At 59.8% G+C, this 230,686-nt stretch carries 186 protein-coding genes, 3 tRNA genes, 3 rRNA genes and 16 pseudogenes (2 of these 208 cut by a window edge); 105 read left to right on the forward strand and 103 right to left on the reverse strand.

Annotation, left to right across the window (positions count from 1 at the left end):
• The 5 genes from OKW28_RS41520 to glmS form a co-directional block, all read left to right on the forward strand.
• Window positions 1–547, forward strand: partial view of an SDR family oxidoreductase gene (locus OKW28_RS41520; RefSeq protein ID WP_184065800.1) — the 3' portion only. Its footprint begins 281 nt before the window's first position; 547 of the gene's 828 nt are visible here — the last part of the coding sequence; its start codon lies beyond the left edge, outside the window; it ends in the stop codon at window positions 545–547.
• 91 nt (window positions 548–638) lie between these two features.
• A complete protein-coding gene (locus tag OKW28_RS41525) occupies window positions 639–1,034 on the forward strand; it encodes a dihydroneopterin aldolase (protein WP_018418708.1) in 396 nt (131 codons plus the stop codon).
• 3 nt (window positions 1,035–1,037) lie between these two features.
• On the forward strand, window positions 1,038–2,039 hold the full coding sequence (gene ttcA, locus OKW28_RS41530; protein WP_429454045.1) for a tRNA 2-thiocytidine(32) synthetase TtcA: 1,002 nt from the start codon (window positions 1,038–1,040) through the stop codon (window positions 2,037–2,039).
• 141 nt (window positions 2,040–2,180) lie between these two features.
• The gene (gene glmU / locus OKW28_RS41535) at window positions 2,181–3,542 is read left to right on the forward strand and encodes a bifunctional UDP-N-acetylglucosamine diphosphorylase/glucosamine-1-phosphate N-acetyltransferase GlmU (RefSeq protein ID WP_429454047.1); all 1,362 of its coding nucleotides are present in this window, start codon (window positions 2,181–2,183) and stop codon (window positions 3,540–3,542) included.
• A gap of 59 nt (window positions 3,543–3,601) precedes the next feature.
• Window positions 3,602–5,419 (forward strand): glutamine--fructose-6-phosphate transaminase (isomerizing), encoded by a 1,818-nt coding sequence (gene glmS, locus OKW28_RS41540; RefSeq protein ID WP_429454049.1) that lies wholly within the window; start codon window positions 3,602–3,604, stop codon window positions 5,417–5,419.
• Between the two features lie 131 nt (window positions 5,420–5,550).
• Here the strand turns inward: glmS and OKW28_RS41545 are convergent, their stop codons facing one another.
• The 3 genes from OKW28_RS41545 to OKW28_RS41555 all read right to left on the reverse strand — a co-directional run bounded on the left by OKW28_RS41545 (window position 5,551) and on the right by OKW28_RS41555 (window position 6,992).
• On the reverse strand, window positions 5,551–6,009 hold the full coding sequence (locus OKW28_RS41545) for a hypothetical protein (protein ID WP_429454051.1): 459 nt from the start codon (window positions 6,007–6,009) through the stop codon (window positions 5,551–5,553).
• Between the two features lie 109 nt (window positions 6,010–6,118).
• Window positions 6,119–6,385, reverse strand: coding sequence for a prevent-host-death protein (locus OKW28_RS41550; protein WP_429454053.1), 267 nt, complete (start codon window positions 6,383–6,385; stop codon window positions 6,119–6,121).
• A 253-nt stretch (window positions 6,386–6,638) separates the two neighbouring features.
• A complete protein-coding gene (locus OKW28_RS41555; protein ID WP_429454055.1) occupies window positions 6,639–6,992 on the reverse strand; it encodes a hypothetical protein in 354 nt (117 codons plus the stop codon).
• Between the two features lie 301 nt (window positions 6,993–7,293).
• Between OKW28_RS41555 and OKW28_RS41560 the strand changes: the two genes are divergently transcribed.
• The 9 genes from OKW28_RS41560 to dcm all read left to right on the forward strand — a co-directional run bounded on the left by OKW28_RS41560 (window position 7,294) and on the right by dcm (window position 22,504).
• Window positions 7,294–9,687 carry a TerB N-terminal domain-containing protein gene (locus OKW28_RS41560; protein WP_429454056.1) on the forward strand — a complete coding sequence of 798 codons (2,394 nt, stop codon included), beginning with the start codon at window positions 7,294–7,296 and terminating at the stop codon, window positions 9,685–9,687.
• Window positions 9,684–10,982 (forward strand): ATP-binding protein, encoded by a 1,299-nt coding sequence (locus OKW28_RS41565; RefSeq protein WP_429454058.1) that lies wholly within the window; start codon window positions 9,684–9,686, stop codon window positions 10,980–10,982. Before OKW28_RS41560 ends, OKW28_RS41565 begins: the two co-directional genes overlap by 4 nt.
• A complete protein-coding gene (locus OKW28_RS41570; RefSeq protein WP_429454060.1) occupies window positions 10,954–13,206 on the forward strand; it encodes a DEAD/DEAH box helicase in 2,253 nt (750 codons plus the stop codon). The genes OKW28_RS41565 and OKW28_RS41570 overlap by 29 nt, the downstream gene beginning before the upstream one ends.
• A 79-nt stretch (window positions 13,207–13,285) precedes the next feature.
• Entirely contained in the window at window positions 13,286–15,946 is a 2,661-nt protein-coding gene (locus OKW28_RS41575; RefSeq protein WP_429454062.1) for an AAA family ATPase, read from the forward strand.
• Window positions 15,947–16,229: 283 nt separating this feature from the next.
• On the forward strand, window positions 16,230–18,107 hold the full coding sequence (locus OKW28_RS41580; RefSeq protein WP_429454064.1) for a DEAD/DEAH box helicase: 1,878 nt from the start codon (window positions 16,230–16,232) through the stop codon (window positions 18,105–18,107).
• Between the two features lie 16 nt (window positions 18,108–18,123).
• Complete coding sequence (locus tag OKW28_RS41585) at window positions 18,124–18,555, forward strand: EcoRII N-terminal effector-binding domain-containing protein (RefSeq protein WP_429454066.1); 432 nt, start codon at window positions 18,124–18,126, stop codon at window positions 18,553–18,555.
• Window positions 18,556–18,574: 19 nt separating this feature from the next.
• The gene (locus OKW28_RS41590) at window positions 18,575–20,170 is read left to right on the forward strand and encodes an ATP-binding protein (protein ID WP_429454068.1); all 1,596 of its coding nucleotides are present in this window, start codon (window positions 18,575–18,577) and stop codon (window positions 20,168–20,170) included.
• Window positions 20,170–21,033 (forward strand): HNH endonuclease, encoded by an 864-nt coding sequence (locus OKW28_RS41595; protein WP_429454070.1) that lies wholly within the window; start codon window positions 20,170–20,172, stop codon window positions 21,031–21,033. The genes OKW28_RS41590 and OKW28_RS41595 overlap by 1 nt, the downstream gene beginning before the upstream one ends.
• A gap of 379 nt (window positions 21,034–21,412) precedes the next feature.
• A complete protein-coding gene (dcm, locus tag OKW28_RS41600) occupies window positions 21,413–22,504 on the forward strand; it encodes a DNA (cytosine-5-)-methyltransferase (RefSeq protein ID WP_429454072.1) in 1,092 nt (363 codons plus the stop codon).
• A 131-nt stretch (window positions 22,505–22,635) separates the two neighbouring features.
• Here the strand turns inward: dcm and OKW28_RS41605 are convergent, their stop codons facing one another.
• From OKW28_RS41605 to OKW28_RS41620, 4 genes and pseudogenes are all read right to left on the reverse strand, one after another.
• Window positions 22,636–22,863: a hypothetical protein gene (locus OKW28_RS41605; RefSeq protein WP_429454074.1), complete on the reverse strand. Its 228-nt coding sequence runs from the start codon at window positions 22,861–22,863 to the stop codon at window positions 22,636–22,638.
• Window positions 22,864–22,942: 79 nt separating this feature from the next.
• A complete protein-coding gene (locus OKW28_RS41610) occupies window positions 22,943–23,278 on the reverse strand; it encodes a hypothetical protein (RefSeq protein WP_429454653.1) in 336 nt (111 codons plus the stop codon).
• A gap of 62 nt (window positions 23,279–23,340) precedes the next feature.
• Window positions 23,341–23,457 (reverse strand): annotated as a pseudogene (locus tag OKW28_RS41615) (H-NS family nucleoid-associated regulatory protein); the annotation flags it as partial.
• Between the two features lie 358 nt (window positions 23,458–23,815).
• Window positions 23,816–24,043: a hypothetical protein gene (locus OKW28_RS41620; protein ID WP_429454075.1), complete on the reverse strand. Its 228-nt coding sequence runs from the start codon at window positions 24,041–24,043 to the stop codon at window positions 23,816–23,818.
• Between the two features lie 820 nt (window positions 24,044–24,863).
• On the opposite strand from OKW28_RS41620, the gene OKW28_RS41625 reads away from it, so the two are divergent.
• Together OKW28_RS41625 and OKW28_RS41630 are read left to right on the forward strand one after the other, a co-directional pair.
• Window positions 24,864–25,094: a hypothetical protein gene (locus OKW28_RS41625; RefSeq protein WP_429454077.1), complete on the forward strand. Its 231-nt coding sequence runs from the start codon at window positions 24,864–24,866 to the stop codon at window positions 25,092–25,094.
• Window positions 25,095–25,167: 73 nt separating this feature from the next.
• Window positions 25,168–26,706: a hypothetical protein gene (locus OKW28_RS41630; RefSeq protein ID WP_429454079.1), complete on the forward strand. Its 1,539-nt coding sequence runs from the start codon at window positions 25,168–25,170 to the stop codon at window positions 26,704–26,706.
• Window positions 26,707–27,341: 635 nt separating this feature from the next.
• Here the strand turns inward: OKW28_RS41630 and OKW28_RS41635 are convergent.
• Together OKW28_RS41635 and OKW28_RS41640 are read right to left on the reverse strand one after the other, a co-directional pair.
• A complete protein-coding gene (locus tag OKW28_RS41635; RefSeq protein WP_429454081.1) occupies window positions 27,342–28,007 on the reverse strand; it encodes a hypothetical protein in 666 nt (221 codons plus the stop codon).
• 2 nt (window positions 28,008–28,009) lie between these two features.
• On the reverse strand, window positions 28,010–29,704 hold the full coding sequence (locus tag OKW28_RS41640) for a hypothetical protein (RefSeq protein ID WP_429454083.1): 1,695 nt from the start codon (window positions 29,702–29,704) through the stop codon (window positions 28,010–28,012).
• Window positions 29,705–30,385: 681 nt separating this feature from the next.
• Here OKW28_RS41640 and OKW28_RS41645 point away from each other — a divergent pair.
• Window positions 30,386–31,363, forward strand: coding sequence for an IS5 family transposase (locus tag OKW28_RS41645; RefSeq protein ID WP_429449359.1), 978 nt, complete (start codon window positions 30,386–30,388; stop codon window positions 31,361–31,363).
• Between the two features lie 258 nt (window positions 31,364–31,621).
• Window positions 31,622–32,422, forward strand: coding sequence for a hypothetical protein (locus OKW28_RS41650; protein ID WP_429454085.1), 801 nt, complete (start codon window positions 31,622–31,624; stop codon window positions 32,420–32,422).
• A 174-nt stretch (window positions 32,423–32,596) separates the two neighbouring features.
• Here OKW28_RS41650 and OKW28_RS41655 read toward each other — a convergent pair whose 3' ends face one another.
• Both OKW28_RS41655 and OKW28_RS41660 read right to left on the reverse strand, forming a co-directional pair.
• Entirely contained in the window at window positions 32,597–32,917 is a 321-nt protein-coding gene (locus tag OKW28_RS41655; protein WP_429454086.1) for a hypothetical protein, read from the reverse strand.
• A 2-nt stretch (window positions 32,918–32,919) separates the two neighbouring features.
• Complete coding sequence (locus OKW28_RS41660) at window positions 32,920–33,951, reverse strand: hypothetical protein (protein ID WP_429454088.1); 1,032 nt, start codon at window positions 33,949–33,951, stop codon at window positions 32,920–32,922.
• Window positions 33,952–34,255: 304 nt separating this feature from the next.
• On the opposite strand from OKW28_RS41660, the gene OKW28_RS41665 reads away from it, so the two are divergent.
• Window positions 34,256–34,897: a hypothetical protein gene (locus tag OKW28_RS41665; RefSeq protein ID WP_429454090.1), complete on the forward strand. Its 642-nt coding sequence runs from the start codon at window positions 34,256–34,258 to the stop codon at window positions 34,895–34,897.
• 186 nt (window positions 34,898–35,083) lie between these two features.
• Here the strand turns inward: OKW28_RS41665 and OKW28_RS41670 are convergent, their stop codons facing one another.
• From OKW28_RS41670 to imuA, 10 genes are all read right to left on the reverse strand, one after another.
• Window positions 35,084–35,488, reverse strand: a complete 405-nt coding sequence (locus tag OKW28_RS41670; RefSeq protein WP_429454091.1) for a hypothetical protein — start codon at window positions 35,486–35,488, stop codon at window positions 35,084–35,086.
• A 196-nt stretch (window positions 35,489–35,684) separates the two neighbouring features.
• On the reverse strand, window positions 35,685–37,169 hold the full coding sequence (locus OKW28_RS41675; protein WP_429454093.1) for a hypothetical protein: 1,485 nt from the start codon (window positions 37,167–37,169) through the stop codon (window positions 35,685–35,687).
• Complete coding sequence (locus tag OKW28_RS41680) at window positions 37,166–42,094, reverse strand: hypothetical protein (RefSeq protein ID WP_429454095.1); 4,929 nt, start codon at window positions 42,092–42,094, stop codon at window positions 37,166–37,168. Before OKW28_RS41680 ends, OKW28_RS41675 begins: the two co-directional genes overlap by 4 nt.
• 1,282 nt (window positions 42,095–43,376) lie before the next feature.
• Window positions 43,377–44,276: an H-NS family nucleoid-associated regulatory protein gene (locus OKW28_RS41685; RefSeq protein ID WP_429454096.1), complete on the reverse strand. Its 900-nt coding sequence runs from the start codon at window positions 44,274–44,276 to the stop codon at window positions 43,377–43,379.
• Between the two features lie 497 nt (window positions 44,277–44,773).
• Complete coding sequence (locus OKW28_RS41690; protein ID WP_429454098.1) at window positions 44,774–45,232, reverse strand: DUF2846 domain-containing protein; 459 nt, start codon at window positions 45,230–45,232, stop codon at window positions 44,774–44,776.
• A gap of 624 nt (window positions 45,233–45,856) precedes the next feature.
• On the reverse strand, window positions 45,857–46,492 hold the full coding sequence (locus OKW28_RS41695) for a hypothetical protein (RefSeq protein WP_429454100.1): 636 nt from the start codon (window positions 46,490–46,492) through the stop codon (window positions 45,857–45,859).
• 1,341 nt (window positions 46,493–47,833) lie between these two features.
• Entirely contained in the window at window positions 47,834–48,796 is a 963-nt protein-coding gene (locus OKW28_RS41700; RefSeq protein ID WP_429454102.1) for an SOS response-associated peptidase family protein, read from the reverse strand.
• A 44-nt stretch (window positions 48,797–48,840) separates the two neighbouring features.
• On the reverse strand, window positions 48,841–51,990 hold the full coding sequence (locus OKW28_RS41705; protein WP_429454104.1) for an error-prone DNA polymerase: 3,150 nt from the start codon (window positions 51,988–51,990) through the stop codon (window positions 48,841–48,843).
• A 6-nt stretch (window positions 51,991–51,996) separates the two neighbouring features.
• A complete protein-coding gene (locus OKW28_RS41710) occupies window positions 51,997–53,466 on the reverse strand; it encodes a Y-family DNA polymerase (RefSeq protein WP_429454106.1) in 1,470 nt (489 codons plus the stop codon).
• The gene (gene imuA, locus OKW28_RS41715) at window positions 53,396–54,103 is read right to left on the reverse strand and encodes a translesion DNA synthesis-associated protein ImuA (protein ID WP_429454108.1); all 708 of its coding nucleotides are present in this window, start codon (window positions 54,101–54,103) and stop codon (window positions 53,396–53,398) included. The genes OKW28_RS41710 and imuA overlap by 71 nt, the downstream gene beginning before the upstream one ends.
• An 87-nt stretch (window positions 54,104–54,190) precedes the next feature.
• Here imuA and OKW28_RS41720 point away from each other — a divergent pair, with 87 nt between their 5' ends.
• Window positions 54,191–54,505, forward strand: a complete 315-nt coding sequence (locus tag OKW28_RS41720; RefSeq protein WP_429454110.1) for a hypothetical protein — start codon at window positions 54,191–54,193, stop codon at window positions 54,503–54,505.
• Window positions 54,506–54,851: 346 nt separating this feature from the next.
• Window positions 54,852–55,070 (forward strand): hypothetical protein, encoded by a 219-nt coding sequence (locus tag OKW28_RS41725; protein WP_429454112.1) that lies wholly within the window; start codon window positions 54,852–54,854, stop codon window positions 55,068–55,070.
• A 269-nt stretch (window positions 55,071–55,339) separates the two neighbouring features.
• Here OKW28_RS41725 and OKW28_RS41730 read toward each other — a convergent pair whose 3' ends face one another.
• Window positions 55,340–56,632, reverse strand: a complete 1,293-nt coding sequence (locus OKW28_RS41730) for a D-amino acid dehydrogenase (protein WP_429454114.1) — start codon at window positions 56,630–56,632, stop codon at window positions 55,340–55,342.
• 763 nt (window positions 56,633–57,395) lie between these two features.
• Here OKW28_RS41730 and OKW28_RS41735 point away from each other — a divergent pair.
• Window positions 57,396–58,292, forward strand: coding sequence for a DUF2971 domain-containing protein (locus OKW28_RS41735; RefSeq protein ID WP_429454116.1), 897 nt, complete (start codon window positions 57,396–57,398; stop codon window positions 58,290–58,292).
• A gap of 167 nt (window positions 58,293–58,459) precedes the next feature.
• On the opposite strand, the gene OKW28_RS41740 is transcribed toward OKW28_RS41735, so the two are convergent.
• Together OKW28_RS41740 and OKW28_RS41745 are read right to left on the reverse strand one after the other, a co-directional pair.
• On the reverse strand, window positions 58,460–58,759 hold the full coding sequence (locus OKW28_RS41740; RefSeq protein WP_429454118.1) for an antibiotic biosynthesis monooxygenase: 300 nt from the start codon (window positions 58,757–58,759) through the stop codon (window positions 58,460–58,462).
• A gap of 157 nt (window positions 58,760–58,916) precedes the next feature.
• Window positions 58,917–59,774 (reverse strand): sugar phosphate isomerase/epimerase family protein, encoded by an 858-nt coding sequence (locus OKW28_RS41745; protein ID WP_429454120.1) that lies wholly within the window; start codon window positions 59,772–59,774, stop codon window positions 58,917–58,919.
• A gap of 361 nt (window positions 59,775–60,135) precedes the next feature.
• On the opposite strand from OKW28_RS41745, the gene OKW28_RS41750 reads away from it, so the two are divergent.
• The 12 genes and pseudogenes from OKW28_RS41750 to OKW28_RS41805 all read left to right on the forward strand — a co-directional run bounded on the left by OKW28_RS41750 (window position 60,136) and on the right by OKW28_RS41805 (window position 74,779).
• The gene (locus tag OKW28_RS41750; protein ID WP_429454122.1) at window positions 60,136–61,101 is read left to right on the forward strand and encodes a sugar ABC transporter substrate-binding protein; all 966 of its coding nucleotides are present in this window, start codon (window positions 60,136–60,138) and stop codon (window positions 61,099–61,101) included.
• Window positions 61,102–61,226: 125 nt separating this feature from the next.
• Entirely contained in the window at window positions 61,227–61,790 is a 564-nt protein-coding gene (locus tag OKW28_RS41755; protein WP_429442848.1) for a transposase, read from the forward strand.
• Window positions 61,766–62,122, forward strand: a complete 357-nt coding sequence (gene tnpB, locus OKW28_RS41760) for an IS66 family insertion sequence element accessory protein TnpB (RefSeq protein ID WP_090812713.1) — start codon at window positions 61,766–61,768, stop codon at window positions 62,120–62,122. Before OKW28_RS41755 ends, tnpB (OKW28_RS41760) begins: the two co-directional genes overlap by 25 nt.
• 30 nt (window positions 62,123–62,152) lie before the next feature.
• Window positions 62,153–63,734: pseudogene (gene tnpC, locus OKW28_RS41765) on the forward strand (IS66 family transposase).
• A 124-nt stretch (window positions 63,735–63,858) separates the two neighbouring features.
• On the forward strand, window positions 63,859–64,980 hold the full coding sequence (locus OKW28_RS41770) for a Gfo/Idh/MocA family protein (protein WP_429454124.1): 1,122 nt from the start codon (window positions 63,859–63,861) through the stop codon (window positions 64,978–64,980).
• Window positions 64,981–65,446: 466 nt separating this feature from the next.
• Window positions 65,447–67,030, forward strand: coding sequence for a sugar ABC transporter ATP-binding protein (locus OKW28_RS41775; protein ID WP_429454126.1), 1,584 nt, complete (start codon window positions 65,447–65,449; stop codon window positions 67,028–67,030).
• Window positions 67,023–68,033: an ABC transporter permease gene (locus tag OKW28_RS41780; RefSeq protein WP_429454128.1), complete on the forward strand. Its 1,011-nt coding sequence runs from the start codon at window positions 67,023–67,025 to the stop codon at window positions 68,031–68,033. Before OKW28_RS41775 ends, OKW28_RS41780 begins: the two co-directional genes overlap by 8 nt.
• Before the next feature lie 14 nt (window positions 68,034–68,047).
• Window positions 68,048–69,028, forward strand: a complete 981-nt coding sequence (locus tag OKW28_RS41785) for an ABC transporter permease (RefSeq protein ID WP_429454130.1) — start codon at window positions 68,048–68,050, stop codon at window positions 69,026–69,028.
• Window positions 69,029–69,623: 595 nt separating this feature from the next.
• Window positions 69,624–71,090: a hypothetical protein gene (locus OKW28_RS41790; RefSeq protein WP_429454132.1), complete on the forward strand. Its 1,467-nt coding sequence runs from the start codon at window positions 69,624–69,626 to the stop codon at window positions 71,088–71,090.
• On the forward strand, window positions 71,087–71,887 hold the full coding sequence (locus OKW28_RS41795) for a hypothetical protein (protein ID WP_429454134.1): 801 nt from the start codon (window positions 71,087–71,089) through the stop codon (window positions 71,885–71,887). Before OKW28_RS41790 ends, OKW28_RS41795 begins: the two co-directional genes overlap by 4 nt.
• A gap of 4 nt (window positions 71,888–71,891) precedes the next feature.
• Window positions 71,892–73,589: a hypothetical protein gene (locus OKW28_RS41800; protein WP_429454135.1), complete on the forward strand. Its 1,698-nt coding sequence runs from the start codon at window positions 71,892–71,894 to the stop codon at window positions 73,587–73,589.
• 20 nt (window positions 73,590–73,609) lie between these two features.
• On the forward strand, window positions 73,610–74,779 hold the full coding sequence (locus OKW28_RS41805) for a hypothetical protein (protein ID WP_429454137.1): 1,170 nt from the start codon (window positions 73,610–73,612) through the stop codon (window positions 74,777–74,779).
• Here the strand turns inward: OKW28_RS41805 and OKW28_RS41810 are convergent.
• Window positions 74,762–75,319, reverse strand: coding sequence for a hypothetical protein (locus OKW28_RS41810; RefSeq protein ID WP_429454139.1), 558 nt, complete (start codon window positions 75,317–75,319; stop codon window positions 74,762–74,764). The two genes, OKW28_RS41805 and OKW28_RS41810, sit on opposite strands and share 18 nt — an antisense overlap.
• Before the next feature lie 316 nt (window positions 75,320–75,635).
• On the opposite strand from OKW28_RS41810, the gene OKW28_RS41815 reads away from it, so the two are divergent.
• Entirely contained in the window at window positions 75,636–75,779 is a 144-nt protein-coding gene (locus OKW28_RS41815; RefSeq protein ID WP_429454141.1) for a hypothetical protein, read from the forward strand.
• A 112-nt stretch (window positions 75,780–75,891) separates the two neighbouring features.
• On the opposite strand, the gene OKW28_RS41820 is transcribed toward OKW28_RS41815, so the two are convergent.
• The 6 genes from OKW28_RS41820 to OKW28_RS41845 form a co-directional block, all read right to left on the reverse strand.
• Window positions 75,892–76,611, reverse strand: a complete 720-nt coding sequence (locus OKW28_RS41820) for an SDR family NAD(P)-dependent oxidoreductase (protein ID WP_429454143.1) — start codon at window positions 76,609–76,611, stop codon at window positions 75,892–75,894.
• 73 nt (window positions 76,612–76,684) lie between these two features.
• Window positions 76,685–77,653: an ABC transporter permease gene (locus OKW28_RS41825; RefSeq protein WP_429454145.1), complete on the reverse strand. Its 969-nt coding sequence runs from the start codon at window positions 77,651–77,653 to the stop codon at window positions 76,685–76,687.
• Between the two features lie 41 nt (window positions 77,654–77,694).
• The gene (locus tag OKW28_RS41830) at window positions 77,695–79,188 is read right to left on the reverse strand and encodes a sugar ABC transporter ATP-binding protein (protein WP_429454147.1); all 1,494 of its coding nucleotides are present in this window, start codon (window positions 79,186–79,188) and stop codon (window positions 77,695–77,697) included.
• 31 nt (window positions 79,189–79,219) lie between these two features.
• Entirely contained in the window at window positions 79,220–80,188 is a 969-nt protein-coding gene (locus tag OKW28_RS41835; protein ID WP_429454149.1) for an ABC transporter substrate-binding protein, read from the reverse strand.
• A 56-nt stretch (window positions 80,189–80,244) separates the two neighbouring features.
• Window positions 80,245–81,315: a zinc-binding dehydrogenase gene (locus OKW28_RS41840; RefSeq protein ID WP_429454151.1), complete on the reverse strand. Its 1,071-nt coding sequence runs from the start codon at window positions 81,313–81,315 to the stop codon at window positions 80,245–80,247.
• 338 nt (window positions 81,316–81,653) lie between these two features.
• Window positions 81,654–82,577, reverse strand: coding sequence for a LysR family transcriptional regulator (locus tag OKW28_RS41845; protein WP_429454634.1), 924 nt, complete (start codon window positions 82,575–82,577; stop codon window positions 81,654–81,656).
• Between the two features lie 301 nt (window positions 82,578–82,878).
• Between OKW28_RS41845 and OKW28_RS41850 the strand changes: the two genes are divergently transcribed.
• From OKW28_RS41850 to OKW28_RS41900, 11 genes are all read left to right on the forward strand, one after another.
• A complete protein-coding gene (locus OKW28_RS41850) occupies window positions 82,879–83,760 on the forward strand; it encodes an intradiol ring-cleavage dioxygenase (RefSeq protein ID WP_429454153.1) in 882 nt (293 codons plus the stop codon).
• Window positions 83,757–84,107: a Dabb family protein gene (locus tag OKW28_RS41855; RefSeq protein ID WP_429454155.1), complete on the forward strand. Its 351-nt coding sequence runs from the start codon at window positions 83,757–83,759 to the stop codon at window positions 84,105–84,107. The genes OKW28_RS41850 and OKW28_RS41855 overlap by 4 nt, the downstream gene beginning before the upstream one ends.
• The gene (locus tag OKW28_RS41860; RefSeq protein ID WP_429454157.1) at window positions 84,094–85,170 is read left to right on the forward strand and encodes a maleylacetate reductase; all 1,077 of its coding nucleotides are present in this window, start codon (window positions 84,094–84,096) and stop codon (window positions 85,168–85,170) included. Before OKW28_RS41855 ends, OKW28_RS41860 begins: the two co-directional genes overlap by 14 nt.
• 55 nt (window positions 85,171–85,225) lie before the next feature.
• Window positions 85,226–85,510, forward strand: coding sequence for a YciI family protein (locus OKW28_RS41865; RefSeq protein ID WP_429454159.1), 285 nt, complete (start codon window positions 85,226–85,228; stop codon window positions 85,508–85,510).
• Window positions 85,511–85,662: 152 nt separating this feature from the next.
• Window positions 85,663–86,466 (forward strand): SDR family NAD(P)-dependent oxidoreductase, encoded by an 804-nt coding sequence (locus OKW28_RS41870; RefSeq protein ID WP_429454161.1) that lies wholly within the window; start codon window positions 85,663–85,665, stop codon window positions 86,464–86,466.
• A gap of 109 nt (window positions 86,467–86,575) precedes the next feature.
• Window positions 86,576–86,872, forward strand: a complete 297-nt coding sequence (locus tag OKW28_RS41875) for a hypothetical protein (RefSeq protein WP_429454164.1) — start codon at window positions 86,576–86,578, stop codon at window positions 86,870–86,872.
• 66 nt (window positions 86,873–86,938) lie between these two features.
• The gene (iolG, locus tag OKW28_RS41880) at window positions 86,939–87,931 is read left to right on the forward strand and encodes an inositol 2-dehydrogenase (protein WP_429454166.1); all 993 of its coding nucleotides are present in this window, start codon (window positions 86,939–86,941) and stop codon (window positions 87,929–87,931) included.
• A 97-nt stretch (window positions 87,932–88,028) separates the two neighbouring features.
• Complete coding sequence (locus OKW28_RS41885; protein ID WP_429454168.1) at window positions 88,029–88,937, forward strand: LysR family transcriptional regulator; 909 nt, start codon at window positions 88,029–88,031, stop codon at window positions 88,935–88,937.
• Between the two features lie 1,052 nt (window positions 88,938–89,989).
• Window positions 89,990–92,536 carry a hypothetical protein gene (locus OKW28_RS41890; protein WP_429454170.1) on the forward strand — a complete coding sequence of 849 codons (2,547 nt, stop codon included), beginning with the start codon at window positions 89,990–89,992 and terminating at the stop codon, window positions 92,534–92,536.
• Window positions 92,537–92,541: 5 nt separating this feature from the next.
• Window positions 92,542–94,296 (forward strand): hypothetical protein, encoded by a 1,755-nt coding sequence (locus OKW28_RS41895; RefSeq protein WP_429454172.1) that lies wholly within the window; start codon window positions 92,542–92,544, stop codon window positions 94,294–94,296.
• Between the two features lie 265 nt (window positions 94,297–94,561).
• A complete protein-coding gene (locus OKW28_RS41900; RefSeq protein WP_429454174.1) occupies window positions 94,562–98,545 on the forward strand; it encodes a DUF4365 domain-containing protein in 3,984 nt (1,327 codons plus the stop codon).
• A 226-nt stretch (window positions 98,546–98,771) separates the two neighbouring features.
• Here OKW28_RS41900 and OKW28_RS41905 read toward each other — a convergent pair whose 3' ends face one another.
• Together OKW28_RS41905 and OKW28_RS41910 are read right to left on the reverse strand one after the other, a co-directional pair.
• On the reverse strand, window positions 98,772–99,131 hold the full coding sequence (locus OKW28_RS41905) for a hypothetical protein (RefSeq protein WP_429454176.1): 360 nt from the start codon (window positions 99,129–99,131) through the stop codon (window positions 98,772–98,774).
• A gap of 170 nt (window positions 99,132–99,301) precedes the next feature.
• The gene (locus OKW28_RS41910) at window positions 99,302–100,126 is read right to left on the reverse strand and encodes an SIR2 family NAD-dependent protein deacylase (protein WP_429454178.1); all 825 of its coding nucleotides are present in this window, start codon (window positions 100,124–100,126) and stop codon (window positions 99,302–99,304) included.
• Between the two features lie 345 nt (window positions 100,127–100,471).
• Here OKW28_RS41910 and OKW28_RS41915 point away from each other — a divergent pair, with 345 nt between their 5' ends.
• A complete protein-coding gene (locus OKW28_RS41915; protein ID WP_429454180.1) occupies window positions 100,472–101,110 on the forward strand; it encodes a sel1 repeat family protein in 639 nt (212 codons plus the stop codon).
• A 65-nt stretch (window positions 101,111–101,175) separates the two neighbouring features.
• Here the strand turns inward: OKW28_RS41915 and OKW28_RS41920 are convergent, their stop codons facing one another.
• Window positions 101,176–101,895, reverse strand: a complete 720-nt coding sequence (locus tag OKW28_RS41920; protein WP_429454182.1) for an H-NS family nucleoid-associated regulatory protein — start codon at window positions 101,893–101,895, stop codon at window positions 101,176–101,178.
• 264 nt (window positions 101,896–102,159) lie between these two features.
• A pseudogene (locus tag OKW28_RS41925) lies at window positions 102,160–102,399 on the reverse strand (CopD family protein); the annotation flags it as partial.
• A 292-nt stretch (window positions 102,400–102,691) separates the two neighbouring features.
• Between OKW28_RS41925 and OKW28_RS41930 the strand changes: the two are divergent.
• Window positions 102,692–102,864, forward strand: a pseudogene (locus tag OKW28_RS41930) (winged helix-turn-helix domain-containing protein); the annotation flags it as partial.
• Window positions 102,865–103,133: 269 nt separating this feature from the next.
• Here the strand turns inward: OKW28_RS41930 and OKW28_RS41935 are convergent.
• From OKW28_RS41935 to OKW28_RS41945, 3 genes and pseudogenes are all read right to left on the reverse strand, one after another.
• Window positions 103,134–103,604: pseudogene (locus OKW28_RS41935) on the reverse strand (HAD-IC family P-type ATPase); the annotation flags it as partial.
• Window positions 103,605–103,911: 307 nt separating this feature from the next.
• Window positions 103,912–105,495, reverse strand: coding sequence for a sensor domain-containing diguanylate cyclase (locus OKW28_RS41940; RefSeq protein ID WP_429454184.1), 1,584 nt, complete (start codon window positions 105,493–105,495; stop codon window positions 103,912–103,914).
• 55 nt (window positions 105,496–105,550) lie between these two features.
• Window positions 105,551–107,116 (reverse strand): putative bifunctional diguanylate cyclase/phosphodiesterase, encoded by a 1,566-nt coding sequence (locus OKW28_RS41945; RefSeq protein WP_429454186.1) that lies wholly within the window; start codon window positions 107,114–107,116, stop codon window positions 105,551–105,553.
• Window positions 107,117–107,352: 236 nt separating this feature from the next.
• Here OKW28_RS41945 and OKW28_RS41950 point away from each other — a divergent pair.
• The 3 genes and pseudogenes from OKW28_RS41950 to OKW28_RS41960 all read left to right on the forward strand — a co-directional run bounded on the left by OKW28_RS41950 (window position 107,353) and on the right by OKW28_RS41960 (window position 108,035).
• Window positions 107,353–107,554, forward strand: a pseudogene (locus tag OKW28_RS41950) (hypothetical protein).
• Window positions 107,484–107,771 carry a hypothetical protein gene (locus OKW28_RS41955; RefSeq protein ID WP_429454655.1) on the forward strand — a complete coding sequence of 96 codons (288 nt, stop codon included), beginning with the start codon at window positions 107,484–107,486 and terminating at the stop codon, window positions 107,769–107,771. The pseudogene OKW28_RS41950 and the gene OKW28_RS41955 overlap by 71 nt, the downstream one beginning before the upstream one ends.
• An 84-nt stretch (window positions 107,772–107,855) precedes the next feature.
• Complete coding sequence (locus OKW28_RS41960; RefSeq protein ID WP_429454188.1) at window positions 107,856–108,035, forward strand: DUF1488 family protein; 180 nt, start codon at window positions 107,856–107,858, stop codon at window positions 108,033–108,035.
• Between the two features lie 218 nt (window positions 108,036–108,253).
• Here OKW28_RS41960 and phoU read toward each other — a convergent pair whose 3' ends face one another.
• Window positions 108,254–108,967, reverse strand: a complete 714-nt coding sequence (gene phoU / locus OKW28_RS41965; RefSeq protein WP_429454190.1) for a phosphate signaling complex protein PhoU — start codon at window positions 108,965–108,967, stop codon at window positions 108,254–108,256.
• A 408-nt stretch (window positions 108,968–109,375) separates the two neighbouring features.
• Window positions 109,376–110,311: a GGDEF domain-containing protein gene (locus OKW28_RS41970; RefSeq protein ID WP_429454192.1), complete on the reverse strand. Its 936-nt coding sequence runs from the start codon at window positions 110,309–110,311 to the stop codon at window positions 109,376–109,378.
• 400 nt (window positions 110,312–110,711) lie between these two features.
• Here OKW28_RS41970 and OKW28_RS41975 point away from each other — a divergent pair, with 400 nt between their 5' ends.
• Window positions 110,712–110,984, forward strand: a complete 273-nt coding sequence (locus OKW28_RS41975; RefSeq protein ID WP_429454194.1) for a DUF1488 family protein — start codon at window positions 110,712–110,714, stop codon at window positions 110,982–110,984.
• An 892-nt stretch (window positions 110,985–111,876) separates the two neighbouring features.
• Here the strand turns inward: OKW28_RS41975 and aqpZ are convergent.
• A pseudogene (gene aqpZ / locus OKW28_RS41980) lies at window positions 111,877–112,554 on the reverse strand (aquaporin Z); the annotation flags it as partial.
• Window positions 112,555–113,799: 1,245 nt separating this feature from the next.
• Window positions 113,800–114,390 carry a hypothetical protein gene (locus OKW28_RS41985; RefSeq protein ID WP_429454196.1) on the reverse strand — a complete coding sequence of 197 codons (591 nt, stop codon included), beginning with the start codon at window positions 114,388–114,390 and terminating at the stop codon, window positions 113,800–113,802.
• A 671-nt stretch (window positions 114,391–115,061) separates the two neighbouring features.
• Here OKW28_RS41985 and OKW28_RS41990 point away from each other — a divergent pair.
• On the forward strand, window positions 115,062–115,541 hold the full coding sequence (locus tag OKW28_RS41990; RefSeq protein ID WP_429454198.1) for an HU family DNA-binding protein: 480 nt from the start codon (window positions 115,062–115,064) through the stop codon (window positions 115,539–115,541).
• 257 nt (window positions 115,542–115,798) lie between these two features.
• On the opposite strand, the gene OKW28_RS41995 is transcribed toward OKW28_RS41990, so the two are convergent.
• From OKW28_RS41995 to OKW28_RS42010, 4 genes are all read right to left on the reverse strand, one after another.
• The gene (locus tag OKW28_RS41995) at window positions 115,799–116,272 is read right to left on the reverse strand and encodes a hypothetical protein (protein WP_429454200.1); all 474 of its coding nucleotides are present in this window, start codon (window positions 116,270–116,272) and stop codon (window positions 115,799–115,801) included.
• Window positions 116,273–116,375: 103 nt separating this feature from the next.
• Complete coding sequence (locus OKW28_RS42000) at window positions 116,376–116,996, reverse strand: rhomboid family intramembrane serine protease (protein WP_429454202.1); 621 nt, start codon at window positions 116,994–116,996, stop codon at window positions 116,376–116,378.
• Between the two features lie 523 nt (window positions 116,997–117,519).
• Window positions 117,520–118,131: an NUDIX hydrolase gene (locus tag OKW28_RS42005; RefSeq protein WP_429454204.1), complete on the reverse strand. Its 612-nt coding sequence runs from the start codon at window positions 118,129–118,131 to the stop codon at window positions 117,520–117,522.
• Between the two features lie 152 nt (window positions 118,132–118,283).
• Window positions 118,284–118,598 carry a hypothetical protein gene (locus OKW28_RS42010; RefSeq protein ID WP_429454206.1) on the reverse strand — a complete coding sequence of 105 codons (315 nt, stop codon included), beginning with the start codon at window positions 118,596–118,598 and terminating at the stop codon, window positions 118,284–118,286.
• Window positions 118,599–119,576: 978 nt separating this feature from the next.
• On the opposite strand from OKW28_RS42010, the pseudogene OKW28_RS42015 reads away from it, so the two are divergent.
• A pseudogene (locus OKW28_RS42015) lies at window positions 119,577–120,433 on the forward strand (IS5 family transposase); the annotation flags it as partial.
• Window positions 120,434–121,238: 805 nt separating this feature from the next.
• Here the strand turns inward: OKW28_RS42015 and OKW28_RS42020 are convergent.
• Entirely contained in the window at window positions 121,239–121,505 is a 267-nt protein-coding gene (locus tag OKW28_RS42020; protein ID WP_429454208.1) for a hypothetical protein, read from the reverse strand.
• Window positions 121,506–122,075: 570 nt separating this feature from the next.
• Here OKW28_RS42020 and OKW28_RS42025 point away from each other — a divergent pair.
• Window positions 122,076–122,207 (forward strand): hypothetical protein, encoded by a 132-nt coding sequence (locus OKW28_RS42025; RefSeq protein WP_429454210.1) that lies wholly within the window; start codon window positions 122,076–122,078, stop codon window positions 122,205–122,207.
• Window positions 122,208–123,429: 1,222 nt separating this feature from the next.
• Here OKW28_RS42025 and OKW28_RS42030 read toward each other — a convergent pair.
• From OKW28_RS42030 to OKW28_RS42060, 7 genes are all read right to left on the reverse strand, one after another.
• Window positions 123,430–123,699 carry a hypothetical protein gene (locus tag OKW28_RS42030; RefSeq protein ID WP_429454212.1) on the reverse strand — a complete coding sequence of 90 codons (270 nt, stop codon included), beginning with the start codon at window positions 123,697–123,699 and terminating at the stop codon, window positions 123,430–123,432.
• Between the two features lie 660 nt (window positions 123,700–124,359).
• On the reverse strand, window positions 124,360–124,641 hold the full coding sequence (locus tag OKW28_RS42035) for a hypothetical protein (RefSeq protein ID WP_429454214.1): 282 nt from the start codon (window positions 124,639–124,641) through the stop codon (window positions 124,360–124,362).
• 823 nt (window positions 124,642–125,464) lie between these two features.
• A complete protein-coding gene (locus OKW28_RS42040; RefSeq protein ID WP_429454216.1) occupies window positions 125,465–125,992 on the reverse strand; it encodes an HAD domain-containing protein in 528 nt (175 codons plus the stop codon).
• A gap of 352 nt (window positions 125,993–126,344) precedes the next feature.
• On the reverse strand, window positions 126,345–126,950 hold the full coding sequence (locus OKW28_RS42045) for an HAD domain-containing protein (protein WP_429454218.1): 606 nt from the start codon (window positions 126,948–126,950) through the stop codon (window positions 126,345–126,347).
• Complete coding sequence (locus OKW28_RS42050; protein ID WP_429454220.1) at window positions 126,947–127,156, reverse strand: BPSL0761 family protein; 210 nt, start codon at window positions 127,154–127,156, stop codon at window positions 126,947–126,949. Before OKW28_RS42050 ends, OKW28_RS42045 begins: the two co-directional genes overlap by 4 nt.
• 321 nt (window positions 127,157–127,477) lie before the next feature.
• Window positions 127,478–127,846 (reverse strand): hypothetical protein, encoded by a 369-nt coding sequence (locus tag OKW28_RS42055; RefSeq protein WP_429454222.1) that lies wholly within the window; start codon window positions 127,844–127,846, stop codon window positions 127,478–127,480.
• Window positions 127,847–128,039: 193 nt separating this feature from the next.
• A complete protein-coding gene (locus OKW28_RS42060; RefSeq protein ID WP_429454224.1) occupies window positions 128,040–128,558 on the reverse strand; it encodes a DUF6471 domain-containing protein in 519 nt (172 codons plus the stop codon).
• A 317-nt stretch (window positions 128,559–128,875) separates the two neighbouring features.
• On the opposite strand from OKW28_RS42060, the gene OKW28_RS42065 reads away from it, so the two are divergent.
• From OKW28_RS42065 to OKW28_RS42100, 8 genes and pseudogenes are all read left to right on the forward strand, one after another.
• The gene (locus OKW28_RS42065) at window positions 128,876–129,250 is read left to right on the forward strand and encodes a hypothetical protein (protein ID WP_429454226.1); all 375 of its coding nucleotides are present in this window, start codon (window positions 128,876–128,878) and stop codon (window positions 129,248–129,250) included.
• A 345-nt stretch (window positions 129,251–129,595) separates the two neighbouring features.
• Window positions 129,596–129,811: a hypothetical protein gene (locus tag OKW28_RS42070; protein ID WP_429454228.1), complete on the forward strand. Its 216-nt coding sequence runs from the start codon at window positions 129,596–129,598 to the stop codon at window positions 129,809–129,811.
• Window positions 129,812–130,294: 483 nt separating this feature from the next.
• A complete protein-coding gene (locus OKW28_RS42075) occupies window positions 130,295–131,602 on the forward strand; it encodes a hypothetical protein (RefSeq protein WP_429454230.1) in 1,308 nt (435 codons plus the stop codon).
• A gap of 524 nt (window positions 131,603–132,126) precedes the next feature.
• Window positions 132,127–133,374 carry a TnsD family Tn7-like transposition protein gene (locus OKW28_RS42080; RefSeq protein ID WP_429454636.1) on the forward strand — a complete coding sequence of 416 codons (1,248 nt, stop codon included), beginning with the start codon at window positions 132,127–132,129 and terminating at the stop codon, window positions 133,372–133,374.
• Window positions 133,371–133,856: pseudogene (locus OKW28_RS42085) on the forward strand (TniQ family protein); the annotation flags it as partial. The gene OKW28_RS42080 and the pseudogene OKW28_RS42085, both read left to right, overlap by 4 nt.
• Before the next feature lie 165 nt (window positions 133,857–134,021).
• A complete protein-coding gene (locus tag OKW28_RS42090; RefSeq protein ID WP_429454657.1) occupies window positions 134,022–134,849 on the forward strand; it encodes a hypothetical protein in 828 nt (275 codons plus the stop codon).
• Window positions 134,836–135,666: a hypothetical protein gene (locus OKW28_RS42095; RefSeq protein WP_429454232.1), complete on the forward strand. Its 831-nt coding sequence runs from the start codon at window positions 134,836–134,838 to the stop codon at window positions 135,664–135,666. The genes OKW28_RS42090 and OKW28_RS42095 overlap by 14 nt, the downstream gene beginning before the upstream one ends.
• On the forward strand, window positions 135,666–137,903 hold the full coding sequence (locus OKW28_RS42100; RefSeq protein WP_429454234.1) for a hypothetical protein: 2,238 nt from the start codon (window positions 135,666–135,668) through the stop codon (window positions 137,901–137,903). Before OKW28_RS42095 ends, OKW28_RS42100 begins: the two co-directional genes overlap by 1 nt.
• A gap of 522 nt (window positions 137,904–138,425) precedes the next feature.
• Here OKW28_RS42100 and tnpC (OKW28_RS42105) read toward each other — a convergent pair.
• The 3 genes from tnpC (OKW28_RS42105) to tnpA are packed head-to-tail and all read right to left on the reverse strand — an operon-like array spanning window position 138,426 to window position 140,758.
• Complete coding sequence (gene tnpC, locus OKW28_RS42105; protein ID WP_429444456.1) at window positions 138,426–139,979, reverse strand: IS66 family transposase; 1,554 nt, start codon at window positions 139,977–139,979, stop codon at window positions 138,426–138,428.
• Window positions 139,980–140,009: 30 nt separating this feature from the next.
• Window positions 140,010–140,354, reverse strand: coding sequence for an IS66 family insertion sequence element accessory protein TnpB (gene tnpB / locus OKW28_RS42110; RefSeq protein ID WP_429444458.1), 345 nt, complete (start codon window positions 140,352–140,354; stop codon window positions 140,010–140,012).
• Window positions 140,351–140,758, reverse strand: coding sequence for an IS66-like element accessory protein TnpA (gene tnpA / locus OKW28_RS42115; RefSeq protein WP_429444462.1), 408 nt, complete (start codon window positions 140,756–140,758; stop codon window positions 140,351–140,353). Before tnpA ends, tnpB (OKW28_RS42110) begins: the two co-directional genes overlap by 4 nt.
• Before the next feature lie 109 nt (window positions 140,759–140,867).
• On the opposite strand from tnpA, the gene OKW28_RS42120 reads away from it, so the two are divergent.
• Window positions 140,868–141,389 (forward strand): rhomboid family intramembrane serine protease, encoded by a 522-nt coding sequence (locus OKW28_RS42120; protein ID WP_429454236.1) that lies wholly within the window; start codon window positions 140,868–140,870, stop codon window positions 141,387–141,389.
• 50 nt (window positions 141,390–141,439) lie between these two features.
• Here OKW28_RS42120 and OKW28_RS42125 read toward each other — a convergent pair whose 3' ends face one another.
• Window positions 141,440–141,700 carry a DUF6723 family protein gene (locus tag OKW28_RS42125; protein ID WP_429454238.1) on the reverse strand — a complete coding sequence of 87 codons (261 nt, stop codon included), beginning with the start codon at window positions 141,698–141,700 and terminating at the stop codon, window positions 141,440–141,442.
• A gap of 239 nt (window positions 141,701–141,939) precedes the next feature.
• Here OKW28_RS42125 and OKW28_RS42130 point away from each other — a divergent pair, with 239 nt between their 5' ends.
• From OKW28_RS42130 to OKW28_RS42150, 5 genes are all read left to right on the forward strand, one after another.
• Window positions 141,940–143,175, forward strand: a complete 1,236-nt coding sequence (locus OKW28_RS42130; RefSeq protein ID WP_429454240.1) for an alkaline phosphatase family protein — start codon at window positions 141,940–141,942, stop codon at window positions 143,173–143,175.
• An 8-nt stretch (window positions 143,176–143,183) separates the two neighbouring features.
• Window positions 143,184–144,470: a cytochrome-c peroxidase gene (locus tag OKW28_RS42135; RefSeq protein WP_429454242.1), complete on the forward strand. Its 1,287-nt coding sequence runs from the start codon at window positions 143,184–143,186 to the stop codon at window positions 144,468–144,470.
• A gap of 125 nt (window positions 144,471–144,595) precedes the next feature.
• Entirely contained in the window at window positions 144,596–145,288 is a 693-nt protein-coding gene (locus OKW28_RS42140) for a lytic transglycosylase domain-containing protein (protein ID WP_429454244.1), read from the forward strand.
• A gap of 195 nt (window positions 145,289–145,483) precedes the next feature.
• On the forward strand, window positions 145,484–146,401 hold the full coding sequence (locus tag OKW28_RS42145) for a DUF2242 domain-containing protein (protein ID WP_429454246.1): 918 nt from the start codon (window positions 145,484–145,486) through the stop codon (window positions 146,399–146,401).
• 779 nt (window positions 146,402–147,180) lie between these two features.
• Window positions 147,181–147,432, forward strand: a complete 252-nt coding sequence (locus tag OKW28_RS42150; protein ID WP_184034717.1) for a hypothetical protein — start codon at window positions 147,181–147,183, stop codon at window positions 147,430–147,432.
• 79 nt (window positions 147,433–147,511) lie between these two features.
• Here the strand turns inward: OKW28_RS42150 and OKW28_RS42155 are convergent, their stop codons facing one another.
• Window positions 147,512–148,441, reverse strand: coding sequence for a DMT family transporter (locus tag OKW28_RS42155; RefSeq protein ID WP_429454248.1), 930 nt, complete (start codon window positions 148,439–148,441; stop codon window positions 147,512–147,514).
• 236 nt (window positions 148,442–148,677) lie between these two features.
• Between OKW28_RS42155 and OKW28_RS42160 the strand changes: the two genes are divergently transcribed.
• Both OKW28_RS42160 and OKW28_RS42165 read left to right on the forward strand, forming a co-directional pair.
• Entirely contained in the window at window positions 148,678–149,430 is a 753-nt protein-coding gene (locus OKW28_RS42160) for an IclR family transcriptional regulator domain-containing protein (RefSeq protein ID WP_018418696.1), read from the forward strand.
• Window positions 149,431–149,695: 265 nt separating this feature from the next.
• Window positions 149,696–149,905 carry a hypothetical protein gene (locus tag OKW28_RS42165; RefSeq protein ID WP_184009037.1) on the forward strand — a complete coding sequence of 70 codons (210 nt, stop codon included), beginning with the start codon at window positions 149,696–149,698 and terminating at the stop codon, window positions 149,903–149,905.
• Window positions 149,906–150,058: 153 nt separating this feature from the next.
• On the opposite strand, the gene OKW28_RS42170 is transcribed toward OKW28_RS42165, so the two are convergent.
• Window positions 150,059–150,337, reverse strand: a complete 279-nt coding sequence (locus OKW28_RS42170; RefSeq protein ID WP_429454250.1) for a hypothetical protein — start codon at window positions 150,335–150,337, stop codon at window positions 150,059–150,061.
• A gap of 53 nt (window positions 150,338–150,390) precedes the next feature.
• Complete coding sequence (locus OKW28_RS42175) at window positions 150,391–151,149, reverse strand: Mut7-C RNAse domain-containing protein (RefSeq protein ID WP_429454637.1); 759 nt, start codon at window positions 151,147–151,149, stop codon at window positions 150,391–150,393.
• A gap of 93 nt (window positions 151,150–151,242) precedes the next feature.
• Between OKW28_RS42175 and OKW28_RS42180 the strand changes: the two genes are divergently transcribed.
• A complete protein-coding gene (locus OKW28_RS42180) occupies window positions 151,243–152,112 on the forward strand; it encodes an NAD(P)-dependent oxidoreductase (protein ID WP_429454252.1) in 870 nt (289 codons plus the stop codon).
• A 106-nt stretch (window positions 152,113–152,218) separates the two neighbouring features.
• Window positions 152,219–152,854 carry a LysE family translocator gene (locus OKW28_RS42185; RefSeq protein WP_429454254.1) on the forward strand — a complete coding sequence of 212 codons (636 nt, stop codon included), beginning with the start codon at window positions 152,219–152,221 and terminating at the stop codon, window positions 152,852–152,854.
• 242 nt (window positions 152,855–153,096) lie between these two features.
• Here OKW28_RS42185 and OKW28_RS42190 read toward each other — a convergent pair.
• From OKW28_RS42190 to OKW28_RS42210, 5 genes and pseudogenes are all read right to left on the reverse strand, one after another.
• Window positions 153,097–153,300, reverse strand: a pseudogene (locus OKW28_RS42190) (OmpW family outer membrane protein); the annotation flags it as partial.
• Window positions 153,213–154,621 (reverse strand): annotated as a pseudogene (locus OKW28_RS42195) (DUF2957 domain-containing protein). The pseudogenes OKW28_RS42190 and OKW28_RS42195, both read right to left, overlap by 88 nt.
• Before the next feature lie 477 nt (window positions 154,622–155,098).
• Window positions 155,099–156,046 carry an N-acetyl-gamma-glutamyl-phosphate reductase gene (gene argC, locus OKW28_RS42200; RefSeq protein WP_429454256.1) on the reverse strand — a complete coding sequence of 316 codons (948 nt, stop codon included), beginning with the start codon at window positions 156,044–156,046 and terminating at the stop codon, window positions 155,099–155,101.
• Window positions 156,047–156,274: 228 nt separating this feature from the next.
• Entirely contained in the window at window positions 156,275–156,847 is a 573-nt protein-coding gene (locus OKW28_RS42205; RefSeq protein ID WP_429454258.1) for a flavodoxin family protein, read from the reverse strand.
• A gap of 91 nt (window positions 156,848–156,938) precedes the next feature.
• On the reverse strand, window positions 156,939–157,535 hold the full coding sequence (locus OKW28_RS42210; protein WP_429454639.1) for a YbhB/YbcL family Raf kinase inhibitor-like protein: 597 nt from the start codon (window positions 157,533–157,535) through the stop codon (window positions 156,939–156,941).
• Between the two features lie 269 nt (window positions 157,536–157,804).
• Here OKW28_RS42210 and OKW28_RS42215 point away from each other — a divergent pair, with 269 nt between their 5' ends.
• On the forward strand, window positions 157,805–158,494 hold the full coding sequence (locus OKW28_RS42215; RefSeq protein WP_429454260.1) for a response regulator: 690 nt from the start codon (window positions 157,805–157,807) through the stop codon (window positions 158,492–158,494).
• A gap of 143 nt (window positions 158,495–158,637) precedes the next feature.
• Here OKW28_RS42215 and OKW28_RS42220 read toward each other — a convergent pair whose 3' ends face one another.
• Window positions 158,638–159,324 carry an orotate phosphoribosyltransferase gene (locus tag OKW28_RS42220; protein ID WP_018418686.1) on the reverse strand — a complete coding sequence of 229 codons (687 nt, stop codon included), beginning with the start codon at window positions 159,322–159,324 and terminating at the stop codon, window positions 158,638–158,640.
• 311 nt (window positions 159,325–159,635) lie between these two features.
• Here OKW28_RS42220 and OKW28_RS42225 point away from each other — a divergent pair, with 311 nt between their 5' ends.
• Together OKW28_RS42225 and OKW28_RS42230 are read left to right on the forward strand one after the other, a co-directional pair.
• Window positions 159,636–160,880: an MFS transporter gene (locus OKW28_RS42225; RefSeq protein ID WP_429454262.1), complete on the forward strand. Its 1,245-nt coding sequence runs from the start codon at window positions 159,636–159,638 to the stop codon at window positions 160,878–160,880.
• Window positions 160,881–161,240: 360 nt separating this feature from the next.
• On the forward strand, window positions 161,241–163,523 hold the full coding sequence (locus OKW28_RS42230; RefSeq protein WP_429454264.1) for an NADP-dependent malic enzyme: 2,283 nt from the start codon (window positions 161,241–161,243) through the stop codon (window positions 163,521–163,523).
• A 159-nt stretch (window positions 163,524–163,682) separates the two neighbouring features.
• Here the strand turns inward: OKW28_RS42230 and OKW28_RS42235 are convergent, their stop codons facing one another.
• The gene (locus OKW28_RS42235; RefSeq protein ID WP_429454266.1) at window positions 163,683–167,279 is read right to left on the reverse strand and encodes an indolepyruvate ferredoxin oxidoreductase family protein; all 3,597 of its coding nucleotides are present in this window, start codon (window positions 167,277–167,279) and stop codon (window positions 163,683–163,685) included.
• 387 nt (window positions 167,280–167,666) lie between these two features.
• Between OKW28_RS42235 and OKW28_RS42240 the strand changes: the two genes are divergently transcribed.
• The gene (locus tag OKW28_RS42240; RefSeq protein WP_429454268.1) at window positions 167,667–167,867 is read left to right on the forward strand and encodes a hypothetical protein; all 201 of its coding nucleotides are present in this window, start codon (window positions 167,667–167,669) and stop codon (window positions 167,865–167,867) included.
• Between the two features lie 138 nt (window positions 167,868–168,005).
• Here OKW28_RS42240 and hppD read toward each other — a convergent pair whose 3' ends face one another.
• Window positions 168,006–169,103, reverse strand: a complete 1,098-nt coding sequence (hppD, locus tag OKW28_RS42245; protein WP_429454270.1) for a 4-hydroxyphenylpyruvate dioxygenase — start codon at window positions 169,101–169,103, stop codon at window positions 168,006–168,008.
• Between the two features lie 189 nt (window positions 169,104–169,292).
• Between hppD and OKW28_RS42250 the strand changes: the two genes are divergently transcribed.
• Complete coding sequence (locus OKW28_RS42250) at window positions 169,293–169,790, forward strand: Lrp/AsnC family transcriptional regulator (protein WP_429454272.1); 498 nt, start codon at window positions 169,293–169,295, stop codon at window positions 169,788–169,790.
• Window positions 169,791–169,888: 98 nt separating this feature from the next.
• On the opposite strand, the gene OKW28_RS42255 is transcribed toward OKW28_RS42250, so the two are convergent.
• From OKW28_RS42255 to paaA, 8 genes are all read right to left on the reverse strand, one after another.
• On the reverse strand, window positions 169,889–170,557 hold the full coding sequence (locus tag OKW28_RS42255; RefSeq protein ID WP_429454274.1) for a GNAT family N-acetyltransferase: 669 nt from the start codon (window positions 170,555–170,557) through the stop codon (window positions 169,889–169,891).
• Window positions 170,558–170,835: 278 nt separating this feature from the next.
• A complete protein-coding gene (locus OKW28_RS42260) occupies window positions 170,836–171,447 on the reverse strand; it encodes a TetR/AcrR family transcriptional regulator (protein ID WP_018418677.1) in 612 nt (203 codons plus the stop codon).
• 17 nt (window positions 171,448–171,464) lie between these two features.
• Window positions 171,465–172,280, reverse strand: coding sequence for a DUF1835 domain-containing protein (locus tag OKW28_RS42265; RefSeq protein ID WP_429454276.1), 816 nt, complete (start codon window positions 172,278–172,280; stop codon window positions 171,465–171,467).
• Window positions 172,281–172,455: 175 nt separating this feature from the next.
• A complete protein-coding gene (paaE, locus tag OKW28_RS42270; protein ID WP_184034674.1) occupies window positions 172,456–173,544 on the reverse strand; it encodes a 1,2-phenylacetyl-CoA epoxidase subunit PaaE in 1,089 nt (362 codons plus the stop codon).
• Window position 173,545: 1 nt separating this feature from the next.
• Window positions 173,546–174,115 (reverse strand): 1,2-phenylacetyl-CoA epoxidase subunit PaaD, encoded by a 570-nt coding sequence (gene paaD / locus OKW28_RS42275; RefSeq protein ID WP_429454278.1) that lies wholly within the window; start codon window positions 174,113–174,115, stop codon window positions 173,546–173,548.
• A 7-nt stretch (window positions 174,116–174,122) separates the two neighbouring features.
• The gene (gene paaC / locus OKW28_RS42280; RefSeq protein WP_429454280.1) at window positions 174,123–174,947 is read right to left on the reverse strand and encodes a 1,2-phenylacetyl-CoA epoxidase subunit PaaC; all 825 of its coding nucleotides are present in this window, start codon (window positions 174,945–174,947) and stop codon (window positions 174,123–174,125) included.
• A gap of 8 nt (window positions 174,948–174,955) precedes the next feature.
• The gene (gene paaB / locus OKW28_RS42285; RefSeq protein ID WP_018418671.1) at window positions 174,956–175,240 is read right to left on the reverse strand and encodes a 1,2-phenylacetyl-CoA epoxidase subunit PaaB; all 285 of its coding nucleotides are present in this window, start codon (window positions 175,238–175,240) and stop codon (window positions 174,956–174,958) included.
• A 36-nt stretch (window positions 175,241–175,276) separates the two neighbouring features.
• On the reverse strand, window positions 175,277–176,275 hold the full coding sequence (paaA, locus tag OKW28_RS42290) for a 1,2-phenylacetyl-CoA epoxidase subunit PaaA (RefSeq protein WP_429454282.1): 999 nt from the start codon (window positions 176,273–176,275) through the stop codon (window positions 175,277–175,279).
• 247 nt (window positions 176,276–176,522) lie between these two features.
• On the opposite strand from paaA, the gene OKW28_RS42295 reads away from it, so the two are divergent.
• The 10 genes from OKW28_RS42295 to OKW28_RS42340 all read left to right on the forward strand — a co-directional run bounded on the left by OKW28_RS42295 (window position 176,523) and on the right by OKW28_RS42340 (window position 188,410).
• A complete protein-coding gene (locus tag OKW28_RS42295; RefSeq protein ID WP_429454284.1) occupies window positions 176,523–178,145 on the forward strand; it encodes an NAD(P)/FAD-dependent oxidoreductase in 1,623 nt (540 codons plus the stop codon).
• A gap of 103 nt (window positions 178,146–178,248) precedes the next feature.
• A complete protein-coding gene (locus OKW28_RS42300; protein ID WP_429454286.1) occupies window positions 178,249–179,529 on the forward strand; it encodes an SGNH/GDSL hydrolase family protein in 1,281 nt (426 codons plus the stop codon).
• Between the two features lie 352 nt (window positions 179,530–179,881).
• Window positions 179,882–181,412, forward strand: a 16S ribosomal RNA gene (locus OKW28_RS42305).
• A gap of 79 nt (window positions 181,413–181,491) precedes the next feature.
• Window positions 181,492–181,568, forward strand: a tRNA-Ile gene (locus tag OKW28_RS42310).
• Window positions 181,569–181,621: 53 nt separating this feature from the next.
• Window positions 181,622–181,697 (forward strand) — tRNA-Ala (locus OKW28_RS42315).
• Window positions 181,698–182,063: 366 nt separating this feature from the next.
• A 23S ribosomal RNA gene (locus tag OKW28_RS42320) occupies window positions 182,064–184,945 on the forward strand.
• Between the two features lie 253 nt (window positions 184,946–185,198).
• Window positions 185,199–185,312 (forward strand): 5S ribosomal RNA (gene rrf, locus OKW28_RS42325).
• Together the 16S, 23S and 5S rRNA genes with 2 tRNA genes alongside form the textbook arrangement of a ribosomal RNA operon.
• 839 nt (window positions 185,313–186,151) lie before the next feature.
• Complete coding sequence (locus OKW28_RS42330) at window positions 186,152–186,343, forward strand: hypothetical protein (RefSeq protein WP_187639681.1); 192 nt, start codon at window positions 186,152–186,154, stop codon at window positions 186,341–186,343.
• Window positions 186,336–187,544 (forward strand): recombinase family protein, encoded by a 1,209-nt coding sequence (locus tag OKW28_RS42335; protein WP_429454288.1) that lies wholly within the window; start codon window positions 186,336–186,338, stop codon window positions 187,542–187,544. The genes OKW28_RS42330 and OKW28_RS42335 overlap by 8 nt, the downstream gene beginning before the upstream one ends.
• Window positions 187,520–188,410 carry a hypothetical protein gene (locus tag OKW28_RS42340; protein WP_429454289.1) on the forward strand — a complete coding sequence of 297 codons (891 nt, stop codon included), beginning with the start codon at window positions 187,520–187,522 and terminating at the stop codon, window positions 188,408–188,410. The genes OKW28_RS42335 and OKW28_RS42340 overlap by 25 nt, the downstream gene beginning before the upstream one ends.
• 27 nt (window positions 188,411–188,437) lie before the next feature.
• On the opposite strand, the pseudogene OKW28_RS42345 reads toward OKW28_RS42340, so the two are convergent.
• Window positions 188,438–189,483: pseudogene (locus OKW28_RS42345) on the reverse strand (IS3 family transposase); the annotation flags it as partial.
• A gap of 86 nt (window positions 189,484–189,569) precedes the next feature.
• On the opposite strand from OKW28_RS42345, the pseudogene OKW28_RS42350 reads away from it, so the two are divergent.
• Window positions 189,570–189,740: pseudogene (locus tag OKW28_RS42350) on the forward strand (transposase domain-containing protein); the annotation flags it as partial.
• Between the two features lie 59 nt (window positions 189,741–189,799).
• Here the strand turns inward: OKW28_RS42350 and OKW28_RS42355 are convergent.
• Together OKW28_RS42355 and OKW28_RS42360 are read right to left on the reverse strand one after the other, a co-directional pair.
• Window positions 189,800–190,723: a dTDP-4-dehydrorhamnose reductase family protein gene (locus OKW28_RS42355; protein ID WP_429454290.1), complete on the reverse strand. Its 924-nt coding sequence runs from the start codon at window positions 190,721–190,723 to the stop codon at window positions 189,800–189,802.
• 11 nt (window positions 190,724–190,734) lie between these two features.
• The gene (locus OKW28_RS42360; protein WP_090803824.1) at window positions 190,735–190,938 is read right to left on the reverse strand and encodes a heavy-metal-associated domain-containing protein; all 204 of its coding nucleotides are present in this window, start codon (window positions 190,936–190,938) and stop codon (window positions 190,735–190,737) included.
• 134 nt (window positions 190,939–191,072) lie between these two features.
• Between OKW28_RS42360 and cueR the strand changes: the two genes are divergently transcribed.
• The 4 genes from cueR (at window position 191,073) to OKW28_RS42380 (ending at window position 193,796) form a co-directional block, all read left to right on the forward strand.
• Entirely contained in the window at window positions 191,073–191,495 is a 423-nt protein-coding gene (gene cueR, locus OKW28_RS42365; protein ID WP_429454641.1) for a Cu(I)-responsive transcriptional regulator, read from the forward strand.
• A 294-nt stretch (window positions 191,496–191,789) separates the two neighbouring features.
• Window positions 191,790–191,936: a DUF3563 family protein gene (locus tag OKW28_RS42370; RefSeq protein ID WP_429454292.1), complete on the forward strand. Its 147-nt coding sequence runs from the start codon at window positions 191,790–191,792 to the stop codon at window positions 191,934–191,936.
• A gap of 287 nt (window positions 191,937–192,223) precedes the next feature.
• Window positions 192,224–192,535: a hypothetical protein gene (locus OKW28_RS42375; RefSeq protein ID WP_429454294.1), complete on the forward strand. Its 312-nt coding sequence runs from the start codon at window positions 192,224–192,226 to the stop codon at window positions 192,533–192,535.
• 220 nt (window positions 192,536–192,755) lie between these two features.
• Window positions 192,756–193,796, forward strand: coding sequence for an ABC transporter substrate-binding protein (locus OKW28_RS42380; protein WP_429361808.1), 1,041 nt, complete (start codon window positions 192,756–192,758; stop codon window positions 193,794–193,796).
• 77 nt (window positions 193,797–193,873) lie between these two features.
• Here the strand turns inward: OKW28_RS42380 and OKW28_RS42385 are convergent, their stop codons facing one another.
• A complete protein-coding gene (locus OKW28_RS42385) occupies window positions 193,874–194,719 on the reverse strand; it encodes a 23S rRNA (adenine(2030)-N(6))-methyltransferase RlmJ (RefSeq protein ID WP_184032566.1) in 846 nt (281 codons plus the stop codon).
• Between the two features lie 119 nt (window positions 194,720–194,838).
• Window positions 194,839–195,810, reverse strand: a complete 972-nt coding sequence (locus tag OKW28_RS42390; protein WP_429454296.1) for a potassium channel beta subunit family protein — start codon at window positions 195,808–195,810, stop codon at window positions 194,839–194,841.
• Between the two features lie 235 nt (window positions 195,811–196,045).
• Here OKW28_RS42390 and OKW28_RS42395 point away from each other — a divergent pair, with 235 nt between their 5' ends.
• Both OKW28_RS42395 and OKW28_RS42400 read left to right on the forward strand, forming a co-directional pair.
• Entirely contained in the window at window positions 196,046–196,843 is a 798-nt protein-coding gene (locus tag OKW28_RS42395; protein WP_429454298.1) for a 3-hydroxybutyrate dehydrogenase, read from the forward strand.
• A gap of 10 nt (window positions 196,844–196,853) precedes the next feature.
• Window positions 196,854–198,086, forward strand: coding sequence for a patatin-like phospholipase family protein (locus OKW28_RS42400; protein WP_429454300.1), 1,233 nt, complete (start codon window positions 196,854–196,856; stop codon window positions 198,084–198,086).
• 155 nt (window positions 198,087–198,241) lie between these two features.
• Here the strand turns inward: OKW28_RS42400 and OKW28_RS42405 are convergent, their stop codons facing one another.
• Window positions 198,242–199,441 carry an amino acid aminotransferase gene (locus OKW28_RS42405; RefSeq protein WP_429454302.1) on the reverse strand — a complete coding sequence of 400 codons (1,200 nt, stop codon included), beginning with the start codon at window positions 199,439–199,441 and terminating at the stop codon, window positions 198,242–198,244.
• Window positions 199,442–199,951: 510 nt separating this feature from the next.
• Between OKW28_RS42405 and uvrB the strand changes: the two genes are divergently transcribed.
• The 5 genes from uvrB (at window position 199,952) to OKW28_RS42430 (ending at window position 205,739) form a co-directional block, all read left to right on the forward strand.
• Window positions 199,952–202,045, forward strand: a complete 2,094-nt coding sequence (gene uvrB / locus OKW28_RS42410; RefSeq protein WP_429454304.1) for an excinuclease ABC subunit UvrB — start codon at window positions 199,952–199,954, stop codon at window positions 202,043–202,045.
• Between the two features lie 341 nt (window positions 202,046–202,386).
• Window positions 202,387–202,935 (forward strand): iron transporter, encoded by a 549-nt coding sequence (locus tag OKW28_RS42415; RefSeq protein WP_429454306.1) that lies wholly within the window; start codon window positions 202,387–202,389, stop codon window positions 202,933–202,935.
• 111 nt (window positions 202,936–203,046) lie between these two features.
• Window positions 203,047–203,379: a cupredoxin domain-containing protein gene (locus OKW28_RS42420; RefSeq protein ID WP_018418640.1), complete on the forward strand. Its 333-nt coding sequence runs from the start codon at window positions 203,047–203,049 to the stop codon at window positions 203,377–203,379.
• A 108-nt stretch (window positions 203,380–203,487) separates the two neighbouring features.
• On the forward strand, window positions 203,488–204,333 hold the full coding sequence (locus OKW28_RS42425; protein WP_429454308.1) for an FTR1 family iron permease: 846 nt from the start codon (window positions 203,488–203,490) through the stop codon (window positions 204,331–204,333).
• A complete protein-coding gene (locus tag OKW28_RS42430) occupies window positions 204,330–205,739 on the forward strand; it encodes a 4Fe-4S binding protein (RefSeq protein ID WP_429454310.1) in 1,410 nt (469 codons plus the stop codon). The genes OKW28_RS42425 and OKW28_RS42430 overlap by 4 nt, the downstream gene beginning before the upstream one ends.
• Window positions 205,740–206,020: 281 nt before the next feature.
• Here the strand turns inward: OKW28_RS42430 and hemP are convergent, their stop codons facing one another.
• The 4 genes from hemP to OKW28_RS42450 form a co-directional block, all read right to left on the reverse strand.
• The gene (gene hemP, locus OKW28_RS42435; protein ID WP_429454312.1) at window positions 206,021–206,281 is read right to left on the reverse strand and encodes a hemin uptake protein HemP; all 261 of its coding nucleotides are present in this window, start codon (window positions 206,279–206,281) and stop codon (window positions 206,021–206,023) included.
• A gap of 184 nt (window positions 206,282–206,465) precedes the next feature.
• Window positions 206,466–206,948: an SRPBCC family protein gene (locus OKW28_RS42440; protein ID WP_429454314.1), complete on the reverse strand. Its 483-nt coding sequence runs from the start codon at window positions 206,946–206,948 to the stop codon at window positions 206,466–206,468.
• Between the two features lie 85 nt (window positions 206,949–207,033).
• Window positions 207,034–207,432, reverse strand: a complete 399-nt coding sequence (locus tag OKW28_RS42445; protein WP_429454317.1) for an OsmC family protein — start codon at window positions 207,430–207,432, stop codon at window positions 207,034–207,036.
• 203 nt (window positions 207,433–207,635) lie between these two features.
• On the reverse strand, window positions 207,636–208,514 hold the full coding sequence (locus OKW28_RS42450; protein ID WP_429454319.1) for a pirin family protein: 879 nt from the start codon (window positions 208,512–208,514) through the stop codon (window positions 207,636–207,638).
• A 122-nt stretch (window positions 208,515–208,636) separates the two neighbouring features.
• Here OKW28_RS42450 and OKW28_RS42455 point away from each other — a divergent pair, with 122 nt between their 5' ends.
• Window positions 208,637–209,647 (forward strand): LysR family transcriptional regulator, encoded by a 1,011-nt coding sequence (locus tag OKW28_RS42455; protein WP_429454321.1) that lies wholly within the window; start codon window positions 208,637–208,639, stop codon window positions 209,645–209,647.
• 434 nt (window positions 209,648–210,081) lie between these two features.
• On the opposite strand, the gene OKW28_RS42460 is transcribed toward OKW28_RS42455, so the two are convergent.
• The 9 genes from OKW28_RS42460 to OKW28_RS42500 form a co-directional block, all read right to left on the reverse strand.
• Window positions 210,082–210,501, reverse strand: coding sequence for an ExbD/TolR family protein (locus OKW28_RS42460; RefSeq protein WP_429454323.1), 420 nt, complete (start codon window positions 210,499–210,501; stop codon window positions 210,082–210,084).
• Between the two features lie 16 nt (window positions 210,502–210,517).
• Window positions 210,518–211,249, reverse strand: a complete 732-nt coding sequence (locus OKW28_RS42465) for a MotA/TolQ/ExbB proton channel family protein (protein WP_429454325.1) — start codon at window positions 211,247–211,249, stop codon at window positions 210,518–210,520.
• Between the two features lie 28 nt (window positions 211,250–211,277).
• Window positions 211,278–212,012, reverse strand: coding sequence for an energy transducer TonB (locus OKW28_RS42470; RefSeq protein WP_429454327.1), 735 nt, complete (start codon window positions 212,010–212,012; stop codon window positions 211,278–211,280).
• Between the two features lie 332 nt (window positions 212,013–212,344).
• Window positions 212,345–212,599, reverse strand: a complete 255-nt coding sequence (locus OKW28_RS42475; protein WP_090803857.1) for a (2Fe-2S)-binding protein — start codon at window positions 212,597–212,599, stop codon at window positions 212,345–212,347.
• A gap of 149 nt (window positions 212,600–212,748) precedes the next feature.
• A complete protein-coding gene (murI, locus tag OKW28_RS42480) occupies window positions 212,749–213,636 on the reverse strand; it encodes a glutamate racemase (protein WP_429454329.1) in 888 nt (295 codons plus the stop codon).
• 164 nt (window positions 213,637–213,800) lie between these two features.
• The gene (gene bfr / locus OKW28_RS42485; RefSeq protein WP_018418627.1) at window positions 213,801–214,280 is read right to left on the reverse strand and encodes a bacterioferritin; all 480 of its coding nucleotides are present in this window, start codon (window positions 214,278–214,280) and stop codon (window positions 213,801–213,803) included.
• A gap of 201 nt (window positions 214,281–214,481) precedes the next feature.
• Window positions 214,482–216,005 (reverse strand): fumarate hydratase, encoded by a 1,524-nt coding sequence (locus OKW28_RS42490; protein ID WP_184138591.1) that lies wholly within the window; start codon window positions 216,003–216,005, stop codon window positions 214,482–214,484.
• A gap of 51 nt (window positions 216,006–216,056) precedes the next feature.
• Window positions 216,057–216,542, reverse strand: a complete 486-nt coding sequence (locus OKW28_RS42495) for a TIGR00645 family protein (RefSeq protein WP_429454331.1) — start codon at window positions 216,540–216,542, stop codon at window positions 216,057–216,059.
• A gap of 207 nt (window positions 216,543–216,749) precedes the next feature.
• Window positions 216,750–217,652: a DMT family transporter gene (locus tag OKW28_RS42500; RefSeq protein WP_429454333.1), complete on the reverse strand. Its 903-nt coding sequence runs from the start codon at window positions 217,650–217,652 to the stop codon at window positions 216,750–216,752.
• 473 nt (window positions 217,653–218,125) lie between these two features.
• Here OKW28_RS42500 and acs point away from each other — a divergent pair, with 473 nt between their 5' ends.
• From acs to OKW28_RS42520, 4 genes are all read left to right on the forward strand, one after another.
• The gene (acs, locus tag OKW28_RS42505) at window positions 218,126–220,108 is read left to right on the forward strand and encodes an acetate--CoA ligase (protein ID WP_429454335.1); all 1,983 of its coding nucleotides are present in this window, start codon (window positions 218,126–218,128) and stop codon (window positions 220,106–220,108) included.
• A gap of 157 nt (window positions 220,109–220,265) precedes the next feature.
• Window positions 220,266–220,694 (forward strand): DUF4212 domain-containing protein, encoded by a 429-nt coding sequence (locus tag OKW28_RS42510; RefSeq protein ID WP_429454337.1) that lies wholly within the window; start codon window positions 220,266–220,268, stop codon window positions 220,692–220,694.
• A gap of 4 nt (window positions 220,695–220,698) precedes the next feature.
• Window positions 220,699–222,717, forward strand: a complete 2,019-nt coding sequence (locus OKW28_RS42515) for a sodium:solute symporter family protein (protein WP_429454339.1) — start codon at window positions 220,699–220,701, stop codon at window positions 222,715–222,717.
• Window positions 222,718–222,787: 70 nt separating this feature from the next.
• Window positions 222,788–222,878 (forward strand) — tRNA-Ser (locus OKW28_RS42520).
• 327 nt (window positions 222,879–223,205) lie between these two features.
• On the opposite strand, the gene OKW28_RS42525 is transcribed toward OKW28_RS42520, so the two are convergent.
• The 7 genes and pseudogenes from OKW28_RS42525 to OKW28_RS42555 form a co-directional block, all read right to left on the reverse strand.
• Window positions 223,206–223,511 (reverse strand): hypothetical protein, encoded by a 306-nt coding sequence (locus OKW28_RS42525; protein WP_187639737.1) that lies wholly within the window; start codon window positions 223,509–223,511, stop codon window positions 223,206–223,208.
• A 118-nt stretch (window positions 223,512–223,629) separates the two neighbouring features.
• A pseudogene (locus OKW28_RS42530) lies at window positions 223,630–223,833 on the reverse strand (transposase); the annotation flags it as partial.
• Between the two features lie 174 nt (window positions 223,834–224,007).
• The gene (locus OKW28_RS42535) at window positions 224,008–224,862 is read right to left on the reverse strand and encodes a hypothetical protein (RefSeq protein WP_429454341.1); all 855 of its coding nucleotides are present in this window, start codon (window positions 224,860–224,862) and stop codon (window positions 224,008–224,010) included.
• Between the two features lie 11 nt (window positions 224,863–224,873).
• The gene (locus OKW28_RS42540; RefSeq protein ID WP_429454343.1) at window positions 224,874–226,082 is read right to left on the reverse strand and encodes a recombinase family protein; all 1,209 of its coding nucleotides are present in this window, start codon (window positions 226,080–226,082) and stop codon (window positions 224,874–224,876) included.
• 272 nt (window positions 226,083–226,354) lie between these two features.
• Window positions 226,355–227,493 (reverse strand): annotated as a pseudogene (locus tag OKW28_RS42545) (IS3 family transposase); the annotation flags it as partial.
• A 455-nt stretch (window positions 227,494–227,948) separates the two neighbouring features.
• Window positions 227,949–229,033: pseudogene (locus OKW28_RS42550) on the reverse strand (IS3 family transposase); the annotation flags it as partial.
• A gap of 114 nt (window positions 229,034–229,147) precedes the next feature.
• Window positions 229,148–230,686, reverse strand: the 3' portion of a protein-coding gene (locus OKW28_RS42555; RefSeq protein WP_429454346.1) for an RICIN domain-containing protein. It continues 399 nt past the right edge of the window; the window shows 1,539 of its 1,938 coding nt (coding positions 400–1,938); the start codon falls outside the window, past its right edge; it ends in the stop codon at window positions 229,148–229,150.

A 230,686-nucleotide genomic window follows, 5' to 3' on the forward strand; every position in this document is an offset into this window, starting at 1 on the left:
GCTCGGACGGCCGTCGTGCATCGTCAATAACGCGTCGCGCTTCGAGGAAGACACGGCGCGCGACGTCGGCTACGAGCTGCTGCTGAAGCTGACCGCGATGAACGTCGGCGCGCCGCTCGTGCTCGCGCGCATGCTTTACGACGCGACGCCCGATGCGGCGTTGCGCGACGAAAGCCAGCGCGGCGTCGTCATCAATGTGCTGGATCAGAAGCTGTACAACATGAACCCGGACTATCTGTCGTACACGCTGTCGAAGGCGGCGCTGCAGACCGCGACGGTCGCGCTCGCTCAGGCGCTCGCGCCGAAGCTCCGGGTGGTCGGGCTCGCGCCCGGGCTGACCATGCAATCGGGCGACCAGACCCAGCACGGGTTCGAGGCCGCTCACCGTATGACGCCTCTTGGCCGTGCGTCGCGGCCCGAGGATATCGTCGCCGCCGCGCTGTATCTCGCGGATGCAGCCGGCGTTACCGGAACGACGCTGGTGGTCGACGGCGGGCAGCATCTCGTGCCGCTGCCGCGCGACGTGATGTTTTTGACGGGCGCCTGACACGCGCGCGTGGCCGGCCTTCGAGGCGGTCATCGCGTGTGGCGAAGCGCCCCTTTGCGTGCCCCGCACGCTTTTTTGGACTGGAACGAACATGTTTGCCGCTCTTTCGCACCCCCGGCTCGCCGATTGCCGCCGGCTTTTTCTGCGCAATTACGAAGTGCACATCAATATCGGCGTGCACGACTTCGAAAAGCGCGGCGAGCAGCGCGTCGTGATCAACGTCGAACTGTTCGTGCCGCTCACGATGTCCACGCCGGTGCACGACAAGCTCACCGAAGTCGTCGACTACGACTTCATGCGCTCGACGATCGCCAGGCGGGTCTCGCAAGGCCATATTCATCTGCAGGAAACGCTGTGCGACGACCTCGTGCGCGCGATGCTCGAACATCCGCAGGTGCGCGGCGCGCGCGTGTCGACCGAAAAGCCGGACGTGTATCCGGACTGCGATGCGGTCGGCGTCGAAGTCTTCCGCATCAAGGAGGACTGAGCGATGAACGCACCGGAAATGCTGACCGCAGGCAACGAAGCCGCCGAGGCCACCGCGGCACCGAGCGCCGCCCGCGCCCCGAAATCGCCGCTCACGCGCCGCGAGCAGAAGGAAGCATACGAGAACAACAAGCTCTTCAAGCGTCTCGCGCGCCAGGTCGGCCAGGCGATCGGCGACTACAACATGATCGAGGACGGCGACAAGGTGATGGTGTGCCTGTCGGGCGGCAAGGACAGTTACGCGATGCTCGAGATCCTGATGCGGCTGCGCGAGCGCGCGCCGATCAATTTCGACATCGTCGCGGTAAACCTCGACCAGAAGCAGCCAGGCTTCCCCGAACACGTGCTGCCCGAGTATCTGACCCAGCTCGACATCCCGTTTCACATCGAGAATCAGGACACCTACAGCATCGTCAAGCGGCTCGTGCCGGAGGGCAAGACCACCTGTTCGCTGTGCTCGCGGCTGCGGCGCGGCATCCTGTATCGCGTCGCCGGCGAGCTCGGCGCGACCAAGATCGCGCTCGGCCATCATCGCGACGACATCTTGCAAACGCTGCTGCTGAACCTGTTCTACGGCGGCAAGTTGAAGGGCATGCCGCCCAAGCTGCAATCGGACGACGGCAAGAACATCGTGATCCGGCCGCTCGCCTACGTGAAGGAAACCGATCTGGAGAAGTACGCCGAGCTGCGTGAATTCCCGATCATTCCGTGCAATCTGTGCGGTAGCCAACCAAACCTTAAGCGCGCGGAAATGAAGGCGCTGGTCCGCGACTGGGAAAAGCGTTTCCCGGGCCGCATCGAGAACATGTTCAATGCGTTGTCGAACGTGGTGCCGTCGCATCTGATGGATCACCAGCTGTTTCCGTTCGCGGGGCTGCGCGCGACCGGCGAAGCCGACCCGCAAGGTGACATCGCGTTCGACGAAGAACCATGCTCGAGCGGCGACGAAGGCGCGCCGCTCACCAGTGCGAAGACCATTTCGCTGGTCCAGTTCGACGACCTGTAACGAGCGAAAAGTGCCTGTTCCAGCGGCATTCCGGCGCTTTTCCGCTGACTTGCAAGTCCTGCCGAGGCCGCGTCTGCGGCCTTTTTTGCAGATGCAGCATGATAGAATCGTCCGCTCCAAACTCGTCTATTTGCCGACGCCATGAACATCGTCATTTTGGCGGCAGGTACCGGCAAGCGCATGCGGTCCGCGCTTCCCAAGGTGCTCCATCCTCTGGCCGGCCGGCCGCTCCTCGCTCACGTCATCGACACCGCCCGCGCACTGAAGCCGGCCCGCCTGATCGTCGTGATCGGCCACGGCGCCGAAGCCGTGCGCGAAGCCGTCGCGGCGCCCGATATCCAGTTCGCGGTGCAGGAGCAACAGCTCGGCACCGGCCACGCGGTGCAGCAGGCGCTGCCGCTGCTCGATCCTTCGTTGCCCACGCTGGTGCTTTATGGCGACGTGCCGCTCACGCGTGCGCAAACGCTGCGCGCACTGACCGGGCGTGCCGGCCAGGACGGCTACGGCGTGCTCACCGTCACGCTCGACGACCCGACCGGTTACGGCCGCATCGTGCGCGATCTGCACGGCAACGTGCAACGCATCGTCGAGCAGAAGGACGCGAGTCCCGAGCAACGGAAGATCGCCGAAATCAACACCGGCATCATCGTCGCGCCGACCGCGCGCCTTGCCGGCTGGCTCGCGGCGCTCAAAAACGACAACGCGCAAGGCGAGTTCTATCTGACCGACGCGGTCGAAATGGCGATCGAAGCCGGCCTCGAAGTCGTCACCACGCAACCCGACGACGAGTGGGAAACGCTCGGCGTCAACAGCAAGCAGCAGCTCGCCGAGCTCGAGCGGATTCATCAGCGCAATGTCGCCGACGCACTACTGGTCGCGGGCGTGACGCTCGCCGACCCGGCGCGCGTCGACGTGCGCGGCACGCTCGAATGCGGCCGCGACGTGTCGATCGACGTCAACTGCGTGTTCGAAGGCCGTGTGACGCTGGCCGACAACGTCAGCATCGGGCCGAACTGCGTGATTCGCAACGCGAGTGTCGGCGCCGGTACGCGCGTCGATGCGTTCACGCACATCGAAGGCGCGGAAGTCGGCGCGAAGGCCGTTGTCGGTCCGTATGCGCGCTTGCGCACAGGCGCGGCACTGCAAGACGAGTCCCATGTAGGGAACTTCGTCGAGATCAAGAACGCGGTGCTCGGTCATGGCTCGAAGGCCAACCACCTCACCTACATCGGCGATGCGGATGTCGGCGCGCGCGTGAATATCGGCGCGGGCACGATCACCTGCAACTACGACGGCGCCAACAAATTCCGCACCGTGATCGAGGACGACGTGTTCGTCGGCTCGGACACGCAACTGGTCGCACCAGTGCGCGTGCAGCGCGGCGCGACGATCGCGGCCGGCACCACGGTGTGGAAGGACGTCGCCGCCGGCGCGCTGGTGTTGAACGATAAAACCCAGACGAGCAAGACGGGCTACGTGCGCCCTGTCAAAAAGAAAAGCTGATCGATACGGCGTGCCCACGAGGCGCGCTCACTGATTCCGGCACTGAAAAGGAATACACCATGTGCGGCATTGTCGGCGCGGTTGCGCAACGTAATATCGTTCCCGTCCTGATCGAAGGACTGCGACGCCTCGAATATCGCGGCTACGATTCGTGCGGCGTCGCCGTGCTCGGCGCTCGCGGGCCGAGCCGCGCGCGCAGCGTCGCGCGCGTGGCCGACCTCGAAGGCCAGGTGCGCGACGGTCACCTCGAAGGCGTGACGGGCATCGCGCATACACGCTGGGCCACGCATGGCGCACCGGTCACCGACAACGCGCACCCGATCTTCTCGCGGGATGCGCTGGCGTTGGTACACAACGGCATCATCGAAAACTACGAAACCTTGCGCGAAATGCTGCGCGGCAAGGGTTACGAGTTCGTCTCGCAGACCGACACCGAGGTTATCGCGCACCTGATCCATAGCCTGTATCGCGGCGACCTGTTCGCTGCGGTGCGCGAGGCGATCGCGCAACTGCACGGCGCGTATGCGATCGCGGTGCTGCACAAGGATCAGCCGCATATGGTGGTCGGCGCGCGCCAGGGCTCGCCGCTCGTGGTCGGGCTCGGCGACGGCGAAAACTTCCTCGCATCGGATGCGCTCGCGCTCGCAGGCAGCACCGAGCGCTTCATCTTCCTCGAGGAAGGCGACGTCTGCGAACTGTCGCTCGATGGCGTGCGCATCGCCGATCGCCAGGGCGAGGCCGCGCAACGCGAGGTGCGCCAGGTCGCGGCCTATGGCGGCGCGGTCGAACTCGGCCCGTATCGCCACTTCATGCAGAAGGAAATCTTCGAGCAGCCGCGCGCGATCACCGACACGATTCCGCAGGCCGACGCGTTCGATGCGTCGATCTTCGGCGAAGGCGCGCGCCAGGTGTTCGCGGACATCGACGGCCTGCTGATTCTCGCGTGCGGCACCAGCTACTACTCGGGGCTCACCGCCAAGTACTGGCTCGAATCGCTCGCGAAGATTCCGAGTCAGGTCGAGATCGCGAGCGAGTATCGCTATCGCGAGTCGGTGCCGAATCCGAAGTCGCTGGTGGTGGTGATTTCGCAGTCGGGCGAAACCGCCGACACGCTCGCGGCGCTCAAGCACGCGCAGGAGCTCGGCCACAAGCATACGCTCGCGATCTGCAACGTCGGCACGAGCGCGATGGTGCGGCAGACCGAGTTGTCGTTCCTCACGCACGCGGGCCGCGAGATCGGCGTCGCGTCGACCAAGGCATTCACGACGCAGCTGGTTGCGCTGTTCACGCTGGCGGCAACGCTCGCGAAGCTGCGCGGACGTTTGAACGACGAGCAGGAAGCGAGTTATCTGAAGCAGTTGCGCCACCTGCCGGCGGCGCTCAACAGCGTGCTCGCGCTGGAGCCGCAGATCATCGCGTGGTCGGAGGAGTTTTCGCGCAAGGAACATGCGTTGTTCCTCGGCCGCGGCATGCACTATCCGATCGCGCTCGAAGGCGCGCTGAAGCTCAAGGAGATTTCGTATATCCACGCCGAGGCGTATCCGGCTGGCGAGCTGAAGCACGGGCCGCTGGCGCTCGTGACCGAAGCAATGCCGGTGGTGACGGTCGCACCGAACGACGCGCTGCTCGAAAAGCTGAAGTCGAACATCCAGGAAGTGCGCGCGCGCGGCGGCGAGCTTTATGTGTTCGCCGATGCCGATACGAAGATCGTCAACGGCGAAGGGCTGCATGTGATCCGGATGCCAGAGCACTATGGCTTGCTGTCGCCGATCCTGCACGTCGTGCCGCTGCAGTTGCTCGCGTATCACACCGCTTGTGCGCGTGGCACGGATGTGGATAAGCCGCGGAACCTGGCGAAGTCGGTGACGGTGGAGTGACGAAGGCGTAGCGGCAAACCGGGCTGGGGAGTACCATTAGTTTCGGTTAATTGGTGCCATTAGTTTCGGTTAGCGGCGACACCCCGCTGCGTCCAAGTCCTTGTCAGCAAAGGATTAACCGAAACTAATGGTCACGTTCCAAGGCCATCGCGCGCCGGCATAAGTCGAATCCCTCGAGGCTCTAACAGAAGCCACTCCACCGCACCATCCGGGTAGTCCTCCGGCCACCCCCTTGCCAGCAATTCCATCGCTTCGCGCAACCGCATCACCGCATCCGATTCACCGTACTCCGCCCCAACGCTCGCCACCCTCACTGTTTCCAGCACCGTTTGCGCGCAAGCAACCCGGTCCATCGCCCGGCGTAAGCGCACGAAGCTGGCATCAGAAATCCCCGCGTCTCGTGCCGCAACTTCGATGTCGGTGACGGCATCTGCCAGCAGAATAGCCAACAGTTCAACGGCTTCGCGTCCAGAATAAGTGAGCGCTAACTCACCTTGGCGTGTCGGCAGGTGGAAGGGCGGAGAATTCATCGCCAGTGAAGCAATGCCGTTTAAATGCACATGCCGCACGACCGGCGCATCTGCTCGCACGGCTCCCTGTATTCAGACGAGAGTGCGCCGATTGGTCGCCATGTAAGGTCTTCTCGCGTCGTAGCGAAAGCGAGGAGGCGCGAGCGAAGAAGCTACTTTCGTCAAGCCGCTATCGCGAAGAATTTCTTGCAGCAGTCAGCCGGCGTTCGAGCTCCGAAAGAACGTCGCTGGCACTGAAATATTCGTTGTCGCGACCTGCCTGCTTCTCTGAAGCGAGGCCTCTCGAGATAAATCCATCTTGGACACGGCGGCGCGCGATGCAGTCGCGCAGCGCCAATTCCATGAATTCAGGGAGCGATTCGTTTTTGCGGAGCACACCTTCGGCCGCCACCAGAAGTGCTGGGTCGACACAAAGTGTCAGGATGGTCGTCGTCATGGGTCGCCGCCTCACAAATGACGTCGAAGACATTTTGGCCGCAACGCTAAGCACTTGCAACGCTTCCGCTCGCGCGGGGCTCCGCCGCTATGAACCAGATGCTGGCAATCACGTGTGTCTCGGCGTTGTTAGCCGCGGCTCCGCCGGCCGTCTGTCGGCTTCACAGATAGGTTCGCGACCCCGCGAAAGCGCGAAAATTTCTCATCAACGTCGTCACGGAACGGTTTTCGACCGTCCGTGCTCGCAATTCGGTTTATCGCGGCAAAGTCCACTCCACTGCCCCGGCCGGATAGTCCTCCGGCCACTCTCTTGCCAGCAATTCCACCGCTTCCCGCATCCGCATCCGCATCACCGTCTCGTCGCGCTTCGCCCCCACGCCGGCCACCCTCACTGTTTCCAGCACCGTTTGCGCGCAAGCAACCCGGTCCATCGCTCGGCGCAAGCGCACGAAACTGGCGTCAGAAATCTGCAGGTCTCGTGCTGCCACCTCGATGTCGGTCGGTGCTTCAGCCAGGAAGCAGTCGAACAAGTCGGCGCCACGGCTCGCAAAATAAGTGAGCGCACACTGACAATAAGATTGGCCGCTGGCAACGTTAGATTTTTCCATCGCTAGTACAGCGATGTGATTTATATCGCTGTACAACAACGGAGCGGCCTCGGTGACTGCCCAGCATCCAACGAATAGCTTGTAGAACGCCCGTCGTTTCGTCAAATCGGTCTTCGCCCGTTGAGTTCAGACTTGTTTCCACAGACGCAACGTCGCGTCTTGGTCGGCTGACGACGAATTCCGCATTGCAAGCCGGCGACGCGCGGCTGCTTGCTTTCGTCGTACTATACTGCTCGAAAATCGGCGGAGATGACCGGACGAGTCAATCCGCATAGTTCAAAAGACGTGAGAGATTGAGACCATGGGCCGGAAGGCGAAAAAATCGGGCTCCGGCACGGGCATGCTGGTGTTGGCCCTATTGCTGGCAATCGTACTTGCGCCGAAGGGCGGCTGGACCCTCTTCCTTCTCTTCTTGCTCGTTTCCGCGCTTGTTGCTGCCTTTAGCCAGAAAAAGGAGAAGTCGACTGTTTCCAGCGGCAAGCCCTCGCGCTCAGCCGAGCCAGGCGATATCAAGTCAAACCCTCCAATGTCGCCAAACAATATGGGCAGTCGCGCTCAGCCCGAAGACGAATTTCTGACGGTGACCCTCTCATCCGATTCGACTTCTTCGTCTTATCGAATTGCCCGCCCGTCGCTCGAATCGGCGCCGAACGTCCGCTGGGTCAGCGTCGGCGACACAATTGAGATTGGCGGCGTAGCAATCCCTGGTGGCATGTTTTATCTGGGCGTGCCGCGACGGGGTGAGGCACACAGAGGACTCGACGCGTGCGTGCTCAACCCAGGAGCCAACATCGCACGTTCGGCCAGCGACGTCTCCAATGGATTGGAGGACTACTGGCTCAGCTATAACGGCTTTTCGGCCGAGCAGCGGCGCGCTTACCTTCAGTGGTTGGCATCCGACCGCTCGGACCCACGATTGCATCGAAGCTTTGCCGTTTTCTACCTGTATGGTCTCGAGAGGCGCGTCCTCGTCGACGGGATGCAGGGAAAGGTGCCGAACGACGAATTCGAAGCTATCGCGAATGAGTTGAGGCGCCTGAATACAATATATCCGGACGCCCTGAGGACGGGATACATTGACGGGTTGCTAGAGTTTATCTTCGTGCATTTGACACACCCTAGGCGCCAATACGAGCATGCGCCGGGGACAATCAAGGGAGGTTTCGAGGTCCCCCTAAGCCTACGCGTAGCGTTTGGCCAGGCCGCGGTTGATAAAAAGCCGGTTCCGCCCGATTGGGCAATCACTTGGGCGCTATCAGACCCAGGCGTAAGTAAGCGCACGCCAGTGACGCGCTGCGAAAGCGAATTTCGTCAACTGTTTTTGCGGAAGTACCGAGAGCGATTTCGCGAAGGCATGATGCTCACGGCGAACAAGACAAAGCTAAGGGTGTCTGCCCGCGCCGCGTTCCCTGCACTGCAGAACGTCGAATACCCGGATTACATTACGGCACTACCGGATATTGCTGCGGTATCGGGGCCACGCAACAAAATCCAGCAACTGGTCAATGAGTGCTCCGACTCCCTTGACGCATATAGTCGATTTCTCGGCCGCGACCCCGATGCAAAAGGGTCGCTGGAAGGCGCGCTCCTGCTGCCAGTCGAACTATGGCCAGAAAGCGCTCGGCAGGAACTCGAGTCGCTGGCGAAAGATGTTGGCAATGTGACCGTTGTGACGACCTTCGGCAGCCTGTTCGAGCGGTTCAAAGCGTCGGGCAACATCTCGCGCGACAAGCTGACCACTTTTGCCCGTGTTCTGGGAGAGGCCGGCATTGCTATCGAACCGGATGTGCGAATCTCTGGCCGGACTCCGAAGAGCGGCGACTACGTCGGGTTGTATGCGACGCATCCAAGCACCTCAACCAATTTCGTTGACGACAGTTACTTAACGTTCGCGCTAATGGTGGACATGGCGGCATCGATTGCGATGGCTGACGGCAAGGCGTCTGAGCAGGAAGTTGCGTTGATTCATCGCCAGATTGAGTCGTGGCCGCAATTGACCGCCCGACAGCAGGACAGGCTCAGAGCCCGCGCGGCAGTGCAGACTGCCCAGCCGCCCACACCAGCGAGCCTGAAGAAGCGGCTCGAACCGCTTTCCGCGGAGGCAAAAGTTTCCGTCGCCACGTTACTTGTGCAGACAGCAAATGCGGATGGGTTTGTCTCGCCGGCCGAAGTGAAAATGCTGGAAAAACTCTACCAAATGCTTGGTCTCGACCCTCAGCGGCTTTATGGGGACTTGCACGGAAACAATGTTGCCCGTTCCTCCAACGTATCGCGAACGTCGTCCGCGGCTGGCAATGCGCCGAGAAGCTTGGTGCAAACGCCTTTTGCTCTGGATACATCGAAAATCGAGGCACTGCAGATGGAGACGGCAAAAGTCTCCGCCTTATTGGCTGATGTGTTTGCGGAAGAGGTCCCGGTTGCAGAGCCTGTCCAAGAAGCCCTGGAGCCACAGACGGGCTCTGCAAGCCTGCTGGGACTGGACGACGCGCACTCGACATTTTTGCGCCTTCTGCTGTCACGTCCGTCATGGACTCGCTCCGAGCTTTCTGACGCGGCGTCGGACCTGGAACTGATGCTCGACGGAGCAATTGAACAGGTAAACGAAGCCTCGCTCGACCATTGGGACGAACCGCTGACTGACGGCGATGACCCAGTCGAAATCAATCAGGAATTTGCACAAAGGTTAGCCTCATGACAACAATTCGCCCGAAGGACCGCGATGCGGTCCTTCAGTCCCTTCGCGCCGGCGTCGTTCCGCGCATCGGGCAACATCTAATCCAGGTCGGTCGCGCAAAAGAACTGGAAGCTTTGATTCAGGACATCGGTCGTGTCGCGGACGGTGGCTCGAGCTTTCGGGTGGTGGTCGGCGAATATGGCGCGGGGAAGACTTTCTTTCTGAATCTCGTCAGAGCCATCGCACTCGAGAAGAAGCTGGTCACGGTACATGCGGACCTGAACCCTGACCGAAGATTGCATGCATCCGGTGGTCAGGCACGTTCACTGTACGCCGAACTGGCGAAGAACATGTCGACTCGAACGAAGCCTGACGGCGGTGCGCTCGCGGGTATTGTAGAGAAGTTCATTGGGCAGGCCAAAACCGAGGCTAAGGCCTCGGGGCGAACGACCGACGAGGTGATTCGCCTGCAGCTCAATCAGTTGACCGAGATGGTCAATGGATACGACTTCGCGGACGTTATCGCAGCATACTGCCGCGGATTCGACGAAGGAAAAGAGCAGCTCAAGGGCGACGCGATTCGCTGGTTGCGCGGCGAGTTCTCCACCAAAACCGATGCCCGGGCGGCACTCGGAGTCCGCACCATCATCGATGACGCATCGGTGTACGACCAACTCAAGCTCACGGCTCGGTTTGTCAAACTCGCCGGTTACGGCGGGATGGTGGTGTGCCTCGACGAGCTGGTGAACCTGTACAAACTCGCGAACGTCCAGGCGCGGAACTCGAACTACGAACAGATTCTGCGGATTCTCAATGATTCGCTCCAAGGGTCTGCAGAAGGACTGGGGTTCGTTCTTGGGGGTACCCCCGAGTTTCTGCTCGATACGAAGCGGGGGCTCTATAGCTACACCGCCCTTCAGTCGCGGCTTGCCGAAAACACGTTCGCCACGAATGGTTTTGTCGACTACACCGGTCCGGTGATACGGTTGGCCAGCCTTACGCCTGAGGACTTTTATGTCCTCCTGGATAAGATTCGCTTCGTCCACGCGTTCGGCGACGCGACCAAGGCGATTTTGCCGCAGGAGGCGATTCCGGCCTTCATGGCGCATTGCGCCATGCGGCTCGGTGACACCTATTTCAGAACACCGCGCACGACGATAACGGCGTTCATTAACCTGTTAGCGGTTCTGGAACAAAATCCGTCGGCTGACTGGCGGCAGTTGATTGGGACGCTCGAAGTCGAGAAGGATACGGGAGGCGTGGCTGACGTTGCGACCGAGGGTGACGATGAATTCGCCAGCTTCCGCCTCGGCTGACTCCCGAAGCTTCGACCTGCTCCACGAAAAGATTCGACGTTGGGTCTGGAGGGAGGGGTGGACCGAGCTACGCGACGCGCAGGAGCGCGCCGTGCCCGCGCTCATCAATGCAGACCATGACATCATCATCGCAGCAGCGACAGCGGCCGGGAAAACCGAAGCTGCGTTCCTTCCCATTCTGTCGAATTTACTGCGGGACGAACCGTGTACCGGGTCGGTGCTCTATATAAGCCCGTTGAAGGCCCTTATCAACGACCAATGGTCGCGATTGAATGACCTTTGCGAAGAGCTTGAGATTCCCGTGATTGGTTGGCACGGAGACGTGTCAGCTAGCCGCAAGCAGCGATTCTTTAAGAATCCCAAGGGCGTTCTGCTGATAACGCCCGAGTCGCTTGAAGCGATGTTTGTCAATCGTGGTTCGTCCTTGCAGGCAACATTCGGCGCGCTGCGCTACATCGTTGTCGATGAATTGCATGCGTTCATTGGGTCTGAGCGGGGAAAGCAGCTCCAGTCACTGATGCACCGGGTCGAGCGCACATGCGGACGGCGGGTTGCTCGCGTGGGGCTTTCTGCCACGCTCGGCGACATGCAGCTTGCAGCGCAATTCCTTCGGCCTGGCCACGACACCGCCGTCGAGGTCATCCAATCGAAGAGCGGCGGTCAGGAACTGAAGGTGCTGATAAAGGGCTTTGTCCTCCGACCACCCAGAATCGAACTGGAACCCGATTTAGAAAATCCGGTGCTGGAGGACGCGGTCCCCGGAAGTACCGTCGACGTCGCGAACCAGCTGTACAAGTCGCTGCGTGGCTCAAACAATCTCATATTCCCCAACAGCCGGCGGCTCGTTGAAACCTATGCCGACCTTCTGCGCCGCGCGTGTGAAAGAGACGGATATCTGAACGAATTCTGGCCGCATCATGGAAGCCTTTCGAAGGAACTCCGCGAGGACACGGAGCAAGCACTCAAGGACGGCACCAGGCCGGCGAGCGCCATCTGCACGACGACTCTGGAACTCGGTATCGACATCGGCGCAGTAAAAAGCATCGCGCAGATTGGTGCGCCGCCATCGGTAGCGAGCCTCCGTCAACGTCTCGGGCGCTCAGGCCGGCGCAAGGGAGAGTCGGCAATCTTGCGCGGGTACTGCGTCGAATCAGAGCTGAAGGCGGATTCCGATTTTTCCGACCGGATACGGGAAAGTCTGGTCCAGTCAGTCGCGATGGTAAGTCTGTTGATGCGAGGATGGTTCGAGCCGCCCAGGGTTGGCGGAATGCATGCGTCGACTCTAATCCAGCAAATTCTGTCCATCATCGCCGAGCGTGGTGGGTGTACGGCCGCAGAGCTTTGGGCCAGCCTGATAGCCAGTGGTACGTTCGAGGCAATAGATAAGTCCTCATTCACGGAGGTCTTGCAGAATCTGGGCAAGCTGGACCTTCTTGTCCAATCGTCAAACGGGCTGCTCCTTCACGGCGGGGTCGGTGAAAAACTGGTCAACCACTACGAGTTCTATTCGGCTTTCGCCAGCGATGAAGAATTTCGAGTGATTGCTGGTGGACGCCAGCTTGGAAGCGTCCCAGTGGCGCACCCGCTGACCAAGGGTCAGGGCTTAATATTTGGCGGACGGCGCTGGCGTGTCGAAGAAGTCGTCCAAGAAGGAAAGACCATTTACGTAACACCCGATAAAGGTGGCGCTCCGCCGCAATTTGATGGCAACGGCGCGATGGTTCATGACGAGGTGCGGCGCGAAATGCGGCGTCTTCTGGCGGGCGCGGAACCCGTATTGTTTCTGGACGCCGCGGGCCAAGGAATGCTGCGAGAGGCGCGTCGATACTATGCCGAAGCGTCACTGGAACGGACCGCCATTTTCCGAGAGGGCTCGGGTACCTTTATTGCCACGTGGCAAGGTGATTATCTCAACGACGCTCTGGTCCTGCTGCTACGTGCCAACAAACTCGACGCGTTTAACAATGGCGCAGTCATCGGCGTGTCGAACGGCAGCGCAGAGCGCGTGACGGAAGCTCTACATCAGATTGGTCAGTTAGACCAGGCGACAGCCATCAAGACCGTAGCCGAGATAGAAAATCTTGACCGGGAAAAATGGGACTGGGCGCTACCGATGTCCGTGAAGCGCGCCGCGTTCGCATCGACGCATCTCGATATTGACGGCGGCTTGGCATTCGCTCGAAGTACTGCGCGGTCTGCGACGGACGAACCGACGACCAAATAAGCCGAAAGCCGCTGGCTCCGAGAAGCGGTGGTTTCGTGAAGTTGCGGCGAACATTACAACGACACTGAGAGGAGCAGTAATGGCTACTGCCAAACAAGATTTTGAACACTTCGTCCGCCGGCTCTACGAGCCGGATAGCGCAATGCCTCCCGACGTGCGCCGTCTGGCGATGCTCTGTTTGCAGAACTTCGACGAGCTTGCGGCAACCACAAGACAACGCAGTCAGCGCTCAATTACTCTTGCGCGGCTAATACGCGACTCAATGCCGGAAATCGCGGACGTCGTGCCAGCACCGGCGGCTCAAGCCGTCGCTGGCGCGTGGGCATGGAAGCGGCTGCGCAACTTCACTCTTGGTCCGTTCCGTGGATTCAGAAACCCTGAGACCTTCGACCTGACCAAGCAGGTGGTCCTCTTCTATGGCCCGAATGGAAGCGGTAAGACTAGCTTGTGCGAAGGATTGGAATACGCGCTGCTAGGCGAGGTCGAGGAAGCAGGCGCCAAGCGAATCGTCGCGCGCACGTACCTCGCGAATTTGCACGCCGGGCGCTTCGTTGACCCCGTCCTGACAGCAACGGACCACCGGGGCGGTGAAATCAATGTCGCCGCGAACCCTGACACGTATCGCTTCTGCTTCGTCGAGAAGAACCGGATTGACTCCTTCTCTCGGATTGCTGCACGGCCGCCAGCACAACGAGCAGAATTGATAGCCACGCTGTTTGGCATGGACCAGTTCAGCGACTTTGTCGGCAACTTCAATGAAAACATCGACGGCCAGCTCGTCCTGACTGATAACAAGCAAAAAGCGTTGGCCGCGCAGCGTGCCACGCTGGCCACTGACCAACAAACCGTAAAAGGCGAAGCGGAGTCACTTCGCGGGCTTGATGCCGAGGAAGCCAAGTTGGGGCTCGAACACGCCGCAGGCACGACCTATGAAATGCTTAAGCAGCTCATTGGCTCCGAGGCAGTACCTGGCCGACTCCATGCCCTCAATGCCATTCTGGAACGCATGCCGCCAAGCATCATCGGTGTGACGAGTCTGGGACTCGTTGCAGCATTTGACAAGGCGAACGAGTGTCAGAGCACAGTTGACGAACATACTGCCGCCCTGCGTGCCCGCAGCGAGCAAGTATCGTTCAAAGGCCTGTATGACGCGGTCGTTGCCCTGAAAGAGTCTGTGGGAGACCGGTGCCCCGCGTGCGATACACCACTTGCCGGGCCGATGCAGGTGACGACCAACCCGTACGAGAAAGCATCGGCAGGGCTTAAGCAGCTCGAGGAGCTTGGCACCCTTCAGGAAAAGCAACGTGCCGCACAGCGCGAAGTGGACCAAGCATCCCGGGAACTTCGGGAGTTGCTCGGTCGGGTATCTGGGTTCCTCGCTTCGCTGACTGAGAAGCCGACAGCGCTCACGCAGTTTCTTGCTCCATTGCCGCCAGCCCCTGCCGGCGCATGGTGGGCCGGCGTCTATCCCAAACAGCCTGCACAACCAGCCAACCCTGACGTGCAGCGGGAACTGCTTGCAATTGTGGAGCGTATGGAGGCACAAGATGCCGCTTCGCATCAAGCGCAACAGAACCGGCAACCCCACGTCGAGGAGCGCAGGCGTCTTGAGGATTTTCGCCTCAGAGTTCAAGCACAAGACCAAAAACGGCAGACACTTAAGGATAACGTCGCTGCGGCCAGCAAGCGTATTGACGCTTTTGACGTTGCAAATGCCCAACTGATAGCAGAGGCCGAACAGGAGCGACTCGCTATCGCTCGCGACACGCCGCTGAAGGGTACGTATGACCGATTCCTCGAGGAGCTGCGGTCGTATCGGGACCGCCTCCCGGGTCAATTGATGGCGGGCCTCAACGAGACGGCGCTTAATCTGTACAACGAGTTCAATCGCAACGACCTGGACGCCGACAAGCTTGCGGCACTGCATTTGCCCTTGACGGACGATGGAAAAATTGAAGTCACCTTCCGCGGCGACCAAGACAGACGTGTTGATGCATTGCATGTCCTGAGTGAAGGTCATATCCGCTGTCTTGGCCTCGCGATTCTTTTGGCAAAGGCGAAGAGCATCGACTCACCGACGATTGTTTTCGACGATGCAATCAATGCGATTGACCACGACCACCGCGGCGGTATCCGGGAAGCCATATTTGAGAGCGATACGTTCGCGGACACTCAAATCGTCGTCACCTGCCACAGCAACGAATTCATCAAGGACATCCAGCAACATCTGCCCCGAGAGCGCGACTCTCAGGTTTATCTCTTCCGCCACCATACTGGAGACCATCATCCGCGCGTAAGCGGCAATGTCCCAACTGCGAACTACGTTGCGAAAGCGCGAGCTGCTCGGGACGTATTGAACGACCGGGAAGCTTTGTCTGCATCACGGCAGGCGCTCGAGATGCTAACCGAGAAGGTCTGGCGGTGGCTGGGAACACATGACCTAGGTACGCTCAGTGTGCCACTCGCCGGTGTCGGCGCGGAGCCGGCGCTTAGAAACCTGTGCGAGGCGCTGCGGAAGAAGCTGCGCGATGCCGGCTCGTTCAATCACGCCAACAAGGAAATAATTGTTGGAGCACTGGAGCGCATCCTCGGCATCCCAGGGACCAGCCTTATTTGGACTTACCTGAACAAAGGCACACATGAAGAGGCGGACCGGGATGACTTCGATGGCGAACAGGTAGAGGCGGTTGTTCGCACGCTCGAGGAACTCCGTGATTTGGAGCTCCGCAAAGGGAAATAACATCTAGCCTTCGAGCAGTGACACCCTCCAGGCAGATACTCCCACATGGAAGCCCTCGCAGGCGATTCTGCGTGCAAATTCAGCGAACATTCTCGTACTATTACGTATCACGCTCCCAAGTTGGCGCGTGACAGCAAGCACGCGCATCGGATGCTTTTGCGCCGGTTCGCGGGGACAGCCGTGGAGCATCGATGGGCCAAATGAGTACACTGTTGGCTAATGGTAAACATTGGCGTCAATGTTGGTATTTGAGCGACCACAATACGACCGGAAAATCGTCGTCATGACCAGCGCTACATGGGTGGCCGAAGGCTCCCAAATTTTTCTCAAAAAAGCGACCGGGGAGCGCCTGCTCCTGCCGGCAATCGATATCTTCCGGGCGGTCTTCGGGCGGTTGCGCATTTGCGGGGACGAGGCTGTTCGTAGTCCAGTGGAAGACATCGCCGGATTAACATTCTCCCGCGAGCCGGCCCAGCCAGCCGTTTTTCTCTCGGGATTTGATGGCCGAAACCTCCGGCTTTCGCTTGGTCTGGCCACGGATACCGGTTTCGTTCAGGTACACAGAGTTGGCGACCAGTTGATTCATGGCGGACGGTGGTATCCCATAAGAGAAGACCTCGTGCGAACAGCTCACAACTGGCTGACGACCGCAGGCATCGATACGGAGGGGCGTATCACCATTGGTGACCTTGTTACCTTGCGCGCTCAGAAGGACCTACCATTTGCTCTGTTCGATGAAGTGGCGTTCAACGCCTCTGCACCGGTAGTTGGCAACACGCAAGGGCAAATTGCCGGATTTTCTGGGACGCTTTACGCATACCAGTCATCAGGGGTCGCTTTTTTGTCCGTTGTGGCGGAACAGGGCGTCGGCTGCATCCTCGGGGACGAGATGGGACTGGGCAAGACGGCGCAGGTCATTGCAATGCTCCAGATTGAAAAGAACGCCGGGCGCGGCCCGTCCCTTGTGGTTGCTCCGGCAACATTGCTAGAGAACTGGCGCAGGGAACTGGCGCTCTTTGCACCGACGCTCTCTGTCTTACTCCATGCCGGCGCAGACCGGGCTGGCTCAGCCGGCCGGCTACGAGATGCGGACGTCGTTCTCGTTTCCTATGACACGACCATTCGCGACGAGGAAATACTCAATCAGCTTCATTGGAACGTAGTCGCACTCGACGAGGCACAGGCAATCAAGAACCCCGACGCCGAGCGGTCAGCTACGGTTAAGCGGATACCTCGCCGGGTTTCGATAGCGATAACTGGTACGCCTTTGGAGAACTGCATTGATGACCTATGGTCCTTGTCAGATTTCGTCATGCCGGGCCTACTCGGAGCACGGACCGCATTTACCTCCCAGTTCGGGAACGAACTGGAGGACGCCGCGCGATTGGCGCCTATCGTTGCCCCGATGCTGTTGCGCCGAAAGGTGCAGGACGTAGCGCAAGACCTGCCCGAGCGGATTGAGGTGCCTCAGGCATTAAGGATGTCCTTGCCCCTTGCTCAGACATATGAAGCTCTGCGCAAAGCCACTCTAGAGCAGTTCGGCGCTGCCGGCGGTCTCGTCGCGACCACGCGCCTTCGTATGCTGTGCGCCCATCCATCGTTGGTAGGGAACTGGCACACCGACCCTTCAGTCGAGATGCCAAAATACGAACGGACGATTGAACTTGTCGATGAAATCTCTAGCTCGGGGGAAAAAGCGCTCGTTTTTTCAACCTACCAGGCTGTCGCGGACCTCTTCATGTCCGATTTTCCGAGGCGATTCCCGAAGGGCTTTTTTGACTTTATTGATGGCCGGGTCGACAGCGCCGGACGACAGGAGGTCGTCGACCGGTTCTTCGCGCACAAGGGTTACGGCGTACTCTTTTTGAATCCCAAGGCGGCAGGTTCCGGCCTTAACATCACGACCGCAAACCACGTGATTCATTACAACCCGGAGTGGAACCCCGCACTCACGGCCCAAGCGTCGGCACGCGCATATCGAAGAAAGCAATTGAAGCCCGTAACTGTTCACCACCTGTTCTACGTGCAAACTGTCGAAGAAGTGATTAGAGGTGCTGCAGCTTTCAAGCAAGACCTTGCCGATGAAGCTGTAACCGGTCACGACGGAAATGTTGACCCAATGACCATCGCGCGGGCGCTGCAGATATCACCGCTTGCCTGAGACTGGAGCTAAACAAGTGACAAAAGAAGTTCGGAAGAGATTGAGCGCCAACGACGTCGGGACCACGGGCGGTCACCAAGCAGGTATTTTGGTTCCAAAGGAAGAGCGCATCCTTTCGTTCTTTCCGTCCCTCGACAAGACGGTTAAGAATCCGAGAATGAAACTTGTAGTCTTCGAGCGACAGAGTCGGGAGCGTTGGGAGTTCAACTTCATCTATTACAACAACAAGCTCTTCGGTGATGGGACTCGTAACGAATACCGCCTGACAGGTATGACGGGATTCATGCGTGCCATTGACGCCAAGGTTGACGACGCACTGGTCTTCTCACGCGACGAAAACGCTTCTTTCGAGGTCGACATCATTCGCTCGAACACGTCATCCAGTCTGGAAATAGACGGGGATACGCTCGTTTTGGGCGGAGGATGGACGGTCATCCACTCGAGTTAACTGAAAATTGAGCAGTCCCATGACCGAAAAACATATCAGCGTCCCCCCCGACGTGGCTCGCATCAGCGAGGGCCTACGAGACACGGGGTATGACTTCAATGCTGCCGTTGCTGACATCCTCGACAACTCCATCGCAGCTGGGGCTGACAAGATTCATGTTCGATTGGAGGTCGATTTCGCGGACAGCGTCATCATCTCAGTCGTTGATAACGGACATGGAATGACTGAGGAAGGTCTCGTCAACGCGATGAAGTACGGCTCCAGTAAGAGGGCCAGCGCCAAAAGCCTTGGCAAGTTTGGTATGGGCCTGAAAACAGCTTCCACGGCGTTCTGCCGACGTCTTTCGGTTGCCTCTCGTGACGCTGGCGCATCCCCATTGCTGCGCGCAACGTGGGACCTCGATGAGATGGCAAAACGGAATAGTTGGGACCTCGAGATTGCCGCCGCCGATGCTGCCCACGCGCAAGTGCTTGATGAGGTTGCCGCTGGTAGACCCGGAACGCTCGTGCTATGGGAAAACGTCGACCGAATAAACGCTCCCGACGGGCAGCCTATCCGGAAAACTGTCGACAAGCTGGCGTCAGGCCTCCGAGACCATATCGGGGTCGTCTTTCAGCGGTTCCTCGATGGCAATGACAGTCGCGAGCGCAACGTTGATATCAAGCTGAACGGTGAACCTGTTGTTGCATGGGACCCGTTTTGCATAGTCGAGACAAAGGAGCCTGTTGCCGAGAAGAAGATGGATGTCCGGCTGCAGGACGGAACGCAGACTTCATTCGTCGTGCGTGCCTTTGTGCTGCCTCGAAAGGAGGAATTTTCTTCTGACGCGAATCGTCTTGCGGCACGAATTTCCAACGAACGTCAAGGGCTCTACATCTACCGGGAAAACCGGCTTATCCATGGCCCTGACTGGATGAACATGTTTAAGCAGGAGCCGCATTACTCCTTGCTTCGTGTTGAGCTATCGTTCGACCATACTCTGGACAATGCATTTCAGGTGGACATCAAGAAGTCCCGTATCGAGCTCAATTCGGGGCTTTATGAATGGCTGCGCGACAGATTTCTCTCGGGGCCCCGACGAGAGGCTGAAACACGCTATCGTAAGGGAGCGGCCGGGGTCGCCAAGGGTGCGGCCGTCCTGCTGCACTCATCGGCTAGCAATGTCATCGAGCAGAAGGGTTCTGCCCTAAAGACTGCCGCAGTCTCCAAAGTCGACGAGACGACGGGCAAGGTTACGGTCAACAACAATTCGGGCGTGACCACGACGACGGTCCGACTTTTGAATTCGGAGGATGCCGGCAGCGCCCACGTCGTCACCAGTGGGACCCTTGAACATGGGGTGCTATGGGAACCGACTATTGGCAAGAACAGTAAGGCGGCGGTGGCCCTGAATACGGGCCATCCGTTCTACACCAAAGCATATTTACCCAACAAATCCAACAGTACGGTCATCCAGGCCCTGGATTACCTCCTTTGGGCACTTGCGCAAGCGGAACTCAACAACATTAATCCCGAGAATCAAGATGCGTTCGAGGAGTTCCGCATTGAGGTATCTCGCAACCTGAAAAAGTTGGTGGCTGACCTGCCAGACTCGGTTGAAAATGGGGATAGCTGATGTCCGAAGGGCTCGATATCGAAGCATTGCGTCGCAAGCTCGAGAGCAGGTTTCAGGTCGCTATCTACTCGCACTCAGAGACGGTCGACGGCGGGGACTTCAACGCGTTGCGGCCTTCGGAGTTGGAGCAGGGGAACGGCTTTGCCATCTTGCTTTCCCGAACGCACCGACAGTTTGAGGCTTCGTTTAAGGCTGACAATTTCGCAGGAGCCCTTCTCCGGGTCATGTCTGAGGCTAGCGAAGCTCAAAAACAAGCGTTTTTCCGTGCCAAAGGGTCTGCCGTGGCTTCAGGTGCACAGGTTTACGTGGCCATTAACGGCAACGACGGCGAGAATTGCATTGAACTGCCGGACCGTTGGGCTCGAGTTGAAATTGACGTCTCTCGCCGCTTCTCATCGGGGACGACAGCAGACGACACACAAACAATGGCCTTTCACGTCGCTTCGGCATGCTTCGCCTTAGTTCTTGCCCTGACAGGCACCGGAGAGGAGTGTCAGGATGTCCCGGATAGCTCAACGAAAGGGTTGCCGGAGGGAGCCAAACTGCGAGTTGAAGTGAACCGCTATGAGCGCAGCCCAGTAAATCGGGCCGCCTGCATCGAACACTACGGTCTTCGGTGTCAATCCTGCGGATTCGACTTCCTTGATATTTATGGCGATTTGGGGGATGGTTATATCGAGGTACACCATTGCACGCCCGTGTCAAAATTGGGGCCGGCCTATGTCGTTGACCCGATAAAGGACCTAATCCCTCTGTGCGGGAACTGCCACTCAATGGTCCACCGGACGGACCCTCCGATGCCCGCGGAGGAGTTGGGCAATCTGGTCAATGCCCGCAGAGCCGCCAGACTGCTGGACCAATGAAGACCACAGTTGCATTCCTGGCGAATGAAGGCAGGACTTGGTAAAGTGGTGTAATTTCGCAGACTTCGCGAGCCAGAGCGTCCTTTTCTCGCGGTTAGGCGCGGCCGCCACGCTGAGTTAGGTGTTTCGCGCCTTCAGGCTGTTCGACGGAACTCGGTTTGACGATTGTCGCGGCGTTTCCGAAGTCGGTGCCGATGACCTTTGCTTTCTTCTAATGGGCCGGCACGACTTCCGCGTCCATGTTCGAGGCGTGTGTTTTGGAAGCTCTGTTTGCAGCAGCGCCGAGGAAGGTCATTATTTTTTGTCCGATGACCGCCAGGAATCCAAGGGGAAGCAATCCTTTCCTCTGCCAATGACAAACAACTACTGAAAGCTACTCATGGCAGCATCAAAATTCACCTTCATTGACCTCTTCGCGGGCATTGGAGGCATCAGAAAGGGATTCGAGCACATCGGCGGCAAGTGCGTCTTCACCAGCGAGTGGGACAAGTACGCCCGCACCACCTATGCAGTGAACCACAGGGAAAACGAAGAGGACATTGCTGGGGACATCTGGTCTGTTCCCTTGGATTCTATTCCTGACCATGACGTCCTCGTGGGCGGCTTCCCGTGTCAGCCGTTCTCGCTAGCTGGCGTGTCGAAAAAGAACGCCATGGGTAGGACCCATGGATTCGCTTGCGACGCTCAAGGTACCTTGTTTTTCCGCATTGCCGAAATCCTGAAAGAGAGGCGGCCGAAGGCCTTCATGCTGGAAAACGTGAAAAACCTCGTTTCCCACAATCGAGGGCACACGTTTCGTGTCATCCAGCACGTACTCGAACAGGAGCTCGGATACCACATTGATTGGAAGGTCGTTGATGGTAAGCGCTGGACGCCTCAGCATCGCGAAAGGATTTACATTGTGGGCTTCCGTGAGGACGTCGGCTTCGAGTGGCCCGACGAGTCTACCTGGCCCGAGGCGGGTTCTGTTAGGCTTGGTTCCATCTTGGAACCGGAATCAACTGTAGACTCGAAATATGTCCTTACTGACAAGCTTTGGAGCTACCTGCAAGGCTACCGTGACAAGCATGAAAAGGCAGGGAATGGGTTTGGCTACTCCGTTGTGACGCCTATTGATACGACTCGAACCTTGTCGGCCCGTTACTACAAGGACGGGTCCGAAATTCTGGTGCATCGCGGCGTCGGACTGAACCCGCGTCGCCTTACTCCGCGTGAGTGCGCGCGACTTATGGGTTTCGAGGATAGCTTTGTTTTGCCAGTCTCCGACACGCAGTTGTATCGCCAGTTTGGCAATTCGGTAGTGGTTCCCGCAGTCAAGGCTGTTGCTAAGGCAATGGAACCTTATTTGAAGCAGGCTCTAAAGAAAGGCAGGGCCTCAGGCATTGCCAAGGTAACGGAGAAGCCCGAGCTAATTCTCAAGGGCACCCCGAATCTGCCAACACGACTCGTTAAGATTCCGGTGGTGGTTTGACTGCAACATTGACTTAGGAAAATCACAGTCATATCCCCCCTACGGAGACGTTAAACCAAAACTGAATCAAGTTTGGCTTCGCGCAATCACTCAGTTATTCATTAGGCACCTTGCAGGTCGTCGGAGTTATATCAACCCTGAGGACTTTGCGATAGAAGACGGTCAAATTCCTCGCGCGCGTCCCGCAGTTCTTGCATTGCTGCAGCGAAGCGCGCGAGTTCAAGCGTCGAGGGTTGAGTTTCCCCGGTGTCGCCGAAATGCTTTTCCAGCGCAGCTGATGCTGCTTGCACGTCCCGTGCCGCAGTTGCTATGCGCGTAAGTGCGATTGCCTCGGGCGAAGCGATGATTTCCTCTCTCATAACTAAATTGCAGGTACGGCGGCTGCCGCAAACTCGTCAGCGATTGGACAGTAGTCCGCTCAATTTGTTTCTCCATTCGTCATTGTAGATGCGGTAGCGCGAGCTGTATCACGTCCGCTTTATCGGCAACCGCCGCCATCTTGCGAGGAGCTTTCTTGGCTAGTGACTGCTTGCGTGCGGTGGCTACAAACTTCGACGCTTCCGACTTCGATACCGCCCCCGTCTCAGTGGCGGCCGGCTCCTTGGTCGCGGTCACCTTCTTCGTCATGGTTTTCCTGGCCGCAAGTTTCTTCGCAACGGCACCACTCTTGCCAGCAGTCTTCGGCTTACTAGCCTTGCCGACAGAACCAGCGTCAGTCGCAAACGGCGCAGCGCCATCAATCAGAAACTTGGCCCGGTCTTTGGCACCAGCCAACTATGCCGGCGCCCGACCACGACCACTCCAGCCCGCGCCAGACTTCGGGCTTCGGCACCGCCTGCAATCAAGAATCTATTGCAGTCTTTGGCTTCAGCAATCCAGGCCGGAGCGCGGCCGCGACCGCTCCATGTCGCACCCGACGTTGGGTCCTGATACATCGCCGGCTGCGGACCGCGAAGATAATTGCCAGCAGCCTTTGCTTTGCTGACAGGAGCCGGCTTCGCCGTCAGCGTCCCGCCATCTACCAAAAACTTATCGCGATTCTTCGCGCTTGCAATCCAATTTGGCCCGGGCACGCTTCGGGCGCGGACGGATACGCGTCGTCCGTAGGTGACTGACAAAACAGCAGGCGTGCCTCCTCGGGACACCGGGGGGAATGAGCGTTCCCGCCGCGCTGACAAACGGGTCACCACCTCCGATTTCGTAGCACGTGCGCGCCGTGCGTATGGCGTCGGCGTCGCCCGCCGAGAGCGTGTCCTGGACCGCAGGAGACTCAATTGCCGACCGTTGGTCGGCAATTTTCATGGGTGCGGCTTAGCCGCCCCCCGCCAGCACCCGTTCGAGCGCCATCGACTTGGCCGCTTCCTCCGCTTGTTCGGCCGTATCGAACACACTGCCCGACACATACACCCTGTGCCACTCCGGGTTATCAGACGCGTCACGGAAAATGCGAAAGCGCGCGCAGTAGCCACGTGGCGTAGCCGGTATCACGTCGATGTCGACGGACGCACCTTCTATCTGATGCCTTACGAAGCCGTCCATGCCACCCTCCTGACGCCTGCGTTGTACGCAGAAACCCTGACGGCTGGAACTCGTATGTCGGTCACCTCCGGAAGAAGGTGAAGTGGTTCGGGACGGGGCTTCCCCAGATGATAACGGACGCGTTGGCCGAGCCGTTGCACGATTCGTCACGTATTCCGGTTGTCGAAGCGGCTGCCAGCGAATCAAACGTCCATCCTCTTCCAAAATTGCACTGATGCATCGCAGGCAATAGAGCGCCCGCCGCACGCGTCCAGTTACGACTGGCGGCAGTGACAGCTGCCGGGAAACCACCTCAACGCCGCCGTTGGAGAGAAGATTTGCGGCCAGTTCAACGCGCTTGTCGGTCGAGCTCTCGGGCGGAGGAAATTTTTATTAGACGCGGTCATTGCGCGTCTAATGAATATGGATTAGTCGCGAACATCGAAACAGTGCGACTGAATGGTCGGCATCGAAGCGTCCTGACCTTTAATGCAACATTAACTACGTCGCTGCTCAAAAAAAGCACGACCGATTTTGTACACCTATCAGCTTGTAAGTATCGCAGATGTTTAAAGCGGCTCCGCATGAGTGCGGCATAGAAATTGCCTTTTGAGCCATAAGCTGCCGCACGCTCGCAACCGGTCGCGTCATGTCGGCTTTGTCGCAACATTCGGCGGAAATTTCTTTATATTTTCCTTGTTAAGTGAGACTTTCGAGGCTAAATTCTCACCAAATCTAGTGTGGCAGTGAGCACATTGGTTGCACTTATTAAGATAATCTGACCATGTCGTCGCATTACATTCGCGACGCCTAAAACTGACCTCCGACGAAAGGAGTTTGTATGTCAAGCGCAAACCATCAAAGCGACTCCTATAACGGCGCTGCAGGGCTTTCAGACCAAGTCGAGGCAGTGTATGACGAATTTTTGAATGAAGCGTTTCTCACAGAAAGTCCATGGGACATGAGTCAAAGTGAAGTCGATTACCTCCTCAAGACGAGGGGCATACCTGTGAATATAGACAGACAGCGAAGCCGCATTGCTGCGTTCGCCGCTCGACCGATTGAAGACTGAATTTTTTGCGCTCCCCCGACTGCAACAGTCCGTTAGAAGTGTCGGCCCTAGGCAGACTGCTTGGAGGTGGCGCATGTCGAATCAATCCTTTGCACTATTGGCGCTAAAGGGTCGGCAGAGAACTGTCGACCTGTCGGCGTATCAACGATGGATAAGTATTCGAGACAACATCGTTCGAAGCCGAATGGTAGTTCAGAGCCTTTTGCAAGCAAAGATGCTGACGAAGGACACGACATTGCTTGTCGTAGGTGCGGGTGCGGCCGGTGCCAGCGCTGCAATGGCCGCTGCCGCGAAGAAGGTACCAACGACGCTCGTCGACGCGAACCTTCTTCCGTTCTCGACGCAAACAGCCTGCGACACTCGCTACATCGCACCATGCGAATATGACTGGCCGCATTTAAATTGGAATTGGGAGCAATATCCTTCTGATTTTTTTCACGTCGCGGGGTATGAGTGGCTGGAATGGGCGCATTTCAGTCAGCAGAAAAGTCTATGGCGTCTTGACTGCCTTCACATGCTTGGGACAAAAACAGCCTCCGCGCATGCAGAAGAGATGGAAATCCAATTGGAGAAATTTATTCAGAGGCATCCCAACGGAAAGAATCTTCACTACCACGGAAATACGCATCTAACCCACACCGATTGGAATCGTAAGCTTCGAAAGCACGAAGTTACGTTCGACAGTCCCAATGCTTATGACCCTGCCCTACCTGCACTTTCACAGCGTTTCAGCAAGGAAAACTTGGCCTTAAGAAAAGGCAAATTTGATTTTTTGATTTTTGCCACCGGCTATGGCTTTGAGGCGACGACGTGGAATACGGCCATCAACTCACCCTATCCAGTTCCGCAGGACCTAAGCAAACCCTTCTGGTCAAATGACACGCTACAAGACAAATTCCTCGGATTCGACTCGGCACCGTCAGTGCTTATTATCGGGAACGGGGATGGCGCCCTTCAAGATTTCTGGCGCGCCCTGGTTGTCCCGTCAGCCGCAAGGACCGCATCTGAAGTACTAGCCGTTCTAACAACTGAAATCGATTCTGAGCCAGACGGAGCGCGTACACTCGAAGCCATGCACAGGAAACTATCATTGGCTGAAGACCAGGCTGTTCGGGCCCAATACTGGCACAGCTTGCCGAATGATAGGGCTCGCATCTACGAGGCGCTCGACCGCGTCTACTTCGATGCCATGAGCGAACTTTGGCAGAAATTCCCTGACCGTATGGCAAAGATTCTCCACGGACTGCTTAGAGATGATGCACCAAAGTTGATTACTTTGGTCGCGAAAACAAGGGTGTCACATAAAGTCTACGGATTGAATCGCTTTATTTTCCACCTGCTGAATTCCCGAGTTGAGAAATTTTCGCCGGCGCGTGTCAAGCTCATACACGACGAGGCCGCAACGCTCTCCGCGATGACCAATGGGGGGCGGCCATTTCGTTTGGTTCTTAGTCCCGCTGGCAAGACTCGGCACCAAAAAGCAGACGATGAATATGATTTGGTCATCGTTCGTACTGGCCCGAAGAACGCAGCCTCACCATTTGAAACTCCGAAATCCATATATAGGCAAGCTCTTGGGTGGGTGCCAGCACCTTACACGTCCATTAGCTAGCGCCTTCGACGCTTCGGCCCGTCACGTCTACCTTCTTGGACTCGCGGCACCCTTCCTCGGGTCTTGGCGCAATGCTATGTGTCTTTGTTTCTGACTGAGGCGAAGTATGTCTCGATGCAGGCGTAGTCTCTTACTCATTCAGTGACGACCGCGTAAGTGGTTTTGACGTTTTCAGCGATGATTGAATATGGGAAACTCCCTGCAAGGCTGTTTCTGAGACGTTCGCGACCACGAGCTTCATCGAGGCAGGCTGGCGCGACATCACGAACTTGCGGCGTCGCGCAACAGAAGCCACTGAATGGCACCGACCAGATGGTCTTGCGGCCAACGCTTTGCAAGCACGTTCACCGCGACTCTCGCTCCGTGGCTGTCCGGCGTAGCCATGCCTCCAATTCTCCCCCCGCTTTCTTTTGCGTCCACAACCGCTTGCGCGCATTCCACTCGCGTGCGACCAGTTCCCCGCCTATTGTGACTTCAGTCAGCAGGTGCTTCTCAGGAGTGGGTGAAATCTTGAGGGCAAGTTACTGGCACCGGCATGTCGCCGGGCCGCGACCGGTTGGTTCGAGAAGTTTGCCATTCGACCTGTGGCCAGGCTGGGCTACCCTAGGGCCAATTGCGAACTGATGGCCAAATATCTATCTTGGCTGGAACCTTAGCGGCAAGGATAATTGCTCTCCTGCACGTCCTCCTCCGAACTCATAGGGCGCGCAATGCATGCCAGTCCATCTAACTCCTCTCCGCCAGAGCTCTTTTGCCCTTTGAAGTTCCTTCATGACATCGTCGACGTCGGAGGGCTCCACTGCAGTAAATTCTACTAAGTAGTCGTATGGACCAAATACATCCAAACAACCTACTATCGTTGATGGGCCGAGAACTGTCTCCAACTCTTTTTTGACGACTTGTGCCGTACCAAAGCTGCCAGTTCCCATTTTCTCTTGCAACAACAATATGCCGCGCGTGAACGTTTCTGCGAACGGGTCTGTTACCACCCGGTTTAATGTTGTCTTGTTATCCGGATATTCCAGCACAGTAAGTGTCCGGGACAGTTGATTGCAAAACAATAACCGGTTATCGAGGACGGCCGTAGCGACATCAAAGAGAGTCCTGTAATCAAATCTCAAAAGAAATTGAAAATCTCCTTTTAGTTCAGCGCAAAGATGGTTCGTAGTTCTGGCTTTATTCGACTCGCTTAGCTCTTTCATGCGCGTCTTCGCGAGTTCATTGACCTCTTCCCTTAGCCTGTCAGGCGGACGCCGTTCGTCGTCGATGGCCACCGTCGCAAATATGTAGCAACGTGGCATGGCTACCTCTTCTCACCGGCGCCGCGCTGCGAGGCCCGCCCGTTCGTTGGTAAGTGTACGGCGTGCGAAAAGTCTAGAAGTGTCTGAGTCTCCGTAACTCCGACATCCGTTCGACGAACCGCTCGTTTCACCAAGGCGGCAAGCAGGCCCAAATTCATACTGTCAGCCATCGCCTTCGACCCGAAAATGCTCAGACTTCCCGGCAGTTCCACCTTTGCGAGCAGGTCGTAGTCTCCGTATAGCACCGCGGACGCCACGTCCTCGGCAAGCAACGCCTTCCGCACCTCGCCTGTTCTGCCAGGCCTAACCCGAATCAGAACGTACGCTGTCATACTTCTCCTAAGGAGGAACGCGGGTACAAAGACCAATAGAAAGATGGCAGCCCCCGTAACGCACAGCTTGTAATCGACCCTTTCGGGAATCGCTCCCAACCCAAGACAAATAATAGTCGCCACAATACTGTATTCTGGACCTTCGAGGAACCAGCGGTCACTTAGATGGTTTCCCCAAGCATTGCGATAGACTGGACCGAAAACGAGTTGAACAAAAATAGCCGCAAGCGATACCCTGAGGACGGCATCGAATATTCGCCCGTCGTTCACGAACTCCTCTAGTTTCCAGAACACCACAACCCAGAGAACGGTCATCAGAAAGCTATAGAAAAACTGGAGGACTACTGCGCTTACACCGAGGAGCGGATTGCTCGCCCCGCCGATAACCTTGACGGAAAGATTCCAAACGCTGAAACCGCTGTAAATGAAAAGACCGTAAACTACCGTGGACGCGCTATCCAACGTGTTGCTCACCAAGGCTGCGGAACCAATCAGCGGGGGTATTACGACCGATTCGAACGTGAGCGCCTTCAGCGTTCTTAACCATAGCAGTTTATCGTCGTCTTCGGCGCGGTCAGACTGACAGGAGAGCTCGAAAATCGTTTTGCGGTTGCCGAGATAACCCGCGAGAAATAATCCTATGCCTAACGAACCCATCACAAGCTGCCAAGTATATAGCGGAGGTGGCCCGGGCGGATTGAAGTTTGGCTCATTGTGATTTGCAACGGGGGCAAAATAAACAATCGTCCCGACTACCATTACCGCAAGAAGCACTAGTGTGACGGCGATGCTATTTGAATGCCCTTTGTCGAAGGTGTTTTCATCTTTCGTTTGATTTAATTTGCCAAATTTCTTTTGCAACTTCTCGAACGCAGCTCCGATTGGAAGTGCAAATAGTGGCGCGAATATCATGACGATGCCGAACGCCAAAGAAAACACGTCCAGGCCGTTGAAAATACTGCCGGAAACAAAGCTGAAACCTTTGTCGGTCAACCAGTGTATGTGACCACGATAATAAAACGCCTGCGTAATTTCATCGACGGCGCTTGGCAATAGGACGGCGGCCATCAACCCCCAACTCATCTTGTCTAAAGTTGGTTGAATATCTCGTTCGTCGACCGTCTGTTTCTCGCGCTTCTTTTGAAACTTCTCTTTGCCATAGGCGACTCCCGCTGCTACGGCAACAGCCATAAGACCGATGACAACGGCAGTTCCGACGGTGCCAAGCCGATTATAAATGGAAGCGATGAGGCACAACGCGATAAAGGGAGGCCCTAGATTAGTCAAAACATCAAAAAGCCAGACACAACAGTTGCAACGAGATTCGGGAGGCGCAGGCTGCCGTTCACTCTCAACAGCGTTCATGGCGAGTTACCCTTTCGTTGTTCAACTTCATCTTCGGGTGGCCGCGATTGAACTGATGAATCGTTCATTGCGGGGCAAAAAGACGCTTTTTTGTTATAGGCTTTTTTGGAAAACTTGCGAATGCTATTGTCAAGCATTTCGGCGACCCTTGAGTAAGTGCGCAGCTTCGCCAGTGAGTACGTCCTCGATACCCTGAGCGTCAAGCGCAGCATGCCTAATATCGGAACTTGGACCTCGCCGCGCGGGGGGAATGAAAGTAGTATCGGTCCCGAAGCCTACGGCGAAGGTATGTTCGTCAACGCGAGATTTCGTCGCTCGCGCAGACGATTTTTTTGGTTCGACTTCTCTCTGCGGGGGTACGAAGATGGGCTGGGAATACACCGACTTTCGACGCGAGGAGCTCTATAAGGAAGTGTGGGCGGAGCCGGTTACGAAGGTTGCGAGACGCTATGCGATTTCCGACGTCGGGCTTAGGAAAATATGTCTGGACCTCGAGGTGCCGCTTCCACCGGGTCGGCTACTGGGCAAAATTGGCTGCAGGCCGCGCCGTGAAGAGCCCGCCGCTTGGCACGACGAAGGGACCAACGACTTATCGCCGTTCTAGGGCAACACTGATTAAGTCCACCAATCTGGCACGTCAAGCGTTATAGAGATCGGATTAAACGAGGAAGGCAGAACAGGATGAAACAGCAGACGCTGGCGATGGCAGCCGATCAAGGTGCGGGTTTCGAGACCCACCGCAAACGCACGCGGCGCGACGAGTTTCTCGACACGATGAATGCGATCGTGCCATGGTCGCAGTTGTGCGCGGTGATCGAGCCGCATTATCCGAAGCGCGGCAATGGCCGCCCGCCAATTGGTCTGGAGCGCATGCTGCGGATCCACTTCGTGCAGCACTGGTTCAATCTGGCCGACTTCGCTTGCGAAGAGGCCCTCTACGACAGCGCCAGCCTGCGTCGCTTTGCCGGAATTGACCTGGGTTGCGAAGGTGTGCCCGATGCGACGACGCTGCTCAAATTCCGGCGCCTGCTGGAGACGCACAAACTGGGCGAGCAATTGTTTGCCGAAGTCGGCCGGGTCCTTCAGGCCAGCGGCATGAAGCTCAAAAGCGGCACCATCGTGGACGCGACGATCATCGGCGCGCCGAGCTCGACGAAGAATGAGCAGAAGGCGCGCGACCCCGAGATGCATCAGACCCGCAAGGGTCGCCAATGGTATTTCGGCGCCAAGCTGCACATCGGTGTGGACAGCCAGAGCGGCCTGGCGCACAGCGCGGTGCTCACGCCCGCCAATGTGCATGACAAGCATCCACTGCCGCAATTGCTGCACGGGCAGGAGCGGCGCGTCTACGGCGACAGCGCCTATGCGAGCCAGAAGGCACTGATCCACAGCAAGGCGCCCAGGGCGCGCGACTATACCAATCAGCGCACGCGCCGTGCGGGCGGCGAAGTCGACGAGGTGCAGCGCGGCAAGAACCGCAACAAGTCGAAGATCCGGGCGCGAGTCGAACACGTCTTCGCGGTTGTGAAGCGCCTGTGGGGATTTACCAAGGTGCGCTATCGAGGGCTGGCAAAGAACGCCAACCGGGCGTTCGTCGCGCTCGCACTGGCGAACGTCTACCTGTCGCGCAAGAAACTGATGGCACCGGTACGCCCATAGTGGGCGAAAGGCGGGCAAAGTGCCCGCCCAACAGGCCTGCGAGGGCCGAAAAGCAAGGGCTTAAGCTCGGCCTCATCACTTGGCGAAGTTCAAATCGCTGACACGTCGCCGATTTACCCGCTTGTTCAGCTTTGCCCTAGGTACGCTGGGCCGTTAGACGATGAATTCGATGTCCGATATCGTGAAAGTCTTGAAGAGGACTTACCGCATCGCCCTGCGATACCTAACCTACCCCTGCGGACCTCCCTGGAGGACTGTTTGCCGCTAGCCAAGCGAGTCGCGAAGAGGCTTGATGGCAAGGGGCGCGATGCTCAGGGATGGCGCCAGTGTGACGGCGCGGGCCTGATGTGGGTCGACGCATCAAACGCCAACGGCCTGCGCGCGGTGCTGCTACTCAATCTTGTGCTCGAATCGGTGATGGCCGCAGGCTACGCTATTTCTGCCGATGCTAAAGGCGCCACTCAAGCATTCGTTTCCGTGCTGGACCTCAAATTGTCGTTCAAAATTCGCGAGCGCAGCCGGCGGGAGCCTATGCCTCTGACGCGCGAACAACGACAGAAGAACGAAGAAGTTGGATTCAACTTGCACACCCAGCAGTACGAATATCATCCAACGGGCGAGTTCGAAATTGCGGTGACCGAGCCAAATAGCAGCTATGAGTTGGCGAAAATTGGCGACAGTCGAACCGCGTCTGTTGAAACCAAAATCGTGGCGTTCGTCGGCCGACTTCGTGCGCTCGCGGTACGCCGGAGCGTGAAAGCCGAAATTGACGCGAAGCGCCAAGTCATTGCTGAAGCCACGGCCGCGGAGGAGCGGCGCCAGACCGAATTACGAACGCAGGCGCTGGAGAGTCTCAAGCAAGTCGAAGAGTGGGCGGCCCGACTTGAGCGGGCAAATCGGCTGAGGAGCCTTGCCGACAAGTTCCAGGCCGAAAAACTCTCTTCAAGCGATGGTGTGATTGATGCTGACTGGATTCGCCGCGCTGCAGACTGGCTAGACCTGACGATACTTCGTCGCTGGCATGAAGTAGATGGGCCTTACGACGAAACCCAGATGTAGCACGGAACTGCAGGTCAAGCTCCCTCGCGCTTATTGCGCATAAGACGAGTGCATGGCTAGGCGTAGTACGCAAAGGCGCAAGCCGCGAGTACATAGGTGCCAGCATCGTCGCGAGCAAGAAAAAAGCCACCCCAAAGGCGGCTTGAAGTGCGAAATAGCGTTGGGCCAACGAACTTAGTTCACACTGTCTGGATGCGCAGCGGCGTCATACGCATCTTCGACGATGCTGCGCAGGTCCGGCCGAAATTCGAGCTCGCGCAGTAAGGTGTCGAGTGGCAGGCCATACTGCAGACCCAAGTCTGCGGCCATGACGGCAGCAACGTCACGGTTAGCCTGACGAACCGATTCCGCAGTGCTGTAGCCTGAGACAAACCCCAGCACGAATTCCGGCTTGTACCGCGACATCGTGAACGCGTCGGGCGCCTCGCCGGCCTCGGCGCCGGTCTCGAAGCCAATCTCGAGCAGCGATTTGGGCTTTTGCGGTTTCTTGACCATGATTACGCCTCCAGCGGGAACTGCTTTGTCGAGGGGTTGTACCCGCGGGCAAGCGCCAGATGGAACAGCTTTTCCGCGCGCTCCTTGTTGGGACGCACGACATCGGAGAACTCATCGCGCTCGTGACCAGCCGGCAGGGGCAGGTAGTAGTGGGATGCAATTAGGGCGGCCGGCCCATCGCCTAGCGCTGCTGCGCGCAGGTACATGGCGAGAGCCGTGCGCTTGTTACGCGGGACTTTGTTGCCATTGATGCTGAGCCAGGCAATCACCTTGTACAGCTCAATGTAGGAGTCGCGAGCGAGGAACTTTTCCGTGAGTGCGGTATGCGCGAGGCCCCACGCACGGCCGTGGTTTTCGTCGCCCCAGCCAAAGGCGAGTGCCTTGGCGAGCGAAACCCGCGCATAGTTGAAGCCTCCAGCGACAAGGGCCTCAAGCATGCGCATGCCGATTGCCGCAGCCGGGTTCGTCCGCTGGTTCACTAGGTAGGTCGCGACGATGCCTGCCTCGACTTGGATGCGCTCGGTCCACGCTTTGTCGCTGAAGCGGATGTTGGCGAGGAAAAGCTTCACGTCTGCTTCGCTAGGCACGCGCGGGAGCAGTTGCAGGAGCTGTAGCAGCTGCAGGCAGAATTTCTCCGTGCCGGTAGATTGGCCTTTGGCCTGCGACTCGTAGTACAGCGCGACGCTTTCCTTCGGGCGCCTTGCCGAAGGCTGCCAGCGGCTCATCAGCTGTGCGGCCGTATTTGTGTCGAGGGGGTGACCGTGCTCGGCGAAGAATTCGCGCAGCCGTTCGGCTTGTTCCGCGCGACGAACAACGAAGGCTTTGTGCCCGCAGTCTTCATCAAGAGGCGTCGGCTCGACCTCGGAGGAGTACGCCGTTGCCATGTCGCGCCACGAGCGCAGACTGCACAGGACATACGCCGTGGTGTCCTTGGCGGGCGGCAGTGCTTCGGCATTCGGGAACATCTCGGCGAGCAGCTTCGCTAGGCGCTTGTGTGCCTGCGCTGGGATGTGGCTATCTTTGAAAATCATCATGACGGACCTCTCGTGTACAGACGCAAACAGATAGGGTCTCGCGAGACTCGCGAAACCGACCAAGGTGCAGGTTGATTAGCTCAACCCGGGCTCGGTGTGCTGTTTGCGTTGCCGAAAGGCCGAATGGACGCACGTGGCCGGCCAATAATGGCCACGCTCCTCAAAGAACCCGTGCAACATCAAATAGCCCGGCGAGGGCCGCCTCGTGGCGGGAAGCCAAGAGGTCTGACGCGCTCCGAAGCACGGTTTCGTCCGTCAATATACTGAACCAGGCATGTGCGCGTCAAGTCGCTTTGCGTCGGGCATGCGCGGCAATACTCTGCCGAAGAAGGTCTCTCGCCAAGCACGATTCTTCGCGCAGCTGTCTTCAAAAAACGATTGCGCGAGCTCGAAGTGTCGTGCTGTAATGGGCTCCTTCGCAGCAGCCTCGCTGCGATGTGACGAGTTGACCACCGAGCATACTAAGAAGTGGCGCCGAGTCCGCGTGTCTCACGACGCGGACAACCTACCGGCGAGCCAACGCATCCCTTTGAAAAACCTGGCCAGCAGTGTGGCCGCTGCATTGCGGTTGCCACCGAATGCCTGGCTGTTTGCCCACGCTACGGAGCACATCATGGCTGAACTGTTTGGAAAGGCACGACTGTCTATTACTCGAGAAGACACTGGCAAGAAGACATCCATCACCTTGACCCCGAAGAATTTCGGCGGGCGCGAAGATGGGGATGCCCACGAAAACGATGGTCAATACTGGCTAGAAGATGCGCGGTATGTCACACGTCTGACGGCGTTTGACGAATTCGATTACCAGGTAACGTGGGAGGCGGAGGCCTACGGTAACACCGTGCGTCGAAACGTGCTCACGGCAGTCCCTTTGGACCCGGGAATCAAGATTGAGGTGATTGATAACAGCCTCGAGTTTTACGGCTCGCAGGTTCGCAACGAATAACAATGTCGAGAAGAGTCACTCATTCGTGTGGCAAAGCCTGAGCGGCACACGGCGCTCAGGCTCGATACGATGCAAAGCCAGATTTGTGCATCTAGGCGGTCGCTGAAGTCGTAGTCGCTTCTCCTGCCTGTAGACTCCGCCGCTTCGTACGCCTCTGCGAGCTTCCGCATCACCGAGTTGAAGCGTTCAGAGCGGGGTCGGCCGCGACGTCATCAGCTTCGTCGATATCACCGCAGGCAAACCGGTAGCACACCAGTCACGAACTGCCAATGACGTCGCATACCAGTCCACTACGGCATCAGTAAGAGCCTCAACGACTTCGTATCTTGCATCTTCCGCGAGAGCTAGCTCCGAAAGATGTGAAAGGTGAGAGCAGCGTTGATTCGCGGGTATGATGGCTCGAATGCGTGCGAACAGTTCGCGTCCGATGAAATAGAGAGAGTGCTCGTCCCTAGCTTTATCAGATGCCGCCTCGGCAAACGCCGCAATATCAGCAGCAGAGCCGAAATTTGCGCTTGCCCAATCGAGTCTGGCCAAGAAGCTATGAATCTTCTGGCTCTGCTTTTCGTCATCCCCACTCGATTCGTTCACACCCGGCGACGGCTATGGTTTCACGTTCTTCAAGCGCAACGCGCCGGCTGCGGCGGCTCGGACGCCGGCAGACGCAGTGTAATTTCCGGCATTCAACTGACGGGCTCGACAATGAGCGTAATGACGTCTTCGTGTACGACTCCTCGCCACGCGAATTTCGCTAGCGCGCAAATTCACCAGCCTGAGCGCGAAGGCGCTATTGTCTGGTTAAGCAAGGCATTGACTCGAGCTCCTCGGATTCCCAGCATGTCGTCTGCAATGCACAGGTTCTGCAACACATGAACTGCTCGAAGGGAGCTAAGTGACAGTTCACCTGCGAGCGTCGATGAGACATTTCAATGTGGGAGCAGTAGTGTTGCTGACCGTCCCAAAAAAACGCGGCGGGTTCGACTGTCGGTCGATAAATTGCAACTGGAACGGCCTTCCTTTCTGCCTCGCATGAACCGAAATTGTGATACGAACACGCATCGTACTCTGACCCGTCGAGCAGGTAGTGTGTCGACTGTCCGAGGATAATTACAAATGTATCAACCTTTGAGTGAACCTCACGTACCAGCTTGGCCAGCCTAGCTGTACCGGTGCTCCGGATGTACGTCGGAGAGCCGATGGCGGCAGAGGACGGTGCATCGAATTCCGTGGCTTCGGAAATCTCTGGAAGAGATATTGCCCGCAGCGTCTCCTCATGCAGTGCCGAAGACTGGTTTCCGAGTTGCCGTAAATGAAGTGGCAAGTTGACTCTGAGGTCCCTATACGGTAATTCTTCTTCGTCATTGCTCACAACGACCAGGCATTGGCCGTCATCCCGAACTACTACCAATGCAGCGCGAACATAAATACGAGGCAGTGCTTCGAAAGGACCTCTATCATTTACCGGGCGGGACAGCCACATTGCTCTAAAAACGGCGGCGACGGTATCTTCGGTGACGTAGGAAGGCAACTCGGTAGGATGTAGCGCGGATGGAATTTCGTTAACGACAAACTCTCTGGCTAAAGTATCGTAGATGTCGTTAGAGCACTCGATTAGCGACCCGGGCCGAAAGTACATCACCGTGTCTGCATCACACGGTTCCGAGCTTGAAAAGACCATTCCAGGATTCGAAAAAATCACGAGCCAGTTGCCATCAGAGATAGCGGCTCTTGCAACGTTATTTTGAGCGCTTTGGGCAATGCCGTTTACGTAGGTCCCAACTTGTTCAATCCATTCCGCCCATTCTTTCAAAAGCGGTGAGGTATCTACGTCGCCGCCTGCCTTCCAGTGCGCGATTCCGTCAAGCAGAAGTCGAACGACCTCCTGGTACTCGGTGATAGGCGAGACTGGCGCTTGCCGGCGAGTTCTGGTGCGGCGAGTCGGCACAGGTTTCCCGTATGCCTTAGCCTCAAAAATAAGGAGCGGCTGCTGCGAGTCCTTGTTGAATCCGAGATAGTCAATGTAGAGGGTTTCGTCGGAATCGATTTTCAGGCGAGCCTCCTCGGCAACGTCCGTGCCGCGACTTGTCAATTGCCAACCGAGGCCAGTGAGCATGTAATCGAGTATGTGGCGACGCGTCACGTGCTCCAATGGGCTACCAACATGCACGCCCGCCACACCTCCGCCTCCAATGGGAGCTGGGTTTCTTGCAAAGTCTGTAATTGCATCGTTTAAGGCTCGCTTGAACTGAGCTCTCCTTGCGTCTGGGGTCATTTCAGCGCCTCGGACACTTGATACAGTAGCCGTCGCGCTGCCGGCCAGCCCACTTCTGAGAAAAGCTCAAGGCAATCAATCAAACGTCGACGTCGGTCCGATTGAGCAAAAATTTGCGGATAGTCCGCAAGAGCTTCACCTACGAACTTGACGACAGAATCAATAGCCATACCGTCGGCTTGATATCCTTGCAACCTTCCGGCGCCGAGAAGGGCCCGAGTTACAAGGTCAAAGGTTAGTGCCGGCTCTGCCGGTAGCAGGAACTTAAGCAGTTCAATTAACTGATGGATGCTCTTCGAGTGTCCGGCATCGGCCACATAACCCAGAGTTTCGGATGCTTCTTCCAGGAACCGCGATTTTTCTGAGATGCTTTTTAGGCCTTCGGCATGTCCTCTGGAAATAAATGCGCCTGATACAAAGTACAGCTGTGACATCACCTGGTCGAGAAGCTCTGCGGATGCCTGCAACGTTGGCACATCTTGCGACTCAACGCTTCCCGTTTGCACATCACGGTAGTGCCCAGTAAGTACGCTTCCCGTCGCCTTCGCTATGTCTAGGAAGAACTCGTGCGTGCGAAGCCTGACGGTGCCTTTTTGTGGGTCCTGTCCACTCTGCCCAACTATCAGGAAATCTCGGACCGTGAAAGATGCTTGGCCCAGAGGCCCCTTGTAAGTGGAAATTTGTCCAAGCCATCGATGCAAAACAGCGTGACTCGCAGGGCGACCATGTCCGCACCATAGAACAGCCAGCGACGAGGCTAGAAGCGAAAGTAGCTCCGTATGTGGTTCATCTTGCGTGGATACACGGGAAACCAACTCAGTAACAAGGACCTCGCTGCACGCGGGGTCCGCATCGAGAACATTCGACAAAAAATTGCCAGCAAAGAGTTGCAGAACCCCAAAATTCGACTCTTGCGTAGCAATATTCTTGGCCAACTCCCACATGAGCTGCTTGTCGCTGCGCCAAATGCTCGTAAGGTGTTGTGCCACTTCCGCGCGGACTGCCGGATGGTTGTCACCGACAAGCTGCTTCAGTAGCGCACGGTCGCCGTCGTCAATTGCTGACGACGTTGCCAATTCTTGTAGAAGTGTGGCAGCGGCCGGGACCCTTGCTCCGACTGCATAACCCTGGAACTTTTCGAAGCGGGCTTCCTCTTCGGGGCCGCCTTCGGGCGACTTTGAGTTACACAGCGTCACGACAATGGCGCGGAGCGTTTGCCGCTGCTCACTGATGTCGCTACCTCTCTTGGCTCTGACACTCAGGAGGCGTTGACATGCGCGTGCAAGAACATCCTCCGCGGCGGCCACCGCAACGGGATGTACGCTTGCTTGTCGCGCTTTGCGAATGCTATCTAATAGACCGGTAACCCGGGGCTGCAGTTCTACGACATCATTGGCTGACAACTGCTTCGAACCGGCGTCGGTGTCTATCTCCTTTGCGACTTCATCAGCTAGCGCGAGCAACGTCGCCGTCTCTGGCTCATTCACTTGCACGCCAGTGCCTCTGAGATACTCCCACCGACCCAATGTGCTTGACACGACTTCGGTAGGGCTCCAGGTTGCACGTATATCGGCGTTCTGATGTGGAGCCTCTTCCGCCAGTTCGACTGCCTCAGCGGACACCAATGAACTCTTACCTATCGTTCCAAAAATCCCGCGCAAAATATAAGCGCGTGCAGTTGGCGGGTCGTTGTATCCAGAAAAATCGTGTCGAAGTGTTTCTTCTTCAAACGCCTGCCTCTCGCCAATCGAACGATTAGCATAGAACCTGGACAGAAGTCGAACAGCGTGCTTCTGTGTGCCGCTGCCAAAAAGGAAAGCGACATTCCTCGCAATTTCCCAATAGTCCTCGCCGAGGTTGTCAACCCGTCTAGCCAGACCATCGAATAGTGCGGCCCATACGACTGCAAGCTCGTTGATTGCGACAACTTCATCCGAAGCGCTGACGCATTTATCTCGGCGTGATTTTGCAATCGCTTCGGCGAACGCGCGCAGGATGCCGCCAATATCACCGTACGATGGCCGCTCAAAATCTATCGACGAGTACGAATTCCAGTCTGTGTTTAGACGTACTTCTCGGCTACCACAGATGATTGCGTTTTGGGCGACGCTTTCGTCCGCTGCCGACGTGGCTCTCTGATGTGCCTCAAGGGCCCTGACTACTGCACGCGTCGCTTGCGCCGGTTCCGTCTCGAGAAATGAGGGCATGGCCTCTTTTAACGAGTATTTCGCCATTCCATAGTCCTGTCGTGCAGTAGAGGAAAGTGACAGGACTTGGCTGGGAGAGATGTGCGTTCGCTCATCGGATGTGACGTCATGCCCGAAAACGGCGCCATAAATTTGTACAGCAAACGTCGGGTCTGCGTTGATGAAATTCGCGACTTTACGAGCGAGCCACGGAATTTCTGTGTGCGCATGCAGGACCATCCTTTCGGGCTCGAGTAAGCGCTGTAGGCATGCACGCGATGAATCACGGTCAGACGAGTAGGTGTCGCAAACAAGGTTAATTGCCGCGACCACAAGACTCGAAGCGCTTTGTGACTGGTCGAGCGCATAGTTGAAAAGCACTCTGCTAGCCACTCCTAGTTCACTCAAGAACGCCGAAGCGGGAGGGAAGCCAACCAAACGGAGCAGAAGGACCCGCAAAATCCCCGGCGCCAGGCTGGGACACTCTGCTAGCACCGAACAAAGCTTTACCCACACGGAGAGTGAAATCGTCGAGGATGATTCTTCGAACGCCACCCCGAATGCACCTACTATGTCGCCGAGCGCTCGCTGGACCCCGGACAAATCAGTGCTTCCTATCTCACGTAATACGCGACCAAGTCCCACTATGTCAGGAGTATCGCTCGGAAGCTCGCTGGCAATCCGAGAGACGACGGTCCGTGAAATTGGGTCAATTTGCGAGTCTCTTAGCAGCGAAATCACCAATATCCAGAATGCATATCTCTCTGCATCTTGATGCCAGACGCTCTGTAGCATGAAGCCTACGGACGGGCCGAGAAGAAGGCCGTAGTCGTTGTCGCGGGCCAGCTTCCCGCGTAATTCGTCAAGTTCGAACGGGTTGAGAAATAGACGACTCACTGCATAGTCGAACAGGACATGATGCCGATATCCAATATATCTCTCGTTATCCAAGAGCGTCAGAATGCCGTTCCCGACGGCATTTCTGTACTGGTCGGCATCGATTCTGGCCGCCAGTAGTCTCTCCAATTTGAGTGAGCGAGTCTCAATCATTTTCGAGACTACGTCTGCAAGGAAGATTTCGAGCGGCTCACCTACAGTATCGACGCGTGATTGCCAGTAAACCGCAAGCAGTTGACTCTGGCTTTGTACCGTGCAAAGTGGTTGTATCGCCTCGCTTTCCACCAGCTCAGCAATTAACTTCATGTTGAAAGGAACGGACGCAAGGTTTCTCACCTTGGGAGTACAACCCGCCAGGGCTGCTTGCAACTCCGGTGCTTGCGATATAAGAACGCTGACTTCGGCTTCCGTCCAAGGTGCAACGAGAAGGTGACGGACGTTATGAAATGATTTATCGCACATCCCATCGGCGGCAGGCTGTCCTGCGAATAGACGTCGGAGTTTCTCGCCTTGTCGCAAATCGAATGTACGAATGGACGCAATCACCGTCCACTGCATGCCAGAAGAAGCTAGCACACGCTCAATTAGAACGCGGAATACGCTTTCGGTCACACCACCGCGTGATGCGTCAAGTGCGTCAATGACCAGAAATCCGCGGCGGGCGCCTCCCCAGTTAGCCAATACATCTTCTAAGGAAGAGGTTAGTTGAAGCTCTCTGTCGAGCTCGGCCATATTGCTCACTTTGAGCTCATCAACAGCCAGTTCGACGACGTCATGTCCCGCCGTTCGAAGTCGGCTAGCGGTCTCACTTAGTACGCCACTTTTTCCAACTCCTGGTTCACCGATTACAAGCGTCGAACCCTCCTCCGCAAGTGCAACCAGCGAATCAGTGCATGGTCGAGAAATGTGAAGCGGCCGCCCTCGGAACTTAAGGCTCTCAAATCCCTCTAGGCGGCACCTCACACGCTCACTGCGTTGCTTGAGTCGTTGTATATCTGTTCTGAAGCCTGGAGGGGGTAACAAAGCGACAGACTCGCCCGCAGCAGTACGCAACTCTGACAATGCGAGACGGATTCGCGGAAGGTCGCCGCCGGTGCGTAGACGACCGAAGGTCATAAAGAGGTCTACTAGGGCGGTGTATGCATCGCTCGCTTTGTCGGGGTCGACGATGACGTCACGCAGTGCTTCCTCCGCGAGGAGTCTGTGCGCGGCGTCGGTGTCAAAAGTTACTACGCAAAACAGTCTCAGAAGTGAATCGACGTCCGTCTGTGGTGGCTCAATTCCCGCAGCGTCAACCCATGCAGCTTTTACCAGTCCGATGAATTGCTCGAGCGCGGACCGCCGATTGCTCGGTTGCGTATGCATAGGAACGTTGCCGCGGAACTCGTTAAGCGCGTCCGCAAGGTGGGCTCGCACCGGAAGTCCGGTTGACGGTCCAACCGCAAGAACGAGCCTGTCCCTCGCGGCGTCCGGACACCTGTCCCACCCTAGCGAACCCGAACCAGATGACGCTGCTAGCCAGAACCGTACAATCTGGCCCGCGACGCTGGCCATGGCGCTCCCCGGGGCGGCACTCATGCTGATGGTTGTTTTCGCCTGTATTGCGACGTACCCTTGCTCTTCAGTGGTCAGCAGAATGTCATCGACGGGGGCCTCTGTTTCGACGCGTATCGATGCTATTTTTGAATTGGGTAGGCCGATGACGGCTAGGGAACGCTCCCCTAGGCCCAGTGCGGCAAAATAGGCGCTTAGCCGGGCTTGAAAACTCACTCCTGCCTGCGTTGCTTGCCCGCCACCGGTTGAAAGCTGGCTTTGGTCGCCCGCGTCGCTGTCAGTTGTCATTAGATTATTCCTCGCAGATGCGTTTTTGTTGGGTTTATGCAATGCTGTTCAGCCGCTCCGATATTCCTGCAAGCTCGTACAAAGCACTGAAAACCCTTAAATGCTCGAATCATATAACAGCCGCATTTTTGTTGATTCACCTCTCCAGCCTTGGTAGGCAACTATCGGTTGGAATCGTTGGCGGAGGGGATATACACTGCTCTATCACAAGTCCTGGAACGGGTAAGCCGGACCTGTTCAACGCGTATGCGAAGAGGGTGAGCGAGCGTCCGGAAACGCTCTGCTGTAACTACCGGGTCGCCTTGACCTCATCCATCGAAAGGCTTCTCCTGAGACGGAGGGTATCGTGCAGACATTGAGCCTCGTCAGCAGACCACGAAAAGAAGCTCGCCGGTCTTGGGTTGAAGGCATACGCCTAGCCAACTCCGGGTGGTAAATCGGACTTTTTCCATATTGCCAGATACCTGACCAGCCCAGCTAGGGCAGGACGGCGCTATTGATTCAAGCTGTCGCGAACGGGGCCTCGCCCTGCCCAAGGCGTCGAAGTAACAACCACGGTGAGGTATCATCGTTCGCATCACTCACCAAAGGACGCCCAAATCTTATGTCCGTAGATTCCAGCTGGTATAGCCAGATTGAACATGAATGGGCACAACTTCGCTAGGGCGACCCCTCACTCGACGTAGAAAGGTTCTTCCGGCACGTTGTGTCGGCAAACAAGGTTGGCTTTCTTTCACTTGAATCTATCGCGGCTATTGCGAATGGCCTGCTCACAAGCCCGCTGTCGGGGGCGCCTTACCTCGGCCGGCGTCTGATTGAACGGGTTGGCCCTCACCGGCACCCTTCTCTTCGGGTTGCGCTTGCACTGTCTCTTGTCACCGAGACAGGTGGCCCAGCGGACTACGAGACCGGGCACGTCATTCTGGGCGACGTGCTGAAGGACGATACGGCGAGCGAGCCTCGCGAGGCCTGGCGGCAGCAGCGCTCGCGGACAGTGCGCGACTTGGTCGCAGACCTTGAGATGGCCAAGGATATGTATGCCACGGCCCTGGAGCTTGGACACCGGTCGGCCGCGTACAACCTTGGCTTGTACTGGGAGGGGTATTGGGACAGAAGTGCTCCCGGCGACGTCGTCCCGGACAGCGCAAAGGCGGCACAGACCTACAAGCGTGGTGGTTCAAACGCAAAATGCGCCGCCCGTCTGGACGCATTGCGGACACGCTCGAGGTAGCCCCGCCGACGCACCAAAAAGCGTGCTCTGTGTGCCCGCTTAAACGGTCGATTAAGCAGCTGCAGCTTCCGGCGCGGCCGCGACATTCGTCGTCGCGTCCACCTTTTTGGCGCCAACCAAGTTCTTCGCCGGTGCCTTCTTTGCCGCCGCCGCCTTTGTCGCGGGTTTCTTCGCGACGACTTTCGGCTTGCTCGCAGCGCCAGAATCTGCAACTCCGCTAACGCTGGCAATCAGAAACTTTGCCCGGTCTTTCGCACCGGCTAGCCACGCCGGAGCCGGACCGCGTCCGCTCCAGGTCGCGCCGGACTTCGGGTCGCGATACTTAGCCGGCTGCGGACCTTTCGGCTGACCCTTGGTAGAAGTCGCACCAACTTCCTTCGGGGCCTTCTTCACCGCAACCTTCGTCTTGCTCACCGCAGCTGCGTTCGTCGCAACAGGTGCTTCAACACCACCTGCAATCAGGAACTTACTCCGGTCTTTGGCGCCAGCCAACCATGCCGGAGCACGACCGCGGCCACTCCACGTCGCGCCCGACTTTTGGTCTTGGTACATCGCCGGCTGTGGACCGCGGACGTAAGCGCCAGCGGCCTTCGCTTTGCTGGCAGCAGCCGGCTTCGCTGTCGCTGTACTTCCGTCAATCAAGAATTTGTCTCGGTTCTTCGCGGCGGCAATCCAACTTGGTGCCCGGCCGTGTCCGGTCCAGGTTGCACCACTCTTCGGGTCGCGATATCTCGGCACGGAGCTTCGAGCTTTCGGTGAAGCCTTGGCCCCAGGCTTCGGCCCGCGTTTCTTGCCACCAGTATGCGCTTCAATGTCGGCAGTCGTGAGGCCGTGCTTCTCCATGAGCTCATGGATGGTCTTCAAGACCGTCGCCGATTTCTTTGACGCCAACGCTTCCGCCTCAGCCTGAAGCTTTGCCATCTTTGCTTTAATTTGTTCTAGTGTTGCCATGTAGACTCCCTTTCGAAATTGCATTACTTTGCGCACTATGCCATGAGCATGCCCCTCCAAGCTATAAGTGCATTGGCAGCGGAAGGTTACCAAGTAACACGGCGAGCGGAGAGACTACGGATATGGGACACGACGTTCACATCACACGCAAAGAGAACTGGTTCGACGCGACGCGCCGGAAATCAGTCTCGACGAGTGGAAAGCCTTTATAGATATCGATGACGAATGCGCGTGGACGGCTAGCGTCAGCTACACGGGGCGGCGTCGGTTGAGGCGCCTTTGATTGCTTAGGCGTTTGACGCGACCAGTCACCCGTCCGCAGCACTGGCTGCGGACGTGAATGGTGCAGTTATAAACGCGACGTAAGCCGTGCCTAACCGTCGGCCGCACTATGTTCCCCGTTGCCGCGTCAAGCAGTTAAGGCCTGCTTAGAGGAGGTGACTCGTGCCTCCCGAGCCAGTGAAACTCAGAGCTCCCGATGCGTGCTTCCTGCTGCTTTACTTTGAGGCAGATATCTGCGGCGCGCCGGTGTAATGCAAATCTTCGAGACTCTTCGCCGCCTCGTCCGACGACTCTAACGAGGGAATGACACGCCCGACGAGTAATCCAAATCCGACGCTAGTCTTCACGTATTTCGTTTCGCCAGCGTCCAGCTTAAAAGACACCGTTTTCTCGGTCTCAGTGGCAGTCGACACGACGTACTGACCCGCGGATTCGTCAACAAAAAAGAAGCCCCCCGGTTGCGACTTTCCGACCACCGTACCATTCAAATTAATGCCAGGCTGGAGCGCTGCGCCGAACATCGAACTGGAGCGATAAAAGTAAATACGACCCTGTGCCTCTTTCAAAGTCGGGATTGAGGAGGCGACGTCCTTATACTGAGGTCCACTGGCGCAACCGGAGGCGACAAACGCGACAAAAGCGCCGGCCACCAATGCTTTAAAAAGATTAGTCATTTATTCTCTCGAACGTTATAGATTGAGGTGGCTCTAACGGGGAAAAGTGAGATTCGCCAGGCAGGAAAAATCCCGTCAAAGTTTGACCTTTGACTACAAGATACGCCTCATGCACCTGGCGGCCTTCGATGGTGAACACCGCTCCTACGGGTTGAAAAACCACGCCTTGTGGCAATTCACCGACTGGCCGCCACTGTGAGCCGCCACGAACTTGCCGTGAATATCCAGTCGCAAGTTTAATGAACACTGGCTGGACAACGCGAACGCGCTGCTGCGTTCCGATTAGAGAAGTCAGCTGAGTGCCTTGGACCTGTATTGCCGGTGCACATGCGGAGAGCGCTACGGAAAGCAGCAGCGATGCCACGAAGACTTTAGATTCAAACAAGATAAACCCGGTGTCGTTTCCCACTAAGTGTCATCGGCACAGTCGATAGAAACTTAAGGTGAAGTTGTGTGATACGTCCGTCCATAACTTCTATGGATGAACGACGTTTAAGGCGACAGTTCGGAAGAGATGGAGTTGAATGCGGATATGTCGTGATATCACTGCTTTCCCTCCAAGTGAAAATCATTGTCGCCATACGGCATTTGGCCAATTTTGTCTCGCCTGCCCAAGCCATCCAATCAACGGCCTTTGCTCTTGAACAGTCGCTCATGCATCCAGCCATCGTTGGTTGCAACCAGCACTGCCTTGTCTCCAGGGGACCCAGTCACATCATGCTGGACCGACGGATACGCGGTCTGGATTGCCGGCTGCTTCGTCCATGCGGGAGCGTCATCGACCTCGTAGAGGTAGTTGACCTGAGAAATCTTGCTGCCAAACATATCCGCTGGCTGCGTGAAGTTTTCGACATCCTTCACCTTGTACTTGCCACCGCAGAAGGCGTCCCAGTTGCCCAAGTTTCCGGCCGCCCCTTTGACGAGATACTTCTTGCCTTCATCGGTAAGCGAATATTCCACGCCGGCCACCATTTGATTACCGAAGGCAGCTTTCACCTGAGTGTCCTTCGCCGAAAGCAGGCCAGCGCTTACCAACGCTGCTGCCTTTTCGGGCTCGTTGATAAAATTCATACCGCCTGACTTCTGAAGCGTGAAAGGCACGGCCTTGGCGGGCACCATGACGCAGACGCCGTTCTTGGTATCGAGGTAGTCCTGAATAGCAGACTGAAAGTTGCTCTTGTTCGCATCCTGCTTGCTACCGCAGCCGGTCAAAGCGAGAAGACCGCACGTAGCAGCCACAATAACACTTGCCTTAAACATTCAATCACCCTTATGCGTCATGGATACTTTATTTGGTCGCGCCTTAACGACGCGCGGCAACAATTATCTCTGCCCTATGCTCGTGTTCCAAGTCGATTATCAGTATTTCGCATTTATGTTTTGTACTTGTTCGATGGGCCTAAAGAATCCGGACGCGAAAGCCGATAACCAAAGGTCGGGACTCGTACTACAGGATTAAGCGTGAAGTTGCATCTTGCTCTGGCGGCCGTTGCCGTCGCATGCGCAGGTTGCGCCGAGACCGGCGCAGCTCTGCAAAGTTTGAACAATGGACTCAGCCAGGTTAATCAGGCAATGGCGCCTGGTGCCAATGGAACACCTGCGATGTTCGGTCCATCCCTGTCCGCCGAACAACAGACACAGATGCGTGATGCTATCGGTGCGTCCTTGTCGTCAAGGGATGCGGCTCTCCGCGGCATGGTAGGCTCGGCTCAGCCCGTGGTAGTTGCGGTCATGTCGAAATCAGCCTGCTATCACGATAGCAACGCATCCCGGGTGCTCAGCATGTACACGTCTGCGCAACTAGGGAACGGATACATCCCGGCGCCGTTCACGTACATGAGGTACGCCCCTAAGAACCGTTGCTTGAGCATCTTGCGGACGGACTCATGGACGCAGAAATCGTTGAACGCTTTTACCTTCAGGGCCGTTTATTACAGCCCGGATAGCGGTGAAAGCCAAGGTCTCACATACGAATTCATCAGGTCGGACGGCTCTTGGCTCTTGAATGCCGTACTTTAAATAGCTTGCGATTGGTGAACTGAACGCTGTTCTAGTTCACCATGATGACTCGGATACAACGCGAGGTCGTGCCACAGTTAATGTCAGTGGTACGGCTGCTCGCGGTCATCGAGAATTGCGTGCAACGCCGACCCGTTGCTCGAATCCAGACCCAACCACGCGACGATGTGTTCAGCCTCAATGGGCATGATGTAGCGGTCGAAACCTGCGGCGGCAATCTCGGACGATGGTCATGCAGTTGACGACGCGGACATGCGTCTTTACGGCGCGCGGTCCAACCACCACCAGCAACCGACGACATATGGAACTCGCACAAAAATCTATCGTGACGGTGACGACATCCTCATCGAAGTAGGTATCGCCCCGGTCCAAAGAATTGTTCCTGTTGCCGAGGTGGCCACACTCGAGGGTTTGCTTGGCTGGACCTACGAACTGACGCAAAAATCGTGGATGGACCGCTACCTGCTGCGTCAATTCCTTGATGTCGCCAGCGAAGCCGGTGGCGTCACGTTCCGAACGCAAGCCCGGAGTATCCGCTCCGCGCACCGTCCCCTCCAGCACGAATATTCGCCTGCCCAATCACTATGCCGCCAGTCGGTGCTCGTAATACGGCCGCTCTTTGTCATCAAGGACGGCGTACGAGGCTGCGAGGTCCGACGGGTCTGGGTTCAACCACGCATCAATGTTCTCAGGCCTGATAGGAATGATGCACCGGTCATGTCCTGCGGCGGCTACCTCTGGAGGAGGTTCATCCGTGATGGCGGCAAATGAAAGCAGGTCTGGCTGCCCCGGCACGCTCCATCGTGACCACAGACACGCGACATGCATCAGTTCGCCATTGCTCGGACGAAACTCGAGAACGACATTTTCGTCGCGCTCGTGAGTCTCCTGTAACGTGCCTTCGAACTTCGCCTTGCTCACGTTTTCGTAGAAAACTTCAACAAGAAGGACGGCATGCGTACGTCCAAAGCATGGTGCCCAGAAACCTTCAAGACTATCCCGGCGCGCATTGTAAGTCCCGGGGTATTTGGTGTCGTAAAACGCGGGCTTTCCAGCAATCCGGCACTGGTAACGCATGGGTTTCACGACCCGTTGGCCATTTTCCATAACCATCACGGGTGCGTAGTAGCCCGGAAAAATGCGCGAGTCCCGCGGTTGCAGGTCGGTTCGTTGCAAGTCTTCAAGTTTTCCCTTGGTCCATGCAATTTTGTCGGTGGCGATTCGCTGGCTTTCTGTCGCTGCTTTGGTGATTTTTGTCTGCAACGTCCGTTCGGCGTCTGCTAGTCGCTTGCGCTGTTTGAACAGGTCCTGCTCGAGTGTCGTGTCCTGCGCCGATTTGAACCGGGCGATGAGAGCACTGATTTCGCGCTCTGCATCATCCTGTGGTTCGGAAAAGGCGTCTTCCATGGCTTTTGGTATCTTCGCTCTACTGATGCCCTCGGCGCGCTCAAAAAACAGACGGGCGAACTCGTGAATGTCCATCAGGGCGCCAAAGGCGCGCACGAATTTCCGATAGTCCGCCAGAACCTGGGCTGAGTAGCACATGAACGCCTCCGTTTTGTCCTTTCATGATACGCATTTGCGTCCGCTCAGCAGAAGTTCCTGCTCGCAGTGATGAGACCGCCCAGCAGGTGTGACATGTCGACAAGTCGCTGCGCAACGAGATGTCGCACTTCGCCCTGGCATTGCCAAGTGCCATACACAGCGAGCAGCGATGCCCCGAGGGCTTCCTTGCGCTGTCTTTCCAGCAGGCTCGGCCAGACGATGACGTTCACGTTGCCCGTTTCATCTTCAAGAGTCACAAACATCACACCTTTTGCGGTGCCGGGCCTTTGGCGCACTGTCACCAGTCCGCAGCCTCGTGCGAGCCGCCCGTCCCGATAGCTGCGAAGCGTGGACGCGGGCATTAGCCGGTTGGCGAGCAGTTGCGGCCGGAGGAGTTCCAGCGGGTGCCGCCCCAACGTCAATCCCACAGACCTGTAGTCCGCGACGATGTCGTGCGCTTCAGTCGGTGCGCCCAACTCAGGCGTCTCGTCCGGTATCGAGGCGATGGCAAGCATGTCTTTGTCCGGCACAGCCGCGACCGACTGCCAGAGAGCTTCCCGCCTGTTTCCGGCAAGCGATGCCAACGCGTTTGCGTCAGCAAGGACATGCAGGTCCTTCCGGTCGAGCTGCGCTCTGCGGGCAAGGTCGCTAACGCTTTCGAACGGCCGCACCGCCCGAGCGTTCTCGATTCGTTCTGCAGCACCATCCCTCATGCCGCGAAGCAGCGACAGACCGAGACGGACAGCTGGTCGGCTCGCGCCAGCACCGTGTTCAAGTGACGAATCCCATCCGCTGATGGCGACATCTACTGGCAATACCCTGACATCATGGCGTTGCGCGTCCTGCACCAACTGCGAAGGCGAGTAAAAGCCCATTGGCTGGGAGTTCAGCATCGCGGCGAGGAACGCTTCTGGTTCGTGGCACTTTAACCAACTGCTGGCGTACACAAGCAGCGCGAAGCTGGCCGCATGACTCTCTGGAAAGCCATACTCGCCAAAGCCTTTAATCTGCTCAAAAATCGACTCGGCGAAGGCAAGGTCGTACCCGCGTTCCTGCATGCCGACCACGATGCGGTTGTAGTATTTTTCGAGGCCGCCCTTGCGCTTCCAGGCAGCCATGGCTCGTCGCAAGCCGTCAGCCTCGCCCGGAGTGAAACCAGCTGCCAGGATGGCAACCTGCATGACCTGCTCCTGGAAAATCGGCACGCCCAACGTGCGGCCAAGCGCGGTCTTCAGCGCGTCGCTCGGATAGGTCACAGGCTCGAAGCCCTGCCGTCGCTGAAGATAAGGATGAACAGCGCCACCCTGAATTGGGCCTGGCCGGACGATGGCGACCTCGATGACCAAATCGTAAAACGTGCGGGGCTGCATGCGCGGCAGCATTGACATCTGGGCGCGAGATTCAATCTGGAAGACACCTACAGTGTCGGCCGCAGAAATCATCTTGTATGTTGCGGGGTCCTCAGCCGGGATGTCCTGCATTTCGAAACGTTCACCGCGCTGCTCCGACACAATGTCTAGCGTGCGGCGAATCGCGGACAGCATCCCGAGCGCAAGCACGTCGATTTTCAAAAGCCCGAGCGACTCCAAGTCGTCCTTGTCCCATTCAATCACGCTGCGGTCTGCCATCGCAGCGTTTTCGACCGGGACGAGGCGCGTGAGCTTGCCGCGACTGATGACGAATCCACCTGAGTGTTGCGACAGGTGGCGCGGGAATCCAAGCAGCTGCGACGCCAGTCTCGCCCAGGCCTGAATAAGCGGTTTCTCCGGGTCGAGGCCGGATTCGGCAAAACGCTTCAGCAGGTCCTGACTCGTGTCGAACCAGTGATGGCTCTTCGCGACCGCATCGACAATCTGCGAGTCGACGCCGAGGGCCTTTCCCGTCTCGCGCAGCGCCCCGCGTGGCCGATACGTCGACACTGCGGCCGCAATCGCAGCGCGGTCGCGACCGTATTTTCTATAGATATATTGAATCACTTCTTCGCGCCGCTGATGTTCGAAGTCGACGTCGATGTCTGGCGGCTCCCCGCGCTCCTTGCTGATGAATCTCTCGAACAACATGTTGCCGCGCGCGGGGTCGACCTCTGTCACACCCAGGCAGTAACAGACAGCCGAGTTGGCTGCCGAACCGCGTCCCTGACAGAGGATGTGCTGGCTCCGCGCGAAACGCACGATGTCATAGACTGTCAGGAAGTACGGCTCGTATTGAAGGTCTCCAATCAGGTCTAACTCATGCTCAATCTGCTCCTGCACTTTGTGCGGAATGCCAGATGGAAAGCGCCGCTGCGCGCCGATATATGTCTCCTGCCGTAGATACGCCGCCGGCGTAATGCCCGCGGGCACCAGCTCGTCGGGATATTCGTAGCGCAACTCATCGAGCGAAAACGTGCAGCGACTCGCAATGTCTACGGTCGCGGCGAGCGCATCATCCGGATAGAGGTTGCTCAGCCGCAACCGCGAGCGCAAATGCTGCTCTGCATTGGGCGCGAGGTCATAGCCACATTCGTGAACGGGCTTGCCGACGCGGATGGCAGTCATCGTGTCCTGCAAAGGCTTCCTGGAGCGCACATGCATGACAACGTCGCCGAGCGCAACGACGGGCACATCAGATTTGCGAGCGACAAACTCAACCGCACCCCGGTGTATGTCGTCCATCGCCCGCTGATGGAGGACCAGACCAACCCATGCACGGCCCGTGAACGTGTCGTCGAGCCATTCGACCTGCGCTTCCAGTCCGTCCTCTTTCGCAGGGAAATCCGGGACGAGAATCGCAAGACAATCCGGCGCCCCCAGCAAATGACGATATTCCTTGTCTGGTCGCGACAGGTCCTGCGGAGTGAGTCGATATTCACCTTTCGGCGCGCGTGTCCGGGCAAGAGTGATGAGTTCGGACAGATTACCGTACCCCTCGCGATTCTTCGCCAGCAGGATGATTCCGAATGCCGGCGACCCGTCGGCGTTGACCAGTTTGAAGTAGGCGCCGACGATAAAAGGAAGCTTCGCTTCCTTCGCGGCCACGTGAGCACGGACGACGCCAGCCAGTGAGCACTCATCCGTTATGGCGAGCGCTGAGTAACCCAACTGCGCCGCGCGCTCAGCAAGCTCCTCTGCGTGCGAGGCGCCTCTCAGGAAAGAGAAGTTCGACCGGCAGAAAAGCTCGGCGTAAGCCGGAAGGATATTGAAGGTCGTATCCACAGCACATCACCCGAAGAGGCCATGGAGGAACCAGCGCTGCTCTTCTTCCGCATCGCGGCTGCTGACGCGTTCCCGGTAAATCCAGTAACAGCTCGTGTCTTCTCCCTGCGCGACAAAATAATCGCGCGTCACGAGCTCACCATCAAACCAGCCGGCCTCAATGCGCTCAGCGGTCGACACCATGCGCAACGGCGAACCGTAAAACGGGCGATGCTTACGCATCAATAGGCGCACCGGTGTATCGAGCATCCAGGTGGGCCGCGGCAGACCTTCAGGGAGCCTGCCTGGTTTTGTCTTTTGCGATACTGGAATCCAGTGGTTCGCAATTTCTGGGCGATGGTCGGCCGTCGGCGCCGGCCGCAGGACGTTTTCTTCACCCAGCCGTGCGACAAGCAGTTCAAGCAGCTTCTGATGGTCCTCTTTCGAGCCACCCGGCTCAGGGAAAAGCGTATCGGATGCTGGCGCCGCTGGCTCGACGTTCGTGGCATCAAGCCTCAAGGCAATCATCGGCGCGACCAGTTCAATACGGTGCAACCGCTCCTTCAGCAGTCTGACCAGGTGTTCTTCGCGCCATGTCGATTCGCCCAGCGCGATGTCGACAATGGTTGGCTCAATCGCATCGCGTCCGCGCTCATGTTCGAGTGAGAGGCGAACGCCTGTGACGGCGAGTTGTTTGGCACAAAGCCATCCACATAGCTGCACAATCAGTCGACGTGCGGCAAACATCGCTCCGTCCGCGTGCTCGAGCCGGTCTGGCATCTCGATGCGCGCGGAGAAGGCTGGCGGCAGTTCGAGCCAGTCGAAGAGTTCCGGTGCGGTACCGAAGGCTCGGTCAAGAGAATCCAGAAGGTGCTCGCCACAGCGGCGTTGCAGCCCTGCGCGAGGCAGGCGCCGTATGTCGGCGATGGTCTCGCAGCCCAGACCGTTGAACCAGTCGAAAAAGCGACGGACGTCGGGGACGGCGACCATCGGCAGTGCGGAGAGGCGGTGCTCAAGCGACGCGAGTTTCAATACTCGCCGGTTGCCATGCTTCGCGAGCAGCCAGGCACCCTGGCCAGTCGGCGCTGCGCTGATGCGCGCGGTGAAGCCAAGCGCACCGAGGACGGCCTTCGCCTCGCGACTCAGCGCAAGCAGGCCGCCAAAGAGGCGCAAACTCGCGCCGACCTCGACGACGACCGTCGCTTCATCGAGCAGTGCGACCTCGGGCGAGAATCGCATCAGCGCGATGCCAACCTCGCGCTGCGCCGCGCCTTCGCGACCCATGTCGCGCTCATGCATTTCCGTTTCGGGCGACAGTGTCAGCACACCGCCGCGCTTCATCCCGAGGCGCACACCTGCCGTACGGGCGGTGGCGTCCGCAATGACGACCTTGTCTTTCTCGAGCACGGCGCTACCGTGCGCAGGCTCAGGTGACCACTTCGGTCTGAAGACCTCGAGCGGCAACTTCGGCAGATGAATGGCGAGAAAGACGCGCATGTCGGGAAAGCAGAACAGGGGTTGGTTGAAGGGGAATCGACAAGGGCTCTGCGCGAGAGGGCCCTCGTCGTTTCACAATGTCGACAGTCAGCCCGTCAGCCGATGGTCTAAGCGCAAGCCGCAGCAGCGCTGGTGACGCATCCTGCGCAGTGGCGAGCGGCCGCACCGTGATGAAAAGCGTTTCCGATGACTGGGCAGCGAGATGCAGACGTCGAAGCGATGAAGCCTGCGCGTACTGCGCCCAGAAAATCAGCGCGCCGCAACTGCCGGCACGAAGAATCTGCTCGGCCGACCAAAGCGCATCCGCGGTTTTGTGCGCGTTCACACGGAGCACATGGTCCAAGGAAAGGCCGATGTAACTCAACCCCAGTCCGTCAGGGGTATGAGGCGGCTGCACGAATGCGACCGGCCGATTTCCCGCGGCACTGAGCGCCGGACGCAGCAGTCGCAGTTCGCCGACCCCGGCTTGCTGGACCAGCAGGTCGACCAGCGCTCCGACAGGCCATCCGCCACCCGGCAACTCCGCCGACAGCGCCGGATACCCAGTCTCGACAACCCTTCCGCGGCTGTGCGCGAGCTGCGCCGCCCGCCACAGCGACGGGTGTATGTCCTCGGCAAGGACGGTAGCGGTGGACATCGATGGCTCAAAAACCTGTATATTTATACAGTATCATATACGCAAATTCGCGCCAATGAACTGACACTTTTTAACGAGGGCTGAGTCATGGATGCACGCGTTCGGCGGGTCGACCATCCGATGCCGGAGATGGCTGCGTTCGTCGCAAAACTGCGCTCAGCCTTCGGAGTCGGGGCGATTGACGATGCGGTTAGGCGCGGAAAAGCTGGTGAGCCTGTCTTTTACGCATGCGAAAATGGCCGCGCCGTTGGGACAGCAAGTCCGGTGAGCGAAAACGTCTGGCGTGCCAAGGCTGACATACGGGACCGTCAATATTGTCCCGGCTGTGACGGCGAATGCGTCGGACAGGGTATTGGTTGCAAGGAGTGGCCGAAACGTACAGCCGGCAAGGAGAAATTTTGAAAAGAATTGGACTGGCGTTATTGATGGCCACCCTCGTGCCCGCTGCGTTCGCAACTGGCACGTACTCAGAGGTATGGAATCCGCCAGAGGCACGTGCGACCATGCCCAGATACGTCCGGGCTACGCGGAAGGTTGCATCTCATCGACGTGCGGTTCCGCATTCGGTGAAAGTGCATGCGCGGCGTGCCCTCACACCTGCGCCAAAACTCATGGCAAAGCAGCGCAACATGCAGGAAGCCGTCCCGGCGGCCGAACCAGACATGTCGGATATTCCGCGCCAGATAACCCCCGAGGGCAACGTGCTTCGCGTGACGGCTCACGCAGCATCGGCTGGGGTCGCCCGCTGATGGAGTCGCAGTCCTATCAGGGCCACAGTATCTGGGGGCACGCAATTCTGCAGCAAGAGGAAATCCTCCAGCCCGAGCGTTATGCGGCAAGTGGGACAATAACCGTGAACGGCAAACTGGTCGAAGCCTCAGGCATCCTCGCTTACTTCGACACAGAAGAGGAAGCGCAACACGCCGGCCTGGCTTGGGCACGTGCCTGGATTGATAACCACGGGTAGTCGAAACCGAATGGCGCAATGCATCAACATCTTTGCTGAGTGAGTAGCGTCTACAGCCAGTAACGCCGGCCCGGCGCAATGCGGACAACGTGCTCGGCATCTCGCAAGCGAGCGGTGCCTCGAAGTGTCAAAAGAAAAACGACCGCAAGCGCTTGGTCGCGGCCGTTGGGCTACTCATTCCCAGCGCCGCCGCTTAATTCTCGAACCGGTGAATCGTCGCTTTATACGCGCGCGCGGGCGTGTGCCACTGCTGACGCATGCAACGCGGCTCAGCTCAGGTTGAATTCAGCCGGAGCGGGCGAGTCCTTCGCGTAGCGGGAAACGTTGAGGTCATCGTGTCGAATTGCCGGCTGCTTCCCTGAAACCAAATCCGCGAGCAGCTGCGCTGAACCACACGACATCGTCCAGCCGAGCGTGCCATGACCCGTATTCAGATAGAGGTTCTGGACCGCGGTGCTGCCCACAATCGGTGTGCCGTCAGGCGTCATGGGTCGCAGCCCAGTCCAGAATGTAGCCTTCGAGGTATCGCCGCCGCCCGGGAAAAGGTCGTTCACACACATTTCCAAAGTTTCGCGCCGAGCTTCGCGAAGACGCTTGTCGAACCCCACAATTTCTGCCATACCACCAACACGAATCCGCTTGTCGAATCGAGTGATAGCAATTTTGTACGTTTCATCGAGGACAGTTGAGACCGGTGCGCATCGCTCTTCGATGATGGGGGCGGTGATGGAGTAGCCCTTGAGTGGATAAACCGGAATCTTGACGATGTCTGAGAGGAAGTTCGTCGAATATGAGCCGAACGCTACGACAAACACATCGGCGTGAATGAGCTTGGCACCATGGCGGACGCCGACAACTTTACCGCCCTCCACGACAAGGCCCTCGACATGCGTGTTGTACCGAAAGATGACGCCTGCTTGCTCAGCTAACGCCGCGAGCCGAGTCGTGAACAACTGGCAGTCGCCGGTCTCATCGCCCGGTAAACGCAAGCCGCCGGTCAACTTGTGTGAGGTGGCGGCAAGAGCCGGTTCGGCTCTTGCAAGCTCACCCTGAGTCAGCATCTCATATGGGACATTGGCTTCTTTAAGCACGGCAATGTCCTTCGCCGCACCGTCGAACTGCTGCTGCGTACGGAAAACCTGCAACGTGCCGCCAGTGCGTCCTTCGTACTGGATGCCGGTTTCTGCTCGCAGCGCCTTCAGGCAATCGCGGCTGTATTCCGCAAGCCGGACCATGCGATTCTTGTTAATGGCATAGCGCTCCGCATTGCAGTTCTGGAGCATCTGCCACATCCACTGAAGCTGGAATTGCTTGTCCTCGTCGTCCGGACGAATCGCGAGCGGGGCGTGCTTCTGAAACATCCACTTCACCGCTTTCAGCGGCACACCCGGAGCCGCCCAAGGTGCTGCGTAGCCAGGCGAAATCTGCCCTGCGTTCGCGAAGCTCGTTTCCAGCGCAGGCCCTTGTTCGCGGTCGATGACGGTGACCGCATGCCCCGCGCGTGCGAGGTAAAACGCGCTCGTCACACCGACAACTCCACTTCCCAATACGATGACACGCATGGTATCCGCTCCGGGCATCACAGTTGAAGTCGCCCGCACGCAACAATGTATGCAGTGATTAACCGGATGCTAGCTACGAGTTGGTAGTTTAATAAACCATTTGAGTGCGCTTTTTGGTTGAATCCACTGCGGGTTGACGCGAGGAGTGTTACAGTTCGCTGAACGCCTTGTCACCATTGCCGCAGCGAGGTTTGAAGCGACCGCTGCATTTTCGGAAAAATCTCGCAACTCAGTGGCGGCGTGCTGGTCGACAGGCGTGCTGCTGGCCCGCTCTCGCGAGGTGTCTCGAGCAGTGGTAACGCGCTCCCCAAAAGAGCGGGCGCCGACTCAAGAATGCCGCGGTGATTCGCCGATGAAATCGGACAAAAAGATTGCCAACTATTTGCATCCTGGGATTCTCACTAGACTTGAGAATTCTCAAACATCGCGAGAAGTCTTGAGAAGTGGGGAGCCAGGGACAAAGACGGCGGCGGCCAGTGTGCGGGCGGGAACCCCACAGTTTCCGGACAGGTTGGAGTGCGATTCACACACTTTTCGGACAAACCGCCCACAGTCTATGGCCACAATCGCACAGGGTTCGGTCGTGACCGACGAAGATTTGACTCGCGCCAGTTCAAAATCAACGGTCATCTCAATGAGGTCATCCGGACGTTACCCACCTCGACAACGCAGTTACCACAGGCAGAGCAGAGGTAGAATACCGCCAGTGTACGGTCTTACACGCAACGCGTGACACTTTCACTGCACCGCAACGCGAGGCAAGATGGCGGAAAACCTTCTCCACAAGTACGTCAACATCGCCACGCTGAGGCGGATACTCGGAGGGTCCATCCGCATGACCCAGCCGGGTGCATTCAACGACCCGTTCGAACTTTTGCCGGAGATAATCGTTCGAACCGACCAGGCGGATGAACAAGTTAGCTTCTCGTTTGACATTCTCGCTCCCCGGCGCACGAATCCGTTGGAAGCGGTTGTCCAGTTGAATGATGGACATGTAGCCAGCGACATTACTTCACGACACATACTTGACCAACTCAATCAGCAAGTTGGTATCCTTTGTTTGTCGAAGTCGCCCAACTCAATTTTGTTGTGGTCGCACTACGCCGACCAGTATCAGGGCGGGGTCATCTCTTTCGATGCCAACCACGAGTTCTTCACTGGTCAAATTCCGGTCGATTACGTTGAAGAGCGGCCGAAGAAGCACATCGACTCTTACAAATCCGAACCTGTTCCATTGGCAGAGCTTTGCGCGAAATCTGTCGAATGGCAGTATGAACAGGAGGTGCGAATTATTCGCGCCCTTCGCGACTGTAAGAAGACGGAGCACCTCGACCAACGAGGTTTCCCCGTTTTCACCGCGGACGTTCCTCAAGAAGCCGTCGTGACCGTTGCGCTAGGCGAAAGGACTCCGGTCGCCGAGCAGAAAGAGATTTATCAGCTGCTGCGAGAGACCAAAATCGGTTTGACGCTGTCGGCCGTCGATAACGTAGGTTACGGATTCCGACAGGAGATTATTTTGTATCCCGGCGACTTCCGGAATCCCACTGTGTCTCCGCGGACTGCCCACCTATTTGTCGATTCGAACTCGTTCTACGCTGAAGCAGCCCGCTGGATGATTGACAACCATCCAACGAGCGCGCTCGTCAACAAGACGGTTTAGGCCGCTCCTCTGGAACACGACGAGGCTTTCTCGGCGTCGGGGCTATCAAAGCGCTGTTTTCGGTGTAACGCCTGCCCTTGCGCCGACGGCAGGAGATATGCCGTTTTTGTTGCGACCAACGACGGTGGGCACGAGATGTTAAGAAGCAAGCCTACAAGGCGAAAAGGCTAGTTCTGAACCACAACGGGCGACAGGAATCGAACTTCCTTGTCGGCAACAAAGTCCTTCGTTGCATCGTCATAGACGGCTCGATACGGTTTCTGAGGTTGCTCGCTGAGCCATTCTTCTTGGGAACCGTTCCATACCTCGAACAAAACGAGTTCGTCTTCGGCGGCAGGGTCTTCGCTGAGCACGGCGCTGACGAAAGTTGGCTCTTCCGCCATCGCTTTCATGAGCTCTGCGAGGTGCGGTACGAATAGCGCCTTGGTCGAAGGAAAGAGCTTGAAACGTACGTAGAGAGATAGCATTGGCCTGTCCTGGTATTGTTGTTTCGAAAGCGCGTCGCGCGAGTGCGCGTCTCTTCAGAGAAGCATGTCGCGAGCGAGCGGCGCGTCGAAGTGGTAAAAAAACCGGCCGCAAGCGCGTGGTCGCGGCCGTTCGGCTAATCATTCCCAGCGTCGCCGCTTAATTCTCGAACTGGCGAATCGTCGCGTTGTACGCACGCACGGCCATCTCTTCTAGCGGTAGCTTGCGCTCAACTTCGGACAGGATTTCGACGCCCCACGGACCGTCGAAGCCCGTCGCCTGGACTGCCTTGATGAAGCCCTGCACGTCGAGTACGCCTTCGCCCGGCAAACGGCGTTTGTGGCAAGTGTCCATCCACAGCGGCTCGATTGCGTAGCGGTCTGCGTCGTCGAGCTCGATGCCCTTGATGAATTCCGGCTTAATCGTGGCAATTTCCTTGAAGTCGACATTGCCGCGGCTCAGGTGCCAGATGTCGAGGAGCAGGCCCGCGTTGGCCTTGTTCGCACCTTCGACAATAGCTTTGCCGGTTTTGATTGTTCGCACGTTGCTGAAGGGCATGATTTCCAGCATGACTTGCGTACCGCGCTTCCCGGCGTCATCTGCCAGCTTGCCGAACTCTTCGACCATGAGGGGGACGTTTGCGGTCTCTTCGCCGATGCCGGGGCCGACCTTCACAATGCGCGCGCGGAGTTCTTCTGCCGCCTTGAGATAGTAGTACCGCATGCTGTCGGACGTGCGGCGGCGCTCGCCGGTTTGATACCAGTCGACCAGAAACTCGAATTCAACGTGCTTGATGCCATTAGCTTCGAGGATTCGGCGCATCTCGGGGAAGCCAATCTTGTCGGCGGTAGCGTAGATGTCCGAGTGAATCAGACCGATACCATCCCAGCCTGCTTTTGCTGCCGCTTCAACACGGTCCTTGAAGCTGAAGGGGCTGATTTCGGTTGGGCCAAACGGAAAGACGTCGCCAGACAGAGTGAAGTAAGCAGCAACAAGTTCGACCTTAGATTTGGACATGTAAACCCTCGTGAAGGAAGTCGCGACAAGCCCGACGCGGGTATCGCATGAAGACCATGTCCCGAACTATTACGTAGAAACGGCAGCGGATAAACAGCCTGGAAATCGTCTTACCGTAGCGTAGAAATCTACAATCCCGCTTCATGCAGCTCGGCGGCTTTTTTAGTCAGCAAAAGCGGTGCGCAGCCTGATTGTTCGATGGCAGCGGGACTAACGCGGTCCGGGAGCAGCAATTTTTCCGGTGAGAGGAAATAACTTTTCGTTCTGTCGCATTTTTCTTTCCCATATCAAGCCTTACTGTGCCTCCTCGAGAACATCAAAACCCGGCTCTTCCATCTCAGGAGCCTTCAGGAGACATAGCATGAACATCTGCAAATCCGTCATTTCTTGCCTCATTCTCAGCGCTATCGCCAGCGCTTTCGGCAGTGGTGCCCAAGCCGCAGACCAGCCGCGCGTCGCGTTGCTTATGCCGACGCAGAGCGTTGAATATTGGGCGCTCTACGTCAAAGGCTTCGAAAAAGAAGCTGCGGCACAAGGCATCAAACTCGACGTGAAGGTCACCAACTACGACCCGAATGAGCAGGCAACCCAGGTCGACCAGACGCTCGCGCAGAAGCCCGATGTCATCGTCCTCGTGCCGGTGGACTCGAGCGCAATGGTTCCGTCGATTCGCAAGATTGACCAGGCGAAAATCCCGCTCGTCATTTCGAACTCGATGCCCGACCAGAAATACTCCCGGTACTGGAAAGTCTTCACTGGGCCGAACGACATCAGTAACGGTCAGGTTGCCGCGAAAGCGATGATTCAGGGATTCAAGGACAAGGGCTACGGAGACAAAGGGAAAATAATCGTCATCAACGGACAGATGGGTACTCCCCCCCAAATACAACGCTACCAGGGTTTCGTTGATGAGCTGAAAAAGGATGCGCCGGGTATCGAGGTAGTCGGCGCCCAACCTGCGGACTGGGACGCAGTGAAGGCGGAAGCGGCGGCGTCTGCGCTTTTCACGCAGTTCAAGGATGTGAAAGGCGTCTACACAGAGAATGATTCTCAACTTCGTGGCGCGGTGACTGCCGCTCAAAGACTTGGACTCGACCCTTCGAAGCTGGTGATTGTGGGACACGGATGCGACTCTGGAGGCGTCGAGGCAATCTCGGCAGGTAAAGCCTACGCAACCGTTGAGCAATCTCCTTTTGACGATGGTGCCTATGCCGCGAAAGCCGCGAAGGAACTCGCGTCCGGCAAGGCGCCGCAAGCCGTGCAGTACTTGCCGAACCCGGCGGCTACCAAGGCCACCATCAACGTCTGCTATTCCCAGAAGAAGTAGGTCGCGCGTCGGCTACCCAGTTACCGCGTAGCCTGCAGGATGTGTAAGCGATCCATTTTCGGCGTCTAGCCGCTGGGGACAGGAGCGAGGAGCATAGGTGTCCACCTATCCGGAGGTGGACACCTATGGCTGACAAAGATCCAGAGTTAAGAGTAGTTCGACGCAGCAGCGACGGTCGCCGTCGTTACGACGATAAAGGCAAGCGTGCGCTCGTTGAGGAAGCGCTGCGTTCTGGCGTGTCGGTTGCCCGCCTGGCGCAGGAGCACGGGATCAACGCCAACCTGCTACGCAAGTGGATCACGAAGTACCTTCTGGAGCGCGAGAAAGGCATCTCGCCGGCATCGCAGGATGATGCTACCGGCGAACAGGAACGTCCGCATGCCCCGGAGGAAATCGTACTGGAGGGCGCGCTCGCGGTGATTGATGGCGCGCCCATTGACATCCCGGGTTCGCGCAAACGCTCCCCACCTGTCGCCTCGCCCACGGCATTCGTGCCTGTCGTTGCAGCACCACCAGCACTGCCAACCGCACCGCCGTCACCATCGCCATCGCCATCGCTGACGCTCGCACTGCATGTGCGACTGTCCAACGGCGTCGAGTTTGATCTCGGCGAGGCGAGCATCGACGAACTGACCACCGTGGTCCAGATGCTGGGGAGGATGCCGTGTTCCGGTTCGACGAAGGCCTGAAGGTCTACCTGCATCGGGAACCCGTCGACTTCCGGTATGGCATGAACAGCCTGTCGATTCTCGTGGAGCAGGCCATGCATTTGAACCCGATGGATTCCTCGCTCTATGTGTTTACCAACCGGAGATGCGATCGCATCAAGATCCTGGGCTGGCAGGGCAACGGTTTCTGGCTCATGCTCAAGAGACTCGAGGCAAACGATCGCTTCGTGTGGCCTGACAGCGCGAACCGGGTCGCGACACTGAGCGTCGAGCAGTTGCACTGGCTTATCGAGGGCATCGACATTGCCGCAGTCCAGCGACATCCCAGTCGAAATTATGCACGCGTGAGCTGAACACGTCACCGGCGTGCCGGTCTAAGCGGTATGCCGATCAACGTGATCATCGACGCCGACGAACTCAAGGCACTGCTCGCGATGCGAGAGGCCTATGGTTCGCTTCAGCGCGATCATGAGGAGGTTCGCAGCGCACTGCGCCTCGTGACAGCTGAGCGCGATCTCGCCGAGGAACGACTGCGCGCTTACCGTCGCGAACTGTTTGGCGCGAAAAGCGAAGCGCGCGCCTCGGACCAGTTCGGCCTGTTCAACGAAGCCGAAGCGCTCGGCGCGAACGCCACTCCCGCGCAGGAAGATACCCCCGGAACCGAGGTCGCGGCCCACAAGCGCAAGAAGCGCGGCCACCGCAAGCCTCTCGATCCCAATCTGCCGCGTGATGTCGTGCGACACGAACTCCCTGAGGCAGAGCGCTTCTGCGATCACGACGGACACGCGCTCGTCGAGATCGGCGTCGAGATCAGTGAGCAGCTCAATGTCATTCCCGAGCAGTTGCGAGTCACCCAGCATCAGCGTATCAAGTACGCCTGCCCATGTTGCGATCTCGGCATCAAGGTTACGCCGGCACCGCCCCGTATCATCCCGCGTGGGCTGCTGAGTGAATCGGCGCTCGCGTGGATCGCCACCGGCAAGTACCAGTTCGGCATGCCGCTCTATCGCCAGGGCCGGTCTGCTGCGTCGCTTCGGCGGCGACATCTCGTCGAACACGATTGCCGCGAGCATGGTCCGCGTCGGTCTTGCGACGCAACCCGTCATCAACCTGATGCGCGATGCGCTGCTCGATGCCGAACTGATCTACGGCGACGAGACGACGTTCCAGGTCCTGAAGGAGCAAGGGCGAAAGCCGCAAACGAAAAGCTATCTGTGGGCGCAGATGACCGGTTCGGGCATCCCCATCCGTTGCTTCACCTATACGCCAGGTCGTGGCGCCAGGCTGGCTGACAGGCTGTTTGCCGGTGTCCGTAAAGGTGCCGCCCTGATGACCGATGGATACGAACCCTACAACGGCATCGCTGAACAGTACCAGCTCGTGCACCTCGGATGCTGGACGCACGCAAGACGGTACTTTGTGAAGGCGGAAGACAATGTCCCCAAAGCAGCGCGCCCGCCCGATCTGCTCGCGACACGCTTCATCAGCCTGATCGGAAAACTGTTCGCGGCCGAAGCGCGAAGCCAGACGTGGACGGCTGGGCGACGACAGCGATTGCGACGACGATACAGCGCGTGCGTACTCGATGTTATCGAAAAGCTGATGCTTGAGCACTCGCCTGGCGTCGTGCCCAACAGTCTGCTCGGCAAGGCGCTGACCTATCTGCACGGGCAGTGGCCGAAGCTGATCCGTTACGTTGAAGACGGCAACTGGCCCATATCGAACAACCCTTGCGAAAATTCCATTCGCCCGTTCTGCCTGGGACGCCGCGGCTGGTTGTTTGCTGACACCGTCGATGGCGCAAACGCGAGCGCCAATCTCTACTCACTGGTCGAAACCTGCAAGGCGAACAGCATTGATCCGTATCGCTATCTCACCTGGCTATTACAGCGTCTCCCGCTGGCACAGACCGTCGACGACTACGACGCGCTCTTGCCCTGGAAGATGCCCATCGATCTCCGCTGACTGAGCCCTGTAACACATCTCATGAGAACCGCGCCCTTACTCTGAGGGGTGTCGTCAATGGATCGCGTACCAGGATGTAACTGCGACCCTGCGGGGTCGCTTTCGCTTTGAAACGGAGACAAGAATGAGACGAGACATTGGCGTGGCGGTGATTGGAACTGGTTTTATGGGAAAAGCACATGCCCTCGCGTATCGCGCGGTGCCGAATGCTTTCCCTAGCTCGCTGACGCCACGGTTGGTGGCCGTTGCCGATGTCGGCGAGACGGGCGCGAGGCAAGCGGCAGAGCAATTTGGCTTCGAGCGTGCGACAAGCGACTGGCGGTCGCTCCTTGACGACCGCGATGTTCAAGTCGTCTCAATCACTACGCCATGCAGTTTGCATCGGGAGATGGCATTGGCCGCAATCGCTGCTGGGAAGCATGTGCATTGCGAGAAACCGATTGCGCCGTCCGCATCCGACGCTCACGAGATGATGAGGGCGGCCGAGTCCGCGAACGTCGTCACGCAAGTGGGTTACAACTACATCAAGAATCCCATTCTCAAACTGGCGCGAAAGATGATTGCGTCTGGCGAACTGGGCGAAATCACAAGCTTTCGCGGCATCCATGCGGAAGACTACATGGCCGACCCCGAGATTCCCTACAGCTGGCGAGTCGACCCTCAAAACGGGGCTGGCGCGCTGGCTGAAATCGGCAACCATATCGTCGGAATGTCGCGATTCCTTCTTGGTGCGATTACCCATGTGAATGCACAACTCGAGACTGTCAATAAGACGCGTCCGGTATCGCCTGGTTCGCCCGAGCGCCGGGAGGTCAAGGTCGATGACATTGCAAGATTGATAGTGACCTTCGACCGCGGGTGTTCAGGCTCAATCGAAGCGAACTGGACCGCAACCGGCCGCAAGATGCAGCTTGAGTTCGAGATTTATGGAACAAAGGGTGCGCTGTGCTTTTCCCAGGAGCGCTTCAATGAGCTTCGATATTTCAAGGCCAGCGGCGACCCTCGGACATCGGGATTCACCCGAATTGAAGCCGGACCGGCTCATCCTCCCTACGAAAACTTCACGGTAGCTGGCGGGCACCAACTGGGTTTCAACGATTTGAAAACCATTGAGATGGCGGAGTTCATCGCGGCAATCGAACATGGGACGCCTACTTTCCCGGACTTCCGGGAAGCGTGGGAAATTCAACGGATTGTCGACGCCGCCATCCGGTCTTCGGCCGAGGCACAGCGAGTCTCTCTGTAACAGACCAGCAGGCTCCAAGGCTAACGCCCGGTTTGGCAGGCGTCACGTCCTGACTTCCGCGCGTTTTTTTAGTGCCAGCCCGACACCGATATTTCCGGTCACTGGAAATATCATTTCGCGGCCACGCATTTTTCTTTTCCTGGCGAACGAATAACCTGTGTCTCAACGATAACGAAGCCGCTGAAGCGAGTTTCTGCTGGAGACAACATGCATTCCTGCGCACGCAGCGATTCTTTGCGAATTCCTCTCCTCGTAGACCAACAGCAGCGGCATCACTGATGCGGCGCGCCCCACGGTTCGTCGCGAGCCATGGCAAGCATCCGCTTCAGCTTCGATGCAAGGCTTCGCTATTCGAAATGTATGCGTCACCCAGTGTGAGCAATCACGCGGATGAGCCAGGTGACGGTGACGGGCATCAACCCGTGGCAGCGGACGACCGAAGAGTGTCCGCGTATGGAGGAAGACAATGCTGCAAGACGCTAAAACAGGCGGCGACACGCTCGCCGCTCAGAGTCTGCTCTGCGCTCGCAATCTGACCAAACACTATGGTGGCGTGAAGGCGCTTACCGGTGTCAGCCTCGAGCTGGCACCTGGTGAGATTCACGCACTATGTGGCGAGAACGGTGCGGGCAAAAGCACGTTTATCAAAATTCTCGGTGGCCTGGTCCAGCCGGACGACGGTGAAATCACCGTCGACGGACATCGACTGAAACTCGGGCATCGCACCGACCCCAGACTTATCTCCATCGTTCACCAGGAGCTTGCTATCGTCCCGACGCTGTCGGTGCTCGACAACATACTTCTCGGTGGCGCGGACCAGAGCGAAATCTACCGTCGCAGCCAATACCGTGACTCCGTTCGCGAACATCTGGATTCGGTCGGGCTGTCGCATATCAAGCTCGATGCGCCTGCTTCGCGGCTCGGCCTTGCTGAATGCCAGCTCGTCGAAATCGCTCGGGGTATGTCGCGTCAAGCGAAGGTCCTGCTCCTGGACGAACCTACCGCGACCTTGTCAGATGCTGAGATTGTCCGGGTCTTCGACGTCGCGCGCAGGCTGCGTGACCAGGGGACCGCGATGATTTTCGTCAGCCATCGACTCGATGAAGTGTTTGCGCTGACCGACCGGGTGACGGTCTTTCGCAATGGGCAGCACGTGCTCACGCAGCGCACCGCGGATATGACGACCGCAGAGGTGGTCAAGGCCATGATTGGTCGCGAACTGGTGCATAGCAAGGTCATGCCGCCGGAGAACCGCGCCAACGTCCCGCCGCGTCTTTCGATTTCCAACCTGACGGTCGCGGACAAGGTCAAGGACCTCTCAGTCGACGTCGCGCCTGGTGAAATCCTCGCCGTAGTCGGCCAGCTGGGTTCGGGAGCGGAAGTTGTTGTTGAGGCCCTTGCCGGTCTTCGCGGTGATATTTCTGGTGCTGTGAAAGTAGATGGTCAAACCGTCAAGCTCGACAGCATTCGGCATTCGCTGCGAGCCGGCATCGCGTACGTGGCGGAAGACCGCGCTGACAAAGGCCTTTTCCTGGATGCGCCGATTGCCATCAATATCACCGCGTCTGTCATGGCGAAGTTCACCCGAGCGGGAATTATGCGACGAGCCGGTGAACAGGAAGAGGCACGACGCCTGGCGTCGATGTTCACCATCGACCCGAAGCGCCTGCCGCACGAGGTGTCCACACTTAGCGGCGGCAACCAACAGAAGGTCTCTCTCGCGAAGGCGGTAGCACTGGCGCCTCGTCTGCTGCTCCTGAACGAGCCTACCCGGGGCGTTGATATTGGCGCCCGCAGTGAAATCTACTCGACGCTGCGCAAGATGGCGGACGAAGGCTTGGCGATTGTTTTCTACTCGACGGACCTCGAAGAAATCCTGGAGCTCGCGGATACGGTTCTGACGGTTTTCAGAGGTCGGATGGTCCGTCACAAGCCGCGGTTTGAGATAAATGGCGACACGCTCCTGCATGACATCGTGGCAGGCGACGGCGATGCATCTCATGCCCATGTCTCTTTCCGAAACCAGCCTGTGGAGGTGGGTAATGCATAAGACAGCTCTTGAGCCTACCGCGCCGGTATCAACGACTGCGCTACGACGTTGGTCCACAGCATTGTTTGGAACGACGAGCATTCACTCTGCGTCGATTCGCATCGCAACTTTTGTTCTTATCGTGGTCGCTGCGGCTATCGTTCCCCACTTCACCGAGTTCGGAAACGTGCAATCCCTGATGTACTCAGTTGCTGCGGTCGGCATTGGCGCTATCGGGATGGCGCTCGTGACCCTCAGTGGAAATCTGTTCATGCTTTCAATGGGTGCGACAGCGGCTGTCTCCACTGTGATGTTTGCCGCGCTCATTCATCTGGGCCTTGGCGCAACGCTGCTGCTCGTGGTGTTGAGTGGCCTTCTGATGGGGGCTGTCCAGGGTGGAATCATCGCGCTGGGTAAAGCGAATCCCATCATCACCACAATTGCCACCTCGTCAATCATCATTGGTGCTGGTGTTATCTACACTGGAGGGCTGACGGTCATCGGAAAGGGCGACGCGACATGGCTCGGTCAAGGAAGGTTGTTTGGCTGGCTGCCGAATCAAATCCTGGTGCTGGCTATCTTTGCAGCCATCGCAAGCTTCATCCTGCAGAAGTCTCGCATCGGGCGGGAAATTAGACTGATTGGTATGCGAGCTGAAGTCGCACGCATCGCAGGACTTCGGTTGATGGCAGCAACGCTCGTTTGCTACGGATTCGCAGGCGCCGCAGCCGCGCTTGCCGGGTCGTTGATTGCCTCCTCGTCAGCTCAAGGCAATCTGACCTACGGCATTGACCTGGACTTCAACGCAATCGCAGCGGTGCTCGTCGGTGGAATCTCGATTCGTGGCGGACGCGGACAAATCTCGGACGCGGTAACGGGCGCAATTTTCCTCGCCGTTATTAGCAACATCCTTTTGGTCAGCGGTGTGAGTTACGAGTACCAGTTGGTAGCGAAGGGCATCGTGGTCCTGGCGGCCGTCGTGTTCGGAGCGTTGCTCGCCCGGCTCGGTCCGGGACGGAAATAACAGGAGATTCGAAAATGGAACAGTCTCAACGACTTCTCAATCTGGCCATTCGCCTTGTACTGCTCGTCGGAATGCCTGTTATCTTTGGCCTCTGCGTCGACCATTATTTCTCGCAAGCGAACCTCTATGCAATCTTCCAGGCGTTTGCCTTCCTTGGCATCATCGCGCTGGGTCTCTCAGTCACGATGATTGCAGGTGAGTTCGACTTGAGCGTCGCTGCAATCTCGACAGTTGCAGGTCTTGTCACTGTGAAGTTCGGCGGAGATAGTGCGTTACTCGGCGTGCTGTACGCGGTCATCTTCGGCGTGGTGGTCGGCGTCGCTAACGCTGCCCTGCTGCCGTGGCTCGGTGTTTCTTCGCTGGTGACGACCGTCGGCTCCATGATGTTCCTTACCGGCGTCGGCTACTGGATTGCAGGTGGCCGGGTGTTGAGTTACGCCAACCTTGATGTCAGCGACTTCCTCGACCAGAACGTCGCGGCAATCTTCTCTCCCCGTAGCCTCATCACAATCGTCTGCTTTATCGTCGTTTCGCTTTTCCTGCGCTACACCACCCTCGGGCGTGACATCTACGCGTCGGGTGGTCATCGGAAGGCGGCAATTCAGAGTGGCGCGCGCGTGGGTAAGGCTTTGACGGTCGGCTTCGTCATCTCCGGCGGACTTTCGGCTCTCGGTGGAGGCCTGCTCTCGCTGAGCCTGGCAACTGCGTCCGCAACGATGGGAAGCAATATCTTGCTTCAGGCGGCTTCGGCCGCAATTGTCGGCGGTGTTGCCTTGGGTGGAGGCATCGGTTCGCCGCTCGGCGTGGCAATTGGCGTTCTGATTCTTACGGTGCTGAACAATGGGCTCGGCCTGTTGAATGCAACGTCAACTCAGATTCTCCTCGTGAACGGGCTGTTGCTTCTCATCGTGGTGCTGCTTGACGGACGCCTGGGTGCAGTCTTGGCGTCGCCGCTCGAGCGATTTGCTCGGAGAAAGGCGACCACAGCGGCGTAAGCAACTAGATGCACTGGTGCGGCTGACGCGTCAGAACGCGTCGGCCACTATCGTTTTCGGCCGGGTATCTTCCCGCCGTCACCAGAAACACGACCGTCTGTTCCAGTGGCAAGTGAATGCGACCGACCCGCTGTGCGTGTATTCAGCCTCCCTGTGCGAGATGCACGCTACACAGCAGCTTTTTCTTTCAAAGGTTGTGCCGCGCCGGGCGGGTGTTGTGCGCCCGTCTGCTCCGCAGCGAGATGAAGTTCCGGTTTGCTCAACAAAATTGCTTAACGAGAACAATCTGCGGGGGCGGAAAGCGCGGTCGGCGCGTGACCTGAATTAACGGAAAAACTTTAGCGAATTTTGGGCTAGTCGCCAAAGAATCCCTCGATGCGCAAACGTTTAACCTGATAGCAGCTTTTGGGGGCTTTCCCGCGGAATCGGCTGTCGCCCTGGAAACGAGCGGTCTCGCATCATTTCATACACCAACAATTTTCAAATGGCCTTGTAAAGAAAGGTTGCATCCGATAGGCTTTCGACGGCGCATGCTCGGGGTTCGTCGAACGCGACGAAGGGCTGCTCGTATAAAATCAATCGAAAAGAGCAAAGAATGGGCCTTTGGAAAAAATTTGTCGCATGGCTGTTTTCGCCAACGCGACGAACCGCGGCGCGGGCTGTCGATGCGCCAATAGATGTCGACGAAAGCACCATCGCAGACGAGCTGCAGCTGCTTCAGGAAGCTCGTCGACTTGGAGAAGCGGGGCAGCCTGCCCCGAACTCGACGCTGCCCGCCGGGATAGAAGCGCAGATTGTCCAGCGCATCGATATGGCCCGGCTCAATCTCGTCGAATGGGCGGCTGGCCGGCTCGCGATTTTCAACGCCGACCTTGCGCGGCTGGACACCACTGCTACCGTCGACAATGCGCTTCAGGCCGACCAGGAGTTCACACGCAAGGCCGACGCATTGTTGAATGAACAGGCTCCATTGCTGAATTCGTTGGGTGACAAGGCTCGCCGTGCCCGGGGAGAGCTCACCGAATTCCGGGAAAAGAACGGCCTGACGCGCAACGCGCGCTTTCCCGAAGGAACCGGGAAAGCTCTGCGAATTAGCGGACTGCTTTTGTTCATCGTCGTCGAGGCAATTCTCAACGCGAGCCTCTTCGCTATTGGCATGGACGAGGGGCTGATAGGTGGTTTCCTCTACGCAGCAACGTTTGCGTTTGCAAACGTCATCGCTGCGTTCCTGCTCGGCCGATACGTCATTCGCAATATCTTTCATCGCTCACTCCTTCTAAAGCTTGCTGGCAGCATGGCGCTAGTGCTCGCGGTGCTCACTATGCTCACCATCAGCCTAACTGTTGCTCATTACCGCGACGCGCTCGTCTCCGACATTCAGAACCCAAGCAAGGTCGCTTGGCAAGCGCTTAGCCACGCACCGTTCATGCTCGGGGATGTCAATTCGTGGCTGCTCATGGGACTAAGCTTGCTATTCGCGGTAGGAGCGCTAATCGATGGGCTCAGTCTTGACGACCTCTATCCTGGTTACGGCAGGCTTGCTCGCGATTGCGCGGCAGCGGAAACGGACTACCAGGGCGAGATTGATGGGTTGCGCGAGGGACTCGAAGAACTCAAGGATGAAATGCTCAGAGAGCTCGAGGACGATACACGGAGTGTGCAAGCCCTTATCGTTCGGCAGGAAGGCCTGCTCGAACAGAAGAGCAAGACACAGCTCCGGCTTCAAGGCAGCCTCTTCAACGCTCAGCGATGCATGGAGGCGTTGGTGACGCGGTTTCGCACGGAAAACGCGCTCCACCGAAAGGGCATCCCTGTACCACCGAGCTTTTCGGTGATGCACGTCCTGGCTGACATTAGGCAGCCAGATTTCCGGATGGACGAGGGCGAAACTGCCCTTGCTGCGCAGCAGGCAAGGCTGCAGGAGCTACTAGGGAAGGTGCAACACGTTAAGGCGGCAATTCAGGCTGGCTTCAACAAGAAGTTCGATTCACTGGTGGCGCTCGAGGAACTGGTTGATGCTGCTCAGCCCCCCAGTGAGCGCGTTCTTCGGGCGGTCGCATGAGACGAAGCCGAGCCGCCGCGAAGCGCGATACCCGAAACATCGCCCTCGCTACCTTCATGCTGACAGCCGTTGCCGCAATCGTAGCGGCGGCGGGTTACTTTTATTTCAACCGTTCGCCGGGGCTCGACAAGCGGATGTGCCCAGCTGGCGGGCCACTGGGGCAGGTTGTGTTACTTGTCGACAAAACCGACCCACTCAGTTTCACGCAAAAGAACGCGTTCACAAATTTTCTTGACGGCTTGGTGGTACGCGGTATTCCGCCCGGCTACCTTCTGACAGTCTTCGCACTCGGCGGAGACTACAAGGAGACGGCTACCCCCCTATTCGACTTATGCAATCCCGGCACTGGAGCCGGCGCGAGCGAACTTACGTCGAACCGAGCTCATCTGAAAAAGCACTTCGATGAACAGTTCCGCAAGCCAATGTTGCAACTGGCCGACGAGCTGCAGACAACTCAATCTGCGCGCTACTCCCCGATTTTCGAGATGTTGCAAATGACGGCCATCAACGGCTTTCGCAAAGAAAACGTAAATGGCCCACACCGCCTCATCATCGTCTCGGACATGCTGCACAACACCCCCGAATACTCGATGTATCGGGGCACGCTCGATTTTGAAAGCTTCCATAGTTCCAACTACGGCAGGAAGATAAGCACTGACCTCGGCGGCGCTGACGTCGAGCTCCAGTACCTTCTTACATCACCGCAATTGCAGACCCGCCGGCAACTCAAATTTTGGGAAGACTACTTCGCCGCAAGCGGGGGCCGGATTGTCGCCGTACGACCCCTCGAGGGCTGATGCAATGCGCAAAATTGTTTCGATACCCGTCCAGAAACTGTTCCTCGTCACGCTCGCGCTCAAGGTGGTCTCGTCGGGCATCGGTTGGTTAATTGGCGACCCTTGGTTTTTCGGGCTGGTGATACCAATCACGATAATGGGCTTGTACATCGTCATTGGTTGGAAGCGCATCGACAGCACGGTCTCGGATGAAAAATTCGCGGACAGCTGCTACTACATTGGCTTCATTTTTACCATTACTTCCATCATTTTCAGCCTGCTCGACCTACCCAATATCGGTACTCGAATGTCGCTAATCTCTGTGCGCTTCGGCACTGCCATGATAAGCACGGTCCTTGGGCTGATGGTTCGGGTGTACTGGGTGAGCTTTCGGCAGGACGTGGGCGACGCGGTCCAATCCGCAGAGGAGGGCGTCGTTGACGCAACACATCGTCTTCGCGAGCAGTTGACCATTGCGCTCGAGCAGTTCCGTGACTTCCAGTCGCAGGTGCAGGATGCTACGAGCATGTCCATCGCAAAAGTTAGCGTGGGCGTTGAGGAACTCACGAAGTCATACGCCGCGAAGCTTTCCGAGTTTTTCCAACTGCTGGCAAACGAGAACACCAAGGTGTTCAAGGGCGCCCAATCCGAGGTGCACCAATCCAGCCAGCGGCTCGCTCGCTCAGTCGACGGTTACTCGGACGAAATAAGGAAGAGTCTCGGCAGCATTGAGAAAAAGGTCGTCCAATTCACGGACGTGGTGACTCGCCGTCTCGAAAACACAACTTTCCCCGATGACTACTTTGCCCAGCAGCTGGCCGCACCACTCGCAAAGCTAGGTCTAAGTACCAGCGGTATCGCCGATGACGTAAATAGTGCTGCAGAAGAAATCAAATCGACGCTGGTAACGTTACGCGATACGTTTTCCGCTATGCGCGCCCGGACGGATAACGTGGAACCAGTGTTCGAGCGATTGGTTGACCTCGCACAGACTCAGGAAGCGCTGCTAGCTGGCTCACAGGCGCACGTCGACACACTCGGTGTACTCAACAGTACTCTGCGTGCGGCGCAGGATGGCCTTGGCTCCATTCGCTCCGAAGTCGCCGCGCAATCCCGCTCGATGGACGCTTGTATCGAATCAGTCAACACGCAGACATCAAGTATCGAGCGGGTGGCTGTGACGTTGTCCGCGCTGGACACAGCTCTTTCCGCCGTCATGTCGGATGCAAATCGCCAACAAGAACGCCTCGCTAGTGTTGCCGCCGGTGCGACCGAGCAGTCACTGGCACTGGGACGGGTAAGTGAGTGTGTCGCAGGTTTAACTGACGTCCTAGACCGCGTGGCAGCTTCCGTAGAGCACAATTCAAAGGACGTCGGCGACTTGGCCCGTCAACTGAAGGACGAGAGTACCTCAGTGCGCGACGAGCGGGCGGCTTCCCGCGAGTCCATCCAGCGTTTGGCCGCGTCGGCGAATGAAGTGCCCCATCTCCGCGCTGCTGTCCACAGACTGACCGAGCAGCTCGCCGACTTCCTGCAGCAGATGCGAAGCTCCGCTGATGAACTCCCCACGCTGGTCAGAAGGCCCGCGGCTCATGACGCGTCAGGGGGAGCGCACCCGCTGCACAGCGTCGGCGGCGCCTCTGTGAATGACACGGACGCCGCACCGGTGGGTTGGTCTGCGGGCACCGCTGCTTTGCCCCCTGTCGGCGATGTTCGTGCATAACCCGCTGGGAGCCGGAGCCTGTGAAGCGCACCAATGACCAAATATTTCAGCTTTCTCTCACCGAGATAGCCTTTACGCTCGTTTTCATTCTGCTACTGTTGTTCGGCTATATGCTGGCGAAGGCCGATGCCAGTAAAAAGGAACTGGAGCAGGCGCTTTTGGCGGCAGGAACACTCCAGCAGAACCGGCAGATGCTCGAGGAGGCGCGTGCCGAACTCACCCGTGAGCTCGTGCGCGCGGGCGCAAAGCCGGACGAGGTCATCTCGTCGCTGTTGTCGCAGTCGAAGCTTATCCAGGAGCGCGACGAACTTAGGAAACGTGTCGACAACCTCGACAATCAATTGAGCGCGCTCACGGAGGTCAAGAACCTGCTGAACTCGACGCGCGGCGGACCGGGCGACCGCGACGTTGTGCAGAAGCAGATTACCGAGGCGCTGACGCTGAAGGCGAAGCTTGAACAGAAGCTCAAGGACGAGGAGAGCCAACAAGTGGCACCATCGGCCCCCGCTTCGGTCAGCTTACCCGCGAGTGCCGCGACGGTGACAGCCTCGTCCATAAAGCAAGCGACTGCACACTCAAGCGACCGCTATCCCCTTGCTGCGTCCGACATCGCTGCGCAGGCGCTCGCCGGTCTTGTGCTCAAGGGAGAAGTCGAGAAGCAGATGCGCAACCAGCTCAACCGGCCTTACGTCTCCGGTCAGGAGCCCATCCTCGCTGAGGAGCTCGTGTCGGCCCGCAAACAGGTGGAGGTCCTCGGCACAAACGTCAATGTCGGGGTCGTCACGAAGGAGAACGCTAACCTTCGCGGACAGCTCGCGTATCTGAAAGCCCGGCTCGACGCGCGCGGCGGCCGCGATTATCCGCCGTGCTGGGCAGACGAGAAAACGGGTAAGGTCGAATTCCTTTTCATCATTGAGATAGCGCCTGACGGTTTGCACATTACGCCGTCGTGGCCGGATAGCCGCAAGCAAGACGCCGCCGCACTGCCCGGCATCGACAAATTGACTTCCGCCCACGCGCTGACGCTTTCTGAATTCGCTGCGGACATGCAGGGTATCGACCGCTCGAGCAAGGCGAAGGAATGCCGGCACTACGTCTACATCAGGAACCGTGTGACGGACCTCGATTCCTTCAACCGCCAACGCTACGCCATCGAAAACTTCTTCTACAAGCTAGAACTTCGCAGCTAGCGAGTATGCGACGCGGCGGTTGTCCATCAATGCCTCCGGCGGTTTAACCGAATGTTTCCAGGCAAAATCGGCGGCATTGCCGTCGACGAGGGTTTCGAACACGGCCTGCGCTCGGCCGACGGTCTTGGGGTCGAGTTTCGCGTCGGGCAGAATAGGCTCGCGGCGGTCTCGCGCGCGACACGCGTGCTTGAACACCCGAGAGTAGCCGGATTTTCCAGCGCCGTTTTCCCCAAAAATGGCTGTGATGCCGGCTGGCGAAATTGGCAGTCGGCCCCCTTGAACCAGCGCATTGACATTCTCAATGTCCTTGATGGCCACAATTTGGACGAGCCTTGTCGAGTTTGCTGGCGGCGCAACTTCTGCGTCCAGCAGTTTTTTTGGCTTCCGGCCGTCGGCACGTGGAATGCCGGCCTCGGCCTTCGCAAGTGCGAATAAGTCCTCTGGAGTGAGTTCGCGATTGGCATACAGACGAGCTATCGCGTCTTGTTGCCAGGCCGCAAGGTCTTTCGACCACGCGTGAATTTTCTGAATGATTGTCACCGGCCACGTCCTCTTTAGAATTTTCCGGAAGCAGCCCGCGTGGACTGCCTTCGCTTTGATGAACGAACGCGTAATTTTATTGCAGGCACACTCTTCTATGGTGGCGGAATGACGAAAGCGATGGTGACATCGGTGATGACTACGCACCCGCACCATCAACTGGCACCGAAAGCGAACATCCACCCGAGCTGAAGCTCTCGACTTGAGTAGAGGCTCTAATAGCTAAAGACGCGTCGGCGTTTGCCGATAACTGGTTCAAATGACGCACAAGGCGAGCCGCTTGCCCGGCCGCGAAAAGCGCATAACAGGAAGTGGCATGACGCGTGGTCGCGGCTTCGTGACCGGCGCCCAGACCGCGGCAAGCGGCGCCGCGCCTGAGAAGGAGAACGCTAAAAATCACACGCTCGGGGAAGGTGTCGCCGGCGGGCAAGCAAAGGCGACGCAAAATCAGACGAAGTAGCAGTCGGCTGTATGAAAAGGGTAGTCAATAGCCTACGTTTTCGGGCCACCTTCGGGTGGCCCATTGTTTTTTCAGCCGCACGTCAAGGAATACTTTTCGCGACCTTGGACCGTTATTGAGCCAGATACCCGCCGTCGATGACGAGTTCGCTGCCCGTCACGAACGAAGACTCGTCGCTGGCGAGGAAAACGCATCCGGCAGCAACTTCCTCGGGTGTACCCATCCGCCCCATTGGCGTGCTCTTGATGATTCCGGCATTCATGTCGTCCGACTGAGCCTCAACGAGCGGCGTCCGAATGAGCCCGGGATGAACTGAGTTCACACGGATGTTCTCAGGCGCATATGTCACCGCGGCATTCTTCGTCATATTCCGCACGCCACCCTTTGCTGCGTTATAGGCCGCCGCGCCAGGCACACCCACGTTTCCCCAGATAGAAGAGAAATTGACAATCGAGCCTCGCTTTGCGGCTCGCATCGACGGCAGGACCGCTTGCATGCCCAGAAAGCTCCCGGTGAGATTGACGCCGAGGACGCGGTCCCAGCTTTCCCTGTCAGTACCGTGAATCGGCTCGTAGCACGCCACGATGCCAGCGTTATTGACGAGGACATCAATGCGTCCGTGTTTCGCAAGAATCCCATCAACGACGCGAACCCAGTCATCGTTCAACGAGACATCGAGTTTCACGTGCTCAACCCCCTCGGCTTTCGCTCCGGGTTTGACGTCTCCTGCGATTACCGTTGCCCCTTCACGCGCAAATGCCTGTGCTACTGCTAGGCCAATACCCTGAGCTGCACCCGTGACAAGGGCCACTTTGTTTTTAAGTCTGTCCATCTTCGTCTCCGATTAAGCGTCTACGGTTTCTTGTGTTGATAATGGAGGCCTCGTGCGCCTTCGATTACCGTCGTTAGCGACCCTTGCGACGCATCTGGTCGAGGAACACGATGACGATAATGAGAATGCCAGTCACGATTCGTTGCCAGAACGGGTCGATGTTCAGAAGGTTCGCGCCCTGAGCAAGCGTGGTAAGAAGGGCTGCTCCGATAATCGGGCCCTGAATGTTTCCGACTGCGCCAAAAAGACTTGCGCCGCCGATGACGGCCGAAGCAATTGACTGCAGTTCCCAGCCCTCACCGGTGGTTGCCATGCCAATGCTAAGGCGACTTGCGACGAGAATGCCGACGAGCGCCGCACATACGGCCGACACGATGTAGGCAACGTAGATAACGAGGGGCACGTTCACACCAGACAGACGAACGGCCTCTTTGTTCGAGCCGACGGCAAAAAGGTAGCGGCCCCACCGGGAACGATGCAGCAGGAAGTATCCGGGGACGGCTACGACCAGAACCGTCCAGAAAAGTGTCGGGATGCCCAGGAACGAACCGCGCGCGAAAGACGTGAACGCCATCGGCAGTCCCGCTACCGGCTCGCCCCGGGTTATCAGGAGCGTGAACCCGCGCAGCGACGTGAGAGTTGCCAGCGTCGTGATGAAAGGCGGGAGGCCGAGTTTGGTGGTGCAAAATCCATGGAACCCACCAATCATGACTCCAATCAGCAAAGTCAGGACAATCGCGGCGCTGATGGGCATTCCACTCTTAATCAGCATCGAGACCACAATAGAAGAAAGACCCACGACAGCACCGACAGAGAGGTCGATGCCAGCGGTAATCATCACGAATGTCTGTCCGATGGCGATGATGGCCCAAAAGGAGACTTGCCGGAGGAGGTTTGTGATGTTTTCTTCCGTGAGGAAGTTCGGGGTCGCTAACGACAGTCCTATCCATAAAAGCACGAGGACAAGAAAGAGTGTGAGGTCCAGCAGCCAGGTCATCCGGCCGAGCCGAGACATCGTCGCGGGAGATTGAAGGGTCGACATTTTCATCCTCGAGTGAATCCAGAGATTTGGTTGTGAAGCCATCACGCGCCGATTGCGGCCGCGAGAATCGCTTCGTGGGAAGTTGAGCTAGGAGGAGCGCTGGCCGCCATCTTTCCCTTGCGGAAAACGTGCAGCATGTCCGCGAGGTCGTAGACCTCGGGCAGATAGGACGAAATCAGGATGATTCCGGCCCCACCCTCTAGCAGCTTTGCAAAGAGCTTGTAGATTTCGCTCTTGGCCCCGACGTCGACTCCGACGGTCGGCTCGTCCACGATGAAGAGGTCGGCGCCCGGAATCAGCCACTTGCCGAGCACGACCTTCTGTTGGTTGCCTCCGGAAAGCGACGACGCGTTGACTTCAGTGCCAGGTGTGCGGATAGAGAGCGCCTTGACCTGGTCGCTGGCGTTCTTGCGTTCGTCACCTCGACGGAGCAGACCGCCGAGTGAAATCGACGCATAACTGGCCAGATTGAGATTCAATCGAACCGACAGATTGAGACATAGCCCTTGGTCCCGGCGGCTCTCGGGCAGCAGCGCGATGCCTGCCTTGACCGCATCTCGCTCAGACCTGATACGCAACGACTCTCCGCGCCACTTGACCGCGCCGGCTGTTTGGTTTCGACGGCCGAAGACAGTCTCGACAAACTCGCTCCGACCGGAGCCAATCAGCCCGTAGAGCCCGACGATTTCGCCGCGGCGCACTGTCAGGGATATGTCTTCGAATCCTTTCCCCGATAGCCCTTCGACTTTGATGAGTTCTTCGCCGATAGGAACCTTCGCCTTGAAGTGAACGTCTGCCAACTCGCGCGCGACCATGTCTTTGACTAGCCGAGCCGAGAGTGGCGCCGCATCCACACCTTTCACCTGATGCGTCGAGATGAGGCTGCCGTCGCGCATCACGCTGGCGCGGTCCGCAAGCTCGAGAATCTCCTCCATGCGATGGCTGATATACACCACCGTCACGCCGCGCCCATTCAGTTCTCGAACAAGCTTGAACAACTGGTCGGTCTCGCTTCGCGTCAGGTAGGCAGTCGGCTCATCGAAGATGATGAGTCGCGCATCGCCCGCAGCAGCTCGAGCAGTCGCCACAAGCTGCTGCTGTCCTATCGTCAAATCACCAAGCCGTCGCGACGCGTCGATGTCGAAGCCGACGCGTTTGAGCAAGGCACGACCGTCGACGAGCATCTTGCGCCGGCGCATCATGCCGAGTTTTGTCTCTTCATGGCCGAGGTAGAGATTTGCGGCAACGCTTAAATGCGGGCAAAGAACTACCTCTTGATGAATCGCAGCGATGCCAAGCTTCAACGCATCCAACGGACCGTCGAACTCGACCGGCGTGCCTTCCCACACGAGCGACCCCGTGGTCTTCTGCACGGCGCCCGTGAGTATCTTGATGAGCGTCGACTTTCCAGCCCCGTTCTCACCTACGATTGCATGGACTTCGCCTTTGCGGAGCTCGAGGTCTATCGACTTCAGTGCGGTTGTACCTGGATAGACCTTGCTCAATCCGCGTAGCGTGAACAGAGGTTCGTTCATGGCGCTTCTCCCTGTTATCGTTGCCGGGTCTTCACCGGCAGCTGAGGTCCGGATTGAGCAGACGCTTTCCTTCGGGTGTGTCGAGGTCGGCGGTGCGTATGACGTGGGCTCCGGTGTCAATGAAGGTGTTGACTTTTTCGCCCTTGACCTTCCTGACCGCAGCCTCAATGGATAAGTAGCCCATCTGGAATGGGTCTTGCACAATCATCGCCTTCATGTCGCCGCTGCGAACCAGCTTGACGAGTTCATCGGTCGAGTCGACGGTGACCCCCATCACACGGTCTTTCGCATGCGTCTCTGCGATACCTTGGCCGACCCCGAGCCCACTGTAAAAGGTGTCGCCAAAAATCCCACGAAGCTGCGGAAACGTCGAAAGCACGTCAAGCGTGGTGTTGAGAGAACCGGTTACGGACCCGTCGCCGATACGGGTCGTGACCACCTTAATGCCCGGGTACTTCTTGGCCATTTCGTCCTTGAAACCGTCAACACGGTCCTGAACGGACTTCACACCTGGCAGGAACTGGAGAATCGCAACCTGGCCTTCGGCTTTGCCGTACTTCTTCTGAATCTCCTGCGCGATGGTGTCCGCGCCCAGGCGACCGGCAGCGACGTTGTCCGTCATCACAGTCGCGGCAACTTTCTTCGAGTTCGAAGGCGTGTCAGCGACGACGACCGGAACCTTTGTCGCGGCTTCGTCGATAGCCGGTCCGAGCGCCTCAGCGGAGACCGGGGTAATCACGACGGCCGCCGGCTTTCCCGAGACAGCGTTCTCGAAAATGCCGATTTGGCCGGACATGTCTGCCTCGCTGCTTGCGCCGAGTCTGGGCACCGTGACGCCATATTTCTTTCCGGCCGTGCATGCACCAGCGAAGACGGCTTGCCAGAACGGCACGCTCGTGTTCTTCACGATGACGGGGATTGTCATGGTCGGCGCCGCTGACACGTTCGGTGAAACCAACACTGTGGCGATAACTGCAACGCCTGCGATAAATGCCTTCATGTTTGTCTCCTTCAGTAATAAGTCTTATGTGATTGCTTTGAGTACTGATGCTTCTGTCAGCTGTTAATGCTGACGAGAATCTTCAGCTTTGCGCTTCCGGGCGCGAGCAATGCGTCAAACCCTCGCTCTTTGACATCGTGCATATCGACTTCTGCATCGACGACTTTCTCGACCGGAAAGAGTCCGCCACGCATCATCGAGAAAATGCGCGGCCAGATGGTTAGGGGGTAGTTCAGCGAGCCCCTGATGGTGAGGTCCTTGACGGTCCAACGGAACGGGTCGGCTTCAATCTTTCCCGGCATCAGTCCGACTTGAACGACCACGCCTTGCGCGCGGACCGCGTCGATGCAGGTATTGAATGCCCGGCCGTTGCCTGAACATTCAACGGCCGCATCCACGCCAATGCCTTCGAAAGTCATGCCGCGAACTTGGGATGTGATGTCGGTGGACAGAGGGTCGAGAACGGTTACCCCGATGTCCATGCGCTGTAACCGTTCGCGACGGTTTGCATTCGGCTCGCTTACGAAGATGTTCGTCACCCCGGACGCCCGCGCAGCCAGGGCCACCATCGCGCCGATGGTCCCCCCTCCGGTGATGAGGATGCTATCCCCAGGCTTGATGCCTGAACGGTCGACCGCGTGCACACCCACGGCAGCGGGCTCGACAAGTGCGCCTTGCTGGTCCGTGATGTCCGGTGGCAGCACGATTGCGTTCGATTCCTGGATAATGGCTTTTTCTGCCATGCCACCCCATGGCCAACTCAGACCTACGACTGAGGCATTAGGGCCAAGGAAAGGCAGATTGCGGCGTCCGAAATAGTCTTCGCGAGGCCCAATCTGCGGTTGAATGGAAACCCGGTCACCCGGTGAGACGTTCGTCACGGCGTTGCCGACCGCGAGTACCTCGCCGGAGAACTCGTGTCCGAGAATTTGTGGAAGCGCCGCGCCGCTGTACGGGTTCGATTCTGCGGAGGTCCAGGTAGGTCCGTGGTCGTACTCGTGGAGGTCCGTGCCACAAATGCCGCAGAAAGTGGGACGTACGAGGACCTGGTCGGACTGGAGGTCGCCGGGTTCTTCGACGTCGTCAATGCGAAGGTCGTGCTTGCCATGGAATCGGACGGCTTTCATCTCTATCCTCAAAATGAAGACAACAGGTCACCAAACGGACAAGACCGAAATGGTCTTCCGCAACAAAAGCGTGCGCTGTGGATTTGCTACCCGGCCGACTATGAGCGAAGGGGTGCAGAGGGAGCGCTCGGTGGCGAGGCGAGAAAGATTGGGTAGTTCAAAGGTGTCTCCTGGGCATCATTGGCTTCGGTCCCCTGAGCGGGATTTTGTTTTTATAGGGTATGGCCGCCTTCTATCGGGAAACATGCCTGATGCCGAAATCATATTTCCACCAGGCGGAAAAATCGGTACACGTTAATGGGCGCCGGGGCGGCGAAGCCCCGAGGTCCCGGCCTGCTTCAAGTCGCAAAGGTTATCCAGCGTTCCTCGAGATTGAGATTCTTCACGCGTTCAATAAGGAAGTCAGTGAAAACTCTAATTTTCGCCGGCTGGTAACGCCTGCTTTGATAAGCCAGGTTGATGGTCAGACGTGGTAGTTGCCAGTCTTCGAGCACTGGAACGAGGCGCCCCGACACGATGTCATCGTGGATGATGTAAAGGGGCTGCACGACAATGCCGAGTCCCGCACGTCCGGCCGCCACGATGACCTGGCCTTCGTTTGAGTCCAGGGCACTGGTGATGGCGATATTGCGTTCTTCCTTTCCGCGACGCAGGTGAAGCAGACACGGGTCAACGGCGAGGTTGTAGACGAGCATGTTGTGCTGCTCCAGGTCCTCCGGGTTCTGAGGACGACCGTGAGCCGCGAGGTAAGCTGGTGACGCGGCCAACACTCGCCGGGTCTCAGCAAGACGACGAATGGTGATGCCCGAGTCTCCCTCGTGCTCCTTGGTGCGAATGGCGATGTCTATCCCGGCTTCGATGAAGTTCTGGTACTGATTCGCCGCGACGATTTGCACCGACAGGTTGGGATAGCGCTTGAGGAACTCGGGAAGCGCCGGAGCGATGTGCATCATTGCGAATGATACGGAACTCGTCACGCGAAGAACGCCCTTCGGGCTGACCGCCTCTTCGGAAGCAATCGAGTCAGCCTCGGACAGTTCAGAGATAACTGCGGTGCAGCGACGATGATATTCATGACCGGCGTCAGTGAGCCACATGCGCCGCGTCGTCCGTTCTATCAATCTCGCGCCGAGGCGCTCTTCCAACGAACTCAGGGTACGGCTGGCGGCGGCGTTTGACATCTCGAGCTGCTCCGCGGCCTTCGACAGGCTGCCCAAATCGGCAGTGAGCACGAACAACTGCAGTTGCGTCCAGCGGTCCATCATCTACCTCATTGAGTCCTGCTGGAAAAATCTGAAGAGATTCTTCCACGCCTTCGGGACCAAATATGCCGTAGAAGGAAGGATTGATAAACCGACTTCAGGTGGTCGATTTGTAGAATCAATTTCTACAATCAAAAGCCGAGCGCTAGCAGTTTCGCCTGCCGCGAGGCTTGGGTTGCGGCCGGCAGACCGATTCTTCCGGAGGGTGGAAATGTCATTTCACTTCGAGGCATTTTATTTACCCGGATGACCCTTTACCTTTCGTTCTCAGACGCCTGAGCGCACAACGGAGACACGCACGATGCGCAACATCAACGAAGACACCATTACTCAAGCCGCCATCGCCTCATTCGCAGACTGCACGGACGCGAGATTGAGGACGCTCATGACGAGCCTCGTTCAACATCTCCATGCCTTTGCCCGCGACGTTAGTCTCACCGAGGACGAGTGGTTCAAGGCAATCAAGTTTCTGACGGAGGTAGGTCACATCACCGATGACAAACGGCAGGAGTTCATCCTGCTGTCCGACACGCTGGGCCTTTCGATGTTGGTCATGTCGCAGAACAACCGGAAGCCGTCGAATTGCACGGAAGCAACCGTCTTCGGGCCATTCTATGTGGAGGGAGCGCCCCTCTATAGCAACGGCGACGACATCTCGAACGGTGCGAAGGGTGCGCCCTGCTATGTGAAGGGGCAGGTTCGCGGCGCAGGTGGCGAAAGCATTGCGAATGCGCAGATTGACGTTTGGCAATCGGATGAAGATGGGTTTTACGATGTCCAGAACGTAGATGAGGCAGGTAACGCCATCCACCGCGCCCGCGGTCGATTGAAGGCCGACGCCGAAGGTTTTTTCAACTTCCGCTCGATTCTCGCCGAAGCGTATCCCATCCCGCACGATGGGCCCGTTGGTCGCATGTTGGCGGCTACCGGTCGGCATCCGTGGCGGCCTGCTCATCTGCACTTCATGATTGAAGCGCCGGGTTACCAAACGCTCATCACACATGTGTTTCGTGATGGGGACCAGTATCTCGATTCGGACGTCGTGTTCGGGGTTCGCTCATCGCTGATTTCCGAATGGAAGCGCCACGAGCCGGGCGTGGCGCCGGATGGCCGGGAAATGACGGTCCCGTGGTATTCGCTTGAATACGACTTCGTGCTTAACCCTTCGGAGGTTCACGCATGATTCGACATATCGTGATGTGGCGAGTCCGTGGTGACACGCCCGCGGAGCGCCTAGCCGCCTCTAACCTCGTCAAGACCAGTTTCGAGGGTCTGCGTGGCCGCATCCCAGGGATGCGGCACCTCGAGGTAGGACTTGATGACAGCCAGGTCGCTTACGCTTGTGATGCAGTTCTCGTCACCGAGTTCGACTCTCAGGAAGCGTTGGAAGCATATGCGTCTCATCCCGAACATCTGCGCGTGCGGAATGAACTCGGTGACCTGCGTACCGAACGGTTCCAGGTCGACTACCACGCCGACGCTGGTCTAAGTTTCGGGCGTACAGCGGAGTTACTTCATGCAAAAGCGTGAGTTTGTTTATCAGGCACGTGCCGGCCGGGTTGTGTTTGGCCCGGGCAGTTTGCAGCACCTTGAGCGCGAAGTGCTTCAGCTGAATTCCGAGCGAGCACTCATTCTGTGTAGCCCGGAGCAGAAGGAGACGGGCGAAGCCGTCGCTGCGCGCCTTGGGTCGCGTGCCGTTGCTGTTTTCGACCGGGCGGTCATGCACGTGCCACTCGAGTTGGCCAAGGAAGCTCGCGCCCTTGCGAGGGAACTGAAGGCCGACTGTGCGATAGCTGTGGGAGGTGGCTCGACGATAGGTCTGGGGAAGGCCATCGCCCTCGAGTCAGACCTGCCGATTCTCGCAGTCCCGACGACTTATGCGGGCAGCGAAATGACGCCTATCTATGGCATCACCGATGCTGGCCTAAAGAAGACAGGTACGGACCTGCGCGTGCTGCCAAAGACAGTCATTTACGATGCGGACCTGACGGTGTCCCTTCCGGTCATGCTGTCGGTCACGAGCGGCATCAACGCAATCGCACACGCTGCCGAAGCTTTGTATTCGCGCGATGCAAACCCTGTTACGAGCTTGATGGCCGAAGAAGGCATCGCTGCTCTCGCTCGTGCATTGCCAGCAATCGTCGCCGATTCTCAGAACGTCGAAGCCCGTTCCGACGCCCAGTACGGCGCGTGGCTCTGCGGAACGGTCCTTGGCAGCGTCGGTATGGCGCTTCACCACAAATTGTGTCACACGCTAGGCGGAAGCTTCAACCTTGCGCATGCGCAGACGCACACCATTGTCCTGCCGCATGCGCTCGCTTACAACCGGCAGGCCGCACCGGAAGCGATGCATCGCATTGCTCGCGCGCTTGGCTCGGACGACGCTGCGTTGGGTGTCTATGAACTTGCAAAGCGCTGCGGCGCACCTCTGGCTCTCAAGGACATCGGCATGTCGGCCGAGGACGTAACGAAGGCCGCCGATATAGCCAGCTCGAATCCCTACTGGAATCCGCGTCAAATTGAACGTGAAGCGCTACTTGGGCTTTTGCAGGATGCCTTTGATGGCGTCGCACCGCGCGTGGTGACGAGTTGAAGCGCGCAAGAAAGGAAACGTGTTCGAACGCCTGAATCGAAGCAAGGAGACGAAAATGAACTTCACTGTCTACTGTCTTGACCACCCGAACATGGTCGAGCGCCGGCTTGAAAACTATGACGCGCACAAGGCCTATCTGCAAACGGCACCCATAAAGACACTCATCTCTGGCCCGCTGACGAAGTCAGATAACCAGACGATGGTTGGCAGCTTCTTTCTCTACGAAGCAGATGGTATCGAAGAAATCGAGAGGTTCGTAGAAGCAGACCCGTTCAGCAAGGCAGGAATTTGGGACACGGTCGACATCAGGCCATTCATCAAGCGGGTCGATAACCGCTAACTCCGACGCATCACTGCGTCTTTTAATTGCTGCCTCGCCACCGCGAGGTGCGGGTCGCGCTCGTCCTCGAAAAACAGACGACTTCAAAGAAGGGAAGACATCGTCGATTTCTCGCGCGCTTGCAAAAGTACAGAACATCAGACGGAGACATCATGGAGACAGGACTCGAAGGAAAGATTGTGCTCATCACGGGCGGCGCGCAAGGCATCGGACGCGCGACAGCGTTGGGCTTCGCACGTGAAGGCGCACGTCTTTGCCTCATCGACATCGATGCGAATGCGCTCAAAGAAACCGAGTCGGAACTGCGCTCGCTTGGCGCTAACGTCACGATTGCCCAGGCAGATTTGTGCACGGCCGATGGTGTCAAAAGCGGTGTTGACGCGGCCCTGAAGTCACATAACGGCCAAGTGGACATCCTCGTCAACAACGTTGGCGCTGGGAAGGTCCGCACGTTCGAGGAACTTTCGGACGAGGAATGGGACTTCACGATGAATCTAAATTTCATGAGCTACGTCCGCACGTGCCGATACCTCCTGCCGGTGCTGCGTACTCGTGAGAAGGCCGTGATTATCAACAACGCGTCGGACCTGGCTCGCCAGCCTGAACCTGTTCCGATTGACTACTCCGCATCCAAGGCAGCGGTGCTCGCTTTGACAAAGGGTCTCGCGCGAGCCGAAGCTCCCAAGATTCGTGTGAACGCAGTTGCGCCGGGCCCAGTCTGGACGCCGTTCTGGACGAAAGACGGCGGATTTGCCGACACGATGGGGAAGTTTCATGGCATGGCTCCAAAAGACGCGGTCGAGCACGAGTTGTCCCTGCGCCAGCTGCCGCTGAAGCGCTTGGGCCAACCCGACGAAGTGGCCAACGTGATTATTTTCATGGCCTCCGACCTCGCATCGTTCGTCACCTCTGCGGTCTGGGGTGTCGACGGCGGCAGTATCCGCAGTCTGATTTGAAGGTAGTCGGGCCTTGGTTGCCCACTCTGTTTCCAAAGAGGGCGACAGCTCGAGCTGATAGAGCGCGTAGGGATGTCTTTAACGGCCACATTGTTCTGAGGACCAGCGTATGTCTGCATACGGCCAGGTGATTGGCGCGAAGGTGTCGCAGAGAGAGCGAGCTTTTCTCGTCGAAGCACTCGAACTGTTAATGCGTGAGCGCTCAAACGCGCTCCGCATCGCGACGGCCGCCGCGAAAGCGCGCGGAGACCGAGTACCCGAAGTCCAGGAGTTTGGTCTGGATGACATTCTGCGGCTCAGCCGACAGATTTCCGAGGTTCCGACTGCTGAACAGAGTGAGAGCAAGTGGGACGTTTCGCCTCAGGGCATGCAAAAAACGAGTGTCGGCCGACGAAAACCGTACTGACGCTTGCCGAATCAAGAGGGAATAGTCGGCGTGCCTGAATGCGCCGACGGAATATAGGAGACTAAGATGTTGCGTATCGCTGTTCTCGGCGCCGGACGCATCGGAAAGATTCACGCGGCCAATGTCGCCGCCGACCGACGAGTGAAGCTCGTCGCGGTGGCGGACCCCAACAAGGAAGCGGTCGAGGCGCTCGCAGCAGAGCTCAGTTGCGACGCATCTGTTGATTGCAAATCAGTGGTTGACCGGGAAGACGTCGATGCCATCGTCGTCGGCACGCCAACGGACACACATGTCGACCTGACGTTGCAGGCGGTGCGGCTGGGCAAGCCAGTACTCTGTGAGAAGCCCATCGACCTCGACATGGACCGTGCGCTCGCCGCGGTCGAGGAAATCGAGCGTCTCAACGGTCGCGTGATGCTGGCCTTCAATCGACGTTTCGACCCGGACGCGATGCGGCTCAGGCAGGCCATCGAAGAGGGTGAAGTCGGCGATGTTCGCCAGGTCGTCATCACGAGTCGCGACCCGGGCCTCGCACCACGCGAGTATCTTCGGCACTCGGGCGGAATCTTCCGTGACATGACCATCCACGATTTCGATACTGCTCGCTGGTTGCTCGGCGAGGAGCCTGTAGAAGTGATGGCGATGGGAAGCCGGCTGGTCGACCCGGGTCTGGAAGAGCTTCCGGACTACGACAGCGTGATGGTGTTGTTGCGCACGGCGTCCGGCAAGCAATGTCATATCAACGGTTCGCGCCACGCGGTTTATGGCTTCGACCAACGTGTCGAAGTCTTCGGTTCGAAGGGAATGGTGCTGAATGACAACCATCGACCGTCCAGCCTACGCCGCTGGACGAGCGACGCAACAGAGGCACGTGAGCCGCTGCTCAACTTCTTCCTCGAGCGACATGCGGATTCGTACAAGGTAGAGCTTGACCGCTTCCTGACGGCGCTCGACGCGGACGGCCCGATGCCTGCAACGCCTCGGGATGGGATTCGCGCTCTGCGAATCGCGAACTGCGCCATCGACGCCGCCAACAAAGGCTGCGCCGTCAAAATCTAGTCGCTACACCTTCCGGAGGCGAGCGGTTAGACTCCAGGTTGACAGTGCAGACGTTTCTGCCCTAAATGGAGAGCAGAACTCTTCATTGGGGCAGAGCATGGCGCAGGTCGACACATTCAGCGGGATTCTGATTTTCGTCACCGCCGCGAAGTCGCGCAGCTTCACCGACGCAGCCGAAGAACTTGGGCTGACCAAGTCTGCCGTTGGGAAGGCAATCGCAAAACTGGAAGACCGGCTTGGCGCGCAACTATTCCATCGCACCACCAGAAGCATCTCGCTTACGGCCGACGGCGAAGCATATTTTGCTGCCTGCGCCTCTGCCCTCGACGAAATCTCCACAGCGGAAACCGCTCTCGGGCCGAGCCTCCAGCGGCCTGTAGGTCGCTTGCGGATTGACATGCCCGCAGCCTTTGGGCGACGGATACTTGTTCCAATCCTGCTGGACATTGCACGGAAGCATCCTGACCTGCAGTTCACGATGACTTTCTCCGACCATCTGATTGACCCGATTGAAGAAGGTGTTGACCTTGTCGTCCGCTTCGGCGAGCTCGAAAGCTCAAGCGGTCTCGTCGCTCGCCGCCTGACTAGCCAACGCATGGTGATTGCGGCATCGCCTGACTATCTTGCGCGGCACGGCACTCCGAGCACGCTTGAAGACTTGAAGAAGCATTCATGCATTCTCGGCTACCGCCGTGGCCAGCCGCTTTCGTGGCGAGTGAACGTTGAGGGCGTGTCCACCCGGATTTCGCCGCCTGCGACCCATCAAATCAGCGACGGTGACTCGATTGTTGAAGCCGCTCTCGCGGGTTTGGGACTTTGCCAGATGCCAATGTCACTCCTGCGACCTCATCTGGAGTCGGGCATGTTGTTGTCAGTTCTCGAAGATATATCGAGCGAACTGATAGACGTGCATGCCGTCTGGCCGAAGGTCGCTCATCTACGACCTAAGGTGCGTCACGTGGTCGACACTTTAGTGGCATTGGGAGAACGGGGCGAGCTGGATTAAATCGGTGAAAGTGTGCCAAGCCTTTGTGTCGCAACGAGCTAGTTTACGGAAACTGTGGTAGGGCCGGCCAGGGAGTGTGCGGATAATCACTCTGGAACTCGCCAGCTGCGCTATAGCGCAGCAAACTTTGTGAAGTTCATCTTCGCGCAGGTCCCCGCCAGTCCGCCTGAAATTTTTTTGCAGGCAAGTCTCCCTTGCGCGCGGCCAGATTTCTGCGCGCAGCGCGTCCCATGCGAAATCATCACCCCTGTTGCGCGGTATACATACTACTGCCCGTTCCGCGGTGCAGCCGCGCGACTGGTCGGACATCAACGGCAGCGGTCGCGGGAAAGCCGGTACTGTGGGATAGCCTTGAGATACCGGACAGGGTGGCGAAGTTAGCGCCCTGAGGCGAACGGCTGACGGGCGACGCTGGCTCCGAGGGGCATCTCACGATGCTTTGGAACGTGTCTGAAGGCCTCGCTTAGGATAAGGCGGGGCTCAACTTCACCAAGGGGCATTCACAAAAACAGAGACGTACGCTAGGGAGAACGGTCGAACGTAGGAAAGTAAAACAGGCGGCTCACGGGGTTGGAGCGCTTGCGCCGCGAGACCATGCCTGCGAACATAACTTAAGAACTGTGCGCGCTGAGTCTTTTGAGGCGCGCCGTTATTCTATCTAGCGACATACCTGCAAGCGCAAATCGCGAAACAAAAAGATTTTTGAGAGTTGCAATACTTCCTCGCCGTTTTATTGGCAGTGGCGGTACTATGCCATCACATGAGAAAGCTTTTGGCCGGAGATACCGTTGCATCCGATGCAGCTGTCGCATTAACAGCACTTAAAGTGGTGCGATAACCGTCGATGGAGAGTTCATCACGCACGAGCTAGAGGCACGCTCCAACTGTCGGCCAGTTGCGAGGTCATCATCGAACAGCGCGAAATCAGTTTCGACCAATTGAAAAAAATTTAAAACGAAGCGTCGCTTGTGACAAGGGAACGGGAAGACGAAAGTACATCCGTCTTCCCGATAATAAAGAGTAGGTAGTCGTGCTCGGGGAAGATGTTTGCCATGCAAAGGAATCTGTTGTCACTTATTAGCGAGGGACGCCCACGTCACGCGCTGTTCACTACCTACACGTTCAGCATCTCGTGGTTCGAGACAATCATCCTTCCGGCTCTTCGAAAAACCGGCTGCGAGCAGATTGACGTGCTTGTCGACTCGCGCGAGGAGCGCAAGTCCACTGACGAAGCGACTTGTCTTGCCGCTGGCATCGAGTTCCGCGTCATTCCGGTGCTGATGCCGGGCAAGGCGGTCTTTCACCCGAAACTCGTCTACATGATGGGCGACACTCACGACCACCTCGTCGTGTCGAGCGGCAACCTGACGCTCGGCGGGTTCGGGAAGAACCTGGAAGTCGTTGACGCGGTTGCATCCTACCAGGAGCCGGCTGTTTTCGGCGAGTTTGCGGACTTCATTGAAGACCTGGTGTCCCGCTTGGGCTTCGCGCCGGAAAACAAGGCCATTCTGTTGGCGTACGCGCACCGCGCGCGGCAGCATCGAATTGCCGCCGGCGCCATCGACGAGGCGGCGCGCCGCACTTGGCTCGTTCACTCGCTGCGCAACCCAGCTGCGGACCAGTTTGCCGTCCTCGCCGACCGCGTTGCCGTGCCCTCGACGCTCACGATTCTGTCGCCATACCATTCGCCGTCGGGACAGCCCGTACAGAGCCTCGCCGACGTTGTTGGTGCAGCGAATATCCGGGTGGGCATCGGCCGAAATCTGCGCGCTCCATTCGACAAGGCCAGCATGCGCTTCAACCGTGCCGTCGAATTTGTCGCCGCCGGGACCGAGGCCGCCGAGCGGTTCCCGCATGCCAAGTGCTTCGAGCTGCAGGGGCGCGACAGCGCGCTTGTTATGACTGGGTCGGTAAACGCAACCTCGCAGAGCCTTGAGAGCACGACGAATGTGGAGGTATCGCTCGTTCGCCTCCTGGACCAGACGCCCTTCACCTGGGAAGCCGTGCAGCCCATCGAATACAAGCCATGCGATTTCCGCTCGGTGGCGCAGACGGCTGGCGCATCGGTGCAGGCGACCTGGCTGGCGTCGCAGCGTATCAGGGGAGCCGTCTATCCAGCTCCGGGCGAGATGCGCGTCACCCTTGAAGTCCGGGGTGGAGAAGTCTGCCTGAAATCAGTTCCGGATGTTGCGCTCAACGAAAATGGCGAGTTCAGCGTGCTGGTGCCAGACAATGTCGACTACAGGCACGCCCTGCGCGTCATTCTGACGGGAGAGAAGCTGCGGGTCTCCGGTTGGCTCAACGTCGAGGTGTCGCTCGCAGCGTCTGACGCGGAACGCACTCTGCTGCGCGCGGCGCGCCGGATGCGTGACGGCGAGTTCAGTATCGACGACTTCAATGCGGTGCTGGAGTGGGTGCAGTCTGTCAAGGCTCGAAGGCAACCACCGGAACCGGTCGCGCCCTCCGGCACAGGTGGTAGTGGAGGACAGCCGCGCGAGTCCGCTCACCCCCAGCCAGCGTTGACGTACGATGCGTGGCGCCGGTCGTTTGAGGACCTGGAGCCGCTCGGCGCTTCCGCTGCCGTGACACACGTTTCACTGGAAGCCGCTCTGGCATGGCTGAATTCGGACCTAGAAGACGATGAGCCGGATGCATCGGTAGGAGGCGGCAACGATGTGCCCGGCCGCAAGCCGAGGGACGCCGCGCTGAATCGTGGTCGTCGACTGAAGCTCCTCGAAACGACAAAGGATGAGTATTCCGATGACGACGAGGACGAAGAAGGCGGGGACGCCGACGCGCGCGCCAAGGAAGCTCAGGAGACGATTTTCCAAAACTTCATCGCCAAGCTTCCGAACGGCCTGGAAGTCGACGCAAAATCGGCGCTTGTGCCGATGATTGTCGAGTTGACCGGCGGCTCGGTCCTGAAACGTGCGCTCGCAGGGCTGGGTCGTCCGCGCAAGGCAGACCCGAATGTGCCCTCGGAGCTGCTGGTCGTCGATGGATGGCTGAACCGTTACTCGAAGTTCGATTACAGCGCGCAAAACCGCGCGAAGCTGCTGCCATTTTTCTGTGCGATGGCCTGCTGCGCCGCGCATTACCATCAGGATTCGTCGCTCGAAGCAGTCAACGAGGCATTGCAGCGGCTCGCAGGCCGAGCGGTACCCGCCGAAGAAATCGAGCAGCTCGCACTCATCGCGCTGCATTCCCGGTGGTTGCGGCGGATTCCGGTCGAGAGCCATGCCGAAATCGCCTCGTGCGCGCACGTCATCGCCATGTGCGAAACCCTCACTCAGAAGCTCGAAGAGCTCATCGCCGTCATTGTCAGCGGGCCGACCGAAAAGCCGTTGATTCCTCGCGAGTTCGAAAAGGTATTCGGAGCTGTGAAGCAGCACCGGCGCTCGGCGGACAAGGTGTTTGGCAACGTACATGCGCTGTCGAAAGCCTGCCCCTGCTGCTACGTGGCGCTCAAACCCCGGGACATCACCGACCTGCTCGCGCTGCGTGCTGCACTGTGCCCGGGCTGCCAGCGCGCTCTCTTTACGGGTCTCAACAAAGCAGAGCTGGCAAAGAAAGGCCTCGCCGGCCGCTACAAGGGGTAACCGACATGCTCACCAACCCAACATATGTCCCCGCAGTGCCGGACATGGATGCGGCCGACCCGCTGGGCACGGGCGCGCTCATTGAAATGTTCTACCGTTCTATATTTCCTGGCATCAATAACGTGGTTGCCCACGTTCGCATCTATTCGGCTATCTGCTGGATGGTCGGGCGCATTGAAGAGACAGCGGCGGAGATTCCTGGTGTGGACATGCTCGCGCTCTCGAAGACCGGGCTTGAAAAAATCCAGCTTCTGCTGACCTGGTACAACAGGCAGAATGTTGTCGGAATGGCGGGTGCAAACCGGGACTTTCCTACCGACAACAGCCGGAGAACGCTGAGTTTCACCGAAATTGCGACAGCAAAAGTGGCGAGGATTCTTGCCGACGACCCTGGCGCCAAGATTACTGACCTTGGCGTCCAGTTTCTCTATGAGCTGCAGTACGAACCTAGCCTCACCGGAGGGCTCCGATTTCTGGAGCGACATCCTGAAGTCCGTGACACCTACAGGCTCACCGCGGCCGGGAGGAAACTGGCAGACGAGTATGACAAGGTCATTCGCGGTTCAATGTGGTACGACTGGCTCGCCGACCTGAACAAGGTTACTACGCGTTTCGAAGAGGTTCAGGAAATGGGCGACCTGCTCGATGTACGGACTCCCTCGCCAGGAGAGCGACGGGTTTTCGCGAGCGCTTATTACCCTGTGACGAAGGATGACGTCACAGGTAGCCGGGTCCAATACCGGTGCAACGGCGTCACGCTGCTTCTGAGAGCGCTCGAGGCGGAACAGGCGATGCGAGACCCGGGAACCTTGGGGGTCGATGTTGAAGCATTGAGGACCACCATGGCTCGCGGGACGACCCTCCAAGGGGTCCCCGTCAACCTTCAGGGTCTCGAGGAGTTCCAGGGCTGGTGGATGAACCTGCTGCTGCACGAACTCATCCGGCTATCGCTCGACACTCTTTCGCGAAACGTGGCGGTCTGGATTTATGACGCGACGCGGCTGGAATTGCCCCGACGCGACATTGCGATGTGCGCTGAGCAGCTCGGGGAAAGAATGGAGTCCGCGCTGCCGGACAAATTCCGCAGCGATGTCAGAAGCTATGTCGCGCATCTGGATATGCTTCGCGGAGCCACCGCAGAGACCTTCTACGCGGCTTCCGTCGCCGTTCCCGAACTTCGGGTCGACATGCAGTTGGAGAGGCTGCTGAAGGTCTCCAACTTTGACAAGGAAACGGAGGAAGAAAGGGAGGCGCTGGTAGAGGCCTATCGGTCGCTCGTGTTCTGCGCCGTGGAGGCGCTGGTAGAGGCCTATCGGTCGCTCGTGTTCTGCGCCGTGGAGGCGCGGCAGCTCGTTTCCAATCCTCACGTGGAACAGATTGACCTGCGAAACGACCGACTGCCGCTCGCGGTCCTGCGCGGCGTCCTCTCGGATTTTGAGGATGACCGGCCAGCTGCTTTCTTTGCCCACATCATCCAGTTCTACGTCGTGCTGCTGCATTTCAACGTCGTGCGGGAGCGAACGGCGCGCCGCGACGCAAATAACCGGTTTATCTTCACCATCGGTGAAGACGGCTTGGAGCAGGTCACAACCAAAGGCGTGTTCCCGGGCGTGGGACTCGGTGCAGCCCGAAACCGCCTTCGCCAGGCACTCGTCATCCTCGCGCAGTGCGGGTTTGTCGAGAGTAGAGATGGGGCTAGTTCTTTCGTTCTGACGGACGCGGGTCGCGAGCGGCTCACTCGCGGCGTTCCCGATTTTTAACCGGCTACGCCAGCAATCGCAAACTGGCGAGGACTACCGCCGTGTACTTGACATCGTGAGCGAGAACATGGAGCTGAAGCGTGTGCACACTTCAGATTATCCGGAATTCGTCACTCGCGCCGACACAAAAGTGCAGCAGTCGCGCCAAAAGAAAATGAGACGGAACCGCGCGAAGATGGCTAGGGCGTTGAAGCGACCGAATCGAAGATAGACAAGGATTTCACACAGTTACAATACTCATCTCCTCGTAAGCAGGGCAACGCAATTGACCGCCGATACAGCAAAATTCCCAATGGAAGGACAGTCCAAGGAGATTGGACGGTACGCCAGCTATGTATTCGTCAATGCGAAGCCTTCATCATGGATTGAGACCAATCTCGCTGGCGACACGGATTTTGGATTTGACTACCAGGTACAGGTGAAGGACGGCGACCTAGTCAAGTATACGTTCCGGGCTCAGCTTAAGGGCACTGCCGCGCCCAACTGGATAGCGGATGGCGCCATACTGTCGTTCGCGCTCGATGCGTCGACTCTGAACATGTATGTGAACACGGCAGACCCTACCCTGCTGGTCGTATGTGTCGTCCCGAAGTCGCTCCCGCGGCCGTACGAGGGTGACACTTACTTTGTTTGGGTCAATGACGTCCTTCCGGAAAAGTTTGCGGAACAGTTCGACAAGGGGGAGCAGCAGGAAACTTACTCGATACACATTCCGGCTGCAAACAGGCTTACCCCCGAGACGGACTTGACACAGTATCTGCAGTCTCATGCTGGACGCATTCGCGCGGCTGCGAGCCTCAGCGACCTTTTGGGCGAATCACTTATCGCCGGGCCCACCACGGTAGAACCTCTACAGGTTCTGGAATCTTCGCTAGCCAGCCGACCAAATCTCGCCGCAGCGCTAATTGACCAGTCGGAAATCTGGCCGGCTCCGGCACAAGGGACCGCTGTTCAAGCCTTGCTCGAAATCGCTGAGAGCATGCGTCACGGCGCGTGGGAAAGAGCTGCCGAACTACATGGGCGTGTGGACGCGACGAAATTGACCGATGAGGAGCGGGCCGAATATCTGTTTCTGGATGGGAAGCTGCTGAATCGAAAAGGGCTATTTGTCGATGCCGAAAAGCAATTCGAGCAAGCGCATAACATATTCGCAGCGCGTGACATTTACCTGGTCGCGGCCATCGAAGCACACGTCGCCGTGCAATCGAGCGAGGACCCGTCGAGTGTCGGGCCTTTGATAGCTCGACTTGAGGGAAGGAAGTCGACCGTCGCCATCGCGCTGCGCGCGAGACTCTTGGCTGCCTCGGGGGACACGGCCGCCGCCGACATCCAATTGGAGCAACTATCGCGTGCTGACCGAGCCGTTCCGAGCGTCGCGTTGCTGTTCCACGACTCCAAGTTTGAGCAGGCAATCGCCGCTGTCACGCTGGCGCTCGAAGAAGAGAAGTTGAAGCCACGTGACCGCGCGCTTCTTCTAATGCTCCGGGCACGCTGCCGTTGGTACAGGACAATCGGCCCAGTACCAAACCAAAACGAACTGCCGCTTTACGGTCCCGCCGGCGCCGACGTTTTGCCGCTCAAACTGGCGTGGACTGATATAACCGAGGCGCTCCCGACCCTCAGGTCTCTGAATTGGCCCATTAACGGCGACATATTCGCCGACATGGTTACGAGTGTCGCGTTGACGCTGGGGCATGCCAAGGAAGCTTTTCCTGCCATGATGAGCGCCGCGGAAGCGCTGCCGTGGTCCGAAGGGGTTCAGCGGGCTCACGAGACTCTCTGCATGGCGCTCGGACGCATGAAAGACGCGCTACTGGCAAATAGTCGCCAGCCTCAGACTCCTTCGAATTTGGCGCGAAGGGTCGGACTTCTCAGTCAGGCGGAAGAATTCAGCGAGTGCGCGACACTGACCGAAAGGCATTTGACGGAGATTTTGCAGTCGAACCATATGGCGCCTATTGCCATCGGGATGGGCGCGGCTGCCGCTGCCAAGTGCAATCGCCCCCTTGTCGCGAAAAATCTGATTGCAGAGCTATCTGCAAATGCACGTTGGAAAGAATTCGTGGCGTTTTTCAGCGAAGCGATTGACGCGCAACGAAGAGGCAACGATGTTGAACAATGGACGAAGGCGCTCAAGCGCTTGCGATGCGAATTTCCGGACTCCGGGTTCATCGCGCAGAATTTAATTTCGAATCTCAACCCGCACCTATCAGACGAAGCTGAGACCATATTGCAGGTTGTAACCTTGCTTAGAGCCGGCCAATCAATAAGCTTCGACGATACACAAAAGACCGTGAGAGCTCTTCTCACCCTGCGACGTTGGTCCGACGCTCTACAGGAAGCCAATGATGCAATCGACCGCTTTGGCGCGCCGACCAGCCTGCTGGCAATGCGAGCCATCGCATTGGACAGTTCTGGAAAAACCGCAGCAGCGCTGGCACAGTTCGAAGAGGGCATCTCCACATCCGATGCTGCAAGCGAATTGCTGCACGCCTATCTCGGCGTTTGCCTTCGCCTATCAATGTATGACGCCGCAAAATCTGCTATCACCAGTTTGCTCGAGCGCGCACGGAACCCAGTCGACGTCGTCGAACTGAAGCGCCTGCATCTCATCATTGCAGGCGAGTCAGCTGTACCGCAGGAAGAATACATCGAGCTCCTGCGCGACTTCGCCGCGACGGTTGACCAAAATGATTCGGAGCAGGAAGCGGTTTACCTAAGCATCATGGCGCACGCTGCGTATGTTCGCGGTATGGCACTTCCTGCGGAGATGACTGCAGAGTTTGCTGCCAGGCGCGATACCTACTCTGTCGCCTTCCCGGAATCCAAGCAATTTGCGGTCATCCAAACGCCCGAGAACGCCGACGCGGAAGAACTCCTAAAAAGTCTTGAACCAATCTTGGGCGACTGGCGGACGAAAAGCCAGGAGTATCTCCGGCGCGAGCGTGAACTTAAAGACGGCAGACTTCCAATTGCCTATATCACAAGGGCGGGGTTCGCCATCCATTACATCGGGGACCCCTTGACGTTGTGGGAAGTGGGTAAGGCGGCACCGGCCGACCAGCGGCAGTTCTTGCTCACCATGCAAATTGCACAAGATGAAAATCCGCCGTTTCCGAACCCGATAAAGCCTCCCGCGCTTGATTTGACTGCGCTAATGGTTCTCGATAGCCTCAATCTGCTGCATGTGGTGCTTCGCGTATGGAAGAACGTCGCTGTCGGACAGCTTACCGTTTCGTACTTGTCACAGCTCGCGAGCAGTGACCTCGAATCTGCAAGGGGAACAAAATCTGCCAAGCGCATCATGGCCTTCATCCGCGGGCACGTCGCAAACATCGAACAACCACGGGTCGAACTGCCTGCACGTCGCGGCCGTCTTCACCCGGCGAATCTTGTCCAAGAGGCAGAAGCTCTCAATCGCGCCGGTTACTGCCTGTACGCAGACGACGAGCTACTGAGACTCGCTTGCAAGGAATTTATAGGCGTCAAGAATTCCTTTTGCACCCTCGACTTTCTTCGATGGGCCGAGGAGCGCGGGCATCTGCCCATTGACACCGTGTGCCAAGCTTACGCGCAATTGTGTACGTGGCACGTTGGCGTTCGCGTTCCCCTTGGCGTGTTTCTCGCTCCGCTCGCCGGCCCGGTGCCCTCAAGCGGTTCACTCAGACAAGTCGCCGAAAAGCTTGAGAGAAACGAACTATTTACCGTGCTTTCCCGTGCGGTCTGGTGGCCCGACAAGGACTTCTCTGAAATGTTGGGTCATATCGGTGCTGTGGTCGTCCGCATGCTTGGCACCGATGACACGAGCGATGAATTGGTTGCAGTCGTATGGGGAGCGTGGCTCTCAAAAATTCAGTTTGCAAAGACTGGCGCAGGCCAGAGAGAGTACCGAGCCGCATCTCTCTTCCATATTGCGACGCAACTCGCCGGCACACCGATGCGCAGGCTGTGGAATGCCTACAAGGCTACTGTTGAACTCGAATACGGCGAGAGGATGGACAAGGCAAGAGAAAGAGACGCAGTCCAGCAGGCAGCGGTATTTTCCAGCACCGTGTCCCTAGAGTATTCTCCTATTGATGGGGCGAATGTCGTTCAGAATTTGCAGAGCTGCATGGTTGAAGGCACGGAAGAGGCAGAATGGTTCTCAAGCGGTCTTCTCAGTTCCATCGAAGGGCTGGCGCAGCGAGACCGACAGGTGGCGCAAGCCACGCTGGAAGCAGTGCATAAAGCGTCACACAATACGAACTGATACATAGATGGTCAAAGCGCCAAGTTGAGTTGACGCCCGCTAGATAAGCGTTAGCGCGCAAGCGGACCAAGTGGCCGGACGACGGTAGGCGATGTACGTCTCCATTAGGAAGCGCTGGCTGGGTCGCCGCAGCGGTGGGGGCCAAGCCGCAATTGCGGTTTCGTCCGGTGGTCTCATGAGTCAGGCCAAAGCCCCGGGATGGCTCAGTAGCGATTACCTCACCCTTTCAATGCGTCGGTTTCTTCGGAGACTTATCGGCCACTTCAAACATCAATTGTCGCGTGCGCTTGATGACCCAAGCCATCTCGCGCTGCGAAAAGTCCCACTCGCCAGCATCGACCTTCAATCTTGTACCCTTCTCGGCCCGGGTCAAAGCCACTTCTGGCGACAGACCAGAGGTAGCAATCTTTCGCGATACGTACGCGGATAGCTGACTAGCAAGGTCCTCACACGCGTCATAGCGCACCCGCAGTTGCTCCTCCGAGAGACCGTTTAGATAACGCCCATCGACTTCGCGAACGAGAAGTTTTGGTTGAATCCCGGTTACAGAACCTGGGTCCGGTTCTCTCGGAAAATCATCAGGCACACGTCGGTCCGTCATCTCGTTCTCTATAGCTGTGGCAACGGCCGAATCGGTGTGGCCATCGGACACCCTCGCATGTCGTCGCCCCCGCACGCGATTTCGCGCAGCGCAGCGCGAACACATGGCTGCCGAGGTGTACCCGCACTATGCAGTTGGCTGTGGTTTACGAAAACTCACAGCTGGGCGTCAAGCATTTTGAGCGTCGCAGCGGCGGCGCCTTCTAAGCCCACTCCGTGCGACGGTTTCGTATTCGACTCCCGAAGGTTGATTCGAATGAGCCTCTGCGCCGAGAATCGTTCGCTGAAGCGTCGTACCGTGGGTAGGGCTTTCCCGGCGCCCACTTCCACAACAACAAGCTTCGACACGAAAGAAATCCAGGCTGCAAGTCGCTGCTGCTGTCTCTCATAGGGAAGGCCAACCCACCCCCAGTCTCCGAACATCAGGATATTTGGACGCGCGCGAGCGCCACAACGAGGGCAACGGGGCATCGGGCTCTCCAACTCGGAGGTCGTTTCATTTACGAGCGGATGAAAATCTCTCGCCGACCAAGTATCGTCCGTACAGCTCTCCAAACATTGGAGTGCGTGAATCGACCCATGGCATTCGTGCACACGGTGTTCTGGGAACCCGGCCTTTTGGAATTGCCCATCGACGTTGCTGGTGAACACGAACGCGCCATGAGTCATTCGGTCCGCCCATCTGCGCAATATCGCAAAGCCATCGTGTGGAACGGTGTCACGATAAAGCCTCAATCGGTGTCCGTAGAAGCCCCAGGTCAACTCAGGACGTTTCGCGAAACTTGCAGGGTTTGCCATGTCCTCGAACGACAACCCTTGGTGCTGAAGTGCGGGATAGGCACGCCAAAAGCCTTCGCTGCCGCGAAAGTCAGGTAGGCCCGAATCGACACCCATACCCGCGCCCGCGGTAATTAGAAGCCCGTCGGCCTCTCGCAGCCAGGCGGCAGCTTTCTCGAGCTTTTCATCTTGCGAATCGGTCACCTCTCACTCCAAAAAGGTTACGACGACTGTCGACGAAAATTACTTAGACGTTCTGCCCAGTAGCGTGAAACGGTTTCGCCAGTGGTGGGACCCACCATGTGCGAGTATTGCGCATCGAGTTGATGCCGGCGAGCGAAAAAGGTCCCTGCCGAAAACGCTAGGCGCTTCGGCGTAGTGGAAGCCAGCAGAGCCGCGACGGAGAAATCAATGAGAACCTTGCTCGGGCAGAGCGGCAGTCACCGACTTGAGCTATAGCGAACACAGCCCCGCCCGGCTTGGGGCATCGGACAGCAGTAGCGGTGAGGTATCATTGTGCGCATCACTCACCACAGGACGCGAAATCTGATGTCTGTAGATTCCAGCTGGTTGGGCCAAATTGAACGTGAGTGGGCACAACTTCGCCAGAGCGACCCGGCACTCGACATAGAAAAGTTCTTCCGGCACGTTGTGTCAGCGAACAAGGTTGGATTTCTTTCACTTGAATCAATCGCGGCCATTGCGAATGGCCTGCTCACAAGCCCGTTGCCGGGCGCACCCTATCTCGGCCGGCGCCTTCTTGAACGGGTTGGCCCTGACCGGCACCCGTCGCTCCGGGTCGCCCTTGCACTGTCTCTTGTCACGGAGACAGGTGGGCCTGCCGATTTCGAGGGCGGACACGTCATTCTGGGCGATGTCCTGAAGGACGATATGGCGACCGACCCGCTTCGCGGCATGGCGGCAGCGGCTCTTGCGGACAGCGCGAGGCTTGGTCGTGGCATGGACGCCGACCTTGAGATGGCCAAGGACATGTATGCCACGGCCTTGGAGCTTGGACACCGGTCGGCCGCGTATAACTTGGGCTTGTATTGGGAGGGACGCTGGGGTACGAGTGCTCCCGGCGACGTCGTCCCCGACAGCACAAAGGCGGCACAGGCCTACAAGCGTGGTGGTTCGAACGCAAAATGCGCCGCCCGCCTGGACGCATTGCGGACCCGTTCGAGGTAAACCACGCCAATCGCGCGTGCCGACGCAAAAAAAAGCGAGCTCTGTGTGCTCGCTTACACGGTCGATTAAGCAGCCGCAGCTTCCGGCGCAGCCGCGACATTCGTCGTCGTGCCCACCTTTTTGGCGCCAACCAGTTTCTTCGCCGGTGCCTTCTTCACTACCGCCGCCTTTGTCGCGGGTTTCTTCGCGACGACTTTCGGCTTGCTCGCAGCGCCAGAATCTGCAACTCCGCTAACGCTAGCAATCAGAAACTTTGCCCGGTCTTTCGCACCGGCTAGCCACGCCGGAGCCGGACCGCGCCCGCTCCAAGTCGCACCGGACTTCGCGTCGCGATACTTAGCCGGCTGCGGACCTTTCGGCTGACCCGTGCCAGCAGCGGCGCCGACTGACGACGAGACCTTCTTGCCCGCAGTCTTGGCCTTCTTCGCACTTGCCACGCCTGCAGCGACGGCAGCATCGGCGCCATCCTGAATCAGGAACCTGCTGCGGTCCTTCACGTTCGCAATCCATCCGGGGGCGCGCCCGTGCCCGGACCAGGTGGCGCCAGTTTTCGGGTCCTGATATTTCGCTCCGGAAGTCTTTACGGCGACCGCAGATTTTGGCTCGGGCTTCGGTCCGCGTTTCTTGCCACCAGCGTGCGCGTCAATGTCAGCAGTCGTTAGACCGTGCGTTGACATCAATTCGCGAATCTTTTCGATGACGCCCGATGACTGCTTTTTAATGAGCGCGTCGGCCTGCTGTTCGAGTTTTTTGATTTTTGCTTGCAAGGATTCCAGCGTGGTCATTCCCGCCTCCGTGGTTGAGATGCCCGCACTATGCCATGCCAATGATGCGGTGCGCTACTTCTGGCTCGAGGGCGGAATAGATAGTCGCTACATCACGCAGAGCCCCACGTTTCTCTTATGTCCGCCTTGAGCAGGCGAAAAAAAGGCCCGACGCGTGGTCGAGCCCGTAAAGGATGGAAGCGCCCGGCGGCGGCAGTCATTCCGTAAAACACTGATTCGCCGCTGGGACACCACCATCTGCGTGGAGGGGTGAAAGGTCGCCTGTCAGGCAGAAGTACCTGCTAAAGGGCTCGAAACAAGAACTGCAGCCACAATGAGCACGGCGGTCAGCACGACTGACTCAACCTCAAGGACAAATGCGAAGCGCTTCAAAGGGCGGCCCGCCGGTACAGAACGCGAACCGTTCAACGCTCCGAGCAGTTTTGGCATTTCGACGACCCGGTTATGACCTCCAAGTGCAGCTGCAATGAGCACGAGTCCGAGCTTCAGTAGAAGCACCTGTCCGACGCTTCGGACAGAAGCTTACCCCAAGCGTTCTGACGCCGGGATGGCTGCAAGATGACTGATTTTTCACACTCGCGAAGATGAACGAAGTGTCATGGTGCCGTTATCTTGTGGCCGTTGACCGATGCTTACGCTGGCTAAAGTCTCCTCCCAAGAGAAAGTTGGGACCCGTTGACTTATGCGCATACTCATTATTGAAAGACGAGCCTAAGATGGCCGCATACCTAAGGAAGGGATTGGCTGAGGCGAGCTTCACGGTTGATACGGCCGACAACGGGAACAATGGTCTATGCGGCGGGTGAAGCGAGCAGACGTACGCATCGACCTGACGGCACAGGAGTTTTCCTTACTGCAGTTACTCACCGAACGGCAGGGCGAAGTGCTGACGCGCACGTTCATCACTTCGCAAATCTGGGATATGAATTTCAAAGCGACACAAACGGTGTCGATGCCGCCGTCACACGAGCCTTGGAACGCGCGTGATGACGCGGCTGACCGGATGAGCGCCGCGTGGACGCGCGGCGAACCCCGCGTCGGCTGCGGTATGTACCGGTTGCTAGAAAAAACGATTGTCGAAGAAGAGTCGCGTTGAGTTCCGTCCAAGAGTATTCAGACGCATTCGAGGACTGCCACCAACGAATCGGCTTTCCTGCTGCTCGACCGGAGCGCGACGAATTGCCGAGCTCGCCAATAGTGTTGTAACGTCGTAAGCATCCCCGGTTTGGCGGCGGCTGTTACCGACGCTTCTTATCCGGCGACCACAACCGCAACGTCAGCGCGTTACTCACAACGCTGACACTACTGAATGCCATCGCCGCGCCAGCCACTACTGGATTAAGCAGGCCCAGCGCCGCCAGCGGTACGCCAACCACGTTATAGATGAACGCCCAGAACAGGTTCTGCTGAATCTTCCGGTAGGTGCGACGTGAGATGTCGATGGCGTCCGCGATGAGTGCCGGGTCACACCGCATCAACGTAATGCCGGCCGCGTGCATCGCGACGTCGGTCCCTGTCGCCATGGCGATGCCAACGTCGGTCGCTGCAAGCGCGGGCGCATCGTTGATGCCGTCGCCAACCATGCCGACCGTTCCACCGGACGCGCGCAGGTCAGATACGACGCGAGCTTTGTCCTCAGGCAGCACCTCGGCGCGCACGTCCTCAATTCCAAGCTTGTCGGCTACAGCACGTGCCGCACCCTGGTTGTCGCTCTGTCGGCCAGTGCGCTTGAAAGTCCTCAAGGAATGCATATCACTCTGGTTCGAGGTGATGGACCTCGAAATAGCGAAGCGGAAAAGGGAAGCTATGTTCGATGCCGACGATTGTCGGGATGTCTTAAGTCGCGGAGTTGAAGGTGAGGGTCGTTGGCATCGTCGGGCAACTGCGGGCGATGCTCGCTTGGGAGAAGCCGGATACCCGCATGGGCGAACATTGTTCGAGTCCGTACGATTGCCAGTTCATCGCATACTGCCGCAGTCAGGAGGCGCCTCCGCCCGAATTCCCGGTTGAGGTATTTCATCGGTTTCTAGTACGTGCCGCCTTGCGATGTTTCCACGCAGGGCCGAGGTCAGCAACCGCCCTCACCTGGTTTCGGCCGTTTGCCTTTGCATAGTAGAGCGCCTCGTCACCTTCGCGCAGCACTGAAAACGCGTCGCCGCCCAATCGCGGGTAACCGGTGGCGCAACCGACGCTGACCGTGACGACACCCAGGGCGCTCCCTGTGTGAGGCATGTTCATGGACGCGACTCTTTCGCGCAGCTGCTCTGCGAGCTCGAGCGTGGCCTCGGGCGGCGCGTCGGGCAGGATGATGACGAACTCTTCGCCACCATAGCGCACAGCCAGGTCACCGGGCCGACGAATCGTCGATGCAATACAGTCCGCAACGGCAACCAGCGCTTCGTCGCCCTTCGCGTGACCGTATGTATCGTTGTAGCTCTTGAAACTGTCGATGTCGACGAACAGGACGGAGAGCGGCATGCTGTTCCGACGTGCCCGCCGCCATTCTTCCTGGAGCCTGCTGTCAAGCACCCGCCGATTGTGCAGTCCGGTAAGCGTGTCGGTTCCGGCAAGCCGAACGAGTTCGGCCTGCGCGGCAACCCGTTCACGCAAAATCAAAGCGAGTGTCCATGAAAGCCCGGCGATGATAGCGCCGAACATCACCGTGAGCGCTCCAACCGCGGCGCTGCGCGTGCTCCACGCGTGAAGGACATCTTGCTCGGCTGGAGCAACCCCCACAATAAAGGGCGTGCCGGGCACATGTGCGTAAGTGAATATCCGGCGGACACCATCGATGGACGACGTTGCCGTGTATGACCCGGACGCACGCGTTGCCATCATGGGGAAAGAACCTGGCACACGGCGTCCAATGGCAGACTCGACGAACGGCTTCCGGGCCAGCAAGGTTCCGTCCTCCATCACGATAAAAGCCGAGCCGGCAGGCCCGACGTTCACCTTTTCGAGCAAAGACTGGAAGTAGTCCGTATGGAGCGCCACCACCGCGATGCCCGCGAATGCGCCGTCATTCCCGTCGATGCGACGGGTCAAAGCCACCGAGCAACACCCATTTCGCAGCCTCGAGCGGTATGGGTGAGAAATGAACAGGCCGGTGGATGCGCTGCGTTCATGCGCGCGGAAATAGTCCCGGTCTTCGAACAGGCCGGGGTGGGCAGCATTATGGTCGCCGGCGGCGATTATCGTGCCCGACCTGTCCATCACAAAGGCGCCGCCGAGGTGCAGGGCGGTGGTCGACCTGTCGAACAGCACCTCGCGCCGAATTGCAGCTGGAAGAGCCATGACAGAGGGCTGCTCGGCACCGTCAACCATGGCTTGGAGCGAAAGGCTGACCAGTTCAACGTTGCGAGCGATGTCGCCACTGATGACCGATACGACATTCGTGGACGTTTCGCTTGCGTGCGCAAGAGCCACGGAGCGCCCGTCGTACAGGGTCGCGATGGAAAGGCCCGCCATTGAAAGGGAAACGACCGTACCCACAAGACCGGCAAGGTGTGGGTAGCGCGAGAACAGGCGGCCCACGCGCGACGGCACACGCATTCTTCGGCGCGCAAGCAGGGTTTTCGAGGCCAGATGCTTCTCTTCCATCAATACCTTAACCATTTGTGAAGGAGGGGATACGGGTTGCACACGACCGTGCACGTCAGATTGCGCGCCGACAAGGCGCCAACAGGCCACGCATGTCATTAGCTTCGCTGTGTGGGCAGTTGCTGCTTCTGGAATGCAGAGATAGCGTCGTATGGCTCCGGTCTTCCCAACAGATAGCCCTGGATTTCATCGCAGTCCGCCGAGCGCAAAATCTCGAGTTGCGATTCGGTCTCCACGCCCTCGGCCACAACGATAATCCGTAGTTTGTGCGCCAACTCGATGACTGCCTCGACCACTGTCCTGGCCGCGCAGTCTGTCGCAATCCCGTCAACAAACGATTTGTCGAGTTCACGATGCGCGGCTGGAATGTCGTGAGATAGCTCAAGCTTGAATAACCGGTACCAAAATCGTCGATGGCAATACGTACGCCCAGGAGCCGGAGCTGCGCAAGGACCGCTTGCGCATGCTCAAGACTTTCCATCAATGTGGACTCAGTGATTTCGACGACAACCCGCGAACCTTTCATGTCGTGCTTTTTCAGCGCGCTCGCGATTGCTTCAGCAAGACCACTGTCCTGAAACTGTCTCGCCGACACGTTGATGGACATGCAGGCGCATTGCGGCCCTACCTTATCGAGGTCATGCAGTGCGCCGATAGCTTGCGGGATTGACCAGTATCCGACTTCGATGATGAACCCGGTCTCTTCCAGCAGCGGAACGAAGACTCCTAGAGATACGAGTCCGCGGCTGGGATGGTTCCATCGAATCAGAGCTTCGAGGCCAGTCAGCCGCCCCGACTTTGCGCAAAACTGCGGTTGATAGAAAAGCGTGAACTGATTCTTCTGTACCGCCTCGCGTAGCTCACGCTCGAGTTGCAGCCGGTCAAGGTCGCTTTGCTGCTCGGCTCCGAACAGCCGGTACGTATCGCGGCCAGCCCGCTTCGCAGCCTGGACCGCAAGGTCTGCGTTCGTAATGAGCGCCTCTGGTGAATTCCCGTGTTCGGGAAATAGCGCGGCACCAACGGAAAGGGTGACAGCAACGGTTTTTCCTTGCGCCTGCAACGGGCGACGGGCGCTAGCAACCAGCCGCCAGCATAGTAGGTCGATGTCCTTCCGCTGACTGTCCCCTGGCACGATGATGGCGAACTCATCACAGCCGTTCGGTCGCGCGACCACCGCGTTTTCAGGGACCATACCGCGGATACGTTTGGCGAGTTTCTCGATGACAATGTCGCCGGTGGCGTGACCTGCCGTGTCGTTGAGTACCTTGAAGCGGTCCAGGTCGACAAGCAACAGCGCGAAGCGTGATACGCCCGTGCAGCTGCCGGACAATGCATCCAGCATCGCTCGGCGACTAAGCAAGCCGGTCAGCTCGTCGTTTTGTCCCGTCACTTCACGCTGGCGAAGACGCGCCTGTTCTTCCATCGCATGGACAACGCTCCCGCTCCTCTTCAGTCGCACTGTCAAATAGCCGACAGCGAGAACGCCTAACGACGAAATGACATCGAACCCAGAAGGTTTCGTCCGGAGCGCTGCGGCCCCGCCGCAGGCGACGCATGCAGCAGCTACGGCGAACTTGTCGAGATAGCCAATCCATTGGTTGGGCGTGGGCGCGCGGGTCAAGCGTCCTCGGAGGACCAGGAGTAACTGGCGCGGTAGGTGTAGCACTTCGACTAATCTCTTGTTCGCAGACAGCTTATGGCCGCCGATTCAATTCACCGGCCGCCTTTCAGGCTCCATCCCTGAAAAGACAGCGCCTTAATGTCTTCCCCATTTTACGGCCGGTCGCGGTCGAACTTTAGCGCGGCGGGGATTCCACTCGCACCTGTGGTCATAGCGTGCCGGGCGTTCTCGCTTTCCTGAGGACCAGGCGAAGGACTACAAGCCTCCGGGAGCAGGCGCACATCCTTCAGCCGGAGCGATACGCCGCGAGTGGAACTATCACACGAGGCACCAGGCTGATTGAAGCCTCGGGCGTCCTGGGGCATTTTTGATTCTGAAGAAGAAGCTCAACACGCAGGGCTGGAATGGGCATGCGCATGGGTTGATGGCAACGGCTGACCGCTGGCTGATAAATCAGGTTGAACATTTATGGGACCGCCGCGTCTCCTCTCGCTACGCGGACATTGCCGAGCCGGAGCCAGCCTCGGAAGATACACCTCGTGAGGCGGTGCCCCCGTTGTCTTTTCCATTCCTGGTCGCTGTGTCCACCACAACAGCAGGCTTGGTTCACTTCGGTGTGGGGCCCCGTCCGGCCAAAGTAACACGCGCGATTTAATATGTATGCTCGCTGGCGGATGGCGGGAAATAGCCACTACTTAGCCGCTCCAACAAACCCTTCAGCGCGCCTTCGCATAGGAGAATGCACACGACGAGCCGTCTGTTTCCACCAAACAAGGCAACCGTTGTCTTTCGCGCTTCTTCGCAGCGACGTACCGTCGAATGCGCCATCACGCGACAAGCCCTGGTGCGGTATTTTTGGGCGCCCGCCGACGCTGACGAAGCGCGGTTATTGAAGGCATTCGCTGACGGAAGCAGATGAATCGAGGCCGTCGCCGAACGCAAAGTGCTGACCGGGCAACACGAGCCCGTCGTGCTGGACGCAACTGACTTCGCTGACCGGGACTTTGCCTGAGGCGGCCTACCGCCACCCGCCTCCGATGAAAGATTCGCAACGGGTAACGCAGGATATAACCAACTGTCCTGATTGGCGTCCGTGAGTGTCGACAACCGGACTACCGGGTCAGTTGCATCTCCTATTCAAGCCTTGCTACCGAGGGCATCGCGCTCAAGCTGTGCTTGCGATACATGGCGGACATCGGCACCCTTGACAGCGTAGACCACAAATTCGGCGATGTTCTTCGCGTGGTCGCCGATACGCTCGATGGCCTTCGCAATGAACAGGTAGTCCAGCCCAATCGAGATGGTTCGAGGGTCTTCTGTCATGTATGTGACGAGCTTGCGCACGAATGCCCGGAACTCGTTATCGATGGCTTTGTCATCCCGGACAATCTGTGCAGCGGCAACGGTATCCATGCGCGCAAATGCATCCAGCGCTCTGCGCAGGATGTGTAAGGCCATTTCGCCGGAGAGCCTGATTTCAGCGGCGTTGACGGTTACCGCCGCGCCGCTCTCGTGAATGCGCCGCAGACGTTTCACTATTTTCCGCGCCTCGTCGCCCGCGCGCTCGAGGTTCGTGATGCACTTTGAAGTGGTCATCAGGAATCGCAGGTCACGAGCGGCGGGTTGTCGACGCGCAATGATATGGCTGACTTCCTCGTCGATTGCGATTTCCATCGCGTTGAGCTGACGCTCACCCTCCAGGACGTTGTTCACGAGCGCCGGGTCGAAGTCGTTCAGAACCGCCAGCGCGTGTGCCGTCTGTGACTCGACGAGTCCGCCCATTTCGAGCAGCTTCGATGACAGGAGGTCAAGGTCCGCCTCGAACCTGCTGGAAAGGTGTTTTTCCGACATGTTCGTTTCTCCAAAAAAACGCCAGGGACGTAATTGTCGTTGCCTGCCGCGTCCCGTTTCATGGAGGGCCATTCGGTCATTCCGGCATCTGAGCGCCCCTGCAATCCAAAGTCCCACATCATCACGACCTGGAAAACCGTATATACCGTATTATCGTACGCCTCGCGTTCGATGTTCACAACAACAAATGTTGCGGGTCCGCCGGGAAGTACCGGAACCGGGTGCATACGGAAATATCAACGGGCACTCCATTCTCTTCGCGCTCTGATGTACGTAGCCATGGCGGCATTCACGGAGCGCACCAGACTGCGGTTTCCAGTGGTCGCGCTTCCGTATTTGCATACGGACACTTGCACGAAATTACACCAGCTGTCACGGAGTGTTCAGGTACCGGTACCGTTGCGATGGTTATCGCCGCTTCACCTGGTTCCGGCCCGCCCGTTTCGCTGCGTATAGTGCGCGGTCCGCTCGCGACAGTGCCCCGCGCGCATCGTCGGAAGGCAGGACCTCGCACACCCCGGCAGAAAACGCGTAGCGAATTCTCCGTCCCGCGTTTGTCCAGACTGTACGTCCAGACACCTCACGTCGCAGTCGCTCGATGGCGGCTGACGCTTCGTCCAGCGATGCGCCTGGAAGAACGATGAGAAACTCGTCGCCGCCAATGCGGCCAACAATATCCGACCGCCGTACAGCACCAAGGGTGGTCTGCGCAAAGTCCCGCAAAATGTCATCGCCCGCGAGATGGCCGTGGCGGTCGTTAATCTGCTTGTAACAGTCAAGGTCCAGTAGCGCGATGGAAAGTGGCGTCGCTGTCCGAATCGACGTTGAGATTGCGGCGTCGAAGAGAGCGAGCGCGTAACGTCGGTTGGCGAGTCCGGTTAGCGCGTCGCTACGCGCCTCAGCCTGGGCTGCATCTCTCGCGCGTTTCAACTCCTCCTCGCTCTGCTTCAGCTCGGATATATCTGAGCCGATTACGGTGACCCAGCCAGTCGGCAGCATCGATTCCGTCACCCAGAACCAGCGCCCGTCCATCAACTCGGTCGCGAGTTGCTGGCAACCGAGTTTCGCCCGTCGGCGCGCTCGAGTATCGGCGATAAACCCGAGCGGGTCTTCGTGGGAAAGCCGATGACCACATCCGTTTGCAACGCCGTGCAGGATGAGGTCTGTGAACGTTATCGGGTCATTGGCATAGTCAATCCTGAATACTTCATTCAGCGCAGCATTCGAGAACACCAGAACATCGTTCTGGTCGTACACGGCAATGGGCGTCGGCCCACAAGCCAATGAGCGTAACAGCGCAGCGTGAGCCACAACGTCGGAAGGCAGGTCTTCTACAGGTTTCATATGTCGTCGTCTCCTGACGAAGCACGGTGGAACCTTGTTGTCCCGTTCGACGCGCATGGCCCAGCGCCGTCACCGAAAATGCCATCCGGCCGTTTCTTTGTCTAAGGGATAGCCAACAGAAGAGTCATGAAAAATGTGTGCGCGACCTGGCCTGGTCGCCGATGCAACTACAAGGAAAGAAAATGAAAATCTCAGGCTATCGGGTCAGGAGAGGCGCCGCAGGGAACCATCCCGGCTGCCCTGCGCCCGCTACTCCATGGGATGCGGTGACGCTTCCGCTTACTAGAGGGCTTGACAGCGGTCAGCCCAGGGGCCGTCTGATTTATTATTGACCGGGGTATGCCAGCGGGTGCGCTCGGCGGCAACCCTGCGTTCGCGTCAGTAAGGAATCTATACAACCATGGACGACACCCTCGCCGCAGTACCCTGCCTTTCATCAGACGGAAAAGCGGTTGTTTTTGTTGTATCTGTTCGCACCCAGTCGGTGCAATGCTCAATCACCCGCGACGCGCTCGAACGGCATTTCTGGTTGCCGGCCGGCGCAAACCAGGCGCGCACATTGAAGGCTTTTGCCGACGGACAACAGCGCATTACGGCCGCCATTGAACGAAGGATGCTTAAAACGGGCGGAGTGCGGATAGCGTTGACCGCAACAGACTTTGCAGGTAGGTGATACGGTCCTCGCAGGGTAGTCCATACGCAAGGTTGCGCACTGACCTGACGTGCCATGCCGTGTACAGTCAATGCATGGTGAGGCTGAAGCTCGCAATCATCCCGATGGTTCGCTGGCCCGCATGGATGAAGTGCGCATCGCCGTTAGACTGTGATTGCATCACGGTCCTTTGGCATCTTAGAAATGTCATTTAGGCCGGCCCCGGTGGCGGCCTTTTCTTCGGCGTTGTTGATTCACTGGAGCGTGCGTATCAGACGCCTATAAGAAGCCGCCATGCCGGACGGTGACAGTTACCCCTGATGCCGCTCACCTTTACTTTTGATTGCAGAAAGCGAGTAGACGTCCGTCGCCGCGCGCATAGTGCGCCCGGCCTCCGTGTCCGCCGGCTTTCCGCAAACGGCGCTAAGCCAAACGTGCGGAGAAATACCATGAACTTCGGCCAGGAATCGCGCGTCCACCACGACGCCATGCTGTCGCTACAACCCCGCGAACCACGCGGATTCGCCGCCTTCTGGCTGTGCCTCAATACTCTCATTTCGTAAGCACTCGCATTTTTCCGCCGCACGCAAGCGATGTCATCGTTCAGCCATTGGCTGGCAGCCACGCAGCGGCCTGGCGCTAGGAAGCGCCGGCCATGCCTGTCACTACTTGCAGTACACCTGACGTGGTGGCGGGCCGAACGCTTAAAACTCGACTACCAGGCACTCACCGCGCTACTCAGAAGGGTTTTGCCTTGTCACCGCGTTTTCGGAACCCGCATGCCGGCAAATGCGGCTTTAGCCGACAAATGATGCCGTCGGGGCGTTACGGCGGGGGAAAACCGGTGACGCGGATTGCCCCTAATTGCAACCGGCCCCGGCGCAACGGCGGCGGTCGCGGCAGGGAACAATCGTGGATACAGAACCCCGGCGATAGCCGCTCCGACAATAGGCGCCACCCAGAACAGCCAGAGCTGGCTTAAGGCTGCACCGCCAACGAAAAGCGCGGGGCCGGTCGAACGAGCCGGGTTGACTGATGTGTTCGTGACGGGGATTGAAATCAGGTGAATCAATGTGAGGCACAACCCGATTGAAAGCGGAGCGAATCCCGAGACCGCACGTCCATCGGTGGACCCGAGAATCACCATAAGAAAGGCGAAGGTCATCACGACTTCGCAGACAAACGCCGCGAGCATCGAGTAGTGACCGGGCGAGTGTTCACCATATCCATTTGTCGCGAACCCGCTCGACACAAGGTCAAAGCCGGGAGAACCGTTCGCGATGACATAGAGCACGAGAGCGCCAAGCGCGCCACCAACAACCTGTGCGGCAATGTACGGACCGAGGTCCCGCACCGGAAAGCGGCCGGCGACCACCAGACCAACGCTGACAGCCGGATTCAGATGGGCACCCGACACGTGACCGACAGCGTAGGCCACCGTGAGGACGGTCAGCCCGAAGGCCAGGGCGACGCCTGCAAACCCTATTCCTGTGCCAGGAAATTTTGCGGCGAGGACAGCGCTTCCGCAGCCACCCAGCACTAACCAGAACGTACCAAATGTTTCGGCGCCGAGGCGCGATGTAAGGGACATTTCAAGACCTCCCAGTCTGCGTGTCGGCCCGACGGCAAGTGGACCTTCCATACACCTAACTGATACTAGACGGTAAAGACCACCGCGCTGAAGAATTTTCGGGTAGCGCACGGGGCTTCTGACCCAGCCATCGCAGGACTGAAGTAGCGAGCTACAGGGGACCTTGAGTCCTATGCGCGAACGGCGGCGATAGCCGCACAGCATTACCACCTACATCGGAACTGGACAGGCAAACTGGAACGACTGAATGGATTCAACGCGTCCTGCTTATCGTATTGTTCCGCATATAAATTAGTCGGCCATATCCTTAACCCTTTGAACGGCGTGCGCGCGTACCAGTGGGGGCCGCGACTTATGTGGAAGTCCTCGCCTCGATGGAGACCAGGCAGTGAAATCCGCCGATAAAGGCAGAAAAAACAAGAGCCCTTACACACCGCAAAACGTCGATGGCGCAATCGCCCATGTCAAGCGGGTCCTGCACGGAGATGTGGCAGATTCCTTATTCCCCAGAGCCTAATTGCATGAACGAGTTCTTCAGGCATTTGGGACGCCCGGACTCACTCCAGTCCAACAGCAGAGACTGCAACGACTGCTTGACCACACTCCCGGGCCTCCGGGCGTATGGGATTTACCCGGTTTCTCGACGCGTTTCCCGGGCCCGACCACACGACAATTGAGCGCATTGTCGGCGGAAGGCGACGGTAAGCCAGGCAGACGACCAGGGGCGCCTCTCGGTCACAAGCAACCTGCAAAAGCGACGGCTCCCATATCAGACGAGAAGCGAATGTGGCGGGAACGCGGCTTGCCTGCCTTAGACCACTGGGACCTTAATCGACGACGAAGCGCACTTGGCCGGTTAGAAGCCGGATTTCGTCCTTTTACGGGAAGGCCTTCCGCTTGTTCCTCAAGGAGCTCGCTTCCTTATTCTTTATAGGAAAGGGGCTCCTTTAATATCCAGAAGACTCTTTTTTAGAAGCTGTAGGTAGGGCGGTCTAAATGTCGGGGCTGGCGGTAGCCGTCTTCAGCGTGCTGAAGTGCCTTGGTCTGCGACAGTCGCAGCGCTCAGTTCAGTGCTGCGACTTCGTCGCCTATCAGACGGCTGCAGGCGGTCTGAATGTCGTACGTCGTACAGACCTTGAGTTCCTCTCTTAGCGGCTGTTCGCGCAGCTCGGCGACTGTGTCGTCCAGCGCCGTGTACTCGCTTTCCTTATAGATAGGGACCGGACGGCCGACTCGTTGGGTTCGTCACCTCTTTCCGCTTTCCACGGCATCCATGGTGCAACTGACGAACCAAGCGAGGGCTGGTGCCATTTCAGCCAGTGAGACTGAGGCAACCTGGAAAGTCGCGTCATCCATAACCGGCGCCGGGCGCGCTCTGTCCTCGCGCGAGTAAGCCTCGAACAGAACACCTGTTCGCGCAACTGAGACGAGCGCAAAAGCTGCTTTCTTTACCCGATGCGTGTCAGGGTTCGCGCCCGGCGAAGGTTCGTCAATCGACTGGAGCGAATGGATAAGTTCCCGCAGCGAATTGTGCAAGCGCCACGCGTTGTACAAAGGATGGTGAATCACGAACAGAAAACGGTGTCGACTGACGCCCGAAAGCGTGCTCGCCGCGCTCCCCGTCTCCAGGTACTTCTGCTCCTGCGGCGGGACAATCTCGACATGCTCGTCGATGAACTGGGCGCTGCGGACGCTTTGGGCGACGGTGTCGCGCTGGAACTCCGCGCACTTCGCCGGACCGATGCTAGTGTCGTCCTCTTTCGGGGCCACCGGCGCTGCAAGGGTCTCGCACGACACGAACACCAGCAGCAGCACCCCCGCGATTAACTGCCACATGCTCATCCTCCCTCGATAGGACCCAGTCTATCGGTACGGTCGAGCGGCGCTCGGTTAGCCCGTTCGCCTGCGCCATCGCAGCGAGTCGCATCCAGCCGGTTACGCCACGAACCTTCATCACGTCGGGCATCAGGTCGTCCGGCGCACCAGCGTCTATTGCGGTGGCGTAGCGGCCGGAGCAATCGAAGGCGCCGCTGGCAGTACGGTGTAGGACGGGCATGGGAAGCCGGACAGCCCGAACGTTTATACCGTGATTTCGTCCGTCGGCGTCATTTCCGTCTCCATCGTGTCTGCCGCGTTGGCGGGCGGGCAAACACAGCCACGCTATTTCAAGGATAAAAAGCCGTGTCGAAACGTCAAGCTAAAGCGCGTCGCAGGTGACGTCTGACTGCCAGAGAGCCGGTCTGTTCGATGGTTCCGCCATCACTAAGGTCCCACTCGAAGCCACGGTCCGTAGGATTTCACTGGCCGAATGTCCCTAAAGCAGAGTACAGGTCACCGTTTTATTAACTTCTACGCCAAAAATCCCTTGGTTTAAGGCCTCAGACGTTGCGTCTTCATGCCGGTGTTGTTACGCTGGCGCCCAACCCGAGGTTTTGTACCTTTGCGTTAGTCGGTGACGATGCAAAGGCAAAGGTCTTGGGCAACCTTTGACTAGAAGCGAGGAACTCATGGCAACCACCACCACGAAGAAAACTGCGGCTCCGGCTACGAAGAAAGCCGCCGCTCCGGCAACGAAGAAAGCCGCCGCTCCGGTTACGAAGAAAGCGGCAGCACCGGCCAGCAAGAAAGCTGCTGCACCGGTTGCGAAGAAGTCTGCTGCGGCTGCTCCCCTGAAACCTATCAAGGACTCGTTCACGAAGGCATCGCTGACGATTCATCTGGCAGAGCGCTCAGGCGTCGAACCCAAGGCGGCAAAGGCGTTGATGGCTGCGCTTGAAGAAACGGTGCTCGCATCGATTCACAAGAAGGGCGCGAAAGAGTTCACGCTCCCCGGCCTGCTGAAGGTTGTCGCGCAAGACGTACCCGCCAAGAAAAAGCGCTTCGGCAAGGACCCGTTCACGGGTGAAGACAAGTGGTTCGCGGCGAAGCCCGCTTCGGTGCGGCTTAAGGTGCGCCCGCTGAAGAAGCTGAAGGACGCCGCACTGTAAGCGAAAGTGTTCTGACGTGATAGCGCCCCTCGCGACCAAAATCCGAGGGGCGTTTTTATTTGCGACGCACGACGTCGGCGTAGCAATTGGATAGCGCGTCGTTTTGTGAGTGAACCGGTTCTGGTTGAGCGCCCGCCATTTCCTTCTGAAGGACCAGCTCGCGCTTGAGTATGACGCACGACACTTCTCGTCCGGGCCGAAAGCCTCACTACGGTGCGACGGCATTCGACGGCGGCAAGCCTGGCGATGAAAAGGCTTCAGGCCAGCTCTTTAACCTGTCGCGTCGCCCGCTCCGAACCAAGGAGACTCTCGAGCATCCGAGCCTCAGCTTTCGCGATGTCGTTGAGGGAAGCAGCGCTGAGTTGCTCACTGAATACAGCAAGAGCGGTGGATAAAGCCAGGTAATCTGCATCACAGACACGCCACCCGCCGCCCGCGTGCTCCTCGGCGTTGACATGCATAAGTGCGGCTTGTGCCGATTCAATGTCGCCGGCTGCGCTTGCCCGATGACCGAGCCGTCCGAGTTCTTCCGCAATCAGAAGGGTTCGACCAAGCGCTGAAAACAGGTCGCGTGAACCTTGGCCCCGTCGGAAAGCGTCCAGTGCAATGTAGCACCGCAGAAGCATCGCCTGCGTCACGGACTCAAGCGAAGCGTGGCTGTAAGTCAGCGCGCGCAGTAAAGGTGACATAGCCGGGCGGCCGTGTTTTTGAGAGCGAATTTTGCGGTTCACGTTCAGTTATCTGGTAGCGCGGTACACGGGCAATATGTTGAGCTAGACGCACGAAAAGCAAGATGGCTGCGCTCAATGTGTGAATGCGACCGAGATTGCTGCGTCATAAGAGTCGTGCACGGCTCGGCGCCGCCGCGCGCGCGGCAAGGATGCCGCCCAGCGCACCGCCGAGATGGCTTTGCCACGATACACCAGGGTAGAGCGGCATCAGGCCGAACAGCGTCGTCAGCCCGTAGCTGCCCGCGACGAACAGTGCCACCAGCATTGCGACGATGTGCCGCGTGTAGTAGCCCCGGGCGACCAGGTAACCGGCGTAGCCGAACACCAGGCCGCTCGCGCCAATGTGCACCGAGTAAGGCGCACCGACCAGCCAGGCGCACAGGCCCGCGCCCAGCATCGCGCCGATGGTCGCCTGCCAGAAGTTGTCGATGCGCGGCCACATGCACAGCCATCCGAGAATAAGGAGGCCGCTTGTGTTGGCTATCAGGTGCACCAGGCTTGCGTGCAGCCAAGGGGCAAACAGGATGCCCTGCAGCCCGCCAAGCGTGCGCGGCACCACGCCGTGCCGGTTCAGATGCAGGAACGGCAGCGCAGCGGACAGGAAAAAGACCAGCCACATGGAGCCGACAAAGGCGGCCAGAAGCAGAACGCGCGCCTTGAGCTGCGCGACGAGCGAGCCCGCGGCGGAAGTCGCGCCAGCGAGCCGTATCGAGTCTTGCGGCATTACGAGTTACTCCGAACGGTAGCCTGAACCCTTGCGCACGACTGGGCGAGTTGCGTCTCGTCGAAGAGATGCGTGTCGCGCGAGACACCGGTGAGTGTCGCGCTCGCATTGCATTCAGCAAACTCGGCAAACTTCAATGCAAATCCGGCGTGACCATCGAGAGTCGTTGGTAAATACTGAAAGCTAGCCACACAAGCAGGCCGCCAACTATCCAAACCGGGGGGCGCTCCGGTGTAGCCAGGAATTGCTCCAATAGACCGCTGGAGTTCCGGCGAGCGTGACAAATGTTGTGGTCACCGCGGTCAGCGAGCGTGTGTCGTAGTGGCGATGCATGCTCATCGCCTCCGGTAGACGTCTTCAATATTCATTCTTTGTCAGGGCGAAGGTGCATACGGCGGGAAGTTTTGCTGACAAAGAGTCGTTAAAACATAGCGAGCCGACACGAATAAGGAGTTGAGAGCAGGCCTGTGCTGCCGTGGTCGCCAACGACTTTGCCCCTCGCGAGGACAGCCGACTCGGATGTCTAGTCGAACTCGACATCGCCGCAACGACGCAGTTCATCCAGCCGACGCAGCTGTTCCGGCAAAACACGCCCCAGCGATAGCGTCGGCAAAGCGTCAAGGTCAAAGAAATCGGCGCCATCCGTCTCGCCGCGGACCAACTCGCCCGAGGCAACAATCTCGCCGAGGAACACCAGTTTCCAGATGTGAAACAACGATGGTGGATGCGGGTGCCGTTGCATGTCCCACACTGCGAGCAGCCGAGTGATGTGCACAATATAGCCGCTCTCTTCGCGAACCTCGCGCGCGGCGTTTTCGGCAGGGGTCGCTCCCACGTCCGCCCATCCACCGGGCAGCGACCACAGTCCCTCTGCTGCTTCCCGTACAAGAAGTATGCGGCCCATTTCGTCAAACACTGCGCATCGAACATCGACCTTGGGATTCGCGTACCCTTCTTCCTTGGAGAACAGTTCCGCGACTTCCTGGGCGCTCATGTCGGCAATTTCGGCGAGTTGGGCGTGAGCGATGTTCGCTATCTCGCGGTAGCGTTCGGTATCGAACGGCCCAGTCGAATAGTGGAGCCCAGTCTGCGCAAGAGCGAGCAAGCGTCGAGCTTGCTCGAGTCGTCGAGTCATCAATTGGACACCCCTTCCGTTGGAGCTTTCGGTCGTCATATCCGACGGGCGTAGGGCAGCGGCAACAGTACGGGGCGGGCAGGGGGAACTCTCACGCAGCCAACCGGTGTTCGTAGTACGGCCGGTCCCTCATCGGCGACCAGGGGAGCATGTCAGCGGCCGCCACCATGTCCGCCTCCACCACCATGTCCGCCTCCACCACCGTGTCCACCTCCATGTCCACCTTCATGTCCACCTCCATGTCCGGCCTCATGTCCGCCGTGCCATCCACCGTGCCAATGGTCGCCGTGCCAGCGATAGCCGCCCCAGCCACCGCAGCCGCCCCAGATACTGCAGGTATCGTACCCCGACCCGTAGAAGGGATAGCCGTACGCTGAATCGTATGGCTGGGCGTATCCATATCCTGGTGCGACCGCGCAACCACCCAGGCACGCTGCCGCGCCGAGCAACGCAATTAACTTAAACACGATTTTCTTTTGAATGATGCGGGAGACAAGACACGTAGCGGGAGCGGGGAGCAACGCGAGTGGTTGCGACAGCAGAGACCGTCGAAAGCGCTCTGGTGTTCCCTTGCTGCGGTGGCTGGGCGGTTGGGACCGTCGCATTGGAAGTCGGTGGGCTGGCGCCGGTCGCGGACGGTAACGTGGTCGAAACGAGGGGTTCCGGGCGGTCGTGGTTGCCATCGGCAAATACGGACGTGGTGCGCGTTGCAGCAATAAGCGCAGCGGCAATAGCTTGGGGCTGCATATGCTCCTCCAGAGCGGGGCGGAATCGATAAGTTTCGATTCCGAACGGTGTCCATTCTGGGGAATGAAATCTGGACGAGCGATGACGCAGAAATTACTTTTTAGTCATCTGAACGACGTGCTCGTCAAATCATTCATGTTTCCCACTGCCGACGCGCGAGCAAGGCGGTTTCAAGTCGAGGCGCAACGCAGCGCTCCCGTAGAAAACGGTTTACCCCGCGAGGGCAAACAGTTTGTCGGCATTACCGTCTTTGTCTATAGCCGCACAAAATCCCAGCGAATATCGCGGCGTGGCAGTCCTCGAGTGGGCTAAAAATCAGCGGTTGCCCGCAACTCCCGCAGACAAAATCGGCTCATTGGTTACACCGAAACGGGAACCGTCCAGTGACGTCAAGTTGACTGATGCGCGAATGGATTGATGGGCTGGACCTTCTTGCGGTCTATGACCGCTCCAGCATTTGGCATTTTCCCCAGTCAGCAACGAGGGCCTCGAACCCGCGAACCACGTTCGATTCCATAGCTTGTACCCCGGCATCGCCGTTGAAATTGGCACTAAACGCGACGTGAAATCGATACTGGAAGTAGGCAGAGACCGCCTGGATACGCTGTGGAGTATCGGAGTCCGTGAACACGGGTCGTAGTAGATGACATGGGGGTAGTCGGTTTTTATCGCTACGCAAGGCTCATCGCTGACAAGCAGCGATGGATGGGACGGTGTGGGACCACTCGACATTCAGCAAGAACCGCGACCGGTTGCTTGAACACGATGTGCTGGTATTGCTCCTCAACGAGACGGTTGAGACCGCGCGCGAGCGTGGGCATCTGTCGGGTGAGCACTTTAGCGTTGACGGCACGCTGATTCAGGCATGGGCGGGACACAAGAGCTTTGTGCCGAAGGCAAGTCCGGACGAAGACGATACGCCGCCCGACGAACCGCCGGCGCCCAATGACAACTGGCACGGTCAGAAGCGCAGTAACGCGACGCATCAGTCCACGACCGACGAGCAGGCCCGCCTGTTTCGCAAGAGCAAAGGAACCGGTGCGATGCTTTGCTACATGGGCCATGTACTGACTGACAACCGGCACGGCCTAGCAGTCAACGCGCAGGTGCGCTGGCGACGGGCACCGCCGAGCGCGACTGCGCCGCGCAAATGCTTGCTGACGCCGCGAAGGTGGCCCGGGGCGGCATTACGGTCGGGGCAGACAAGAACTACGACACGGGCGGCTTTGTCGCCACCTGTCGGGCAAATCGCGTCACGCCTCATGTGGCGCAAAATGATGGGCGTCCAGGGGGCTCAGCGATTGACGAGCGAACCAGTTGGCCGGGTTACGCGGTCAGCCAGCAAAAACATAAGCGGATTGAGCAGGTGTTCGGATGGGGCAAGACAGTCGGACGAATTCGACAGGCGATGTATCGAGGAGGGCGGGCCTTGTCCCGAACCAAAGCCGACGACCTGACCGATGCCGTCGCGACGTTTCTGCCAGACTCAAGGTCACCAGCGCGCCCCGGCTCAGCCTTGGCGACATCATCGTCAACGACGAAGTCTGTCTCGTGAAACGAACCGGCGACAAATTTGACGACTCTTCCGCGGGACGAAGCCGTCGACTGGTCCACGCGTTCACCGAGCCTGCAGGCATGCGCTAGTTGCTTGTCGAGTGAGCCTGTCGCGATGTTAACGCCGCGTGCAGTCCGCTGTTACCACTACTGGCTGTTTTCTTTTGGGCCGTACCGTGGTCTGTTCACGTCGCTGTTCGCGCCGCTACGGGTACCCATATTCAGGCCATTGGCCTTCCCGCGGTTAGAACGTCCAGTCGGAGGGCTGCTCTGCATCGCACCGACGCCATCGCGTGTGACATCCGGCGAACCGTATCCACTGTCGTTCGGGGCTGTCATCGAACCGACCCCCGGTCTTAACGTCCCGCCAGCAGTGCCGCCAGCGTGCGCGTATGTGATTGCCGCCAGCGCCATCACGAGGGCCGAAGCGCAAAACCTCCTATTGTTAAGTTTCATGGTTCACCTCCGAAGAGGGGATGTCGTGAAAGCGACTGCCGCTGACGAACGAAGTGCCGCAAGGGCCGTGCCTGGGGCCGCTGATTCGTCGCTTTGCAACGGCGGGCAGGCGATTGAACAGACAACGGACGCTCGTTCTGTATCCGAAAATGCCGCCCTCACAACGCCCCTTCGCATAGCTGGCGCTCCGCGGCGGCCTGCAGTGCAGCGGGCTGTCGATTTTTTTGCTTTGCCGTGCCTACAGCAACGCTTGGTGCTCCCGGTACCGTGGCGGCGGAGGCAGAAGTCACCCTCACGAGAGCCGCCGTATGCCAAAACGGCTTGGGTGGGGACCCCTTTTTTTCCTTGCGTTACCTACGCCTGTTTCCTATCCTCTGAACAATGGAATTAAGGAGCTTCTTGTGTCCCAGATAAGAAAAAAGATTTCCGTGATATTCACTGCTGCTCGCCTGAGTGCACTCGACGACCGTTCGGCAAGCCGGTTTCGAGGTCGGGTCGGGCAGGTCATAGCGCATGAGCCCACGGGAAAGCACGTAAGCGTCGAATTCCCGCTGGATGGTGAGCGGCGGCCAGAACGGCTTGAGCGGGTTCCGCTGGAATACCTTGAGGTCGTCCACGCGCACTCTGGCGCTCCAGCCCCCTCTCGTGCACACTCACCGCACGCGAATACAGCTCGAATACAGCACTCTGCAAGGTTCAAGCGAAGTTAGATTGCCCGCGCATGCCTGACCACGATAGAAGAATGTGACCCGAAAAGGGAAAGACCGACAACTACCAGTCCGCTACGGGTTGCGTTCGGGCCACCGCCGCCGTCTGCCGTCTATGAGCAGCGCGCCCCTACGCGCCAGCGCGAGTCATCGCGGGCCCTGAATTAGTCATCGGCTGGCATGGTGACCGGTATTGGGACGGACATCGTTATCGGAATAGGCGCGACTGGGACGCGCGCGGCTATCACGACTATCGCCGCGGCTAACTTCCTCCTCGGGCCAGTTAAGCGACAGGGACCACGAGCGATGCGACAGTACGAGGTCAGCGTCGAAACGCCAGGATGGTCGACGGAAGAGACATTATGAAATTGGTCGGAGTTCGCTCAGGACATTCAAAAGCCCGGCAGGTCAAGCGTAAGCAACATCTTGGGACTGGTCAGCTGAGGATGCGCTCCACCAGCTGACGACAGGAGGTCCAACATGAAACTTGACGATGCCACTTTCCGGCAATTGCGCCGTCTCGCCCCGGTTATCGACGACGTACTCAACGCACGAGAGGTCGAGCACGCAGACCAGGCCGTCGGCCTGGATTCAATTGCTCAGTTGTGCTAACTGTTGTTCGACGCGTACCACGACCAATACCCGGTCGAGATTGCGCAAGCGCGAGCTGACGCCGTTGAGTCGCAGTAACACACTTCCTCTGGACCGGCTGGCGGCTTCAGGTATCGCCGGTACAATCGAAGAACCTGTCCCATTGACCTCAGAACACGACTGCACGCCCCATGCGTGCAAGGCGACTTTCTGCCGACGCTCGTCAAGGACAAGACCACCATAAACGTTCCGAAGAGCCTCAGTCATTGCTCGAGTTGCAGAGGCGACAGACCGCGGCGACGAACGAGAAGGTGCACGCCTACTGGCGGAACGTCAATGAAATTGTCACGCATACCAGCAGCCAACAGCTGTCGGAGAGTCAGAAGCTGGTGAGCGGGTGCGTTCGTGAAACTCAAGCGCTCGCCGAAAGTCTCGGCAAGAACGCGCTGCCAGCAGTGGCACGTTTGCTGCGTTCTGGTCGAAGGGCTTCGAGGTGATGCGAGACGCGGGTGCCGCGTTCCAGCAGCAGGCCATGGAAGCGGTGGAAGTCGTGGACAAGGCGGGCAAGCCGGTCGTCACGGCCAAGGCGTAATACACGAGCCCGCCCTTGAGGATGACAGCCTTCGAAGGGTTTATTGGCCTGGAAAAAGCCGGCGCGAGGTAGGCCGGCTCTCCGACACCACTTCACTTTGGGTTTTATTGCCCCACCAACTGGCTGACGAGCCGACGAGCGGGCGGAAAGAAAAGCACGAGCACAGTCGCACCGGCTTGAATCGATGGCGCGTCGGGCACACCTGGCGTATCGCGTACGGACGCACGGCACACCGAGCCGATGCTCCGCCATCGTCATGCAATGCGGATTAGGCGTCCCGACTCTGCCCTGTGCAAAGCCAATGAACGTCGAGGTTGAGGTCGGCGGCAAGACGCGTACAGATGTTCAACGGCGGCACGGTGATTCCCTGTCGCCAGTAGTCCACGTGGTATTTGCTGACACCCAGCGCCGTTGCTGCGCGCGCAGAACTGAGGCCTGCCCGTTTGAACGCCCTGTCAAGGCGGGCCGCCAATGCCCGTCTGAGGCGGTCGTTCCCGATGCTACGTTCGAGGCGACCGCTCGCGGTATCCTGGTGCATCATTTTTGATATCTCTCAGTATATTTTTTAATCGCTGCCCGACGAATCGCGGCCTGGAGTCAGGCTACTTTCCGCTCATGACGGGTCTTGCGACTTTGCATTGCGACAGCCCGTCAGGTTCGTGACCAATGCGACGAATGGTTGAAAAATTCCTGATGAGGGATGCCTTGCTGTATTACCAACATGACCGAGACTTCGGTGGCAAGCGCTGCTGCAAGAACCGAGATGGTCCCGCCGAGCCTCAACGCGAGCCTGTCGACATTCTTCTGCGAGAAGCGGAGCGGAGAAGCCATTCGGCGAATGGGTTGAGCAATTTCATGTCGTGCCTCTTTCGTGTCGTTGACGACCGCGACTTGTAGCCGGGGCGGCGTGCACTTCAGCATTTCGATGAATTCTCGGTCGCAATTCGGAAGACACAGCTTCTCGGCCTACGTCTGAAGCGCTCGCGCCTACGCATCGTCCTTTGTATGCGGCGTAGCGCCCGTTTGAACATACGTCCGATGCGTCGGGATGGCAGCTTAAGAATCGTGTCGACCTCATCCGGCGCGTGCATGCAAATCATGTACGCCACGCGGGCGATGTCCGCCCGCGCTTTGGCACCAAGTCTCCCTGTCCGCCGCCCAACACCTATGTGGCGATAGCGAATGCGGGTATCGCTACGCCCTCCAACGCGGAGATATTTTGCATCCATGCCGGAAAAATGGTTTGCCGTGTCCTTTACCGTCACTGCGAGCCACCAGTTAGGAACTGGTGGCGTCGTTGTGTACATCAGCCAGCCACTTGCCCCGAGCCGAATCGAGCAAGAGACAATGCTGCACTAGTTCCCCCGGCTCGCAGCCGAACCGATGGCGAAATCTTTCTCACTTACGGTTACTTTGATTGCTATCGGTCGAGTGCGTTTTATCATCTGACAGACCTCGAGACGCGACCACGTCCTAGACACTCATGCCAGTACCATCTAGCTTACGCAAAATCGGGACTCGCTAGCGGGTAAGAGAATGCTCGCCGCACTTTGTTGCGCGACGGAATTGCACTGCTCAGCATCATGTCTCCCTTGTTAAGGGCCGCGCCGGAAGTTCCTCTCTGCCTGCAAGAGCCGTCGCGACACCCCGGGCGACAAGGTCCCACACCGTGGTCGCAAATCGAGGGTAGTTCTCGAGATGCCCCGTCGCGATTCGTTCCCCGGCCTGGTCAAAAACACGGACTTCATACGACGCCCGCGCTCGGTCACCGACTACGTTGACGATTTCGACTTTCCCGAGGTGTTTGCGCGTCGCGGCGTCAGGGTCGCCGAAGGGCAACAATTCAACGGTGACTTGCAGCATGATGCAACTCCTATAATGGGAAAACATCTGGTCGTACGACTTGCGTTTAGTGCTTGCGAAGATAAGCAATGACTTGCTTTGCTACATCAACAACCGTCTTGTGCTTGCCAGCCGCTATTCTTTGCGAGTTGAGCGCAGTACCGGGCGCAGCTACGATTCGGATTCGAATGACCTCGCCGACGACGAAGATTTGCACGCAAGCTTCGGGTATCGGCGTGGAATCCCCACCCGCTTGTCGCTCAACGAACAGGGTAAATATGCGAGGCCCCGGATATAGACCCAGCGGCAATTCGTATCCGCGCGAGCGAAGCGCCTCGGATGCTCGTGTCCACAGTGGTTTCCTAGGGTCAATTTCCGCCATCGCTGTGTACAGCGGTTCAACATCGCTTGGCTCCGTCTCATGTCCACCTGCGAAAACCTTAACGACGGTACGCGACCACTCGGCAGCCCACGACGCTCATCGCAATTTCCCAGCCGGTCTTAGCCATCCACAGCTCCCGGTGTTGAAGACAATATGACCACACGGACCGTTGATTGTTCGTCCGTCTCCGGGTCCCAACCGAGCGATAAGCCACCGTGGGTGGGATGAAAAACCTGGTCTACTCGGCCGTCCGCGGGATAATGACGCTCGCAGGTCCAACTATCTGTCGGTACGTTGACGTGGACAATCTCATCCGCATCACTTTCGTCCGCGTACGGCGCGAGATACAGCACGACGGCGTCCGGGTCGGCGTCTCTCAACTTGTACAGTAGGTGTCGCACTCGCATCGTCTTGTCTCCCTCACGGCGAGGCCGGCACACGCCTCTTGTTCTCAAGCCGCGGTCATTGCCGGCATGAAATGTCGAGCCAATCTCGCAATTGCTTGCGTGCTTCTGGCGCTCCTAGCGCTGTTTCTGGGTCTGTGCGCAAGAAATGTTGCTGGTAGTCCGGGGGCACGCCCCATGCCTCATCGTCAAGCGCTAGCCATCTTGTCAGGCCGTGTTTGGCTGCGTGACGGATGACGGACATCGTCTTCGCTGTGCCATCCCTGATTTCGCCGAGACGTGGTGGCGTATGGAGCGTTGTTCCGACCACCCGGCGACGTAATTGCTCCGGTAACAGCGCGATAGTCTTCCCGGCGCTCAGGCTTTGCAGCCAAGAGGTCGTGACGATGATTTGCACCTGCGGGTAAGGCGTGAGAACGTCAAGGAGATAGGGCGCGAACTCGAACGGCGTCCTGCCTGAATCCAATGCGATGTTGCCCCTTTCGTCTAGTAGACCATGACCAACGTTGAGCACGCCTCCGAAATTGAGGTAGAGCGTCGGTACGTCGGCGAGCGAGTGTTGCGACTGCTTGACAGATACTGTCATCTTTTCCTCCGCTTGCGGGCGCGAAGCAATTCCGTTGGTGCGCCAGGTACGTGTAGAGCTGGAGGCACATCTGCTGCGGCGAGCGCGTACATCAAAGCGCTCCGCTGTCTGGCCGCACGGACCACGTTGCCGCGCGGACGCAGGATTGCTCTTGAGAACGCTCGGTCTAGAAGGCGAGCGACATCATCTTTAGACACCCCGGTCTCGCCTCGTCTGGTCAGCATGCGTCGCCGCCGTGCTAGATGGCGCTTTAGCAGCCGAGCCAGTTCTTTTGCAACCCCGTTTAGCGCATATCCGATAATCCGCGCTGCTTCGGTACCGACAAATCTCGGGCGTCTCAGTCGCTTTACCTTCATGTCGATTGCTCCGGAGTAGATGCGCCGGATGACGGGAGTGAATCAGGCTGTCCGGATATCTCCTCTAAGCGAGATGCGCGCACTCGTTGAACGTCCTTGTCGCCAAGACCAACGCCAACTTGGCAGTGAATCAGTCGCGCCTCGTATCCCTCGAAGCCGGCGCGCATGTCATCAATGGCAAGCCACCGCTCGAGCTTATGGCGCTGAACGAATCGGAGAACCTGGGTCCCTCGCGGCAAGGCAGGCCACCCGTTATCCGCTGCGTCTTCTCTTTCGAAAAACGCGCCACGTACTCGCGCTCGCAATGAGTCGCTCGGCAACTGCGCTACGGTAAATTCGTATCCAAGAACCTGCACCCCTGAGCTGCTGAGGATGATGACAAGAGAGGGATAGGGTGTGAGGAGCTGTTCGAGGATGGGAGCGAACTCAAAGAGGCTGCTCGTGGGCGAACCCGCGATGACTTTTCCGTCTTTGAGATAAGCATCCGAGGCGTGCAGGGTGTTGTCTATGTCGAGGAAGACAACGCTCGCGTGTTCGGCGAGGCGCGCTGTCGGCGCCGCTCTCGCCGCTGCGGTGCTTTGCCCATCGGGAGTTGTGGTCACGATTGCTTATCCCTTGGGGGAGCCCAAACGCCGGGCAAAGCTGACGCAGAGACACTAAGGTCGACGTCAAGGGGATAGTGTCGAAGCAATTGACCCGCCATGGTCCGGACTAGCCCCCACATGATTTCATCCTCGGCGCCAAGCAGCGTCTCGAGAAATTGACGTGTCTCGGTGATGGCCCTCGTCCGCTCTTCAGGCATCGTCATGGCAGCCTCCGTTCCGAAACTGCGACGAAACGTCGACGTACCAGAGGACGTCGTGTAGCTGACACCAGCGGTGCCATGTGTAGCTCGCAACGGAAGGTAGCCCTTTAGGACCGTGGAGTTCGTACACGCGACCCGACCGGGTGCGCGTACGAAGCGAAGGGTAGTCGACCGCCTCGATTGGTGAGCTTACGCGGCCATGGCCGTTACCCTTGTTGCGGCCAACCAGACGACGTGTGCCGGCGTCAATCTGGAAGACGCACCAGTCAGATAACGTGATGGTCGGCTTTTCTGCTAGGGGAGCTGCTTTCCAGGCCGGCATCGCTAGTCTCCCGTATCGACCTGCGCTTTACACCGCGACTGCGGCTTGCCGAACGGTGGATAGAAATAGGCGGAGGTCACGTCGGAACATCTGCTTACACCGTTCTTCAGACACCACGTTATCCACAGAAAAATGGTGTCGTGCGTCCATCCGGGCTCACTGACGAGTCGGTAGCGTCGGCCGGAGCTGCTGACGGCGACCAACGCAAAGGCATCGAACTCGCGAAGAGCGGAGGTGACTCGGGCCACATTCGTGTCGGCTCGCATGCCGACAAGGTGTCGCTCATCGCGCTCTGTTTGCATGACGCGCCAGTGCTGCAGCGCTAGCTCCGGTTCGATGTCTACGGAGGGAAGGGACCAGACCGGCATCATCTGTCTCCATGAAGGTGCGCTCCGCGAAGTCAGCGAGGCATGTCCAAGGCATGGCTTGGCTTGCTGCCCTCAACGACGGGGAACGCTCGTATAGTTCGGCTTCTGGCGCTCCATAAGGTGCGATTTTTTTCGCACTTATCCAGTGTAGGCACTCAGCACGGAAACGCAAGGTCATTTCCGGTTTTAACCAGCGCTAGTCGCTCTCGTCCAGCGATGTAGCTTTGGCGGCATCCAGAAGGTCGTCGTAGTCGACATACCGTTCGAGCGAGTCGGACCCAAGGGCCAGAAGCAGTTGTAAGAAAAGGGAGAGGGGCATGCTCCCGGTCGCAATGTTTGCTTCCAGGGTCTTCTCAGGCACGGAGGCGCCGAGGCGGGCAAGGCGCCGAGAGAGTTCGGAAGTGTCGCTGGTCGGTTGGCGCGCGAGTTCGCTTGCAATCACGTCGCGAGCTTTCTGTTCCCAACTGCCTTCGCCCCTAAGCGCCTGAGCCCATCGTTGAGGCGGGGTGGCAGCCGTAATTGAAATAATCTGAAGCAGCAAGCTCAGCTTCAGCGTCCCTCTGGAAATGCGGGAGACCAGCGCGCGTTCACCGTCCGTGCTTCCTTCTGCAGCGAGCGCCTCCGCCAGCGCGGCGTAAGTCACGTCCTTTCGTGCAAGGACGACCCGCGTGACACGGGACGCCAGTCGGGACCAAGGGGTGTCCGCTTCGCTCATAAAATCCTTGCATTCGCCAAGTTATGGACTACGCTTAAGTGCGAAAAAAATCGCATTTGATTCGGCGGCTCGAAAGAAGCAAAAGAGCATTTTTTAGCAACGAGCCCTCCCTGCCGACGTAGCTCCGCAGCACTGCTTGAAGTATATGCCAGCCTCCAGCATGGTCTCATGCTCGCGCTGAAAAGGTCGCGATGATGGCCTCTCCCTGCATTCTCTACTTGGCGGTCGAAGGTGTTCTGCTGCGGGGAACGTTGACGCCCCCAAAATTAGTTCACGGTGGAATCTGTCTCTCAGTAGATAGTCCGCACGTTGCGCAATTGAGCGCCTTGCTCGCGGATGAGCGGCATATCGATATCGTTCTGACTTCGAGCTGGGTCAGCATTGCGGGCTTTCGTTATGTGCTTGACCTTTTGCCCGAATCGCTACGCCATCGTGTTGTTGGCGCGACAGTTCCTGGAAACAGGGTGCTGCGCCATCCCTTGAGCGGGAGTGTCGGCAAAAATGGATGGCTTGCCGAAGATGTTCGGCGACGAGAGCCGCAGGTCGCGAGCGTGCTGGAAAGCGACCCTCGTCATGTGCCGGTTTCGCTGCGTGACGAGGCGGTTATTGTTCCCAAAGGACTTTGGGCTGCAAAGCATGACGACTGGAGCCGGCTAGGACGGATGCTCGCCCGTACAACGCGCGCGGCCTGAGTGCACTCACTGTCAACACCGGAAAGCATTTTTGGATAACGGCTCGGCCTTCGCTGCGCCGTAGGGGGGCGCGCTTTTGTTGGAACGCTTGTAAAGCCCGACCAGCAAGGCTTTGCGCTCTCATTCGAAGAGTCGTGAAATGGATGAAATCTGAAATTTTAGCCATAGCGCCGGCCGCCCAACTTTTTTGAGAAAGACGCCATCGCATGGCGGGCCGCGAGACGACCGATGGAGTCCTCAGACACCACCAATTTGCGGCATCAGAGAAAAAATGTTGAAGCGGGTGCTGTGGTGGAGGCAAGCTGAATAAGGCTTTCTCGGGACGTGCGAGATTGACTTCAAGAAATGCTTGACGAACAGCATCCGCCGAGTAAGATAGTCGGCGAATTGATGTCGGGTGAGGAAATAGCGATTTCCGCTTTATTATTGCTGAAATTTCAGATGTTGGCAAGCCATCAACTGCTTTTCTTCCTGAAATTTTGCGTCGGCAGGCTTGGAAGCAAAAGCGAGCTGAGCAAGCGGCGCCAATTCATGATTAGCGGCCGGCGGCCTAACGCTTAGCCGCGGTGGTGCATCACCTGGGAAAGCCACCCGCCGCAAGCGGCCGGGGCCTTCGCGGAGGGTGCTTCGAATCAACCGTGTTCGCATGTTTTTGAAAGCATGCGACGAAAGAGAACCTATGAAGCTCACCGCTCCCCCCGCATGGCACTCATGCTATTGGTCATCACACGTGCGGCGCCGGCTATCACCAATCTCGTCCGACTGCTTGACTGCACAGCACCAAGTGGCGAGTTCACCCTTGCCGCGCGATGACGGTATCGCTTGGTGGCGAGGCGAACTATCTCGTTTCCGCGACCAGTTTCCGCTACCTCAGCTCCGTCCCCCGCATCTAGATGCCAAAGAGGTAAAGGACCCGGTGAACACGCAAACCCCCGCTAGGCTAACCAATTGGGCGTTGCCCCAATATTGTCGCGCGCACTCCGCTGCGCCGGCTTTGGCCGTTCGGCACACCGGCCGGTCGTCAATCGCGAGGGAGGCACCGTGATGCCTGACAAGTCTGGCGAAACTAGCCTCAGCCTGCAAACAGAGCCCGAATCCGCTGCCAAGTGGGATAGGCACGCGAACCCTTTGTTGGCGATTGATGCCGTCCGCCCTACGGCCAAAACTGCACAAGAATTGTTGCAGATTAAGGGTATCGAGGTGACGAGCGAGACAAAAGCGTTGAGCAGGACGGAAAAGCTGACTCTGACTGCAAATCTGGACCAGAGCTTTAATGCGACACCTCTGGAGCAAGCAATCTACGGCGACCTTCACGACGCTGTCCGGGCTACGTGGGCGAAGGTGAACCCTCTGAGTCCCGCAGCCATCGAGCGCACAAGTGGATTTGGCGACGCAATCAAGACAGCGAACCCGAAGCACGTTCCCACGGCGAAAATTCGCGGACAGGGATTTGTGCTCTGCTGCGCGGCCGAGTCCGGCGGGCTGCGCTTCGTCGAACGCACTACTGAGTTACTCGGGCAGTCCTTGCGCTTCCTGTCCCTTGATGCTGACACTGATGTGCCGTACTGGCCCGCAATGGTTGTGCGCTGGCCTGCATGCGGCACCGAGGAACAGTTTTATGCGAACTTTCTAGCTGCTTTCGACGCAAATGCGAGCGGCAGTCGCTTTTTTTCGACCGCTTTCCGGTCGACCGCCAAGAAGGCAATGCGCCCAATCTATGTCTCTGCTCTAGCCGCCATGGCGAACGTCGGTCTGCTATTCGTCGTCGGCGCAAACTATTCAAACTTCCACTCCGAAAAGTCGAGAAAGCTGCTCCTCTTTCTCGACGAGTTCATGGCACAAACTGGGATATCGGTCGTCTTTGTTTGCACGGCGCCGGTCTACGAACGTCTGTTGCAAATGGGCACAGTCGGTGCGTCGCTGACAAGAGGTGCGTGGGAGGAAATCCAATGGCTTGTGCCAGAAAGCTCATTTTTTCGGGAGGTAAATCATAGCCTTTGGAAGCAAAGCCTTGTTTGGGACGAACCTGATGACGTGCCAGAGGACGTTCTGACAGCAGCAGCAGAGGTCACCCATGGGAGCAGAGATGCGCTGTGTCGCTTCCATCGGATGCTACAGATTGCTGCTATCCGGGACACAAAACGACAGAAGCCGGTCGACTTACTCAATGGCGTAGTCCGGGAATTCAGAAGGCAGACCGAACAACTACAAAGAGTCGGTCAGTTCCTGAGAGATTTCTACGAACGTGCGGGAAAAAATGATACGCCTGTCCGTGCGACGCCGGCCGGAAACGTATGGGCAGATTTTCTCTCGGTCGATACGTGCCGAGCACTTGGCTATCTCGCGCAATGAAGACCGCCGCGCCGAAGAAGCCAACTGATGTCGACGGATTCGATGCCTCTCGCTCGCCTCACGGCCAGATAGCGGCGTGCGAGACTGTTCCCAGCTTTTTGCGAAGAGCAGCGTTGCTCTCTGGGTATCGGACGGAATTTTGGGCCCTTCAGGCAGCGATGGGCAGAAGTGGTCCCCCTCTTGAGGCGATGCCGGCCCCGCTGCGCCTGTTATGCGAGGCGTTCCCTCGGCTCGGCGACGCCGATGAACTGCTTCGCTCCGACCACCTCCTTTTCAAGTACTGGACCTCTTGTGCGAGTGAGGACTTCCGACAACGCGTGCGCTCCACAATGATTGATGCACTTCCGGGCCCCATTCGGCCTTGCCATCTCCCCGTCCACATTGAGCCTAGTCCACACGATGCGTTTCATTGCCCGGAGTGCGATGCGCATCACCTGGCGAATCCGGGCTTTGCGCCCACGCTGGTCATTCATGTTGCGCCATTCGTATCCGTCTGTCCCACACACGGAGCATTCACCGTGGAAATGAACAAAAGAGGATTGCTCGCATGCGAATGCATTGACAGAACAAATCGTCACGCGAAGCAGCGCTCACATGAGTTTGGTCAAAGAACGCAAGCGCTTGTCCAAGCACTCCTTCCATCGGAGGACCGGCTGAAGGCGTTTCGCGCGCAGCTGCAGGAGCGCGGTTTCCTGTCCGCGGAAGGCTATGTCCGCTGGAAGCAATTCATCCCGACCCATCTTGCATTTCACTCAGAGCCGTTTGCCGACGCGCGCCTGACTTTGGTGAGCCGAGACGCCGACCTCATTCAGATGTCCGTTGCGAACTGGATGAGTGGACGCAGATGCCTTCACCCCGTAATTTACTTGCTCGTAGAGTGGTCATTGTCCGAAATCAGCAGCCCTCCAGTTGCAAAGCCGAACGTTGTTGTCCGCCGAGACGCGCCCGCGCGCGCGGCAGTCATGGATGCTATCGCCCAGACGAACAGCTTATCTTCAGCGGCAACTTCTTTGGGTGTTGCAACCACAACGCTGATAACACGCGCAGCAGAGTTGGGACTTGAGCTTCATCTCAAACCGTCGAAGCTTAAACTTGGGCTTAGAACGGCCATTGAGAAGTCATTTGTTCACGGCGTGTCTGTTGAGGCTGTTGCCGCCGAGTTTGATGTATCCATTCCAAGCGTCTATCGGATTCTGCGAGCAACAGGGCAGCTTAAAAGCGAAAGGGCGCGCCTCGACGGTGTAAGGGACGAACGTGACCGCTGCCGCTGGCTCGGTATTGTGTATAGCTCCCCTGATTGCAGCCTAACCCAGTTGCGAAAGAAAGCGCCGGCTCTCTACGCGCGACTTTATCGAAACAAACAGGAAACTCTCGCGGCCCAGCCGCACGAGTGCGAAAAGCACAAGATACACGCGGGTGGAGGGCACAGGAGTTACCTTCAAAGCCACGCTCTATTGTCCATCCGAGCCTCGGTATCGACCACTCGGGTGGCGCCACGCCTGCGCCTCTCCACGCGCCGCATCAGTTTCTTGACCGGTCTGTCGCCCTATTCATTGTTACGCGCATCAGCAGAGATTCGCGGCGAGCTCAACAAGGCTCGGGAAACGAAGTCGCGATTTGTTGAGAGACGCATTGAGGAGGCGTGTGGCGAGATGGGCGTCCCAGTTCTCGGACACCAAAGGTGGCGCGTGCTGCGATATCTGGGAATGCGACTGTCGGCGACTCGCCTCAATTTAACCGAACGCAAGTGTGTCAAGAAGGAGGGGCGGTGACTGGGTTGTTTTTGAGCGTACGTAACACGCCAATTATTGAGAACGAAGTCCTCTCAAGTTATCTGCGCCACGTCTGCCGGGCACTGAGCAACGATGAAATAAAAGGACTGGCCGACCGTATTGGAAAGAACGGCGTGCGTTGCATGTCCCCCGTATTTCCGTCGAGGATTGGCCCGTTGCGTGACCTGTTGGGCCGCGCGCTACCCGAAGTGCCACACCTCATTCTGCACAATAGTTCGCTTCCGGTTATGAGACTGACAAGTCCAGACGACCGTTACGGAAGACTGTACGAGAATGCGGTCCTAGGAACCCGCACAGCAATTGGGACTTTTTCTGGCGCGACATCGGCTCGCGGAAATACACGGCAACACTTTGAGCACGCGGCTTGCCCTCAATGCATTCGCGAGGACATTCCGCTTCACGGAAGAACGTTCGTAAGAATGCAGTGGGCATTTTCGGCTTATTCTGTTTGCACTAAACACGGAGAGCCGCTCGTCACCGCATGCCCGCGTTGTCGAGAGTCTGCGGGCCACAAATACACATTCCATCGTTTGCAAGATAGCTGCTTATGTGGTGAGCCGCTCTTTCGAAGGACAGAAGCGACGAATCGCGGTGGAATGAAGTCCGAGATGCGAGTAGCAGGGGCGATGGATGCATTGTTTCGCGCGGGTAGGAAGCAAGTGTTCGACTATCGTCACACGCAATTTGTGTATCGGACACAAGCTAGAAGCTTAGGAGTATTGGGCGCGCGGCAAGACTTCGACGCTATCGCTCGACTGGCGGAAAAGCGAATCCATTGTTCCGTGCTCGCAAAGCACTCCGTTTCATGGCAGCGGCAGCGTAATGCGCCTAAGATGCTGTCAGGGACAGGCTTTGTAACGAGTCCAGTCGCAAACGCCTTGATTATCTGCACGCTCTTTGATAGCGCAGAACACTTTGAGTCTGAACTTGTCGATGCTCTGAAGCTAGACGAGCGGGAGCTGGTACCAACGAGAGAAAGGAAGCTAACGAAGGCCCCGTATCGAACTCCTGGCAAAGAGGACATTCACAAGGCGACTATCCAGACCTACCTTGAAGAAAATCCGAACGCGTCTCGTACCGAGGTGCACCATAAGTGCCGAAGCGCAATCGATGCCCTCAGGCAGCACAACCCCGACTCGATACCGGAACTGCTGCCGCCCAGTCGCAGTGGATTGCACGCGATTCGCTCCTCCTCGCAATGGGCGGTCGTGGACGTCGCCTTCTGTGAGCACGTGAGGCGTCGCTCTGCGGAATTTGAAGAGCATCCCCCTAACTTCCGTATCACGAAGGCAAGGCTGGTCAAGGGGTGGCGTTCGCCGGCTCGCTTGTACCAGAACCCATCGAGATTTCCGCTCACCCTCGCGGCCATCGACGAATGTAGCGAGTCGCGTGGGCAGTTTCGATTGCGCAGGAAACTCGAGCGAACGCGAGCTAACGACTATGAAGATATTTGAAATTGTTCAGGCCAAGCCTCTTTCAAACATAATCCCGGTCCCGGTTCGCGACAGTCGAGGATTTCAGTACAGACGCCTTAGAACCAAGAAGCCTGTCGACAGTAAGTCGGGTGACTCCGGCTGGTACGTCGGAATCAAGGCAACGTGCCCATATCATTCCGCGACCGAGCGGATTGCATTGCACTTCCTTGATTTCAATACTCGGGTCCGTATCTTCCGCACCCACCTACCAATCTACGACTCGAAAAAGTTCGTGAGGAAATATGAGGCAAACGAAACGATTTGGGCTAATGAGGTGGCGACCGTCGATATCGACGTCCTCTATGAGACGGATGATGAAGTCAATCTTGCACAGCACGGCGTTTCGTGCAAAGAAAATTGGGAGGAGTTCGAAAAGCGAGGGGAGGCACGACGGGCGGCTCGCGAGAACGCTTTCTACGAAAGCATCGGCGCGACTTGGGAGCCTGTCGTAAAGAGCTACTTTGAGCAAGATGAATACGATAACTACGAGTTCGTGCTCAAGCACATCCGTAGGTCCAACGTCTTCGGTCTCGACGAGCAAGCAAGGCGCGTCGCTGAACTCTGGAAAAGACGTGGCGCGGATGATGCCGTCCAGGATTTGCTCGAGCCATTCGCCAGAACCATCGGGACGGATAGACATAACCTGATGAAGCTCACTTGCGTAGCGATATACCTTGGGCATCTCAGGCTGGACCATCAATACCAGTTCAATCAACATACGCAGATTCAACTGCGGCCGGACGGTATCTATCGGTTTGGGCGGGAGGTCGAACCGTTGCCATGGGGTTTTAGCTAATGAACGATATTCAGCAGTATGTGTATCAACCGTTCAGGCCCGGCGTGCTCTTCCGATACCTCGCTGACCCGCCGGGCATGTTCATGCGATATCTGGACTGGGACCCTCTAACGGACCTCATTGCGGTGCTCAATGTTGACATTAACCTCAAAGAGGTTCCGGCCTCCCGTGTTCCGAAGCTGATATCTCGCAGCGAATTGTTTTCGAACAGGGAACGTTGGGAGACTGTCGAGGAATGCGTCAGTCCGAAGTGGATGCGGGAGTGGGACGACGAAGCGAACAAAGGCTCTCCGCGGATACACCGAAGAGACGAAAAGTTCGCACAGGTTGGTGCGTTGCTTGTTCGAGGAGGGCGGGAACTCCTGTTCAACACCGAGACTAGAAGCGAGCTCATCAAAAAAGCTGCTAGCGAGGGTGGCTTTTCCGAGCAGTGGATTCGAAAAGTTCTGACAAGCTATTGGTGGTTTGGAGCCAATACCAACGCCCTCCTGCCGCGAACCGATGACCAGGGCGGTCCTGGCGCATCTCGGCTGCCCGTGAACAAGAGGAAGCCGGGGCGTCGGTTGACCATTGAGTTACGCAATCCTGGCCTGAACGTTGGCGTACCGATGACAGTGGCGTTGCACGACAAGTGGAAGGAGTTCCTGCTTAGAAGGGCGGCGGAAATTCACGGCAAGAAGGGGAAGGTTGGTCTCGCAAGTCAGTTCTCCCTTCCAGACCTGTGGATTGAGTTTCGCGACACGGTCTTGGTCGAACCTAAAAAAGTGAAGAAGAAGTGGGAGGTTGTGCCAATCCCGTTGGAGCGTCTGCCGCGAAGACGCAGGTTCATGGCATTTGGCGCGCAAATCTTTCGAGATAATGTACTCAGAGAATACTTTGACAATCAGGCTGACTGGGATGCAGTCAAGGCTCGGCTGGGCCATGCGACGGACCACACCCGCGGCGGTCGCATTACCATCTTCGAATTCGACGGCCTACTGTTCAATGCCCAGCTCTTGTGGGGTGAGAACGCCCTGAATCAAGTGGGAAAGGCCGTTGTCATGATTGGCGCATGCGTTGAAAGCACAGCGATAGTCGGTGTGCACGTTACAGTCCAGAACGAGTCTGCAAACGCATACCGGAACTGCCTGTTCAATTCTTTTGTTCGCAAGACAGAGTTGCTGTCGACCATGGGCCTCGAGAAGCTCAAGGATGGCTTTGTCTACGGAACGCCCGACGAGTGCCGGTTTGACCGTGGTCCGGCCAAACACAAAGGACTTGCGAATCCGCTAATAGACGATGCAAAGATTGGAATCAGGTTTGCACGAGCGCGACGAGGACGCGATAAGTCGGTCGTCGAAGCAGTCAACAAATTTATACAGGAGAAACTCAAGCATCTCCCTGGATTCTACGTTCGGACTGATGCAGGGCATGACAAAGATGCCAAGGCCAAACAGGAATGGTGGGCTCGCATCCAGTTCGAAAAATTTGTGGAATTGGTGCTGACGTTCGTGCACGACTGGAACACTACTCGGAACGTGTTCGACAGACTGCCGGATTGGATGGTCAAGAAAGGTATGTGGGAAGGGAAGACGCCAACGCCGAAAGCCTACTTCGACAAACTGAAGGAGCTGAGCTTGGCCGATGCAGCGATTGAGTGGTCGCCCAAAGAAACATATCTGAAGCTGATTGAATCTCGCCCTGTGCAGGTCAGTGAGGGAACGGTGTCCATCGATGGGGCGAGGTACCGTAGCGGCGGCCTTGAGCGCCTGTGGAACCAGCATGTATCGACGCGGTCAGGCAAGCATGATGAGCTTGGGATAAATGTGAAACCTCATCCAGATACAAACCAGTTCGTTGTGTGGGTCAAGGATGACGGCTCTACTGAGTTTCTCGCGATGATGTTTGCTCATCGAAGGACGTTTGGCCGCAATGTTTGGCTGATACACCACCTGCGTCAAGGCTTGGGAGCGGTGAGCAGGTACCATTCTGAAAACCGAGGCCGAGAGGCTAAGTTGCCCGCGCTGTTGCGGGAAACTATCGCCGAGGCGGAGGGAATTAAACGGCGCAAGCCTGCGCCGAGGGTGAAAGCTGCCAATCGCCAGGCAAAAGTTGCTGCTGAGAAGTCTGCTGCAGAGCAACGAGCCTTCGAGTTGCTGGAGGTGCAACAGCCTGCGGACTGGTCGATAGTTATTCCGCCAGCGGCCACCGGCCGCTACAACCCAGACGTCGACGAGCGCTTTGCGGCCGATATTTGAGTCGATGGGCGACCGAAGGCGCCTTTTTGCCACGTCATTAACCGAATCTAATGGTATCGCTGCAACTTTTGTGTCGAGTCACGGTGTCCACGCTAGATTGCACAGTCGGCATGTTGCGAGACAATACCCTAATTGATTGATTTTAAAGGAAAAGAGTTGAGGTTAACTGAAACTGATAGCTGAAGTTAACCGAAACTAATGGTTCTCCCCACGGGCCGCAAGCTCACGCAATCAGCCGCGCCGCCATGCGGTCCGGCGGACGAAACACCATCGGCATCTGTCTTGCCACGATGCCTCGACGTGACGACGCCACATCGACTACCCTCTGTCGACATCCCACGTGGCCTCGTCATCATGAAGACCTCATCTCCCAACACGCTAACCGAAAAGCTGAAGTCACGCGTCGTGCTAATCGGTAAGCGCCTCGCGTCGGCCGTTCGTGATGTGTCGCGCGCATGTGGCACGCTATCGGTAACGCGTTGATCGATACCTCGCGGATACCGGCAGGAGACGTTGCGGCGATCAGGTTGTCGCTGACGGCGGAGTGGATTGCGTGGGCAACTTGCCGACCATGTTCCAGGGCAGCAGTTCGTCGATGCGACTGATTTTGTGGTCCGCGATGTGAGTCAGGATGTATTCCAGATATGCACGGGGGTTGATGTCATTCAGTTTGCACGAGCCGATCAGACCGTACATGGCAGCGGCCCGTTCGCCTCCACTGTCGGAGCCTGCAAACAGGAAGTTTTTCCTCCCCAGACTTACACAGCGCAGAGCGTTTTCGGCGAGAGCGTTGCTGATCTCAATACGACCGTCTTCGCAGTACAGAACGAGTGCGTTCCATTGATTGAGCGAGTAGCGTATCGCCTTGGCCAACTCGGATTTTGCCGACAGGGTCGCGATCTTGTCCGTCATCCACGCCTTGATGGTCGCGAGCACCGCGAGGCTTCTCTCCTGCCGTACGCGCAATCGTTCGGCGGCGGGCTCGCCCCGGATATCAGCCTCAATGTCGTAGAGTTCGCCGATCAGCTCGAGTACGTGCCTTGTCGACTCAGTCGGCGTGCGGACATGAACGTCGTATATGTACCGTCTCGCGTGATCCCAGCAAGCCGCCTCACGAATCTTGCCGCCTGCATACAGCTCGTCGAAACCACCGTAGGCGTCGGCCTGCAGGACGCCCTTGAATCCGGCCAGATGAGTCTGCGGATGTATCCCCTTTCGGTCGGGCGAGTAGGCAAACCAGACTGCGGCCGGGTCCGTCGAGCCCGAACGGCTGTCGTCGCGAACGTACACCCACAGGCGACCCGTGCGCGTCTTTTTGTTGCCCGGTGCAAGCACCGGGATCGGCGTGTCGTCCGCGTGCAGCTTGAACGTTGCCATCGTGTAGACGCGCAGCGCTTCGGTCAACGGCTCGCACAAAGCCTCGCACTGGCCGACCCAGCGCCCCATGCTGGCGGGGTCGAGCTTAACGCCGTCACGCGCGGCAATTGCCGACTGCCGGTACAGCGGTTGATGATCAGCGAACTTCGAAACGAGGATGTCAGCAAGCAGGCCCGGATGCGCGATGCTGCGCTCAATTGGCAAGCCCGGCATCGGCGGCTGCGAGATGTGATTGCAGCAGGTGCAGACCGCCTTGCGGCGGATCGTGCGAATCACCTTGAACATGGCGGCGACACGGGCAAGCTGCTCGGACACGTCCTCGCCGAGTGGCCGCATGGTGTTGCCGCAGTTCGGGCAGCTCGGATCGGGTTCGAGCACGCGCTCTTCACGCGGCAGATGGGGCGGCAACGCCTCCTTCGAGGCTGCTGCGCCGGCGGGCACACTTGTGCCCGATGTGCGGTCGCGGCGAACATCCGCGACACCGCGCCCACCGCTCAGCTCATCCAGTTCCGTTTCGAGCCGCTCGATCTGCCGGTCCAGCTGCTCGGACTTGCGGCCAAACTGCACCCGTTTGAGTTTGTCGATCTGGGCCTTGAGCTGTTCGATCTCGATATCGCGCTCGGCAAGCTGGGCACGAGCCTCCAGCAGCAAGGCCTTAAGCGCATCGACGTCATCCGGAAGACGGGCATCATCGGTCATGCGCCGGAGTTTACGCGTGCCCCGAAGCGTTTACAACACCGATAGCGCCGCGGTTCGACGCGGCTGCCGCCAGTCAATGCCCTCGAGTAGCATCGAGAGTTGTGCCTGTGTCAGATGGACCTTACCGCCGTCGGCCTGCGGCCAGACAAACCGCCCTCGCTCAAGCCGCTTCGCCAGGAGCCATAGCCCGTCCTCCGTGGCCCACAGGATTTTGATGAGGTCACCGCGCCTGCCCCGGAAGATGAAGACGTTCCCGTCGAACGGATTCTCCTCCAGTGCAGTTTGCACCTTCGCCGCCAGGCCCTGAAATCCGGAACGCATGTCGGTGACGCCAGCCGCAATCCAGATGCGGGTGCCCGCCGGCAGCCCGATCATCGGGACAGTTCTCGTACCAGTAACCGCAGCATATCAGGCGACACGTTGCCGCGGATGCGCAGGCGTGCACGGTCAAATTCGATCTCGCAGACGTTCTCCGACACAGCCTCGCGCATGGACATCGATGTCTCGGTTTCGGCGACAACGCTCACCGGAAGAAACGGTGCAACGTCAACCTCTGACTGCTGTTGCACATGCGCCGGATGTGGTGCTCCGAATACGCCTTGAAGATATTGGCGACGCCATCTGAACAGCAGGTTGGTGTTAATGTCGTTGCGACGCGCGACCAGCGATACGGAAGCTCCCGGTTCGAAGGTCTGTTCGACCAGCTGTCGCTTGAATTCGCGCGGAAAGTTCGGGCGCCTACCGGGCGCTTCGTTCTTGCCATCTACTATGTCGGCCACTTTGGTTCCCGCCAAAAAATTTGGTGGGAACCAAATTACCTCCATTTATGGCTGCTTAGAGAACGGCCGAGATGAGGCGCTTACGCTAATCGCGCTGTTCGTCGGTTCGATGTGGGCGGTGTTCTTTCTGTCGGTTGCGTTGCCGTTCCTGCATCTGAACGAACACGGCGTCGTGCCGCGTTCGCTCGACGGTTTGCAGGGCATCCTGTTCGCGCCGTGGCTGCATGCGAGCGTCGGACACATCGCCGCCAACACGAGCGGGCTCGTCGTACTCGGCTGGCTGTGTACGTGGCCGAACATCGCCGGCTTCTGGCGCGCGACCATCGGCGCGATGCTCGGCGCCGGTCTTTGCGCGTGGCTATTCGGCGCGCCGTATTCCGTGCATATCGGCGCGAGCGGGCTGGTGTTCGGCTATGCGGGTCACCTGGTTGCGCGTGGTTACTACACGCGCAATCTCGTGTCGATCCTCGTGGCCCTGGTCGTCGTCAGCAGCTACGGTCTCAGCCTGCTGTTCGGCGTACTGCCGATCTATCCGGATGTGTCGTGGCAGAGCCATGTCGGCGGCGTGCTCGGTGGGGTGCTCGCCGCGCGTGCGGGGGCCGGCGCGGCAAACCGGGTACGCGTGCGCTGACCCACCCGCATTTTTCGCGTATCGGCATATCGCCGGGCGATCGACGAATCCTACAACTCCGGCCGCGCCAGATCGCTCGCGACGATGTGTTCGCCATACACCTGCGCGGCCGCGAGCGCTTCGAGTCGGCTCGCGTGTGGGCCCAGTTCGGGCGCGCCATCGAATGGAAACAGCACGCGGCTGTCGGTCGTGCGCACCACCTTCAATACGCCGACGAAGCGCCGGTAGCCGGCCATTTTCGCGCTCGCCGAAATCTCGAAGTCGTCCTCCGACGTGCCGGGGACGCTGGGAATAAACGCGGTCTTGCTCATAGCTGAAAAATCGGTTGTTCGTTGAGGCGGCGCGCAACGATGCGCGCGGCCGACGCGCATTGTCTCAAATCGGCGCGAAGCGTGAATCGAGTCGGCAACCCGCTGGTTCGCCAATGGTTTTATCGGTGAACTAACGTCAACTTTCACGGCAATATCATAGGCGCTCCATAAAGTCTGCCCGCAAATAAAACCGCATTCCCCACAGGGCAACAAAAAGACAGCAACAGAGGGCAACGAACATGTCACACCGCATTGGGCTACGCGCATTCATCATGGCCGCTTGCGCGGCTTTAATCGCTTTGATCGTGGCCGCCTGCGGCTCGTCTTCTTCGTCCGGCGGGCTGCAACTGACCGGACAGCAGCAGATTCGCCACGTCTTCGTGATCACGCTCGAAAACGAAAACTACGCGACCACATTCGGCGCCAACACCAAAGCGCCGTATCTCGCGCAAACACTGGCATCGCAAGGCGCGCTCGTGCAGCAGTACTACGGCACGGGCCACGTGAGTCTCGACAACTACATCTCGATGATCAGCGGCCAGTCGCCGACCAACGAGACCGACAACGACTGCATCACCTATCAGGACTTCAAGCTGACCGGCATGACGTCCGATGGCCAGGCGATCGGCTCGGGCTGCGTGTATCCGGCGAGCGTGAAGACGTTGCCGGACCAGCTGAAGGCAGCGGGCTATACGTGGAAGGGCTATGAAGGCGACATGGGCAACGATCCGTCGCGCGAAGCCGCCACCTGCGGCCATCCGACGCTGAACACGACGGACCTCACGCAGTCGGCCGAAGCGCCGAGCGCGGCCGTGCCGCTCGGCGACCAGTATGCGACGCGCCACAATCCGTTCATGTACTTCCACTCGATCATCGATTCGCCGGACTGCGGACAGCACGTCGTCAATCTGAATAACCTGCAGAACGATCTGCAATCGGTCTCGACCACGGCGAACTTCAACCTGATCACGCCGAACCTGTGTGACGATGGCCACGACGCACCTTGCGTGAACGGCCAGCCGGGCGGCCTGACGAGCGCGAACACGTTCCTGCAGAAGTGGGTGCCGATCATTACCGCATCGCCGGCGTTCCAGAAGGATGGCCTGCTGATCATCAACTTCGACGAAAGCAGCTACGCGACAGTCACGCAGTCCGCGTCGGGCGAGGATCTGATATTTGCCGGCACGACCTGCTGTAGCCAGCAACCCGGCCCGAACCTGCCGTCGTTCCCGGAGACTTCGTCGCTCGCCTATCACGGCATCACGATCAACCTGACCAAGTCGAGCTACGGCGGCGACCAGACCGGCGCCGTGATGCTCTCGAAGTTCATCAAGCCGGGCACGGTGTCCACGGTGCCGTACAACCACTATTCGATGCTGAAGAGCATCGAGGACATCTTCCAGCTGGACCACCTCGGTTATGCGGGACAGGCCGGTCTGGTGGGGTTCGGCAGCGACATCTTCACGAACCTGTAAAAGACTCGATGCTGTCTTCTGTCATGCGCTATCCGACGCGCGCGAGCGCGCGTCGGATAGCGCTCGCCGCCCTGATGGGCGGCGCGTTACTGGGGGGCGCCGGTGCGGCGCCCGCTGTTGCGTCGAATGCGACACCGACATCCGCCGATGCGCAGCCCGTCTATAGCGACGCCGCCGCGCTCGGCAAACTGATGTTCTTCGATCCGGCGCTGTCGGCCTCGGGCAAGATGTCGTGCGCGAGCTGCCACAGTCCCGAGCACGCGTACGGGCCGCCCAACGGCCTCGCCGCGCAGCTGGGCGGCGCGGACTTGCATCAGCAGGGCACGCGCGCGGTGCCGAGCCTGCGCTATGTGCTGAACCGTACGCCGATCTGGACGCATGCGCAGGCGGCGAGCCTGTCCGAGCGGCTCAGCGAAACGGACAACGCGCCGGTCGGCGGCTTCGGCTGGGACGGGCGCTTCAACTATCTGCACGATCAGGCGAACTTCCCGCTGTTCAATCCGAACGAGATGGCCAATAAGGATCCGGCCGCATTGCTCGCGAAGATGCAGCGCGCGCCATACGCTGCGCGCTTCAAGGAAGTATTCGGCCAGAACATTTTTGCCGATCCGACCAAGGCGTTTACCCAGGCGATGTACGCGATCGAGCGCTTCGAGCTTGAAGACCCGAGTTTTCATCCGTACACGAGCAGGTTCGACTACTACCTGGACGGGAAAGTGCAACTAACTGCACAAGAGTTGCGCGGCAAAAAACTGTTCGACGACCCTGCCGGCGGCAATTGCGCATCCTGTCATATCGACCAGTCGGGCGTGAACGGCGCTCATCCGCTTTTCACCGACTTCAACTTTCAGGCGCTTGGCGTGCCGCGCAACTCTGAACTGAAGGTCAACGCCGATCCGAAGTATTTCGACATGGGCCTGTGCGGACCATTGCGTACGGATCAGAGCGACAGGCCGAACTGTGGACTGTTCAAGTCGGTATCGCTGCGCAATACCGCGACGCGTCTCGTGTTTTTTCACAACGGTCGCTTCCACACGCTGAAAGAGGCGTTGCGTTTCTACGTGCAACGCGATACGAACCCGGACAAGTGGTATCCAAGGGATGCGCACGGCAAAGTCGACAAATTCAACGATCTGCCGGTCGCACTGCGCGTGAACGTCGATACGACCGACGAGCCGCTGACGCGCAAAACGGGCGAGCGTCCGGTCTGGTCCGAGCGTGATATCGACGACGTCGCCGCGTTCCTCGCGACGCTGAGCGACGGCTATGACCTGAAGTTAAAAGCGGTCAAATGAACGCATCGGAAAGCGGGACGAGTTTCGGTCACCCTTGATTTAAAAGACAAAAATTGCCGAGGAAAGGCGCCGCCCGATGCAGCGGCGCTATAATGCGCGGATCTTTGCTTCCTCCGACGTCCACCATGAGCCGGTTACTTTGCCTGATCGTGCTTTCGCTCGGCCTCGCGCAAACCGCGGCGGCCGACGAAAACACCGACCGAATATCGGCGTACCTGACGCAGAAGTTCGGTGTGGGCAAAGAAAAGGCTCAAAAGATCTCCGACGCGGTGCAATCCGCCGCCAACAAATACTCCCTTCCTCCGGCGCTGCTGCTCGCCATCATCTCGATCGAATCCCGCTTCAAGGAAAAAGCCCGCGGCGCCAATGGCGCGACGGGGCTGATGCAGGTCGTGCCGCAGGCGCACCGCGGGCTGCTGCGCAACGTGAAGGATCTGACCGAGCCGGGCGCGAACATCGAAGCGGGCTCGGCGATTCTGTACGGCTACATGCGCTCGGCGAACGGCGATCTGAATACCGCGCTCAAGAGCTATGGCGGCTCGAAGGCCTATGCGCAGAAGGTGAATCTGCGCGTGGAGGATTTCGCGGCGGTTGCGACACCCGCTGACGGCGCTTCCGGGGCCGCTGGGCGGGCCGCGTCGTGCGAGGCGGATCGTTGCGCCAGCGCGAACCCGTGGGCCGACGCGTTCAGCGTGCCGGCGGCGCTCATTGCATCCGCGGCACCCGCCGCGAGCGGGGCAGCCGGGGCATCGTCGGCCGCGACCTCTGGGTCGACTTCGGCCACGACGATTGGCTCGACGCGCACGACGTCGAACTAGGCACGCACGCGCGGTCTCTTCTCGCATTTTCGCCCGTATGCACTGCGAGGGCGCGGCGGCGTGCTTCAAGTTGACGCCCTGTTCCCCGCTGTAATAGGGTCCGGGCTGCACCTTGCACGCTTGTTACGCACGTGACGCTGCCCGCTCTACAATGCATTTCCATTCGCGCTCACGAGGCGCTTCTCGCAACTGATCATGCAGAACCCCTTTTCCCGCACAACCGCCGCGGCCCTGTTCGGGCTGGTCGCGCTCACGGCATGCAGCAGCACGCCGCAACCCAAATTCACTCAGGAACTATTCGAAACCGGCGCAAGCCCGTACGCGCGCAATTTCAATTCGAGTACGGGCGATAGCTGCGAAGCCGCGCGCCGCGCATTGCTGAGCCAAGGCTATCTGACGACGATGTCGCGTCCCGATACCGTCGACGGCACGAAGAATTTTCAGCCGACCGGCGATTCGCACGTGGTCGTCGAATTTCACGTCGTGTGCACGCCCGGCGAAGAGGCGGCCGATACCAGTATCGTGTACGTGAACGCGGTGCAGAACGGCTTCGCATTGAAGAAGAGCGATACGTCGGCGAGCGTCGGGCTCAGCGTGCTCGGTTCGCTGTCCCTGCCGATTCGCTCCAATAGCGACGCGATGGTGAAGATCTCGAGCGAGACGATTCCGTCGGGCAAGTTCTATGACCGCTTTTTCGGTCTCGTCGATCATTACTTGCAGACGGTCGTGCGCACGCAGCCGGTGACGAGCAGCCCGATCGAGACGCGGACGCTGCCGATGCCGGTAGCAGCGCCGCTTCAACTGACGATCCCGGAGCCGGTGCCCGAGCCGGTAGCGGCGACCACTTCCGCTGCAGTTCGAGCGACGCCGACCGTGCCGGTTCAGACGACGTCACCAGCGCTCGCCCAACTGACGACCGACAAGCCTGTCGCCGTGACGCCACCAGCTGCGGCTCAGCTGGTCCAGTCAGCGCCCGCGCCAGTGCAGTTAACCGCGCCCGCACCGGTTCCGTTGACGACACCGTCGACATCCTCGCCGGTCCAACCCGCCGACCCGATTGGCCAGGCTGCAGCGATCGAACCCGCGAGCGGCACGGCGCCTCTGGTGCCGTGACAGCGGCGCAGCGGCTTTCGCATCGAGGCTGATCAAGATCCGATCAGCCTCTGATTCAGGCGCGCAGCGATATTCACCTTATGGTGTTTACTTGATACGTATACATACGTAGTAGTAGTTAACAAGGGGTAACCGATTCTGTGGATAAGTCGCAAATGTCGCGCCGCTTCAACATCATCCGAAACCTATAACCCTGCGGAACACGTCGGTAGAAAAACTACATAACTGGGATAAGTTCGAACACCATTAGCCGACCCTGATCTTTATCAAGATTTCGCGCACAGGCTGTTCGTCGCGCTATCCCCAAGTTATTCAGAAGTCGCTGTGGATAACCACGCCTCCGACCGACACTTCCCGTTGCTCCCGCATCGACTGTTCGCGACGCGAAGGGCTCGCCAACGCACAGATTTCCGCCCACCGAACGCGCACATTGATAACTCGGTACGAAGATTGCGCGCCTTCTTATTGCAAGCGCAACTGTTGCTATTTTGTCAAAACCATTTGCCCGGCGAACAATCCGGCATAGAGTTAAAGTGCTTTGTGAGGTTTCTGGTGCAGTGCGGGGGATGTATGAAACGCAGATCAGCACGACAGCTAGTCCGTCTTCTGTCGGACCTTCGACATGCGGCCCATTGCAGTTCGTTGCGCGCGGCCGCGACCAGTCGGGTGATGGCGCTGGCAGCCGCCGAGGCCGCCGAGAACGGCGACGCCACCCGCGACGACGACAGTCCCGAGTCCGCGCGCGATGCGCAGCGCGACAAGCTGTTCCGGAGCAGATCATGAGAGCCGCGAGCGAACAGTCGTTGCGGTTTCTGGTCGAGAAGTGGCTTTCGCCATCGCCGGCCGAGCCGGTTCATGTGACGGAGTTCAGCCGCACACGCGCGGGCGGGCGGCGCTATGTACGGGTGGAGACGTCGCCGGAACAGGGCGGGCGGGGTTTGTTCTTCTTTCGCCACGACGACGGCTGCTGGTGCGTGTTTCCGCCAACCGCCGATACGCCGAGCCCATTCGCTCATCCGCGCGCGGCATAGTTGGGCGAAGGGGCAAGACGCCTGCCGGCGCGCATCCTGCACCGAGCGTTGGCGTCGAATCGTTTTATAACGCTGTAAATCACATCACCTGCGGCGCACGCTGCCGGGCGCGTTTCCAGCCCGGCAGTATCTGACAAACGATCAATCCCGCGAGCATCAGCGCGGAGCCGAACAACGCGCGAGTCGTCAGCGTTTCGCCGAGGACGAGCCAGCCCGCGAACGCCGCGAACACGCCTTCCATGCTGAAAATCACCGCCGCATGCGAGGGCGCCGCGTAGCGCTGCGCGACCACCTGGATCGTATACGCGACGCCCACCGATAACGCACCGCCGTATGCGATCGTCGGCGCGGCTCGCGCAATTACCGCGGCGCTAACGGGCTCGATGGCAAGGCCGATCGACAGGCACACGAGCCCACAGGTCACGAACTGCGCGAGTGCGAGCATCAGCGTGTCGTGGCGCGCCGCGAAGCGGCCGACCAGCATCATCTGCGCGGAAATCACCAGCGCCCCGGCGAGCTGATACCAGTCGCCGTACAGCATCGAAAAGTGCTCGTCGACGCTCAGGAAGTACATGCCAACGGCCGCCAGTAGCGCGCCAAGCCACGTACCGAGGCCAGTCGGGTGGCGAAACAGCACGCCGAGCAGCGGCACGATCACCACATACAGCGAACTGATGAAGCCCGCGTTCGCGATCTTCGTGTACTGCAGGCCGATCTGCTGCAGCGAGATCGACACGGCCAGCACGACGCCGAGCAGCCCGCCCGCACCAAGCAGTTCGCGGGCTCCGCCGGGCGCGCCCTTCGTCAGCTCGGCGAGCGCCGGGCGGCGCACGCAGACGATCATCGTCAGCACGACGAGCGCGCCGAGCAGAAAGCGCAAGCCGGTAAACAGGAACGGGCCGATCGTATCGAGGCTCAGTCGCTGTGCGACGAACGCGGAGCCCCAGATCATCGCGGCGATCAGCATCAGCACGTTCGCGCGCAGGTGTTGGCGGGTATCGGGATTCAAGATCTCTTCTGATTTGTCTTGGGATCGCGCTGGGAAGCCGCGCATGCGCGCCACGCGGTGCTCAGCCGGTAAGGAATCGCTCACATGATACGCGGGCGTCGCCCACCGGTCAGGCAAAGCCTGCGAGTCGCGCGATAATCGCGCAACGGCCGTGCGGTCGTCGGCCTGCGGATCGCGGTGATCAAGCGACTTGCGGACCGGACCGCGATCCCCCGCTCCTTCCACGAGCAAACGACATGGACGACAAGGACTGGATCGCGGGCGCCGCGAAGGCGCTCGCGATCATCGAAGCATTCGACGAAGAGCACGCGCGCATGACGCCAACGATGGTCGCCGCGCGCGCCGGCCTGTCGCGCACGGCTGCGCGCCGCTATTTGCTGACGCTGCGCGAGCTCGGCTACGTCGACACCGACGGCAAGCTGTTCTGGCTCGCGCCGCGCGTGCTGCGGCTCGGCCAGTCTTACCTCGATTCGGCGCGGCTGCCGCGCACGGTGCAACCGTTCCTGCAGCGGATCACCGCGACCGTGCAGGAAACCGCGCTGGTCGCGATCCTCGACGAACACGACGTCGTCTACGTCGCGCGCAACGGTGTGAATCGGGCGATGGCGGTCGGCTTCGTGACCGGCTCGCGCGCGCCGGCACCGTTATCGTCGGCGGGGCTCGTGCTGCTCGCGTTCCAGCCGCCCGACAGCATCGACCCGTGGCTCGCGTCGTATCCGATCAAGGTTTTCACGCCGTACACCTATTCGACCGTCGAACGGCTCAGAGAAGTGCTTGGCGAAATCCGCCGCAACGGCTACGTGGTCACCGACCAGCAGCTCGAGATCGGTGTGCGCGGCGTCGCGGTCCCGCTGCGCGACCGGCACGGTACGGTGGTCGCGGCGATCAGCGTCAGCATGCCGATCGGCGAGGAGTCGGCGAACGCCGCGCTGCACCGCGTTTTGCCGGCGCTGCAGGAGACCGCAAGCCTGCTGCGGAACCTGGTTTGAGCGCCGCGAAGCGGTCGGCGAGGCGCGCGGGCGGCGGCTTCACGGGGACCTGGTAGGGTCCCCGCTGCGGCTTGCGGGTAGATGAAAGCAGGCTGAAAGCAGGCTGTCTCCCGGAAAATACATATCGAGTTTTGCGCATGACAAACCGCCTACGCTTGGGTAATACTCTCCCGCGGGGAGCACAAGGCACCTCGAAGTCCAGCCGCTCTACCGTGCAGCTGTATTCATTCACATTGACTCAGTCGTCTGGTTTGGGGATCAACACATGAAAAAAGTTATCGTCTCGCTCGCAGCCGCTTCGATCGCACTCGTTTCCGTTCAGGCTTTCGCGCAGGCATCGGATGCCGCCCCCGCGGCAGCGGCAAGCGCACCGAAGAAGCACCACATCAAGCAGTTGAAGACCCACGGCAAGAAAGCCCCGGTTTCCGCCGCAGCTTCGGCCGCTGGCACGAACGACAAGGGCGCGCAGAACTAAGCCAACGCGCGCTCGTTGGGCGCGACATAGCGCTGCGCCGCGCACCGTTTGCTGGTCGGTGCAGCCGGTGGCGGCAGATGTGTTGCCAGCAAAAAGGCCAGAGCTCGCGCTCTGGCCTTTTTGCTTTTGCGGCGGATTTTGTGCGCGGGAAGATCAGCCCGCGAGCCCGCGCCGGATCACTTCATCCAGCAGCCCGTTCAGGCCGTCCGGATGACTGGCGGCGCGCGTTTTCAGCTCCTCCACCAGCTCGCCGTTGAGCTTGCACGCAAACGGGACGAGGCCTTGCGCCTGATCGAGCTTGCGCTGCTCGCGCCGGTCGATCTTCGGCTCGGTCGCCGCGTTCTTGCCACCGCGGTTCGCGGTCGTCTGTTTCATCGCGTTGCCCAGTTTCAGCGCCTTGTTCTTTTCAAGGTCGGTTTTTTTCATCGCCATCGGAAAGGCCCCTGCCAAATAGATCAACCCGCATTGTACGCAAGCGCGGGGCGTCAGCCGACACGGTCCGGCGCGCTGGCGGAGACGCTGTCCATCAACGCGCGCATCCTCTGCCAATGCGTGCCTTCCCAGAACACGCGTCCGCATACATCGCAGGTCACGAAGCGGCTGTGCCGCTGCAGCACGCCGCGCGGCACGCGCGGGCCGGCTTCCTCGCGTGCGATGCGTCGCAGCGGCGCGTTGCATACGAGGCATAGCCGAAACGGTTGCGCGCTGCGCGCGAGATCGAGTCGTTCGAACACTTCGCGCAACTGCTCGCGCGGCCGCAGCGCGCGCACGTAGCAGCCATGCGTGATGTTGCGGCGTTTGAGCAGCTCGCGGTCGCGCGTCAGCACGATGCGCTGCTGCGCGGCGGCGAGCGCCTCGATATCGGCGTCGGGAAAGTGGTTGTCGTACAGCGTGTCGAAGCCCGCAAGCCGCAGAAGCGGCGCGAGGCCGCCGAGATGCGCATCGGCGATGAAGCGCATCACGCGCAACGGCCGCTCGCGCACGCGCAGCAGCGGCTGGATGTCGAGCGCCTCGAATTTCGGATAGACCGCGACGCGGTCGCCGTCGGCGAGCGGATGATCGAAACCGACCGAGTCGCCGTTCACCAGTATCAGCTCGACCTCGGTATGCGGCACACCGAGCACTTCGATCATGTGCTTGGTCGTTGCGCCGCGCGCGCAGACGCAGGTGAACGCGCGCCGGCGCAGCGGCCGGGCGATGAAGTCGTTCAGCTCCTCGTAGAAGCGGAATGTCGCGGTGACCATGCCTGCAGTATCGCACCGCTCGGGTTGCGGGTTGTCCTGCGCTTGTCGCATGAGTGTGCTCTACTTCGGGTTCTTTAGAAGACGGAGCAATAGATGGACATCGGTTTTATCGGTCTCGGCGAGATGGGCGCCGCGATGGTTGCAAACATTCTGAAAGCCGGGCACCAGGTGCGCGTGTGGAACCGCTCACCGGAAAAGGCCCAGCCGCTGGCCGGGCTGGGCGCGCAAGTCGTCGCGACGCCGGCTGAAGCGTTTGCGGGCGACGCCGTGTTCTCGATGCTCGCCGACGATGCCGCGCTGCGCGAAATCATCACCGCGTCGTTGCTCGAACATGCGCCGCGCGGGCTGATCCACGCGAATATGGCGACGATTTCCGTGGCGCTCGCCGAGGAGCTGGCGACCGCGCACGCGTCGCGCGGCGTGCATTACGTCGCCGCACCGGTGCTCGGGCGGCCCGACGTCGCGGCCGCGGGCAAGCTGACGATCGTCGCGGGCGGCCCGGCCGAATCGATCGACCGGATCCAGCCGATTTTCGACGCACTCGGCCAGAAGACCTGGCGCATCGGCTCGCTGCCGCAGCAGGCGAACGTGATGAAGCTGGCCGCGAACTTCATGCTCGGCGCGGCGATCGAGACGCTCGGCGAAGCGGCCGCGCTCGTGACGGGCCACGGCCTCGCGATGCAGGACTTCCTCGACGTGATCACGAGCGGCCTGTTTCCGGGACCGGTGTACTCGGGCTACGGCAAGCTGATCGCCGAGCAGCGCTTCGAGCCGGCGCTGTTCAAGGCGCGTCTGGGACTGAAGGACGTGCGCCTCGCGCTCGCCGCCGCCGATGCGGTGACGACGCCGATGCCGGTCGCGAGCGTGGTTCGCGACAGCCTGATCGAGGCGATCGCGCACGGCGACGGCGAGAAGGATTTCGCGGTGCTGGGTCAGGTCGCGACGCGCCGGGCCGGCCGCTGACGGCGCTGTCGATCGCCGGACGCAAGCGATCGACGCGACGTGGCCGCATGAGTCGCGCTGGGCGGCAAGGCATAATAGCCACCCGATCCCCCGACACCCGATTTCGATGACTCTGCATACCTGGTGGCTGTTCGCCGCCACTGTTTTCGTCGTTTCCGCGATTCCCGGTCCCAACATGCTGCTCGTGATGACGCACGGCGCCCAGCACGGCCTGCGTCGCGCAAGCGCGACGATGGCCGGTTGTCTGTCGGCGCTGGTGCTGATGCTGGCGGTATCGGCGGCGGGGCTCGGCGTGTTTCTGGCGGCATGGCCGACCATGTTCAACGCACTGCGCATGATCGGCGCGGCCTACCTCGTCTATCTGGGCATCAAGGCATGGCGCGCGCCGGCCGACGAAACCGCCGCGCACAACGTCGACGACCTGACAGCCCGGCCCGCGCGCTCGCGCTTCGCGCTATTTCGCAACGGCTTTCTGGTCGCAAGCAGCAATCCGAAGGCGATTTTGTTCGCGGCCGCGCTGCTGCCGCAATTCATCGATGCAACCCAGCCGAAGTTGCCGCAGTTCGGCGTGCTGCTCGCGACGTTCGCGTCGATCGAGGTCAGCTGGTATCTGCTGTATGCGGGTTTTGGCACGCGCATCGGCGCCAGGTTGAAGAGCCGCAGCGTCGCGCGGGTGTTCAACCGGCTGACGGGCGGTGTGTTCGTCGGTTTCGGCGCGATGATGGCGCTGGTGAGGCACTAAGCACCGCGCGTGTCGGCAGACAAGGGAAAACTGGGCCGTACCAATGCGACCGTTGTATGTCTGCAACATTGAGGGTCAACCCTAATTTGCATGTTGCAACGCACCAAGCGGTCTGCTATAGTTCGTCTTGTCTCCTCCATGTCTCCTCTGATATGGATTCAGCCCGCCAACATAGGTGGGCTTTTTTTTGCCCGGAATTCGCCGCGCGCCCAAAGCGGCGCCGCGACCGCGGAAAATCAAATTCAGAACTTATACGACACGGCCAGGAAGGAAATGATCGGGTTTGCGCTCAGATCCGCCTTCGACACGCCAAGCTCTGTCCCATCGGCCGCCTTGATGATGACCGACGACGTCGTCTTCAGCGGGATATACGTGACCGACGCAACGAGCCCCCAGTGCTCGGTGATGTTGTACGCAAGGCCCGCGTTGAACATCGGCGCCCACGAGTCGACGTGATCCCGCCGTTTTCTTCGCCCTGAATCACGGTCGCGTACAGTCCGCCCGACGCGATCGCGAGACCGGTGTTGCCGGTGCCGTCCCGCACGTTGATGAGACCGGGGCTCGACGCGCCATAGCTCAAACCGACCGAGCTTTCCGCGGCCGACGTCGACGGCTTGATGAATGTCGCGACCGCGCCCTGGACCAGCGTCGCCGTGTCCTTGAAGTTCGAATCCGCGCCGACGTAACCGCCATCGAAGCCGCCCGAGGCGAGCGGCGTCGCCGCGGCGAGCATCGCGATGCCGGATTCGTCGTCGACCTGCGGGGAGATCAGGTTGCTCGTCTCGACGAAGCCGGTGCGGACCACGAGCGGGACCGTCGCGCCGTTGAGCTGGCCGAGGATCATGTGCGCGGTGCCGTACTTGCCGGTGCGCATCGGATTGCTGGTGGCGCCGGTGCCCGGCACGATCTGCGGCGGGCTGGCGCTGTCGAAATAGCCGTTGCTGTTCAGCGTCAACGCGTTGCCGGTGCTCAGACACCCGGCCGCGCTCGATGACGTGCAGTTGCCGCTCGCGTCGAAGGTTTCGACGGCGTTCGAGGCGACTGTTTCGTAGTTCGCGGTCGGCGACAGGTGGTACAGCAGCGCGTTGTAGGTGCCGGGAAGCTTCGTGATGTCGGTAGTCGTGCTCGCGAAGCCGAGGAACGGATAGAAGTCGAAGTGCCGCTGGTTGACCGCGCCGATGGCGGGAACGCCGGGCAGCAGCGTGTGCCTGCATACTGGATCGTCGCGCCCGGAATCCCGCCGCCCGCGACGCCCTTGCCGATCAGGATCATCGGCGGGTTCGGGTTGTCGACGAAGTCGGGCGTCGTGTAGGTCGTGCCGTCCGACGCGGTGCCGGTGCCCGCGCCGAGAATGAACGCGCAGCGTGTCTGCTCGGCGGTCGGCAGCATGCCGGTGGGCGGGTGAATCACCGCGCCCGTGATCTGCGTGCCCCTGCGTGTGACGGAGACGCTCGCGCTGGTGAGCGGAATCGGCGACTCGAGCCACTTCAGCGTGTAGGTCATCGCGGTCGCGTCGATATTCAGCTGAACGATTTCGCCGCTGCCGGCGCCACCGAGGTAAGTGCTTTTGACGAGGGCCGCGGTGTCGGGGCACAGCGTTGCCGTGCTAGCGCGGGGCATCGGCGCGCCTTGCGTACCGCAACTCGCGCCCGAGCATTGCGCCGGTGTGACGGGGTTCGGATTGTCGGCTTTGCCGCCGCCGCAAGCGATAAGAAAAGGTGCTGTGGCAATAGCCATTGCCAGGCCGCGAGTTATGCCGTGCGACATGCTGCTGTCTCCCTTTATTTAATTGTGCGGAGTCATTTTGCTGTGCATTTATTCGCTGTCAATTGAAGTGGCAATCTAAAAATATCGATTCAAACAGCACGAATTTCAGCGCGCGCGCACTGCACGGGTATGCGCGGTCCTTTTAAACGGAAAAGGATTTTTCACGCTGAACGCGGCATCGTTGTTTCGCTGCATACCTTTGCTGGACAAGCGTCCCGGCAAAAAGGCTCTATCATGCTGGCACGCCCGTTCGCAAAAAAATTCGGAGTTTCCCTATGCGGAAAACAATGCGGCGCGATGCGATTACGAGGAATTAATTACCGTCTCGAATGAGCAATCCGATTTTTATTTCAGGTAATTCGGACGACTACCAGGCAGAAATGTTTTGTATCAATTTTAATGAGCGGGCTTTAAAAGAAAAAAGCCGGTCTGCAAAGACCGGCTTTTTTGTGGCACCGCGGATGCGGGTCGACTCGCCTAGCGTTTCAAACCGGTGCCTTCTGCCGCGCCGATCGCGAGATTCATGCACTGGATCGCCGCACCCGACGCGCCCTTACCGAGATTGTCCAGCCGCGCGACGGTCACGAAGCGCTCTTCGTTGCCGAACACGAACAGGTCGACGCGGTTGGTGTCGTTGTTCGCCTGCACGTCGAAGAAGCCGTTGTCGAGACTCGCGTCGGCGTTGAACGGCGCGACGTGCACGAACGCTTCGCCCGCGTAGTATTCGGCGAACTGAGCCTGCACGTCCTGCGGCGTCGTCTTCTTCGCGAGCTGGCCCGGCGAGAAGTACGTGATGACCGCGAGGCCCTTGTAGAAGTCGCCGACGATCGGCGTGAAGATCGGCGCCGACTTCAGGCCCGTATGTGTGGCCATTTCCGGCAGGTGCTTGTGCGTGAGGCCGAGCGCGTACGGGCGCGGGCTCTTGAGTCTGTCGTTGCCGCCGGCTTCGTAGTCGGCAATCATCTTCTTGCCGCCGCCGCTGTAGCCAGTGATCGAATAGGCGTGCGCGGCGAACTCGGGCGCGACGACGCCGCCTTCGACGAGCGGGCGCATCGCGAGCACGAACGCCGAGGCGTGGCAGCCCGGCACGGCGATGCGTTTGGCGGTGCGCAGGCGCTCGCGCTGCGAGCGAGCCAGCTCGGGCAGGCCGTAGGCCCAGTCGGGCGAGGTTCGGAACGCGGTGCTCGCGTCGATCAGCACCGTGCGGTCGTTCTCGACGAGCGAGGCCGACTCGCGCGAGGCGACATCGGGCAGACACAGGAACGTGACGTCCGACGCGTTGATGAGACGACGGCGCTCGTCCAGGTCCTTGCGCTTCGCTTCTTCGATACGCAGGATTTCGACGTCGGCGCGCTGCGACAGGTATTCAAAAATTTTCAGGCCGGTCGTGCCTTCCTGTCCGTCGACAAAAACTTTCGTGCTCATCTCGATCTCACTCGCTGGAAACGGGGCGCGACGCCGCGCCGGAACGTTATTTTAAGACGTCATCGCCGCGACCGTGCGGTGCAGCGCGAAAAAACGACGATGCGCGCGCAACGTGACGTTGGCGTGACCCGTTGCGCGACGAATGCGGCTGATGACCGAAGATGAACCGCAGATGAGCCGCGACGTCGTTTCGACGCCGTTCAGCCATTAGCCGCGCGCCGCTAGCCGCTAGCCGCGCGGCGCGATCCAGCGCGCGGTGACGCCCGCAATGCGCGCGCCGAACAGGCGCGCGGTTTCGAGATCGCCCGGCGGCGGCGCTTCGTCGGGCGACGCATCGGCCGCCGATTGCGTAAGCAGTCCGGTAAAGCCGCCGACGAAGTTCAGATCGTTGCGCGTCGCCGCCTTCGTGTTCGACGGCATCATGCCGGTGCCGGCCCAGATCATGCTGTGCTGCATCGCCAGCGTGACGAAGTACTGGATAGTCGAGAACTTGTCGCCGTTCATCGTCGCCGAGTTCGTGAAGCCGGCTGCGATCTTGTCTTTCCACGCCTGCGCGAACCACGGTTTCGAACTGGCGTCGGCGAACTTCTTGAAGTCGGCCGACGGGCCGCCCATGTAGGTCGGCGCACCGAAGATCAGCGCGTCGGCGGCGGCGAGTTCGTCCCACGAGGCGTCGTCGAGGTCGCCGACCGGGATCATCTTCGCCTGCGCACCGACTTCCAGCGCGCCCGCGAGCACGGCTTCGGCGACCTTCTTCGTGTGGCCGTAGCCGCTGTGATAAACGATGACGATCTTCGACATGAAGTGCTCCAGCAAAGCGATCGGGAAGGCGAACGGCGCAAGCCAGGCGATGCGGCGCGGCGGCGCCCCATCACGACCGCGGCGGCCGCCACTAGCGCCCGTAATTGACCTCGAGCCGCGCGCTGCCGATCGCGGCCGTGCCGATCTCGTGATCGAACATCAACGAGGGACGTCCTTGCGCGAGACGCAGATCGGCCGAGTTCAGCGCGTACACGGTAATGATATAGCGATGCGGTTTGCCGGGCGGCGGGCACGGGCCGCCATAGCCGTCGGTATCGAAGTCGTTGCGCGCTTCGACCGCGCCGAGCTTGCGCAGGAAACCGGACGAGCTCGCATTCTCGGGCAGGCTGTCGACCGTGGCGGGGATGCCCGCGACCGCCCAGTGCCACCAGCCGCGCCCCGGCGCGTCCTCGTCGAACATCGTGATCGCGAAGCCGCGCGTACCGGCCGGCGCGTCGCGCCATGAGAGCTGCGGTGAACGGTTGCCGCCCTTGCAGTCGTTCCGGTCGAACACCTGCGCATTCTGCACGGTGCCGCCCGCGCGCACGCTCGCGCTCGTCAGCGTGAACGGCTCGTCGGCCCGCGCACCGGCACTATGCGCTGCGAATAGCGCGAGCATCGCGCCGACGGCGAGCGATCGATGCCGCCAAGATGTAGCCAGCGAAACAACCAGGCAACGCACGCGCATATGCCGGTTCTCCTGTAAGGGCGCGAGGCGCGGGTCCTCGCGACTGTCGTTGTCCTGAATTGTGCCCCAAGGTCGAATCAAGTCTAACATCAGCGCTGATTAGCTCTGCGACGCAATATGTTCGCGTGCCGCGGAATTCGCAGACAGGAAATCAGCTATAGTAAGGGGGTTGTCGCGCGACCCTTACTGCATTTGACTCGTTTAAATAGCGAGCGTCAAAAGCAGTGTTAGAAGTTGTGGAGACCGGTTTATCCGTCCAGAGGAGGACGATGCAAGTTTCACTCAGGGTCGTGGTGGCAGACGATCATCCGGTTATTCTGTTTGGCGCTGAAAATGCGCTGCTCAAATTTCCCGGTATGCAAGTCGTTGGGCGCGCAAGGCAGTCGACTGAACTTATCAAAATGTTGCAATCCACCGAATGCGACGTGCTCGTCACCGACCTGGCCATGCCGGGCGGTCAGTACGGCGACGGCTTGCAACTCATCGACTATTTGCGCCGCAATTTCCCGAATCTGCCGATCGTCGTGCTCACCATGCTCGAGAACGCCGCATTGCTCAAACGGCTCAAGGAACTTGGCGTGACGTCGGTCGTGAACAAATCGGACGATCTCAGCCATATTGCGCTTGCGGTACAACACGTGGGCCGTCGCATGACCTATATGAGTCCGTCGGTGAAGGCGGTGCTCGATGGGTTGCGGGTCAATTCAGCCGGCAAGCGCGACGACTCGAAGCTGTCGCGGCGCGAACTCGAAGTCGTGCGCCTGTTCGTATCGGGTATGACGATCAAGGAAATATCGGAGCGTTTGAATCGCAGCATCAAGACGATCAGCACACAAAAAAACGCGGCCATGCGCAAGCTCGGAATCGATCGAGACTCCCAACTATTCCAGTATGCGCAGAGCAATGGTTTGCTGAATCTTTCGTCGAACTCGAGTAGGGACATCGCGAACCAGTCCTGATATCGGGCCTCGGTTCGTCCGCCGGGTAATCGGCGATAAACAATCGGCGATAAAAAAGCCGCCTGTTGCGAAACAGGCGGCTTTTTCATTCAATCCGCATAAAGCGGCTACGTTTTTATTGTCACTGCCTTACCGCGATGGCTTTATTGCGGCGTAGACGTCGCACCGCCATGTGCAGCGGACCACTCGGCCGGCGCGTGCAGGAATTTTTCCACTTCGTCGATCGTCTTCGTGTCGAAGTAGTTGTTCTGCTTCGCGACGCGCAGCACGTCCCACCATGTGGCGAGCGCGTGCAGATCGACGTCGATGTCTTTCAGCACCGACACGCTTTCCTTGAAGATGTTGTAGTGGAACAGCACGAAACAGTGGTTCACCGTCGCGCCGGCGGTGCGCAGCGCGTTGATGAAGTTGATCTTGCTGCGGCTGTCGGTCGTCAGGTCTTCGACGAGCAACACGCGCTGGCCTTCGGTCAGCAGACCTTCGATCTGCGCGTTGCGGCCGAAACCCTTCGGCTTCTTGCGCACGTACTGCATCGGCACCATCAGGCGGTCGGACAGCCATGCCGCGAACGGGATGCCCGCGGTTTCGCCGCCGGCGACCGCGTCGATCTGCTCATAGCCGACGTCGCGCAGGATCGTCGCTTCGGCCATTTCCATCAGGCCGCGGCGCACACGCGGATACGAGATCAGCTTGCGGCAGTCGATATACACCGGGCTCGCCCAGCCGGACGTGAAAATATACGGTTTCTCCGCGTTGAAATGCACTGCTTGCACTTCGAGCAGCATCTTGGCGGTGGTGTCGGAGATCGTCTGGCGATCGAAGCCTGTCATGGGCGGATCCTTCGGAGTGAGCGGGGGAGAAGCGGGCGCTGGGCCCGGTGGCGCAGCAAGCGGGGTATGCCGCGCCATGCTGGGCGGGATACGCGGCCGGGGGAAGAGCACAGACCGGCTTTTGCTGCGCGCGTGGGCCGCTATTTTACCTGAAATGGGTCGCACCGAGGAGGCCGTCGTGCGCGGCGGTGCAGCCGGCGGGCGCTTTGGCGCGCGCATGTCTTGTGACCGGGTGAGGCCGCCTTTACACTCACGCGACTTTCCCGGGACGCTTCCCACGCAGCCGCCTTCAGACCTACGGAATGCTTTCAATGAACGCCGCTCCACCCGCCTCCGCCTCCACGTCCGAAACCCGCTCCGCCGTCGAACCGGGCTATGCGGGCCGCGCGCTGCTTGCGTCGGTGCTGGGCTATGCGATGGACGGCTTCGATCTGCTGATTCTCGGCTTCATGCTGCCGGTGATCGCCGCCGACCTGCATCTGAGTTCCTCGCAGGCCGGCGCGCTGGTCACATGGACGCTCATCGGTGCGGTGGCGGGCGGCGTGCTCTTCGGCGTGCTCAGCGATTATTTCGGCCGCGTGCGCATACTGACGTGGACGATCCTGATCTTCGCGGTGTTCACCGGCCTGTGCGCGCTCGCGCAAGGCTACACGGACCTGCTGATCTATCGGACCATCGCCGGGATCGGGCTGGGCGGCGAATTCGGCATCGGTATGACGCTGGTCGCCGAAGCGTGGCCGGCGTCGCAGCGGGCGCGGGTGTCGTCGTATGTCGGGCTCGGCTGGCAGCTTGGCGTGCTGGCGGCCGCGTTGCTGACGCCGCTGCTGCTGCCGGTGATCGGCTGGCGCGGCATGTTCGCGCTCGGGCTGCTGCCGGCGGCGGTGTCGTTCTTCGTGCGGCGCCGCGTCGAGGAGCCGGCGATTTTCAACCAACGCGTCGCGCGCGGCATGCGCAAGCTGCCGCTGAAACTGCTGTTCGTCGATGGACGCACGACGCGCGCGAGCCTCGGCGTCACGATCCTGTGCTCGGTGCAGAACTTCGGCTATTACGGGCTGATGATCTGGCTACCCAGCTATCTGTCGAAGACCTTCGGCTATTCGCTGACCAAATCGGGGCTGTGGACCGCCGCGACGATTCTCGGCATGGCGGCCGGCATCTGGCTATTCGGCATCGCCGCCGACCGCTTCGGCCGCAAGCCGACGTTCCTGTTCTACCAGGCGGGCGCCGTCGTCATGGTGTTCGTCTATGCGCAACTGACGGCGCCGATGGCGTTGCTGATCGGCGGCGCGGCGATGGGAGTGTTCGTCAACGGCATGATTGGCGGCTACGGCGCGCTGATTTCGGAGCTCTATCCAACCGATGCGCGCGCCACCGCGCAAAACGTGCTGTTCAACGCGGGTCGCGCGGTGGGCGGCTTTGGGCCGGTCGTCGTGGGCGCGCTGGCGGCGCGCTACTCGTTCGGCGCGGCGCTCGCGCTACTGGCGTCGATTTACCTGCTCGACATCCTCGCGACCCTGTTTCTGATTCCTGAGCGACGCGGCGCCGAACTCGACTGACCGCGTCGACGAAGCGCGTCCTTCAATCGCTTCGAATACTGCGAATGCGTGGACCATGCGGCCCGCATAGCGCCCCGCCGCGTGGCGGAAAAGCACGGCCGGGTCGTGGCGACGCAGCGTCCTGAGCGTCTGTTTCGCTAATGGCGAGTCCTGTTAACCACTCAGTGCATCGACACGTCCGGGGTGTACACTGATCGACCCGCGAAGCACTCCACATCGTCCCGTCTTCGTCGAGGTACGCCGTCGCGCCTGACCGGGCGCGTGCGAGAACCGCCTCGGTCGGCTATCCGTCCGACAGATGAAAGCGCTGCAACGATGTGTGTCGCCGGGCCCAATCACTTACGTCTCGCAGGCCTAGAAATGGACGAACAACTCAAGCAAAGCGCTCTCGCATATCACCAGAGTCCGAAACCCGGCAAGATTTCGGTGACGCCTACCAAGCCGCTGTCGAACCAGCTGGATTTGTCGCTCGCGTATTCGCCGGGTGTGGCGGCAGCCTGTATGGCAATTCACGAGGAACCGCTCGACGCGCAGAAGTACACGTCGCGCGGCAACCTCGTCGGCGTGATCACGAACGGCACCGCGGTGCTCGGCCTCGGCAATATCGGCCCGCTTGCCGCGAAGCCGGTGATGGAAGGCAAGGGGTGTCTGTTCAAGAAGTTCGCGGACATCGACGTGTTCGACATCGAGCTGAGCGAATCCGATCCGGACAAACTCGTCGAGGCGATTGCGATGCTCGAGCCCACGCTGGGCGGCATCAACCTCGAGGACATCAAGGCGCCCGAGTGCTTCTACATCGAGAAGAAGCTGCGCGAACGTATGAAGATTCCGGTCTTCCACGACGATCAGCACGGCACCGCGATCATCGCGTCAGCGGCGATCCTGAACGGCCTCAAGGTGGTCGGCAAGAGGCTCGACGAAGTGAAGCTGGTCTGTTCGGGCGCGGGCGCGGCGGCCATTGCGTGTCTTGATCTGCTCGTCAATCTCGGTCTGTCGAAGAAGAACATTCTCGTCGCCGACTCGAAGGGCGTGATCTACGAAGGGCGTGGCAACCTCGATCCGTCGAAGGAGCGCTATGCGGCGCACACGGAAGCGCGCTCGCTCGCCGATGCGATCCGCGGCGCCGACGTGTTCCTCGGCTGCTCGAGCGCCGGCGTGCTGAAGCCGGAGATGGTCGCCGAAATGGGCTCGCAGCCGCTGATTCTCGCGCTCGCGAACCCCGAGCCGGAAATCCGTCCGGAAGAGGCGCGCAAGGTGCGCCCGGACTGCATCATCGCGACCGGCCGGTCGGACTATCCGAACCAGGTCAACAACGTGCTGTGTTTCCCGTTCATCTTCCGCGGCGCGCTCGACGTCGGCGCGACGACGATCACCGAAGATATGAAGCTTGCGTGCGTGCGCGCGATTGCCGAACTGGCCGAGGAAACCGACCAGGGCGATGAAGTCGCGAAGGCCTACGAAGGCCACTCGCTCGAATTCGGTCCCGAATACCTGATTCCGAAGCCGTTCGATCCGCGCCTGATCATCAAGATCGCGCCGGCCGTCGCGCAGGCCGCAATGGATTCGGGCGTCGCGACCCGCCCGATCCAGGACATGGATGCGTACCGCGAACAGCTCGGCGCGACCGTCTATCGCTCGGGCATGGTGATGCGGCCGGTGTTCGCGGCGGCGAAGTCGGCACCGGCGCGCATCGTGTTCGCGGAAGGCGAAGACGAGCGCGTGCTGCGCGCCGCGCAGTTCGTGCTGCTCGAAAAGATCGCCAAGCCGATCCTGGTCGGCCGTCCGTCGGTGATCGAGATGCGTCTGAAGAAGATGGGCTCGAAGCTCAAGTGCGGCGAAGACGTCGAGATCGTCGATCCGGAAGACGATCCGCGCTATCACAAGTGCTGGCAGGCTTATCACGAACTCGGCGCGCGCGAAGGCGTGACGCCGGACGTCGCGAAGGCCGCGATGCGCAAGTTCAACACGCTGATCGGCGCGATCCTCGTGCGCCTTGGCGAAGCGGACGGCATGATCTGCGGCATGATCGGCCAGTACCACACGCATCTGAACTTCATCGAGCAGGTGCTCGGCAAGGCCGACGACGTCGAGAACTTCGCCGCGATGAATCTGCTGATGCTGCCGGGCCGTAACCTGTTCATCTGCGACACGTACGTGAACGAAGTGCCGACCGCCGAGCAACTTGCCGACATGACGATGCTCGCCACGCGCGAAATCGAGAAGTTCGGCATCACGCCGAAGGTCGCGCTGCTGTCGAACTCGAACTTCGGCAGCGCGCCGTCGTCGTCGTCGCAGCGCATGGCCGCGGCGCGCAAGCTGATCACGCAACGCGCGCCGTCGCTCGAAATCGACGGTGAAATGCACGGCGACGCGGCGCTGTCGGAGACGATCCGCAAGGCCGCGTTCCCGGGCACGACGCTCGCCGGCGAAGCGAATCTGCTGATCATGCCGAACGTCGAAGCGGCGAACATCGCGTACAACCTGCTGAAGGTCGTGGGCGGCGAGGGTGTGACGGTCGGGCCGTTCCTGCTGGGTGCGGAAAAGCCGGTGCATATCCTGACGCCGGCCGCGACCGTGCGCCGGATCATCAATATGACGGCGGTGGCTTCGGCGAACGCGCGCAAGTCGGTGAACGCGAAGTAACGTGCATCACGTGAGGTTGGCGCGGGCGCGGCAGTAACGCGCGCGCGGCGGCCTGGGCAGAAGCGCTACGGAACCCCGGTTCCGTAGCGTTTTTTTGCGCCTGAAAAAAAGCGGCGGTCCGTGCAGACCGCCGCTTTTCGGTTCAGCTGGGAGAGTCGATCAAGCCGCGTGCTGCGTCTTGCCCGCATCCGGCGAACGCCAACGCGCGAGCAGCTCGTTCCACCTGATGCGCACGCCTTTCAGGTTGTTTTCCTTCACATGCCCATATCCGCGGATGCCGTCGGGCAGATTCGCGAGCTCGACCGCGAGATCGCGTTTCCGAGAAGTCAGCCCACTGATCAGCTCACGCACCAATGCCTCGTATTCACCGATCAGCGCGCGCTCGGTGCGACGCTCCCCGGTGTTGCCGAACACGTCGAACGCGGTGCCGCGCAGGAACTTGAGCTTCGCGAGCACGTGCATCGCGCGGAACATCCACGGGCCGTACTTCTTCTTCACCAGATGGCCGTGCGCGTCCTTCTTCGATAGCGTCGGCGGCGCGAGATGCAGGTGCAGCTTCCAGTCGCCTTCGAACGTCGCGTTCAGTTTTTCGATGAACGCCGGGTCGCTGTACAGACGAGCGACTTCGTATTCGTCCTTGTACGCCATCAGCTTGTGCAGGTTCTTCGCGACCGCCTCGGTCAGCGGCATTTGGCCGTCGGCGGGATCGAGCGCTTCTTCCGCGGCCCGCACCTGCGACACCAGCGCGCGATAGCGCTCCGCGTACGCACGGTTCTGCCAGGCGGTCAGATAGTCGGCGCGCTTGTCGATCAGCGTGTCGAGCGCCTTCGGCGTATGCAGCGCGATGATCTTGCCGCCCGCGCTGTCGGCCGGATCGCCGCGCCCCTGCGTTTGCGCGAGCTTGCGTACCGCAGCCAGATCGTGCGCGGCACGCCGGCCCCATTCGAACGCCGCGCGGTTCTTGTCCACCTGCACGTTGTTCAGCTCGATCGCGCGAATCAGCGACTCGTGCGTGAGCGGCACCCAGCCGCGCTGCCACGCATAGCCGAGCACGAACGGGTTCGTGTAGATCGCGTCGCCGAGCAGCGCGACGGCGAAGTGATTCGCGTTGACGGTCGAGACATTGTCATCGCCGGCCGCGGCGCGCACGTCGGCTTCGGTGCTGCTGCCGGGGAAGCGCCAGTTCGGGTTCTTGATCAGCTCGGCCGTCGGCGTGTGCGCGCTGTTCAGCACGACGCGCGTGCGATCCGCGTGCATCCGCGACACGCATTCGTCGCTGGCGGTGACGATCGCGTCGCAGCCGATCACGAGGCTCGCTTCGCCCATTGCGATGCGGGTCGCGTGGATGTCGGCGGGCTGCTTCGCGATCTGCACGTGGCTCATCACGGCGCCGCCTTTCTGCGCGAGGCCGGTGACGTCGAGCACCGTGACGCCCTTGTTCTCGAGATGCGCGGCCATGCCGAGCAGCGCGCCGATCGTGACGACGCCCGTGCCGCCGACGCCCGTCACCAGAACGCCGTACGGACGGTCGATGGACGGCAACTCGGGATCCGGCACCGGCGGCATTTCGGCGCCGGCGCCCGACGCCGCCTTCGGCTTGCGCAACTGGCCGCCTTCAACGGAGACGAAGCTCGGGCAGAAGCCGTTCACGCACGAGAAGTCCTTGTTGCAGGTCGACTGGTTGATCTGGCGCTTCGTGCCGTACTCAGTGTCGAGCGGTTCGACCGACAGGCAGTTCGACTTCACCGAGCAGTCGCCGCAGCCTTCGCACACCGCTTCGTTGATCACGACGCGCCGTGCAGGATCGGGATACGCGCCACGTTTCCTGCGACGGCGCTTTTCGGTCGCGCAGGTCTGGTCGTAGACCAGGATCGTGGTGCCCGGAACCTCGCGCAGCTGACGCTGCACGTCGTCGAGCTGGTCGCGGTGGTGAATGTCGACGCCGGGCGCAAGGCCGACGTTTGCCGCGTACTTCTCCGGCTCATCGGTGACGATGACGATCTTCGCCGCGCCTTCGGCGGCGAGCTGATGCGTGATCTGCGGCACGCTCAGCACGCCGTCGACCGGCTGGCCGCCCGTCATCGCGACCGCGTCGTTGTACAGCAGCTTGTAGGTGATGTTTGCCTTCGACGCGATCGCCGCGCGAATCGCGAGCAGCCCCGAGTGGAAGTAGGTGCCGTCGCCGAGATTGGCGAACACGTGCTTGTCGTTCGTGAACGGCGCCTGGCCGATCCACGCGACACCTTCGCCGCCCATCTGGCTGAACGTGCTGGTACTGCGATCCATCCAGACCGTCATGTAATGACAGCCGATGCCGGCCATCGCGCGCGAGCCTTCCGGCACGTTGGTCGACGTGTTGTGCGGGCAGCCCGAGCAGAACCACGGCTTGCGCTCGACTTCGACGCCCGGCCGCGCGAGCGCCTTTTCCTTCGCCTCGATCACCGCGATGCGCGCGGCGATGCGGGCGCGCACATCCGACGGCAGATCGAACTTGTCGAGCCGCGTGGCGATCGCCTTCGCGATGATCGCGGGCGACAGCTCGTAGTGCGCCGGCAGCAGCCAGTTGCCCATCGGCACCGACCATTCGCCGCCCGCGCCGTCCTTCTCGTCGAACTTGCCGAATACGCGCGGGCGCTGCGCGTCGGGCCAGTTGTACAGCTCTTCCTTGATCGCGTATTCGAGGATCTGGCGCTTTTCCTCGACCACCAGAATTTCGTCGAGACCGCGTGCGAAGGCCTGCGCACCTTGCGCTTCGAGCGGCCACACGCAGCCGACCTTGTACAGCCGGATGCCGATGCGCGAGCAGGTTTCGTCGTCGAGACCGAGGTTGGTCAGCGCCTGGCGCACGTCTAGATAAGCTTTGCCGCCGGTCATGATGCCGAAGCGCGCATGCGGCGAATCGATTTCGACGCGGTCGAGCTTGTTCGCTCGCACGTAGGCGAGGCCCGCGTACCACTTGTAGTCGAGCAGACGCGCTTCCTGCACGAGCGGCGAATCGGGCCAGCGGATGTTCAGCCCACCGTCGGGCATCACGAAGTCTCCCGGCAGGATGATGTTGGTGCGGTGCGGATCGATATCGACCGATGCGGACGATTCGACCACGTCGGTCACGCACTTCATCGCGACCCAGAGGCCCGAGTAGCGGCTCATCGCCCAGCCGTGCAGGCCGAAGTCCAGATATTCCTGCACGTTGGACGGAAACAGCACCGGCAGCCCGCATGCCTTGAAGATGTGTTCGGACTGATGCGCGAGTGTCGAGGATTTGGCCGCGTGATCGTCGCCGGCGAGCACGAGAACGCCGCCATGCCGCGACGAGCCGGCCGAGTTGCCGTGCTTGAAGACGTCACCGGACCGGTCGACGCCGGGGCCCTTGCCGTACCACATCGAAAACACGCCGTCGTATTTGGCGCTCGGGTACAGATTGACTTGTTGCGAACCCCACACGGCGGTGGCCGCGAGGTCTTCGTTGACGCCGGGCTGGAACACGACCTGATGCGCGGACAGATGCTTTTTCGCTTTCCACAGCGACTGGTCGAGCCCGCCGAGCGGCGATCCGCGGTAGCCGGAGATGAAGCCGGCCGTGTTGAGGCCGGCGGCGCGGTCGCGTTCCTGCTGCAGCATCGGCAGACGCACCAGCGCCTGGATGCCGCTCATGTACGCGCGGCCGCGATCGAGGGTGTATTTGTCGTCGAGCGTGACGGAAGACAACGCGGCTTCGAGCGAGGCTCGCTGACCTGCGTCTAGCGGGGCATTCATTATGTGTACTCCTCCACTTCAGCTTGGGATCACCAAAACTTTTCTGGCCCCCGGCATCTCGTGAATGCTGGGGCCGGGGTCGTCATATTGACGGGTTTTAAGCGATGGTAGCACTGGTGGAAACCCGCCGCAGCGGATCAAAAATCGCCCGCGCACGATCTGATTTCGGCCGGTTTCGCGACGAGTTGCCTACGTGTTGTCAGCAGTTGTCGCGGATTTCCGCCGGAATGGAGTTGTATTGCGCCTGCGCGTGTAACAAGCTGTAAAACCTACAAATTTGCGGAACCGCAGTGAAAACCACTGTCTAACCCCGACCTGTGAGCGATGCCGAACGCCGCGCATTCTGTGCAGCTTCTGGGCAGCAGGGCAGTTAGAAAAGGAGTACGCATGAACACAAGAAACGTCCAGACCTTCCTGATGGTTTCCGCCGCTTTCTTCGCGATGAGCGCGCCGGTGCGCTCGAATCCGGGCAGCACGGGGGCATTGTCGAACGCGATCGTCCGCACGGCGCAGGTGGCGCCGGCGCGTCTGGGAACGGCGCGGGTCGACGGTGCGATCGGCAGCGATCTGTACAGGCAGAATTCATGACGCACCGCATCGCGCGCGTCTAATGACGACCGGCCGCCGTTCCGAAGAGAGCGGCGGCGTTACAACGTAAAAGGGCGAGGATCCTGCGATCCTCGCCCTTTTTTCTTCTGCGCGCCGATCAGGCGCGAGTCTCCGTGGTCAGGTCTTGTCCTGCACGACACCGCGGCGAATCTGATCGAGCTCGATCGATTCGAACAGCGCCTTGAAGTTGCCTTCGCCGAAGCCCTGGTTGCCTTTGCGCTGAATGATCTCGAAGAAGATCGGGCCGATCTGGTTTTCGGTGAAGATCTGCAGCAGCAGATCGTCCGGTGCGCCGTCGATCAGGATCTTGCGCTTGCGCAGTTCCTCGAGCGGCTCGCCATGATTCGGCACGCGTCGGTCGACGAGTTCGTAGTACGTGTCGATCGTGTCGAGCAGTGAAATGTCCGATGCGCGCAGGCCGTCGACGGTGCGGTAGATGTCGCTGGTGCCGAGCGCGATGTGCTGGATGCCTTCGCCGTGGTACGCGTCCAGATATTCCTGGATCTGACCGGCGGTGTCCGAGCCTTCCTCGTTGATCGGAATGCGAATCTTGCCGCACGGCGAGGTCATCGCCTTCGACTTGACGCCCGTCAGCTTGCCCTCGATGTCGAAGTAGCGCACCTCGCGGAAGTTGAACAGGCGCTCGTAGAACTCCGCCCATTCCTGCATGCGGCCGCGATGCACGTTGTGCGTCAGGTGATCGATATAGGTCAGGCCGTGGCCCACCGGGTTCGGGTTCGCGCCCGGAATCGGCTCGAAGTCGACGTCGTAAATGTCGATGTCACCGATGCTGTTCGGCGTCGCGCCGTTCTTGCCGCGCCAGCGGTCGACGAAATAGATCAGCGAATCGCCAATGCCCTTGATCGCCGGGATGTTCAGCTCCATCGGGCCGGTCTTGTTGTCGAAACCCCATGCGCCTTTTTCGAGCGCTTGGGCGTAGGCCTTCGCAGCGTCCTGTACGCGAAACGCAATCGCGCAGATCGACGGGCCATGCAAGCGCGCGAAGCGCTGCGCAAACGAATGCTTCTCCGCGTTGACGATGAAGTTGATGTCGCCCTGACGATACAGCGTCACGTCCTTATGACGATGCCGCGCGACGGCCGTGAAGCCCATCCGTTCGAACAGCTTGCCGAGCGCTTTCGGGTCCGGCGCCGTGTATTCGATGAATTCGAAGCCGTCGGTGCCGACCGGGTTTTCCCAAGTAGAAACCTGCATTGTCTGTCTCCAATCCCATGCAAGAGGGTTGCCGAGGCGCGCTGGCGGTGAGCGCGCGGTACGGTCGGCTGGGCGCGACCGGATAGGGCAAGTGTAGGACTGCGACGAAGGCAAAAACTTGCGAACTTAATCGCGCGTCACTACGCTTGAGCCAGTTTATGGCTTTATTCAACGGATATGCGGCAGAACATGGCTAATAACGGGATAGACGCGATCGATCGACGCATTCTGGCGATCCTTCAGGAGAATGGCCGGCTGTCGAATCAGGAGATTGCGGAACGGATCAATCTGTCGCCAAGTCCGTGCCTGCGGCGGATTCGCCGGCTCGAGGAAAGCGGCGTGATTCGCGGCTACGTCGCGCTGCTCGACGCGCAACGTCTCGGGCTTGACCTGCTCGCGTATGTCAGCGTGCGGCTGGAGAAGGGTGGCGGTCGCGCGTTCAGTCCGCATGGCGAGGTCACGCACGCCGATCTGTTCGGCGCGGCCGTGCAGACGTGGCCCGAAGTTGTCGCATGTCACGCGATGACGGGTGAGATGGATTACCTGCTGCGCGTCCAGGTGGAGGACATGGCGCACTTTTCGCGCTTCGTGCAGGATCAATTGCTGCGGCATCCATCGGTGATTGATGTGAAATCGAGCTTTTCGCTAGAAAAGATCAAGGAAACGACAGCGCTGCCCATTTTGTAGGCTTCACGCGCACGGTCCTACGCGGGGCGTTGATTGGGTACAGATAGAAAAAAGGCGACCTTGCGGCCGCCCCAATCTCATTTCCCCGTAGCGATTATTCAGGCAGCGACAGCCACCGGCATGAACGACTCGAACAGTCGCGATGCCTGGCGTGCGTGGCGCTTGAGCGCGTAATCGAACACGGCGGCCTGCTCCTGCAGCATTTCCGCGAGGATGCTCGACTGATCGGCCGGCGACAGCGTCAGATACGCGTCGGCTTCGCCATACGCGTACTCGATCTTCATGCCGGCCTTCCTGGCGATGTGCATCATGGTCGAATTGCGCGCCAGGCAGTGGATGTACAGCGTCGTCACATGCGTGTTGCGGCTGCGGATCGCGGCGCGCTCGAATAGCTTCGAGCCGATACCGATGCCGCGTGCGCTTTCTAGCACGGAGACGCCGAATTCGGCGGTGCGCTTGTTGCCTTCGGCCGGCAGGTAGGCCAGATGGCCGACGCCGCTCAGTTCCAGCTTGCTGTTGAACACGCCGAACACGGTGTCGCGCGTGAAGTCGATCGCGCGCACGTAGTTTTCGATCACGTGGTTCGGCACGACCTGGCCGAAGCGCAGCAGACGGTCTTCTTCGTCGAGCGCGAGGAAGTGAGCAAGCAGGCGTTCGCGATCGACGGCGGTGAGTTCACGGACCAGAACGTGCGCGCGTCCAGCAGGCAGCGACGCGCGATCGTTCGGCGCTATCGGCTCGGTGTTGCGATGGGTCAGCATGTTCATGGTCGGGTTCTCCTTTTAATCAGGCGGCGTTGTGCACCGCAAAACCAATTTTAACGGAAACCTACGCCAATCACTAGGGAAAACCCGTATCAAAAATCGAGGTGAATACCTGGAACGCTGGAGCCCTAAATTTAATTAATTGATTTTAAAAGGAAGTTAAAAGTGAGCGCACGTTCGCGACACCATGCCGCATGGATTCCCTGCGCTGATTTATTTGGTCTGCATGTTGTTGCTTTGCAACATCCAGTGCGCGGGTTGCGATCTGTTCAGACCATCGTCTACCTGGCCGGCGCGCTGCCGAGACCATGCTCGACCATGCCGACCACCTGCTCGGCGAACTCGCGATAGCCCATCCGGCCGTCCGGCTTGAGCCACGTGAAGGTCCAGTTGATCATGCCGAACACCATCATCGTCAGCGCGGTCTGGTTGTCGCGTGTCGCGCGTTCGGGATAGGCGCGCACGAGCTGCCGCGCGAAGGCGGCGACTACGTCGCGCTGACGGTTCAGGATGATCTCGCGCTGCGAATCGACCAGATACTTGACATCGTTCAGCAGCGCGACGTGCCGGCTGTGCGACGTCTCATACTCGGACAGGAACGCGCGGATCAGCTCCGCGAAGGTTTCTCGCTCGCTCAGTTCGCGCCGCTGGCTCGATCCTTCCACCTCGGCGATGATCAGCATCAGGCGCTTCGTGTAACGATCGAGCAGATCGAACAGGATTGCTTCCTTGCTCTCGTAATAGTGATAGAGGCGCGCTTTCGAGGTGCCGCTCGCCGCGGCAAGATCGGCCATCGACGTACTTGGATAGCTGGTCTGCGCGAACTTCGCGGCGGCCAGTTCGAGAATCTGCTCGCGTTGGGTTTCGTGGTCGGGGGCTCGGGTGCGGGCCATATTCGTCTGTTCTTGTCTTATTGGGGTGAGCAGGGGGTGGATGCCGCGCGCAGTTCGAGCGAGCGCCATTCGTTCGCGTCGCCGCGCAGGCGGATGCGCCGCAGCGCCGCGAGTTCTCGCATGCGCCACAGCACGATGCTGTCGCTGACGAGGAACCACAGCCCGGCGGTCATCACGTAGGCGGCGACGCGCGCGGCGGGCTGCCAGGCGTCGGTTGCGCGGTCGAGGATCAGCGCGTCGATTTCGGCAACGCTGCCGCTCGTGAAGGTGTTGTCACGCCAGCGACGCGTCTCGCCGTTCGCCTGTTTGACCTCCTGCCATTCGAGCGCGAGCCGGCTGATGCGCAGCACGGAAATCGGCGCGGCGTCCGGCAGGTGTGTCTGCAATACGTCCGGCGCAAACATGCCGACCGATGTCGCGCGATCCTTGCGGGTATGCGCCCACGCTTGCGGATCGGCGAGGTCGGCGATCGACAGACGCACTTCGTTCAAACGCTGCGGGCTGTTGCGCACCAGGTAGCAGACGCGGCGCAGCATCAGTTGATCGGACGCGCTTTCGCCGTGCCACACCACGAGATTCGCGGTGCTGCTGGCGAGGCCGTCGAGCACCGCGGCCTGTTCGCGGAACTCGCGCACGAAGTCGCGTTGCGTGTCCGCGCTGACGCGTTCCCAGAAGTCGGCGCGCACATGCGCAGCGTCGTCGACGCCGCGTAACGGGCCGACCGCCAGATCGTCCCGCAGCGGCTGCACGCGATCGTCGCGGCCCGCCTGGTCGAGCGCGGTACGCAGCGACTCGGCGGCGACATCGCCGTTGGTGAGGTGAATCGTGCTCATGGGCAAGGGCTTGCAGTGACGCCAGCAGCTGTAACAAAAAGAGGCCGCTCGCCGACTGGAACCCGATGTCCCGATCGATGAGCGGCCCCTAGTTTAAGCGGATCGCGAAACGGCCGAAAGCGGTGGCGGACGTCACAGGAGGGCAGTCCGTACCTGGGCCACGAAAGCACTCGACTCAACGTTCGTCGTAACTGACGACGACCTTGTCGCTAACCGGATGACACTGACACGTCAGCACGAACCCGTCGCGGACCTCGTGCTCTTCGAGCGTGTAGTTCTTTTCCATCTTCACTTCGCCCTCGAGCACCTTCGCGCGACAGGTGCAGCACACGCCGCCCTTGCACGCATACGGCAGCGCGAGACCGGCGCGCAGCCCGACGTCGAGCACGCTCGTGCCCTGATACGGCAGGCGCAGCTTGCGCCGCTTGCCGTCGAGCACGATTTCGAGCTCGGCCGCGGGGGTGTCCGCGGTGATCTCGACGGGCGGCACGCCCGCCTGCGGCAGCGGCGTACCGAAGCGCTCGACGTGCACCTTCGCGGGCGGCACGCCGGCTGCCTTGAGCGCGGCCTCGGCCGCATCCATCATCGGCGCGGGGCCGCAGATGAACGCTTCGTCGATCGCGTCGGCCGGCAGCAGTTGCTCGATGAACGCCGCGCATTTTTCCTGGTCGAGCACGCCGTTAAACAGCTCGACGTCCTGCAGGTCGTCCGACAGCACGTGATACAGCACGAAGCGGTTCATGAAGCGGTTCTTCAGATCCTCGAGCTCCTCGGCGAACATGATCTGGTCGACGCTGCGGTTGCCGTACACGAGCGTGAAGGTGCTGCGAGGCTCGACTTCGAGCGTCGTCTTGATGATCGCGAGCACCGGCGTGATGCCCGAGCCGCCCGAGAACGCGAGGTACTGCTGCCCCTGTTCCGCGTTCAGGTGCGTGAAGAAGCGGCCGTCGGGCGTCATCACGTCGATCGTGTGGCCCGGCTGCAGCGTGTCGAACGCGAAGTTCGAGAAACGCCCGCCGCGCACGCGCTTGATGCCGATGCGCAACTCGCCGTCGCGATCGTAGTCGGTGACGCCGACGCAGATTGAATACGAACGGCGCGTTTCCTCACCGTCGATATGCGTCTTCAGCGTGACGAACTGGCCCTGCGTGAAGCGATAGTGGTCGCGCAGTTCGGGCGGGACTTCGAAGGCGACCGAGACCGCATCGGCGGTTTCAGGGCGCACTTCGCGGATACGCAGCGGATGGAATTGCGGGGTGGCCATATCAGTACGGTTTGAAGTAGTCGAAGGGTTCGCGGCAGTCGAGGCAGCGATACAGGGCCTTGCAGGCGGTCGAGCCGAATTGCGCGAGCCGCTCGGTGTGCGCCGAGCCGCAGCGTGGGCAGCCTGGGGCCGGCAGCGCGCGCGGCACGAAGCGCAGCACTTTCTCCTGCGGCGCTGACGTCGCGGCTGAACCGCAGTTGCCCGTCGGCGGCGCGATGCCGTAGACGCGCAGTTTTTCGCGGGCTTCGGCCGTGATCCAGTCGGTGGTCCACGCCGGCGCGAGCACGGTGGCGACGCGGTATGGCGTGAGCTGCGCGGCCTCGAGCGCACGGCCGATGTCTTCGGCAAACTGCGACATCGCCGGGCAGCCCGAGTAGGTCGGCGTGATCACGACTTCGAGCGCGCCGTCCGCGGCGCGTCGCACGTCGCGCAGAATGCCGAGCTCGCGGATCGACACCACCGGGATCTCCGGGTCGGGTACCGCTTCGAGCACGGTCCATGCACGGGTGAGCGCGGCGTCGGTCGTGGCAGCGGCGGCGTTCGCGGGCTGCGGAGCGGTCGAGGTCGTCATCGCGTGCTCACCAGCTGGCACCCGGATGCTGGCGCGCGAGGCTCTGCATTTGCGCGAGCACGAAACCCATGTGCTCCGAATGCTCGCCGTGCTTGCCCGTGCTCACGTGCCGCAGCGCCGCGGGCAGCGTCAGCGTGGCCTGGTCGAGCGTGGCGCGCACGTCGTCGAGCCACGCGGCTTCCAGCGCCGAGGTGCGCGGGCCGATGCCGGCCGCGGCGACCGCGTCTTCCACCGCGTCCGCGCTAAAGAACTCGTACGTGTACGGCATCAGATAGTCGAGCGCGGCCTGCGCGCGACGGTGCGATTCGTCGGTGCCGTCGCCGAAACGGATCAGCCACTCGCTCGCGTGATGCACGTGGTACTGCGTTTCCTTGATCGACTTCGCGGCGATCGCGGCGAGCTGCCCGTCGCTGGAGCCCGTCAGCGCACCCCACAGATGCATCATCAGCGTCGCGTACAGGAAGTTGCGCACGATCGTGACCGCGTAATCCTTCCCGGCCTGCGCGGTGCCGGCGAGCGGCCCGTAATGCGGCAACTCGGCGAGCGTGTAGTTCGCGAATTCGCGCTCGGCGCGGAAGTACGCGTAGTCGTCTTCGCTGCGCTGACGGCCGGTGAGCTGCGCTTCGAGCGCGGCCGCGTGCGTGTACAGCAGGCGCGCCTGGCCGATCAGGTCGAGGCTCATGTTCGACAGCGCGATGTCCTCTTCGAGGATCGGGCCGTGGCCGCACCACTCGGTGTTGCGCTGACCGAGGATCAGCGCGGTATCCGCGAGGCGCAGCACGTACTGGAGATGTTCGGGCGTAATGGACGTAGTGGAGGACGTAGTGGTCATGGCCGCGCTTACATGTGGTTGACTTCGTCGGGGAGCGTGTAGAACGTCGGGTGGCGATAGATCTTGTCGCCCGCCGGTTCGAACAGCTCGGCCTTCTCGTGCGGCGCCGAGGCCGTGATCGCCGAGGACGGCACCACCCAGATGCTCACGCCTTCCTGGCGGCGCGTGTAGACGTCGCGCGCCATGCGCAGCGCCATCGGCGCGTCGGCGGCGTGCAGACTGCCGCAGTGTTTATGGTCGAGTCCCTGCTTGCTGCGCACGAACACTTCCCAAATCGGCCATTCCTTGTTCATTGCTGATCTCCTGATTCCTTTGATGTGCGGTGCCACTCAGGCGGCGTGCTGCTGCGCGCGCTGGCGCTGCTTTTCCGCATGGGCGAGCGCGGCTTCGCGTACCCAGGCGCCGTCTTCATGGGCCTTCACGCGGGTCGCGAGGCGCTCGCGGTTGCACGGGCCGTCGCCATTGACGACGCGCCAGAACTCTTCCCAGTCGATGTCGCCGTAGTCGTAGTGGCCGCGCGCCTCGTTCCATTTGAGGTCCGCGTCGGGCAGCGTGACGCCGAGCACCTTCGCCTGCTCGACGGTCGCGTCGACGAATTTCTGGCGCAGGTCGTCGTTGGTGATGCGCTTGATGCCCCATCTGGCCGACTGGTTGCTGTGGACCGAGTCCCTGTCGCTTGGGCCGAACATCATCAGCACCGGCCACCACCAGCGGTTCACCGCCTGCTGGACCAGCTCGCGCTGCGCCTCGGTGCCGGCCATCATCGCGAGCAGCGCGTCGAAGCCCTGGCGCTGATGGAACGACTCTTCCTTGCAGATGCGGATCATCGCGCGGGCGTACGGGCCGTACGTGCAGCGGCACAGCGGGATCTGGTTCATGATCGCCGCGCCGTCGACGAGCCAGCCGATCACGCCGACGTCGGCCCAGGTGGGCGTCGGGTAGTTGAAGATGCTCGAATACTTGGCCTTGCCCGCGTGCAGCGCGTCGATCAGCTGCTCGCGCGAGACGCCGAGCGTTTCGGCGGCGCTATACAGATAGAGGCCGTGGCCGGCTTCGTCCTGCACCTTGGCGATCAGGATCGCCTTGCGCTTGAGGCTCGGAGCGCGCGTGATCCAGTTGCCCTCGGGCAGCATGCCGACGATCTCCGAGTGCGCATGCTGCGAGATCTGCCGCACTAGCGTTTTGCGGTACGCGTCGGGCATCCAGTCCTGCGGCTCGATCTTGCCGTCGGCGGTCATGACCGCGTCGAAGCGAGCCTGTTCGGGCGAATTCGCGTCCGCGTCCAGCGGGGCGACGGTGCCGGGGATATCGAGGGATTGGGTGTACATGAGGGACGCTCTCTCTGGAGGAGTGGTCTGTGTCGGCGTAGTATAAACCAACCGACCGGTCGGTTAATAAATTTTTTGTGCAGAGACGTTGGGGCTGATAGCTCATTGAGGGCGCCGAAACATGCATGCTGGTTTGCCCGGTTTCGATGGGCCGGCGGTTCATGACCGGCCGTCACCCCGCGCCGACACTTACCGGTAAAATTGCGAATTGGCCGCGATTTGCGGCCCACTTGCATCCCCGGTACTCATGTTACGTCTAAGCGAAATCAAACTCCCGCTCGATCATCCCGAAAGCGCCCTCGAAGCCGCCATCCGTGCGCGCCTCACGGAACTCGGCGTGGCGCGGGACGGGCTCATCCGATACGCCGTGTTTCGCCGCGCGCACGACGCGCGTAAGCGCGCCGACATCAAGCTCACCTACATCGTCGATGTCGAGATCAAGGATGAAGGGGCCGCGCTGAAACGGCTCGCCGACGTGCCGCATTGCGGCATGACGCCCGACATGAGCTACAAGTTCGTCGCCGAAGCGCCCGCCCAACTGAGCACGCCGCGTCCGGTCGTCATCGGCATGGGGCCGTGCGGACTGTTCGCGGGCCTGATCCTCGCGCAGATGGGCTTCCGGCCGATCATCCTCGAGCGCGGCAAGGCCGTACGTGAGCGCACCAAGGACACGTTTGGCCTGTGGCGCAAATCGGTGCTGAATCCCGAGTCGAACGTGCAGTTCGGCGAAGGTGGCGCGGGCACCTTTTCGGACGGCAAGCTCTACAGCCAGATCAAGGACCCGAAACACTACGGCCGCAAGGTGCTCGACGAATTCGTGCGGGCCGGTGCGCCGGAGGACATCCTGTACCTGAGCCGGCCGCATATCGGCACGTTTCGTCTCGTCAGCATGGTCGAGAAGATGCGCGCGAGCATTCACGAGTTGGGCGGCGAAGTGCGCTTCGAAACGCGTGTCGAGGACATCGACATCGACAACGGCCAGGTGCGCGGGCTGAAGCTGTCGACCGGCGAGACGCTGCGCTGCGACCACGTTGTGCTGGCGGTCGGCCATAGCGCACGCGATACCTTCCAGATGCTGTACGACCGCGGCGTTCACGTCGAGGCGAAGCCGTTTTCGCTCGGTTTTCGGATCGAGCATCCGCAAGGGGTGATCGATCGGAGCCGTTTTGGGAAATTTGCCGGTCACAAACAGCTCGGCGCAGCCGACTACAAGGTGGTGCACCACTGCAGCAACGGGCGAGCGGTTTATAGCTTCTGCATGTGTCCTGGCGGCACCGTGGTGGCGGCCACGTCGGAGCCGGGGCGCGTCGTCACGAACGGCATGAGCCAGTACTCGCGCGCGGAGCGCAACGCGAACGCGGGCATCGTGGTCGGCATTACGCCAGACGACTACCCGGGCGGGCCGCTCGCCGGCATCGCGTTCCAGCGCAAGTGGGAGGAGCGGGCGTTCGAGCTCGGTGGCGGTAACTATATGGCTCCAGGGCAGTTGGTCGGCGACTTCATCGCGGGGCGGCCGTCCACTTCACTCGGCTCGGTCGTTCCGTCGTACAAGCCGGGCGTGCGGCCAACCGATCTCAGCACCGCGCTGCCCGACTACGCGATCGAAGCGATTCGCGAAGCGCTGCCACAGATGGAGAAGAAAATCGCAGGTTTCGCGATGCATGATGCGGTGCTGACCGGCATTGAAACGCGAACTTCGTCGCCGGTACGCGTGCGTCGCGGCGACGACTACCAGAGTGTCAACGTCAACGGGCTGTATCCGGCGGGCGAGGGTGCGGGGTATGCGGGCGGGATCTACTCGGCGGCAATCGACGGAATCGAGGTCGCCGAAGCGGTCGCGCTGAAGATCATGAGTCAGCAAACGGCGTGAGTCCGAGCCGGCACAGCCGCCGGGCGCCGGGGTAAGCGGACCTGCCGGCGATTGCCGCGTCGTTCGGGCACAATGCGCGTTTCGCCTCGAACCGATCCTCCGAATGACCATTCGCACCCTGGCTGCCGCATGCGGCGCGGCGCTGCTTGCCCAATTTGCCCCGTTTGTCGTTTCCTCGAGTGCGTTCGCTGCCGAAGCGTCCGAGCATTGGGTCGCCGTTTGGGCGACCGCGCTGCAACCGATTCCACAGCGGGCCGAGTTGCCACCGCTGTATCGCGCGCCGGAAGTCGCCGGGCGCACCGTTCGGCAAATCATGTATCCGACGTTGTCGGGGAGGGTCGCGCGAATTCATCTGAGCAATGCGTACGGCAGGACGCCTCTCGTCATCGACGAACTGCGCATCGCGCGCTCCGCCGGTGGCGCGGCAGCAGTCGAGGGCGCCGGCAGTCGAGTGACGTTTGGCGGTAAGGGCGCGGTCAGCGTTCCGCCTGGCGGCGAGGTGGACAGCGATCCGGTCGCGATCGATGTCGTCGAGGGCGCGCCATATGCGATCAGTGCGTTCGTGGGACCGGAGCAGCGGATCGTCGCATGGCACCGAGTGTCGAATCAGGTGAATTATGTGTCCGGGCCCGGCAATCACACCACCGACGCGTCCGCCACGGCGTTTCGCGGCCGCTTCACGCAATATGTGTGGGTCACGGGTTTGTCGGTGGAGGCGGCGGCACCGTCGCTTGCCGTGGCCGCGATTGGCGACTCGATCACCGACGGCATGCGCTCCACCCTCAACCAGAACCGTCGCTGGCCGGATGCGCTGGCTCGGCGACTGGCGGCGAGCGGCGCGCAGTCGACCGCGATCGTGAATCTCGGCATCAGCGGCAACCGGCTCCTGAGCGACTCGCCTTGCTATGGCGACGCGCTTGCGAGCCGCTTCGAGCGCGACGTTTTGCGACGTCCAGGCGTCAAAGCGGTAATCCTGCTGATTGGCATCAACGACATCAACTTTGCGGCAATGCCGCCTCATGGCGGGCTCGACTGCGATTTTCCTCATACGTTGGTCACGGCTGCCGATCTGATCGCCGGTTACCAGCGAGTGATCGCGGCCGCGCGGCGCAACGGTGTCAAGATGTTCGGCGCGACGCTGACGCCGGCGTCGCTGCCACAGGAGCGGGAAAACATCCGACTCGCGGTTAATCAGTGGATGCGAACTAGTCGTGCTTTCGATGGCGTCGTCGACTTCGACGCGGCGTTGCGCGATCGGGCGCAGCCGGAGCGTCTGCAGCGCGCTTTCGATAGCGGCGATCACATCCATCCAAGCGACGCGGGCTACGCGGCTATGGCCGCTGCAGTTCCTGTCGAGGTCGTGGTGGATGCGACCCGGAAGTGAGCGGCAACTTTTTTAAGCGAAAGCAAAAACGGGTATTGACGAGACGCGAAAGAGTCTCCATAATTTCGCTTCTCTGCTGCAGACGCAGCGACGCAAACGAAGCAGTGCTAGGTAGTGGTGGTTCAGGCGCTGCGGGTCTGGCGGACCGATCTTTAAAAACTAACAGTCGATAAGTGTGGGCGCTTGATGCGGAATGCGGCGGCGGATTCTGTGGAATCTGCTGTCAGGCAGAAGTATCAGAAGCCTCACACAGTATTGGAGGAAGGTTTGTCTGTCGGAAGACGGATCAATCATCGTCAGTACGTTGAGTGAGCGACCGGGTTCGAGAGAGCCCGAAAACAGTAACAGGTTTGAACTGAAGAGTTTGATCCTGGCTCAGATTGAACGCTGGCGGCATGCCTTACACATGCAAGTCGAACGGCAGCACGGACTTCGGTCTGGTGGCGAGTGGCGAACGGGTGAGTAATACATCGGAACGTGTCCTGGAGTGGGGGATAGCCCGGCGAAAGCCGGATTAATACCGCATACGCTCGGGAGAGGAAAGCGGGGGATCGCAAGACCTCGCGCTCAAGGGGCGGCCGATGGCAGATTAGGTAGTTGGTGGGGTAAAGGCCTACCAAGCCGACGATCTGTAGCTGGTCTGAGAGGACGACCAGCCACACTGGGACTGAGACACGGCCCAGACTCCTACGGGAGGCAGCAGTGGGGAATTTTGGACAATGGGCGCAAGCCTGATCCAGCAATGCCGCGTGTGTGAAGAAGGCCTTCGGGTTGTAAAGCACTTTTGTCCGGAAAGAAAACCTCGTGGCTAATATCCGTGAGGGATGACGGTACCGGAAGAATAAGCACCGGCTAACTACGTGCCAGCAGCCGCGGTAATACGTAGGGTGCGAGCGTTAATCGGAATTACTGGGCGTAAAGCGTGCGCAGGCGGTGCTGTAAGACCGATGTGAAATCCCCGGGCTTAACCTGGGAACTGCATTGGTGACTGCAGCGCTGGAGTATGGCAGAGGGGGGTGGAATTCCACGTGTAGCAGTGAAATGCGTAGAGATGTGGAGGAACACCGATGGCGAAGGCAGCCCCCTGGGCCAATACTGACGCTCATGCACGAAAGCGTGGGGAGCAAACAGGATTAGATACCCTGGTAGTCCACGCCCTAAACGATGTCAACTGGTTGTCGGGCCTTCATTGGCTTGGTAACGTAGCTAACGCGTGAAGTTGACCGCCTGGGGAGTACGGTCGCAAGATTAAAACTCAAAGGAATTGACGGGGACCCGCACAAGCGGTGGATGATGTGGATTAATTCGATGCAACGCGAAAAACCTTACCTACCCTTGACATGTATGGAATCCTGCCGAGAGGCGGGAGTGCCCGAAAGGGAGCCGTAACACAGGTGCTGCATGGCTGTCGTCAGCTCGTGTCGTGAGATGTTGGGTTAAGTCCCGCAACGAGCGCAACCCTTGTCCCTAGTTGCTACGCAAGAGCACTCCAGGGAGACTGCCGGTGACAAACCGGAGGAAGGTGGGGATGACGTCAAGTCCTCATGGCCCTTATGGGTAGGGCTTCACACGTCATACAATGGTCGGAACAGAGGGTTGCCAAGCCGCGAGGTGGAGCCAATCCCGGAAAACCGATCGTAGTCCGGATCGCACTCTGCAACTCGGGTGCGTGAAGCTGGAATCGCTAGTAATCGCGGATCAGCATGCCGCGGTGAATACGTTCCCGGGTCTTGTACACACCGCCCGTCACACCATGGGAGTGGGTTTTACCAGAAGTGGCTAGTCTAACCGCAAGGAGGACGGTCACCACGGTAGGATTCATGACTGGGGTGAAGTCGTAACAAGGTAGCCGTATCGGAAGGTGCGGCTGGATCACCTCCTTTCCAGAGCTGTGCATTCACTGCACTCAAGTGCTCACGCTTATCGGCTGTGGTTAATGGAAGCAACGCAGACAGACATCAGGGGTCTGTAGCTCAGCCGGTTAGAGCACCGTCTTGATAAGGCGGGGGTCGATGGTTCGAATCCATCCAGACCCACCACGGTCTTGTCTGGTGAGCTGAAGGGCTGGGGCCGCTGGAATAGCTGTGGGACTGGGGGATTAGCTCAGCTGGGAGAGCACCTGCTTTGCAAGCAGGGGGTCGTCGGTTCGATCCCGTCATCCTCCACCAATCCTCAATGCGCAGGGTTCTGCCTGAAGGCAGAGCGTTGCGCATTGGCGATTGAGCCAGTCAGGGCGGTATGAGGCACAGGCTTTATACCGGCTGCCGTTCTTTAACAATCAGGAAGAAGTAGTAAAGAGATTCACGAAAGCATGCCTGGAGATGGGTGTGTGAGTAGGTGAATCAGGGTTGTGATTGTATCGATGTATTTTAAAGGTGATCGAAAGATTGCCTTGGAATACGGCGCAACACGAATACTCAACCTGTAACGGAACGTGAATGGTCGACTCCTTCGGGAACCTGTCCCCTCCGGGGATGGGACCAGAGTAAGCGCTAAAGCGCTAACACTGGTCGACAGAGACACACCCGTTATAGGGTCAAGCGAACAAGTGCATGTGGTGGATGCCTTGGCGATCACAGGCGATGAAGGACGCGGTAGCCTGCGAAAAGCTCCGGGGAGCTGGCAAACGAGCATTGATCCGGAGATGTCCGAATGGGGAAACCCACTCCTAATGGAGTATCCGTAGCTGAATCCATAGGCTGCGTGAGGCGAACGCGGTGAACTGAAACATCTAAGTAACCGCAGGAAAAGAAATCAACCGAGATTCCCAGAGTAGTGGCGAGCGAAATGGGATCAGCCTGTACACGTTATCTGTATTGTTAGTCGAACGCTCTGGAAAGTGCGGCCATAGCAGGTGATAGCCCTGTAGACGAAAACAGCATGGAAGAACTGGGTGTACGAGAAGTAGGGCGGGACACGTGAAATCCTGTCTGAAGATGGGGGGACCATCCTCCAAGGCTAAATACTCGTGATCGACCGATAGTGAACCAGTACCGTGAGGGAAAGGCGAAAAGAACCCCGGGAGGGGAGTGAAACAGATCCTGAAACCGCATGCATACAAACAGTCGGAGCCTCTGCGAAGGGGTGACGGCGTACCTTTTGTATAATGGGTCAGCGACTTACATTCAGTGGCGAGCTTAACCGATTAGGGCAGGCGTAGCGAAAGCGAGTCCGAACAGGGCGTCCAGTCGCTGGGTGTAGACCCGAAACCAGGTGATCTATCCATGGCCAGGTTGAAGGCACGGTAACACGTGCTGGAGGACCGAACCCACTAACGTTGAAAAGTTAGGGGATGAGCTGTGGATAGGGGTGAAAGGCTAAACAAACCTGGAAATAGCTGGTTCTCTCCGAAAACTATTTAGGTAGTGCCTCGTGTATCACCTTCGGGGGTAGAGCACTGTCATGGTTGTGGGGTCCATTGCGGATTACTACGCCATAGCAAACTCCGAATACCGAAGAGTGCAATCACGGGAGACAGACATCGGGTGCTAACGTCCGGTGTCAAGAGGGAAACAACCCAGACCGCCAGCTAAGGTCCCCAAATATGGCTAAGTGGGAAACGAAGTGGGAAGGCTAAAACAGTCAGGAGGTTGGCTTAGAAGCAGCCACCCTTTAAAGAAAGCGTAATAGCTCACTGATCGAGTCGTCCTGCGCGGAAGATGTAACGGGGCTAAGCCATATACCGAAGCTGCGGATGCACAGTAATGTGCATGGTAGGAGAGCGTTCCGTAAGCCTGCGAAGGTGCACTGGAAAGTGTGCTGGAGGTATCGGAAGTGCGAATGCTGACATGAGTAGCGATAAAGGGGGTGAAAGGCCCCCTCGCCGTAAGCCCAAGGTTTCCTACGCAACGTTCATCGGCGTAGGGTGAGTCGGCCCCTAAGGCGAGGCAGAAATGCGTAGCTGATGGGAAGCAGATTAATATTTCTGCACCATTGTGAAATGCGATGGGGGGACGGATCGCGGAAGGTTGTCCGGGTGTTGGAAGTCCCGGTCCTTGCATTGGAGAAGGCGCTTTGGCAAATCCGGGCGCGGAATTCAAGGGTGCGAGGCGAGTCGCTCAGGCGACGAAGCAACTGGAAGGGGTTCCAGGAAAAGCCTCTAAGCTTCAGTTTCACAGTGACCGTACCGCAAACCGACACAGGTGGGCGAGATGAGTATTCTAAGGCGCTTGAGAGAACTCGGGAGAAGGAACTCGGCAAATTGGTACCGTAACTTCGGGATAAGGTACGCCCTCATAGCCTGACTGGCCTGCGCCAGAAGGGTGAAAGGGTTGCAATAAACTGGTGGCTGCGACTGTTTAATAAAAACACAGCACTCTGCAAACACGAAAGTGGACGTATAGGGTGTGACGCCTGCCCGGTGCCGGAAGATTAAATGATGGGGTGCAAGCTCCTGATTGAAGTCCCGGTAAACGGCGGCCGTAACTATAACGGTCCTAAGGTAGCGAAATTCCTTGTCGGGTAAGTTCCGACCTGCACGAATGGCGTAACGATGGCCACACTGTCTCCTCCCGAGACTCAGCGAAGTTGAAGTGTTTGTGATGATGCAATCTCCCCGCGGCTAGACGGAAAGACCCCATGAACCTTTACTGTAGCTTTGCATTGGACTTTGAACCGGTCTGTGTAGGATAGGTGGGAGGCTATGAAGCGTGGACGCCAGTCTGCGTGGAGCCGTCCTTGAAATACCACCCTGATCTGTTTGAGGTTCTAACCTTGGCCCGTGATCCGGGTCGGGGACAGTGCATGGTAGGCAGTTTGACTGGGGCGGTCTCCTCCCAAAGTGTAACGGAGGAGTACGAAGGTACGCTAGGTACGGTCGGAAATCGTGCTGATAGTGCAATGGCATAAGCGTGCTTGACTGTGAGACTGACAAGTCGAACAGGTGCGAAAGCAGGTCATAGTGATCCGGTGGTTCTGTATGGAAGGGCCATCGCTCAACGGATAAAAGGTACTCTGGGGATAACAGGCTGATACCGCCCAAGAGTTCATATCGACGGCGGTGTTTGGCACCTCGATGTCGGCTCATCTCATCCTGGGGCTGTAGCCGGTCCCAAGGGTATGGCTGTTCGCCATTTAAAGAGGTACGTGAGCTGGGTTTAAAACGTCGTGAGACAGTTTGGTCCCTATCTGCCGTGGGCGCTGGATATTTGAAGGGGGCTGCTCCTAGTACGAGAGGACCGGAGTGGACGAACCTCTGGTGTACCGGTTGTCACGCCAGTGGCATCGCCGGGTAGCTATGTTCGGAAGAGATAACCGCTGAAAGCATCTAAGCGGGAAACTCGCCTTAAGATGAGATATCCCCGGGGCTTCGAGCCCCTTGAAGGGTCGTTCAAGACCAGGACGTTGATAGGTCAGGTGTGCACGTACAGTAATGTACTGAGCTAACTGATACTAATTGCCCGTAAGGCTTGATCCTATAACCGGTGTGTTTTGCGGTCAGCGTGAGCGCTTCAGCTGTCGGCCGGAGTTAGTGCTTCAGCACTTACTCCGGGCCCATGCAAAGCGCTTACCCGGACCCCACCCCCGAAGGGGGCAGGAACACGCACACGGTTGAGATCGGTGTTGTGCCAGAAACAACACAACCCCCCACCCGAATCCTTTACGCTTCTTCCCGATTGGCTGTGGCGCAACCGGTTGACTCCAACCCTGCGACGCAGCAACCCGTCATGCCTGATGACCATAGCGAGTCGGTCCCACCCCTTCCCATCCCGAACAGGACCGTGAAACGACTCCACGCCGATGATAGTGCGGATTGCCCGTGTGAAAGTAGGTAATCGTCAGGCTCCTCCCCAGTCAGAAACCCCACCCGCCGCGGTGGGGTTTTTGCGTTTACACGGCCCAAATCAACAGCAACATGCTCGACCGAGCACGAACAATAAGCGTGGCCGGACGCCGTTGCCAGCCACTGCCAAAAGTAGCCTGTTGATCGACGCTTTTTTGCGCATACGACCTGCGCACAAACAAGCGTCTAGCTCGTCCCGAGCGCTGCTCGGTGGCGTTCCCGCGCTCAACGCTAGCCTCCCGCACGTATCTAAGGACACAAGGACTCTCTTAAAATATCGGATAGTCTTATGCGTATCAGTAAGCCAAATCATTGTAAGCGGTCCATCTTCGACGTCTATCAGAGATGGCCTCACTCGTTCGGACAGTCTTCTGAGATTTTTAAGTGGAACGTCCGGGGCAGTCATGCTGCCAATTTGATCGCAGGCAGCGTCGCGAAGTATGCCTCATCCGGCGTGCGGTCTTCCAGACTCGAATGAGGTCGTCTCTGGTTGTACAAGCCGTCAACACAACGCCCATATCGGCGAATCAAAGGAGGTTCTCTACCGCTGGCACCCGTGGTACGGGCACACGGTATGGATTTTCACCACGATAGAGAGGAAGAACGCCGGGTCAGTGCTGCGCTGTGGGCGAGAGCCGTTCGACACGGCGGGCTTGCTGGAGGTGCCGCAATGGATGTTCGATCCCGTTGCCTGCTGTCGCATTACCTCGGCAACGTCTCCCGCCGTCAGCTGTGAAGCATTGAGGGAACTGAAGTACCTGTTGGCGCAGGCGCCTGCTGCCACGCCGCGCGGTATGGTACAAGCCGAGCACCATCCTTTGCTCCGTACAGGAGGTGCTGATGCGACGCCAGACAAACCCCCAACCGGGCGGTCAACTCGACCTGTTCCGTCTCTTTCCGAAGACACCACAATGGGAGCACCTGCCGCAAGAGGTCCGGCAGCAGACGGTGCGTTTGCTGGCGCAGCTGCTGCGGCAACACCGTCGCGGGCTGCTCGCCGCCGTACACGAGCCGGAGGTGCGCGATGAGTGACAAGATTCGGGCGCAGCATCTGGCGCGCAAGGCCATGCTGTACGTGCGCCAGTCGTCGGCCTACCAGGTCAGCCACAATCTGGAGAGCCAGAAGCTGCAGTATGCGATGCAGGATCGTCTGCATCAGTTGGGCTGGAACGAGATCGAGGTGATCGACGAGGATCTGGGACGCTCTGCGGCCGGAACGCAAACGCGCACGGGCTTCGAACGGATGGTCGCAGAGGTCTGTCTTGGGCACGTCGGCGCAGTTGCCGCTCGCGAGGTTTCACGATTCGCGCGCAACAGTCGCGAGTGGCAGCAACTGGCTGAGGTGTGCCGCGTCGTCGACACGGTGCTCGTCGATCAGGAGACCGTCTACTCACCGCGGCAGAGCAACGATCGTTTGCTGCTCGGCTTGAAGGGCAGCCTGAACGAATACGAGCTGGATCTGTTGCGTCAGCGTTCGCTCGAAGCTCGTCGGGAGAAGGCCAAACGCGGCGAACTCATTGTCGCGGCGCCGGTGGGTTACTGCAAGACCGAAGACCAGCGCCTGGAGAAGGATCCGGATTTGCGCGTGCAGGACGCCATCCGCTCAGTATTCCGCCAGTTCGGCGCGATTGGTTCGGTGCGTCAGACGTTGTTATGGTTCCTGGAGCACGGCCTGCAGTTGCCGGCATGCATGCCGCGCGGCGAAATCCAATGGAAACGGCCGAGCTACGGCACGGTGTACCGGATCCTGACCAACCCGATCTACGGTGGCACGTATGCCTATGGCAAAACCGAATGCGCGATCCATTACGAGGCTGGGGAACCACGCAAACGTGATCGCCGCAAACCACGGGATCAGTGGCTTGCGCTCATTCCGAATGCCCACGAAGGGTACGTTGACTGGGACGAATTCGAACGGATCCAGTGTGCCATTAGCGGCAACCTGCGTCTGGCCGGACACGCTGGCGCCCCGAAGAACGGTGAGGCCCTGCTGGCGGGACTATTGCGCTGCAGGCGCTGCGCGAGCAAGCTGACGCTACACTACACTACACGGGTAACAGGCACGACGCCTTGCGCTATAGCTGTCATCGCGGCTGGATGGACAAGGGGCAACCGCGTTGTATTGCGTTCGGTGGCACACGCGCGGACGCGGCCATCGCCGAGGCGGTCTTGCAGGTCGTTCAACCGGCGGCAATTGAGGCAGCAATCGTGGCGCGCGAAGAAGAGACCCTGAAGCAGGACGAAGTGCTGGCCGCGTTGCAGCGGGATCTTCAGGCTGCACGCTACGCCGCGCAACGCGCGCAGAAACAGTACGATGCTGCTGACCCCGAGAACCGGCTCGTCGCCGACGAACTGGAGCGGCGCTGGAATCATGCGCTACTACGCGTAGAGGAACTGGAATCGCGTATCGAGCAACAGTCGCGCACATCCGGCCAGATACCGCCTACCCAGCCAGAGGAGTTTGCCGATCTTGCCACTGCATTGGAATCGATCTGGCCGCAGGCCGACGCCCGCCTGAAGAAGCGCATAGTGCGCACCCTGATCCACGAAGTCGTCGTTGACGTTGACGACGCAACGAGCGAAATCGTGCTCGTCATTCACTGGAAGGGCGGAGTACATACCGAGATTCGCGTGCCGCGGCGGCGCCGCGGAGAGAACACTACGCATACGTCACGTGAAGCAATTGATGCCGTGCGCCAGCTTGTCCGTATCTGTCCGGATCTGGTGATCGCCGGCGTACTCAATCGCAATGACCTGCGAACCGGCCGGGGTAACTTCTGGACCCAGGAGCGAGTCACCGCGTTGCGCAGCCACCATCAGATCCCGGTCCATTCGAGCGAACGACGTGCTGCTGAAGGATGGATGACGTTGACCGAGGCATCGGCGTTCATCGGTGTGAGCCCCGGAACGCTCAGGCTCGCAGTTGAGCGCAACAAGATCCCAGCCGAACATCCGTTACCCAACGGGCCATGGATCTTCAATCGCAATTCGCTGACCGGGGACGCAGTTACCGAACTCGTCGGACGGGCTCGCGCACGGCGTGGACACCCCACAATACCAACGACACAACAGGGCTCTCTAGATTTATCAACAACATAGCGAGGTTGGGCAGTATGAAACGCACTTGTACAGATTGATGTAATCGCCGATTGAGCGCCGGGCGTGGCCGACCGATTCATAGGCTTTCAGATACACCTCTTCATATTTCACGCTGCGCCACACGCGTTCGACGAACACGTTGTCGCGCCAGGCGCCTTTGCCATCCATGGACAGGCGGATGCCCCGGCCGAGCACGGCCCCGGTGAACACTGTCGCGGTGAACTGGCTGCCCTGGTCGGTATCGACGATCTCAGGTTGCCCGTACTTTGCGAACGCTTCTTCCAACGCCTCGACAGCGTGCATCGCCTCCATCGTGATCGCTACGCGGTGGGCCAGTACCTTCCGGCTGGCCCAGTCCACCACGGCGGTCAGATACACGAAGCCGCGCGCCATCGGGATATAACTCGTATCCAGTGCCCAGACCTGGTTTGCCCGATTGATCGTCATGCCCCGCAGCAGATACGGCCAGATCTTGTGCTGCGCATTGCGTCGGCTCGTGTTCGGCTTGCAGTACAGCGCCTCGATACCCATGCGCTTCATCAGCGTGCGCACGCGCCGGCGGCCAATCTCGTGTGCCTCGCGACGCAGCAGTCGCGCCAGCATCCGCGCTCCGGCAAACGGAAACTCCATGTGCAGTTCATCGATCCGGCGCATCAGCAACTGGTCTGCGTTGCTCACCGGTTGCGCCCGGTAATACACGCTCGATCTTGCGATACCAACGAGTCGCGCCTGCTGCGAGACCGGCAATGCGTGCGTACGATCGATCATCGCTTTGCGCTCAGCAATCCCGCCTTGTTGAGCGCGCCGCTTAAAAAATCGTTCTCCAGCGTGAGCTGGCCGATCTTCGCATGTAGCTCCTTCAAATCGACTTGCGGCTCGCTCGACGCCGTGCCGCCTGCGCCAAACACGTCGGCGGCACGTTCCTGCAACTGCCGCTTCCATTCGGTGATCTGGTTCGGGTGCACATCGAACTGCTGCGCCAGTTCGGCTAGCGTCCGCTCACCCTTGACCGCCGCCATCGCCACTTTCGCTTTGAACGCGGCTGAGTGCGTCCGTCGGGTTCTCTTCGTCATCTTCCTGGTTCCTTTGTCGGCATTATCGCCGGCTCAGGCCCCGAGCGTTCCACTTATCCGACTGTCCGAATTTGCGCGGCCATCTCTCTGGCCAACGTGCGGCCGCAATCATGAGCCTCATCCGCCCAGCGCAACTCAACGGTCACGAACCCCACGCATATTTGAAAGACATCGGGACACGGCCGCCCACCCACAGGGCAAGCGACATCGCCGCATTGCTGCCACATAACTGGCAACCTCTTACCGCTGTCGCCTGATTCACCGTTCGTCAACGTGGGTTCACCAGCCGCTTACCGCACGCACGCAAGGTGCCGGATCATACGGAAGTTGCCTGTCCCTGCCACGGAAACGCGGCCAGCACCTGCCGCATCGCCATATCGAAGGGCGTGCGTCGGCCGATTCCGAGTACCTCTAAACGGCTCGATGCCAGATGACAGTTGTGCGGGCGCGGCGTCGCGTCGGTTGGTGTGCGCTGGGGCGTCAGACGCGCGTCGAGTTGCAACGCTTCTGCCAGGCGCACGGCGATCTCGTACTTGTTCATCGGTTCGTCGCCCGACCATTGCACGATGCCAGAGACCGTTTCGCCGCGCGCGTGCCGCTCGAGCATCTGTCGGATCACGAAAGCGACATCGGGCGTGAACGTAGGATAGCGGATCGCCCAAGCGTCCATCCTGGCAGCCCGGGCCCCCGGCGCCGCCGCCGCTGCAATCGCCGGCACGAGGCTAGTCACGGCCGATTCCGACCAACTGACGATCGGACCATATAGCAGCGGCAGACGCAGCACGCATCCGCCCTCGGCCGTGTCGGTCAGCGCTCGCTCGCCTTCGAGCTTGCTCTGTCCGTACGCGTTCAGTGGCGCAGGTGTGCTGTCGTGACGATAGGGCGGGTGCGTGCCGTCGAACACGTAGTCAGTCGAGATCGACAGTGTCCACGCGCCGTGTCGGTTCGCAGCCCCGGCGATCATTCGCACGGCATCGACGTTCAGCGCGCGAGCAAGCGCCGGATCGCGCTCGCATACATCGGGACGGCGCTCCGCCGCGGCAATCACGACGGCATCAGGCGCTACGCGGTCGATGAAACGCTCGACCGCAACGCTATCGCGAACATCCAACGCGACCATTCGCGGAGACGTTCGGCTATATGCGGTGGAGACGGTCTGCCAGCCGGTCTGGCGCGCGAGTTCGTCGTTGAGCGCGCGGCCGAGCAATCCGGAACCACCTATTACGGCAACCTTGAACATGCGCGGCACCCTCAGCGCACAGACGTGACCGTGTATCCGGCCTCGTCAATCGCGGCCTTCAGCGCATCGACGGGTTGCGCCGACTCCACGAGCACGCGGCCGGTCGCGAGATCCACCTGAACCTGCGCGGCGGCGTCGTGCTCGCGAATCGCGCTCGTGACAGCGGCAACACAGTGCTGGCAGCTCATGCCTTCTACATGGAGTTCGATTGTCATTGCAAAGACCTCGGCGGAATCAGATTGCGGATAGTTGAATTATGCCTGCCGTACCTTGTTTGGGTAGCTGACCTTCCCACCATGGGAAGGTGTAGGATCGATTGCAGTTCAGCCGCAACCTTGGGGAAACAGTCATGAACATAGGCGAAGCGGCCCGCGTATCGGGCGTTACGGCAAAAATGATCCGCTACTACGAAAGTGTCGGCCTATTGACTGCGAAGGCGCGCACGAGTGCCGGTTATCGCGTGTATGGCCAGCAGGAAGTGCATTCCTTGCGCTTTATTCGCCAGGCTCGTCGGCTCGGATTTCTGGTCGAGGATATCCGGCGGCTGCTTGCTCTATGGCACGACCGCTCGCGTGCAAGTGCCGAAGTAAAGCGGATCGCGCTCGAACATGTCGCCGAACTCGATCGCCGCATCGCCGAACTGACGGACATGCGCGACACTCTCGCGCATCTGGCCGATCATTGCCATGGTGATGACCGGCCAGATTGTCCGATTATCGAACGACTCGCGGACACCGATCTTGTATCGGGACAAGGTTGCCGTCCGCTTTAGCGGCTAATCGAAGTGCAACCCAGCCTGCCGATTCTTAGGTCGAGCGATTCATGCACCGAAAGTGCGCATAAAAATTGCGAAAATGACGTCCACTTAAAGGACGCCTAGATGAATCCCAATAAAATCAGGAAATGCATTGCACCTTTCCAGTGCGCTATTCCAAAACGGAATGCACACCATGCGGGCATTTCACTGTTCAGATTGCACCTTAAAGCTATAATACGGGTTAACCCTTTTACGGGAAATCCCTGACGTCAAATCACCGGGGATTCGATCTGATCCTTGGAGAACGTCATGTTTGCATTCATTCTTGAGAAGCTCAGCACCTGGTTCGAAACCGCGGAACGTAGCCGTCGTGAGGCATATCTCGCCTCGTCGTCGGATATCGTTCAGCTCGAACAGCGCATCCGTTCACTCGAAACCACCGGCTATTCGCTGTAAGTTTCCGGTTTGAGTTTGACCTGGCGGCGCCTGCTTTTGCGCGGCCGTGCAGTACCAATGTCGAGCCCCGTCAAAGCGGGGCTTTGTCGTATCTGGACATCGAAATCCGCGTGTGCCTTCGACGTTTTTTCGAGTGAACGGCGCAAGAAGGCTGCTGATGGCGAATATCGACTAGCTTCGTAACGCGGCCCGCGGTAATGTAGGGCGTTTTTCGCGCAAGACGGCATTCATAACCAATCGGGCTGTCCATGTCCTCCGTCCGTTCGCTGCAAACTTTCCGAGCCGTGATGGCTGCCGCCACCATGGCGACGCTCGCCGCCCTCTGCGTCGCGTCGGACGCATTCGCGGTGTCCGATAACGGGCGTCCCCCCGTGATCCTCGATACGCTCGGCGGCGTCAATAATGGCCAGAGCGGTACCGTACTGCTGAGCTCGCCGCCTGCGCCGGAGCCGATCGTCGCCGCGCCGCCGATCGCGGCACCGGTCGAGCTGGCTCCGGAATCGTCGCCGACGTTCGTGGTCGCGCCGTATATCCAATTGCCGGCGGGTGGTGGCGCGCCGCCGCGGCCGATGCCTCAAGCGGTGACCCTTCCGCAATAGGTACCGACGGAGAGATCGTCGGCGGTGCTTCTGCACGGTCCCGTTTTTCCCCCATACGCCAGCTTGCCTCGCACCCGACAATCTCATTCGGGTTTGGGCGCATGGCGTCCGTGAAACCGTCCGACGACAATCGTTGCGCGCCTCGCCGCGTGAGCTTCGATCTCGGCATGTGCGCCTGCGTCACTGCTTCGAACGGAAAACACAACAAGGAGACGTCACCATGCTCAATCAATGGATGCAGCGTGCGACGCGCGCCTGCGTGATGCTGCTCGCACTGGCTGCGTTGCCCGGCGCTGGGTTCGCGAAGGACACGCCGGAAATGCCGACACTGACGATGGCCGTGGGCGGCTTACCTGGCCTGTACTATCTGCCGGTCCTCGCCGCACAGCAGCTCGGCTACTTCAAGGACGAAGGCCTGAACGTCACGCTCGAAGATTTCGCGGGCGGCTCGAAAGCGCTCGAAGCGGTGGTGGGCGGCAGCGCCGAAGTCGGCGCGGGCGCGTTCGAGCACACGTTGTTCATGCAGGCGAAGGGTCAGCACTATCGCGCGTTCGTGTTGATGGGCCGCGCACCGCAGATCGTGATCGGCGTGGTGAAGTCGAAGGCCGATCAGATCAAGTCGCTCGCGGACTTCAAAGGCGCGAAGGTCGGCGTGAGCGCACCGGGTTCGTCGACGGATCTCGTGCTCACCGTTGCGTTGCGCAAGGCCGGCGTGCAGCGCAGCGACATTTCCGCGATCGGGGTCGGCAGCGGCGCGACGGTGCTGGCCGCGGTGGGCAGTGGGCAGATCGACGCGCTGTCCAATGTCGATCCAATGATGACCAAGCTCACGCGTAGCGGCGCCATCAAGGTGCTTGTCGATACGCGCACGGTGAAAGGCACGCAGGAGGTGTTCGGCGGCATGATGCCCGCGGCGACGCTTTACGCGGCCGAAAGCTTCATCCAGAAAAATCCGAAGACAACGCAGGCGCTGACCAACGCGATCGTGCGTGCGAATCATTGGCTGCAGACTGCGAGCGACGCGGATCTGCTGAAGATGGTGCCGCAAGCCTATCTATTGGGCGACCCGACGCTCTATCTCGACGCCTTTCACAACGTGCGCGACGCGTATTCGCCGGACGGACTGATGCCCGCTGATGGCCCGGCGACGTCGCTGCGCGCGTTGTCGTCGTTCGATAGCCGGCTCGATCCGAAGAAGATCGATCTGAGTGCTACCTATACGAACCAGTTCGCGAGCAAGGCGGCCGCGCAGTTCAAGTGAGCGTATGCGGAGATCGGGTTGCGCAAGACAGGTGACGGGGAACCGCGCGCGGCACGCTCACGCGCCGCTCATCACGTTCAATTGCCGCGATATTCGACCTTGAACGTCGCAGCCTTGTCCTCGCCGAGCGTTTTGACGAGCCATGGCATCTGATCCTTCAGCGTCTTGGCGAGCGTATACGGCGGATTCAGGATGAACATGCCGCTACCGAACAGCCCATAGCCGTCTTCCGGCGGATTGCTGACGGTCAGGCTGACGTGCAGCCAGTTGTCCTTCTGCAACTGCTTCAGTTGATCGGGAAAGCGCTGCGACTCAGGGCGCTTGACCTGCGGATACCAGACCGCATACGTGCCGGTCGGAAACCGCTTCAGACTTTCCTCGACACAGCGCAGCGTGCGCCCGTAATCGCGCTTGTCTTCATACGACGGGTCGAGCAGGATCAGCGCGCGGCGCGGCGCGGGCGGCAACAGCGTGAGAATCCCGTCGAAGCCGTCGCCCGCATACAGCATTGCGCGTCGGCCCGCGTCGCGAAAATTGTGGCGCAGCACGTCGATTTCGGTGCTGTGCAATTCGAAGAGCCGCATACGATCCTGCGCGCGCAGTTGTCGCCACGCAAGATATGGCGAGCCCGGATAAAAATGCAACTGGCCATCGGCATTGAGCGCGCTGACTTCATCGACATATTCGGCGAACAGCGGCGGGAGATCGTTGCGGCCCCACAGTTTCGCAATACCCGTCTCGAACTCGCCGGTCTTCGTCGCGTAGCCTTCCTTCAGCGAGTAAACGCCGGCGCCCGCGTGCGTGTCGATATACCAGTAGGCCTTGTCCTTCTGGCCAAGGTAGCGCAGGAGCTGCAACACGACGGCGTGTTTCAGAACGTCGGCGTGATTGCCGGCATGAAAGGCGTGGCGGTAGCTGAGCATGATGAGAGGACGCTGAGAGAGCGCAGGCTGGCCCGAAGGAGCCGGCGACGCGCGGTCGCGTATTGTACGCGACCGCGCGTGCCCGGTTAGCCAACCGGTGCGTGGCGCTGCGCGCGCGATTACTCGTGCGCGTCGCCGATGATCTCCTCGATCCGCTGCTTTATCTCCGGCGTGATGCTCTTGGCCACCTCGGCGGACTGCATGTTTTCGCCGATCTGTTCGACCCGCGAGGCGCCCGTGATCACCGTGCTGACATTCGGATTCTTCAGAATCCATGCGATCGCGAGCTGACCGACCGTGCAGCCGAGCTCGTCGGCGACCGCGCCGAGCTGGCCGACCACGTTGTTCCGGGTCGGGTCCGTGAGCTGCTGACGCAGCCAGTCATAGCCCTGCAACTGCGCGCGACTGTCGGCTGGCACGCCGTCACGATATTTGCCGGTGAGCAGACCCGATGCGAGTGGGCTCCACGTGGTCAGGCCGAGGCCGATGTCCTCGTAGAGCCGTTTGTATTCCTGCTCGACGCGTTTGCGGTGAAACAGGTTGTATTGCGGCTGCTCCATGACCGGCTTGTGCAGATGATGCCGCTCGGCGATTTCATAGGCGGCGCGAATCTCGTCGGCGTTCCATTCCGAGGTGCCCCAGTAGAGCGCCTTGCCGCGCGCGATCATGTCGCTCATTGCCCACACCGTTTCCTCGACCGGCGTGTTCGGGTCCGGACGATGACAGAACACGAGATCCACATAGTCGAGCTGCAGGCGCTTCAGCGACGCGTCGATCGCGTTCATCAGGTACTTGCGGTTCAGCGTGTGGTACTGGTTCGGCGCTTCGTTGAGTCCCCAGAAGAATTTCGTCGACACGACGTAGCTCACGCGCGGCCACGCAAGCTCCTTCAACGCATGGCCCATGATCTCCTCGGATTTGCCGCCCGCGTAGACTTCGGCGTTGTCGAAGAAATTGACGCCCGCGTCGCGCGCCGCGGCAAGCGATTCGCGCGCGGCGCGGTGATCCACCTGGTTGCCGTACGTGACCCATGAGCCGATGGACAACTCGCTCACTTGCAGGCCCGAGCGGCCCAGACGTCGATAATTCATGCATGTCTCCTGGTTGGTGATGCCACGGGAATGGAGCCCGGATTCAGCCCGAAAGCGTCCAGTTTAAAGAGATACGGTTCGATGTGCGTTTTACCTATGTCGTTCACAGGGTTCATGCACAATAGCAAAGTCGGCCGCCGCGCTGCATCCGCCGAACGGTCTATACCGTTTGGCCGACTTCTCGCCGCGCGCGGTCTCGTGGTCTCATTGCTCATCAACTGCATGGAGGTTCTGGATGTCGTCTCTGAACTCGAATCTGAACGGCAAGGTTGCCGTCGTCACTGGCGCCGCGAGCGGCATCGGCAAACAGATCGCGTTGACTCTGTCGGCCGCGGGTGCTGCGGTCGCGATCGCCGACCTGAACCAGGACGGCGCGAACGCCGTGGCTGAAGAAATCAGAAAGGGCGGCGGTAAGGCAATCGGCGTGGCAATGGACGTGACGAACGAAGATGCCGTCAACCAGGGGATCGACAAGGTCGCCGAGGAATTCGGTTCGATCGACATTCTCGTTTCCAACGCCGGCATCCAGATCGTCAATCCGATCGAAAACTATTCGTTCCCGGACTGGAAGAAGATGCAGGCAATTCACGTGGACGGCGCGTTCCTGACCACCAAGGCCGCGCTCAAGCACATGTACAAGGACAATCGCGGCGGCGTCGTGATTTACATGGGCTCGGTCCACTCGCATGTCGCCTCGCCGCTGAAGTCGGCGTACGTGACCGCGAAGCACGCTCTGCTGGGCCTGTCGCGCGTGCTTGCCAAGGAGGGCGCTGCGCATAACGTGCGTTCGCACGTCGTGTGTCCGGGCTTCGTGCGCACGCCGCTCGTCGACAAGCAGATTCCCGAGCAGGCGAAAGAATTCGGCATCAGCGAAGAGGAAGTGATCAAGCGCGTGATGCTGGGCGGTACCGTCGACGGTATCTTCACGACGGTCGAAGACGTCGCGCAGACCGTGCTGTTCCTGTCGACATTCCCGAGCGCGGCGCTGACCGGCCAGTCGTTCGTCGTGAGCCACGGCTGGTACATGCACTAAGGGGCGGCCCATGGCGCAACGCAATCTGAAGCGGGCGCGGGTGGGCGTGTCGGGCGACGGGGAGGGCGCGGGTCCGTCGGTCGCCGCCCGCCCGCGCCGGCATCTCCGGTTGCCCAACTACGAAACCGTCGCGCTGATGCTGCAAGGCGGCGGCGCGCTCGGCGCCTATCAGGCCGGCGTCTTTCAGGGACTTTACGAAGCCGGCATCGAACCGAACTGGATCGCGGGCATCTCGATCGGTGCACTGAATACGGCGATCATTGCGGGCAATCCACCGGAACGACGCGTCGAGCGTCTGCTGCAATTCTGGGAGACGATCTGCCAGCCGGCGTTCGGGGCGCCCTTGCCGGCTCCGATCGAACACCTGCTGTTCAATTCGAGCGAAGCGGTGCGCAAGGCATTTACGGCAGCGCAGGCAATGAGCGCGATCGTCGAAGGGCAAAAGGGCTTTTTCGTGCCGCGTTTCCCACCGCCGTTGCCCACTGTGTCCGGTCCGCCGCAATTGGCGAGCTACTACGACACCACGCCGCTGAAGGCTACGCTCGAGTCGCTGTGTGATTTCGACCGGATTAATTCCGGCGAAATACGCGTGTCGGTGGGCGCGGTGAATTGCGGCACGGGCAATTTCGCGTACTTCGACAATACCCACACCACGCTCAGGCCCGAGCATTTCATAGCGTCTGGCGCGTTGCCCCCGGGCTTCGCGGCCGTCGAGATCGACGGTCAGTTCTATTGGGACGGCGGCCTGATGTCGAATACGCCGCTCTACGAGGTGCTCCAGTCCACGCCGCGTCGCGACACGCTCGCGTTTCAGGTCGACCTATGGAGCGCGATCGGGCCGGTGCCGGACAACCTCACCGACGTGCAGGGGCGCATGAAAGACATCCAGTATTCGAGCCGTACGCGTCTCGTGACCGACATGCTGCAGCGCTCGCAGCGTTTCCGCCACGTACTGCGCGAGGTGCTGGACCGTGTGCCAGAAGACCAACGCGACGATCCGTGGTGCAAGCTGGCCGAAGATCTGTCGTGTTCAAAGCGCTACAACGTGATTCACCTGATCTACCGGCACAAGGAATACGAAGGACACTACAAGGACTTTCAATTCGGTCTGTCGACGATGCGCGAGCATTGGCGAAGCGGTCTCGAAGATATTCTCCGTTCTCTCGAGCAGCCCGACTGGCTCGATATGCCGGAAAACGATGCCGGGTTCGTCACGCACGATATTCATCGGGATTCGCGCTGATTCCTCGCGGAGAGCCCCGACGCTGCGCCAACCAAGGCCGAACCGTCAGAAAATAAAAAAACGGCGCCCATTCAGAAAAGGGCGCCGTGTTTACAGGCGGTGGCAGCGGCGAACCTGCTGCACTTGCACGGCAAACCTCCGCGCTGTGAATCGCCTTACTTCAGCACGTGAGCAATTGCGGTGGCGACGACGCCGAGGTTGCGCGTATTGAGCGCAGCCACGCAGATGCGGCCCGTGCTGACCGCATAGATACCGAACTCTTCGCGCAGACGGTCCACTTGCGGTGCCGTCAGACCCGAGTACGAGAACATGCCGCGCTGTGCGTTCACGAAGCTGAAGTCACGATCAACGCCGCTTGCCTTCAGACGCTCGACGAGACCATTGCGCATCGCGCGGATGCGGTCGCGCATTTCGCCCAGTTCGCTTTCCCACGTCGCGCGCAGTTCCGGCGATGTGAGCACGGCCGCGACCACCGAGCCGCCGTGCGTCGGCGGGTTCGAGTAGTTGGTGCGGATCACGCGTTTCAGTTGCGACAGCACGCGCGCCGCTTCTTCCTTGCTCGCGGTGATGATCGACAGTGCGCCGACGCGCTCGCCGTACAGCGAGAACGACTTCGAGAACGACGAAGACACGAACACGTTCAGTTCCTGCGCCGCGAACAGACGCACGGCTGCCGCGTCCGCTTCGATGTTGTCGCCGAAGCCCTGGTAGGCGATATCGAGGAACGGCACGAGGTTGCGCGCCTTGACGACCTCGACGACCTGCTTCCACTGCTCGACGCTCAGGTCGACGCCGGTCGGGTTATGGCAGCACGCGTGCAGCACGACGATCGTGCCCGCCTCATAGCTGTTCAGCGCGCTCAACATGCCATCGAAGTTCACGCCGTGCGTCTGCGCGTCATAGTACGGATACGATTCGACGACGAAGCCCGCGCCTTCGAACAGCGCGCGGTGATTTTCCCAGCTCGGATCGCTGATCGCGACCTTGCTATTCGGATTCACGCGCTTCAGGAAGTCCGCGCCGATCTTCAGCGCGCCCGTGCCGCCCAGCGCCTGCGCCGTGACGACGCGGCCGGCCGCGATCAGCGGCGAGTCGTTGCCGAGCAGCAGCTTTTGCACGGCGGCATCGTAAGCGGCGATACCTTCGATCGGCAGATAGCCACGCGGCAGCGCGGCTTCGACGCGAGCCTTTTCCGCCTCGCGCACGGCGCGCAGCAGCGGAATCTTGCCTTCTTCATTGAAGTACACGCCAACGCCGAGGTTGACCTTGGTGGCGCGCGTATCGGCGTTGAAAGCTTCGTTCAGGCCCAGAATCGGGTCGCGGGGAGCAAGTTCGACGGCGGAGAACAGAGACATGATGGGTGGGCAGCAGTAGTGAAAAGAGGGCGGCTTCGCGCGCGAGCGGCCTCATCTGGGGCGTCTGCGGCGTTTCGGGGGTGGGCGTGAGTTCGACGAAACGCGAAAATCGGGGACGTCCGATGGACAGCGGCGAGCGAGCGCAACTTCGCATTGTAACGAATCCGGGCGCTTCTTTCGGACGACCAGACGCGCAAAAGGCGATTATTTGCTTGAAAAACAAGCACTGGAGAGCCATGTGGCAGTAAGGAATTCGAGCGGGCGTGGCGATGTCGACGGCGCGAACAGGCCGAGGTGCGCTGTCCATTGGCGCTGACTGCGCCACGATCACGCGTGGCGTGGAGGACACAGCCCGGCATGGGAGTTCGCGGTAAAGCCCGTCAGGGCGCGCAAGTCTGCAAAGGGCCATAACACACCGGCGCCCAGGGCCACCCTACGTAAGCCCGCTCGATCTTCGCTTTCCGCAACCCGTTAGAATGGTTCTTTGCCCAAGGCCCGGTGCCGCCCCTCATGTCCGAACACCATCTGACTGAAGCCGACGATACGCTCGACGAATCAAAATTCATCACGTTCGAAGGTTCGCCGTTCAAGCTCTACCAACCGTATCCGCCCGCCGGCGACCAGCCCACGGCCATCGACACGCTCGTCGAAGGCGTCGGCGACGGTCTCGCGTTCCAGACGCTGCTCGGCGTGACCGGCTCCGGCAAGACTTTCACGATGGCCAACACGATCGCGCGGCTCGGCCGCCCGGCGATCGTGTTCGCGCCGAACAAGACGCTCGCCGCGCAGCTGTATTCGGAGTTCCGCGAGTTCTTTCCGCGCAACGCGGTCGAGTACTTCGTTTCGTACTACGACTACTACCAGCCGGAAGCGTATGTGCCGCAGCGCGATCTGTTCATCGAGAAAGACTCGTCGATCAACGAGCATATCGAGCAGATGCGGCTGTCGGCGACCAAGAGCCTGATGGAGCGGCGCGACGTGGTGATCGTCGCGACGGTGTCGGCGATTTACGGTATCGGCAATCCGTCCGAATACCACCAGATGATCCTGACGCTGCGCACCGGCGACCGGCTCGGCCAGCGCGACGTCATCGCGCGGCTGATCGCGATGCAGTACAGCCGCAACGAAGCCGACTTCCAGCGCGGCTCGTTCCGCGTGCGCGGCGACACGATCGATATCTTCCCGGCCGAGCACGCCGAGATGGCGGTGCGCGTCGAGCTGTTCGACGACGAAATCGAAACACTGCAGCTATTCGATCCGCTCACCGGCCGCGTGCGACAGAAAATTCCGCGCTTTACCGTGTATCCGTCGTCGCACTACGTGACGCCGCGCGATACCGTGCTGCGCGCCGTCGAAACGATCAAGGCCGAGCTGCGCGAGCGCCTCGAATTCTTCTATAGCCAAGGCAAGCTCGTCGAGGCGCAGCGCCTCGAGCAGCGCACCCGCTTTGACCTCGAAATGCTGCAGGAGCTCGGTTTCTGCAAGGGCATCGAGAACTATTCGCGGCACTTCTCGGGCGCGGCGCCGGGCGAGCCGCCGCCGACGCTCGTCGATTACCTGCCGGCCGACGCGATCATGATGCTCGACGAATCGCACGTGCTGATTGGCCAGCTGAACGGCATGTACAACGGCGACCGCGCGCGCAAGGAAAACCTCGTCGACTACGGCTTCCGGCTGCCGTCGGCGCTCGACAACCGGCCGCTCAAGTTCAACGAGTTCGAGCGCAAGATGCGCCAGGTCGTGTTCGTGTCGGCGACGCCCGCCGATTACGAGAAGAGGACCGCGGGGCAGGTCGCCGAACAGCTTGTGCGTCCGACCGGCCTCGTCGACCCTGAAATCGAGGTGCGGCCGGCGCGCAGCCAGGTCGACGACGTGCTTGGCGAGATCAACGAGCGCATCAAGGCCGGCGACCGCGTGCTGGTCACGACGCTGACCAAGCGGATGGCCGAGCAGCTCACCGAGTTCCTGGCCGACCACGGCATCAAAGTGCGCTATCTGCATAGCGACATCGACACGGTCGAGCGCGTCGAAATCATCCGCGATCTGCGTCTCGGCGCGTTCGACGTGCTGGTCGGGATCAACCTGCTGCGCGAGGGGCTCGATATTCCCGAGGTGTCGCTCGTCGCGATTCTCGACGCGGACAAGGAAGGCTTCCTGCGCGCCGAGCGTTCGCTGATCCAGACCATCGGCCGGGCGGCGCGTAACGTGAACGGCAAGGCGATTCTGTACGGAGACAACATCACGGACTCGATGCGTCGCGCGATCGACGAAACCGAGCGGCGCCGTACGAAGCAGATCGCGTTCAACGCCGCGCACGGCATTACGCCGCGCGGCGTCGTGAAACGGATTCGAGACATCATCGATGGCGTGTACAACGTCGACGAAGCGCGCGCCGAGTTGAAGGAACAGCAAGCCCGTGCGAAGTTCGAGGACATGTCCGAGAAGCAGCTCGCCAAGGAGATCAAGCGTCTCGAAAAGCAGATGATGGAGCACGCGAAGAATCTCGAATTCGAGAAGGCCGCGCAGACCCGCGACCAGCTAGCGCTGCTGCGTCAGCGCGTGTTCGGCGCGAACGTCGGCGACCACGTGTCGGGCGTCGAATAGCTAGCGTCCCTCCACCGCTTTTGTCCACCACGAAGGGGCGCGGCCATTCGCCGCGCCTGTTCACATCAGCCAGTGCTCAAGCTGCCGGTGAAGCCGTTGGCGCGGGACGTCTTGGCTGTGACTAATTCTGTTTCCGTTTCCTCCCCCGCACGAAGGTTTTCTTAAGCGGACCTTAAGACACTGCTGTCATTAGGCAGAGCATGCTGACAGGTTTGTTCTCGTCAACGATCGATGATAAACTCGCCCAATATTGAGAATGGTTCGCATTTAAATTTACACCTGACTTGCGACCGCAGTGTTTCAATGAAATCGATCCAGTCTGATAGAAACAAGGAGCTTCAATGCGGATTTCTTCCTTTGTGCGCGGTGGCGCGGCAGCGGTAGCTGCTGTCGCGGCGCTGTCGGTCTCGGCCGCCGAATATCCGATCGGCAAGCAGCAGATCCAGGGCGGCATGGAAATCGGCGCGGTCTACCTGCAGCCGATCACGATGGAACCTGAAGGCATGATGCGCAAGGCGTCGGATTCGGACATTCACCTCGAGTCCGACATCCACGCGGTCAAGAACAATCCGACCGGTTTCGCCGAAGGCGACTGGATGCCGTATCTGCAGGTGCGCTACGAACTGACGAAGGCCGGCTCGAACCAGCCGTTGAAGGGCGACCTGATGCCGATGGTCGCGAACGATGGTCCGCACTACGGCGACAACGTCAAGCTGCAAGGCCCGGGCAAGTATCACCTGAAGCTGATCGTCGAACCGCCGATGCAAATGGGCCACATGGCGTTCGGCCGTCACGTCGACAAGGAAACCGGCGTGGGTCCGTGGTTCAAGCCAATCACGCTCGAATACGACTTCACCTTCGCAGGCATCGGCAAGAAGGGCGGTTACTGATCGGTGCGCGGTGCCAATGCGTCGCTCAACGTATCAGTGAATGCAGCAGACGGCGCGCGGACAGTCGGAGTCATATCTGGCGTTGGCGCGTCGCGTTTTCCGGAAAGGACAATGAGAATCAACCGAAAGATCGCGATGCTTGCCGCCACGTTTTGCCTGGCGGCCACGGCTCATGCAGCCGACCTGCCGACCTTCAAGCTCGAAATGAACGACGGCAAACTGAACCCGGCCCGCATCGAAGTGCCGGCAGGCCAGCGTATCAAGATCGAAGTACGCAACACCGGCAAGGGCGCGGCCGAATTCGAAAGCGTGCAGTTGCGTAAAGAGAAGGTTCTGGCGCCGGGCGCCGATTCGTTCGTCGTGATCGCTCCGCTGGAGCCGGGCGAATACAAGTTTTTCGACGACTTTCACCAGCAGGCGCAGGGCGTGATCGTCGCGAAGTAAGCAGTGGTCTCGATCGAATGAGAACGCGAACTCGCCACGGCAAGCGGGCGCTGTCGGTCGCGCGAGGCAACGGAAGCGGGCAGTAGAAGGATCGAAGGGAGAGCTTGAATGGGTCAGATTCTGTTCATCGTGTGGCGGGAGAGCGTCGAGGCGCTGCTGGTCGTCGGCATCCTGTACGCGTGGTTGAAAAATGGCGACGACGACGCCCGCCGCGGCTTGCCGTACCTGTGGGGCGGCGTGGCGGCCGGCGTGATCGCGGCGGTGGCGCTCGGCGCGGCGCTGGTCGGCTTCACCGAAGTGCTCTCCGGTGACGCGCAGGATTACTTCCAGACCGCGATGGTGCTCATCGCCTGCGTGCTGATCGTGCAGATGGTGCTGTGGATGAAGCAGCACGGCCGCACGCTGAAGCGCGACATGGAACAGTCGCTGCAAAAGAGCCAGCGCGATTCGAACTGGTGGGGCGTGGCGCTGCTGGTCGCACTGGCGATCGCGCGCGAAGGCAGCGAAACCGTGATCTTCCTGTACGGCCTCGGCTTTGGCCAGTCGGGTCATGTCGACGGCAGTCAGATGCTCGCTGTCGTGATCGGTCTCGCGCTTGCGTTCCTGACCTTCTACGTATTGCAGATCGGCGGCAAGATCATCTCGTGGCGGCTCTTTTTTCGCGTCACCGAAATCATGCTGCTGTTCCTCGGCGCGGGGCTGTTCCAGACCGGCGTCGACAAGCTGATCGACAAGGAAATCCTGCCGACGCTCGTCGGCCAGCTGTGGAATTCGTCGGCGATTCTCGATGACTCGAGCACCTTCGGTTCGCTCGTCGCGACGCTGACCGGTTACCGCGCGCATCCGGCGCTGATGAATCTGCTCGCCTATGCCGTGTATTGGGCGGTCGTTTATCTGCTCGTGCGGCGCGCCAGTCGCAAGCCCGCGCAGCAGACGGCAGGGCGCGCGGCATGAGCGCCGTGATGGCTTCCCGGCCGGGCCGCCTCGCGGCGGCCGGCCAGTGGATGCAGCGCCACGGCGCGGTGATTCGCGGCATCCAGTGGGTCGTGGTCGCGGTGTATGCGTTCCTGATCGTCGTGCCCGCGCTGATGCCGCTGCCGGACGATACCGCGCATCTGTGGAACAACCTGACGCTCGCCGCGCAGTTCGTGTTCTGGGGCATCTGGTGGCCGTTCGTGTTGCTGTCGATGGTGATGCTCGGCCGCGTCTGGTGCGGCGTGCTGTGTCCGGAGGGCGCGCTCGCCGAATTCGCGAGCAAATTCGGCCTCGGCCGCGCGATTCCGCATTGGATGCGCTGGGGCGGCTGGCCGTTCGTCGCGTTCGGCATCACGACGATTTACGGGCAGATGGTGAGCGTCTACCAGTATCCGAAAGCGGTGTTGCTGGTGCTCGGCGGCTCGACCTTCGCGGCAATCGTGATCGGTCTGCTATACGGACGCGAGAAGCGCGTCTGGTGCAAATACCTATGCCCCGTCAACGGGGTTTTTTCGCTTCTGTCACGGCTCGCGCCGTTTCACTACAAGGTCGACGAAGACGCGTGGCGCCGCTCGTACACGAACGGCGAGCATGGGCATCGCGTGATTCCGATCAACTGCGCGCCGCTCGTGCCGTTGCGCAACATGAAGGGTGCGGCCGACTGCCATATGTGCGGCCGTTGCAGCGGACACCGCGATGCGATCGCGCTGACGTGGCGCAAGCCGTCGACCGAAGTCGTGCAGTTGGGCGACAAGAAGGCGAACCCGTGGGACACCGCGCTGATCCTGTACGGCCTGCTCGGCATCGCGATCGGCGCGTTCCACTGGACCGCGTCGCGCTGGTTCATCGACCTGAAGATGTTCGCCGCGACGTGGCTCGTCGATCGCGACATCACGTGGCCGCTCGACACCAACGCGCCATGGTTCCTGTTCACGCATTACCCCGACCAGAACGACGTGTTCTCGTGGCTCGACGGCTCGCTGCTGATCGGCTACATCCTGTCGACGGCGCTTGTCTACGGCACCGTGCTGCTGCTGTTGCTGACGGGCGCGACGCGCATGCTCGGGCGCTTCGACGCAACGCGTCTGCATCACTTGACGCAGGGGCTGATTCCGATCGCGGGCGCGGGCGTATTCCTTGGTTTGTCGGCGACGACGCTGTCGCTGCTGCGCGCCGAGCACGTGTCCCTGTGGTGGGCGTCGGGTCTGCGCATCGCAATTCTCGTGATTGCGAGCGCGTGGAGCGCATGGCTCGCGTGGCTCGTCACGCGCCGCTACAGCGAGCGCTTCGTGCAACGCGCGCTGGCGATGTTGTGGTTCGTCGCGGCGCTGGCGGTCGTCAATAGCGCGTGGTGGCTGATGTTCTGGGGCTGGGCCTCGAAGTAAGTCTTTAGCCTGTGTCCGGTGCGAACGCAGGCGCAAGCGCAAACAAAAAGCCGTGGGATGGTGACACCCCACGGCTTTATCATTTTCAGCGATGTACGCCGTTGCGCGCATCGGCTTTCGAGCGAGAACCAAAAAAGCGGCCTGGCTTGCTGCGACGGCTGGCTTGGTGTCTGCACGAAGGGGTCTAGTTCTCGCGTGCAAGCCGTCGTGGCTGGCTAATGCCTAACACCTCTCTGGGAGGTGGTCCCCACAATACCCGGTACTTACGTCGTGTTGCCTTGCTACTTCGTCAGGATCAGCTTGCCGAGGCGCGTCGCACGCAGTTGATACGTGTCGCCGTTGTGCACGATGCTGATGTGACTATGGCCTTGCAGCAGCGCGTCGCTGCGCACGACCCGTTCCGACGTCTCGCTCTGGCTGGTGGTGCGTTGCGCGCCGGGTTTCGCCGCGGGCGCGGCCGTCGTCGACGATTTCGGGCGGCTGTTTAGCGCGGCCGCCGAGCGGCGCAGGCTGAGCGTGGAGGAGCGAGTCATATCGGTCATTCGTTTTAGCTTGTTCGTCGATTCGATGTGATCATTCTAAATGATAACAATTCCTATTTACAAGATCGAGAAATTGATCGGATCCGACTTTTGATAGCTGAATGAAAGTGCGTCTAGATGGCGATTCTGAAAGCCATTCTGACATGGCCCCGCGAAAGCGCGGGCAGGGCGCCCGCGCGGTATGTCAGTGCAACGGTCCCGGTTCCTGCCCGGCCGCGACGTACTGGCGGATCAGCCGCACCGTATCGATATCGTTCTCGCGATACGCGGACTTGACGATCTCCTGCGTCTGCACGGCGTCCTGGTCGGTCGAGACGGGCAGCGTGGTCGCGTACTCGAAGCGTAGGAACAACTGCAGCTCATCGGGCTGCTCGATCGTCATCGTCAGTGAGCCGCCGACGTGCTCGGCGGTCGGCAGAATGTCGTAGCGCACGCTTTCGCTTTCCTGCAGCGTGACGCGATCGCGCACGGTGGCCTGGCCGTAGTGCAACTCACGCTCGAGCACATTGCCGTCGCGCGACAGGATCGTGCAGCTGTCGAGACCAATCACGAACAGTTGCGGCTGCTCTGCGCGCAGCACGAGCCCTTCCCACAGCTGCTCGCGGGTCATCGATTCGACGAGGGGATTCAACGGATCGTTGATCTGAATAAGGTGTTCGAAATTCAAGACGACTGCGTCCTATGAAAATATTGCAATACCCGTGACCCGAACGGCCGGCGTCCGATCGTCCTATGCTCGTTTGCTGCGGCTGTTAAGCGACCGCGAGCGCGGAGCGGATCGAGATCGTGTGCGTGAGGATCTTGTGCACCGGGCACGCATTGGCAATTTGCAAAAGCCGTTCCCGCTGCTCGCCGGAGAGTTCGCCATCGAGCATGATCTGACGGTCGATCGTCGAGCCCGCGTCGCCGGTTTCCATCGACAGTTTGACGCGTACGCCCGCGAGCGGCCAGCCTTTGCGCTGCGCGTACATCTTTAGCGTGATCGACGTACAAGCGCCGAGGCTCGATAGCAGCAGCGAGACCGGTGTCGGGCCGCGGTCGCCGCCGCCTAGCGATTCGGGTTCGTCGGCAAGCCAGGTGTGCTTGCCGTCGTCGAACACGACCTGGAAATTCGTCGAACCGATGTGGGCGGTGACGGTGAGCTCTGTCATGCGCGCTCCTCTGCTAGGGATCTGATAGCGTCGCGCGCCGCGGACTGTCGAAATCAACGCGGGCCGCGCGACATGAGCCGTTATTGTGAACGAATTTGCCGGCGTTCGCGGCCCGCGGCGGATGATTTGGCGGCGCGCGTGGCTGGTGGCAAGCTTCGCCTCGCGCCGACAGGCGTGACAAACGCGCGGCAGGCGCTCGACTGTCAGTGCGTGATCGCGCCCATCCGCCCGGCCTGATAGTCGATCACTGCCTGACGGATCTCGTCTTCGGTATTCATCACGAACGGGCCATAGCGCACCACCGGTTCCTTCAGTGGCACGCCGCCGAGCAGCAGCACTTCGAGTGGTTCGTCGCCGGCCGTGATGGTCACCGCGTCGCCGTCGTTGGCAAACACCACCATCGTGCGCGCGTCGATGTCCGCGCGCGCGTCGCCTTCGCCATACACACCCTTGCCGGACAGCCCATACGCGAACACGCGATAGTCGGCCGGTACGGGCTGGCGGATCGTCGCGCCCGGCTGCAACGAGAAATGCTGATACAGGATCGGCGTGCGCGTTTCGATCGCGGCCTTGACGCCGAACGCTTCGCCCGCGATGACCTTCACGCGCACCTGACCGTCTTCGGACGTCGCGGCCGCAATGCGTGTCGACGGAATTTCCTGGTAGCGCGGCGCGATCATCTTGTCGCGACGCGGCAGGTTCACCCATAACTGCAGGCCGTGCACGCGACCGCCGGTGCGCGTGAATTCCGGGTCCGGCATTTCGCTATGCACGACGCCCGCGCCCGCGGTCATCCATTGCACGTCACCGGCGTGCAGCGTGCCGGAATGGCCCGCCGAATCCTTGTGGCCGAACTGGCCCTCGAGCACATAGGTGACCGTCTCGAAGCCGCGATGCGGATGATCGGGCGCGCCGATGGCCTCGCCTGGCGCATAGTCGACCGGCCCCATTTCGTCGAGCAGCAGGAACGGATCGAAGTCCATCAGCAGACGCGTCGGAAACGGTCGATGAACGATGAATCCGCCGCCCTCCACTGTGCGAACCGACGGGAACGTGCGTTCGATCGTGCGTGACGTAGTCATCAATATCACCTCGAAAAATGGGGAATAGCGCGATTTCTGAAACATGGAGCTATTATAGGGACCGTTTTTGGCGGTGCCAGCCGTCCCTCAGCAATGGATTGTTCTATTCATGGAACGATGAGATGAAGATCGATTCACACAATCTGAACGACCTCATGTACTTTTCGCAGGTCGTTGAACATGGCGGATTTTCGGCCGCCGAGCGGGTGCTGGGCATCTCGAAGTCGCGCCTGTCGCGTCGGCTCACGGAGCTGGAGGCGTCGCTCGGCGTGCGCCTGTTGCAGCGTTCCACTCGCAAGCTTGCACTGACCGAAGCGGGGCAGCTGTTCTACCAGCACTGTCAGGCGATGCTCAGCGAAGCGCAGGCGGCGGTCAATGTCGTCCAGCAGCTGCGCTCGTCGCCGCGCGGCACGGTGCGCGTCAGCGTGCCGGTCACGATCTCGCAGACGATTCTGTCGACGATCCTGCCGGAATTCATGCACCGCTTTCCGGAGGTGCGCGTCGTGATGCGCGTGACGAATCGCGTGGTCGATCTGTTCGAGGATTCGATCGACGTCGCACTGCGCGTGCGTTCGGATCCGCCGGAAAACGCGAACATCGTCGTGCGGCCGCTGTGGCGCACCGAGCAGATGCTGGTCGGCGCGCCGAGCCTGCTGCAGCAGAATGCGCCGCCGCTGACGCCGGGCGACCTGAACCGCTTCGAAACACTCGACGTGCCGACGAGCGACGGCCGCCACGTGTACAACCTGATCTCGCCCGACGGCACGCGCCATGCTCACGAACACGAGCCGCGCCTCGTGACCGCCGATCTGATGACGATTCGCGAGGCGGTGCTCGCCGGCGTCGGCATCGCCGCATTGCCGGAGATGATGTATGGAGCCGCGTTGAGAGCGGGGCAGTTGTCGCCCGTGATGCCGGGCTGGAGTTTTCCGACGCCGCAGTTGTACGCGGTGTTCGTGTCGCGTCAGGGGATGGTGCCGGCCGTGCGCGCGTTCGTCGATTATCTGGTCGAGATGCTCGATCCGGATGAGGGCAAGCACATCATCGGCGAGTGTCCTGAGCGCGCCGAAAAAGCGGCGGCGCAGGCATCGGTGGCGAGCGCGTCCTCCGCTGCGTCGGCGGCGGTTTCATGAGGCTCTGTGGCAACTTAAGGGGGCACGGTGCGCCGCGGGCCGCTAGCGCGCTTCGGAAATCGTTTTTAGCATTTAAGCGCGGCCTGTCATGATTACTTTCAATGGTCGTTTGCTTGAATGCGCGCGCACACAGGCATATAGTGAAATCCCTTTCGCTAAGGAGTGTCCTATGCGAAAACTCATGGCCGCTATCATAGCGGGCCTGATAGGGCTGACCGCGTTGTCCGTGTCGACCACGGCCCTCGCATGCGGTGATAAAAGCTATCAGTCTTCGGCCGATGGCAAATGATCCCGCCGCCCGAAGGCGCCAAGTGCGCACAAAAAAAGGCCTTCATCCGACGATGAAGGCCTTTTACTTTTTGGCCCTGTTTAAAAGGGTTTTCCCGTGGACGAGCGCGCTGCTCCGCTCGCCGCTCCGCGTGCCACGTTACCGTTTACTTCGCTTTCGGCTGCGTGACGAAACCGATCTTCGTCAGTCCGCCAGCCTGCGCGGCGGACATCACCTGAGCGACCTTCTCGTACGGCACCTTGCGGTCCGCATCGAGATGCAACTCCGGCTGCGGACTCGCCTGCGCGGCCGCGGCGATCTTCGCGGCGAGCGCCGCCTCGTCGACCTTGGTGCTGTCCCACAGCACGTTGCCGTCCGCGTCGATCGACACCGTCACCTGCGCGGGCTTCGTGTCTTCCCTCTGACTGCTCGCGTGCGGCAGATCGATCTTGACCGCGTGACGGATCGCCGGAATCGTCACCATGAAGACGATCAGCAGAACCAGCATCACGTCGACGAGCGGCGTCATGTTGATCTCGTTCATCAGGCCGTCGTCATCGTCTCCGGCGAAGGGGCTCATTGCCATTGGAATGCCTCGTCGATCAGTTGGCGCGGGTTGCGAGACGCAGGCCGTCGCCGCGCCTGGTGGACGACAGACGGGCACCGGTCACGAAGAACGCATGCAGGCCGTGTGCGAAGCGGCTCAGCTTCGCGACGATCGCCTTGTTGGCGCGCGTCAGCGCGTTGTAGCCGAGCACCGCCGGAATCGCGACGAACAGACCAAACGCGGTCATGATCAGCGCTTCGCCGACCGGGCCGGCGACCTGGTCGATCGACGACTGGCCGCTCGCGCCGATCGCGAGCAGCGCGTGATAGATGCCCCAGACCGTGCCGAACAGGCCGACGAACGGCGCGGTGCTGCCGATCGACGCAAGAATCGCGAGACCGCTCTGCATGCGCGCGACGCTTTCGTCCATCGTGTCTTTCAGGCAGCGCGTGATCCAGTCCGACACGTCCATGCGGTCGTGCAGATGCGGCTGCGTCTGGTGATGATGGTCGGCCGCTTCCTGGCCCGACAGCGCGAGCGCGAGGAACGGGTTGTCATGCGGCGTCGAGGCGCCGCCGCCGATCTTCTTCACGCCGTCGGCGAGGTCGTCCGAATGCCAGAACGCCTGCTCGGCGTTCTTCGTCAGGCGCTTCAGGCGCATCACGTTCCAGCCTTTGACGACGATCACGCTCCACGACATCACCGACATGATCAATAGCGCGAGCGCGATACCGCGCGTCACGAAATCCCCTTGCGCCCACACGTGTGCCAATCCGTAGTTTTGCATTGCAATTCCTTGTTTTTGAAATCTTGCTTCAGTCGGTCAGATTGAAGTTGAAAGGCTGGGTGTACGCGGCCCTGACGGGCTCGCCGTTCTCGAGATACGGTTTGCAGGCGCTCGCGCGTACGGCGGCCAAGGCCGCGTCGTCGAGACGGCTAAAGCCGCTGCTTTTCTTCAACTCGATGTTCTCGAGCATGCCGGTCAGACCGACGACGAAGTGCACGTACGCGGTGCCGGATTCGCCGCGGCGCCGCGATAGAGTCGGGTATTCGGGCTGGCTGATATTGCAATCGAGGTGCGACACGTTTTTCGGCGCGCTGATTTCCATCGTCGGCTTGCCGATCGCGGGGGCTGCCGCGGTGGGCGGTGTCGCCGGCGCGGCGGGCGCTGGCGGCGTCGGATCGGGCGCCGCGACCGGCGTCGGCGATGGCGCAGCGGCCTGTGGCAACGGAGTTGGCGTCGGCTTGGGCGTCGGAGTCGGCTTCGGCTGGGCTTTCGGCCTCGTATGGACGGGCGGCGTTGGCCGGGGCGGCGGAGCGATCGATTGCAACGCGGCCGGCGCGGCGAGCGGCGCGGGCGGCAGCAGTTCGGCGGTCATCACGTGCGATTCGAGCGCGACCGGTACAGGCTCGTGACGCAGCGTCATGATCACGGCGAGCACAGCGACGTGAACCGCGACGACTATGGCAGTGGCCGTCAGCGCGCGGGAATTCGGTCGGGTGGACGACGCCAGCGGGGCGCCGGCGGAAATGGGATGCGGAGCCTGCATGGTCAGTGTGGCAGCGCACCGTGCGGGCGGCGCGTCAGACAGGACATCGTCATGTTCGGAAAATCAGCAGCGAAATGAACAAAGTAGTCACGAAACCAATCAGCAATTCCATCTCGAACTCCTTTCGAAGGGGGAGCGGGGTAGCTGGCTGGTACGAGTACTGGCTTGCTGACGGCAGTGGGATAACGCAGTACGGCGGACAGTACTGCGGTTGTGTTGCAGACGTGCGGCGCATTCAACGTCGCATGGGAGCGCTAGATAAAGCGTGCGTGAAGCAGAGGGGCTTTTAGACGCACCGACACGGCCTGCACCGGGCCCCGCTAATTTAGAGCTCAGGCTGCCTTGCGCTCGTAGAACGCGACTTGCACGACCTCGGCGACGCTCTGCACCTGCCGATGCTCGACCACGCCGCAACGGCTCGCGCAGACGCCGCTTTGCAGCATCACGTCACGCACGGATTCCTCGCATTTGCCGCAGCACGAGGCGACGCCGAGTTCAAACTGCAACTCGTCGAACGAGTCGATGCCGTCCGCAATCGAGGAGCGGATTGTGCGGTCGGATACGGATTTGCAGACACAGACGATCATGGCAGGCGTCATAGCTAACGTTAATGCGAATTATTATCATTTTGTTTGGTTCGTTTGGCAAGTTTCCCGTGCGATTTTTTGTAACAAAACCAGACTCTAAGAATGGATTTCGTCGGAAGGAAGGGCGGGGCGCGCGCCGGTTGCCGGCGCTAGGCGGCGCGAGAATCCGATGCGGCCGTGCGGCCCGACGGAATCGATACCTGCTCGACCGCGGCCTCGATCCGCAGCAGCGTGGCGGCGAGTTGCTGCTGATGGATGCCGTCGTCGGTGGAAAAGAAGCGCGGCAGCGGCGTGGCACCGGCCGACGCGGCGGCGCGCAGGCCGTGCTGCTCGAGCACGCGTTCGAGCTGACGCGCGATCGCCACGCTCGTGTCGATCAGCGCGAGCCGCTCGCCGACGATGTCGCGGATCGCCGCGTCGAGAAAGGGGTAATGGGTGCAGCCGAGCACCAGCGTGTCGGCGCCCGCGTCGAGCATCGGTTCCAGGTAGCTGCGCAACAGTGCCTGCAGCTCGGCCGAGCCGACGTCGCAACGCTCGACCGCCTGCACGAGCCCGTGGCCGGGCTGGCACAGAAAGCGGCAGTCGGCGGCGTAGCGTTCGAGCAGCCCCTGGAAGCGGGCGCTGCGCAGTGTCGCCTGGGTCGCGAGCACGCCGGCGACGCGGCTTTTCGATTGCAGCGCGGCGGGCTTGACACCCGGCTCGACGCCGACGAGCGGAATCGGCAGCTTTTCGCGCACCAGCGCGATCGACTGCGCGGTCGCCGTATTGCATGCGACCACGAGCGCCTTCGCGCCTTGTGCGGCGAGCCATTCGCCGATGGCCAGGGTGCGGTCGGTGATGAAGTCGTCGTCGCGCTCGCCGTAGGGCGCGTACAGCGAATCGGCGACATACAGCAACGCCTCGTCAGGCAGTTGCGCGCGCACCGCGCGCAGCACGGACAGGCCGCCGAGCCCCGAATCGAAAATGCCGATCGGCGCCTGCGACGCGGTGCCAGCGGCAACACTGCGGACAGTCGGGGACGACGAAGGGGCGGGCATAGGCGAAGAAAACGAGCGTGAAGTGGCGGTCGGCGAAAAGGGTGAAACCACGGTGAGGCGCGAACAAGCGCGCAAGTATATCGCCCGTGCGGTACGGTCCGGCGCGAATGCCTGCTGGGCAGGCGTCGTGCCGCTACCGCGCGGGATGCTTCAGCGTGCTTCGATCAGGACTCGACCGAGCCCATCGCGCTTTGCTGGTAGTTCTGGATACCGACCTTGTCGATCAGATCGAGCTGGGTTTCGAGCCAGTCGATGTGCTCTTCGGTGTCGTCGAGAATCTTCGTGAAGATTTCGCGCGAGATGAAATCGCGCACCGATTCGCAGTAGGCAATCGCCTCCTTGCAGGTGCCTTGCGAAATCTGTTCGAGCTTCAGATCGCATTCGAGGATCTCTTTGGTTTCCTCGCCGATCAGCAGCTTGTGCAGGTCCTGCAGATTCGGCAGACCGTCGAGCATGAAGATCCGTTCGATCAGCATGTCGGCATGCTTCATTTCGCCGATCGACTCGTCGTACTCGTGCTTGCCGAGCTTGTCGAGGCCCCAGTGGCCGTACATTCGGGCATGCAGGAAGTATTGATTGATCGCGGTCAGTTCGTTCTTCAACTGCGCGTTCAGATACTCGATGACCTTCTTGTCGCCTTGCATGTTATTTCCTTTTTCGGGGACCTTGAATTTCCAACAACAATAAACGTCATGTCCAAAAAAGCCAAGAAATCCGATACAACTTTTGGCGGCGTTGGCGGTCTCGTGCATGCGGCGCCTTGCGCGTGCATGACGACGAAAAGAAAAAGCCGGGATCGCGGCCCCGGCTTTTCGACTGACCTGAGTCGCGTTAATCGCGACTCATCAAGCCGTGGCGACCGGAATCTTGCCGATCTTGGCTTGCCATTCCTTCGGGCCGGTCTGGTGCACGGAGGTGCCGTTCGAATCGACGGCGACCGTGACCGGCATGTCCTGCACGTCGAACTCGTAGATCGCTTCCATGCCGAGGTCTTCGAACGCGAGCACCTTCGCGCTGCGGATCGCCTTCGACACGAGGTACGCGGCACCGCCGACGGCCATCAGATACGCTGCCTTGTGCTTCTTGATCGCCTCGATCGCGACCGGGCCGCGCTCGGCCTTGCCGATCATCGAAATGAGGCCCGTTTGCGCGAGCATCGTCTCGGTGAACTTGTCCATCCGCGTCGCAGTGGTCGGGCCCGCCGGGCCGACCGCTTCGTCGCGCACCGGATCGACCGGGCCGACGTAGTAGATCACGCGGTTCGTGAAATCGACCGGCAGCTTCTCGCCCTTCGCGAGCATGTCGGCGATGCGCTTGTGCGCGGCGTCGCGGCCCGTCAACATCTTGCCCGACAGCAGCAGCGTCTGGCCCGGCTTCCAGCCAGCCACTTCTTCCGGTGTCAGCGTGTTCAGGTCAACGCGCTTGCTGGTTTCCGTGTTCGGTTCCCAGTGCACCTTCGGCCATGCGTCGAGCGACGGCGCTTCGAGCCTGGCGACGCCCGAACCGTCGAGCGTGAAGTGCGCGTGGCGCGTCGCCGCACAGTTCGGGATGATCGCGATCGGCTTGGATGCGGCGTGCGTCGGCGCGGCCATGATCTTCACGTCGAGAACAGTGGACAGACCGCCGAGGCCCTGCGCGCCGATACCGAGTGCGTTGACCTTCTCGTGCAACTCCACGCGCAGCTCTTCGATCCAGTCCTTCGGGCCGCGCGCGATCACGTCCTGAATGTCGATCGGGTCCATCAGCGATTCCTTCGCCATCACCATCGCTTTCTCAGCGGTGCCGCCGATGCCGATGCCGAGCATGCCCGGCGGGCACCAGCCCGCGCCCATCGTCGGCACGGTCTTCAGGATCCAGTCGACGATCGAATCCGACGGGTTCAGCATCGCGAACTTCGACTTGTTCTCCGAGCCGCCACCCTTGGCCGCGACCTGCACGTCGACGGTGTTACCCGGCACGATCTCGTAGTGGATCACGGCCGGCGTGTTGTCCTTGGTGTTCTTGCGCGCGCCTTCGGGCGGGCTCACGATCGATGCGCGCAGCACGTTGTCCGGATTCAGATAACCGCGGCGCACGCCTTCGTTGATCATGTCGGTGACGCTCATCGTGGCGCCGTCCCAACGCACGTCCATACCGACCTTCACGAACACCGTGACGATGCCGGTGTCCTGGCAGATCGGGCGCTTGCCTTCGGCGCACATGCGGCTGTTGGTCAGGATCTGCGCGATCGCGTCCTTCGCTGCGGGGCTCTGTTCGAGCTCGTACGCGCGGCCGAGCGCTTCGATGTAGTCGAGCGGATGGTAGTAGCTGATGTACTGCAGCGAATCAGCGATGCTCTGAATCAGGTCTTCCTGTTTGATGACGGTCATGGCTAGCTCAGTGGGGAGTGGCGCTTGTTGTCGGATCGCAGCACGGTGCGGTCAGTCTTGCGCCTTCATGGGAGTGGAAACCTTGATGCCGCCCACGGCGTGCAATGCCGCGGGCCCTTCGAAATGTTTGGGGTGCGTGTGCGTGGTGTTCTGGTCGGGGCTGATGAAGGTCTTCAGCAGATGGATCGACGAAATGCTGATCAGCGCCATCGACAGCTTCACTTTCAGCACGCCGGCGTTCACGTGATCGAGCCATTCCGGTTCGTCCGGATGACCGTCGAGGCCGAGGCGCGATACGAACGTTTCATAGCCGCCGATGATCACCATGATCAGCAGGTTCGAGATCATCACCACGTCGATCAGGCCCAGCACGACGAGCATGATGCTGGTTTCGTCGAGCTTCATCGAGTCGGTGACCAGATGCCAGACTTCCTTCAGGAATAGCACGACGTAGACCGCCTGCGCGACGATCAGCCCGAGGTACAGCGGCACCTGCAGCCAGCGGCTCATGAAAACGAGGTGGGGCAGCGCGCGCATGGGGCGGCGCGGACGGGCGGAGGCGAGTCGCGAAGCGGACATAGGCAACGGTCAGATGAAGCGCGGGTGACGGAACAGGGGCCAGGCGCCGACGGCGGTGCGGGGCGCGGCCATCCAAGGGGCGCGAGACTCGCGTCAGGCGCGCTATTGTACAGCGTCGGTCGAATCTGCTGCTTTGCGGCGGACAGTGCGCCCGCCACACCAGAATTACGATGCGACCGGCGGCACGCTGCGCGCCTTCAGGCTCGCGAGGCCGATACCGGCGACCACGCAGGCAAGCGCGATGCCATGCGCGAGCGTGGGCCGCTCGCCGAGGAACTCGATGCCGTAGAGTGCCGCGGCGACCGGCAGCACCGCGCTGAACACGCCGGCAAGACTGCCTGGCACGTGACGGATGCCTTTCATCCACAGCCAGAACGAGAAGATGCTGGCCGACAGCCCGTACCACAACACCAGCATCCAGACGCTCGACGGCACCGCGCGATAGTCGAAATGCGCGAGCGCGCCGGCGCCGAGCGGCAGCATCAGCAGCAGGCCGAACAGATGCGTGTACGCGCAAATTTCGATCGGCGCGAGCGTCTGCGTGAGGCGGCGGGACAGAATGATGTACAGCGATTCGCAGCACACGGCACCGAGCACCATGAAGTTGCCCGCGAGCGAGCCGGTGCCGGCCGTCGCATCCGCGCCCGCCTGGACGTGCGCGACATTGATGACGACGACGCCGACGATCGCCAGCGCGATCGACGCGAGCGCGCGGCCATCGGGCCGCTCCTTCAGGATCAGCCACGACAGCAGCGCGACGACCGCCGGAATCGTGCTCGTGATCACGCCGGCCGCGACCGCGCTGGTACGGGCGACGCCGTTGAGCATCAGCAGCGTGAAACCGAAGGTGCCGAATAGCGCCTGCAAAAACAGGTTGATCCATTCATCGCGTTTGACGCGGCGCAGTTTGGTCACGCGCAACAGCGGCCAAAGCACGGCCATCGCGATTATGAAACGCAGCAGCGCGAACAGCGGGACGGGGACGAAGGCGACGATCGATTTACCGATTCCGACATTGCTGCCGACGAGCAGCATCGAGGTAATGAGAAGCAGGGCGTAGCGATTCAAGCTGGAATCCGGACGGCTAGTTCAGTTAGCATTGTAAAAGGCCGTGCGAGACGGCGTAAGGGTGCGAAAGCGGGCGCGCTGGCGGTGCGTCGAGTTCGCATCAGCGGTATGCAATGTGCTGCGAGTGAGCGTAGAAGGCTCTGTAGAACGGGCGATCTTTTTCGCGCGCATCTCGTCTGATCAACGCGTAACTGCGTCGATGGCGGGCGCGATCTAAGGGTTTTCGCTTGCAGATCAATACGATGCGCGTAAGTGGCCGGTAAGTTGCAGCGCATATGGTTAAGCCTTGACGCGGGATAAGGTCGGGCAGGGCGCCCGCATGCACGGATGTTGCGATGCCGCACGCACGCGCGTTTGATGGTATCGCGAGGTGGGAGACAGCGCCGCTCGTGGCGGCTCGAACAGGATAAGGCCCGCGCGCCCGACGCGCGCCGGTACAGGTTTTACGTTTCATCTTCACCAAGGGGTTGTCGATGTCTGCGATTGAATCGGTTCTTCAGGAACGCCGCGTTTTTCCGCCCTCCGCTGACACTGCGAAGGGTGCCACGATCTCCGGCATGGACGCGTACCGGGCGCTCGCCGCCGAAGCGGAGCGCGACTACGAAGGCTTCTGGGGGCGTCTCGCGAAGGAGACGCTGAGTTGGCACAAGCCGTTTACGAAGGTGCTCGACGAATCGAAGGCGCCGTTCTACACGTGGTTCGAAGACGGCCAGCTGAACGCGTCGTATAACAGCATCGACCGTCACGTCGATGCCGGCAACGGTGAGCGCGTCGCGATCGTGTTCGAAGCCGACGACGGTACCGTCACCAACGTCACCTATCAGGACCTGTTGCAACGCGTATCGCGCTTCGCGAATGCGCTGAAAAAACGCGGCGTGAAGAAAGGCGACCCGGTCGTCATCTATATGCCGATGTCGATCGAGGGCATCGTCGCGATGCAGGCGTGCGCGCGGATCGGCGCGACGCACTCGGTCGTGTTCGGCGGTTTCTCGTCGAAGTCGCTCAACGAGCGGCTCGTCGACGTCGGCGCGGTCGCGCTGATCACGTCGGACGAACAGATGCGCGGCGGCAAGGCTTTGCCGCTGAAGAACATCGCCGACGAAGCGCTCGCGCTCGGCGGCTGCGAGAAGGTCAGGAGCGTGATCGTGTACCAGCGCACCGGCGGCAAGGTCGCGTGGGACGCAGGGCGCGACCTGTGGATGCACGAACTCACACAAGGCGAGTCGGACCAGTGCGTGCCCGAATGGGTCGACGCCGAGCATCCGCTCTTCATTCTCTATACGTCGGGCTCGACCGGCAAGCCGAAGGGCGTGCAGCACAGCACCGGCGGCTATCTGCTGTGGGCCGCGCAAACGCTGAAGTGGACCTTCGACTGGCGCCCCTCCGACGTGTTCTGGTGTACCGCCGACATCGGCTGGATCACCGGCCATAGCTACATTACGTACGGGCCGCTCACGCTTGGCGGCACCCAGATCGTGTTCGAGGGCGTGCCGACCTATCCGGACGCCGGGCGCTTCTGGCAGATGATCGCGAAGCACAGGGTCACGCTGTTCTATACGGCTCCCACTGCGATCCGCTCGCTGATCAAGGCCTCCGAGGCCGACGCTAAAGTGCATCCGAAGAGCTACGACCTGTCGACGTTGCGCATCATCGGCACGGTCGGCGAACCGATCAATCCGGAAGCGTGGGTGTGGTACTACGAGAACGTCGGCGGCGGCCGCTGTCCGATCGTCGATACCTGGTGGCAGACCGAGACCGGCGGCCACATGATCGCGCCGATGCCGGGCGCGACGCCGCTCGTGCCGGGTTCGTGCACGTTGCCGCTGCCGGGCATCATGGCCGCGGTCGTCGACGAAACCGGGCAGGACGTACCGAACGGGCAGGGCGGCATTCTGGTGGTCAAGCGTCCGTGGCCGGCGATGCTGCGCAACGTGTGGGGCGATCCGGACCGCTACAAGAAGAGCTACTTCCCCGACGAGCTCGGCGGCAGGCTCTACCTCGCCGGCGACGGCGCGGTGCGCGACAAGGAGACCGGCTACTTCACGATCATGGGCCGCATCGACGACGTGCTGAACGTGTCGGGCCATCGTCTCGGCACCATGGAGATCGAGTCGGCACTGGTGGCCAATCCGCTCGTCGCGGAAGCCGCCGTGGTGGGCCGCCCCGATGCGACGACCGGCGAGGCGGTGTGCGCGTTCGTGGTGCTCAAGCGTGCGCGTCCGCAAGGCGAAGAGGCCGTGAAGCTCGCGAACGACCTGCGCAACTGGGTCGGCAAGGAGATCGGTCCGATCGCGAAGCCGAAGGACATCCGCTTCGGCGAGAACCTGCCGAAGACGCGTTCGGGCAAGATCATGCGTCGTCTGTTGCGTTCGCTCGCGAAGGGCGAGGAAATCACCCAGGACGTGTCGACGCTGGAAAACCCGGCGATTCTCGATCAGCTCGGCGAGTCGATTTAAAGCGTTGTAAGCGGGTCTGCGCGGACGGCGGCGGCGTGTCGATCGACACGCTTGCGGGCACGCCGCGCAGACCCGTTATTCGAGTGGACGGCTTGTGTCACGGCGTTGCGCGGACAATCCCGATTGCCTCGCCGATGCCTTTTTGATACATAGGCGCATGGCCGCGCCGCACCTATCCTCCCACGCCAGGTTGAACCCCCCGCCCGAACCGCCACCGGTCTCGGCGGCGATGGCGCTCGCGCATCGCAAGTACTGGCGTTTCAACCTCGCGCTGATCGCGGTGCTGATGACGCTTGGCTTCTTCGTCTCCTTCGTCGTGCCATTGCTGGCGCCCGCGCTCGCGCAGGTGCACGCAGGCGGCTTCAGGCTGCCGTTCTACTTTGGCGCACAAGGCGCGATTCTGATCTACCTCGCGTTGATCGTCGTCTATATCGTGCTGATGCAGCGCGCCGATCGTCAGTTGCAGCACGCGTTCGAAGCGGATTCGCAGCGCGATGCGGCAAGCGGTCCCGCCGCGGATTCCACCAGCGGCGCGAACGATGACGTCACGATCGGCACGGCCGCGCCGGCCGCGCGCGGGCGCTGAGCCGATGAAGCTCACGCATCGGCTGATCCGCTCGTACGCGCTCTATACGCTCGGCTTTCTGCTGTTCGTCTACGTGATGTGGCGCATCGAGCGCAGCACCGGTCCCGGGGTGTGGATCGGCTATGTGTTCCTGTTCGTGCCGATCGCGGTGTATGCGGTGATCGGCGTGCTGTCGCGCACGTCCGACCTGGTCGAATACTACGTGGCGGGGCGGCGCGTGCCGTCGGCGTTCAACGGTATGGCGACCGCGGCCGACTGGTTATCGGCCGCGTCGTTCATCGGTCTGGCCGGCTCGATCTACGCGACCGGCTACGACGGCCTCGCGTACCTGATGGGCTGGACCGGCGGCTATTGCCTCGTCGCGTTCCTGCTCGCGCCATATGTGCGCAAGCTCGCGCGCTACACGATTCCCGATTTTCTCGGCACGCGCTATTCGAGCAACGCGGTGCGCGGCCTCGCGGCGCTCGCCGCGATCCTGTGCTCGTTCGTTTATCTGGTCGCGCAGATCCAGGGCGTCGGGCTGATCGCGACGCGCTTTATCGGCGTCGATTTCGCGGTCGGCATTTTCTGCGGGCTCGCGGGCATTCTGGTGTGCTCGTTTCTGGGCGGCATGCGTGCCGTTACGTGGACCCAGGTCGCGCAGTACATCATCCTGATCCTCGCGATGCTGATACCGGTATCGATGATCGCGCACAAAGACGGCCTCGGCTGGGTGCCGCAATTCAGCTATGGACGCCTGATGGAGCGCATGGAAGGGCTCGAGAAACAGGTGCGCGACGCGCCGCTCGAGGAGCGCGTGCGCGACGACTATCGACGCCGCGCCGCGTTGATGCAACTGCGGCTCGATACGCTGCCGCAATCGTTCATCGACGAAAAGCAGCGGCTCACGCAGGAGGTCGGCGATCTGCGCCGCCATAACGGTCCGTTGCGCGAGATCAAGGAGCTCGAGCGCGCGCTCGAACAGTTTCCGCGCGATGCCGCCGCCGCGCAGATCGTCTGGAGTCAGAAGCGCGACGACATGCTGATGCGGGCGACCGCGCCGGTGCCGATGCAGGAACCGTTTCCTGCTGTCGGTGAGGAAGACCCAAGCACGCACGCGCGCAACTTTCTATCGCTGCTGCTGTGTCTGTCGCTTGGCACGGCGAGCCTGCCGCATATCCTGACGCGCTATAACACGACGACTTCGGTGGCGTCGGCGCGCCGCTCGGTCGGCTGGACGCTCTTTTTCGTCGCGCTGTTCTATCTGACCGTGCCGGTGCTGGCGGTGCTGATCAAGTACGAGATCCTGTCGAATCTGGTCGGCCATCATTTCGCCGATCTGCCGCAGTGGCTGATGCAATGGCGCAAGGTCGAACCGAGCCTGATCAGCCTCGCCGATACGAACGGCGACGGTATCGTGCGCTGGAGCGAGATCCAGATGCAGCCTGATATGGTCGTGCTCGCGGCGCCCGAGATCGCGGGGCTGCCGTATGTGATGTCGGGCTTGATCGCGGCGGGGGCGCTCGCGGCGGCGCTATCGACCGCGGATGGTCTGCTGCTGACGATCGCGAACGCGCTATCGCACGACGTGTACTACCACATGGTCGATCCGAACGCGTCGAGCCAGCGGCGCGTGACGATCTCGAAGATTCTGCTGCTGGGTGTCGCATTGTTCGCGTCGTACGTGGCGTCGCTGAATACGGGGAATATTCTGTTTCTGGTCGGGGCGGCGTTTTCGCTGGCGGCGTCGAGTCTGTTTCCGGCGCTCGTGCTCGGCGTGTTCTGGAAACGCACGACGCGGCTCGGCGCGGTGGCGGGGATGGTCGCGGGGCTTGTCGTGTGCATCTACTACATCGTGTCGACGTATCCGTTCTTCACGCAGATGACGGGATTCACAGGTGCGCGCTGGTTTGGCATCGAGCCGATCAGTTCGGGCGTGTTCGGTGTGCCGGCGGGTTTTCTCGTGGCGATCGGGGTGAGTTTGATCGATCGAAAGGCGGACGCTTATACGATCGCGCTAGTCGACTATATCCGGCATCCGTAGGCGGTTTGCGCGGGGCTTTGGCCAGGGTGTGGCGCAGGGCGCGAAGTTTGCTATAATTCGGCTCCCCGCCGGAGAGATGGATGAGCGGTTTAAGTCGCACGCCTGGAAAGCGTGTATAGGTTAATAACCTATCCGGGGTTCGAATCCCCGTCTCTCCGCCAGGATATCAATGAATACGGGCCTCTTGGCCCGTTTTTCGTTTCTACCCACCAAACAACCCACCATACGCCAAACTGTGGTTGCGGGTCGTGGCCAGTCGGTACAGGGGTCGGCGCACGCCACGTTGCCACCATGGGTTGAAACCATCCCGTTTGCATTGAGCATTGGCGGCGACACGCGCGCGCGTGATACCTGTTGCCGTTGCCGACTTCGCGGAACGCCGCCTGGGTCCCGGCCGGCAATGCCAACTCCCGGCGGCCATGCAACCGGTCAGGTTCGGAGGCAATCGTCTGCCTGAATCGCCATTCAGCTGCGGAGTCTGGAACCGCTCATCTGATGAAGCCGCGCTTCCTTCTCTCTCCTTCGATCCGCTTCATTTCGCCCATCCAGTACGCTTGTTGCACGGCGTCGTCAGCTCTCATCGCGAGTAGCGCCTGGAGTCGCGCTTCTTTCTCGGCTCGCACAAGATCTGCCTTCGCGCGAAGCATTTCAAGATCGCCATAGTCCACGGGTTTATAGACTCCACCCAGTCCGGAGTGAGCATAGATCGCGTATATCTCGTGGGCGATGATGGCTGCCTGGTCGGGATCCATACCTTCGCCCTCCAGCGCAAGTACGAACTTGTGCGTGTCCATGCAACCTCCTTATCGTGTTAGGGCCTGCCACTGGTGCGTGGCCGGATGACCGCGTTGCATCGCCGGCGCGACCGTGTAAAGCAGCACGAGAAACAACAGGCCAATCAAAGCGGCGGATTCAACCGGTCGATGCAACGATTGGGTTAAATCGCTCAGCCGGCGTGTCGAAGTTTAGTGTTTTTCGGGGACGTTCGTTGAGCCGCCTGGCTACGGCATTCAGTCTGGCCTGCGAGTAGACGGAGAGATCAGTACCCTTAGGGAAGTATTGCCTCAGAAGCCCATTCGTGTTTTCGTTTGAGCCGCGTTGCCAGGGAAGAGGTGGCTTCGCTCGTTCGGACAGTTTTCCGAGATTTTTAAGTGGAGCGTCCGAGGCAATCATGCTGCCGATTTGATCGCTGGCAGCGTCGCGAAGTATGCCTCATCCGGCGTCTGATCGGACAGACTTGAATGGGGCCGTTTCCGGTTGTACAAGTGCGTTTCATACTGCCCAACCTCGCTATGTTGTTGATAAATCTAGAGAGCCCTGTTGTGTCGTTGGTATTGTGGGGTGTCCACGCCGTGCGCGAGCCCGTCCGACGAGTTCGGTAACTGCGTCCCCGGTCAGCGAATTGCGATTGAAGATCCATGGCCCGTTGGGTAACGGATGTTCGGCTGGGATCTTGTTGCGCTCAACTGCGAGCCTGAGCGTTCCGGGGCTCACACCGATGAACGCCGATGCCTCGGTCAACGTCATCCATCCTTCAGCAGCACGTCGTTCGCTCGAATAGACCGGGATCTGATGGTGGCTGCGCAACGCGGTGACTCGCTCCTGGGTCCAGAAGTTACCCCGGCCGGTTCGCAGGTCATTGCGATTGAGTACGCCGGCGATCACCAGATCCGGACAGATACGGACAAGCTGGCGCACGGCATCAATTGCTTCACGTGACGTATGCGTAGTGTTCTCTCCGCGGCGCCGCCGCGGCACGCGAATCTCGGTATGTACTCCGCCCTTCCAGTGAATGACGAGCACGATTTCGCTCGTTGCGTCGTCAACGTCAACGACGACTTCGTGGATCAGGGTGCGCACTATGCGCTTCTTCAGGCGGGCGTCGGCCTGCGGCCAGATCGATTCCAATGCAGTGGCAAGATCGGCAAACTCCTCTGGCTGGGTAGGCGGTATCTGGCCGGATGTGCGCGACTGTTGCTCGATACGCGATTCCAGTTCCTCTACGCGTAGTAGCGCATGATTCCAGCGCCGCTCCAGTTCGTCGGCGACGAGCCGGTTCTCGGGGTCAGCAGCATCGTACTGTTTCTGCGCGCGTTGCGCGGCGTAGCGTGCAGCCTGAAGATCCCGCTGCAACGCGGCCAGCACTTCGTCCTGCTTCAGGGTCTCTTCTTCGCGCGCCACGATTGCTGCCTCAATTGCCGCCGGTTGAACGACCTGCAAGACCGCCTCGGCGATGGCCGCGTCCGCGCGTGTGCCACCGAACGCAATACAACGCGGTTGCCCCTTGTCCATCCAGCCGCGATGACAGCTATAGCGCAAGGCGTCGTGCCTGTTACCCGTGTAGTGTAGTGTAGCGTCAGCTTGCTCGCGCAGCGCCTGCAGCGCAATAGTCCCGCCAGCAGGGCCTCACCGTTCTTCGGGGCGCCAGCGTGTCCGGCCAGACGCAGGTTGCCGCTAATGGCACACTGGATCCGTTCGAATTCGTCCCAGTCAACGTACCCTTCGTGGGCATTCGGAATGAGCGCAAGCCACTGATCCCGTGGTTTGCGGCGATCACGTTTGCGTGGTTCCCCAGCCTCGTAATGGATCGCGCATTCGGTTTTGCCATAGGCATACGTGCCACCGTAGATCGGGTTGGTCAGGATCCGGTACACCGTGCCGTAGCTCGGCCGTTTCCATTGGATTTCGCCGCGCGGCATGCATGCCGGCAACTGCAGGCCGTGCTCCAGGAACCATAACAACGTCTGACGCACCGAACCAATCGCGCCGAACTGGCGGAATACTGAGCGGATGGCGTCCTGCACGCGCAAATCCGGATCCTTCTCCAGGCGCTGGTCTTCGGTCTTGCAGTAACCCACCGGCGCCGCGACAATGAGTTCGCCGCGTTTGGCCTTCTCCCGACGAGCTTCGAGCGAACGCTGACGCAACAGATCCAGCTCGTATTCGTTCAGGCTGCCCTTCAAGCCGAGCAGCAAACGATCGTTGCTCTGCCGCGGTGAGTAGACGGTCTCCTGATCGACGAGCACCGTGTCGACGACGCGGCACACCTCAACCAGTTGCTGCCACTCGCGACTGTTGCGCGCGAATCGTGAAACCTCGCGAGCGGCAACTGCGCCGACGTGCCCAAGACAGACCTCTGCGACCATCCGTTCGAAGCCCGTGCGCGTTTGCGTTCCGGCCGCAGAGCGTCCCAGATCCTCGTCGATCACCTCGATCTCGTTCCAGCCCAACTGATGCAGACGATCCTGCATCGCATACTGCAGCTTCTGGCTCTCCAGATTGTGGCTGACCTGGTAGGCCGACGACTGGCGCACGTACAGCATGGCCTTGCGCGCCAGATGCTGCGCCCGAATCTTGTCACTCATCGCGCACCTCCGGCTCGTGTACGGCGGCGAGCAGCCCGCGACGGTGTTGCCGCAGCAGCTGCGCCAGCAAACGCACCGTCTGCTGCCGGACTGAGGTTGACCCGGTTCGACGGACGGATTTGCAGCCTGCGATTTGATGCGATCTAACCTCCGTTGAGTGTTGAGTCGCGGGTTGTCCACGGGCGGGCGGCGGGTCGCCTCTCACGACCATGACGCTGCCCGCCGGTGGACAACCCGCAAGGCGATACGGTTTGCCTTTTAACGTTGAGGTTTTCGAATTCAAGCGGCGAACGATAGCCAATGCCGCTGTGTAAGCGGCGTACGTTGTACCAGCCCTCCAGGAACCAGAAGATGCGTTGCCGGGCCTGTTCACGAGTCGCAAAGAGTTCTCGCGAGAGTAGCTCCGCTTCAAGCGTGCCGAAGAACGATTCGCACATCGCGTTGTCGTACGCGTCGCCGGCCGTCCCCATCGACGGTTGCACACCGGCTTCGCGGCAGCGCCGTCCGAATGCAATAGAGGTGTATTGGCATCCCTGGTCCGAATGTAGAATTACGCCCTCGTGGCGTCGCTGCAGCAACGCCATATCGAGTGCGCGCAGCATCAGTTCGGTGTACAGATGGCTTGACATCGCCCAGCCTACAATTCGGCGACTGAACACGTCGAGGACTACGGCCAGATACAGAAACCCCTCGCCAGTCGGGATGTAGGTGGCGTCCGCCACCCACAGCATGTTTGTCGCCTCCGCGCAGAAGTGCCGACGCACCAGATCCGGAGCGCGCCGAGCCCCCGCGCGTTGCCGCGTGGTGTGTGGCCAGCGCCGCCGGCTCGCACCATGCAGGCCGGCCAGGTGCATCAGACGTGCGACCCGCTTGCATCCCACATGCACGCCTTCCCACGCGAGCTGCGCATGGATACGTGGCGCCCCATATGTGCCGCGTGAATTCGCATGCAGCGTGCGGATGCGCTCGAGCAGTTGCGCATCGCTACACGAGCGTTTCGATGGCTCACGCACCAGCCATGCGTAGTAGCCGCTCGCGGAGACCCTGAGCAGCCGTGCCATCGTGGCAATGGGCCACCTGGCCCGGTTCGCTCTCATGAATCCGTACCGCCCTTCGGCGGAACGGCTCCCGTCTCCCTCGCGAACCAGGCCGCGGCCTGCGAGAGAATGTCCCTTTCCATCTTCAGTTGCCGGTTCTCGCGACGCAACCGTGTGAGTTCCTGCCGCTCGGCCGTGGTCAGCCCGTCGTGACGCACACCCGCATCGCGATCGGCCTGCGCGACCCAGTTGTTGATCGTCTGTTCGGTCGGCTCGAACTCGCGCGCCAGATCCTCAGGCGTTCTTCCGGCCTTAACCAGCTCGACCATGTGAGCCCGGAATTCCACAGGGTATGGGGTACGATGCCTGCCCATTTTCGACACCTCCTGATCAAAAGCATAGGTGTCCGTTTTCGCGGGTCAACTTCAGACCTCTTGCGGCAGGTGCTCCCATTGTGGTGTCTTCGGAAAGAGACGGAACAGGTCGAGTTGACCGCCCGGTTGGGGGTTTGTCTGGCGTCGCATCAGCACCTCCTGTACGGAGCAAAGGATGGTGCTCGGCTTGTACCATACCGCGCGGCGTGGCAGCAGGCGCCTGCGCCAACAGGTACTTCAGTTCCCTCAATGCTTCACAGCTGACGGCGGGAGACGTTGCCGAGGTAATGCGACAGCAGGCAACGGGATCGAACATCCATTGCGGCACCTCCAGCAAGCCCGCCGTGTCGAACGGCTCTCGCCCACAGCGCAGCACTGACTCGGCGTTCTTCCTCTCTATCGTGGTGAAAATCCATACCGTGTGCCCGTACCACGGGTGCCAGCGGTAGAGAACCTCCTTTGATTCGCCGATATGGGCGTTGTGTTGACGGCTTGTATAGCTCGATGTAGTCGCCAATGGAGCGCCGGGCGTGGCTGACCGACTCGTAGGCCCTCAGGTACACTTCTTCGTACTTGGTGCTGCGCCAGACGCGCTCGACGAACACGTTGTCGCGCCAGGCGCCTTTGCCGTCCATCGACAGCCGCACGCCGCGCTCAGGTACGGCATCGGTGAACGCGGCCGCCGTGAACTGGCTAGCCTGATCGGTGTTCACGATGTCTGGCAGCCCGTAGCGGGCGAATGCTTCTTCCAGCGCCTCCACGGCATGTATTGCCTCCGGCGTCATGGCCACCCGGTGTGCAAGAACCTTGCGACTCGCCCAATCTACTACCGCCGTCAGATAGACGAAGCCACGCGCCATGGGAATGTACGTTGTGTCGGGTGCGAAGACCTGATTGGCGCGCTCGATCTTCATGCCGCGCAACAGGTACGGCCATATCTTGTGCTGCGCGTTGCGTCGGCTCGTGTTGGGCTTGCAGTAAAGCGCTTTCACACCCATACGCTTCATGAGCGTGCGCACGCGACGGCGACCCACCCCATGGTCTTCCCGGCGCAACAGCCGGACCAGCATTCGCGCTCCGGCGAACGCAAACTCCAGGTGCAGCCCGTCGATCCGGCGCATCAAGTTCTGGTCAGCCTCGCTGACCTGCCGCGGCCGATAGTACACACTCGATCTGGCAATGCCGACGAGCTTTGCATGTTGCGACACCGGTAACTGATGGCCACGGTCAACCATCGCTTTGCGCCCAGCAATCCCGCCTTGTTGAGCGCGCCGCTTGAAAAATCATTTTCCAGAGAAAGCTGGCCGATCCTGGCGTGTAGGGTCTTCACGTCTACCGGCGGCTCGTTCGATACCACGCCCGCCGTTCCAGACACGTCGGCCGCACGCTCCTGCAGCTGCCGTTTCCATTCCGTGATCTGGTTCGGGTGCACATCGAACTGCTGCGCCAGTTCGGCCAGCGTGCGCTCGCCTTTGACTGCCGGCAGCGCCACTTTCGCCTTGAACGCCGCTGAGCGCTTGCGTCGGGTTCTCTTCGTCATGTCCTCGGTTCCTTTGCCTGCATTTTCGCTGGCTCAAGCCCCGGGCGTTCCACCTATCCCGCTGTCCGAATTCGCCCGGCCACCTCTGATCACGTCCGCACATCGCCGCCATCCTCAGTAAATGCGCAACGTCTTTGCGACGCTGGGCACGCCCTTGTTATTGAGAGCAAACAGCATGTAATAGCCGGGGACGACGATGCCCGGATCGGACGGGATATTGATCAGGTATTCGCCCGCCGTACCGGTGGTGAACTTCACCGGGACCCGGCGCTGCTCGTTGTCCAGCGAGTGCGTTGCCGATGCCATGCGGAGGAGCGAGAAGTTGGTCACGGGCCCATTGGTGGTGACGGCGATGGAAGTACCGAGGCTGACCTCCGACGGTGCGGAGACGATGACGGGTCGCGTTGCCGCCGAGCCGTCCGGATTCAGCAGATAGGGCGGCGTCAGGATCTCGACACTCGGATGGTTGGCCGAGCAGGTGCCGCAGAGGCCGCCACCGCCGCTCAGCACACGTCCGTCGGGCAGCAGCAGGGCCACGCTGTGGTAAGTTCGCGGCGTGGCCATCGGCGCCAGCAGCTGAAATGTCTCTGTGGCCGGATCCCAAAGCTCAGCGGTGAGCACGGCTTCGTCATCGGAGAACGGCCTCGGGTAGGTCTGGCCGCCGATCACCACAACTTGGCCGTTCGGCAGCACCACACTGTTATGGAAAGCCCGTGCATAGGCCATCGCGGCGACCTGGCGCACCTTGGCCGTGCCACCGTTGATATCAATGAGATTGGCGTTCGCACTTGCCCAAGTGCTATCGTAACTCGGCGCGCCGCCTATGGTGAGGATCTTGCCGATATCGTACATGACTGCGTTGCCGTTCATTGCATCGGCGTCCCCGCCGCGCTCGCCGGCCCAGGTAATACTGCCGCTGCCGGCCGTGTCGATCCAGTGCATGCTTTTGCTTGGACCTGCGTGAAATACACGGCCATTGGACACGGCAAACATCCAGGCATGGTTATCCGCGCGGTAAATGCCGGCACCATCAGCGGTGAGGATTTCGGTGGCAAACACTGCAGAGTTGAGTTGCCAGCCAGTACCTGGGAGCCAGGTTTCGCCATTCTTGTTACCCTTGTTGACGTCCCACGACCCGCCCAGGGTAAATACGCCGCCATTGGTCAGCGTGACGCTGCCATTGTATCCGCGGCCAATGTTCATCAGCGGGCCGGCGGACCACGAGAGCGTGGCGGGATCGAAGATACTAGTCTTGGTATCGCTGGAACCACCATTGACGAAAATCCGGCCGTCGGGAAGATTCGCAATGCCAGGACAGAACATGTCGTGGCCGGTGTTGCTTACAAGCATTTCAGAGGAATTTCCCGTGGCAGGGTCAAAAATAACGGTATAGGTCTGGCCACCGTCGCCGCCGAAATTGAGGGGGTCCCAGGAGGACCACGTCAGTACCTTGCCGTTGGGCAAGTTGGCTGCCGCGACCGGCACGATCGGAAGTGCTTGCGGCGCCGTCCAGCTTGACGGCAAGGTGACGGCCTGCGGAGGCGGGGTGTGCAGGCCATCGATTTCCCAGGTCTGGCTCGCGCTGCCGTCGCATGGCATCTGCACGACTTGCTGGCCTGCCTGCGGATTCCCCCCCCCCTGAGCGACGAGACA

It is taken from the genome of Paraburkholderia sp. 40, assembly GCF_050434105.1.
Taxonomy (GTDB): Bacteria; Pseudomonadota; Gammaproteobacteria; order Burkholderiales; family Burkholderiaceae; genus Paraburkholderia; species Paraburkholderia tuberum.

Bases quoted from the DNA above. Each gene is read 5' to 3' on its own strand.
- iolG (WP_429454166.1), top strand. From the start codon at position 86,939: ATGTTGCGTATCGCTGTTCTCGGCGCCGGACGCATCGGAAAGATTCAC.
- OKW28_RS42405 (WP_429454302.1), bottom strand. From the start codon at position 199,441: ATGTCTCTGTTCTCCGCCGTCGAACTTGCTCCCCGCGACCCGATTCTG.
- OKW28_RS42540 (WP_429454343.1), bottom strand. From the start codon at position 226,082: ATGAGTGACAAGATTCGGGCGCAGCATCTGGCGCGCAAGGCCATGCTG.
- OKW28_RS41565 (WP_429454058.1), top strand. From the start codon at position 9,684: ATGACAACAATTCGCCCGAAGGACCGCGATGCGGTCCTTCAGTCCCTT.
- OKW28_RS41840 (WP_429454151.1), bottom strand. From the start codon at position 81,315: ATGAAAGCCGTCCGATTCCATGGCAAGCACGACCTTCGCATTGACGAC.
- OKW28_RS41895 (WP_429454172.1), top strand. From the start codon at position 92,542: ATGCTCACCAACCCAACATATGTCCCCGCAGTGCCGGACATGGATGCG.
- OKW28_RS42055 (WP_429454222.1), bottom strand. From the start codon at position 127,846: ATGATGCCGGTCTGGTCCCTTCCCTCCGTAGACATCGAACCGGAGCTA.
- glmS (WP_429454049.1), top strand. From the start codon at position 3,602: ATGTGCGGCATTGTCGGCGCGGTTGCGCAACGTAATATCGTTCCCGTC.
- OKW28_RS41755 (WP_429442848.1), top strand. From the start codon at position 61,227: ATGGCTGACAAAGATCCAGAGTTAAGAGTAGTTCGACGCAGCAGCGAC.
- OKW28_RS42300 (WP_429454286.1), top strand. From the start codon at position 178,249: ATGACCATTCGCACCCTGGCTGCCGCATGCGGCGCGGCGCTGCTTGCC.
- OKW28_RS41595 (WP_429454070.1), top strand. From the start codon at position 20,170: ATGTCCGAAGGGCTCGATATCGAAGCATTGCGTCGCAAGCTCGAGAGC.
- acs (WP_429454335.1), top strand. From the start codon at position 218,126: ATGTCTGCGATTGAATCGGTTCTTCAGGAACGCCGCGTTTTTCCGCCC.
- OKW28_RS42445 (WP_429454317.1), bottom strand. From the start codon at position 207,432: ATGACAGAGCTCACCGTCACCGCCCACATCGGTTCGACGAATTTCCAG.
- OKW28_RS41690 (WP_429454098.1), bottom strand. From the start codon at position 45,232: ATGACTAATCTTTTTAAAGCATTGGTGGCCGGCGCTTTTGTCGCGTTT.
- OKW28_RS41645 (WP_429449359.1), top strand. From the start codon at position 30,386: ATGAAACAGCAGACGCTGGCGATGGCAGCCGATCAAGGTGCGGGTTTC.
- OKW28_RS42380 (WP_429361808.1), top strand. From the start codon at position 192,756: ATGCTCAATCAATGGATGCAGCGTGCGACGCGCGCCTGCGTGATGCTG.
- OKW28_RS41555 (WP_429454055.1), bottom strand. From the start codon at position 6,992: ATGGAAAAATCTAACGTTGCCAGCGGCCAATCTTATTGTCAGTGTGCG.
- OKW28_RS41860 (WP_429454157.1), top strand. From the start codon at position 84,094: ATGCAAAAGCGTGAGTTTGTTTATCAGGCACGTGCCGGCCGGGTTGTG.
- OKW28_RS42375 (WP_429454294.1), top strand. From the start codon at position 192,224: ATGGCTGCCGCCACCATGGCGACGCTCGCCGCCCTCTGCGTCGCGTCG.
- OKW28_RS42140 (WP_429454244.1), top strand. From the start codon at position 144,596: ATGAGCCGGTTACTTTGCCTGATCGTGCTTTCGCTCGGCCTCGCGCAA.
- OKW28_RS42230 (WP_429454264.1), top strand. From the start codon at position 161,241: ATGGACGAACAACTCAAGCAAAGCGCTCTCGCATATCACCAGAGTCCG.
- OKW28_RS42235 (WP_429454266.1), bottom strand. From the start codon at position 167,279: ATGAATGCCCCGCTAGACGCAGGTCAGCGAGCCTCGCTCGAAGCCGCG.
- OKW28_RS41560 (WP_429454056.1), top strand. From the start codon at position 7,294: ATGGGCCGGAAGGCGAAAAAATCGGGCTCCGGCACGGGCATGCTGGTG.
- OKW28_RS41920 (WP_429454182.1), bottom strand. From the start codon at position 101,895: ATGACCACGCTGGAATCCTTGCAAGCAAAAATCAAAAAACTCGAACAG.
- dcm (WP_429454072.1), top strand. From the start codon at position 21,413: ATGGCAGCATCAAAATTCACCTTCATTGACCTCTTCGCGGGCATTGGA.
- OKW28_RS42525 (WP_187639737.1), bottom strand. From the start codon at position 223,511: ATGGACACGCACAAGTTCGTACTTGCGCTGGAGGGCGAAGGTATGGAT.
- OKW28_RS41825 (WP_429454145.1), bottom strand. From the start codon at position 77,653: ATGTCGACCCTTCAATCTCCCGCGACGATGTCTCGGCTCGGCCGGATG.
- glmU (WP_429454047.1), top strand. From the start codon at position 2,181: ATGAACATCGTCATTTTGGCGGCAGGTACCGGCAAGCGCATGCGGTCC.
- OKW28_RS41620 (WP_429454075.1), bottom strand. From the start codon at position 24,043: ATGGACGGCTTCGTAAGGCATCAGATAGAAGGTGCGTCCGTCGACATC.
- OKW28_RS42395 (WP_429454298.1), top strand. From the start codon at position 196,046: ATGTCGTCTCTGAACTCGAATCTGAACGGCAAGGTTGCCGTCGTCACT.
- cueR (WP_429454641.1), top strand. From the start codon at position 191,073: ATGAACATAGGCGAAGCGGCCCGCGTATCGGGCGTTACGGCAAAAATG.
- OKW28_RS42100 (WP_429454234.1), top strand. From the start codon at position 135,666: ATGAACGATATTCAGCAGTATGTGTATCAACCGTTCAGGCCCGGCGTG.
- OKW28_RS42165 (WP_184009037.1), top strand. From the start codon at position 149,696: ATGAAAAAAGTTATCGTCTCGCTCGCAGCCGCTTCGATCGCACTCGTT.
- OKW28_RS42265 (WP_429454276.1), bottom strand. From the start codon at position 172,280: ATGAGCACGATTCACCTCACCAACGGCGATGTCGCCGCCGAGTCGCTG.
- OKW28_RS41990 (WP_429454198.1), top strand. From the start codon at position 115,062: ATGGCAACCACCACCACGAAGAAAACTGCGGCTCCGGCTACGAAGAAA.
- OKW28_RS41525 (WP_018418708.1), top strand. From the start codon at position 639: ATGTTTGCCGCTCTTTCGCACCCCCGGCTCGCCGATTGCCGCCGGCTT.
- OKW28_RS41985 (WP_429454196.1), bottom strand. From the start codon at position 114,390: ATGTGGCAGTTAATCGCGGGGGTGCTGCTGCTGGTGTTCGTGTCGTGC.
- OKW28_RS42355 (WP_429454290.1), bottom strand. From the start codon at position 190,723: ATGTTCAAGGTTGCCGTAATAGGTGGTTCCGGATTGCTCGGCCGCGCG.
- OKW28_RS41890 (WP_429454170.1), top strand. From the start codon at position 89,990: ATGCAAAGGAATCTGTTGTCACTTATTAGCGAGGGACGCCCACGTCAC.
- hemP (WP_429454312.1), bottom strand. From the start codon at position 206,281: ATGACCGATATGACTCGCTCCTCCACGCTCAGCCTGCGCCGCTCGGCG.
- OKW28_RS42400 (WP_429454300.1), top strand. From the start codon at position 196,854: ATGGCGCAACGCAATCTGAAGCGGGCGCGGGTGGGCGTGTCGGGCGAC.
- OKW28_RS42005 (WP_429454204.1), bottom strand. From the start codon at position 118,131: ATGACTCGACGACTCGAGCAAGCTCGACGCTTGCTCGCTCTTGCGCAG.
- bfr (WP_018418627.1), bottom strand. From the start codon at position 214,280: ATGCAAGGCGACAAGAAGGTCATCGAGTATCTGAACGCGCAGTTGAAG.
- OKW28_RS41960 (WP_429454188.1), top strand. From the start codon at position 107,856: ATGCACACGACGAGCCGTCTGTTTCCACCAAACAAGGCAACCGTTGTC.
- OKW28_RS41870 (WP_429454161.1), top strand. From the start codon at position 85,663: ATGGAGACAGGACTCGAAGGAAAGATTGTGCTCATCACGGGCGGCGCG.
- OKW28_RS41815 (WP_429454141.1), top strand. From the start codon at position 75,636: ATGACGCGTGGTCGCGGCTTCGTGACCGGCGCCCAGACCGCGGCAAGC.
- OKW28_RS41835 (WP_429454149.1), bottom strand. From the start codon at position 80,188: ATGAAGGCATTTATCGCAGGCGTTGCAGTTATCGCCACAGTGTTGGTT.
- tnpB (WP_429444458.1), bottom strand. From the start codon at position 140,354: ATGATCGGGCTGCCGGCGGGCACCCGCATCTGGATTGCGGCTGGCGTC.
- OKW28_RS42095 (WP_429454232.1), top strand. From the start codon at position 134,836: ATGAAGATATTTGAAATTGTTCAGGCCAAGCCTCTTTCAAACATAATC.
- OKW28_RS41665 (WP_429454090.1), top strand. From the start codon at position 34,256: ATGCGCGGCAATACTCTGCCGAAGAAGGTCTCTCGCCAAGCACGATTC.
- OKW28_RS42360 (WP_090803824.1), bottom strand. From the start codon at position 190,938: ATGACAATCGAACTCCATGTAGAAGGCATGAGCTGCCAGCACTGTGTT.
- OKW28_RS41740 (WP_429454118.1), bottom strand. From the start codon at position 58,759: ATGCTATCTCTCTACGTACGTTTCAAGCTCTTTCCTTCGACCAAGGCG.
- uvrB (WP_429454304.1), top strand. From the start codon at position 199,952: ATGTCCGAACACCATCTGACTGAAGCCGACGATACGCTCGACGAATCA.
- OKW28_RS41630 (WP_429454079.1), top strand. From the start codon at position 25,168: ATGTCGAATCAATCCTTTGCACTATTGGCGCTAAAGGGTCGGCAGAGA.
- OKW28_RS41775 (WP_429454126.1), top strand. From the start codon at position 65,447: ATGCTGCAAGACGCTAAAACAGGCGGCGACACGCTCGCCGCTCAGAGT.
- OKW28_RS41745 (WP_429454120.1), bottom strand. From the start codon at position 59,774: ATGTCCAAATCTAAGGTCGAACTTGTTGCTGCTTACTTCACTCTGTCT.
- OKW28_RS41795 (WP_429454134.1), top strand. From the start codon at position 71,087: ATGAGACGAAGCCGAGCCGCCGCGAAGCGCGATACCCGAAACATCGCC.
- OKW28_RS42060 (WP_429454224.1), bottom strand. From the start codon at position 128,558: ATGAGCGAAGCGGACACCCCTTGGTCCCGACTGGCGTCCCGTGTCACG.
- OKW28_RS42080 (WP_429454636.1), top strand. From the start codon at position 132,127: ATGAACAAAAGAGGATTGCTCGCATGCGAATGCATTGACAGAACAAAT.
- OKW28_RS42160 (WP_018418696.1), top strand. From the start codon at position 148,678: ATGGACGACAAGGACTGGATCGCGGGCGCCGCGAAGGCGCTCGCGATC.
- OKW28_RS41685 (WP_429454096.1), bottom strand. From the start codon at position 44,276: ATGGCAACACTAGAACAAATTAAAGCAAAGATGGCAAAGCTTCAGGCT.
- OKW28_RS41855 (WP_429454155.1), top strand. From the start codon at position 83,757: ATGATTCGACATATCGTGATGTGGCGAGTCCGTGGTGACACGCCCGCG.
- OKW28_RS42030 (WP_429454212.1), bottom strand. From the start codon at position 123,699: ATGCTGAAGTGCACGCCGCCCCGGCTACAAGTCGCGGTCGTCAACGAC.
- OKW28_RS41700 (WP_429454102.1), bottom strand. From the start codon at position 48,796: ATGTGCTACTCAGCCCAGGTTCTGGCGGACTATCGGAAATTCGTGCGC.
- paaE (WP_184034674.1), bottom strand. From the start codon at position 173,544: ATGGCCACCCCGCAATTCCATCCGCTGCGTATCCGCGAAGTGCGCCCT.
- OKW28_RS42385 (WP_184032566.1), bottom strand. From the start codon at position 194,719: ATGCTCAGCTACCGCCACGCCTTTCATGCCGGCAATCACGCCGACGTT.
- paaC (WP_429454280.1), bottom strand. From the start codon at position 174,947: ATGACCACTACGTCCTCCACTACGTCCATTACGCCCGAACATCTCCAG.
- OKW28_RS41785 (WP_429454130.1), top strand. From the start codon at position 68,048: ATGGAACAGTCTCAACGACTTCTCAATCTGGCCATTCGCCTTGTACTG.
- OKW28_RS42070 (WP_429454228.1), top strand. From the start codon at position 129,596: ATGCTTGACGAACAGCATCCGCCGAGTAAGATAGTCGGCGAATTGATG.
- OKW28_RS41875 (WP_429454164.1), top strand. From the start codon at position 86,576: ATGTCTGCATACGGCCAGGTGATTGGCGCGAAGGTGTCGCAGAGAGAG.
- OKW28_RS41590 (WP_429454068.1), top strand. From the start codon at position 18,575: ATGACCGAAAAACATATCAGCGTCCCCCCCGACGTGGCTCGCATCAGC.
- OKW28_RS42135 (WP_429454242.1), top strand. From the start codon at position 143,184: ATGCTGTCTTCTGTCATGCGCTATCCGACGCGCGCGAGCGCGCGTCGG.
- paaB (WP_018418671.1), bottom strand. From the start codon at position 175,240: ATGAACAAGGAATGGCCGATTTGGGAAGTGTTCGTGCGCAGCAAGCAG.
- OKW28_RS42185 (WP_429454254.1), top strand. From the start codon at position 152,219: ATGACTCTGCATACCTGGTGGCTGTTCGCCGCCACTGTTTTCGTCGTT.
- OKW28_RS42470 (WP_429454327.1), bottom strand. From the start codon at position 212,012: ATGCAGGCTCCGCATCCCATTTCCGCCGGCGCCCCGCTGGCGTCGTCC.
- OKW28_RS42450 (WP_429454319.1), bottom strand. From the start codon at position 208,514: ATGACTACGTCACGCACGATCGAACGCACGTTCCCGTCGGTTCGCACA.
- OKW28_RS41820 (WP_429454143.1), bottom strand. From the start codon at position 76,611: ATGGACAGACTTAAAAACAAAGTGGCCCTTGTCACGGGTGCAGCTCAG.
- OKW28_RS42425 (WP_429454308.1), top strand. From the start codon at position 203,488: ATGGGTCAGATTCTGTTCATCGTGTGGCGGGAGAGCGTCGAGGCGCTG.
- OKW28_RS42510 (WP_429454337.1), top strand. From the start codon at position 220,266: ATGGCCGCGCCGCACCTATCCTCCCACGCCAGGTTGAACCCCCCGCCC.
- OKW28_RS41770 (WP_429454124.1), top strand. From the start codon at position 63,859: ATGAGACGAGACATTGGCGTGGCGGTGATTGGAACTGGTTTTATGGGA.
- OKW28_RS41580 (WP_429454064.1), top strand. From the start codon at position 16,230: ATGACCAGCGCTACATGGGTGGCCGAAGGCTCCCAAATTTTTCTCAAA.
- OKW28_RS41780 (WP_429454128.1), top strand. From the start codon at position 67,023: ATGCATAAGACAGCTCTTGAGCCTACCGCGCCGGTATCAACGACTGCG.
- OKW28_RS41710 (WP_429454106.1), bottom strand. From the start codon at position 53,466: ATGCGCGTCTTTCTCGCCATTCATCTGCCGAAGTTGCCGCTCGAGGTC.
- OKW28_RS42390 (WP_429454296.1), bottom strand. From the start codon at position 195,810: ATGAATTATCGACGTCTGGGCCGCTCGGGCCTGCAAGTGAGCGAGTTG.
- OKW28_RS42180 (WP_429454252.1), top strand. From the start codon at position 151,243: ATGGACATCGGTTTTATCGGTCTCGGCGAGATGGGCGCCGCGATGGTT.
- OKW28_RS41720 (WP_429454110.1), top strand. From the start codon at position 54,191: ATGGATGCACGCGTTCGGCGGGTCGACCATCCGATGCCGGAGATGGCT.
- OKW28_RS42225 (WP_429454262.1), top strand. From the start codon at position 159,636: ATGAACGCCGCTCCACCCGCCTCCGCCTCCACGTCCGAAACCCGCTCC.
- OKW28_RS41655 (WP_429454086.1), bottom strand. From the start codon at position 32,917: ATGGTCAAGAAACCGCAAAAGCCCAAATCGCTGCTCGAGATTGGCTTC.
- OKW28_RS42205 (WP_429454258.1), bottom strand. From the start codon at position 156,847: ATGTCGAAGATCGTCATCGTTTATCACAGCGGCTACGGCCACACGAAG.
- OKW28_RS42035 (WP_429454214.1), bottom strand. From the start codon at position 124,641: ATGCTGCAAGTCACCGTTGAATTGTTGCCCTTCGGCGACCCTGACGCC.
- OKW28_RS41695 (WP_429454100.1), bottom strand. From the start codon at position 46,492: ATGTTTAAGGCAAGTGTTATTGTGGCTGCTACGTGCGGTCTTCTCGCT.
- murI (WP_429454329.1), bottom strand. From the start codon at position 213,636: ATGCCCGCCCCTTCGTCGTCCCCGACTGTCCGCAGTGTTGCCGCTGGC.
- OKW28_RS42370 (WP_429454292.1), top strand. From the start codon at position 191,790: ATGTTTGCATTCATTCTTGAGAAGCTCAGCACCTGGTTCGAAACCGCG.
- OKW28_RS41970 (WP_429454192.1), bottom strand. From the start codon at position 110,311: ATGAAACCTGTAGAAGACCTGCCTTCCGACGTTGTGGCTCACGCTGCG.
- OKW28_RS42415 (WP_429454306.1), top strand. From the start codon at position 202,387: ATGCGGATTTCTTCCTTTGTGCGCGGTGGCGCGGCAGCGGTAGCTGCT.
- OKW28_RS41575 (WP_429454062.1), top strand. From the start codon at position 13,286: ATGGCTACTGCCAAACAAGATTTTGAACACTTCGTCCGCCGGCTCTAC.
- OKW28_RS41660 (WP_429454088.1), bottom strand. From the start codon at position 33,951: ATGATGATTTTCAAAGATAGCCACATCCCAGCGCAGGCACACAAGCGC.
- imuA (WP_429454108.1), bottom strand. From the start codon at position 54,103: ATGTCCACCGCTACCGTCCTTGCCGAGGACATACACCCGTCGCTGTGG.
- OKW28_RS41940 (WP_429454184.1), bottom strand. From the start codon at position 105,495: ATGGAAGAGAAGCATCTGGCCTCGAAAACCCTGCTTGCGCGCCGAAGA.
- OKW28_RS41675 (WP_429454093.1), bottom strand. From the start codon at position 37,169: ATGACCCCAGACGCAAGGAGAGCTCAGTTCAAGCGAGCCTTAAACGAT.
- OKW28_RS42000 (WP_429454202.1), bottom strand. From the start codon at position 116,996: ATGCCGCAAGACTCGATACGGCTCGCTGGCGCGACTTCCGCCGCGGGC.
- OKW28_RS42175 (WP_429454637.1), bottom strand. From the start codon at position 151,149: ATGGTCACCGCGACATTCCGCTTCTACGAGGAGCTGAACGACTTCATC.
- phoU (WP_429454190.1), bottom strand. From the start codon at position 108,967: ATGTCGGAAAAACACCTTTCCAGCAGGTTCGAGGCGGACCTTGACCTC.
- OKW28_RS42050 (WP_429454220.1), bottom strand. From the start codon at position 127,156: ATGACGATGCCTGAAGAGCGGACGAGGGCCATCACCGAGACACGTCAA.
- OKW28_RS42130 (WP_429454240.1), top strand. From the start codon at position 141,940: ATGTCACACCGCATTGGGCTACGCGCATTCATCATGGCCGCTTGCGCG.
- OKW28_RS42420 (WP_018418640.1), top strand. From the start codon at position 203,047: ATGAGAATCAACCGAAAGATCGCGATGCTTGCCGCCACGTTTTGCCTG.
- OKW28_RS42495 (WP_429454331.1), bottom strand. From the start codon at position 216,542: ATGCGCGCGCTGCCCCACCTCGTTTTCATGAGCCGCTGGCTGCAGGTG.
- OKW28_RS42330 (WP_187639681.1), top strand. From the start codon at position 186,152: ATGCGACGCCAGACAAACCCCCAACCGGGCGGTCAACTCGACCTGTTC.
- OKW28_RS41885 (WP_429454168.1), top strand. From the start codon at position 88,029: ATGGCGCAGGTCGACACATTCAGCGGGATTCTGATTTTCGTCACCGCC.
- OKW28_RS41790 (WP_429454132.1), top strand. From the start codon at position 69,624: ATGGGCCTTTGGAAAAAATTTGTCGCATGGCTGTTTTCGCCAACGCGA.
- OKW28_RS41730 (WP_429454114.1), bottom strand. From the start codon at position 56,632: ATGCGTGTCATCGTATTGGGAAGTGGAGTTGTCGGTGTGACGAGCGCG.
- OKW28_RS42040 (WP_429454216.1), bottom strand. From the start codon at position 125,992: ATGACAGTATCTGTCAAGCAGTCGCAACACTCGCTCGCCGACGTACCG.
- OKW28_RS42465 (WP_429454325.1), bottom strand. From the start codon at position 211,249: ATGCAAAACTACGGATTGGCACACGTGTGGGCGCAAGGGGATTTCGTG.
- tnpC (WP_429444456.1), bottom strand. From the start codon at position 139,979: ATGACCGATGATGCCCGTCTTCCGGATGACGTCGATGCGCTTAAGGCC.
- paaA (WP_429454282.1), bottom strand. From the start codon at position 176,275: ATGTACACCCAATCCCTCGATATCCCCGGCACCGTCGCCCCGCTGGAC.
- OKW28_RS42240 (WP_429454268.1), top strand. From the start codon at position 167,667: ATGAACACAAGAAACGTCCAGACCTTCCTGATGGTTTCCGCCGCTTTC.
- OKW28_RS42475 (WP_090803857.1), bottom strand. From the start codon at position 212,599: ATGATCGTCTGTGTCTGCAAATCCGTATCCGACCGCACAATCCGCTCC.
- OKW28_RS42150 (WP_184034717.1), top strand. From the start codon at position 147,181: ATGAGAGCCGCGAGCGAACAGTCGTTGCGGTTTCTGGTCGAGAAGTGG.
- OKW28_RS41865 (WP_429454159.1), top strand. From the start codon at position 85,226: ATGAACTTCACTGTCTACTGTCTTGACCACCCGAACATGGTCGAGCGC.
- OKW28_RS41550 (WP_429454053.1), bottom strand. From the start codon at position 6,385: ATGACGACGACCATCCTGACACTTTGTGTCGACCCAGCACTTCTGGTG.
- OKW28_RS42255 (WP_429454274.1), bottom strand. From the start codon at position 170,557: ATGAACATGCTGACCCATCGCAACACCGAGCCGATAGCGCCGAACGAT.
- OKW28_RS42295 (WP_429454284.1), top strand. From the start codon at position 176,523: ATGTTACGTCTAAGCGAAATCAAACTCCCGCTCGATCATCCCGAAAGC.
- OKW28_RS42075 (WP_429454230.1), top strand. From the start codon at position 130,295: ATGCCTGACAAGTCTGGCGAAACTAGCCTCAGCCTGCAAACAGAGCCC.
- OKW28_RS42125 (WP_429454238.1), bottom strand. From the start codon at position 141,700: ATGAGCAAGACCGCGTTTATTCCCAGCGTCCCCGGCACGTCGGAGGAC.
- OKW28_RS42455 (WP_429454321.1), top strand. From the start codon at position 208,637: ATGAAGATCGATTCACACAATCTGAACGACCTCATGTACTTTTCGCAG.
- OKW28_RS41625 (WP_429454077.1), top strand. From the start codon at position 24,864: ATGTCAAGCGCAAACCATCAAAGCGACTCCTATAACGGCGCTGCAGGG.
- OKW28_RS41915 (WP_429454180.1), top strand. From the start codon at position 100,472: ATGTCTGTAGATTCCAGCTGGTTGGGCCAAATTGAACGTGAGTGGGCA.
- OKW28_RS41735 (WP_429454116.1), top strand. From the start codon at position 57,396: ATGGCGGAAAACCTTCTCCACAAGTACGTCAACATCGCCACGCTGAGG.
- OKW28_RS41605 (WP_429454074.1), bottom strand. From the start codon at position 22,863: ATGAGAGAGGAAATCATCGCTTCGCCCGAGGCAATCGCACTTACGCGC.
- OKW28_RS42220 (WP_018418686.1), bottom strand. From the start codon at position 159,324: ATGACAGGCTTCGATCGCCAGACGATCTCCGACACCACCGCCAAGATG.
- OKW28_RS42460 (WP_429454323.1), bottom strand. From the start codon at position 210,501: ATGGCAATGAGCCCCTTCGCCGGAGACGATGACGACGGCCTGATGAAC.
- OKW28_RS41845 (WP_429454634.1), bottom strand. From the start codon at position 82,577: ATGGACCGCTGGACGCAACTGCAGTTGTTCGTGCTCACTGCCGATTTG.
- OKW28_RS42210 (WP_429454639.1), bottom strand. From the start codon at position 157,535: ATGCGCGTGCGTTGCCTGGTTGTTTCGCTGGCTACATCTTGGCGGCAT.
- OKW28_RS42250 (WP_429454272.1), top strand. From the start codon at position 169,293: ATGGCTAATAACGGGATAGACGCGATCGATCGACGCATTCTGGCGATC.
- OKW28_RS41850 (WP_429454153.1), top strand. From the start codon at position 82,879: ATGCGCAACATCAACGAAGACACCATTACTCAAGCCGCCATCGCCTCA.
- OKW28_RS41680 (WP_429454095.1), bottom strand. From the start codon at position 42,094: ATGACAACTGACAGCGACGCGGGCGACCAAAGCCAGCTTTCAACCGGT.
- OKW28_RS41975 (WP_429454194.1), top strand. From the start codon at position 110,712: ATGGACGACACCCTCGCCGCAGTACCCTGCCTTTCATCAGACGGAAAA.
- OKW28_RS42170 (WP_429454250.1), bottom strand. From the start codon at position 150,337: ATGGCGATGAAAAAAACCGACCTTGAAAAGAACAAGGCGCTGAAACTG.
- paaD (WP_429454278.1), bottom strand. From the start codon at position 174,115: ATGACGACCTCGACCGCTCCGCAGCCCGCGAACGCCGCCGCTGCCACG.
- OKW28_RS42025 (WP_429454210.1), top strand. From the start codon at position 122,076: ATGAAACTTGACGATGCCACTTTCCGGCAATTGCGCCGTCTCGCCCCG.
- OKW28_RS42120 (WP_429454236.1), top strand. From the start codon at position 140,868: ATGTGGGCGGTGTTCTTTCTGTCGGTTGCGTTGCCGTTCCTGCATCTG.
- OKW28_RS42430 (WP_429454310.1), top strand. From the start codon at position 204,330: ATGAGCGCCGTGATGGCTTCCCGGCCGGGCCGCCTCGCGGCGGCCGGC.
- OKW28_RS41800 (WP_429454135.1), top strand. From the start codon at position 71,892: ATGCGCAAAATTGTTTCGATACCCGTCCAGAAACTGTTCCTCGTCACG.
- OKW28_RS41635 (WP_429454081.1), bottom strand. From the start codon at position 28,007: ATGCCACGTTGCTACATATTTGCGACGGTGGCCATCGACGACGAACGG.
- OKW28_RS42215 (WP_429454260.1), top strand. From the start codon at position 157,805: ATGCAAGTTTCACTCAGGGTCGTGGTGGCAGACGATCATCCGGTTATT.
- argC (WP_429454256.1), bottom strand. From the start codon at position 156,046: ATGAGCACGAAAGTTTTTGTCGACGGACAGGAAGGCACGACCGGCCTG.
- hppD (WP_429454270.1), bottom strand. From the start codon at position 169,103: ATGCAGGTTTCTACTTGGGAAAACCCGGTCGGCACCGACGGCTTCGAA.
- OKW28_RS41640 (WP_429454083.1), bottom strand. From the start codon at position 29,704: ATGAACGCTGTTGAGAGTGAACGGCAGCCTGCGCCTCCCGAATCTCGT.
- OKW28_RS42145 (WP_429454246.1), top strand. From the start codon at position 145,484: ATGCAGAACCCCTTTTCCCGCACAACCGCCGCGGCCCTGTTCGGGCTG.
- OKW28_RS42090 (WP_429454657.1), top strand. From the start codon at position 134,022: ATGGATGCATTGTTTCGCGCGGGTAGGAAGCAAGTGTTCGACTATCGT.
- OKW28_RS41725 (WP_429454112.1), top strand. From the start codon at position 54,852: ATGGAGTCGCAGTCCTATCAGGGCCACAGTATCTGGGGGCACGCAATT.
- OKW28_RS41570 (WP_429454060.1), top strand. From the start codon at position 10,954: ATGAATTCGCCAGCTTCCGCCTCGGCTGACTCCCGAAGCTTCGACCTG.
- OKW28_RS42490 (WP_184138591.1), bottom strand. From the start codon at position 216,005: ATGACCGTCATCAAACAGGAAGACCTGATTCAGAGCATCGCTGATTCG.
- OKW28_RS42335 (WP_429454288.1), top strand. From the start codon at position 186,336: ATGAGTGACAAGATTCGGGCGCAGCATCTGGCGCGCAAGGCCATGCTG.
- OKW28_RS41750 (WP_429454122.1), top strand. From the start codon at position 60,136: ATGAACATCTGCAAATCCGTCATTTCTTGCCTCATTCTCAGCGCTATC.
- ttcA (WP_429454045.1), top strand. From the start codon at position 1,038: ATGAACGCACCGGAAATGCTGACCGCAGGCAACGAAGCCGCCGAGGCC.
- OKW28_RS42260 (WP_018418677.1), bottom strand. From the start codon at position 171,447: ATGGCCCGCACCCGAGCCCCCGACCACGAAACCCAACGCGAGCAGATT.
- OKW28_RS41830 (WP_429454147.1), bottom strand. From the start codon at position 79,188: ATGAACGAACCTCTGTTCACGCTACGCGGATTGAGCAAGGTCTATCCA.
- OKW28_RS42515 (WP_429454339.1), top strand. From the start codon at position 220,699: ATGAAGCTCACGCATCGGCTGATCCGCTCGTACGCGCTCTATACGCTC.